Source organism: Pelomonas dachongensis, from assembly GCF_043555865.1.
GTDB lineage: Bacteria > Pseudomonadota > Gammaproteobacteria > Burkholderiales > Burkholderiaceae_C > Pelomonas > Pelomonas dachongensis.
The window spans coordinates 167,688-397,411 of the sequence record NZ_JBIGHY010000004.1 but is presented as its reverse complement, the minus strand read 5'-3'; the positions used below and the strand labels follow the sequence as shown (position 1 = coordinate 397,411).

The following is a 229,724-nucleotide window of genomic DNA, read 5'->3' as shown; positions in this document are numbered from 1 at the left end:
CGGGTGGTTCTGCCCCGCCCTCACCCAGCACGACACATAGCCCAGCATGGTGCCGCGCACCTGGCCGCCCTCGCGCCGCAGGAACACGTCCGCACCAAGCGCGGGCTGGGCCAGACCCGCCGGCAGCAGGTCGGGCACTGTGGACAAGGCCCGGCAGGCGTCCGGTCCCAGCGTGGAAATGGCGATGTCCATGTCGCTGGCGGCGCTGCTGTCAAAGCGGGGCAGCCAGTCGCACAACTGGCCCAGCACCGGCGCGTCACCCAGGTTGCAGTCGATCTCCACCTCGTCATTCAAGGCGGCCTGCGGGTTGGTGGCCAGCACATGGGCCGCCGTGACGGCAAAGACCCGTCCGCTGCCGGCGCGCTCGCGCACCAGCGCACCCAGGCTGCCGGCCCCGTCGCCATGACTGTTGTTGCAGATGCTGGCCCAGGCCATGGCGGTCAGCCGCTGGTCTGCGGAGGCGTGCGCACGCTGGTGTCGGGCGCGCCGCCGCCCGTGGGCTGCGCTGTCACAGGTGGGGCCGCGCTGGTGTTGGCCGTCGGGGTGCCGTTATCGGCCGGCGCACCCGTGCCCGCGCCATCAAAGCTCAGCGGCAGCACACGGCGACAGTTCTCGCTACGCGCCAGTGACAGCGCGGCATCCAGGACCCGGTTGCGCCGGTCTATGGCGCGGCGCGCCTGCTGGCTCGCGTCCACGCTCTTCTGCAGTTCATCCATGCCTGCCGGCGCGGCCCGCACGGCGTCGCCCTGCCTGGGCTGCCGCTTGGAGTGCGCCTCGGCATCCTTCGCGGCGTCGGCTGGGCTGGGGGCGGAAGCGGCGGGCGAGGCGACCGGTGGCGCTTTCAACGCCTGGGACACGGACAGCACCGTGGCTAGGTCCGGCTCGGTCTTCTCTATGCCATCCCGCACGCGCTGCTCCACCTCCACGCCGGTTCGCCACAGCCAATTGCCCGCGCTGTCCGCGCGGCCCTGCAACTGGATGGTCCGGTCTATGGACCTAGTTAGTTCGCCTTTCTCCTTCACAGCCACCTGCATCAACGCAGACAAGGACGGGTCGGGCTTCTCGTCCACGGTGCTGGCGGCGCGCGCCACGCATTTGGGCTTGAGTGCTTCACAGATGGCGGCCTGCGGGCTGTCCGGCACGGCGGCCGTACAGACGGGTTGCTTCAGCGGCGCACAGTTGGCCGGCAACGGCTGTGCGGCAATGTTCCTCGGCCGCACCTCGTTCTGCGGCTTCAACCGGTCTATCCACTCGTCCAGCTTGGATTCCGCGGCCTGGGCCTTTGCCAGTCGCTTGTCTATCGTTTCATCGCCGCTGCCGCTCCAATTCGGGCTGTCATAAGGCGCCACAGACTCCACCGCGCAGGCCAGCGTGGCGATGCCCTCGCGGTAGATGGCATTGCGGGCGCTGGAGGTCATGGTGTTGCCCCAGGCGAACAGTCCGGCGCTAGCCGCGCCCATCCCCGCCAGATCCCGCGCATTGGGGTTGGTCACGCCTTTGAGCAGGGCGATGGCGGACAGGCCGATCAGGCCCGCGCTGACCCCGCGCTTACGGTCCGACTCCCCGCGCGCCGATTCACCCCACTGGCGCTGGGCCTCGCGGGCATGCGCCATAGCCGTCTTGAGGTTGGGCGCAGAGGCCGCGGTCAGGGCCGCCGATGCCCCGGTCGGCGCAGTCAGTCCCTGCTCGGCGAAGACATAGGGGCGGTCCGTGGTAGCGCAGCCGGCCATGGAGGCGGCAAACACAGCCGCGAGGGCCAATTGGCTGAAACGCGATTGGTCTGTCCTCCTGGCTTGTACGTCCACGTCACCAATTCCGTGCGCCATTCCGTCCTCCCCTTAGTCCCAGCAACCGACGCTAGCGGGCGCCGGGGTCCGTGACATCCACTGTTTTTGGGATGCGGTGGGCGGAACTGGCTATTGGCTGGGCGACGCTACTCTGAATCGTGAACTGGCGAGCAATGCCAGCATCTCGTACTACGTAGCGACGCTGGCGTCGAATCGTTTGCCTTGTCCAGAGCGCCCTGATTCGGTCATAGGTAACTACTCACTCCTGGCCATGACCGAAAGTTCCGCAGATGCCCCTGAGCTGTCGGTCAACTATGTCCAGTTGCTCAGCCAGGGTTTTCACTGCTCTGTGGCAGCGGCAGCTGGTGCTCCGTCCCCAATGTTGATGATTCATGGGTCCACGGCGACACACGTTTGGTCAGTCTCGGGAGAACATGCCAGCCATGTCCGCGCCTGAATACTCAACCGAACTGCAGTACGCCGTCCTTCGTGCAATCAATGAGCAATGCGGCATCGATGGAGAAAGCCCTGTCGAACTACGCGTAGACGGTGTTTCCGACGAGGTAATTTCTCGCTACGTGCATCTGCTCAAAGTCCTTGATTTTGTGGATGCCACATCGTTCAAGGATCCTGTGCAAGGGACAACGTACTTCCCAATCGCAATCAAGTCAAAAGGATCTGAGTGCCTAGCGCAAACGGACAAGGCCTTTTGGAAGAAGGCTCAAGACGCTGCGACTGAGGGACTCAAAGTGCTGACTGGGGTAGACGTAGCTAAGTTCGCTGACTTCTTTCAGGCGGCGTATGAAAAATATTTGCGTGAGAAGGGTGTGACATGAACGTGGCTAGTAAGGTCTTGCTGATCGTGGCAGTATTCGCTTCAAGCATTTGCTATGCGCAGAGGATCCCCCCCGACTTGAGAATTGGAGCCAACTTCGTCTGGCATATCGCGAACTCAAAGTCCATGTCCGACATATACGCATTCAAGGAAGCCAACTTGCCCCGCGATAGTGCGTTCCAGTCCCAAATCTCATCTGCCCACAAGACGCTGGCTGCGCTTCGTAGTTCCCTGACCCCAGAGGTCGACGTTATCAAGCAATACTACCTAGAGCGCGGCGAGCAGAAGACGGTTTTCAGGGTTCAGTCGAACAGGAGTGGATCTCGATTTTTTGAGGTGCACATTCTTGGATCGGCGAGGCCGCCGCGAATCATCGGCATAAAGGAGCTCGACTCTGACTCGGTAGTGCAGCGCCTGTCGTCGAGAGATCAGCTGACGGTGTCTATGAACCGATGAGGGCAGGGCCTGCGGCGGCCTGACAGTCTGGATGGCTGCTTCACCATCGACAGCGGCCGTCGCAGATGGCACGTCGACCGGCGAGCTGATGACGGCTTCGTGTCCTCGAGCGTGAACCCGGCTACCAGCCGCGGATGACAGCAAACGCTGCCGTGCCGTCCTTCGTCGTCGATCTCGACCTTCCGCTTAGGGCACCTTGCTGCCGTAAGCACGCCGGCCGCGACCGTCAGCAATCGCTGCGAAGCAGCCGGTCGGCCGGTGACGGCTGCTTCAGGCCGATCTGCGTCGTTCGCATACCGACACCTTTGCGCCAGCATCCACGCAAGCCGGTCATTGGTCGCCCACGGCCCTCAAGGACGGCTTCACCGCCGGAACGGTGTCGCTCCACTGTGGGTTGGGCCATAGACGGGCTGGAACGACAGCCGGCCATGCGGCCGTCTTTCATCGTGGGTGGAGCTCGCGAGCCCTCAGAATCTGTCGCCGGCCATGGCCGCCAGGAACGCCTGCGGGTTGAAGTACTCGCGGTAGTTGAAGATGAGTCCGTTGCGGACCGTCACCACGGTGGCGTAGCTCAACTCGTAGGGGTTGCCGTTGCTGATCACGCGGCCTGAGACGCTCCACTCGGCGATGGCCACATGGGGGTCCTCGGTGGCGTGGATCTTGAGCGTCGGAAGCGACTTGATGTCGATGGCTTTCGGATAGTCCTTCAGGTAAGCGTAGATGGCTGCGCGGCCGACGATCTTCCTGCCGGCGGGGTCTGGCGAGAACGGCAACTCGACGACGACGTTCTCGTCGCACAGCTCAGACCAGCCCTTCATGTCCTTGGCGAGAAAGAGGTCCATGGCGCGCTTGAGCACTTGCGATGCCGTCAGACCTTTGCCTCCTTGGCCTGCGTCCTGGGCTTGGGCGGGTGCAGCGAATGCCGTGACCGCCAGTGTGGCTGCTGCCAGAAGGCGCCGCCGGCCCGTGCGTTTGGCGATGTGGGTGTGCTGATCGGTGTTCATGGACGCGCTCTCAGATCTTGATGAAGTTGGTGGCGGACAGGCTGCCGAAGGGCAGTTGCGACAGGCGGCCACCCACCGCCAGCGAGCCGAGGTCCACCGGGAAGTAGCCAATGGCTTCGAGCACCTGGCGCACGGCCTGCTTGGCGTCGGCGTCGTCGCCGGCATAGAACTGCACGCGCTGACCGCCGGACGCCTCGGGCTGCGCCAGCACATTCACGTCGAGGTGGTTCAGCGCCTTCACGACGCGTGCACCGGGCACCTTCTCGCGGAACACCTCGCTCGAGGAGCGGTCACCCAGGTCGATGGCCTTGATGCCGTAGGCGGCCAGCGGGTTGCTCGGGTCCTTGGCGTCGGGCGAGTTGGGATCCAGGAACTCGACGGGGTTCGTTCCGTCGATGACGATGCGGTTGTTCCAGGCCGGCAGGCCCGGCAGTGCGGTGTCCAGGTCGGTCCAGCGCACGGCAATGAGCACGATGTCGGCCGCGGCCGCTTCTGCCACGGTGCCTGCCTTGATGGAGCCGCCGAGTTCGGCCACCAGCGGTGCCAGTGACTCGGGTCCGCGGCGGGTGGAAATCGTGGCTGCCATGCCCTTCTTGGCGAGAGCCCGGGCGAAGTTGCTGCCGAGTGCGCCGGAGCCGATGATGCCGATGTTCATGATGGTGTCTTTCGTTGAGTTGGTTTGGTTTGGGGACGAGGAAAAAGTTGAAAGGTCGGGCTGCGCAGGCATCTGCCGCCTGATTGCGATTCGTCAGTCAGCTGACCGAGACCGCAACAGGCAGGCTCTGCCTGATGCGCCGGATCTCCGCTTCGCCGCGGGCCAGCGCCAGGGCGCTGGTGTGCACGCAGTACGTGCCGATCACCAGCGAGTGCGGGTGCGGCACGGCAGAGCCCAACACGAAGCGCGTATCGGTTTCTGCGATGAAGTCGATGCTGGTTTCTGAGGTGGCGAAGCTCACGAGTTCGCCGGTCGCGATGGGCTCGCTGGACAGCAGCCGCCCGCTGGCCACCGCCACCCAGGCGACGGTTTGACCGGCAGGCGGCGTGTAACGCCAACGCTCACCGGCGGCCAGCGTCACCGAGAGATAGGTCATCGCAGAGGGTGCCCGGATAACGCTTTGCGCAGTGCCGTACTGACCCAGTAGCACCCGCACCGGGCCCACCTGCGGCACCTCGGTCGGTGCCACGTATTGGCTGAACGCCGGCGCGCTCTCCAGTGCGGCGGGCAGTGCAACCCACAGCTGGAAGCCCTGGCTGGGCCGGTCGCCCACCACTTCACCGGTGTGCCAGACACCGCCGCCGGCCTGCATCCACTCCACGCCGCCTTCCGGCAGCACGTCGGCTTGGCCGGTGCTGTCGGCGTAGCGAACGTCGCCCTGGAACATGAAGGTGAGCGTGGCGATGCCCGAATGCGGGTGCATGCCAAAACGCGGGCTGCCGTGCCGTGAGTCGAAGTTCACCAAGTCCAGAAAGATGAAGGGCTTGAGCGCCTCGCCGAGATCGCCCGGGTTCATCAGGCGGGTGATGGGGCCGTGTGTGGTGCCGCGGGTGCGGTGCACGATGGCGCGCGGCACACGGGGAGGCACGACGAGGGCTGTCAGAGCGGGCTGGGTGGACATCGTTTGCGGTGTTCGGATTCGATGCCGAAGCTTAGAAATCCCCTCTTTGATTGACTAGTCGGCACAATCGGATTTGACTCATCCACAAATGCAAGTAATTGCCATGCTCGATCTCAACGACGTCGCGGTCTTCGTGCACGTGGTGCGCTGCGGCAGCTTTGCAGAAGCGGCCCGGCGCTTGGGCATCCCGCCCAACACGCTGAGCCGCCGGGTGCAGCAACTGGAAGCGCAGTTGGGCACGCGCCTGATGCAGCGATCCACGCGCAAGCTGTCGCTCACCCATGCGGGGCAGGACTTCCACGACCGCTGCGCCGCCGCGGTGGATGGCTTGGTCGACGCGGGCAAGGCCTTGATGGCGGGCAACGAAGCACCCAGCGGGCTGGTGCGAGTGGCAGCACCGGCCGACTTCTTCGACTTCTTCCCGATGGAATGGCTCGCCGCCTTTCTGGCCGAGTACCCACAGGTTCGCGTGGATTTCGTGCTCAGCGACGCCCGCGCGGACCTGATTGCCGACCGCATCGACGTCGCGATCCGCGGCGGCGTGCTGGAAGACTCAGCCCTGTTTGCGCGCCGGGTGCTCGACGCCGGGCTCGACGGTCTGGTGGCCAGCCCAGCCTACATCGCAGCGCGCGGCGCGCCGGCCTCCTTGGAGGAACTCGCTGCCCACGACTGCCTGGTTTTTGCACACCCCAGTGGCCGTGCGACTTGGGAGCTGTCAGCGCAAGACGGCACCAACGTCGAGGTCCAGGTGGCTGGCCGGCTCAGCGGCAACACCGTGCAGCTGCTGCGCAAGGCGGCGCTGGCCGGGCTGGGCATCGCGCTGCTGCCGTCGACGATGACTCGTCGAGAACTGCGCGCCGGCCTGCTGGTGCCGGTACTGCCCCAGTACCACCGCAGGGGCCATGGCGTACACATGGTGTTCGCCAGCCGCCGGCATCTGCCCTCGGCCGTGTCGGCGTTCATCGAACTGATCGCCACCAGGCTCGGCGACTTCCATGACCTCCCCATGAAGACGCCTGAAACGCCGGCCTGACGGGCACTTGAAGGCGCCAGACGAACCGTCGTCCAGTGGCGGGTGACTAGCGACCTTTGCGGCGAGGCAGGCGCGTTCAGGGGCGTTCACGAGTGACCGCTTGCGGCGCGCCCGATCGGCGCGAGGCCCGAGTCCGTTCAGGGTCGATCTGCGACGGTCGCAAGACCTCAGAGCGGTCACTTGGACGCCGTGAGCGCGGTCAGCGGCAGCGAACCGCCAGTCTGGGCATCACGCTGCTCGGGCAGGGCTTGACCCGGCTAGCGCCTGGAAGACCGGTAAGCGCTGATGACCGGTCTCTCGACGCTTAGCGCCGACCGTCCGAGAAGGCTACAGAACTGCCGTCGGACCGCCGATGTCGCTTTCAGGCTGGCTGCTGGCTTTGGACTGCGACTTCAGAGGGGCCGCAAAGTGCACAAAGCCGAGGCTCTAGATCTCGGCTGAAGGGCGGCCCCGCAGCGGTTGCGGTCGGTCGGCGCCGGGCGGCGTGCGTCCGATTTTTGCGCCTTCCGGTCATCAAGGCATGAGCTGGTCCAGGTCTGGTTGGCCGGTCTGCGGGGTGGACCTGCCGTTCGTCGCACTCAAGCGGGCCGAGCCGACTTCGGCACCAGGAGATGTCAGCTTCATGCGACGTTGAATTCACGCAACCGACCCGTTGCTGCTCTCCGCCGCGCCGTATGGGCTGCGAAAAGCTGTCGTTCACTCAGACGAGCAGCAGAAGGCAAGTGCCCACCCCTGCAGTCAGCCATTCCATCCTTCGCATTGCCTGGCGGCCTCCTCGGCCAAGGTAAAACCGACAGGATGTGCTCTTCCTTTTCGACGGCAAAGGCTACATTCCATAGCCCTCCACATATCGACCCACGTCACAGGGATCGCACCGGCGCTGGGGCGTTGTCTTCGCATGGCAACACGCTGCGCGGGCAAGTCAGTTCAGCGAGAAGCGGTGAGCGTCACCAGGCTGCTGCTCAGCGTTCGCAGGTCAGCTTGCCCGGCAAGGGCGTACAGGTCGGCCCGCTCTTGGGCGCACCGGCACCCTCGGTGGCCGAGCGTCCGGCGCCGACTTCGCCGATCACGCTGTGCCGCAGGCGACTGGACACGTCGGCACCACCAGCGTCAGTGGCCCCCTGGGCGGCGCAATCGAGCCTGTTCGACCGCGGAACGCATTGACTGGGTGGGTTGAGAACGCGCAGGGCGTCGCCACCCGCGCTCCCGCCGGCCACGCCGGCGACCACGCCCTCGACGCCGGCCGGCAGGCTGTTGGCCTTGAGACCTTGCAGCAGCGCACGCGCGGAGCTGGCGCCCTGTAGCTGGCTGGCGATGCTCTGGATGACCGCTGCCTGGGCCGCGTTGGGGGGAACGATGACGGCACCCGTGGCCTGCGCCGCGGCTGCGCCGGCGAGCGTCATCAGCAGTGCGGCGGCCATGGCCTGGCCGCCAGGCGAGACGGGCCGGGATGGGAGCGTGTGGAGGCGGGTCATGAGGGAAGGCTCCAGGTCTGACACGTCAAAAGGCCTTGCTCAGCACCATCTCGGCGCGTGGCAGGTGGCTGTGCGGCCGGATCGTGGGCTGACCTTGCACATGCCAGGCCAGGTTGAAGCGCATCGAGAAGTCGTTCCGCCGTTCCCACAGTACGCCCGCGCCGACGGCGCCCAGCGTGGCACGGTTCTGCGGGCCGAGCAGTTCCGCCGCGAGCGCCCCCAGTGCGTCGGGCGCATGGGCGTAGCGCGCGTGGCCCCAGTCGTAGAACGCGCTGAAGACGAGTTCGCGCGCCACGTTGCCGAACAGGGACGCGGGCGGCAGCCAGCGCAGCTCAGCCGTCAGCAGTTGGGCATCGTCGGCCGCGCCTTCCGCGGGGTCGAAGGCACGCACCCCATCGGCGCCGCCGATCGGCATGCGCTCGCTCGGGTCCAGGTTGGTGTTGGCGAACTGCCCTTTGGCGCGCAGGTACAGCTGCAGGCGACCGGGGACCAGGCTCTGCAGCCGGGACCAGGAGACATTCAGCTTGCGGTAGGTCGCCCGCAGGCCGGTCAGCGAATACAGCGGGCCTAGCGCCGCGCGGCCTTGCAGCAGGCTCAGCTCGTAGGTGCTAACCGCACCGCCGAAGCCGTCGTCGCGGTCGTCACCCAGCACGCCCAACTGGACGGATTGGGTGCTACGGCGCACGACCAGCGACTCCCACCGGTCTTCGAACCGCTTGCGCGCGACGGTCGCGAGCATGAACAGGTTCAGGTTGCGGGACCGCACCACGGGATACAGGCCGAACACATCGCCGAGCGTGGCAGTGCCGCGCAGGTTCTGCTGCACGGCGGCACTGGGCAGGAAGTAGTGCACCTCGGAGAGCATTGCGCCCAGCTTGAGCCCGCTGCCGCCGACGGGGAGGCTGTAGCTCAAGCTGCCGTCATACAGGCCGCCACCAGCACTGCCCCGAAGGTTCAGCTGCAAGGCGTCGCCCAGCCCGGTCGGCGAGGCGATGACGGCGCGCACGCCGAAGCGGCTGACGCTGGTATTCCGGGGGCCCAGCGTGTCGTACTCCAGCCGCCCGCTGAAGCGCGGCTCGGCCTCGGGCGTGACGATCAGCGAGGCCGTGCCCGGCTCACGCCCGGGCTCTATCTCGAAGCGTGCGCGCACGCCCGGCAGGTCGTTGACGAGGTAGACCACGCGCTCTATGTCCGCCACGCGCAGGATGGCGCCGGGCTTGAGCAGGGCGAGGTAGCGCTCGATGACCTCGTGCCGAACCGGCAAGGCCGCCGGCCAGCGGACCTGGACGTCGTCGAGCCGCCCCTCCAGCGCGAAGATGTGGACCACGCCGTCCTGCAGCTTCTGCTCGGGGAGATAGGCCATGCCGACGTAATACCCCAGCTTGCGCTGCATGTAGCGCGTCACGGCAGCGACGGCATTGCCGAGGTCCTCGTAGTGCCGCGCCGTGCCCGTGAACGGTGCCGTGACCTCCGCCAGGTCTGCCGCGGACACGCCCGGCAGGCCGTCTACCTGGTAGGCGCGCACGTCGAGTTGCAGGTCGTCCTCAGGCTTGCCGAGTTCGCGGGGCAGCGACGATGCATGGCGAGCCGCCGGGTCAACGGGTGTCGACGCGGACGCGGCCACCGTCACGGACACGTCGGCAGCGGAGGCAACCTCTTTGGCAACCTGGATGCCCTGGCCGCTCGGCAGGCCGAATGGCATGTCTGCGGCGCTGGCGAGCGTGGGCAGTTGACACGCCACCAAGGCCAAGAGAACGGCCCGCTGCGCGATGCGCTTGAAAGGTTCAGAAGTCAGCATACGGCAACGAATTGCAGTTGGACGGGGCGAGAGTGCGGGCCGCCGAGCAAGGGCGCGCCCCTGATGTCCGACGGGTTGAGCGTCGGCAAGCGCCAGTCGTTGTGACCGGCGCCGTTGCTGGCGTTCAGCGTGCCGATCCAGGGGTTTGCATGGGCCCAGGTCATCCGCTCATTCAGATTCATGTACGCGGTCCACGCCAGGCCCGTTGCGCTAACGAGCATCCCCAGGCCGCCGTCAACACTCACCAACGGCGCCGCGTGCGTCGCAGTTGCCACCGTCAGCAGGCCCAGCGCAGCAGCCCATGTTTTCAATCGTTTCATCGGGGTTTCTGCTTGCAGTTGTTGATGCCAGCAAGCTCTTCGCAGGCAGATGACGCGTGATATTCGAAGTGGTTTTGGCCATGGCGCGGAACTCTCTCAAGCAGGGTTGGTTTTTGTGAAGACCTGACACGGCTCAGCTACGGACAGATCGGGCGCTCTTTTTCTGGGCGCGATGCTAGGGATGCCGCGCCTCCGTTGACATGGTCCATTTAGACCAGAGCCCCCCCCGCAGGCAGGGTGCTGTAATCGCGGCCATGAGCCCGCCCCATGTCCTCTTGATCGACGACCACGCCATGTTCCGGTCCGGGCTCAGGCTGGTGATCTCGTCGGCCATGGCGGAGGCGGTCATCCATGAAGCGGGCTCGCTTCAGGAGGCCATCGACGCCACGCCCGACCGCCTGGATGTGGTGCTGCTGGACATCCATTTGAGGGGACTGAGCGGGCTGGAGGGCCTGGCACTGCTCAAGCGCAAGTGGCCAAGGGTGCCGGTGATGATGGTGTCATCTCAGAGCGACCCCGAGACCGTGCACCTGGCGCTGGCCCGGGGTGCGGCAGGCTTTGTCTCAAAAGCGGAGACGGCCGACCAGATCGTGCAGGCCATCTGCAAGGTTTTGGAAGGCACGATTGCAGAAGGATTGCCTCCGGCCATCAAGTCGCCCAGCGCCCGGAGCCTGACCCCGCGCCAGTGCGAGGTGTTGGACCTGTTGAATCAGGGCCTGAGCAACAAGGTCATGGCTCGCCGCTTGTCGCTTTCCGACAATACCGTGCGCCGCCATGTGCAAGACATTCTGGAGTTCTTTAACGTTGGCAGCCGCGCCGAGGCGGTGGCGACAGCGCGGCAGCAGCGACTGATCGGTTAGCGGGAGAAGCGTTGAATCTGCACCGCCCATCAGGACATCAGTGCTTCACTTTGCGCTGGGCAACATGCTGGTGGAGCAACTGCGTCTTTTGCTGAACAGCGTCAGCACATCGGTGGTGCCGGTGGTGCTGCTCGGAAAAAAATACAGGTCACTAAATGCCAGTATTACCTCGCCTGACTGACAGTAAAAGTACTGCTGACAAAGTTCTCATACAGCAGGTGCAGGCGCTCGAAAGAGCATCGACAGGAGCCAGAGTAGCGACCTTCATCCAGGGAGCCGCGGCAAGTTGGCTGTGCCGACACGACTCCAATCAATGGCTTTTACTCGCGTGGTTAGCGGCGCTGGGGATTTTCAACATTGCTGCGGTCTCGCGAACCTTGTATTTGCGCCGACAGCCCTTGGATGCGAGTAACGCGCTTCACCGACTGCGCGTTTCTACGGCTCTGCCGACGATCAACGGTCTGCTGTGGGCAGCGGGCATATGGATCATGTGGGTTCCGGACAATCTGGAATTACAGCTATTGCTAATCCTTGTCATTGCAGGCATCTCCCAGGGCTCGCTACAGACATTGAAGGCACATCTGCCTGCGCTTTTCCGTTTTTTCACCCCCTGTGTTGGAAGTATCGTGGTCATGGCGTTCGCTTACCCCGGCCCGCACAGCCTGAACATCGGGGTAGGCACAATCCTTTACATGGCCTGGTGCATCGGCTTCGGCATCACTGCCCACCGCGAATTCTTGGAGTCGACTCGCAAAAACTTCGAATTCGAAGAATTGTCAATCAGTCTCCAGGTGCAAAAAGATATTGCCGAGACAGCCATCCAAGCCAAATCACGATTTCTGGCGGCTGCAAGTCATGATTTGCGCCAACCGATCCATGCGCAGGGCCTGTTTCTGGATGTGTTGCAACGCACGACCTTGAGCCCCGCCCAGCATGAACTGGTGGCCAGCGCTGCCGCGGCGTGCAGCGCATCGGCCGAGATGCTCAATACCTTGCTGGATTTTTCTCGGATCGAAGCCGGTGTGATCAAGCCGCAAATTCGGGCATTCATGGTGCAGCCGCTACTAAACAAGATCGAGCGAGAGTTCGCCCAGCAGGCCGACGCAAAGGGCCTGGAATACCGATCACGCGAAAGCGCATTGGCTGTGCATTCAGACCCGGCGTTGATTGAGCTAATCCTGCGCAATTTAGTTTCCAATGCCATCCGCTATACCGAGCGCGGGGGACTGCTGGTGGCCTGCAGGCGCCGCGGAAGCCAAGTTTTGCTGGAGGTTTTCGATACGGGTATAGGCATCGAGGCCTCGCAGCAACGTGCCGTGTTTCGCGAGTTCCATCAGCTCGGCAACCCGGAGCGTGACCGGACCAAGGGGCTGGGGCTCGGGCTGGCCATTGTGGAAGGCCTGGCCCGCACCTTGGGGCACGCACTGTCGCTGGACTCCAGGCGGGCGCGTGGCAGCGTGTTCAGACTGACGGTGCCGCTGGCCACCGAAGCCCCCGCAGCAAGGCTCGCGCCGGCCGAGCCGCGCACAGCACAGCCGCTGCGCCTGCGGGTTCTGGTGGTGGACGATGATGAATCGGTGCGCCAAAGCATGCAGCATCTCCTGCGCGATTGGGGCTGCGAGTGCCACGCCGTTGAGTCCATCGAAGCTGCGCTGAGCCTGTCGCGCAGGTGGGTGCCCGAAGTCGTCATCAGTGACTACCAACTGCGCGACCAGCGCACCGGCGTTGAAGTGATCGAGGCCTTGCGCGCGGCGGTCGGGCGCGGTCTGCCCGCCTTGTTGATCACTGGCGACACCGCGCCACAGCGCCTGCGCGAAGCCGTGGGCAGCGGGCTGCCACTGCTGCACAAGCCCGTGTCACCCAGCCGGCTGTACCGCGAGTTGGTCACCGTGGTGCCGTGCTGATTTCTGCGATCCAGGCCTGGAGGCAGCTTTTGCCTCAACAGGCCTTTGGTACTGAAGCTCCGTGACTAGCGCGCAGCAGCCATCGACAACGAAAGTGCCGGTGGCTCGTACAGGTCGAGGTTCGAACTCCGCTGAGTGTTTGGCCGGGCGACGAGCGTCAGTTTTCACGTCGTTCACTTCGGCATCAGCGAGGACAGGTTTGGGCACACTGCTGCCGTATAGATGCCACTCGCGACCGGCAGCAAGCCCTGCAAAGATGCCCTCTCTACTGGCGATCGACGAGCGCCCCCGCCCTCCGACGGCAAGGTGTGCTGCCGCGGCTTGGTGAAGAACCCGGCACGGCTGACAATGCCCTTTGCGCTGAGCAGCACGGCGGCAGTTGCCCAGCGCTCGGGGATCCGCGCGCTCTGAGCTCACAGGCCGCGACGTGTAAGCTTCTCCGAGCTGGCCTGGCGGCGGCGCGCGTCAAGGTGGTTGTCGCCTCAGTCATGAAGACTTTGGCTGAATATCTTGGCTGTGAAGCGCTGTCGCAACGACCGTGTCGCGCTCTGGATTGAGCGTGACGGCGCCGATGGGCGACCAGTTCCGGGTGCGACCTGACCAACGCGCAGGCTGGCGCTGGCGAGCCTGCTTATACGGCTCTGTGCGGGCCGCCAGGATGGCGACGTCGTAACCGGCATGTCGTTGCGCCGGGCTCAACATGCCCGACTACCCTATCTGCGGCGAGCTCACTGCTCCGACAGGACGCATGCCCTAACACTTCAGTTCCCGGAACCGCCGGCGCTGCTTCAGCAAAGTGGCCTGCACTTCTGCCAGTTCCCCGTCCCTGGCCACGCGCTCCGACGCTTCGGCCTGCGGCAGACTGAAGTCCAGTGCGGCGCATTCGCGCTGGACCGCGGGCCTCAAGTAGACGCGCTTGCGTGCGACCTCGAACTGCGGATGGTCCTTTCCGGTCAGGGGGCGCAACGCATCGCCCATCTGTTCATCGAACTGCTCTCTGCGCACGTCCGCACCAGGTCGTTCGTTGCCTGTAGAGGTCATGCCGCGAGTGGGCTCCACCTGCAGCCGCTTGGCTGCAGCGCATGGCTCGTCGCTGTAGTGCACGCGGCCATCCTTCTCACACTTGAAGACGGTTCGACTCGGCGCGGGGAGGTGTTGAGAGAAGACAGAGCCGCTGAGACCGGCAAGTGCGACGAAAAGGCAGGACAGGTTTTGGAGCTTCATACGCAGAATCTAGCGGTCGACTCAACTCAACGCTCTCGGCGGGTCCAGCGCGCTGGCGAGCGGTTGCAGCATAGGTCCGCTTCCGCTGGCGGATTCAACCGGTCTACGCAACACATTCGCTGAATCGCTCAGCGGGCGTTTGGAAGCCGAGCGTTTTGCGCGGGCTCTCGTTCAATTGTCTGGCGATCGAATTGAGCTTGGCCTGAGAGTAGCCGGAGATGTCGATGCCTTTTGGCATGTACTGCCTGAGCAGCCCATTGGTGTTCTCATTGCTGCCGCGTTGCCAAGGACTTTGAGGGTCACAGAAGTAGACCTGGATGTCGGTGGCCATGGTGAATCGCTTGTGCCCATGCATCTCCGTGCCTCGATCCCAGGTGAGCGATTTGTAGAGCTCCTGAGGCAGCTTGCGAGCATGCTTGATGAGCGCGTTGACGACCGTCTGCGAGTCCTTGCCGTCCAGCTTCACCAGCATCACGTATCTCGTTTGGCGCTCGACCAGCGTCGCGATCTGGCTGTTGCCGCTGCCGAAGACCAGGTCTCCTTCCCAATGACCAGGCACCGCCCGGTCTTCGACTGACGCGGGCCGCTCACTGATCGTCACCGCGTCGACGATCTGGCCATGGATCGCAGTCTTCTGCGTGTAGGAGCGCGAGCGACGCATGCCGCGCGTGCGCCGCAGATGCTCCAGCAACTCCTTCTTCAAGGCGCCACGCGCTTGAATGAACAGGCTGCGGTAGATCGTCTCGTGTGACACGTGAAGGCTCTGGTCGTTCGGATAAGTATGCTGGAGCCAGCCCGCGATTTGCTCTGGCGACCACAGCATCCGGAGCATGTCCGCCACGATGCCAGCCAGCGCCCGGTGCTTGGCTAGTTTGCAGATCTTCGGTCGAAGAGCGCGTTCCCATGCAGCCTGATCTGCCAGGGTTGCCCGATAGCCGTGCTGGCCGCCGTTGCGACAGATCTCCCGGCTGATCGTCGACGGCGCCCTGCCGAGTTGAACGGCGATCGAACGCATCGACTGCCCCGCCATCAGCGCACGCGAGATCTCTTCTCTCTCCGCCAGAGTCAACGCGGTTGCGCAGCGTCGACGCTCAGGCGGTCGAATGCCACCGGACTTCGCCAGGATCGTCTGGATCGATGTGTGCCCCCGGTCGAACAGCTTGCCGATCTGCTGAAGCGTCCAGCCGTCCTTCCATCGCTCCCACATCACTGCCTTCTGCGTGGCGGTGTAGTACGTCCGTGTCCGGTACTTCATTTGCAACACTCCTTCTGCCTGGGCAGTGGTTAGTGTGTTGCACCGACCGGTTGAATCCGCCCTGCAAAGCTGCCCTTCGCTGCGATTCAGATCGCAGCCGCCACCGCCGCATACACCTGCGCCGCCTGCCCTTGCGGCAACGGCACATACCGCGCCGCCATCGCCTGCGCCAGCGCCATCGCGGCGGGCTGGGGCCGTGGCGAGGTGTCGATGAGCACGCTGGCCATGCCTTCGGACCGCAAGCGTTGGGCGGCGGTAAGCGCGTCCTGCATCGCCTGCGGCCGGCCGGGGCTGCCGTCGCGGGCGATGTTGGCGCGGGCGTCGGTCAGGAAGATGAGCACCGCCCGGGCGCCGTCGCGTGACTGCAGGCTGCTGCCCAGCAACCACGCGGCCTCGATACCTGCCGCCAGCGGTGTGCCGCCGCCGCCGGGCAGGCCGGAAAGCGAACGGCGCGCGCGCACCAGCGAGCGGGTGGGCGGCAGCAGCACCTCGGCGCCATCGCCGCGAAAAGCGATCAGCGCCACGCGGTCGCGGCGCACGTAGCAGTCGGCCAGCAGCAGCTCCACCGCACCCTTGGCCTCGGCCAGCCGGTTGAGCGCCTGCGAGCCGGAGGCGTCGACGACGAACACGGTCGTCGTCTCGGTGGGGCGGCGGTAGCGCTTGATGTGGAAGTCGTCGCGCCGCAGCAGCAGACGGGCGGCGGCGGGCGCTAGGCCTTGCTGCTCGCACTCCAGCAGCCGCAGGCGTTGCCAGGGGATGGCGGCACGCATCGTGGCGAGCAGATCCAGGCGGCTGCCGGCGCGCAGGCTGCCGCGCCGCGAGGCCAGCGGCCGGCCGCTCTGCGCCGGGCGAGCCGCGGCACCGCGCCGCCCGGCGCCGGCGCCGCGGCTCGCGGGCGCGCCGGCCAGGCTGGCCAGCAGGCCCGCCGGGATGGCGGCCTGGGTGGCGGCGATCATCTGCTCCTGCAGCTCCTCGGCCTGGTGCTCTGCGTCGCTCGGGCCGGACGATGGCGCTTCGGCGGATGTGGGCTCCGGTTGATTCGGTTCGGCTGCCTCGGCCGGCGCGGACGACTCGGGCTCCGGCGCCGACTCGGCTTCCATCTGCGCCTGCGGCAAGGCCCGCGCGCGTGGCGCCAGCACCAGCCGCGCCGCCAGTTCGGCATCGGCTTGTGTCACTTCATCTCGCCCCGCAACGGCTGCCGCCGCGCAGGCCGCGCGCCAGGCCTGCCAGGGCGCGCGCAGGGACTGCAGGCCCAGCGCGGCGGCCGTGCCGCACAGCGCCTGCACGGTGGCATCGTCGTAGGGGATGCGAGCCAGCCGCTGACGAGCTTCGGTCAGGTCAAACGGCAAGTCCTGCCCCTCGCCCAGCCCGGTCAGGCCCGCAGCGAGGTCGAGTACGGCAGGACTGGCGATCAGCGCCAGCCGCTCCAGCAGGCTGCCCGGCAGTTGCTCCTCGGCCGTCTGCCCTTCGTCCAGCGCCACGACGCAGAAGCGCGAGACGCCATGCTCCAGCGCCGACGCGAGCTTGGCCGCCAGCCCGGCATCGACGCGCTCGGCCATGGGCAGCAGCAGCACGCCGCCATCGGCCTCGGCCAGCAGGCCGGCCTGCGCGACCGGCCGGCCGGCGGCCAGGCTCAGGCCCAGGTCCAGGCCGCCCAGCAGGCGCTCGTCGTCGACCTGCAGCGGCAGGCGGCGCCAGGGCGTGCGTTCAGGCAAGGCGCGGCGCAGGCTGGCCAGCACCGCGTCACGCGCCGGGCCGGCGGGGCCGCGCAGGCACAGGCCGCCCAGAGCTTGCGGGTCGACGGCAAGCAGGCAGACAGCCTGCAAGGCCGGGTCTAACTGAATCAGGTCCACAGCTCGGCGACCGCACGCTCGATGCGCTGGCCCGACCCCGTGTCATCCAGCGGGTTGCGGCGCAGCCGGTGGCGCAGTGCGGGCACGGCGATCTCGCGCAGATGCGCCAGCGTGACTTCGGGCGCGGCTTGCAGCGCCGCCAGCGCACGAGCGGCGCGCATCAGCGTCAGCTCGCCGCGCAGGCCGTCGCTGCCCACCGCCACGCACAGCTCGGCGGCGCGGTGCAGCACGACGTCTCCCACGACCAGGTCGGGCAGGCGCTCGCGGGCCTGCAGGATCTGCCGGCGCACCTTCGCGTCCTGCCTGGCCCACAGCGTCGTGAAGGCGACTGGGTCACGCTCGAAGGCATCACGGCGGCGCACGACCTCCACGCGCTGGGCGATGTCGCTCGGCGTCTTCACTTCGACCGACAGCCCGAAGCGGTCCAGCAGCTGCGGCCGCAGCTCGCCCTCCTCCGGGTTGCCACTGCCCACCAGCACGAAGCGCGCGGGGTGGCGCACGCTCAGCCCCTCGCGCTCGATGACGTTCTCGCCAGAGGCGGCCACGTCGATGAGCAGGTCGACGAGGTGGTCCTCCAGCAGGTTGACCTCGTCGATGTACAAGAAGCCGCGGTGCGCCTTGGCCAGCAGCCCGGGCTCGAAGACCTTGATGCCCTGCGACAGCGCGCGCTCCAGGTCCAGCGCGCCGAGCACGCGGTCCTCGCTGGCACCCAGCGGCAGGTCCACCACCGGCACGGGCACTTCCTCGGTCTTGAGGCGCCCGGCCAGCCTCAGCCGCGCGCAGTCCTCGCAGGCGGAAGACGCCGCCGGGTCGCAGTGGTAGCGGCAGCCTTGGACCGCGCGCATGCGAGGCAGCAGCGCCGCCAGGCCACGCACGGCGGTGGACTTGCCGGTGCCCCGGTCGCCCAGCACCAGCAGGCCGCCGATGGCGGGCTCGACGGCGGCGATGAGGATGGCGCGCTTCATCTCGTCCTGACCGACGAGGGCTGAAAAAGGGAATGGAGTGCTCATCAGGTTCAGGCCGCCTCGTTCTCGCGCGCGCGGCCTCGCGCCTTGCGCACCGCGTGGAAGGCCAGCAGCGCCAGCACCGGCACGCTCAGGCCCACGAACAGGTCGACGTCCAACGGCGCGCCCAGCGAGCGTCCGCCCTTGGCAAGGTAACCCGCCACGCCGGCCATGTAGTACACGATGGCGGCGACGGAGAGGCCTTCCACCGTCTGCTGCAGGCGCAGCTGCAGCCTGGCGCGCCGGTCCATGGAGGCCAGCAGCGCGTGGTTCTGGTGTTCGCGGGCGATGTCGACGCGGGTGGACAGCAGGTGGCTCGCCTGGGCGACGCGCTCGGACAGGTCGTGCATGCGCTGCGACACCGTGGCGCAGGTGGCCACGGCAGGCGTGAAGCGGCGCGACATGAACTCGTCGATGCTCTGCAGGCCGCTGAGCCGCCGCTCGCGCAGCTCGGCGATGCGGGTGCGCACCAGCTCGGCATAAGCGCGGCAGGCGCCGAAGCGGAACTGGCTGGCCGACAGGCCGCTCTCGACCTCGGCGGCCAGACGGGTCAGCTCGTGCAGCAACTTCTCGTCGCCGCCGGCGTCGCTGGCGATGTTGTCGGTGAGACCGGCCAGCGCGCGCTCGATGACCAGCAGCCGCGGCGACAGCCGGCGCGCGACCGGAAAGGCCAGCAGCGCCATCATGCGGTAGGCCTCGATCTCGAACAGCCGCTGCAGCATGCGACCGGCCATCAGCGGCGTGAAGCCCTGGTCGACCAGCACCAGGCGGCCGAAGCCGTCGGGGTGGATCAGGAAATCGGAGAAAGCCAGGCCGGCACCGTCGCCCACCGCGCTGCCAACGACCGGGCAGCCGGCGAAAAAGTCCTGCTGCAGATCGGGCAGCGACGGGGCGTCTTCGGCCTGCAGCAGCTCGGCATGCCCGGCATAGAGGGTCATGCCGGGCGCGCTGGCCAGCCAGCCGGGCGGCAACTGCGCCGCCGCCGGGTCTGCGAATGGCACCACGGAACCCGCCGCCAGCAACAACGTGTAGCTGGAGAACTCGCCGTGACGCTCCCACTTCAGCTGCACGCCACCGATGCGGCCGCTCCAGTGCACCGCGCCAGGCTCGGGGGCTGCCTGGCCATGGTTACGGCACAGCTTGCCGAGATGGGCCAACTCGCGGTCGCGCTCGTCGGGGTCCACCAGCACAGCCACATAGCTGGCACGGCCGGGCGCCGCCAACGGCTCAGACGGCCGGGCATGCACCTCCAGCGACAGCGAGGCGCGCTCGGGCAGGTCAGCCGGGAGGAGCCGCATGGATACCCTTTGCGCCTACGCGCTCGTCGCGCCTTGAGGGCCTGGCGCCGGGCCGCCCCCAAGCTGGCCCGCGGGGCGATGTCGCCCGGGCTCAACGCCCAGGCAAGCGCCGTTTCCTCGGGGGCTGAGGCTGAACACCGTGCGTCCAGTGGATGGCCTGTGACCGCCCAAGGGCTGCGCCCCTTGCCGCAGCGCGGTCTGCCAGACCGACCGGGCGCCCACGCGTTCAGCGTGGCGAGCGTGGGCGAGGGGCGCCATCGTCACGGCTTCTTGACGTAAGCGGTGCACCAGCCCTTTGCGGCCACCTGCTTGCCGGCAAAGATCGGGCAGCCGCCGGATGCCGCGCCAGCCTTGCCCTGGTAGAGCGCACAGTTGCTGCACGCGGCGCCGGCCGTGTGCTTGGGCTGCTTGGCCTTGTCGATCTTGCTGGCGTCGGCGTGATAGCCAAGCGAGACCGCAGTGGGGTCCTTCTCGTCGACCATGGCCTGCGACCAGGCGGTGCCGGCTAGCAGGCCTGCGCCTGCCACGGGGACCAGGCGGATGAAGTTGCGACGTGTGCTCATGGTGCTTGCCTTCCTTGCCCGAGGGGCTGGGTGGGTGTGAAAAGTTCGGGACGACGCCGGCGCGCCAGCAGGTCCATCAGATGGGCCACGCCAGCGGCGACCAGGCAGAGAACGATCCAGGCAGCGTTTGAGCCGACAAGGCTCAGGCGCAATGCCAGGGTCAGGCTCAGCCCGGCCAGCAGATTGGGCGCCAGATTCGCCACACCCGTGGGCCGGCGCAGCAAGAGCCACAGCAATTCGATCAGGCTCACCGCCAGCACCAGGTCCACCCCGTGCAGCAGCAGCGCGGCCTCGGTGGATTTGTCCATCAGACGCGCGCCCATCCGAGCAGATGGGCGACATCCTTGAAGAAGATGCGCGCGTGCGCCATCGGGCGAGCCCGCACCAGGCGCTTGTGCATGTACGCGTCGAAGGTCAGCTGCTGCACGTCGCGGTCGCGGCAGATGCTGACGAAACGCTCGCGGCGCTTGTCGCTGCAGTACCAGAAACGCTGCATCATGCCGAGGATCCAGAACACCCGGCCGTGCTCCCGCATGAAGCGCTTGCGAGCCAGCGCCAGCGACTTCACGTCGCCCGTCTGCAGCAGCCGCTGCACGGCCTCGGCAGCCAGCCGCCCGCCCAGCATGGCGTAGTAGATGCCCTCACCCGACGCCGGCGCCACGACGCCCGCCGCATCGCCGGCCAGCACCACGTCACGGCCATTGTCCCAGCGGGGCAGAGGCTTCATGGGGATGGGCGCGCCCTCTCGGCGCAAGGTGCGCGCATGGGTCAGGCCCGCGCCGGCCCGCAGTTGCATGACGCCGCGGCGCAGCGAGAAGCCCTTGTCGGCGCTGCCGGTGCCGATGCTGGCGCTGGCACCGTGCGGGAACACCCAGCCGTAGAAGTCGGGCGACAGCGCGCCGCGGTAGTGCACTTCGCAGCGGCTGCCGAGGTAGCCCGCCGGAACGTCGTCGGGCACGGCGACGATCTCGTGATACGCGAACACGAAGCGGCCTTGGTCCGCCCCCGGGATGGCCTGCTGCGCCACCTGGGAACGGGCGCCGTCGGCGCCAATGACGGCACGCGTGCGCACCCGGCCGGGGCCCCCGGCGGCGCCGTAGTGCACGACGCTGATGCCGTCGGGGTCGCGGTCCAGGCGCTCGAAGCTGCCCTCGCGGCGCTCGGCGCCGTGCGAAGCGGCGCGCTCGCGCAGCCATTCATCGAAATGCTCGCGGTCCACCATGCCGACGAAGCCGCCTTCGATGGGGATGTCAACCTCCACCGCCTGCGGCGAGATCATCCGCGCGGCGGTGGCGCGCGCCACCAGCAGGGACTCGGGGATGGCGAAGTCCGCGATGAGCCGCGGCGGGATGGCGCCGCCGCAGGGCTTGATGCGACCGGCGCGGTCCAGCAGCAGCACGTGCAGGCCCTGGCGCGCCAGGTCGTCGGCCGCCGTTGCGCCGGCCGGGCCGCCGCCGATCACGACGGCATCAAAGTCCACCGGCTGGCTGAGGCTCATAGCGCTCTCCCACGTTGATACGCGCTGCCCTGGCGCGTGGTTCGACCCGGGCGGCCAGGCGTGCGGCCCACAGAAACAGGCCGGCGTCGAGCAGGAACACCAGGGCGTAGGCTGGGCCGGCATCCGCCAGCAGCCAGCGGGTCAGGTCACTCGCGGCAGTGCCGAGCACGCCGCCGAGCGCAAACGCCATCGCCTGCGCCGCGCCCCACAGGCCTATGCGCACGCCCTCATGTCCGGCCTCGCCGGCGCCGGCCAAGCCCATCATGGAGCCGATGGCAGCGATAGAGAAGGCGCCGGTCGCGAGCCCCAGCGCGAACACATTGAGCCGCAGCGGCCAGTTGGGCCCGACCAGGCCGGCGCACACCAGCCCGCCCAGTGCCAGCGCGGAGGCCGCGCAGCCCCACACGGTCCAGCTGCGCAGCGAGCCCCAGTGCCGGCCTGCCCAGCGGCTGCCGGCAGCGGCCGCAATCAGCATGCCGACCAGGGCACCGCCGTGCTGCGTGCCAGACAGCTGGGTGGTAGCGCCGGGCGTGAGGCCGAACACCAGGCCGGCGAAGGGCTCCAGGATCAGGTCCTGCATGCTGAAGGCCAGCATGGAGACGAAGACGAAGACGGTGAAGCGGCGGGCCCGGGGTTCGCCCCAGGCATCGACGAGGGCCTGCTTGAACGCGATCGGTGCAGGCGCCTCGGCGGCCGGCTGTGCGGGCCCTTCCAGCCCCATCACTGCCAGCACGGTCAGCAACACGGCGGACGCCGCAACGCCACCCGCAACCCCCAGCAGGCGCCCGGGCGAGAAAGGGTCCAGCAGGCTGCCGGCCACGCCGGCCGTGACGACGAAGCCGACGATCATCATGATCCACACCGTCGTGGCCGCTGCAGCGCGCCTTTCTGCCGGCACGCGCTTGGCCAGCAGCGCCAGCAGCGAAGTGCCGCTGGCAGCCACGCCCAGGCCGATGAGCGTGTAGGCCAGCACCGCCAGAGCGATACCGGCGACCGCGCTGCTGCCCATCCACACGGTGGCCAGCGCGGCCAGCCAGCCGCCGGCGGCCAGCGTGACCATGCCGCCGATGATCCAGGGCGTGCGGCGCCGTCCGAGGTCAGAGCCATGGCCCATACGCGGGCGGCTGATCTGCACGACGTAGTGCAGCGCCAGCAACAGGCCCGGCAGCAGAGCCGGTAGTGCCATTTCCACCACCATCACGCGGTTCAGCGTCGACGTGGTCAGCACGACGATGGCGCCCAGGCTGGCCTGCACCAGGCCCAGACGCAGCACGCTGATCGATCCGAACGGTCGGGTCATGTGAGCACCCTTCTCGCAACGCGCTTGCCTGGCCGAGACGGCCGGGCGCTTGCTAGGCATCGCAACTCCGGGCGCACTCCTGCCACGCCGCAGCGAGCTTGCTGTGGGCGGCCAGGCGCTGCGCTCATGTCACGATCCCGCGCAGCGCGAAGGCGCTGACCAGCATGCCCGATACATAAAGCGGCACGCCGGCGCCGCTGTACCAAACGGCACGCGCCAGCGGCTGGGCGACAAAGCGCTTCATCATCAGCAACTGCACCGCCAGCAGGCCAGCCACGGCCAGGCCGTGCCAGCCCTGGCCCCAGTGCCACAGCAGCAACGCCACGACGACTTGCGGCACGGCCATGACCAGGGAGGCGACCTGCGCGGCGCGCGGCGCGCCAAGCATGACCGGCAGGGAGGCGATGCCCATCTGACGGTCACCCTTCATCGACTTGAAGTCGTTCAGCGTCATGATGCCGTGTGCACCCAGGCTGTAAAGCAGCGCCAGCGCCAGCGAGCGGCCATCGGGCAACTCGCCCATGGCCATGACGGCGGCCCCGGTGATCCAGGCCAGACCTTCGTAGCACAGGCCGCATGCGGCATTGCCCCACCAGCCATTGCGCTTCAGGCGCAGCGGCGGCGCGCTGTAGGCCCAGGCCAGCAGCAGGCCCACCATGCCCGCCAGGAAGCCCACCGGGCCCAGCTGCCACGCCAGCAGCAGCGACAGCAGCGTCCAGACCACGGCGATGTACAGGCCCCAGTGGCCCGGCATGCGGCCGGATGGAATGGGCCGCTGAGGCTCGTTGATGGCGTCGACATGGCGGTCGAACCAGTCGTTGACAGCCTGGCTGGTGGCGCAGACGAAGGGGCCAGCCAGCAGCACGCCGGCAACGATCAGCGGCCAGCGGCCCTCAGCCGGCATCCCCGAAGCCACCACACCGCAGCCAAAAGCCCACATCGGCGGAAACCAGGTGATGGGCTTGAGCAGTTCGGCGACAGCCGAAAGAGCGGGGCGCTGCATGCAGCCTATTCTGAGCTGACACCATTCAATGTCAAGTCAGATTTACACTCCGTCGGCGCTCCCATGGAGCGCGCGGATGTGACGCGCTACTCCGGGCTGGCGGAGCCGCCGGAGTCCTGCATGCCGTAGCGCCGCAGCTTCATGTACAGGCCCTGCCGCGACAGCCCGAGCATCTCGGCGGCAGACGCGCGGTTGTCCCGAGTGAGGCCGAGCGCCGCCTCGATGCACAGACGCTCGATGAGGTCGGTGGTCTCGCCAACGATGTCCTTCAGCGGCAGCCGGCCCACCAGGCCGGTGAGCTGCTCCACGGAGCGGGGCAGCTGGCGGTTGGAACGGCCCTCGGCGGGCAGGCGCCTGGCGACATCGCGGATGGAGAAGCCGAGGCAGGCCTGGGGACCGTCAGGCACCGCCACGGCCGAGATCTCCACCGCGGCTGGCTCTCCGTAGCTGCCGCGCAAGGTCGTCGGGAACAGGCGCAGCACGCCGTGCTGGCGCAGGTTGGTGATCAGCACGTTCAGGTCCACCGACGAGCGACCCAGCCAGCGGTCCAGCGACTGGCCCTGCAGCGACTCGCCGGCCGACAGCTGCAGCATGTCGCTGAAGGCCTGGTTGGCACTGAGGATGCGGCCCTGCATGTCGGTCAGCACGAAGGCGTCGGGCATGGCGTTGACGACGTCCGGCAGCGAAGGGCCTTCGGCCTTGCGGCTGGCAGTGCGTTCAGGGCTGGTGGCGCGGGCGGGCGACAGGCGCACCAGCAGCGAGCTGCTGCTGTCCTGCTTGAACAGGCTGGCCGCGAGCCTCAGCTCGGTGTTGCCGTTGGCCAGTCGCACCAGCGTGTCGTCACTGCGGCCGGCGCTGCGCGCCTGCGAGAAGCTGGCATACGACTCGGCCTGGCTCTCCACGGCGAGCAGTTCAGCGAAGCTGCGGCCAACGATGCGCTTGGTCGAATCGCCCAGCAGGCGTGCCGCAGCCGCGTTGTGTTCGAACACGACCAGGGAGGCCGCATCGAGCACCAGCACGGCCTCGTCGACGGCTTCGAACAACAGTCGGTAGCGCGCCTCGGTGTGGCGCAGGCGGAGGTAGTCCCGCTCCATGGACTGCTGGGCATCCACGAGGCGCTGCTGCACCGCGGCCACTTCGCGCAGGTCGCGGCCCAAGGCCAACAGGCGGCCCTGCACGCCCATGGGCACGATGTTGTAGCTGACCGGCAAATCGACGCCGCCGGACAAGGCGTGGGTGACCTGGCGTGCGGGGCGCTCGCCCGGGTTCTCGGTGCCAGCCCCCCCCGAGGCGGCCACGGCGAGCATCGCGTTGACCTTGCCCCGGTTCTCGACCGTGACCGTCTCGATCCAGCGCCGGCCCACCCACTGGCGCAGCTCGCCCAGTTCCTGGCTGCGGCCACTGCTCAAGGAGATGTCGCGGATCACACCCTGACTGTCCAGCACCAACGCCAGATCGGCAGAGGCAGCCACCACCGCGGCAAGGACGTCGGCATTCAGGTCAGCAAAATAGAGCTGGGGCGCTCCGAACCGCTGATCGGTGGCCGATGTGCCAAGGTTGTGCATCGAGCTCCCTGAAATGCAAAGTGCAGCACAGTGATGCCGCCGAAGGACCTGAAGGAAGTCGGTGTCGCGAGTAGGCAGCCGGCGCTGACAGACGTCAAGTTCGCTTGACGCGCCGGGCAATCCCGTTTTTCGCGGCCTCAACGGCGCTGCAGGCGTCACCAGCCATCGAATCCGCCCCGCAAAGCCGAGCCAGTTCTGGCATTTGCGCCGCCATGGGGCCACCGACCATCACAAAAATATCGCGGTTGGCTGACGCCTCACGCATGTCAAGAATAGCAGACGCTACATGGGGGATGCTGTCGCTCGTCGAGATTGACAGTCCGAACATGTCGAACCAATTGCCGGTCAAACGGGCATGCAGATCAGCCCACGAGGCCTTGGGCTCGCATTCGACATCCCAGCCGGCACGAGTGAAGAACTCGGCCGCCATGACGACACCGAACGTGTGCTGTGCGCCCGGCACGGCCGCCAACAGGGCACGGTGGCCGTCCCCGTCCGGGCGCGCCACTTGATTGAAACGACTCCCCTGCTCATGCAGCACGCGCTGCAGCCGCCACAGGCCGATGGTGACCTGCGAGAAGTCGTAGCGGTCCTCCTCCCACAGCTCGCCCATCCAGCGGGCGCACGGCGCCAGCAGGTCCAGGAAGACCTGCTCTTGCGAAGCGCCAGCGTCCAGCAGCGCGCGCACATAGCTGTTGGCGCTGTCGGCGCCGCCCTCCGCCGCCAGGCGTGCCAGCGTGTGCACGTGCTCGGTCGTCATGGCCAGCGGCGGCCGCGGCGGGCTGTCCCGCAGCGGCTGGGCGCTGTGCATCAGCATCAGGCGCGGAATGATCTCCAGCTCGACGATTCGCGACAGCTGCATGTCCGGCGAGGTGTTGCTGGACACCAGATGCGGGGAGGCAAGCCGGGGTCGCCCGTCGTCTGCCAGCGGCGCGCGATTGGCAGAGAGCTCAGCACTCTTCATGGCCAGCATCTCGGCCAGGGTCAGCGGGTCGGCCTGAAACAGCACCTCACCCTTTGCCGTGCCTCGGGAGGCTGCGGCCATGGCGCGCGGCGCCTGCTGGCGTTTGGCCAGCCTGTTGTTCGTCCATCCAGCCACCACGTATCTCCTCGTGGGCTGGTTGGCAGCAAGGGTTCCCTGTGAGCGGCCGGAAATCATCGGCTCCGGTCCTCGGCGCTGGGCAGCGTCAGAAATCGCTACTGCTAACCGTTTTGTTTCGCTTGATCTTCGTCGTTATGGGACTGAGACATGCTCAGTCAGCTTGCGTTGACAGCCTGCCGAAGCAATGTCGCGTGTCATCTGGGCTCGCGTCAAGCTGATTTTCCCGATCCGGCAAGAAATGTCTAGTTTTGTTTACGTCAATTCCGATTGACAGTCGCAAACCGCGGGCCTAGATTCGCCCCCATGTCGAACCCCACCGCCTCGTCCGCCACCCCGAGGCCGGGCTTGCGCCCCGTTCGCCCGCCTCTCTACACAGCGCAACAACGCGCCCGCCGGGACGCCAGCATCTGGACCCTGATCCAGGGCGTGCTGGCCCCCGTGCAGTTTGTGGTGTTCCTCGTCAGCCTGGCCCTGGTGCTGCGTTTCCTGGCGACCGGAACGGGCGAGCAGGCGGCGGCGCTGTCGGTGCTGGTCAAGACACTGACGCTGTACACCATCATGGTGACCGGCTGCATCTGGGAGAAGGTGGTCTTCGGCCGCTGGCTGTTCGCCCCCGCCTTCTACTGGGAAGACATGTTCAGCATGGCGGTGCTGGCCTTGCACACGGCGTATGTGGTGGCCTGGTTCACCGGTTGGCTCAGCACACCGCAGCAGATGTGGCTGGCGCTGGCGGCCTACGCGACCTACTGCATCAACGCGGCGCAGTTCATCTGGAAGTTGCGCATGGCGCGGCTGGACCATGCGGCCAGCGTGACAGCGGGAGCAGCAGCATGAACGCGGTGATTCCCATCCAGCAAGCCGGCGGCTGCACGGACGCCCCGGTCCTGATGGAGCGCGGCCAGCGTGAGGTCTTCTGCGGCCTGACCGGCATCATCTGGCTGCACCGCAAGATGCAGGACGCCTTCTTCCTGGTGGTGGGCTCGCGCACCTGCGCCCACCTGATCCAGTCGGCGGCCGGCGTGATGATTTTTGCCGAACCGCGTTTCGCGACCGCCATCCTCGACGAGCGCGACCTGGCGGGCCTGGCCGATGCGCAGGACGAGCTGGACCGGGTGGTCAAGCGCCTGCTGGAGCGCCGGCCGGACATCCGTCTGCTCTTCTTGGTCGGCTCCTGCCCGTCAGAAGTCATCAAGCTGGACCTGTCGCGCGCCGCCGCCCGGCTCAGCCAGGAATTCATGCCGCAGGTGCGAGTGCTGAACTACTCGGGCAGCGGCATCGAGACCACCTTCACCCAAGGCGAGGACGCCTGCCTGGCGGCGCTGGTGCCCGTGCTGCCCATCTCCACGCAGCGGCTGGAGCCCGAGCTGCTGATCGTCGGCGCGCTGGCCGATGTGGTGGAGGACCAGTTCAGCCGCCTGTTCACCGCGATGGGCGGCCAGCGCTTCGCCTTCTTCCCGTCGCGCAGTTCCACCGCCCTGCCCGCCGTCGGCCCGCAGACGCGCTTCCTGCTGGCCCAGCCTTTCCTCGGCGACACCGCCAAGGCGCTGGAGTCGCGTGGCGCCACGCGAGTGGCGGCACCCTTCCCGCTTGGCGCCGAAGGCAGCGCCGCCTGGATGCAGGCCGCCGGCGCCGCGATGGGCGTGCCCGCTGAGGTGGTCGAGCAAGCCATCGCCCCCGCCCGCCAGCGCGCTGAAGCTGCGCTGGCCGCACACCGCGTGTCGCTGGCGGGGAAAAGCATCTTCTTCTTCCCCGATTCGCAGTTGGAAGTGCCGCTGGCGCGCTTTCTGGCGCGCGAGCTGGGCATGCAGCTGACCGAAGTCGGCTCGCCTTATCTGCACCGCCAGCACCTGGCCGAGGAGCTGGCCTGGCTGCCGGCCGGCACGCAGCTCTCGGAAGGCCAGGACGTGGAAAAGCAGCTGGACCGGTGCCGCGCCGCCGCGCCCGACATGGTCGTCTGCGGCCTGGGCCTGGCGAATCCGCTGGAGGCCGAGGGCTTCACGACCAAGTGGTCCATCGAGCTGGTGTTCACGCCCATCCAGGGCTTTGAGCAGGCCGGCGATCTGGCGGGTTTGTTCACCCGCCCCCTCACGCGGCGAACGCTGCTGGCGGCCTGACATGCAGCTCACGCTCTGGACCTACGAAGGCCCGCCCCACGTCGGCGCGATGCGCATCGCCACGGCCATGCGTGACGTTCACTACGTGCTGCACGCGCCGCAGGGCGACACCTACGCCGACCTGCTGTTCACGATGATCGAGCGCGCCAACAAGCGCCCACCGGTCACCTACACCACCTTCCAGGCCCGCGACCTGGGCGGCGACACGGCCCAGCTGTTCAAGGACGCCGCCCGCGACGCCTACGAGCGCTTCAAGCCGCAGGCCCTGCTGGTGGGCGCCTCCTGCACGGCCGAGCTGATCCAGGACGACCCGGGCGGCCTGACGCAGGCGCTGGCCCTGCCGGTGCCGGTCATTCCTCTGGAGCTGCCGGCCTACCAGAAGAAGGAAAACTGGGGCGCCGCCGAGACCTTCTACCAGCTGGTGCGGCACCTGGCCGTGAAGCCCACGCAACCTCGCGTGAAGGGCAACCAACCGCGCTGCAACATCCTGGGCCCGACAGCGCTGGGCTTTCGGCACCGGGACGACGTGCGCGAGATCCGCCAGCTGCTGGCACTCATCGGCGTGACCGTCAACGTGACCGCGCCGCTGGATGCCTCCCCCGCCGACATCGCCCGGCTGGCCGATGCTGACTTCAACGTCGTGCTCTACCCCGAGGTCGCTCAAACCGCCGCGAGCTGGATGACACGCAACTTCGGCTTGACCGCCACCAGGACCATCCCCATCGGCGCCACGGCCACACGCGAGTTCATCCGCGAAGTCGCCGCCCTTGCCGGCATCGACCCCGACGTTGCAGCCGCGGCCGCCCAATCCCGCTCGCCCTGGTACGCCAAGTCCGTGGACTCCAACTACCTGACCGGCAAACGCGTCTTCGTCTTCGGTGACGCGACGCACGCCATTGCCGCTGCCCGCGTGGCCGCCCACGAGTTCGGCTTCAAGGTCGTGGGGCTGGGCACCTACAGCCGAGAGTTCGCCCGCGACGTCCGCGAGGCCGCGGCGATCTACGGCGTCGAGCCGCTGATCAGCGACGACTACCTGGAGGTGGAGGCCGCCATCTGCGCCGCCGGCCCAGAGCTGGTGCTGGGCACGCAGATGGAGCGTCACATCGCCAAGCGGCTGGGCCTGCCCTGCGCGGTCATCTCAGCGCCGGTGCACGTGCAGGACTTCCCCGCGCGGTACTCGCCGCAGATGGGTTACGAGGGCGCCAACGTGCTGTTCGACACCTGGGTCCATCCACTGATGATGGGCCTGGAGGAGCACCTGATCGGGATGTTCCGCGGTGACTTCGAGTTCCACGAGGATGCAGCGCCGTCGCATCTCGGAGGCCCGGCCACACAGGCCCCTGCGCCGCCTGCGCTGATAGAAGTGCCGACCACGCCTTCAGCCCCGGCCGAATGGTCACCCGACGCCGAGAAGGAGTTGCGCAAGATCCCCTTCTTCGTGCGCGGCAAGGCCCGCCGCAACACGGAGGCCTATGCGCTCAGCAAGAGCGTGCCGGTCATCACCATCGAGACGCTCTATGACGCCAAAGCCCATTTCAGTCGTTAGGGCGCCGGCGATGAACGTGGTCATCGTGACCATGGACAGCCACCTCGCCAGCGCCGCCGAGCGCGCCAACGCGACGCTGTCCAAGGCCCTGCCCGGTCTGCGCCTGACCGTGCATGCCGCCGCCGAGTGGAACGAGAACCCCGCAGCGCTGGCCCGCTGCAAGGCCGACATCGCCCAGGGGCACATCGTCATCGCGTCGATGCTTTTTCTGGAAGACCATTTCATGCCCGTGCTGGCGGACCTGCAGGCACGCCGCGAGCACTGCGATGCGATGGTCTGCGCGATGTCCGCCGCCGAGGTCACCAAGCTGACCCGCATGGGCCGCTTCGACATGTCCGCGCCCGCCACGGGCGCAATGGCCTTCCTGAAGCGCCTGCGCGGCAAGCCGCCGGGCAAGGACGAGGGCAACAAGGGCAAGGGACAAGGCACAGCGGGCGCGCAGCAGATGAAGACGCTGCGCATGCTGCCCAAGATCCTGCGCTTCATCCCCGGCACGGCGCAGGACGTGCGAGCCTACTTCCTCACGCTGCAGTACTGGCTGGCGGGCTCCCAGGGCAACATCGACAACATGGTGCGCCTGCTGGTGGAGCGCTATGCCGACGGCCCGCGCAAGGCCATGCGCCTGAGCGCCAAGCCGCAGCAGCCCATCGACTATCCCGAGGTGGGCCTGTACCACCCGCGCATGAGCCACCCCAACGCCGTGGGCCTGATGGCCACGTCGCTGGACGCGCTGCCCAAGGTCGCCACCACCGGCACGCGCGGCACGGTGGGCCTGCTGGTCATGCGCTCCTACGTGCTGGCCGGCAATGCCGATCACTACAACGGCGTCATCACCGCGCTGGAGGCGCGCGGCCTGCGCGTGATCCCCGCGTTCGCGACGGGGCTGGACCAGCGCCCGGCCATCGCCGCATTCTTCCAGGGCGCGGACGGGCGCACGCGCATCGACGCACTGGTGTCGCTGACCGGCTTCAGCCTGGTGGGCGGCCCGGCCTACAACGACGCCAAGGCGGCAGAGGACGTGCTGGCCGCACTGGACGTGCCCTACCTCGCCGTGCATCCCATCGAGTTCCAGACGCTGGACCAGTGGGGCGGCTCGCCACGCGGCCTGCTGCCGGTGGAGTCCACCATCATGGTGGCCATCCCCGAGTTGGACGGCGCCACCGGCGCGATGGTGTTCGGCGGCCGCGCCAACGCCGCGCACGTTGCCTGCACCGGCTGCAGCCACGCCTGCCGCTTCGACAACGAGGTCGACGCGCACGACATGCACAGCTGCATCGAGCGTGCCGACGCGCTGGCCGCGCGCGTGGGCAAGCTGGTGGACCTGCGTCGCAGCGAGCGCGCCGAGCGTCGTGTGGCGGCCGTCATCTTCAACTTCCCGCCCAACGCCGGCGCCACCGGCACGGCCGCCTTCCTGTCGGTGTTCGAGTCGCTGTTCAACACGCTGGCCGCGATGCAGCGCGAGGGCTACACGGTGGACATGCCGGCCTCGGTCGACGCGCTGCGCGAAAGCCTCATCACCGGCAACGCCTCGCGCTACGGCGCGATGGCCAATGTGCACCACCGCATCCCGGCCAACGAGCACCTGCGGCGCGAGAAGTACCTGAAGGAGATCGAGGCGCAATGGGGCCCGTCGCCCGGCAAGCAGCAGAGCGACGGCAGCCACCTCTTTGTGCTGGGCGAGCGCTTCGGCAACGTGTTTGTGGGCATCCAGCCCGCCTTCGGTCACGAGGGCGATCCGATGCGCCTGCTGTTCGAGCAGGGTCACGCCCCCACGCATGCCTTCTCGGCGTTCTACCGCTGGCTGCGCGAGGACTTTGCTGCCCACGCGGTGCTGCATTTCGGCACCCATGGCGCGCTGGAGTTCATGCCCGGCAAGCAGGCGGGCATGTCGGCCCGCTGCTGGCCGGACCGTCTCATCAGCGACCTGCCCAACCTGTATCTCTACGCATCCAACAACCCGTCGGAGGGCAGCATCGCAAAGCGCCGTGCCGCCGCCACGCTGATCAGCTACCTCACGCCGCCGGTCGCCGAGGCCGGGCTGTACAAGGGCCTGGTCGAGCTGAAGGAGACGCTGGCGCGCTACCGCAGCCTGGAGCCGGAGGCACATGCCGAGCGCGACGCGTTGAGCTTGATGATCCAGGCCCAGGCAGCCGAGTTCGAACTCGCCGCCGCCGAACCGCTGTGGGGCGCAGACGCCGAAACGCGCATCGCCAAGCTCAGCGCGGCCGTGCTGGAACTCGAATACACGCTGATTCCCTACGGCCTGCATGTGGTGGGCCAGGCGCCTAGCGCCGCCGAGCGGGTGGACTTGCTGATGTCCTGCGCCGAGGCCTCCCACGGCGTGCGGCCCGAGCGCGCCGCCATCGAGGCGCTGGTGGCCGATGGCATGCCCACGTCGGGCGCCGACCTGCAAGACCTGGCCCTGCTGCAGCAGCTCAGCGACATGGACGAGCTGCTGTCCGAGGACCGCGAGATCGACGGCATCCTGCGCGCGCTGGACGGCCGTTTCCTGCGCCCCGCCCCGGGCGGCGACCTGCTGCGCACGCCCGCCGTGCTGCCCACGGGCCGCAACCTGCACGGCTTCGACCCCTTCCGCATTCCCAGCGCCTACGCGGTGAAGGACGGCTTCGACCAGGCGCAGCGCCTGCTGGACAAGCACATGGGCGCCGGCCATCCGCTGCCCGAGTCCATCGCCATGGTGCTGTGGGGCACCGACAACCTGAAGAGCGAGGGTGGCCCTATCGCCCAGGCGCTGGCGCTCATGGGCGCACGGCCACGCTTCGACAGCTACGGCCGCCTGGCCGGCGCCGAGCTGATATCGCTGGCCGACCTGGGCCGGCCCCGCATCGACGTGGTCATCACGCTGTCGGGCATCTTCCGGGACCTGCTGCCGCTGCAGATCAAGCTGCTGGCCGAGGCCGCCTTCCTGGCCGCGCAGGCCGACGAGCCGCTGGAGCAGAACTTCATCCGCCTGCATGCGCTGGCCTACCAGGCCGCCAACGGCGGCGACCTGGAGACGGCCTCGCTGCGCGTCTTCGGCAATGCCGAGGGGGCTTACGGCGCCAACATCAACAGCCTCATCGACAACAGCCGCTGGGAGGACGGTGACGAGCTGGCCGAGACCTACAGCCGCCGCAAGGGCTTTGCCTACGGCCGCGCCGGCCGGCCCATCCAGCAAGCCAAGCTGCTGCAGAGCGTGCTGGCCGACGTTCAGCTGGCCTACCAGAACCTGGACTCGGTGGAGTTGGGCATCACGACGGTGGACACCTATTTCGACACGCTGGGCGGCGTCAGCCGTGCGATCAAGCGGGCCAAGGTGCGCAAGGACGGCACGGATGCGCAGATGGCCCCGGTCTACATCGGCGACCAGACCCGCGACAGCTTCGGCGGCGGCGCCGTGCGCACGCTGGGCGAGCAGGTCGCGCTGGAGACGCGCACCCGCATGCTCAACCCCAAGTGGTACGAGGGCATGTTGAAGCACGGCTACGAGGGCGTGCGCCAGATCGAGGTGCACGTGACCAACACGATGGGCTGGTCCGCCACCACGGGCCAGGTTGCGCCCTGGGTCTACGAGCAGCTCAGCGCCACCTTCATGCTGGACCCCGCCATGCGCGAGCGTCTGGCCCAACTCAATCCCACCGCCTCTGCGCGGGTCGCCAACCGGCTGCTGGAAGCGTTTGAGCGCGACTACTGGCAGCCGGACGCCGACACGCTGCAAGCCCTGCGCCAGGCCGGCGACGAACTGGAAGACCGCCTCGAAGGCGTGATGCCGATGAAAGAAAAGGCCGCCGCATGAACATGGTCACCGAAGTCCCGATCCAAGAGATCGGAAACCGCCGACAGCCCGATGGCGCCGGCAGCGTGCAGGTTCAGATGGACCCCACCGTGCAGATCGGCACGGCCAAGTGCTTTGCCATCTACGGCAAGGGCGGCATCGGCAAGAGCACCACGTCCAGCAACCTCTCCGCTGCCTTCTCAAAGCTCGGCAAGCGAGTGCTGCAGATCGGCTGCGACCCCAAGCATGACTCCACTTTCACGCTGACCAAGAAGATGCTGCCCACCGTCATCGACGTGCTGGAGACGGTGAACTTCCACTCCGAGGAACTGCGCGTCGAGGACTTCGTCTTCGAGGGCTACAACGGCGTGATGTGCGTGGAAGCCGGCGGCCCGCCCGCCGGCACCGGCTGCGGCGGCTACGTCGTGGGCCAGACGGTCAAGCTGCTCAAGGAGCACCACCTGCTGGAAGACACCGACGTGGTGATCTTTGACGTGCTGGGCGACGTGGTCTGCGGCGGCTTTGCCGCGCCGCTGCAGCACGCCGACCGAGCGCTCATCGTCACGGCCAACGACTTCGACTCCATCTTCGCGATGAACCGCATCGTGCAGGCCATCGGCGCCAAGGCCAAGAACTACAAGGTTCGGCTGGGCGGCGTCATCGCCAACCGCAGCGCGGCGACTGACCAGATCGACAAGTACAACGACAAGATCGGCCTGAAGCTGGCGGCCCACTTCCCGGACCTGGACGTCATCCGCCGCAGCCGGCTGAAGAAGTCCACGCTGTTTGAGATGGAGCCCTCGCCCGAACTGGAGAAGGTGCAGGCCGAGTATCTCCGCCTGGCCGCCGCGTTGTGGCTGGGCGGCGAGCCCTACACCTGCGTGCCGATGAAAGACCGCGACATCTTCGACCTGCTGGGCTTCGACTGATGAACACCTCTGCCTACACCGCCCGTCGCGCCGAGATCGAGACCTACTTCGATCGAACGGCTGCCGACGCCTGGGCCCGCCTGACCTCCGACGCACCGGTGGGCCGCGTGCGTGCCACCGTGCGCGCCGGCCGTGACCGCATGCGGGGCACGCTGCTGTCCTGGCTGCCCGAGGACCTGCGCGGACAGCGCGTGCTGGACGCTGGCTGCGGCACCGGCGCGCTGGCCGTGGAGGCCGCCTGCCGCGGTGCGACCGTGCTGGCCATCGATCTCTCTCCCACGCTGGTGGACCTGGCCCGCCAGCGCCAGCCGGTCTTCAGCAACGGCGGCGGCATCGATTTCCGCGCGGGCGACATGCTGGACCCGGCGCTGGGCGAGTTCGATCACGTGGTGGGCATGGACTCGCTGATCCACTACGAGCCGGGCGACGCGGTCGAAGTCATCGCCGGCCTGGCCGCCCGCACCCGTCACTCGCTGCTGTTCACGTTTGCGCCCAGCAGCCCAGCGCTGGAAGTGTTCAAGGCTGTGGGCAAGCTCTTCCCGCGCGGCAACCGCTCACCCTCCATCGTGCCGGTGGCCGAGCGCCACCTGCAGCGCAGGCTGGACGACCATCCGCGGCTGCTGGCCTGGGGTGCGCGCCGCAGCCAGCGCATCTCCAGCGGCTTCTACACCTCGCAGGCGATGGAGCTGGTGCGGTCATGAAATCAGTTCTCCAGCTCAACCAACGCCTGGCCCTGAAGTGGTCACGACTGAGCCTGGAGTTCCTGCCGTTTGCCGATGTCGCCAGCACCGAGCTGCCGCTGTCGCGCCTGCTGCGCCTGGCGCTGTTCCAGGTGTCGGTGGGCATGGCCTATGCGTTGCTGGTGGGCACGCTGAACCGGGTCATGATCGTCGAGCTGGGCGTGTCGGCCTGGCTGGTGGCGCTGATGGTGGCGCTGCCGCTGCTGGCCGCGCCCTTCCGTGCGATGGTGGGCTACCGCTCCGACACGCATCTGTCGGCGCTCGGCTGGCGGCGTGTGCCCTACCTGTGGTTCGGCTCGCTGCTGCAGTTCGGCGGCTTGTCCATCATGCCGTTCGCGCTGATCCTGCTGCAGCCGGGTGCCGAGGCCAGCGCCCAGCCGGGCGGCGTGGTCATGGGCCACCTGGCAGCAGCGCTCGCCTTCTTGATGGTGGGCGCCGGCATGCAGACGACGCAGACCGCCGGCCTGGCCCTGGCCACCGACCAGGCCAGGCCGGACGCGCGGCCACGGGTCGTCGCGCTGATGTACGTGATGCTGCTGCTGGGCATGGTGATGGCCAGCGTGGTGTTCAGCCTGGTGCTGCAGGACTTCACCGCGACGCGCTTGGTGGGCGTGGTGCAGGGCGCGGCCATGGTCACCATGCTGTTCAACACGATTGCGCTATGGAAGCAAGAGGCGCGCGGCAGCATCCGGCGCGACCCCGATGCCGCGCCGCAGGAGCCCTTCCGCCAGGTCTGGCGCCGCTTCTCGGCCCAGCCACACACGCGCCGCTTCCTCGTCGCCGTGGCGCTGGGCACCGCCGCGTTCAACATGCAGGACATCGTGCTGGAGCCCTACGGCGGCGCGATCCTGAAGCTCTCGGTCGCGTCCACCAGCCTGCTGACCGCCGGCCTGGCTCTGGGCTCGTTCACCGCCTTCGCTATCGCTGCACGGCTGCTGCAGCATGGCTTCGATGCGTACCGCCTGGCGTCCATCGGCCTGCTGATAGGCATCTGCGCGTTCTCGGCCATCATCTTCGCGGCGCCGCTGGATTCGGGCTGGCTGTTCCGCTTCGGCAACTTCCTCATCGGTCTGGGCGGCGGGTTGTTCGCCGTCAGCACGTTGGTCGTCGCGATGGGGCTGGAGAACCAGGGCTGCGCGGGCCTCGCTATGGGCGCCTGGGGCGCCATGCAGGCCGGTGCCGGCGGCATCGCGGTGGCGCTGGGCGGCACGCTGCGTGACGGCTTCGAGGCGCTGGCCGCCCAGGGCTGGCTGGGCACGGCGATGTCCGAGCCGCAGGTGGCCTACAGCGTCGTCTATCACCTGGAGATCGCGCTGCTGTTCGGCACGCTGATCGCCATCGGTCCCCTCGTGCGCCCTGCTGGCGCGTCGCAACCAAAGCGTCAGCGTTTCGGGCTGGCGGAGTTCCCAGGCTAGGAGGCCTCCATGCAAACCGGTGCCATCACAGGCTACATCGACGTCGCCCAGCTCGTGCTCTACGCGTTCTGGATCTTCTTCGCGGGCCTCATCTACTACCTCCACCGCGAGAACAAGCGCGAGGGCTACCCGCTGGAGTCGGACCGCTCCCGGGCCATCACCGTGCAGGGCTGGCCGTCGGTGCCCGACGCCAAGACCTACCGGCTGGCCAACGGCGACACCGTGGACGCGCCCAGCGCGCGGCGCGACAACCAGCCTCTGGTGCACGCGGGTGCCTACCGCGGCGCGCCGCTGCAGCCCGATGCCGACACCGATGACCTGTTGCTGGCCGGTGTCGGGCCGGGCAGCTGGAGCGACCGTGCCGATGTGGCCGACATGACCTACGAAGGCCTGCCCAAGATCGTGCCGCTGCGCGCGGCGCCGGGTTTCGGCGTGGCGCCGCAGGACGTGGACCCGCGCGGCCTGCCGGTGCTGGGCGACGACGGCGCCGAGGGCGGCCGCGTGGTGGACATCTGGGTGGACCGTTCGGAGATGCTGTTCCGTTACCTGGAGGTGGATGTGGGCGGCGGCGCCCATGTGCTGCTGCCGATGAACTTCGCGCGCGTCGAGCAGCGTCGCATCCGCGTCAAGTCCATCCTCGGCCACCAGTTCGCCCGCGTGCCCAGGACCCGTGCGGCCGACCAGGTCACGCTGCTGGAAGAGGAAAAGATCATGGCCTACTACGGCGCCGGCACGCTGTACGCCACGCCCGCTCGCCAGGAGCCGCTGCTGTGAGGGCCGCCACCACGCTGGTCAACGTGCTGGCGCCCACCCACGAGCACGAGTTTGAGGCCACGCCCGGCCTGCCCGAGACCTTGCCCGCCCACGAGACGCAGCTGTGGCAAGGCAGCCCCGACGCCTGGCTGCTGGCGCGGCAGGCGCTGCATGTGGATCTCGTCGTCGTCTACTTCGGCGGGCTGCTGGCCTGGCGCGGCGTCACCAGCGCCTATGACGGCGCGTCCATCGGCCAGACGCTGATGGCCCTGGCCGGCATGCTGCCGCTGATCGTGCTGGCGCTGGCGCTGCTGGGCGGCATGGCCTGGCTGATGGCGCGCACGACGGTCTACACCATCACCAGCAAGCGCATCGTCATGCGCGTGGGTGTGGTGCTGAGCATCACGTTCAACCTGCCGTTCGCGCAGATCGCCTCGGCCGACCTGCGCCGGCGCGGCCACGGCGGCGACATCGTGCTCAGCTTGGCAGGCACCGACCGCATCGCCTACCTGCACCTGTGGCCGCATGTGCGGCCCTGGCGGCTCAAGCGCACGCAACCGATGCTGCGCGGCTTGAGCAATGCCAAGGCGGTCGCTGAGACGCTGGCCGGCGCGCTGCAGCGGGCCGAAGCCGCGCGGCATGCGCTGCCGGTGCGCGCCGTGGGCGCTGTCGACCAGCGCACCGGCGTGCCCGCGCTGGTCGCCAACCCACTCGCCCACGCGGCCTGAGAACGACCATGAACGCCAGCCTGCAAGCCAAACTGCCCCGGGTGCCGCTGATGGCCATGGCGGCCCTGGTGCTGAGCTGCCTGGTCGGCGTCAGCGCCGTGCGGCTGTCCGGCATGAGCGCTGTGCAGCAAGCCGACGCGGCCACGCTGAGCGCGCGCCAGCTGCGCTTCGAGGATCGCGACGACGGCGGCATTGCAGTGCGGGACGCCGCCAGCGGCGTGCTGCTGACGACCGTAGCGCCTGGCACCAACGGCTTTCTGCGCAGCACCATGCGCGGCCTGGTGCGTGAGCGCAAGCGCCAAGGCATCGGCCCCGAACTGCCGTTCGAGCTGCTGGGCCGGGCCGATGGCCGGCTGACGTTGGTCGACCCCGGCACGCAGCGGCGCGTCGACCTCGAATCTTTCGGCACCACCAACTCGGCGGTCTTCGCCCAGCTGCTGCCCCAAACCGACCTTGCCTCCCACGGAGCCCCCCATGTCGCCCAGCGCTGAACTGCACACGCCCGAAGATGCCGCCCGCCTGGCCAAGGCCGAGACGGTACTGACGCCGCGCTTCTACAAGACCGACTACGCCGCCATGGACCGGCTCGACATGAGCCCCATCCGCGCCGAGTGGGACGCCATGCTGGCCGAGTACGAAGGCGACAACAACCACGACCACTTCACCCGCACGCCGGAGTTCGCGGCCGAGGTGGCGGCGCTGTCGGCGCAGTGGTCGCCACAGCTGCGGCGCGACTTCCAGGAGTTCCTCGTCAGCTCGCTGACCAGCGAGTACAGCGGCTGCGTGCTCTACAACGAGATCCAGAAGAACGTCAGCAACCCCGACATCAAGCGGCTGATGCGCTACCTGACGCGCGACGAGTCGCGCCATGCCAACTTCATCAACCAGTCGCTGAAGGACTTCGGCCTGCAGGTGGATCTGCTCAACCTCAAGCAGAGCAAGGCCTACACCTACTTCAAGCCCAAGTACATCTTCTACGCAACCTACCTGTCGGAGAAGATCGGCTACGCGCGCTACATCAGCATCTACCGCCAGCTGGAGCGCCACCCCGAGAAGCGCTTCCACCCGATATTCAAGTGGTTCGAGCGCTGGTGCAACGACGAGTTCCGCCACGGTGAGTCGTTCGCACTGATGATGCGCGCTCAGCCCCACCTGCTGCAGGGCGGCAACAAGCTGTGGATCCGCTTCTTCCTGCTGGCCGTCTACGCCACCATGTACGTGCGCGACCACACGCGCCCCTGGCTCAGCGAGGCGCTGGGCATGGACCCAACGGACTACGACTACCGCGTGTTCGACATCACGACCGAGATCACCCGCCAGGTGTTCCCGCTCAGCCTGGATACCGACCATCCGGCCTTCCGCGCCGGCATGGACCGGCTGTGCGACATCTCCGCGGCCACCGAGCGCGCCAAGGCACGCGGCGGCGTGGTCGGCCGACTGCAGCAAGGCCTGTGCGCCGTGCGCGCCGCGCTGTGTTTTGGCCGGCTCTACCTGCTGCCCACCAAGACCCACGAGCTGCCGCGCGAGATGCGTGTGGCACCGAGCTGGTAGTTCGAAGCCTGTGAGAGCCTGAGCGATGCAACACGGCTGGCCCGCCCTCTACACGCTGCTGCTGTGGTGGTTCAGCACGGGCGTCATCCTGTACCTGAACGGCCTGCCCCGCGCCACGCACAAGTGGACGTTCGCCTCGGCCACCGTGCTGCTGGGCGTGTCGCTGCTGGGCGTGGCGGTGTCGGCAGCGGACACGCGCATCACCGGCGCATATCTTGCGTTCACCGCCGCGCTGATGGTCTGGGCCTGGCAGGAGGTGGGCTTCCTGCTGGGCTATGTGACCGGCCCGCGCCGCCAGCCCTGCCCGCCCGCCGCCCGGGGATGGCGGCGCGCGGGCCATGCGGTCATGGCGATCCTGTACCACGAGCTGGCGCTGATCGTGCTCGGCGCTGCGATCCTGGTGTTGACCTGGCAACAGCCCAACCAGCTCGCGCTATGGACCTTCGGCGTGCTGTGGCTGATGCGCCTGTCGGCCAAGCTCAATGTGTTCCTTGGCGTGCGCAACCTCAACGAGCAGTTCCTGCCCGAGCACCTGCGCTACATGCACAGCTACTTCCGCCAGCGTCCCAGCAACGCGCTGTTCCCCGTCAGCGCCATCGCCATCACGGCGCTGGCCGCCGCCGCCTGGCACAGCGCCGTGGAACTGCGCTTCGGCGCTTTCGAGGCGACTGCCTGCAGCTTCGTCGCCATGCTCTTGAGCCTCGCACTGCTCGAGCATTGGTTCATGGTGCTGCCGCTGCCCAGCGAACGACTCTGGAACTGGGGCCTGCGCTCGCGAACCCCTCAGCCCTGAAGGCCTGCGTTCGGTGGCCAGTTCCCGTGGCGGCTTGGTATGACCGATCCCAGGTGCGGCTGCCCCGGCTCACCCAACGGCGCCGGTTGCCGGGCCGCTATTGCCCGCCCGCTGGCTCGGGCGTCGAGTTCCAAGGGCGCACGACCAACCTGATCCTGCCCTTGATGCCCGGCTCGTGATTGCCTGCAAAGGGGATGTCGACCACCACTTCGCCCTGCTCCTGCAGCACCCGGTACCTGAGCGGCTTGGTCGCGATGCCGTCCACCTTGCTCATCCAGCCGAACTTCACGGACCAGTCGTCGCTGCCCTTCTCCGGCGGGACCATCTCCACAATGGCGGTGTCGCGGAACAGATGGCCCCCTTCATAGTGCTGGTCTGCCCAGAAGCGACGCTCCACTTGGTAGTCGGGCACTTTCACGCCCAGCGTCATCGCGTAGGCCAAGCCTGGCTTGGTTGCATTGACCTTGGCCCGGTTCATCAGGAACACGGATGACAGGTACATGCGCGTGTCCCGCTCTTCCTGGGGGTCGGACAACTGGCTGTGCGTCCGGCAGGCCGGCGAATCCTCCTCGGAGGTGCGGCGCGTCAGGTACCAGCGCTTGCCGCGCGGCGAGGCGAGCACCTCGAACTGGTACAGCGCCTCGACGTCCTTCGCCCTGGCCTGCAGTTCCGAAGGCAAGGTCACGGAAGTGACCTCAAGCCAGATGTCGACGCGGATGTCGCCGAACAGGAAGCGGCTCAGGTTCTGGTAGGCCTCCTCGGAGTTCACGATGCCAAAGTAGCCCGAGTGCGACCTGTAGCAGTAGGCGGTGGCAGCGGGTCGCGTCGGCAATTTCGTGCGTCGGTCGACGCCCCACAGCGTGGCATTGGCCACGCGCACCAGTCCATCGCTGCCATGGCCGACGAACGCGCGCACCACACCCATGGCGACCTCATAGTCGCCACGGTTGGTGCCGACCATCGTGAAGATGCGGTCGGACGGCAGCACGTCCTCGGGCACCAGGTCGACCCGGCCGTCGTTGGCGTCGGCGATGTCCTTGATCGCCAGGTAGCCGGCCATCCGTTCGCGGTTGAAGGTATGCGCCTCGTTCTTGGAGAGCCATTGCGGCACGTTGACGCCGGCCACGTCGATGCCGTTGTGGGGTGTCGCGAAAGTGAAAAGCTTGTCGACGGCTCGGCGGGCCTCGTCGTCGCCGCAGTCGGGGTTCTGCAGAAAAGTGCGGCAGACCAGGCCACCCATGGAATGCGCCACCAGGTAGACACGAAAGTCCTCGGGCTTGAGGCTCACCCCGCCCTTGTCCCGATGGCTGCAGACGAGTGCCTTCACCTTCAGGATCAATTGGCTCAGCCCGGCCGCGTACTCGGTGATGTCGCGGGCGCGGCCGTCGCCGAGGACGCCGGAGCCGTCGTCGTAGTAGCGATAGATCACGATCGACTGCGGCGGAATCCCTTGCGTGGGGTTGCCGTCGCTGTCGTTGGGCGGCGCCCAGTCGGGATCGTTGATGTCGGCGCCGTTCTGATAGACGTGGCGGTAACCGAAATCGGTGACCAGACGCAGCACCGGCGACTCGAAGACAAACTTCTCCGCCCGCGCGGTCTTGTCGGGCGTGGCACGGAAGACCGTCGATCCGACGTTGAAACCACAGAACGGGTCGCTCGCCGTCTCGTTGCGTTCGCCCTCGGTCATGGCATAGCCACGTACATAGATGATCGGATGCAGCATGGAACCCTCTTCGGCCTGGTCGCAATGCCAAGTCTGGAGAGGTACTCCGCGTTCGCAATCCGGGTTCGACCGCCTCCGTCCCCAACCCTGTGGAAGCGGGGCCGCGCCGCTACTGCAGCCGCACGACCAACACCACCTGGCCGGTCAGGCCGCTGCCCAGCGCGCCGGAGAAGCTCCACTCCACGCGCCCGGCCATGCCGGCAGGCGGCTGGGCCGATACCGCGCAGACGATCTGGGCGTTGGGCATGGTGCCGCAGCTGGCGGCCTGGAACACCGTGTACGCGGGCGTCGCGTCCGTGATCTTCAACGCACCCAAGGCCTCGTTGCTGAGGTTGGAGAAGGTGATGGTGTAGGTGATGAGGTCGCCCGCCTGTGCCACGCTGCGGTCCACGGCCTTCACCAGCTGCAGCCCGGCAACCGTGGGCTGCCCCACCATCGTCACGTCGCCGCGCTGCTGCTCGCGCGTGAGCACGCTGTTCGCATAGGCGAAGTGCGCGGTCAGCGCCAGCGTGTGCCGGGTGCCGTCGGGCACCCCGGCCGGCGCGGCGACCTTGGCGACGAGGCACAGCTTCTGGTCGGCCACCAACGCCACCGCGGCGGGCAGCACTTCGTCGGTCGCATCGATGCTGCCGTTGCAATTGAGGTCGCGATGGACCACCGCCGTCCAGCCCGGCCCGGCGGTCGCGACGCGGCCCAGGCTCAGGGTGCCGGCAGTGCCTGCGGTGAAGGTGTGCGGATACAGCGCGAAGGCGCCGGCGAGGATGCTCTGCTGGCCGTCCGGCTGAAAGGCATTGGCCGGCACATTGCCGAAGTTGAGGCCCGTGTAGCTGGTGCCTGCGACCAGCGTGGCGCTGATGCTGCCATCAGCCGGCGTGAAGACGCCGCCAGAGTTCCCGGCGGCGCCTGACACGACCAGCCAGCCGGCGTCCACCGCGGGCTGGGCGACCTTCAGCACGCCGCCGGCGGTGGACGGCACCCACAACGTGTAGCCGCCGGCATCGGCCGTGGTGGCGCGGTCGATGACGGTGTTGCCGGCATCGGTCAGCACCAGCGCGATGCCGGCCAACGGCAGCTCGCCGCCGTCGCGCACGCCGTTGTTGGGCGTACCCCCCGCGGCGCCGTTGTCCTTGAACACCTGGCCCGCCAGGCGGCTGCCGTGGAACAGGCCGAAGCGCTGGCCGGGCACGTCAGCCGTGCCCAGCGTGAAGCTGCGGGCGAGGGACGGCGCCTCGGTGGCCAGCCAGCCGGCGGGCACGGCCGGTGTCACGTCGCTGGCCGCGGCACTGGCGTTCACCACGACGACGTAGCCTGCCGCCGCCACGCTCGCGAAGCTGAACGAGCCGCTGCCCGGCGTGATGGCCACCACGGCAATGGCCGGCCCCGCCGGCTGCGTGGCGGGCACAAGCTTGGCGTAAAGGGCCAGGCCGGTGCCGGTCTCGCCACCGTCCTGCGTTGCGTTGTGGTTGGCGTCTTCGTACACCGCGCCGTTGACGGTGCAGGCCAGCGTGACGCCCTGCGTGCCGATGTCGGTCTCGCCGAGCCGGATGCCCAGCAGGTTCAGCAGCGGATCCACCAGCCCGGTGACCAGGCTGCCGACGGTGTTCACCAGCGCCGCCTGCACAACCGGCTTCAGCAGATTGAGCACGGTGGTGACGAGGCCGCTCAGCAGGCCCGGCCCGAGGTCCAGCTGCAGGTTGCTGACGAGCGTGCCGACCAGCGTCGTGGCAAAGCCGGCATTCGCGGACACGGTGGCCGTCGGGCTGGCCGGCGTCAGCGTGCGGGTGGTGCTGCCGGTCGCGCTGCCCGCTGCGGCGGCCTTGGCCTTGATATCGATGCTGAGCGCACCGACCTTCAGCGCACCGATGACGCCCCAGTCCAGGTCGGTCGCGGCGTTGACCGGGCGGGTGCGGTTGAAGAACAGCGCGTCGTCGATGCGGCCCAGGTAAAGCGCCGCCACACCTGGCGTCGCCTGCACGGTGACCGCGCTGCTGACCGCGTTGATGGCGGTGATGACGCCGTCCGTGCGCGCCACCTCCGCGTACAGGTCCAGGTGGCCCAGGTTGGCGGAGACACCGCCGCCCAGCAGCGCGGTCAGCACCGACACGTCGAGGTTGACCGCCACCAGATCCACCCCCAGCTTCACGCGCAGCGCAGCCGAGTGGAACGTGCTGCCGACCCCACCGCAGACGATGACCGGCGGCTCGACGACCTGCGCCTGCAGCGTCACGCTGCCCAGCAGCGACCCCAGGCCGATGCTGCTGCCCGACAGCGTGATCGCCTGCGGCGTGCTGACCACGTTGCGGCTGTTGTAGAGCTGCAGCACGCCCGTGACCAGCTCCAGCGCATTGACGCGCGTGGTGCCCAGAACGCCGTTGCTCTGCAGCAGGTCGCCCAGTTTGAACGGCGTGCTCAGGCCGTTCAGCGGCAGCTTCAGCGAGTTCAGCGCGGCGGCCAGCTGCGTCTTGCCTTCGGCCGTCGCGCCGGTGGTCGCGGCGGTCAGCAGGTCCAGCACCGTGATGTTGCTGGTCAGCGTGGCTGCGGGTGATGAAGCGTTCACCTGCGCCTGCAGCGCGCTGACGGTGCGCAACAGGCTCAGGTCGCCGGTGGCCAGCGAGTTCCAGTCGGCCACGCTCACGTTCAGCGTGGAGTTGGTCAGGCTGCCCAGCAGCGCATTCAGCAGTGCGCCGCGGGTCGAGTCCACGCTGGCCAGCCGCGGGCCTGCGGACACGCAGGCGATGCCGCTGCAGGCGGCGTGCGCGGACGCACCCGACAGCAGCACGACCGCCAGCAGCCAGGTTTTGAGCAAGCGAAGCAGCAGGGTGTTCATGAGGCCAGGCGCGACAGCGCGCGCTCGTCGAATTTGAACCGCAGGCGCACATAAACGCCACGCTCCGTGGCGTTGTCGCCCGTCAGGTCGCGGTCCTTGAAACCGCGCAGGTTGTAGCCGACCGACGCCCACATGTTGTCCTTCACGCGGTAGCCCAGTTCGCCGCCAAACGAGGTCTGGCGGCTGCGCAGGCGCCCATCACCCATGACGCTGACGTTCAAGCCCACGTCCCAGCGCTCGGCGACGTCCTTCGTGAAGCGCACGCTGGCCAGCTGCGCGACGCTGCGGGTCTGCACGCCGGCAACCTGCTCGGTCAGCTGCTTGGCGGCAACACGGCCGCTGAGGTTCATGTCGCCGCCGAACTGGCGTTCGGCGTGCAGGCTGACGATGTGGGCGCGGCGCGCGTGCGCGTCGGTCAGGCCGCCGCGCTCGTCCTTGTACTCGTAGCGGCCCAGAGCGTTGAGCTGGTTGGCGCTGTCGCGGTAGGCGGCGCCCAGCTGCAGGCGCTCCTGCCAGCGGTTGGCGGCGTTGCCGCGGGCGAGGTTGCCGGCCAGCACGTTCTTGACCAGCAGCGTCCACTGCTCGTCCAGCTTCACGGCCAGCCCGAAGGTGGACAGCAGGCCCACGCCGCCAGCGCTCTCACGCAACTCCAGGCGGGCGCTGCCCTTCCAGCGCGGATCGGCGGTGTACTCGACGGCACCGGTCACGGCTGCGCTCTGGTTCTCGCCCTTGCCTTCACCTTTCGCACCGGCCAGCGCCTGCACGCGCTCCAGGCTGCCATTGACGCGCAGGCCGGGGGTGACGAGCCACTGGTTGCGCAGGCCCACGGCGGCCTCGGTCTCGCGGCCGGCGAAGGCCTCGCGGCCGCGGTACTCGCTGAACACGCGGCCCTCGCCACCGCCCAGGCCGGCGCCCATGTCCAGGCCGACCACTGTGGTGTTGCGGCGCTGCGTGGCGTCCAGCGCGTAGGGGCCGATCAGCGACGAGATGACCTCGTGGCGGGCATACAGGCGACCGCGCCCGGCCAGCTGGTAGTCGCCGCCCACGGCCAGCAGGCGCTTGCTCGCATCGCGCACGTCCTGCTCGCCTTCGACGAACACGGTGGCGGTGGGCAGGCCCGGCAACGTGGTGCTGGCCCTGGCACGCACGGTGGTGGTGGCGTCCTGAGCGCCGGCACCGGGCGCCTGGCCGTGCTGCTGCACGTGGCGGGCGCCGACCTCCACCTTGGTGCCGCCCTCCAAGCTGCGCTCCACGCCCACCAGCACGCCCACGCGGCGCGCAGCGCTGGCCAGGTCGGCGCTGTGCAGCGCCTCGCCGCTGACGCGGGTGCGCGCGTCGAGCATGTACGTGCCCTGCGCACCCGCCTCGGCGCGGCCGCCGTTGATCTGCGCGGCGCGGTTATCGAAGCCCACGTCACTGCGCGCGGCATGCACGCGGGCCTTGAAGTCCTTGCCGTCGTGCGTCAGCGCCACGCGCTGGGCGCCACCATCGTGGGCCGCGACCTCGGCCGTGTCACCACGCTTGATCTTCGCCACCTCTGCGCTCAGCACCGTGCGGTCGGCGACCTGGTAGCGAGCGTTCATGCTGCCCATCTGCATCGTTGCCAGCGGGTTCCAGTCGCGCACCAGCGCGCCGCCGACGGCGAGCGCCTCGCTGGCCTGCCACAGCGCGTCGGCGCCGGCCACCCAGAAGGCCGAGCCGCCCTGCTCCACCTCATAGGTCACGCGGATGAAGACCGGGTTCAGGTCGGCGTCCACGCTGGGCATCGGCGTGCGCAGCAGCAGGCGGCCGGTGACGGGGTCGATCTCGTAGTCGGCAAAGCGCTGCTGCGGCGTCGTGCGCACAACCAGCGCAGGCTGGTGGCGGTCACGCACGACGATCTCCACCTTCTCGCTGTTGACGGCCATGCCGGCGCCCAGCGTGAACGGGCCGGAGGTGCCGTCGGCGCGCAGTTCGGTGATCTGCTGGCGCGTGGTGTCGCGCGCGGCCCAGACGTTGGCGCTGAAACCATCGACCTGGAAGTGCTGCTTCAGGCCGTTCAGGCTGCGCTGGTAGACGCCCAGCTGGCGCTCGCGGTCGTCGGCCTGCGTCGTGAAGTCGCCGTACAGCAGCGACGACTGGCCGCGGTCGATGCGCACATAGAGCTTGCCGGTGCTCTGCGCATCGAAGCCGCGCTCGGAACTGTCACCGTAGACGGGATAGAACGCGTCGGGCTGGATGTCGCGGAACAGGCGTTCGCGGGTGTTCTTGTCGGAGTCGTAGGCCACGGTCAACAGCGCATCGCCGCGCACCTTGCCTTTCAGGAACACGGCGGCGCGGGCGGCGTTGTTGTTGTCACTGCTGCTGCCGCCAGCGAAGGCGCGCAGCTGCTGCTCGAAACCATCGGCGCTGCCGGCGGCCTGCACCTGGCCGGCCTTCAGGCGGCGCAGGTTGAACGCAGCATCCACCACGCCCACGGCCATCAGCGGGCGCAGCGCGGCGACCAGCGCCAGCTTGGCCTCGGCGGCCACGCCGTCGCTGGCGACCTGCAGGCGCGCCTCGCCGGGCACGTCGGGCGCGGTCCAGGTCAGGTCGGCAAAGCCAGCCTCAACGAAGGCCTGCACGCCGTGCGCGCGCGGGTCCAGGTCGGGCGTGTTCCAGCGGCCGGAAGCGCTGTCCAGCGTGACCGGCAGGCGCGCATCGACCGGCAGGCCTTGCGCGTCTTCCAGGCGCAGGCGCACGGGGACGGTGGTACCGGCGTCGGCACGGGCCGGTGCATCGATGACGATGCGGGCCAGCGCGCCGGCCTGGCGCAGCGTCAACTCGCTGGTGGCGCGCAGGCGGCCGAAGGCGTCGTGCTCCTGCAGCACCAGGCGGTTCTCACCCGCGCGCAGCGGCAGGCCCACGTAGGTGCGGGCCTCGGTCTGGTCGTCGGCCGACTGGGCCTTCTCGCCGACCCGGTCGTCGCCGACCGGCTCGCCGTTCACGCGCAGCGACAGCACGGCGCCAAGCCGACCGATGACGCGCACGGTGGCATCGGCAGCGGCCATCAGTTGGCCGTCGCGCACGCCGACGAAACGCGGCAGCGAGGTGCGGTGTTCGGCCGCGTCTTCGACGGGCAGCGCGGCGGCGGCCGGCGTGGCAGTGGAGGCGACACCCGCCGGCGTGGCGTCGCCGATTCGACCGCTGGCGGCCAGCGCGCGCAGGTCCGGCGTGGCGGCAGCGGTGATGGTCAGCGCGGTGCGCAGCGAACGGGCGCCTTCGTCGGCCAGCGTCTGCGCAGCCTGGCGGCGGACCGTCAGCTGTGCCGTCATCGCATCACCGCAGCCTCCCAGCGCAAAGTCGGCGCGCTGAAGCTCACCGGCGCGCGGGTCGACGAAGCGGCTGTGGCCGTCGCCGGCATGGCGCTGCGACGTGGCCAGCGGCGTGGCGCCGGCAGGCAGCGTGACGCCATCCAGCTTCAGCACGTGGGTGCGGGGGCTCAGGCCGTAGACGCTGTAGCGCCCGGCGCCGTCGGTGGTGACGGCGGTGCCGTCCTCCAGCCACAGCCGCACGCCTGGCACGCCCGGCTCGCCGGCATCCTTCACGCCGTTGGCGTTGCAGTCGGCGTAGACCGTGCCCATCACCAGCGCACGGTCGGAAAACACGCCGGCCTCGACCTTGACCTTCACGCGCGCCTCGTTGCTGATGACGGCATCGGGCGCCTGGGCAAAGGCCTGCACGCGGTTGACCCCATCGCCCTGCAGAGCGCCGGTGCCCACGCGCACGCGGTAGCGCAGCGTGCGCTCGGCGTCGGCGGCCAGCGGGGTGCCGACGTGCCAGCTGAGGCGCGCACCGGCGCTGGCGGCCGGGTCGGCCAGCGCCTGACCGTCCAGCCGCGCGCTGCCAGGTTCGTAGCGGAAGCCCACCGGCAGCGTTTCCTGCACGCGCACGTCGTTCAGGGTCACCACGCCAACGTTCTTCACGGCCACGGCGTACTCCAGCGTCTCGGCCACCTCGACGGTGGTGCGCGAGGCCATCGCCTGCACGTGCAAGCCCCGCGGCAGCGCATCCATTGGCAGGTTGACGATCTCGTTCTCGGTCGTCGCGCTAACGGTGAACGTGCCGCCGTACGACGCCGAGGCATGCACCGGATAGGCGCTGGCCATGCCGGCCCCCGAGCGGTCGGCGCGGCGCGCGGACGGGTACTTGTGGCTGCTCATCGGCAACACCAGCAGCCGGTAGGTGCTGGCGCGCAGGAACGGGAAGCTGTAGCCGCCCTCGCCATCGGTCATCGCATCGGCAGGCATCGGCGTCACGCCGTCATGAGCGAACACTGCCGCCGCACCGCCGGCATCGCCGCCGTTGCCTTCGCCGGTCACGTCGATGAGCCGCACGTGCGCGCCGGCGATGGGCTGGCCGGTGGCCGCCTCGAACACGACGGCTCGGCTTTCGAGGCGCAGCTGGGCGGCCAGCATCTGACCGTTGCAGGCCGGCGCCGTGGCCTGGATGACGTCGCCGGGCATGACGTCCAGCGCGCCCGACGCGGCGGGCGCCGAGGCGGTCCAGCCGCGGTTGACCATCGGCGCCTGCAGGACGAAGACGCCGGTGTTGGCCGCCGTCTCGACGGCCACCGCGTCGACCTGCTGGCTGGAGCGGGCGGTGCTGAGCCGCACCGCCAGCGTGTCTGCCCGTAGGGGGTCCTGGTTGCAGGCGCTGGCGACGACGCGCGGGAACATCGGCTGACCCAGGCGCGTGGTCCACGCCGGGTCGGTATAGCGGTCGTTGCTGAAGAAAGCCAGCGACGCACCGGTGGCCGGGGCCATCGCCTCGACGCGGTTGGAGTCCAGCGCAAGGGGCGTGCCGTTCGGGTCCACCAGGTAACTCATCCACGCCTGCGCGCTGATGACCAGCATGCGCTCCTGAGCCGGCGTCTGAGCTTGGCCGGGTACCGCCGTGAACAGAGCCAGCACCAGGCACGCGGACAGCGTGCAGTGGCGCAGCAGTGAACGGACGGCGGAGCGGGTCATGGGTGGGTCTGAGGTGTGGTCTTCTCACAGCCCCGATGGCCGCTCGATCCAGCACCGGCAGGATAGAAATCGACCCGCAATCGCAGAACCGGGCAAGCGCACCGCGTGTGCGCGGTGGAATGCGTGATCCTGCTGACAGCAAATTGCCTACAAGCCCCCGCAGGCGGCGTCGCATGCCGGCTCGCCCACGAAAAATCCGCCTGGCGCGGGCCCGAAGGCGCCGCGGCAGGCGGAGGGGACGCAGGGGGAGAACCGCCGTCGTCAGGGATCGATGCGCACGCCAAACCGCAGCACGACGCTGGCACCGGGCGCCAGCGTGGCCACGCTGGTCTGCAGCGTGCCGCGGCCACCGCCGGCCGGCGCGGTGACGGTGCCCGCCGTGGCCGACGCCGGCACGGTGGCACTGTAGGTCGTGTAGGCCGGCGTCGCGTCGCTGACGACCAGGCTGGTCACGGCCACCGGGCCGACGTTGGTCGCGGTGATCTCGTAGCGGATGCAGCCGCCGGGCGCTGCGCCGCTGGTGATGGCCACCGGCGAGAACGCGGTGTCGGCCGTGCCGTCGCAGCCAGCGTCCAGCGCCTGCGTCTTGAACAGCGTCACTTGCGACACGATGACGGTGCTGGTGTCGGTGGCGGTGGCCGCCATGGGGGCGGCGGCCCCCCCGTTGACGCCAGCCAGTGCAGCGCTCAGCGTGGTGATGTTGGTGGCGCCGCTGGTGGCGCCGGCCGGCGCCGAAGTCTTCACGAACAGGCGCGCGCTCTTGCCTGGGGCCAGGCCGGGCGTGGTGTTGGCACCGTTGGTGCCGCCCACCAGCTGCGACAGGTCCGTGATGACCGGGTCACCGGCGTCGAGCACGCCGTCGTTGTTCTTGTCCCAGTAGATGACGGACGTGAAGCCGGGTGCCGAATCGGTGACGCCGAGCGAGCCCGTGCTGAGCACGCCGTCGGCCTCGCTCACGTTGCCGGTGTTGGTCAGCATGTGCGTGTAGACGGTGGTGCCGCCGGGCGTCAGCTGCGCGGTGTTGTTGGGCGTCAGCGCGAGGCTGCGCACGGTGCCCACGGCGACGGCGTTGTGAAGCGTGTCGCCGGCGCCGGTGGTGGCCGATTGCGCGCGGAAGTACAGCTGCGTGGCCCCCGCGCTGGCGCCGGCGGGCACGGTGACGTCGGCGTAGATCGCCTTGTTGGCGCCGCTGTTGATGACACCGGTGTTGTCCAGCACGGCGCCGCTGGCGTCGCGGAACACGACCGTCCACCCGCTGGGCAGCGTGGTGGTGGCGAAGGTGGCGTCGGTGCTCGCACGCAGCGCGAAGCTGTCGGCCACGCTGCCGCCGTTGGCCACGACCAGCGTGATGCGCGCGGTGCCGCCGGATGCAACCGTTGCCGTGCTGACCGCCACGGCTTCGGGGCCGGGGCCGTAGCCGGGGGCGCCGGCGCCGGAGCCGTTGTTGGTCAGGTCCACCGTGCTGGCGGTGATGGCGGTGAGCGTGTTGGGCGCCGAGGCGGACTTGGTCGGGTCGGCGCTGGAGGTTGCCTTGGCGACGACGCCGTAGGGGCCGCCGGCGGCGTCGGGCGGCAGGATGGCGCGCACGACGATGTTGACGGCGCCACCAGCGGGCACGGGACCGGTGTCCGGGATGCCGTTGCCGTTGTGGTCGACGATGGGCGTGACGCCGTCGGCCTGGAAGAACTGGAAGGTCGTGCCCGCCGGGAACGTGGACGTGAGGGTGCTCAGGTCGAAGGTGTCGGTCGCGTTGCCGTTGTTGGTGATGGTGTTGGTGAAGTTCACGACGCCGCCCTGCGGCGCGGACGTTACGGTGGCACCCGTCATGCTCACCACAGCGGCGCCCAGCACCACGTACTGCACGGTGTTGGTGTTGCTGGCGGGGACGGTGGTGGCGCCGTCGTGGTAGCTGAACGAAGCCGTCGCGGCGGTGGCGGCGTGGGCGCCGGCGGGCAGGCCGGCGTTGACGGTGACCTGGAAACTCAGCGTGCCGCTGCCGCCCGGGGGGACGGACGCGATGACGGCGGTGACGCGATTGGCGGCGGTGACGTTGTGGTCATAGACGATGCCGCCCTGACCATCGGCCGCGTCGGCATCGGTCAGCACAGTGGCGCCGCTGCCGCTCCAGCGCGCGCTGCCGGCCACGTAAGTCATGCCCGCCGGGATCAGTTCGGTCAGCGTCAGGTTGGTGGCCGTGGTGTTACCGGTGTTGGTGAAAGTCAGCGTGAGGGTGCGGCTGCCGACGGACGGCGACGGGCCGCTGGTCACGTCCAGCGCCTGCGTGGCGTTGATGACGGCCTGCGCGGTGATGGTGGTCTGGTCGACGACGCTGCCCGTGGTGCCCGGCGTGAAGCCGCTGGTGGCCGTGGTCGTCATCGTGTTGCTGGCGCCCGCGACCGCCGTACCCGGCACGATGCCCGCGACGACGAAGCGGAACGCCTGGCCCGCGGCGAGCTGGCCGGTGCTGGTGATGGGCACGTTGTTGTCGGGCACGCCGTCGCCATTGGCATCGGCATAGAACAGCGTGGCGGCGAACGTGAAGCCGCCGCCGTTGGTGGCGCTCAGCGCAAAGCTGTCAGTGCCGTTGCCGCTGTTGGTCAGCGTGTGGGGGTAGTACACCTGGCCGCCAATGGAGATGGTCTTGGTGCCGCTGGCGACGACGCTGACGGCCGCCACCTGCTGCACCGTGGTGACGACGGTGTTGGACGTGACCGTGCGCACGACGGCCGAGCCATCGGAGTACGTGGCCGCGGCCTGGTTGCCGATGACGGTGCCGGCAGGCGCTGCCGCCAGCGCAGGCAGCAGGGCTGCCACGCCCAGCAGCGGCACGAACAAGCGTGCAACGCGGCGCACGACGGAGAAGAAGGAGGTGCTCATGGCGGTGTCGACTCGGCTCTGGCTCACGAACGGCTGGCGACGGCCAGGGCCGGCAGCTGCATGCGGGCGCGCACCGTGCGCTGCGCACCGGCAGGCAGGTCGCCCAGGCTCCAGCGCAGATAGCGGTACTGGGCCAGCGGCACGTCTTCCATCACGCGGCGCCCGTCGGCGCGCGGCACCAGCCGGCGCAGCGGCACGGGGTCAAACCGCACGCCGTCCAGACTGGCCGTCTGCACCGGTGTGCTGGAGTCGGCCGTCGGCAGGTACTGCAGGCCGCCGGCGGGCACCGGCAGCGTCAGCTGCACGTTCTGCGCGGCCTTGGCGTTGCCGTTGACGTAGCGGGCCTCGTACTCGATGACCTCGCCGGGGCGGACCCGCGTCATCAGCGGCTGCAGGTTCTCGCGCGGCGCGCCGCGCTCCATGACGCTCTGCACGCGCCAGGCCTGTAGGATGATCTGCGTCTGTGCTGGCGCCGTCTGCGCCGCGGCGGCCGCGCTGGCGGCGAAGAGCAACGCCAGCAGCCAGGTGGTGAGGGTGAGGTGCAACTTCATGTCGATCCCTGAGTTGGCGACGGCCGACAGCCGCCTGATTCAACGATCGACAGAATAGAAATTCAGGCCCGGTTGAAGAACCGGGCGATCAAAGCGCTGCGTGGCGTCGATTGCTGGATGTGCGTGTGAGGCGATTGCCTACAACGACTTCTCAGCGGCAGCGGGCCGTGACGGAATGCTCAGCTGCAATCCCGGCTGATGGCTTCGCTAGGGTGCCACTGGGTGGCACAAGGCCTCGGCCAGCCATTCGGCGGGCAGTGCCCACTCGGCATCGGCAGCGATGGCCTCACGCAGAAAGTCCGACTGAGCCGCCGTCCAGACGGGTGCGTCCGGCAGCGCACAGCCGATCGCGTCGGGGCGGTGGCGGGCAATGAAGGCCGCGATGGCCGTCTCGCTGGACGGCAGCCCCAGCTGTGCGAAGAGTTGCCGAAGGCCGGGTTGACCGATCTGCATGCGCCGGCCTCAACGAGGCGCCGCTGCCGGCGTGGTCCGCCGCGCAAGGGGTTGCAAGTTGTCCATCGTCAGTTCTGGTGGAGTGGCACAGGCCTCAAGGTCAGCAGGTGGCGCACGACCGGCTTGCCGGGCCCCTGGTGGAACTGGTGCAGCCGCGCCTGCAGCGCCACGGCGGCCTGGCTGGTGCGGTGGTGCTGGCGCAGGTGCTCCTGCCACGATGGCAGCACGAACCACTCGACGAGCTGCTGCGGATCTGCGGCGTCCTCGGTGACTCCCCAGTCGCTGGCGCCGTCGCCGCGGCGGTGCGCCGACAGCTGAACCAGCAGCGCCTCGAACGCGGGGCGGTCGCCCGCCGCCACGCGATACTCGACGTGCACCAGCACGGGCCCGCGCTCGCCCGGCACGGCGCCGGCCAGTTCGGGCACGGGCCAGGCGAGCGCCGGGTCCAGCACCTCGTCGCCGGCGGGCAGCGGCCAGCGGCGCGCCACGACGCCCAGCACCGCCAGTGTCGCCGCAGCCAGCAGCAGGGTGCCCACCAGGCCCAGCCCCTGCGCGATCGCGCCCCAGGCCAGACTGCCGGTGGCCAGCGCGCCGTTGAACACGGTCAGGTAGACCGCCAGGCCGCGGCCTCTGACCCAGTTGGGCAGGACCGTCTGCGTGAGGGAGCCCAGGATGGTGAGCGCCACGATCCAGGCCACGCCGAGCAGCAGCAGGGCCGCCAGCGCCAGCGCCCTCGGCGGCGACAACGCGAGCAGCGCCATGACCGCGGCACACAGCCAGGCCGCCACCATCAGCAGCGCGTCGGCGCCGAGCCGCTGCCGCAGCTGCGGCAATGCCAGTGCGCCGCCAATGGCACCCGAGCCCACCGCGCCGAGCATCACCCCGTAGAAGGCGGCATCGCCCTGCAGCAGCTGACGCCCGACGAGTGGCAGCAAGGCCCACGCCGCACTGGCGAAAGCGAAGAACAGCCCGGCGCGCAGCAGCACGCGGTGCAGGTCGCGGTTGGCCATCGCATGGCGCAGGCCGGCCCGCAGCGCGCCCCCGAAAGGCTCGGCAAGCGGGTCGGTGGCGGCCGGCGTCGGGCGCCACCACAGCAGTGCCGCGATCACGAGCGCATAGGTCAACAGGTCCGCGCCATAGGTCACCGCCGCACCCCAGGTGGCAAGCAACACGCCACCGGCGGCGGGCCCGAGCGAGCGGGCGATGTTGACACCCAGCGAGTTCAGCGCCACTGCGGAGCGCAGCTGCGTGCGCGGCACCAGCGCCGGCACGATGGCCTGCCAGGTCGGCCCCATCAACGCGGCGCCGATGCCCCCCACGAAGGTCAGTGCGAGCAGACTGGCCAGGTCCAGCGCGCCGCTGTGCGACAGCAGCATCAACGCCGCGCTGACGGCGGCCAGCAAGCATTGCACCGCGATCAGGAAGCGGCGGCGGTCCAGAATGTCGGCCAGCACGCCGGCCGGGATGGCGAACAGGAACACCGGCAGCGAGGCCGCCGCCTGCACCGCCGCGACGGCCGCCGGATGCGGGCTCAGCTCCGTGACGAGCCAGCCGCTGGCCACGTCGCGCATGAAGCTGCCCACGTTGCCCAGCACCGTGGCCACCCACAGGACGGCGAACACGCGTTCGCGCAGCGGAGCGAAGGCGCCTTCGTCAGGTGTCGTGGTCATCGCGTGGCTTCCCGGGCTATCAGGTCATGCCAGGCGACAAGCGCGAAGCCGCCGGCCAGGCCCAGGTGTTCGAAGAAGGCGTGCGAGGCGGCACTGCGGTCGGGTCCGGCCAGGTTCCAGAAGTCGTTGGCGATGACGCTGGCCGCCACCGTGAACCCGCCCAACGCCAGCGCACCGACCCAGCGCCAGCGGCCGGCGAGGACGAGCGCCGATGCGCCCAGCTCCAGCACGATGACGGCCACGGCCAGCGGCGCGGCCGGCTGCAGGCCGAAGTGCTGCATCTCTGCCAGCGCACCGTCGAAGTCCAACAACTTGGTGAGGCCGCCTTCCAGGTAGGCGGCGCACAGGGCCAGCAGCGCCAGCCCATGCAGGAGGCGGCGCAACGTCATACCGCCCAGCAGGCGCAGCCCAGCGCGCCCCAGAAGCCGGCGTTGTCGTCCACCGGCGCCCTGGCCGCCCAGGCGCGGGCATGCGCATGGCCGTGCACGTTGCAGGCGCTGGCGCAGGCACAGGCGGCGGCGAGTGCCGCGGCGCTCAACGGTGCCCTGCCCTCGCCGCCTTCGCGGTAGGCTCCCCAGGCGCCGTAGCCGCCCCAGCGGCGCACGGGCGACCAGTCGGGCATGGCCGGCGGTGGCGGAGCCTCGTCCAGCGGCGCGAACGGCCCGGCGCCCCAGACGATGCGCCCGCCCACCAGCGTGAGCAGGGCCGTCGTGTCGGCGATGTCGGACTCGGGGCAGGCGAAGAAGTCACGGTCCGGCACCACGAGGTCGGCGTACTGCCCCACCTCGATGCGGCCCTTCTTGCCCTCTTCGTTGGAGAACCAGGTCACGTTCTCGGTCCACATGCGCAGGGCTGCCTCGCGGCTGAGGCAGTGGCGCTGCGGCGTGATCTGCAGGCCGCCCACCGTCTTGCCTGTGATCAGCCAGGCCAGCGACACCCAGGGGTTGTAGGAGGCCACGCGCGTCGCGTCCGTGCCGGCGGAGGTGCGCACGCCCTTCTCAAGCATCTTGGCGACCGGTGGCGTGGCCTCGGCGGCGCAGGCGCCATAGCGCGCGACGAAGTCCTCGCCCTGGTAGGCCATGCGGTGCTGCACGGCCACGCCGCCACCCAAAGCGGCGATGCGGTCTATGGAGCGTTCCGAGATGGTCTCGGCATGATCGAAGAACCAGTGCAGGCCGTCGATGGGCGTGTCGCGATGCACCTTCTCGAAGACATCCAGCGCGCGGCTGATGGTCTCGTCGTAGGTGGCGTGCATGCGCCACGGCCAGCGGTTCTGCGCCAGGATGCGCACGACCTCTTCCAGCTCGGGCTCCATCGCCGCCGACAGCTCGGGCCGCGGCTCGCGGAAGTCCTCGAAGTCGGCGGCCGAGAACACCAGCATCTCGCCGGCGCCGTTGTGGCGGAAGTACTCGTCGCCCTGCTTGTATTTCACACTGCTCGTCCAACGCAGGAAGTCATCCTTCTCCTGCTGGGCCTTCTGCGTGAACAGGTTGTAAGCCAGGCGCACGGTGAGCTGGCCGGCGTCCGCCAGCTGCTGGACGATGACGTAGTCCTCAGGGTAGTTCTGTAAGCCGCCGCCGGCGTCGATGGCGCCGGTGACGCCCAGGCGGTTCAGCTCGCGCATGAAGTGGCGCGTGCTGTTGAGCTGGTACTGCGGCGGCAGCTTGGGCCCGCGGGCCAGCGTGGCGTACAGGACGGCGGCGTTGGGCTTGGCCAGCAGCAGGCCAGTGGGGTTGCCGGCGGCGTCGCGAGCGATCTCGCTGCCAGGTGGCGCCGGCGTGTCCTTGGTGTAGCCCACAGCGCGCAGCGCGGCGCCGTTGAGCAGCGCGCGGTCGTACAGGTGCAGGATGAAGACCGGCGTGTCCGGCGCCACGGCGTTCAGCTCGGCCAGCGTGGGCAGGCGCTTCTCGGCGAACTGGTGCTCGGTGAAGCCGCCCACGACACGCACCCACTGCGGCGCGGGCGTCACGTCCACCTGGGCCTTCAGCATGGCCATCGCGTCGGCCAGGCTCCTCACGCCGTCCCAGCGCAGCTCCAGGTTGTAGTTCAAGCCGCCGCGGATCAGGTGCAGGTGGTTGTCGATGAGGCCGGGCAGCGCGAGGCCGCCCTGCAGGTCGATGCGGCGCGTGGCCGGGCCGGCCAGCGCCAGCACGTCCTCGTTGCTGCCGACGGCGGCGAAGCGGCCAGCGGAGACGGCCACGGCTGTGGCCTCGGGTTGGGCACGGTTCAGCGTCGTGAAGCGGCCGTTGAACAGGATGAGGTCAGGGTCAGCCATGGCGGCTCTCCGGCTCGGGACGGTCGGCGCAGCGCGGCAGCTCGCCGAACATGTGCGGCTTGACCTGGTGGTGCAGCCACGAGGTTTCGGTCGGCTGCGGCGCCAGCCAGCGTTTGACCAACGGCGGAATCTGCTCACCGGCCAGGATGCCCAGCAGCCCGACGAGCGCGATCACCGGCGGGGCCGGCGAGCGCACGTTGAACAAGGCGTAGATGACGCCGACAAGCAGACCGATCGCGGCAGAGAGGAGATAGGGCTTCATCGTCGGCGTCCTTCAGCGCTAGCGCGTTCAGCCTTCGTGGGCGCCGAACATCGTTTTGGCGTAGGTCACGCCGATGCCGTAGGCGCCGCCCACCTTCTTGGCAATGCCGGTGGTCAGCTCATAGGTCTCGCCGCGGGCCCAGTCGCGCTGCAGCTCCAGCAGGTATTGCAGCGACGTGATGGGCCGGGCGCCGGCCTGCACCATGCGCGCGACGGCACGCTCGTGAGCCTCCGTGGACACGTCGCCGCAGGCGTCGGTGATGACGTAGACCTCGAAGCCTTGGTCCAGGGCCGACAGCGCCGGGCCCACGATGCAGACGCTGGTCCACAGGCCCGCCAGCACGATGCGCTTCTTGGCGATGCGGTTGACCTCGGCGATAACGGCCACGTCCTCCCAGGTGTTCATCGAGGTGCGGTCCAGCATCCGCTGGCCGGGGAACGGCGCGGTGACCTCGTCGAACATCGGGCCGGAGAAGCTCTTCTCGGCCACCGTCGTCAGGATGGTCGGCACCTTGAAGCCGGCCGCAGCCTGGGCGACCAGAGACGCGTTGTTGCGCAGCTCGATGGCCGCGATGGAGTGCGTGGCGAAGGCCATCTGCGACTGGAAGTCGATCATGACCAGCAGGTGGTCGGTCGGGTTCAGAAGCAGGGCGCCGGGGATGGCCTTGGCGGTGGGGATGCTCATGGTGGTTCCTCGTGGGTGGGGGTGGGGGGTGGGGAGTCAGATCAGGCCCAGCGCGACGGCCACGCCGGCGCCGTAGGCTGGGTCGGCCTTGCAGCAGTTGTCCACGTGGCGCTCGCGCACCTCGCGGCTGACGCCCTGCATGGCCCGGGCGGTGTTGTCGAACAGGCGCTGGCGCTCGTCGGCGCGCAGCAGTCGGAACAGCGCCGCGACCTGGCTGTAGCAGTCGTCGTCCAACCGGTGGTCCCAGTGCGTGGCCGTGCCGTGCAGCGGTAGCGGCGGCTCGTTCGGTTGCTGGCGGTCTGGCCACAGGCCCCCACTGTTGGGCACATAGCCGGGCGTGGCGCCGTGGTTGCCGTCCACGCGCATGGCACCGTCGCGGTGGAAGCTGTGCACCGGGCAACGCGGCGCATTGACCGGGATCTGGTTGAAGTTGACGCCCAGGCGATAACGCAGCGCGTCGCCGTAGCTGAACAGCCGCGCCTGCAGCATCTTGTCGGGCGAGAAGCCGATGCCCGGCACGACATGGGCCGGCGAGAAGCCCGCCTGCTCGACCTCGGCGAAGTAGTTCTGCGGGTTGCGGTTCAGCTCCAGCACCCCCACCTCGTGCAGCGGGTACTCCGCGTGAGGCCAGACCTTGGTCAGGTCGAAGGGGTTGAAGGGGCAGGCGTTGGCCTCGTCCTCGGACATCAGCTGCACGCACAGCGTCCAGCGCGGGAAGTCGCCGCGCGCGATGGCGTCGAACAGGTCGCGCTGTGCGCTCTCGCGGTCACGGCCGACCAGCGCTTCGGCCTGTGCGTCGCTCAGCCAGCGAACGCCCTGCTGACTGCGGAAGTGGAACTTGACCCAATGCCGCCCACCCTCGACATTGATGACGCTGAAGGTGTGGCTGCCGAAGCCGTGCATGTGGCGGTAGCCATCGGGCAGGCCGCGGTCGCTCATCAGGATGGTGACCTGGTGCAGCGCCTCGGGCATGAGCGTCCAGAAGTCCCAGTTGTTCTGGGCCGAACGCAGGTTGGTGCAGGGGTCGCGCTTCACCGCGTGGTTCAGGTCGGGGAAGCGCAGCGGGTCGCGCATGAAGAACACCGGCGTGTTGTTGCCCACCAGGTCCCAGTTGCCTTCGTTCGTGTAGAACTTGACCGCGAAGCCGCGGATGTCGCGCTCCGCGTCCGCCGCGCCGCGCTCGCCGGCCACCGTCGAGAAGCGCACGAACACCTCGGTCTGCTTGCCGACCACGGAGAACAGGTCCGCCTGCGTGTAGCGGGAGACGTCCTGCGTGACCGTGAACGTGCCGTAGGCCCCCGAGCCCTTGGCGTGCATGCGGCGCTCGGGGATGACCTCGCGGTCGAAGTGGGCGAGCTTTTCAAGCAGCCAGATGTCCTGCAGCAGCGCCGGCCCGCGCGGCCCGGCGGTCTGGATGTTCAGGTTGTCCGCCACCGGCGCGCCGTTGGCGTGGGTCAGGCGCTGCTTCGTCATGCTCAGCCCTTGATGAAGGCCAGCAGGTCGGCGTTCAGCACATCGGCGTTGACGGTCAGCATGCCGTGCGAGTAGCCCTTGTAGACCTTCAGCGTGCCGTTCTTTAGCAGCTTGACGGCCTTGAGCGCCGAGTTGGCGATGGGCACGATCTGGTCGTCGTCGCCGTGCATCACCAGCGTGGGCACGGTGATGGCCTTCAGGTCCTCGGTCTGGTCGGTCTCTGAGAAGGCCTTGATGCCGTCGTAATGAGCCTTGGCGCTGCCCATCATGCCCTGGCGCCACCAGTTGTTGATCACGCCCGGCAGCGGCTTCACGCCCGGACGATTGAAGCCGTAGAACGGGCCGGCGGGCACATCCATGAACATCTGCGCGCGGTTGTCGGCCACACCCTTGCGGAAACCGTCGAAGACCTCCATCGGCAGGTGGTCGGGGTAGGCGGCGGTCTTGGCCATGATGGGCGGCACCGCGGCCACCAGCACGGCCTTGGCCACGCGGCCGGCGGGCTGACCGTGCTTGGCGACATACCGCGCCACTTCGCCGCCGCCGGTGGAGTGGCCAATGTGCACGGCGTTGCGCAGGTTCAGGTGCTCGACGACGGCGAAGGCGTCGGCGGCGTAATGATCCATGTCGTGGCCCTCGCTGACCTGTGCCGAGCGGCCGTGTCCACGGCGGTCGTGCGCGACGACGCGGAAGCCGCGCTGCACGAAGAACAGCAGCTGCGCGTCCCAGTCGTCGCTGGACAGCGGCCAGCCGTGGTGGAAGACGATGGGCTGGGCGGTCTTGGGACCCCAGTCCTTGAAGAAGATGGTGGTGCCGTCTTTGGTGGTGATGGTGCTCATCTGAGGTCCTTGCTGAGGGTGGGAGGTGCGGGAAGTGGCGGCCTGCGCATCGCTGGCCGGTGTCAATGACGCGGCCAGTGGCAGCGCCAGCGCGGTGCCGACGCCCGCGCCGAGCGCGAGCACCTGACGGCGCCGGGGTTCCGGGATATCGCTGGATTCAACGTTCATGTCGCCTGTCCTTCGGTTGGGATTCACTGACGGACATGCTAGGAATGGCGCGTGCCCCGGCCCAGCCCCGTTCGGGGGCAGCCGTATCACCCTTTGGAGAGAGGCGCCTGCGGCGCCGGGCTATCAGAGCTGCAGCAGGCCGCGCTGCAGCGCGATCGTGACGGCGTGCGTCCGGTCGCGCGCGTTGAGCTTCAGCAGGATGGACTTGACGCGGGACTTGATCGTGTCTTCCGCCACCGACAGCAGCGCGCCGACCTCGCGATTCGAATGCCCCTGCGCGATGTAGCGCATGACCTCGACCTCCCGGTCGGTGAGCATCTCGTCGCCCGCATGACGGGCGATGTCCACCGCGATGTCCGCCGGCACCCAACGGCCGCCCGCATGCACGGTGCGGATCGCCTCCAGCAGCGACGCCCGCAGGGCCGTCTTCACGAGATAACCCACCGCGCCTTCCTTCAGCGCGCGCCAGGCCTGGATGTCGCCCTTGTAGGTCGTCAGCACCAGCACCTTCGCCCGCGGGCTCTGCTTGCGAATGAGCGTGATGGCTTGCAGGCCGTCCATGCGTGGCATCTGCAGGTCCATCAACGTCACATCGGGCTGCAACTCGGCGAACCGCTCCACGGCCTCGACACCGTTCGACGCCTCGCCGACCACGTGCAGGTCGGGCTGCCGCTGCACGAGCGCGGCAATGCCGTCGCGCATCAGCGGGTGGTCGTCAACGAGGAGCAGGCGAACCTGTGCGGGGGCGGGACTCATGTGCAGCTTTGTGTGCAGCGGATGGAGAGTTTAGGGTCGACGGGTGGCGGGGCCATCCCCCTTTTCATCCCCTGCCCCATCGCCACGCCACCCGTTTGACTCTTTCGGGTGATTGCCAATCACCCCGTGGGGGCTGCCCAGGCGGGACCGCGGGTTGCAGCATCGGCGCATGCAACTCCAGCGCACGCCACCGTCCCCTCGACGACCACCCCCCGCGGTGCCGCGCCACACCGTCCAGGTGCGCGTGGCCCATGGCCATGCGCTGCTGGCAGCCGGCATCCGGGCCGCGCTCGCCCCGCACGTGCCGGTGGCCGTGGCCGCCGGCGGTACGCCGGGGATCGACCAGCCGCCGCCGCTCGATGACCAGCTCGATGACCGCCGCGTGCTGATCATCGACCTGACCCAGGCACTGGCGCTGCATAGCGACGACCTCGAAGCCGGCACCGCCGGGCACAAGGGCCCGGTGCTGGTGGTCGAAAGCGGGTTGACGGCCCGCAAGGTCAGGGCGCTGCTGCGCACCGGGGCGAGTTGCGTCAGCGCCGATGCCTGCCCTCACGAATTGGTACGCGCAGTGCACGCGCTCGCTGCCGGCGAGGCCTATTTCTGCCCCGTCGCCAGCGGCCTGCTGGCAGACGCGATTGCCCACCCCGATCTCACGCCCCGCGAGCAGCATGTGCTGGAGCTGCTGAGCGATGGGCTGGACAACAAGTCGATTGCACGCCGCATGGACATCGCGCTCGGCACCGTCAAATGCCATGTGAAGGCGATCCTGGCCAAGACAGGCGCGCGCACCCGCACGGGCGTGGCGGCCCAGGCCATCCGCCAGGGCTGGATTGACGCGAGGCCGCCAGCACACCGCTGAACGCCCTACCCTCCCCTTCGGCGGTCGTCCCGGCACGCCCCCCTATCATCCGCCGCGCCCGCCCCATCCCGTGCGCTGAGCCCTGCCGCGACGATGCCCTCCCTCCCAGCTTCCTTGGCCCTGCCCGCGCGCATCACTCGGTGGCTGTGCCCGGCACTGCTGGGTCTGCTGGGTCTGCTCGGCCTGCTGGCCGCAGCGGCGCCTGCCCGGGCCACCTCGCCACCGGGCGCGCTGGTGGAGTTCAAGCACGTCGCCTGGTCGCTGGAGCGCGGCGCGCCCAGCCGCATCAACTCGATCGACCAGACGCCCGACGGCTTTCTGTGGATAGGCAGCGTCGAGGGGCTGTTCCGCTTCGACGGCGTGAGCTTCGAGCCGGTGCCGATGGCGGCGCCCGATGCCCAGCGGCTGGTGGTTTCGCGGTTGCGGGCCACGCGGGCCGGCGACCTGTGGGTCGGGCTGGCGCGGGGGCGCGGCGTGGCCCGGTTCCACGACGAGCGCCTGGTGGACGCGCAGATGCCGCACCCCTCGCGCGAGGTCAACGACATCCAGGAGGACGCCGACGGCGGCGTCTGGGTGGCGCGCGGCGGCCGCAGCGACCGCCAGCTGGCGCGGTTTCATCAAGGCGCCTGGCAGGAACTCGGGCCGGACAGCGGATTGCCCGCGCAGCAGGTGTGGGACCTGCACTTCGCACGCGACGGCACGATGTGGGTCGTGCTGTCCAACACGCTGGCCTTGCGCCGCCCCGGTGAAGTCCGTTTCAGTACCTTGCCCGTGTCCATCACGCCAAGGGCCAGCCTGTCGGAGGACGCAGAGGGCGGGATCTGGATCGCTGATGCCAGCGGCACGCGGGCCCTGCAGCGGCCCGCCACCGCGGCCACGGCGTTCGCGCATCCCAACCGCTTCGGCGGGACGCGCCTGCTGTTCGACCGGCACGGCGACCTCTGGACTACCACCTGGAACAACGGCGTGATGCGCATCCGGGCGCCGGGCCGGGTGCTAGCGACGTCTGGCGCCGAAGGCGATCGCATCGCGTCGCTGAACGCCAGCGCGGGCTTGACGTCCGACCAGACCCGCGCCCTGTTCCAGGACCGCGAGGGCAATGTCTGGGTCGGCACCGAACTGGGGCTGGACCTGCTGCGGCCGGCGAGCGTGATCGTCGAACCCGGCCTGCCGCCCAACTCGCCCACCAGCTACCGCCTGGCCGCCACGCGTGACGGGACCGTGTACGTCGCCGATGCGCAGGCGCTGTATGTGATGCCCCCCGGTCAGCCGCCCCGGCGGGTGCTGGCCAACGGCAGCCCGGCCGAGGCCTTGTGCGCGGCCGGGGCGCACGGCGTTTGGCTGTTCCTGGCTGACCGAGTCCTGCGCATCGAGGGCGGCACCGTCCAGCGGCGGCCCAAGCCAGCCGGGGCCACCGCCTTTGGCTGCGCCGAGGACCGCGAGGGCCGGTTGTGGATGCCGGGGCTGGAGCGCGGACTGCACTGGCTGCAGGGGGACGTGTGGCAGCGCTGGCTCGAGCCGCTGCCGTCGCCGTCGTTGCCCGCGAACGCGGCGCTCGACCGCGAGGGCCGCGCCGTGCTGCTGTTCCGGGGGCGGGCGCCGCCCGGCGATACGCCGTTTCTGGCGCTGGACGCGACGCAATCCCGCGCCGGCGGCATCGAGGGCCTGCTCCCCGCCGACGCCGGCGTACTGGTCAGCGGCAGCCTGGGACTGGCGCGCGCGGGCGACGCCACGGGGGCGGTCTGGCTGTCCAGCCAGACGCACCCCTGGGCGGCGTCGCTGAACGGCCTGGCCCAGACCGCCGACGGCGACACCTGGGCCATCGGCGACGCCGGCATCGTGCAGCTGCGCTCCAGCGACCTCGCCGGCGCGCTGCGCGAGCCCGGCGTCGCGCTGCCGCACCGGGTGCTCGATTTCCAAGACGGGCTGAACAGCTTCGTCCAGAAGGCGCCGGGCGCGCAGGTCGCCGTCGGGGGGGACGGACGCGTGTGGTTCCTGACGCGCCGCAACGTGGTGCGCATCAACCCCGCCGCGCTGGTGAGCAACCGGCTGCCGCCACCGGTCGTGCTGCGCTCGGTGCAGGTGGGCGAGCAGGTGCTGCCGGCGACGCCCCAGGTGACGCTGCCCGCGGGCACCACCACCGTGCGCGTCGCGTTCACGGCCTTGAGCCTGACCATGCCGGGACGCGTGCAGTTCCGCCACCGGCTGGCTGGTGCCGATGGCACGTGGAGCGCCGCGAGCCCCCAGCGCAGCACGCTACTGTCCGACTTGCGGCCTGGCACCTACCGCTTCGAGGTCAGTGCCTGCAACAACGACGGCCTGTGGAGCGCCCAGACCGCCGAGCTGACGCTGATCATCCCGGCCACGCTCACTCAGTCGCTGGAGTTCCGGCTGGCGATGGCCGCGCTGGCAGCGCTGCTGCTGTACGGGCTGTACCTGATGCGGCTGCGCCAGATCGTGGCGCGGGTGCGCGAGCGGGGGGAAGAGCGAAGCCGCGAGCGCGAGCGCATCGCCCGCGACATGCACGACACGCTGCTACAAAGCGTGCAGGGGCTGATCCTGCGCCTGCAGTCGGTGGCAGACGGCCTGCAAAGTGATCCGCCCGCACAGCAGGCGATCAATCAGGCCCTGGACCGCGCCGAGGCCGTGCTGGTCGAGGGACGCGACCGGCTGCAGGGACTGCGCCACACCGACACCAGCGACCTGGAACGCGAGGTGAGCCGGCTGATCGCGGAGCTGCCCTTCGCGCAGACGACGCAGGTCAGCGTGGCCAGCCAGGGACAGCGGCGGACGCTACAGCCACCGGTGTTCGACGAGATCCTGTGCATCGTCAGCGAGGCCTTGTTCAACGCGGCGCGGCATGCCGGCGCGCGCGAGGTGGTGGTCCAGGTCGATTACGGCCGCCGCTGGCTGGAGGTCGAGGTTCGCGACGACGGCGTGGGCGTCAGCCCCGAAAAGGCGGCGCAGGCCGGCCGCAATGGCCACTACGGCATGCTGGGCATGCGCGAGCGCGCCGAGCGCATCGGTGGGCAGTTCCGCATCAGCGGCCACAGCGGCGGGGGCACACGCGTGTCGCTGCGCATCAAGGCCGCCGTCGCCTACGCGCGGCGCGCCAGCTGAACCGCCGCACTCAAGGCGTCAGGTCGAGCTGGCCGCGCACGTTCTCCGGTGCGGCGATGCTGCGCAGCCATTTGACCGACTCGACGCGCCAGCGCGGGTCGCTCTGCTTCAGCAACGCGTAGACGCCCGGCAGGTGCGCCGAGCCATAGGTGAGGAAAACCCGGTCGCGCGGGTCGGCCAGCAGCCGTCGCACCAGTTCGCGGTTGCGGTAGTCGATGACGACGGCATCGAACGGATCGCGCGGCCGGGCGTCGTGAGAGCGCCGCGGCCTGACCAGCAGCGTCATCAGCCCGCGGCAGACCGTACCGGCCAGCGCGCGCTGACTTTCGGTGCCGCGCTGCTGCCAGGCGACGAACGCCGTCAGCGGCTGTCCGCCGGTCGACGGTGCGCTGCGGGCGGTCTCGCGCGCCTGCATGGCCTCGACGAAGGCCATGTCGGTGGCCAGCAGCCGGTCGAACTCGCGTCGCATCTGCAGCGACGACACATCCGCCGCCACATGCCGGTCCGGATGCACCTTGCGGTCCATCGCCAGCAGCGCGAAGTAGTCGTTCTGGAACACCAGGCCGCAGGCTCCCGCCAACTGCTTGTACGAGGCGGACAGGTCTTCATCGGTCCCCAGGAACCCGGCCAGCCAGGCATCGCCTTGCGGGTCCGGGATGACGCCCTCGTAGTAGATCGCCGCGCCCTCGCTGAGCGCCTTGCCGATGTCGAACATGACGGCGCGGTAGTACGCGTCGCTGCCCACATGCATCATGCCCTGGAAGGTTAGCGTGCGGCTTCCGTTGCTCAGCACCACCTGCGGCTGGGCCGCCGGCTTCAGCACAGTCACCAACGCCAGGTAGTAGATGGGCGCGGCCAGGGCCACGCAGACGGCGCAGGCCAGCCCCAGCGACGACTTGATCCACGGCCAGGCCACGCGCTTGCGCCGCCGCCGCGCCCACCAGGCCGCGGGCAGGCCGGCAAGCACGGCCGACGCTGCCAGCACCGTCAGCGGCAGCCACGGCTGCACCTGCAGCAGCACCGGCAGCGACAGCAGCGCGGCCAGCCCCAGCACGGCGCCCAGCAGCGTGCGCAGCCGCACGCGCAGGCGCTCGCCGTCGCGCAATGCCTGCTGTGGCAACACCCCCGTTTTCCCCGCCATCGACAGCGCCTCCCCGTGCCTGCACGCGTGCCGCCCCCCCGGGCCGCGCCCCTCGCTCAATGCCCCGAATGATCGCGCCGGATCGCACCCCGTCTTGCCACAAGGTTCACGGCCGTGCGCTGTTTCAGCGGTTTCAACTGTTTCGCGCAAGCGCTTGACGACATGGCGGCGCCGAGGTGGCGGACAATGCGCCGGCCTGCCCACGAGGCGCGCACCTGTCAAGCCCTTGTTTATCGTCCGATGAACTCCGCACAACCCCGCCCTGGCCCCCTATCCCCCGTCGCGGCATTGAACACGCCGGCCGTCAACCCGTTGCAGCTCGGGCTGACGCTGCTCCATGCCACGCCGCCGGACTACCGGCGCGCGCTGGGCTGGTTCCGGGCGGCCGCCGAGACCGCCGACAGCGACGGCGTGGCGATGCTGGGGCTGTGCCAGCTCGAAGGGCTGGGCATGCCGGCGGACCCGGTGCAGGCGCGCGCGCTGCTGGAGCGGGCCGCCTCGAACGGCAGCGCCATCGGCCACTTTCAGCTGGGCCGTGTGCTGATGACGGGCCGCGGCGGCCCGGCCGACGAGGACAGGGGCTTGTCGGCCTACGTGGCCGCCGCCGCGCTGGGCCATGCCGAGGCCACTTTCAATCTCGCCAACTGCCTGTTCGCCGGCGTGGGCTGCCTGCCCGACCGCCTGGCGGCCAAGGCGCTGTACCTGCGCAGCCGCACATTGGGGTCGCAACTGCGCCCGCAGGGCGTGCTGGTGCACCGCCGCGAGCTGAAGGCGGTGCGCGCGCTGGCCATGCGGTTCTCCGACCCGCACCGGCTGGTATTCCTGCTGAACGAACGCCAGCAGGAACTGGCGCTGGTGCAGGCCGTCGTCCAGCCGCGCAGGCGCCGTGCCGAGCGCACGCAGCGCTGGCAGTTGGCCGGGCGCATGGCGGCCGGCGTGATGGTGGCCATGGCCGGCACGGTCGGCCAGTACCTGCGCCCCACCTCGCGCGACGCCGGCCCGACGACGCTAACCTTCTGACCCGGCCGCCGTGCGCCCGCTGCGCCTGCCCTCGCTCGACGCGTTGCTCGCCTTCGATGCGGTGGCCCGCGCCGGCAGCTTCGAGGCCGCAGCGGCCGAACTGGCGCTGAGCGCCAGCGCGGTCGCCAAGCGCGTGGCCGGGCTGGAGGAACGGCTGGACCTGCCGCTGTTCCTGCGCCAGCCCCCGCGGGCCTTGAGCCTGACGCCCGCCGGCCACGAGTACCTGCCCCAGGTGCGCCAGGCACTGGCGCTGCTGCAGGCCATGCCGCTGCACCAGCGCGCCGGGCCGCGGCGCGAGCGGCTGCGCGTCAGCTCCACGCCCACCTTCGCGCGCCAGCTCATCGTGCCCGCGCTGCCCGGCTTCACGGCCGCGCATCCGCATGTCGAGCTGGAGCTGACGCTGTCGGTGCCGCTGCTGGCCGAGGGCGATGCCGGGGCGGACGTGGAGATCCGCCACGGCGCCGTGCCCGGCGACATCGCACCGGAGCAGGTGCTGCTGCGCGACTGGCTGACGCCGCTGGCCGCGCCGGCACTGCTGGCCGCCCACGCGCCGCTGCGTGAACCGGCCGACCTGCTGGCGCTGCCGCTGCTGCGCACGCCGCTGCAACCCTGGGCGCCGTGGCTGAACGCCGCCAGCCTGTCGGACGCGCCCGAGCCCGACGATGGCCCACGCCTGGTGGACCTGGGCCTGGTGCTGGCCGCCGCGCTGGCCGGCCAGGGCGTGGCGCTGGCGCGGCTGAGCCTGGCCCGCCACGAGCTGGCCGAGGGCCGGCTGGTGCAGCCGTTTGCGCTGACGGTGCCGGCCGAGCGCCACTACGGCGTGCTCGTGCACCGGCCCAGCCAGGCGGCCGACGCCTTCGCGCGCTGGCTGCACACACACTGCGCCACGCTGGCCGCGGAAAACTCTTCCGGCACCGGCTGAGGTTTTTTCCGGCTGTCCTGGCAGTGCGGGGCCTAGCATCGCGGCCTTCCCTCCAAAGGCCGCGCCATGCCCGTCATTACCTGCGTCGAAGACCTGCGTCAACTCGCCGAGAAGCGCGTGCCGCGCATGTTCTACGACTACGCCGACTCCGGCTCCTGGACCGAGACCACCTACCGCGCCAACGAGACCGACTTCCAGCCGATCAAGCTGCGCCAGCGGGTGGCGGTGAACATGGAAGGTCGCAGCACGGCGGTGAAGATGATCGGCCAGGACGCCAAGATGCCCGTGGCCATCGCGCCCGTAGGCCTGACCGGCATGCAGCACGCCGACGGCGAGATCCACGCCGCGCGCGCGGCCGAGAAGTTCGGCATCCCGTTCACGCTGAGCACGATGAGCATCTGCTCCATCGAGGACATCGCCGAGAACACCACCGCGCCGTTCTGGTTCCAGCTCTACATGATGCGCGACCGCGAGGCGATGGCTCGAATGATCGACCGCTGCAAGGCCGCCAAATGCTCAGCCCTGGTGCTGACGCTGGACCTGCAGGTCATCGGCCAGCGCCACAAGGATTTGAAGAACGGCCTGACCGCGCCACCGCGGCCCACGCTGGCCAACCTCATCAACCTGGCCACCAAGCCGCGCTGGGTGCTGGGCATGGCGGGCACGAAGCGCCACACCTTCCGCAACCTCGTGGGCCATGTGAAGGGCGTCAGCGACATGCGCTCGCTGTCGGCCTGGACCAACGAGCAGTTCGACCCGCGCCTGTCCTGGGCGGACATCGCCTGGGTCAAGGAGAAGTGGGGCGGCAAGCTGATCCTGAAGGGCATCATGGAAGTCGAGGATGCCAAGTTGGCCGTGCAGGCCGGCGCCGACGCCATCGTCGTCAGCAACCACGGCGGCCGGCAGCTGGACGGCGCGCCTAGCAGCATCCATGCGCTGCCGGCCATCGTGGCAGCAGTGGGCGACCAGATCGAGGTCTGGATGGACGGCGGTATCCGCTCCGGCCAGGACGTGCTGAAGGCCTGGGCGCTGGGCGCCAAGGGCACGATGGTGGGCCGCGCGATGGTCTACGGTCTGGGCGCCATGGGCGAGGCCGGCGTCACCAAGATGCTGCAGATGCTGCACAAGGAGCTGGACGTCAGCATGGCCTTCTGCGGCCACACGCAGCTGACGAACGTGACTCGCGAGATCCTGGTTCCCGGCACCTACCCGACCGTCTGAGCTTCAGCGCGGCTGCAGCCTGACCACCAGCCGCTCCAAGAAAGTCCGGTTGCCGGCCGACGCCGTGCCGGTGAACTGCACGCCGAAGCCGCCGGCCTTGCTGGCCACACCCGGCAGCTTCGCGCTGAAGTGCACCTCGTGCGGCAGCCCGTAGCGGGCCTGCACGCCGGTCTGCGGCGAGCGGGTCGTCACGCGGGCCGACAGCAGGTCGCCCGCCAGTTCGAAGCGCAGGGTGGCGCCCGGCATGAACACCGAGCTGTCCACCAAGGCGCCGGGCAGCACCGTGCGCACACCGTTGACGACCTGCAGCATCGACACCCGCACCGAGTTGCCTGACGACGGGATAGGTCGGTTGCCGTCCAGCGGGTCGCTGGCCAGCCGCTGCAAGCGCAGTGCATAGCCGCTGCGGGTCCGTGCGTCCCACTTGAGGTAGACCTCCAGGTACTGACCGGTCGCGCTGCCAAAGCCCTGGCCGGCCACCTTCTCGGGCGTCAGCGCCAGGGTCAGCGCCATGTCGGCATACGTGCCGCGCGGCTCGTAGAGCAGCCGTGCTCCCTGCGTGGCCGTCACCAGCCCGGCCACGTCGACGGCGCCGTCACGGTCGCCCACGATGTGGGCCCAGGGCGCTGCGGCAGACGGCACCCAGGTCGCCGCCACGTCGTCGGGCTTGAAGCTGTCGGCGTACCAGACATCGGGCTGGCCCAGCGCGTGGCCCGCCCAGCTCACGTGGGCAAAGTCAGTCGCGATGACGTGCGGCTGCGTCACATCGGCCGCAGCCACGGCACGCGGGCTGCTCACCTCGATGGCGGCGGCCGGCGCGCTGAACTCGTAGCGCGGCATGATGACGGCGGTGAGGTGGTGGCCGATGTCGCCGGCCGACAGCGCGTAGTCGCGCGTCGCCTGGGCCACCTCCACCGCCTTGTCGCCGGGCGCGCTGCCGCGAAACCAGGTGATGGTGGAGCGGTCGACGAGGGCCGGCTGGTCGTAGGCGAGCTGCAGCCGGGCCTGGTCCGGCACCAGCGTCATGGCCGGCGAACCCCGCACCACCGGCGGCGCCACGGCGACGGGCAGCACGCGCAGCGTCGCCTGCGCCGCCAGGCCGTTGGGTGCCGTGGCGGTGACGACGGTGTCGACGATGCGGCCCGTGGCCTGCCGCTTCGCGCGCAGCCGCAGCAGGCCGTCACCACGGTCCGGCAGCCGGGTGAACAGCGCGGCATCGAAGTCGAACCGGATCGCGCCGGGCGCGAAGGCGGCGGCCGGCGTCGTGGCCGGCGTCAGCACCACCTCGTGGGCCGGATCGTCGGACGGCACTCGGCTCGCGCTGGCCGCCAGGGTCAGCTTGAACGCGGCGTCATGCCGAACCTGCTGGCCCGACGGATTCCAGCCATCGTGGCCGCGCAGGAGGTTGTGGACGTTGTAGGCCGCGCCGACCTTGAAGCTCTTCAAGGCCTCGGGGCCGAGCCCCTGGGTGACCTGCGGATGCCGCGGGTCGAACACGACCGGCGTGCCATCGGCGTAGCGGTTGTTGTGGACGAGCTGCTTCACGTCCGGCCGCTGCACGTTCTCCCAGCGGATCTCCTGATGGGGGCCGACGAAGCGGTTGTCGATCAGCGCCCAGTGGCCGCCGCTCTTGGCGAACCAGAAGGCGGGGCTGTCGTTCATGAAATTGAAGGTCGAGTTCAGGAACACTGCCAGCGTGGACGAACCACCCCAGGACGGATGGCTGCCGTGGAAGTCGAAGGTGCAGCCCTCGAACACGTTCAAGGCGCCGCCGGCGATGGCGTCGTCGGTCAGCTGGAAGTAGGAGTTCCTGAAGTAGGCACGCTGCGGGCCGATGGCCAGCAGGTTCAGATGGCTGACGAAACGCACGTTCTCGAAGTACAGGCGGTCCAACGGGCCACCTGCAGATGTGAGCGTCTGCGCCTGCACGCGGGCATCGCCGCGGCGCGGCAGGTTCTGCGACGGGTCGCGCGGGAAGACCAGATCGACCGACGTGTAATTGGCGAAGGTCAGGTGCCGGGCCGAAAAGCCGGTGCCGATGCCGATGACGTTCCAGTTGCCGTTGGAACCCACGGTCTGGCCGCGGTTGCCGGCGATGCGCACGTCGTCGGCATTCGACGTGAGACCCTGGAAAGTGAGGCCGGACTGTGGGAAGGCGATGCCTACCAAGCCGGGATGCAGCGGCGTGTTAGCGTCGTGTGGGTCGCGGTGGTCGTCGGTCCAGTAGACGCCAGGCGTGAAGTTCACCGTCGTGCCGTCCGCGATATTCGCAGCCTTCAGTTCCTGCAGCGTGCGAAAGGTGAAGGGGCCGCGCCAGGACTCTTCCAGGTAGGCATCCACGACGACGTTGGTCGCCGACAGCGGCACAAACTTGGCCTTCAGCGCCAAGTCGGTCGTGACGCGGTCATGCGCGAAGTCCCACATGCGGCCCGGGCCGGCATCGGGCTGGAACCAGCCGACGAAGTAGTGGCCGGGTCCACGGTCGGGCCGAGCGGGGGGTTGCAACAAGGCCTGGTCGGCCACCTGCACCTGCACTCGCCGGTCGTCGATTTCCAAGCTCACCCGGTGCGGTGGGACCGTCCCGGTGGCGCAGGCCGCCAGCAGCACCATCCAGGCCAACAGCAGCGGTGCGAACCAGCGCAGCCAGCCCCGCGCGGGGTCAGCGGACATTGCGGCGGGTGTTTCGTTCAGCGACAGGCTCATGAAGACATTGTCGAATGCGGCATGACGCCCTCGGTCGCTGGCGAGACGCCTGCTTCAGTCAGCCTGAGCGGGTGCCTCCTCGTCCAGCCGCGCATGAAAGCCTTCGGCACCCTGCTTCCAGTAGGCCGCCACCTTCAGCGCCTCCTTGGGGTGGCCCTTGTCTCGCAGCATCAGCTCGCGCAGTTGCGTCATCGCCTGCGCCTCACCGGCACACCAGACGTAGCCCTCGCCCTCCGGCAACGACACGCCGCGCAGGGCTTGCAGCAGCGCCGCAGGCGTGGACAGCACGTGCAGGTCCAGCGACGTCGGACGGCGCGCGGGCAGCGTGGGCGCATCGTCCATCAGCAGCCACAGCGACACGCGCGCGTCGGCCGGCAGTTCCTCCAGCCGCCGCGCGATGGCCGGCCAGGCCGTGTCGTCCCCCACCAGCCAGTGCCAGGCGTAGTCCGTCGGGATGACCATGGAGCCCCGTGGGCCGGCGACGGTCAAGGTCTGCCCCGGCGCCGCCTGCGCGGCCCAGGTGCTGAACGGGCCGCTGCCGTGCAGTGCGAATTCCAGCACCAGCTCGCCGCACTGTGTGTCGAAGGCGCGCGGCGTGTAGTCGCGCATCAACGGACCACTTGCACCCGGGTCGGGGTGGGGCAGCACCAGCTTGACGTGGTCGTCGAACGAGCTGGACACGAAGCTCTTCAGCGAATCGCCCTGCAGTGTGACGACGACGAAGCGGCCGTCTCGACGCTGCACATCGGTCACAGTCAGCTCGCGGCGATGGATCTCATGCCGCACGCGCTGCACGCGGCGGACGGGGGTCATATCGGACATGATAGGAAGATCAATTGGTTGATAATGTCACCCATCATGAGCGAGACAGTTGATAAAGTCAACTCAAAATCCCTGGCACCCGCGGGGGAGATCTTCGACCTGCTTCACGCGCTGATGCACCTCCACCGCGGCCGCCAGCCGCGCGAGACGGCCGCGCATGACGAGGCCGCGCTGACGCACATGGAGGCCCGCGCTCTGGGCTTCATCGGCCGACATGCAGGCGCCACGCAGACCGACCTGGTGCTGCGCAGCGGGCGCGACAAGGCGCAGATCGCCCGGCTCATTGCGTCGCTGAAGGCGCGCGGCCTCATCGAGGCCAGCGCTGATGCCACCGACCGCCGCACGCAGCGCCTGGCGCTGACCGAGGCCGGACAGGCGCTGCACCGCCGGCTGCGCCGCCATGGTGAGCAGGTGGCGCAGGCGGCAGTGCGGGACTTCAGCCAGGCGGAACTGGACCAGTTGCTGGCCCTGCTGGCGCGGCTGCGCGCCAATCTCGAAGCCGCTGAGGAGTAAGCGGCGTCAGGGCGCGGCGCCGCTGCCCGTGTTGGCGTACTCGGCCAGGCGGCGGTTGCCGGCGCTGCCGTAGTTGACCGGGTTGCTGCTGTTCCAGTCCGCCCAGGGCGCGGTCTTCTTGATGTGGCCGCCCAGGTTGACCTCGCGCACGATCATCTGGCCCGTGGTCCCGCCGTTTTGCGTCCACTGCCGCGCGAACGACACGCTGTTGCTGCCACCCGTCGTCGTGAACGAGCCGCCCTTGAACAAGAAACCCTTGTTGCCCAGCACATGGCTGGGCGCGGCGACGACGCCGGTGCTGGTGCGCGCGTTCGTGTAGCGGATCTCGCAGGCGTCGAACACGGCGGTCATGTCGCCGAAGATGAAGTCCACGTCGCCCTGGATGAAGCTGTTGCGCACATGGGTGCGCTTGCCCGAGCCGGCCAGCCACAACGTGTCCTGGTTGCCCAGCAGCCGCACGGTGTCCAGCTGCACCTGGTCACCGCCGTTGTTCAGGTAGGCCACGGCCTGGTGCTGGCCGTTGGCCGCGGCGTTGTTCTCGCCGTAGGTGTTCTGGATGGTGAGATTCTTGACCTGCAGCTGGCTGGCATAGCTGACCACTGTGGCCGTGCAGTTGGTGCCCAGCGTGCTGCGGCCGCCGCAGTCGTTGTAGTAGCTGCTGACGCGGCTGGGCGCGCCGCTGCCGAAGTCGGCCGCGTTGCCCACAGCCGACCTGAAAGCCGAGCCGGTCATCGCGTAGTGCGCCCCCAGCTGCAGCACCACGCCGGTCTGGCTGTCGCCGTACACCGTCAGCGGCACTCCGGACGGAATGACCACCAGCCCCGTGTAGGTGCCGGCCTTGATCTGGATGTACTTGCGCGTGGTGCCGCCGGCCTTGATGGCCGCGTTGACGGCGGCCTGCACGGTCTTGTACGGGCCGCTGGGGCTGACGACGTAGTCGCCCGTGCTCTTGGTGCCCACGGTGCCCGGGCTCCAGCTTCCCAGGAAGCTGGCCACCGTGTAGCTGCCCTGCTCCGATGACGACAGCTGCGGCCGGGTGGCTGTGGAGGTGGCTGCCCCCGCCGGCAGCGCGATCAGCAAGGCCAGGGTCAACAAAGGCGCAGCCGGGCGACGCGGCGCGCCGGCGTGACGAAGCAAGCGAGGGGATGCCGTCATGGAAATGATCTCGTGGGTGGATGCAGGGCCCGTAGCACGGGGCGGCATGCACCGACGATCTGCGCGGCCTGGCGCAGCGACTGACGTGCAAAGCCCGGCGAGGGAGACGGCCGGGCGCGGCGCATTCTGCAGGCCGCGGTGCGCGCCGGGCCTATCGGTTTCCCGGTGCCCGGCCAGCCGCCGCTGGCCGATGCTGCGCGCCGTGAACCGCCGGACCGCCCTTTCCCTCACAGCACTTGCCGCACTGGCCGCACTGGCCAGCGTTGCCTGGCTGGCACCTGCCGACGACCCCTCGGGCGCTCCGAGGCTCCCGCCTCCACAGACAGTTGCGTTTGCACCGCTGCCAGCGCCGCGGATCGCCAAAGCGCCCGAGCTTGTCGAGCCCCAGGTTCGCCCGGTGGCCGCAGCGCCTGCCGCCACCGAGCTTTGCGGCCTGGGTCGCCTGCCGCTGCAGGCCACCGGCGGCACGGTAGACAGCTTCGATCAGCTGCCCGCGCCGCTGGGCCGCCTGGCCTTGTTGGAGCTGCAGGAACGCCTGCAACACGCGCTGGCCGCCGGCGATGCCCGCCAGCGCGTGGCCGCGTGGCTGCTGCGCCAGCCTGAAGCGCCGGAGGCGTCTGCCCAGGCCGCATGGGCGGCCGGCCTGCTCGCCGAGGCCCACGCCGGAGGCGAAGCCCTGGCGCTGCGCTGGGCCGCCTCAGCCTGCGGCCACACCGATGACCCGGCCGCGTGCCGCCACGCGCTCGCGGTGCAACGCCTGCACGCCGAGCCCGGCAACGGCCTGCACCAGCTGGCCGTCGCGCCGACCTGGCCGCAGGCCTGGCGACACCTGACCCGCGCAAGCCACTGGCGCGAACACCCCGGCGGCCTCACCGCCACCGTGCAGGCCGCGCTGGACACGCTGCAGCCACCGCCCGCCGCCTACCTGCGTGCCCGCCTCGCACGCGAGACGCTGGCGCGCGACGCGTCGATGGCACCCGAGGGGCTGGAGTTACTGGAGGCGCCCTGTGCGGCGCAACCCGCCAGCTGCGCCGAGGTGGCTGAGCGGATGGCCGCCAGCGCCGATTCGGCCACGCTGCTGCAACAGGCTGCGGCCCTGGGTCGCCTGGCCGGCTGGCCGGACGCGCGCGTCGAGGCCTTGACGACGACCACACAGGCCTTCCACGCACAGCTGCCACGCTGGGCCGACGAGCCGCAGGCAGCGCTGGGCTGCGCAGCAGCCGAACCCGCCCTCGCACATGCCCGGGCAGTGGCGCAGCAAGGCGAGGTCAGGCCGACGGCCGCGAGCCGGCCATGATGACCACCATGCCGGCAAAGCACAGGCACACGCCCACCCAGTCCGTCATCGTCGGCTTCACCTGGTCCACCACCATCAGCCAGACGAGGGCCACACCGATGTAGACGCCGCCATAGGCCGCGTAGATGCGGCCGGCGGCGGTGGGATGCAGGGTAAGCAGCCACGCAAACAGCGCCAGGCTGGCGGCGGCCGGCAACAGCAGCCAGGCCGAAGCGCCCTGCTTCAGCCACAGCCAGGGCAGGTAGCAGCCCACGATCTCGGCCAGCGCGGTGACGACGAAGAGGGCAAAGGTCTTCAGCAGGTCCATGGTGGGTCAGGGTTGCAGCGGCCTCACCAGCCGCACGGCCAGCGTCTCGCGCTTGGCCATGTCGCCGCGCGCGGCGCCGCCGGGTTGTTGCACGGCCCAGCCGGTGTTCACCACCAACCGGTCCACCTGGCGCTGCGTCGCGCCGCGCTCCACGTTGCGGTAGGCATAGGGGTTCACCGCCTCGCTTTCGATGCGGGTGGTGCTGCTCCAGTACCAGCCCGCCGGCCCGGCCGACGCCAACAGCGCCGCCTCCTTGCCCAGCCGCAGACGCTCGAAGAAGTGCTTCAACTCAGGCACGCGCGGCAGCCGCCAAGACTGCCCCTCGGCGGCGCTGTGCGCCCGCGCAAAGGCCAGCGCCTGCGCATGCGTGGCCAGCACTGCCTCGCCGGCGCATTGCCCGCCATCCCAGCGCTGGCCTTGCGGGCAGCGCGCCCAGGCCAGGCCCGCAGCAGCGTCGATCAGCTCCTGGCCATCGGCGCTGGGGACCAGGCGCGCCGCCTCGTCGGCAACGACTGGCGACAGCGGTGCCAGCGGGGTCAGGGCCAGGGCCAGAACGACACCTCGCTGCAGCGCGCACACGGTACTCATCGGCCCGCCGCCATCACCAGGGCATGCGCCTCGGCGGGCGTCACCGCCCCCTCACCCGGCAGCTCCACGACGATCAGATAGCCCGCCAGGTCCGATCGCGCACCGGCACCCGCATAGGTCTGCGCCAGCGTCAGCTGCCGGCTCGCGACGAGGCGGCCGGTGGCGGCGTCCCAGTCTTCGTGCGAGACCAGGCAGCCCTGCTGGGGCGCGCCGGGGTGGTAGGTCGTACCGGCGTAGTAAGCCGGGTTGATGGTGTTGCCGTGCACCAGCAGCTCGTCGCGGCCGGCGCGGCCGGAAAGCAGCGCTTCTTTGATGGGCGGCCAGGCGCGCCAGCTGGGTGGCAGGTAGCTGTCGTACAGCGCCTCGTCCCACGCCGCCGCGCCGGGAGCGGGCACATGCTCGAACTCGGCCGGCGTGGCCTCGACCGGCAGCTTGCTGTGCAAGTAGGGCGTGGGGCCGATGTTGGGATTGGTGGCCGTGCCTGCGCCAACGACAGTGAACAGCCCTTGCGGCGTGTTGCCATTGGTGATCGTGCCCGGCAGGCCGCTACGCGCCAGCGCCAACTGCGGCGACGTGAACAGCTGGCCGGCACCGTCGCGCACGAAGCGCCCGCCGGCATCGCGCACCAGCGCCAGACCCATGACCTGCCGGCCCGGGCGCTGCAGACTGACGATGACCGGAAATCCCGGCCGCAGCGGCGCCGCCAGCAGCTCGGCCAGCGGTGGCTGCGCAGCGGCCGAGGGGCGCAGCCGCTGCATCAGCGCGGTCAGCCGCGCGTCATCGGCCCAGCTGGGGAACTGCTGCGGCAGCATCACGCGCAGCCGGTCGGCGGCGGCGCCGTCGGCTTGCAGCAGCGTGTAAGCGGCGATGGCGAAGGGCTTGCTGGTCGTCAGCTGCGGCAGCAACGGCCAGATCAGCGGTGCGGCGTCGGTGGCATACAGCGTGTGGGCGGCGGTCAGCAGGGCGCGCTGCGTCTCGGCGTCGCGCTGGCCCAGCGTGGGCAAGGCTTGCAGCAGCAGCGGGCGAGCCGCGGCGATCTCTGCGTTGTACTGCGCCACGAGATCGAACAGCTTCGGCAACGCCGCTTCCCGCTCGGGCCCGGCGGGCAGCACCAGCCGGGCGCGGATGTCGGCCACCGCGGCCTCGCGCAGCGCGCGCTCACCGACGGTGGACGTGGCCGGCCAGCTCAGGTCGGCTGGCTTCAGGGCCAGCAGTTCAGCGGCGCTGTAGCGCTTCTCGCCCGGCTGAAGGGGGGTGGTGCAGGCGGCCAGCAGCAGCGCGGCGCCGAGGACGGTCAGGGAGCGGAGATTCATCGGGGGGTCAGGTGCAAGGCATTGGCCACGCGGCGCAGCGCGGGCTCGTTGAGGGGGCGCGGCAGGCGCGATTCGCCGCCGATCAGCAGCGTGGACGAGCCACCGCCGTCGAGGTTGAACGCCTGCACCGCGCCCAGCTCGCGCATCAGCTGCGCCGTCTGAGCCAGCGTCAGGCCCTTCAAGTCACCGCGCCGGCCGGCGGCCAGCAGCACGATGAGCTGGCGGCCCGACGCGTCCAGGCCCACAGCGGTGCGCGGGTGGGTCTGGGCGCACAGGTTGGCACAGCTCGCGTCGTCCGCCGCCGTGCGGGCGTTGCCATCGCGCACCAGCCAGGGCGTGCCGCTCACGGCCAGGCGCCAGCCGGACTCGGGCGCAGCGGGCGCGTCGAAGCGGATGGTGCAGGTGGTGTCACACGCCAGCAGCGGGTCCCTGGCCGTGGCGGGCGCCTTCAGCAGCGCGGGCCAGGGCTGGCTGTCCGATACGGTCAGGCCGCGGGGGCGGAATTCCCTGTCGAAGAAGGAGGCGTTGATGCTGGCGAGTGCGCCGCGGCGGCTGGGCATCTGGTCCAGCGGCTGGCCGGCCTCGCCGGGCGGCGACAGCGTGACGCGCACGCGGCCGAGGTCCACACGCAAGGCATGAACGTCGCTGTTCTGCCAGGGCGCCCAGGCGCGGTGGGTCAACCCGGGCGCGAGCGTCTGCCAACCGTCGGGTGGCGGGGGCGGTGGGCTGGCGCAGCCGGCGAGCAGCGCGAGCATCCATCCTGTCAACAATAGACGCAGCATGCGGCGATGCTAACGGCCGCCCTTGTCGAAAGCCGAACCGGCCACTCGTCGTAAGGCTTCACCCAACACCCAGGACCCTGCAATGAAACACCTGCCCCTGCTCGCTGCCTCCTTGCTCGCCACCGCCGCTGCGACGGCCGCGCCCGTCACCTACGACATCGATCCCACCCACACTTACCCCAGCTTCGAGGCCGACCACATGGGCCTGTCCTACTGGCGCGGCAAGCTGAACAAGAGCGCGGGCACCGTGATCTACGACAAGGCCGCTGACACCGGCAGCGTGGACGTGCAGATGGACCTGGCCAGCATTGATTTCGGCCTGGAAGCGATGAACGCCTGGGCGCGCGGCGAGAAGTTCTTCAATGTGGAGAAGAACCCCAGCGCCACGTTCAAGGGCCGCTTCGAGGGTCCGCTGCCGGGCAAGCTGGTGGGCGAGCTAACCCTGAACGGCAAGACCCGCCCGTTGACGCTGGCGCTGCACCACATCAAGTGCATCCCGCACCCCCTGCACAAGCGCGACTTCTGCGGTGCAGACGCATCCGGGAGCTTCAACCGCGAGGACTACGGCCTGGGCATCGGCAAGGAATGGGGCTTCAAGATGGATGTGAACCTGCGCATCCAGGTGGAGGCGGTGGCGCGGGAGTGAGGCGATGGTCGCCTCATTCGTATGAGGTCCACTTCAGTTCGCAGGCAGTCTTGCTGCGGGCGATGGTGCTGGCGCGACGGGTCGAGGCCAACTTTCCGACGTGGCAAGCTCGACCACGGGGAGCGAGCCAGACAGCCTCAGTCACGGCGCTGCGCGCCATGCCTGGCGCACAACGAAAAAAGCCGGCCTCTAGGGGCCGGTTTTGTGGGATGCGCGTGGGGCTTACTTGACGCCCATCTCATCCAACAGCCGCGTGGTCTTGTCCACCGTGCTCATCTGCCACAGCATGTAGCGCGAGTCCACGCAGATGCTGCGGACCATCTTGGGGTTGAAGTCCCAGTCGGAGATGACGGCGTCCAGGGTGCCGTCAAACAACAGGCCGACCAGTTCAGCCTTCTTGTTCAGCACCGGGCTGCCGGAATTACCGCCGGTGGTGTCCAGCGTGGACAGGAAGTTGACCGGCACGGAGTCCAGGTCCTTCACGTAGTAGGCGCCGAAGTTGCGCGCCTTGATGGCCGTCAGTTGCTCGGCCGGGGCGTTGAACTCGCCCCCCGCCTCGTCCGGGCCCTTGTGCTTGGCCTGGATACCGCGCAGCGTCGTGAAGGCCTTCCAGCTTTCGCCGTCGCGACCCACGTCGCGGCCCTGCACCTTGCCATAGCTGATGCGCAGCGTGCTGTTGGCGTCCGGGTAGACAGCCTCGCCGCGGCTTGCGTGGTAGTCGATCATGGCCTGCTGCACGCCGGCGTAGGCCTTCTGCAGCTTGCCGGCCAGCTCCTTGTCGCGGTCCTCGCGACGCTCGTCGTCCGCGTACAAGGCCACCGCGGCGCGGATGAAGGCGTCGCTGCTGGCCTGGAACGCGGCGGCGTCCTTGTCCAGCCAGGCCATACGGGCGGCGGTGTCGGATAGCTGGCTGGCGGCGTAGAGCTTGTCCAGCTGCGCGCGCACGGCGGCCTCGTCCTGCCCGGCCTTCAGGCCCAGCGCCTGCAGCCAGGCGGCGTTCAGCGAGTCGGCCGGCTGGGCCAGGTATTGCGCCAGGAAGTGCGCGGCCAGGCGCTTGTCGGTGGGTTCGTCGTAGCGACGCTCCAGGCTTTGCTGGCCGGCCTTCAGGCGTGGCAGGTCGCGCTCCTGGTAGCCACTCTTGCGCTCGGCGTCGGGCTTGGCGCGCTCCTGCGCGATCTGGTAGAGCTGGCGGGCCGAGTTCAGCAGTGCGGGCACCATGAAGCTCATCAGGTGCTCGGCGCGGGCGGTGGCCTGGCGCTCGGCGATCAGGCGCTCGGCGGCGGCCAGGTCGGCGCCGTAGCGGGCCTGGCGCTGCGGCGAGCTGTTGACCCAGGCCTTGAGCTGATCGAAGCCGGCCTGCTTGCGCGCCAGGATGTCGCTGCCGTCGTAGCTCTGCTGCTGGCCTTGCAGGTTCTTGAAGTAGTTCTCCAGGCCCTGCCTGCGCGTGGCCATGCGGATCTCGCCTTCGCGGCGGCCGGCGGTCTCGGCCTTGATGAGGTCGATGGACTCGCCCATGGCCTTGACCTGCGCGGGCTGCTGCCAGCCGAAGGCGAAGTCCACCTCGGTGGGCAGGCGGTGGCGGTTGGTGCGGCCAGGGTAGCCAGCCACCATGACGAAGTCGCCCTCGTTCAGCGGACTGGCCGTGGGCGACGCGACCTTCAGGTGGTGCTTGGGCGCGTAGGGCTTGTTGTCCTTGCTGAACTCGGCGGGCTTGCCGTCCGGGCCCACGTAGGCGCGGTAGAAGCTGTAGTCGCCGGTGTGGCGCGGCCACATCCAGTTGTCGGCATCACCGCCGAACAGACCCACGCCGGTGGCCGGCGCGTGCACCAGTCGCACGTCGCGGATCTCCAGCTGCTTGATGAGCTGGTACTGCAGACCGCCAAAGAAAGCCGGCACGCTGCAGCGGTGGCCGGTGTCGGCCTCGCAGGCGGACACAAGCCTCTTCTCGGCGGCCTCGATGGCGTCGGTGCGGGCCTTGCCGGTCAGTGCCTGCGTCTGCGCGTTCAGCACTTCGGCGGTCACGTCCCGCATGTCCACGGTCACCAGCATGCGACTGCCAGGGGCGGCGGGCAGCTCGTCGGCCAGCGTCTGCGCGTAGAACCCGTTCTTCAGCAGGTCGCGTTCGGGCTTGGAGTTGTACTGGATGCTGCCGTAGGCGCAGTGGTGGTTGGTGACCGCCAGGCCTTGCGGCGACACGAAGCTGGCCGTGCAGCCGCCCAGCGAGACGACGGCGCCCATCGGGAAGGCGGTCAGGTCGTTGAGCTTGGTGGGGGCCAGCGCCAGGCCGCCGGCCTTCAGAGACTTGGCGATCTGCGGCAGCTGCTTGGGCATCCACATGCCTTCATCGGCATGGGCGGTGGCGGCCAGCATGGCCAAAGTGGCCGCTGAAAGCAGCGAGAGAGAGTGACGGGTCATGCGGTTCGCGGAGGGAAACGAAACCGCGAGCCTACCCTGCCAGCCGCCTGGCTTCGGAGTGTGAAAAGGCAGGGATCGGGGCGGGGAAAGCCCGGGGGCTCAGTGCGCCAAGCCGATCCACTCCCCGGCGGACTGGTAAGCCTCATACAGGTCCAGCGACAGCTCACGCAGACGCGCGTGCTCGCTGCCATGACCCGCTGCCAGGCATTCGAACGCGTAGTGGCGGTCGTACAGCATGCGCGTCGGGTTGATGGGCTGACCGGCGTCGCTCATCAGCTGGCCGAAGCGCAACAGGTCGCGGGTGGAGACCGGGCCGGTCGTTGCGTTGGCTACCGTCAACCCGAGCGCGCGGATGTCGCCCAGGTTCACCCCGTGCCCGATCTTCAGGCCGCTCCATGCATGGCCCGGCTCGTCCGCGCCACGGGGCTCGTCAGCGGGAACGGGAATGAGATGCAGCGGAATCATCATGGCGGGGCCTCGGGGACGCATCGGGCGGATGCCGCCATGGTGCCGAGGCCTCGGCCGAACGAAGGCCCGATAAAGGCCGAAAAGGCAGCGCTAACTGCCGCTGATTGCGCTCAAGTCTTAGGCAGCGTCACGCCCACCTGGCCCTGGTACTTGCCGCCGCGGTCCTTGTAGCTGGTCTCGCAGACCTCGTCGCTCTCGAAGAACAGCACCTGCGCGCACCCCTCGCCGGCATAGATCTTGGCGGGGAGCGGCGTCGTGTTACTGAACTCCAGCGTGACGTAGCCCTCCCATTCGGGCTCGAACGGCGTCACGTTGACGATGATGCCGCAGCGCGCGTAGGTGCTCTTGCCCAGGCAGATGGTCAGCACGTTGCGCGGGATGCGAAAGTACTCCATGGTCCGCGCTAAGGCGAAGCTGTTGGGCGGGATGATGCAGACATCCTTGTTGATGTCGACAAAGCTGTTCTCGTCGAAGTTCTTGGGGTCCACCACGGTGCTGTAGATGTTGGTGAAGACCTTGAACTCGGGCGCGCAGCGGATGTCGTAGCCGTAGCTGCTGGTGCCGTAGCTGACGATCCTGCGGCCGTCCTGCTCGCGCACCTGACCGGGCTCGAACGGCTCGATCATGCCGTGCTGCTCGGCCATGCGGCGGATCCACTTGTCGCTCTTGATGCTCATCTTCTTGTCCAATCAGCGGGGCAGAGCCCCATCAAAGTAAGTGCTGCCGTCCAAGTCCAGCACGAAGCCCTTGACCGCCGCGCGCATCGGCACAGACACGCGGCCATAGGCCATCGGCGTCCAGGGCAGTTGCTGCAGCGCGATCTTCTGCGCGCTGGCGTACAAGGCCTTGCGCTCGGCCTGGCTCATCGCCTGGCGGGCCTGATTCAACAGCTTGTCGTAGGCCGGATTGCACCAGAACGTGCCGCTGGCCGAGCCGCACGCCAGCTGGCCGAACGTGCCGGTGGGCTCGGGATCGCCGTTCCAGCCGGACATGGCCACGTCGTGATCGCCCGCGTCGATGCGCCGCAGGTACTCGCCCCACTCGTAGGTGACGATGCGCACGTTGACCCCAACCTTGGCCCAATCGGACTGGATCATCTGCGCCATCAACTGTCCGTTAGGGTTGTAGAAACGCACGACCGGCATCGCCCACAGCGTGAGGTTCAGCGGCAGCACGCCGGCCTTCTTCAGCAGTTCACGCGCCTTGGCGGGGTCGTGCGGCGCGGGCTTCAGCGTGGCGTCATGCGCCCAGCTGGATGCCGGGATGACGGTGGTGGCTGCGGTGCCGGCATCGCCGTAGACGGTGCGCAGGATGGCGGCCTTGTCGATGGCCATGTCCAGCGCCTGGCGCACTTCCAGCCTTGCGAGCGCGGGCTTCTTCGTGTTGTAAGCCAGCACGCCCACGTTCAGGCCCGGGGCCGTGGCCAGTTTGATGGCTGGGTCCTTTTGCAGCTGGCCCAGCTCGACCGGGCCGACCGGCGCGGCGATGTCGCACTCGTCACGCTTCAAGCGCTGTGCCCGCACGGTGGCATCGGGCGTGACGGCGAACACCAGCTGGTCAGCCCGCGGCACCTCGGCGCGACGCCACCAGCCCGGGTGGGCGCTGTAGCGGATGACAGCGTCCTTGCGGAAGCTCTTCAGCTGGAACGGCCCCGTGCCCACCGGCATCTGGGCAATGCGCTGCGGCGTGCCGCGTTGCAGCAGTTGCGCCCCCAGCTCGGCCGACTGGATGGACGAAAAGGTCTGCGTCAACGTGGACAGGAAGCTCGCGTCGCGCTCGGCCAGCGTGATGCGGACCTGGTGGTCACCGAGCTTCTGGACCTGGCGGATCAGCTGCTCCCAGCCGAAGGACTGCACATAGGGTGACACCACCGGCAGGGCCTTGGCGAATGCGCTGTCACGGCTGAGCAGCCGGCCGAAAGTGAAGACCACGTCGTCGGCGTTGAATGCGCGCGTGGGCTTGAAGCCGTCCACGGCCTGCCAAGCGACATCGCGGCGCAACTCGAAGGTGTAGGCCAGGCCGTCCGGGCTGAGGCTCCAACTGGTGGCAAGACCCGGCACGAGCCGGTCGGTGCCGCGTTGAGTCTCCACCAGCGTGCCGAAGATGGGCAGGTGGGCGATGTGGTCGATGCCGCTGTCGGTGGCCGTCGTGTCGAAGGTCTTGGGGCTGCCCGCAGCGCAAAAGCGCAGCGTGGTGTCGGCGCCCGCCAGCAGCGGCAGGCTCAGCAGCAGCGCCGCGAGACGTCTCATCGGACCACCTCGGCTGCCGGCACGAAAGGCAGGATGCCCATGGACTGGTACATCGCGGCGGGCGACAAGGCCCGGGTCTCGTTGCGCAGGCCCTGGATCACCAACGCCACGCGGCGCAGTGCGCGGATGTCGGCCACCGGGTCGCCGTCCACCAGCAGCAGGTCGGCGCGCTTGCCGCGCTCGATGCTGCCGATGTCGGCCAGCCGCTCACTGTACTTCGCACCGTTGAAGGTGGCGATCTTCAGCGCCTGCGCGGCCGGGATACCGGCCTGCACGTACAGCTCCAGCTCGCGCTGCAGCGCAAAGCCGGCCGTCGCGTCGGTACCGGCCACCAGCGGGATGCCGGCCGCATGCATGCGGCGCAGCAGGTCCATCATGACCTTCCAGCTCGCGCCCCAGCGCTTCGCCTTCACGTCATCCATGTCCACCTCGGCCGACAAGTAGCTGCGCTGCAAGACCGCCGGCCAGTGCGACGACACCATCGCGTAGCTCGGGTTGGGCTGGCCTTGCCGCTGTGTGTACTGCCCCTCGAAGGCGGTCATCGTCGCGTCGACGACGGTCCCCTTTTTCTTCAGCAGCGCGATGAAGTCCTGCGTGCGCAGGTCGTTGAGCTTCAGGTCAGCGGCCTTGTCGCCCACCAGGTTGAAGCGCAGCAGCGTGCGCGTGTCGTCGGTCTTGCTGACGAGGAAGTTCAGCGTGAGCTGGTTGATGTGGTGCAGCTCATCAAACCCGGCCTCCACGGCCTGCCGGGCCGTCATGAACGCGGGCACATGGCCGCCGGTGCGCAGGCCCAGCGAGCGCGCATGCGCGACCATTGGCTTCACCCATTCGGGCTTGATGGAGTTGTAGAGCTTGAGCTGGCGGTAGCCGTTCGCGGCGTACCAGTCGATGGCGGCCAGAGCATCGGACAGGTTGTCCGGCACGAAATCCGCCTGCGACGAGAACGGGCTCTTGCCCTCGATGAAGCCGTTGGCCGAGATGGCCGGGCCCAGCAGCTCGCCGCGCGTGATGCGCCCGCGCAGTTCGGCCACGTCGGCATTGCTGTTGCCCACGTCGCGCACCGCGGTCACGCCAGCCGCCAGGTTCAGCAGCAGGTCACCGTGGCCGATGTGGGCATGCATGTCCACCAGGCCGGGTAGCAGCGTGCGGCCCTTGCCGCTGATGCGCTGCGCCGGGGTAACGCCTTTCAGGCTGCCAGGCTTCACGATGGCCGCAATGCGGCCTTCACGCAGGTAGACGTCTGACGGCCCCTGCAACCGCGCGGCGGGCGCGTCGAACCAGCGCACGCCCTCGATGACGGTCAGGCCCGGCAGCGGCTGCGGCAGGTCTTTCGCGATGCGCTGGAGCCGCGCGATCTCGGCCGCCTTCTGCGCGTCGGACAGCCGGTCCACCTCGCCCTCGAAGCCCTGCGCCAGGGTGCCGCCCCAGCCGGGCCAGATCTGCGCGAACAAACGGCGGTCATCCTCGCGCAGCCACACATAGCTGGGCTCCAGCTCCAGGCCAGTGAGCGCGTACAGACCGATCTCGAAGGTCTGACCCGGCAGTCTCAGGCGCTGCACCCGCTCCACGGACAGTTGGCCCACCGGCAGCGCGGGCGTAAGCGCAGGCGCCCTGGCCAGCAGGCTCTGCGCCACCCGCGCCAGCCACGCCGGGCTGCCTTGCACCGGCAGGTAGACCGCCTCGCGCGCGGCGCCGGGCTGCTCACCGCGATCCACCGGCGAACGCCACTGCGCGCGGCCATCTGTGCCACGCTCGAAGCTCTCGTCAATGCGCGCGCCATAGGTCGCCACGCCCTCGGTGCGGTAGCTCATCCAGGCACCATCGGGCGCGAACTGCAGCACTTCCTTCTGGTCCGGCCCGCGGCCGTTGTTTCGATAGCGGTAGTCCACCTCCAGCCGGCCCGCGGACTCGCTCTGCTGCAGGTGCCCGCACGGCGTCTTCACGCACAGCACCGTGTAGGTCTGCGCCTGGGCCTGTCCGTGGGCGACGGCAGCGAACAGCAACGCGAGCAGCAAGGGCTTCATGCAGCGATCTCCGGGGTTCAGCTGGCGCCGACTTTACTTACCGATGGAGGCGACGCCGCGGTTCGCCAGCATGTCCGCCCGCTCGTTGCCCGGGTCGCCGGCATGGCCCTTCACCCAGCGCCACTCGACGTGATGCAGCTTGCGCAGCGCGTCCAGCCGCTTCCACAGGTCGTCGTTCTTCACCGGCTTGCCATCGGCGGTCTTCCAGCCGCGGCGCTGCCAGTTGGTGATCCATTCGGTGATGCCCTTGCGCACGTACTCGCTGTCCAGGTAGACGATCACGTCGCAGCTGCGCTTGAGAGACGCCAGCGCCTCGATGGGCGCGGTCAGCTCCATGCGGTTGTTGGTGGTCTCGCGCTCGCCGCCGAACAGCTCCTTGTCATGGCCGGCGCTGTGCAGCCAGGCGCCCCAGCCGCCCGGGCCTGGGTTGCCCTTGCAGGCGCCGTCGGTGTAGATGGTGACCTGCGGGCGCTTGATGGCCATGGCAGCCTTGGGTGTTTCGCTCATTCGTTTCTGTGATGGTTGTTTAGCGCGACGGCCGGCGCCGTCTTGGCAGCCGCACGCGATTTCTTGGCCAGGCCGATCATGCGCATGCCGTGCACGCGCTTGACCGCCTGGATGAAGTAGGCGGCGCCCAGCACGGGCCACCAGCGCGAGCCGACGCCCTCGACCCACTGCCAGCGGTCCAGCCAGGCATCGGTGCGAAGCGGCGGCTTGTAGAGGCCGAAGCGCGCCGCCTCGACCTCGAAGCTCAGCAGCTTCAGCCAGTCGCGCAGCCGCCAGTAGCCGATGTATTCGCCGCCGCTGGGCAGGTACGGCTCGCTGCGCCGGCGCAGCCGGCCCAGGTTCTGGCGCAACCCCCACAGGCTGGCCGGGTTCAGGCCGAAAACGATGAGCCGCCCTTCCGGCCTCAACACCCGCTCGACCTCGCGAAGCAGCGCATGGGCGTCGCAGGCGCGCTCCAGAGCGTGGGGCAGCAGCACCAGGTCCAGGCTGGCGCTCTCGAAGGGCAACGCATCGAACTCGCATTGCAGATCACGCCCCGCCAGCCAGCGGTGCGGCATGCGATTGGCCTGCAGACCGTTCAGTTCGGGCAGGCCCAGTTGCAACGCATTGAAACCAAAAAGGTCCACCACGGCCGCATCCACCTGGGCCTGTTCCCAGGCGAGCAGGTAACGGCCCGGCGGCGACTGCAACCAGGCTGCCAAATCTATACTTGGCGCTTTCTCAGTCATGGGTTGGCGCCACATTGACGCTCAGTTTGACGCTCACGCCGCTCCCCGCATTCGACGACAACTATCTCTGGCTGCTGGACAACGGCCGTGAGGCGCTCGTCGTCGATCCCGGAGACGCCGGTCCGGTGGCCGCGGCCCTCGATGCGCGGGGCCTGGAGCTCGCCGGCATTCTATTGACCCACCACCACGGCGATCACGTGGGTGGCGTTGACGCGCTGCGCCCGCGGCTGCGGGGGCCTGTCTACGCGCCGGTCAAAGAGGAGATGCCCGAGGCCGTTCAGCGCGCTGCAACGTGGGTCCGGGGCGGCGACACGGTCGACCTGCTGGGCGTCCGCTTCGCCGTGATGGACGTGCCGGGCCACACCGCCGGCCACATCGCCTACTTCTCCGCCGAGGCCGGCGACGTCGGTCCGCTGCTGTTCTGTGGCGACACGCTGTTCAGCGGCGGCTGCGGCCGGCTGTTCGAAGGCACGCCGGCACAGATGCACGCGTCGCTGCAGTCGCTGGCCGCACTGCCGGCCGACACGCGTGTCTGCTGCGCCCATGAATACACCTTGTCCAACCTGCGCTTCGCGCGCGAAGTGGACCCCGGCAACGCCGAGCTGGCAGCCTACGCCGGCTGGTGCGAGGCGCAGCGCGAGGCCGGCCTGCCGACGCTACCCGCCCGCATCGGCACCGAGGTTCGCATCAACCCCTTTCTGCGCTGCGACCAATCCGCACTGCAAGACGCCGCGCGACGCCACGCGCCCCTGAAACTGTCGGCCGCGCCCAGCCCGGTCGACGTGTTCGCGACGTTGCGCGAATGGAAGAACGGATTCCGATGACGCTGATCTCACGACTCGCTCCCCTCCTGCTCGCGGCCCTGCTGTCCGCCTGCGCCACCACCACCCCGAGCGGCGAAGCCCCCGCCGCCGGCACGCCACCGGCGCCGGAAGTCGCCCAGGCCGTCCAGCAAGCCGCCGCTGCGGCCGAACCCGCAGTCGCCACCGCGCCGGTGCGTCAGCTAGCGGCCGAGCTACTGGAAGACAACCTGCGCCCCGGCACCAAGATCGACCTGGACGAGCCCGCCGCACAGGTCGACCTTTGGGGGCGCGTGCGCCAGGGCTTCCAGATGCAGGACCTGGACGACGACTGGGTGCGCAAGGCCGAGGCCTGGTACAGCGCCCGGCCCGACTACGTCGAGCGCATGACCACGCGCGGCAGCCGCTACCTGTTCCACATCGTCGAAGAGGTCGAGAAGCGCGGCATGCCCACCGAGCTGGCGCTGCTGCCGTTCATCGAGAGCGCCTTCGTTACGCATGCGGTGTCCAGCGCCAAGGCCACCGGCATGTGGCAGTTCATGCCCGCCACGGGCCGCGACTTCGACCTGAAGCAGAACATCTTCCGCGACGACCGACGCGACGTGCTGGCGTCCACGCGCGCCGCGCTCGACTACCTGGGCCGGCTGCACAAGATGTTCGGCGACTGGCACCTCGCGCTGGCCGCCTACAACTGGGGCCAGGGCAACGTCAGCAAGGCCATCGCGCGCAACACGCGGCTGGGCCTGCCGACCGACTACGCCAGCCTGAAGATGCCCGACGAGACGCGCTACTACGTGCCCAAGCTGCAGGCGGTGAAGAACATCGTGCTGGCGCCGGACCGCTTCGCGCTGAGCCTGCCGCCGGTGGCCAACCACCCGTACTTCCTGAGCGTGAAGATCGAGCGCGACATCGACGTGGCGCTGGCCGCCGAGCTGGCCGGCCTGAACCTGGAGACTTTCCAGCAGTTCAACCCGCAGATGAACAAGCCGGTCATCCTGGCCGCGGCCACCGAGCAGGTGCTGCTGCCCTACGACCAGGCCAGTGCCTTCGCCGAGAACCTGGCCCGCCACGGTGGTCCGCTGGCCACCTGGACAGCCTGGGTGGTGCCCAAGACCATGAGTCCGGCAGAAGCCGCCAAGCGCCACGGCATGGCCGAGTCGGCGCTGCGTGAGATCAACCGCATCCCGCCGAAGATGCTGGTCAAGCGCGGCTCCACGCTGCTGGTGCCACGCGCACCTCACGTGACGGCGGACGTGTCCGAACGCCTGGCCGACACCGCCAGCCTGAGCCTCTCGCCGGACGCACCGGCACGGCGCCGGCTGACGCTGAAAGCCGGCAAGGCCGACACCGTGGCCAGCGTGGCCGCGCGCTACAAGGTCAGCGCCGCGCAGGTCGCGCAGTGGAACAACGTCGGCCGCTCAAGCCGCTTCAAGGCCGGCCAGGCCATCGTCGTCTACACCGCTGCGAAGGCTACGGCCACGGCCGCCAAGCGCAGCACGGCCAGCAAGTCCAAGACGGCGGCGCGCACGTCCAAGCCGGCCACGTCGACCCGCAAGGTCGCCAACAAGGACCGCGGCGGCAAGGGCCGCAACAGCGTCGCATCCGCCGCGCGCTGACGACGCAGCCGCGTCGTCAGCGCACGATGAACAGCGCCACGCAGGCCGCCAGGCCGGCCAGCCAGGCCAGCGAGCGCAGCCAGGCCTGATCGACCAGGTACAGGCCAATGTAGGCCAGCCGCGCGGCGATGAAGCCCAGCGCCAGCAGGTCCACGGTGGCCTGCACCGTCTGGTGCTGGTGCGCGACGAACAGTGCGGCCAGGAAGATGGGGAGCGCCTCCCAGCCATTGGCCTGGGCCGCATGCGCGCGCGCCCGCCAGCCCTGCTGCCTTGCCAGCCATTCGCGCGGGTTGTGGTTGTCGAAGCCGCCGTCGCGCCGTCGCTTGCCCAGCCCCCCCGACTTGGCCAGCGCCGCGCAGGCCACGGGCAGCACGCAGGCGACGAGCAGGCACAACTGGGCGATGGTCATGGTGACTCCGTTCAACGTCGGTCGGACAGGGCGTGGGCGATGGTGCCCAGGTCCACGTACTCCAGCTCGCTGCCCACCGGTACGCCGCGCGCCAGCCGCGTGGACTTGATGCCACGCGCGCGCAGCGCCTCGGCCAGCACGTGGGCCGTGGCCTCGCCCTCGGCCGTGAAACTGGTGGCGAGGATGACCTCCTCCACGCCGTCTTCGGCCGCGCGCGCCAGCAGTTCGGCCGCGCCGATCTGACGCGTGCCGATGCCGTCCAGCGGCGACAGCCGGCCCAGCAGCACAAAGTAGTAGCCGCGGTAGGAGCCCGTGCGCTCCAGCGCCGCCTGGTCGGCCGGCGTCTCGACGACGCACAGCAGCCGCCCGTCGCGTTCGGCGTCGGTGCAGACGCCGCACAGGGCGGCCTCGCTGAAGGTGTGGCAGCGCTCACAGTGGTGGATGCGCTCGCCCGCCGCCGTCAGCGCGTCGGCCAGCCGTGGCATGGCCAACCGGTCATGCTGCAGCAGGTGATAGGCCATGCGTTGCGCCGACTTCTGGCCCACGCCGGGCAGGCGCTTGAGCGCCTCGATCAGCGTCTCAAGCGCGGTCACCGGAACATCCGCCGGGCCGCCCCAACGAAGGCCCGCGCGCCCTCGGGGGGAAGCGCTCGAAGAGCGCGTGGGGGTTTCATTCCTTAGAACGGGAACTTCATGCCCGGAGGCATGGGCATGCCCTGCGTGAGCTTGCCCATCTTCTCGGACGACGTGGCCTCGGCGCGGCGCACCGCATCGTTGAAGGCGGCGGCCACGAGGTCCTCCAGCATGTCCTTGTCGTCCGCCAGCAGGCTGGGGTCGATGGTCACGCGGCGGACTTCGTTCTTACAGGTCATGACGACCTTCACGAGGCCGGCGCCGCTCTGGCCCTCGACCTCGATGGTGGCGAGCTCTTCCTGCGCCTTCTTCAGGTTGTCCTGCATCGCCTGGGCTTGCTTCATCAAGCCGGCGAGTTGGCCTTTCATCATGATCTTGTCCTTGTCAGAGTGAGGGAGTCAGCGGCTGCACGGAACCCGGCAGGATGCGCGCTGAAGGGAATTGGGACAGCAGCGTGCGCGTCATCGGGTGAGACGCGGCGAGGTCTTCGGCTGCACGCTGATGGGCCTCGGCGCGCGCCACGGTGCGCAGCGAGATGGAGTCTTCGGCCACGCCCACCTGCACGTCCAGCTTGGCGTCCAGCGCGGCCTCCAACTTGGCCACCAGCGCCGGCGCGCGCAGCGACTCGCGCTCCACGCGCAACGTCCAGACTTCGCGGCCGTCGATGGTCGTGCAGCTCAGCGCCTGGGCCTGGCGGGCGAGTTCGCCCGTCATGCCGACGATGTTCAGCGCGGCGATACGCTCTGCCCACAGCGCGCCTTCAGGCGTCTCGCGCAGCTCGATGCGGCGGGGGGCCTGCGGCTCGCGGGCGTCTGGCGCGGCAGACGTTGCGGTGGGCATGTCGTCAGCCTCCATCCACGGCGGCGGGGCGTCGTCGGGCGGCGGCCCGTCGCCGAAGTCCGCATCCTCCAACTCCGCCGCGGGCTCGACGGGGCGCGGACGCAGGCGCGCGCCGAAGTTCGGCGCGGCGGGCTCGGCAACCTTGGATGCGGCAACGGGCGCGGGTGCGGTCACGACGGGCTTCGCCACCATCGGCGCAGCGGCAGGCATGGCCGCCACGGGAGCCGCCGAGGGTGCAGGCACAGGTGCAGGCGCGGGCGCCATCCGGGGCAGCGGCACCGCCACGACGGCCTTGGCCACCGCCGGTGGGCGCGCCAGCGCGGCGGCCTTCACGGCCTTCGGGACCGTGCCCGCGGGGCGGAAGGCCAGCATGCGCAGCAAGACCATCAGCAGGCCCGCGTACTCGTCCGGCGCCAGGTGCAGCTCGGCCCGGCCGTGCAGTGCCATGCTGTACATCAGTTGGATCTCGTCGGCCGGCAGCGCGGCGGCCAGGCGGCGGATCTCGGCAGTTTCGTTGTCGGCGTCGTCCAGCGCCGTCGGCGCGGCCTGTGCCAACGCCATTTGCTGGAACAGCGTCGCCAGGTCTTCCAGCGTGCCGGCGGCCGACAGCCCGGCGCCGCGCAGCGCATCGGCCTGCGCCACGACGGCCTCGCCGCTGGCCGCAACCAGGGCATCGACGATGGCCACCACATGGCCGCGGTCCACGCTGCCCAGCATCTGGCGCACGCCGGCCTCGGACAGCGAACCCGCACCGAAAGCGATGGCCTGGTCGGTCAGCGACAGCGCATCGCGCATGGAGCCGCGCGCCGCCCGCGACAACAGTCGCAGCGCGCCGGGCTCGGCCGGCACGCTCTCGGCGCCCAGCACGTTGGTGAGGTGGCTCTGCACGTCTGCCGCCGCCATCGGCCGCAGGTTGAACTGCAGGCAGCGCGACAACACGGTGACGGGCACCTTCTGCGGGTCGGTCGTGGCCAGCACGAACTTCAGGTAGTCCGGCGGCTCTTCCAGCGTCTTCAGCATCGCGTTGAACGCGGTGTTCGACAGCATGTGCACTTCGTCGATCATGTAGACCTTGAAACGGCCGACGACGGGCTTGTAGACCGCCTGGTCCAGCAGCTGCGAGATCTCCTCGACGCCGCGGTTGGAGGCCGCGTCCAGCTCCACGTAGTCGACGAAGCGGCCGGCGTCGATGTCCCGGCAGGCATTGCACACGCCGCAGGGCTGCGCCGTGATGCCACCCGTGCCATCCGGGCCTACGCAATTGAGGCTCTTGGCCAGGATGCGGGACACCGTCGTCTTGCCGACGCCGCGTGTACCCGTGAACAGGTAGGCGTGGTGCAGGCGGCCCTGCGTCAGCGCATTGGCCAGCGCCTGCACGACGTGCTCCTGCCCGACGAGCTGCTCGAAACTCTGCGGGCGGTATTTGCGGGCCAGGACCTGATAGCTCATGGGCACGAATTCTATGGGCGGGGCCAGCGGGGATAATCTGGCGCATGACCTCGCAAGCTCCCCTCACCTACGATCAGGCCGGCGTCAACTACGACCTGATCGATCCGCTCAAGATCACCGCCCAGCGCGCCGCTGCGGCCACCGCATCCCATCTGGCCGGCCACGGCTTCAGCGAGGTCAAGGCGTCGCGCGGCGAGTCGGCCTATGTCGTGGATGTGGGCCCGTTCTACATCGCCTCCATCGTCGAATGCCTGGGCACCAAGACGCTGGTGGCCGACGAGATGGCGAAGCTGACTGGCAAGAGCTTCTTCGCCGGCATCGCGCAGGACACCATCGCGATGGCGGTCAACGACCTGATCACCGTCGGCGCGACGCCGCTGGTCGTGCAGGCCTACTGGGCGGCCGGCGGCAGCGACTGGTTCGGCGACGCGCAGCGCTCGCAGGCGCTGGTGGCCGGCTGGAAGGCCGCCTGCGACACCTGCCAGGTGGCCTGGGGCGGCGGCGAGACGCCGGCGCTGGCCGGCATCGTGGAGGACGGCCGCATCGACCTGGCCGCGTCCTGCACCGGCCTCATCAACCCCAAGGAACGCCTGTCCGTCGGCGACAAGCTCGGCGCCGGTGACGCCATCGTGCTGCTGGCCTCCAGCGGCATCCACGCCAACGGCCTGTCGCTGGCCCGCAAGCTGGCCGAGCGCCTGCCCCAAGGCTACCTGACCGAGATCGAACCGGGGGTGACCTACGGCGAAGCCCTGCTGGCACCGACGGCCCTGTACTCGCCCGTGACCGAAGCCCTCTGGAAGGCGGGCATTGCGCCGCACTACTGCGCCAACATCACCGGCCACGGCTGGCGCAAGCTGCTGCGCCACCCGAGCAGCCTGACCTACCGCATCCACACCGTGCCGCCAAAGACCGCGGTGCTGGCTTTCATCCAGAAGCAAGCCGGCCAGGACGACCGCGAGGCCTATTCGACGCTGAACATGGGCGCCGGCTTCGCGATCTTCGTCAAGGCCGAGGACGCCGAGCGCACGGCACAGATTGCACGCGACTGCGGCATCGAGGCCTGGGTGGCGGGCACGGTCGAAGCGGGCGAGAAGCAGCTGCTGATCGAGCCGCTGGACATCCGCTTCAGCGAAGACGACCTCTCCTTGCGCTGAAATGCCTGGCTCGCAGTCCCTGCGGGCCGAGCGCCGGGCCGCTCCCAAGCCGGCCCGCCAGGGCGATGTGCAGGCGGCCCAAGGCCGCATGCATCGCCGTCTCCTCGGGGGACCAGCCAAGGCAGTCCTTGGACGAGGGGCTCCATGACGTGGTTCTACACCGGCATGGTCCAGTGGCACGTGCTGCTGGCCTGGTGCAGCGCGAGTCTGTTCTTCGTCCGCGGCGCGATGTTCCAGTTCGGATCGCCGCGCGTGCAAGAACTGGCCAAGGACACGCGGTTGCTGGTGCTGGTCTTCGGCGTGAACTCCTGCCTGGTGGTCAGCGGGCTGAGCCTGTGGGGCGTCCTCGGCTACCACCCGATTCGCAACGGGTGGCTGGGCATCAAGCTGCTCGCGCTGGTTGGCTACGCGGTCTGCGGCCACTGGGCCATGACGCAGGCGAAGCTGCATCTGCTGGGCTATCTGACCGCGCTGGCACTGCTGGCGCTGGCGATGGATCTTTCCTTCAGTCGGAGCTTCCTCGGTCTCGCTTAGAATGCGCCGTGACGGGCCTCCCCGCATGGAAGCGCGCCCAACCGGGTCAGGTGGGGAACCAAGCAGCCCTAAGCGTTGCAACCAGTGCCGGGGGTAAGGCTCGTCACCCTTCTCTTTCCAGCCGCAGGCGCCTTTCGAGTTCTCGAAGGCGCCTTTGTCGTTTCAGGGCTGCCCGGTGTAGCGCGTGTGCAGGCGCCGGCCTTGCGCGTCCGACGTCTGCAGCCACAGCTCCGACGTCACCGTGCCGACGGGCACGAAGGCGGTGGCCAGCGTGGCGGTGGTGCGCGGCGGCAGCGGCACCGCGGTATCCAGGACGGCGGGCGTGCCACCGTCGGCGGGCGTGAAGACGCGCCGGATGCCGATGAGGCGCTGGTCCGGGTTGGCCGCCGCCCAGCTCGCCCAGTTGATGACCCGCGTGCCTGACTGCAGGTCGGCCGCGCTCAGCACGGCGGTCGCGCTGACGCCGTCCAGCGCTGGGAATCGAGTCGCAGCGGGCTCGCCGGGCACGTCCGCTCGCAGGTAGGTCGTGCGCGTCTCGGCCGTACCGCCCACGGTGTAGCTGGCCACAAACTTGGCCGCGCGCAGGCTGTCGGCACTGCCGATCCAGCCGACCGCCGTGCGCTGCAAGGCCTGGTCAGTCACGCCGCCGGCAGCCACAGCGCTGGTGGCCCCGGGCGTGGGCGTGATGCACATCAGCAATTGCTCGCAATAGGCGAACGGGATGCTGAAGCCGCCGGGCAATTGCACGGTGGCAGACGTCAGCAGCTGCGTCGGCGGGTTGCTCGCCACCGCGTCCGGCGCCTGGCCCTGCAGTTCGACCTGCAGGCCGATGCCGGGGTTGGGCGACACGGCAGTGTCGGCCGTGCCGTTGGCGTTGCGGGCCGCGAAACCCAGCGGATGCACGGCAAAGGCCAGGCGCTTGCCGTTGCCGATCAGGTTCCATTTGTTGGTCGTCGCGGCCGCGCGGTTGAAGCTGACTGCGTCGCTGAACAGCTCGATGACGGCGCCCGTGGAGTCGCTGATGAGCGCGCCCACCAGCACCCGGTTGCAGTTGCCGGCCGCCGGTGCATCGTCGGCGCAGCCCAGCAGCTGGAAGCGGCCGAACTGCCGATTGGCCGTGGAATAGGCGGACAGCAGGGTCGCCAGGTCGGCCTTCGCGCGGCCATCGTGCCGGTCGTAGACGTTCAGCAGCGCATGGGCGGCGATGGTGGTCGTGTCGCGCCCCTGGGCGATGAGCTGGTTCAGCGCCGCACCCAGGTCGTCCAGGCCGGACAGGTTGGTCAGTAGCGTGCTGGCGCTGGTGGCGACCTTCAGCGTGGAAGTGATCGCGTTGGCCGGCGTCGCACCGCTGGATTTCAGCAGTTCGGTTTGAGCCGCGGGCAGCTCCACGACGACCTCGGCCGTCGGCACGGCGAGGAACTTGTTGCCGATCTGCACCAGCGGCACGTTGCGGCTGGACCGCGCGAGGTCGACGCGTACGCTCTCGATGAGCAGGTCGTGCGCGCCCTTGTTGGCGGCAAAGCCCGCGTCGGCCATCAGGTCCAGCGTCTTGGGGTCGGTGAACTTCAGCGCGCTGACCTGGTTGGCGACCAGCGTCTTCAGGAAGTCAGCCGCGGCGGTGGTGGCGCCCCCCATCTGCGCCAGCTGGCTGGCGCTGGTCGATGCGGCCGCGAACACCGGTGCCGGCTCGGTGCCCAGCGCCAGCGCGACGACGGCGTTCGTCAATGGCGTGACATGGCCCACCATGGTGGCGCCGATGGTGGGCACCGCCGAGTGCAGCACCTGCATGCTGCCGGCCGCGTCCAGCCCGCGCGCCTGGATGAACAGCGGCGCCGCCGGGTCCTGGCGCGACAGCGTGAGTGTGTAGCTACCGTCCGTCGGGTGGGTGGTGGCAGTGCCCACGGCCCGGCCCTGCCCGTCCACGACGCTGACCTGCGCGTGCACCAGCGGTGCGCCCGTGGCGGCCACGCCGCGCAGCACGGGCGGCGCGTCCAGCGCGGGCGTGTCGGAGCCGCCACCACCGCCCCCGCCGCAGGCGTTGAGCAGGAAGATCAGCGAAAAGGCGATGAGGCGGTACGACATGGCGGCGGCGGCAGAGCGGGTCCACACCCAGTGTGCCGCCGCGCGCGCGGCGCCGGAAGGCCGTATAACGGCCGAAATCAGCGGCTGATCTGCACCCAGGCCACTTCCAGCCAGTTGTCCGGACGGTGCACGACGGTCACGTTCTGGCGTGCAGCCCAGGGTACGACCTGGCGGTGCAGCGGGATCACGTTGACCTGCTCGCGCAGCGCGGCGAGCGCGCCGCGGATCTGCTGTTCGCGCTTGGCCGCATCGGGCTCGACGCTGGACTGAGCGGCCAGCGCGTCCGCCTTGTCGTTGCGGTAGCCGCCGAAGTTGTACAGGCCCACGCCCTTCGCCCCGCGGTTGCGCCACAGCGGCGTCAGGATGGCCTCGGCATCCGTCACCGAGCCGCCCCAGCCGTACAGGTACAGGCTGGTGTCGTACTTCTCCAGCTTCGGGAAATACAGCGCGCGCGGCATCGCGTTGACGCGCACCTTGACCTTCAGTTGCGCCCACATGGCGGCCAGCGCGGTGCAGATTTCCTCGTCGTTGATGTAGCGGTTGTTGGGGCAGTCCAGCGTGACCTCAAAGCCGTTCGCGAACCCTGCATCGGCCAGCAGCTTGCGCGCCGCGGCCAGGTCGTAGGGCAGCCGGGTCTGCAGCGCCGCGTCGTCGAACGACGCGTTGCCAGACGGCGTCAGCGAGCCGGTGGGCACCGACAGGCCGCTCATCAGCTTGGCCTTCAGCGCCTCGACGTCGATGGCCTGGTAGAGCGCGCGGCGCACACGCACATCCTTGAATGGGTTCTTGTCACCGGGCACCTTGCCGTACAGCAGCTGGTCGCGCGACTGGTCCATGCCGATGAACACGAGACGGTTTTCAGGCCCCTCGATGACCTTGACGCCGGCCGTGTGGCGCAGCCGCGCGACGTCGCGCGGCGCGGGGTCCAGCACGAAGTCGATCTCGCCGGACACCAGCGCCGCCAGTCGTGTCGCGTCGGTGGCCACCGGCGTGTAGATCACCTCCTGCACATTGCCCTGGAACTTGCCCCACCAGTTCGGGTTGCGCTTGAGCACGGTCCGGATGCCCGGTTGGCGGCTGGCCAGCATGTAGGGGCCGGTGCCATTGGCGTTCAGCGACGTGAAGGCCTCTTCCTTGTTCTTGAAGTCGAGCGGCTTGGTGACGCGGTGCGCCTCGCTCCACTTGCGGCTCATGATCCACAGCTGGTCGATGTGCTGCAGGAAGATGGGGTTGAAGACGGTGAGCTGGAAATCCACTGTCAGGTCGTCCACGCGCCGGGGCGTTCCGACGGCGTTGGCGTACACCGCGATCAGCGACGTCGGCGCCTGGGCACGCTGGATGGAGAAGACGACGTCGTCCGCCGTCAGCGGCGTGCCGTCATGGAACCTGACGCCGGGACGCAGCTTGAAGCGCCAGGTCAGCGGGCCGGTCTGCGACCACGACGCCGCCAGACCCGGCACCAGCGCCAGCTTGGCATCCCGGTTGGTGAGCCGCTCGTAGACCTGGCCGTTGACCATGTTGGTCAGGCTCTCGTTCTGCGAATGCGGGTCCATCGTCTGCGGATCGCCCTGGCTGGCCCAGCGCAGCGTCTGCGCGGACACGCCGCAGGCCCACAACAACAGGGCCACGCCCATCCATCGCTTCATCGTCAACTCCCAACTGCCTGATCAGGGGCCAGTTTAGGAGGGCTGGAGCACCCTCTACTTCTTGGGGTTCCAGAGGTCGTCTAGGTTCTTGAAGCCCCAGTTCTCCGCGGGCTCTCGGCCCACGATGCGGTCGCTGGCATGCTGTGCGCCGAGGTCGATGACCTGCAGCGGAATGGGCATGCCCGACTTGGTCGAGAAGAACACCTTGACCCGCGGCGCCACCAGCGACGCAGGGTTCTGGTCGACCACCACGCCGAGCCGGCCGGAATGCAGCCGCACCAGCGTGCCGGTCGGGTAGATGCCCACGCTCTTCACGAACGCCTGGAACACGACCGGGTCGAACTGGCCCTTCCACTGCGCCATGCGCTGCAGCGACCCCGCCGGGTCCCAGGCGGCCTTGTACGGCCGCGTGGACGTGATCGCGTCGTAGACGTCACAGACTGCGCCCATGCGCGCCATCAGGCTGATCTGGTCGCCAGCCAGCTTGTGGGGATAGCCGGTGCCGTCCATCTTCTCGTGGTGGTGCAGGCAGACGTCCAGCGCCGCGGCGGGCACCTTGGCGCCGTCCTTCAGCAGCTCCCAGCCGCGCATCGGGTGGCTGCGCATGATGTCGAACTCCGCGTCCGTCAGCGCACCGGGCTTGTTCAGCACGGCCAGCGGCATCTGCATCTTGCCGACGTCGTGCAGCAGGCCTGCCAGCCCGGCCTCGCGTACCTCGTTGTCGCCCAGGCCCATCTGCCGGCCCAGCGCCACCATCAGGCCGCAGACGGCGATGGAGTGCATGTAGGTGTAGTCGTCCTTCGTCTTCAGCCGGGCCAGACTGACGAAGGCCGACGGGTTGCGCGCCAGCGACGAGGTGACCTCGTCCACGATGGGCAGGCAGACCTCGGAGTCGATGGCCTTGCCCAGCCGCGCCTCGCCGAACAGCGCGACCACGGCGACCTTGGCCCGACCCAGCACCTGCGCGGCGCGGTCGACCTCGTCTTCCATGCTGACCCGGGCCGGCGGCGCAGCGGGCGGCGACGGCGCGGCCACCACCGGCTCCGGGGCGACCGCTGGCGCGGGCTCTGCGGGCTCTGCGGGTTCGGCGGCTTCTGCGGGGGCGTCCGGGGCCGAAGGCGGCGGCGCGACATCGTCACCCTTGGCATCGTCGATCCAGACCGCCGGCACCCCGCTGCTCTTCAGCGCCGCCAGATCGGCGGCCTCCGTCAGGACGAACTTCGTCTTCCAGAACGGGTGGGAAAGCCAGCTTCCCTCCAGCGACTGGATGTACATGCCCAACCTCACCTCCGAGGCAGGGATCTTCTTCAGCATGCGGCTTGTTTCATGTAACGCCCAGTATCACCGCCGCTCTCCCGCTGTCACCGTGCAGCCTGCACGCTTTCGCGCCGCACATAAAAAAGCCGCCTGAAAGAGGCGGCTGGTGCGGAAGCGTAAAGCGCTCAGCGCAGCTTCTTCTGCGGCACGGTGGCGAGTTCGGTCGGCAGCGTGCTGATGTAGGCCGCCATGGCCTTCAGCTCCGCATTGCTGAACTGCTTCACCTGGCCCGCCATCACGCCATTGGCGCGACCGACGCTGGCGTTGCGCTCGGTCTTGTAGGACTTCAGCGCCACGGTCAGATAGTCGGCATGCTGGCCTGCCAGCTTGGGGTAGCTGGGGTCGATGGGCTTGTTGAAATTGGCGCCGTGGCAGGAGATGCAGGCGCCCTTTTGCAACAACTCGGCCACGTTGGCCGGTGCTGCGGGCACCGTCTCGGGCGCGACCGGCAGCTTGGCCTGCTGCTCGTAGAACGCGCCGAGGTCGGCCATGTCCTGCTCGCTCAGCGAGGCGGCGATGCCGCGCATGGTCGGGTGCTTGCGGTCGCCCTTCGCGTAGCCCTGCAGCGCCGCGACGATGTACTTCGCGTTTTGCCCCGCGATCATCGGCACCTTGTGGATCTCGGGGAAGCTGGCCTGGTAGCCCACGATGCCATGGCAACCGATGCACATGGCAATCTTCTTCTCACCCGCCTTCACGTCCTGGGCCAGGGCACCAGACATGCCAACGGCAGCGGCCAGGGCGAACGAGATCTGCAGCAGTTTTTTCATGGTCCCCAGGGGTTCGTGTTCTTGAGCGGCGGCGATTATAGGAGGCCTCCTATACTGATCCGAAACCCTCCCAACCCCGGTTTTCCCCATGAAATTCCAAGGTTCCGACCAGTACGTCGCCACCGCCGATCTGATGCTGGCGGTCAACGCCGCCGCCACGCTGCAGCGACCGCTGCTGATCAAGGGCGAGCCGGGGACCGGCAAGACCATGCTGGCCGAGGAGGTCGCCAGCGCTTTGGGAATGCCGCTGCTGCAGTGGCACATCAAGAGCACGACCAAGGCGCAGCAGGGCCTGTACGAGTACGACGCCGTCAGCCGGCTGCGCGACTCGCAGCTCGCCGGCATCGAAGGCAGCGAGCGCGTGCGCAACATCGAGAACTACATCGTCAAGGGCGTGCTGTGGCAGGCGTTCGAGGCCGACCGGCCGGTCGTGCTGCTGATCGACGAGATCGACAAGGCCGACATCGAGTTCCCGAACGACCTGCTGCGCGAAATCGACCGCATGGAGTTCTACGTCTACGAGACGCGCCAGCTCGTGAAGGCCAAGCACCGGCCGCTGGTGTTCATCACCTCCAACAACGAGAAGGAGCTGCCGGACGCCTTCCTGCGCCGCTGCTTCTTCCACTACATCAAGTTCCCCGACGCCGAGACGATGAAGAAGATCGTCGACGTGCACTTCCCGACGCTCAAGAAGGACCTGCTCGCCGCGGCGCTGAAGAACTTCTACGACGTGCGCAACCTGCCCGGCCTGAAGAAGAAGCCCAGCACGTCGGAACTGATTGACTGGCTGAAGCTGCTGGTGGCCGAGGATGTGCCGGTGGACGCGCTGCAGGCCCGGGATGACAAGGTCAGCATTCCGCCGCTGGTGGGGGCGTTGCTGAAGAACGAGCAAGACCTGACGCTCTTCGAGAAGCTGGTCTTCATGCAAAGAAACAACCGCTGATGACACAACCTGACTTGAACCGCGCGGTGCGCGAGGGGCTGGCCGATGCCGTCGGCTTCGTCCTGGGCGCGTTGGCGGGCTGGGGGCTGGGCCGCATGCTCGGCGTCGACTTCATCAACAGCAAGGAATGGGACACAGCGCAGATGGGCGCGCTGGTGCTCATCGTCGTCGGCTGCGGCGTGGGCCGCTGGGCGGCGCGACGCCTGATGCTGAGAGACCCGCAGTGAAGCCCGTCGGCCCGGTCACGCTGGCCGCCGGGCCCGTGCGCCTGGTGCCGCTGGCGCTGGCTCACGTGCCAGGCCTGCAAGCCGCTGCGGCGGATGGCGCGCTGTGGAACCTGCGCTTCACCAGCGTGCCGACGTTAGACGAGACGCCGGGCTACGTGGAGACCGCGCTGGCGGCCCAAGCCGCCGGTCACCGCCTGCCCTTCGCGGTGCTGGATGCCGCGAGCGGCGAGGTGCTGGGTTCCACCAGCTATCACGACATCGTGCCCGCCATCGATCGCGTCGAGATCGGCTACACCTGGTACGCCCGGCGTGTGCAACGTAGCGCCGTCAACACCACAGCCAAGCTGCTGCTGCTGACGCACGCGTTTGAGACGCTGGGTGCGCAGGTCGTCGGCTGGCGCACCGACAACTTCAACCACGCGTCGCAACGCGCCATCGAGCGGCTGGGCGCCAGGCGCGACGGCGTGATCCGGCATCACGCGCTGCGCCGCGATGGCACGGTGCGTGACACCGTCATGTACAGCTTGACCGCGGGCGAATGGCCCGAGGTCAAGGCGCATCTGAACTGGCAACTCAGCCGACCGAGATCCTCCACACCGCAATGAGCAAGCACAAGAACTTCGACGCAGGCTTCACGGTTGAGGCCCTGTGGGCACTCGACCGCATCGGCGAGCCCAGCCTCAGCCCCGATGGCGCGCAGGCCGTGGCCGCCGTCACGCGGTATTCGATGGAGACGAACAAGGCGCAGGCCAGCCTGTGGCTGTTCTCCACACTGGGCGGCGAGCCGCGCCGGCTGACCGAGGCCGGCGACAAGGACGGTAGCCCGCAGTGGAGCCCGCGCGGCGACCTGATCGCCTTTACCGCCAAGCGTGAACAGGGCGGGCACAAGGACGACGAACCGCAGCTCTACGTCATCGCGCCGGACGGCGGCGAGGCGCGCCGGGTCGGCAACGTGCCCACGGGCGTCGAAGCGTTCAAGTGGTTCCCCGACGGCCAGCGCATCGCCTTCGTCTCCTGGGTCTGGCCCGACCTGAAGGCTGCCGCGCAGGCCGATGCGTTGCAGGCCTTCAAGGCGCGCAAGGAGACCGCCTACGTCACCGACGAGGCGCTGTTCCGCTACTGGGACCACAACCTGCCCATGGGCCGCGTGCCGCACCTGCACGTGATGGACGTGGGCAGCGGCAAGGTGCGCGACCTGTTCGAGGGCAGCGCCTGGGAGCTGAGCCGCTCCGAGCCCGATGCCAACACCTTCGACATCGCGCCGGACGGCAAGCGCATCGCCTTCGCCTTCAATCCTGCGGCGCAGAAGCAGCTGGGCGACCGCTTCGCGCTGGCAGAGATCGACGTGCGTTCGCGCCAGGGCCTGACGCTGCTCCAGCACAGCGACTGGCACTTCGCTGCGCCGCGCTACAGCCACGCCGGCGCCCACCTCGCCTTCGTGGCAAGTCACCAGGCGCTGGGACACAACCAGCCCGACCAACTCGCCGTGCTGGACCAACAGGGCCGCTGGGCCGTGTTCAGTGGCGACTGGGATCGCGAAGTGGCCGCACCGTTGCGCTGGGCCGCCGACGACCAGCACGTGCTGTTCGCCGCCGAAGACCGTGGCCGGCGCCACTTGTGGCAGTTCGCCCTGGGTGACCGGCGCGTCGAGCCGCTGTTCGAAGGCGGACACGTCGGCAGCTTCGCGCAGGCAGCCGGCTTCACGGTCATCAACCACGACGGCGTGGCCTTCCCGCCGCAACTCTCGGTGCTCGACGGTGAAGGCGGGGCACGCCGCATTGAGGCGCTGAACGACGCCCGCCTGGCCGCGCAGCGCTTCGGCCGTCACGAGGACGTGACCCTCACCGGCGCGCGCGGCGACGACGTGCAGATGTGGCTGATCTACCCGCCCGATTTCGATCCGAAGAAGAAATGGCCGGTCATGCACGTCATCCACGGCGGGCCGCACACCGCCTTCGGTGACAGCTGGCACTGGCGCTGGAACCATCAGGCCTTCGCGGCCCAGGGCTACGTGGTGGCCTGCGTGAACTACCACGGCTCCTCCAGCTTCGGCCATGAGTTCCTGGACTGCATCACCGGCCACTGGGCCGAGTACGAACTGCAGGACGTGGAGGCCGGCACCGACTGGCTGCTGAAAAAGCCGTGGGTCGACAAGAAGCGCATCGTCGCCACCGGCGGCAGCTACGGCGGCTACATGGTGGCGTGGATGAATGGCCATGTGAAGCCCGGCCGCTACCAGGCGTATGTCTGCCACGCGGGCTGCTACGACTGGCAGGGCATGTATGCCGACGACGCCTACAACTGGCATCGCAAGGAACTGGGCGCCGCGTACTGGGAAGACCCCGCTCGCGTCGCGGCTCAAAGCCCTCACGCATCGGCCGCCCGTTTCAAGACACCCACGCTCGTCATCCACGGCGCGCTGGACTACCGCGTGCCGGACGCGCAAGGCCTGGCCTACTACAACACGCTGAAGTCGCTGGGCGTACCAGCGCGGCTGGTGTGGTTCCCGGACGAGAACCACTGGATCCTGAAGCCCCGCAACAGCCGGCTCTGGTACGGCGAGTTCTTCGCCTGGCTGGCGCAGCACGGCGGAACGCCCGGTCACAAGTCGGGCGTCTAGGCACTCTGATAATCGGCCGGCCATGCTGATCCAGTTCTTCTACACGCTGCGCGCAGCCAAACTCAAGGTGACGGTGCCGGAGTACCTGACGCTGCTGGAAGCGCTGCAGGCGGGCGTCATTGCCGGCCCCGAAGACGGCGGTGTCGCGTCCATCGACGACTTCTACCACCTGGCCCGCGCCAGCCTGGTGAAGGACGAGACCCAGTACGACAAGTTCGACCGCGCCTTTGCCGCCTACTTCAAGGGCGTGGAGATGCTGACCGACTTCACGGCCGAGGTGCCGCTGGACTGGCTGAAGAAGAACCTGGAACTGAACCTGACGCCCGAGCAGAAGGCTGCCATCGAGAAGATGGGCTGGGACGAGCTGATGGAGACGCTGAAGAAGCGCTTCGAGGAGCAGAAAGATCGTCACGAAGGCGGCAACCGCTGGATCGGCACCGGCGGCACCAGCCCTTTCGGCAACTCGGGCTACAACCCGCAGGGCGTGCGCATCGGCGGCAAAGGGGCCAACAAGAGCGCGGTCAAGGTGTGGGAGCAACGCGCCTACCGCGACTACGACGACGCGCTGGAACTGGGCACGCGCAACATCAAGGTCGCGCTGCGGCGCCTGCGCCGCTTCGCCCGCGAGGGCTCCGCGTTGGAGCTGGACCTGGACGGCACCATCCACGGCACGGCCGCCAACGCCGGCATGCTGGACATCCGCATGCAGCCGGAGCGCCACAACAAGGTCAAGGTGCTGCTTCTGATGGATGTTGGCGGCACGATGGACGAGCACGTTCACCGCGTCGAGGAGCTGTTCTCCGCCGCCAAGAGCGAGTTCAAGCACCTGGAGTTCTACTACTTCCACAACTGCGTCTACGACTTCGTCTGGAAGAACAACCGGCGCCGCTTCGCCGAGAAGCTGAACACCTTTGATCTGATCCGAAAGTACAACAAGGACTACAAGCTCATCTTCGTCGGCGATGCGACGATGAGCCCCTACGAGATCCTGCAGGTCGGCGGCAGCGTCGAGTACAACAACGACGAGGCCGGCGCCGAATGGCTGCAGCGCCTCACCCACGCATTCCCGAAGTACGCATGGATCAACCCCGAACCGCAAGGCGTCTGGCAGTACCGGCAGAGCATCGCTCTGATCCAGCAGCTGATGCAGCAGCGCATGTTCCCGCTGAGCCTGTCCGGCCTCGAAGGCGCAATGCGCCTGTTGAGCAAATGAGGTAGCAGCCTGATGACCCGACTGATCGCGCTGCTGCTGTCCGCAGCGCTGCTGGCCGGCTGCTCCGCACTGAGCCCCAAGCCTTCCGAACCCGCCACCGGTCTGCCCGCGCCCGTACCGGCGCCTGACGCGGCAGCCGATGCGCCGGCCGTCTATGACCTCGCCATCGAGGTCGACGGCGACACGCGCGACAACGATCTGCGCAAGCTGCTCGGCCAGCACCTCGACATCGCCCGCTACCGCGCCAGCGAGGCCGCACTGAGCCGCGTCGAGCTGGCCCGCCTTGCCGCGGCGGCGCCCGCCCAGGCCCAGACGCTGCTGGAAACCGAGGGCTACTTCAACGCCAGCGCCGACGTGGAGCGCGACGCGGACGATGCCTCGCGGCTGCGGCTGAAGGTCACGCCGGGGCCTCGCACGGTCGTGTCCCACGTCGTACTGGAGTTCCAGGAGGGCCTGGCGCAGGACGGCGCCGGCAACGCCGATGCATTGGCGCTGCGCGACGCGCTGCGCCGCGCCTGGCCGCTGTCCGAGGGCAAGCCTTTCACGCAGGGCCAGTGGGGCAGCGGCAAGAGCGACCTGCTGGTACGCGCCCGCACCGGCGGCTTCCCGCAGGCGCGCTGGGCCGAGACCAACGCGCGCGTGGACCCCGACAACAACACCGTCGAGTTGCGGCTGGTGATGGCCAGCGGCAACCGCGCGAAGCTGGGCGAGTTGCGCATCGAGGGCCTGCAGCGCCAGAGCCGCGAGTCGGTCGTGCGGCTCGCCGCCTTTGATCGGGGCGAGCCCTACACCGAGCAGAAGCTGACCGAATTCCAAGAGCGCCTGGCCAAGACGCAGCTGTTCGACGCGGTGCGCGTGCAGTTGCAAACCGAGACCGTCGAGGCCGATGGCACCAGCCCCGTGCTGATCTCGCTGACCGAGTCGTCGCTGCAGCAGGCCACCGTGGCCGTGGGCTACCACGCCAACAACGGCCAGAGCATCAGCGTGGAACACCTGCACCGCCGGCCTTTCGGCCAGTCGGTACGGGCGCGGTCCAAGGTGCAGCTCAGCCGCGACCTGCGCGGCGTGGAGCTGGAACTCAGCTCGCATCCGCAGCCCGACCTGAAGCGCAACCTCGCGTCGCTGCAGTTCGAGCAGGACCGCACCGGCGACACCATCGCGCAGAACCTGGGCCTGCGGCTGGGGCGCATTTACGAGTCGCCGCAGGACGACAAGCTGACCTATGTCGAGCTGCTGCGCGCGCGCGAGACCGCTGCCAGTCAGGTCAACACCAACCTGGCCATCTCGCTGAACCAGCAGTATGTGCGCCGCCGTCTGGACAGTTCGCTGCTGCCCACCCAGGGCTACCAGGCGCTGCTGCTCGTCGGCGCCGGCCACGTGCGCGGCGGCGGCACGGACGACAGCGGCCCCTTCAGCCGCCTGCAGTTCAAGCTGGGCTACTACAAGCCGCTGGGCGGCTGGTTCGGCTCGGCCCGCGCCGAGGTGGCGCAGGTCATCGCGCGCGAGCAGGTCGGCGTGCCGGAGAAGCTGCGCTTCCTGGCCGGCGGCGACGAGTCCGTGCGCGGCTACGCCTACCGCAGCCTCGGGCCGACCGAGAACGGTCTGACCGTGGGCGGCCGCGTGCTGGCCACCGGCAGCATCGAGGTCGCGCGCCCGTTCACAGCCAGCCTGCCCAGCGTGCTGGGCGCGGTGTTCGTCGACGCCGGCAATGCGGCGTCGCGGTGGAACGACTTCAAGCCCGTGCTGGGCTACGGCGCTGGCGTGCGCTGGCGCAGCCCGGTCGGCCCGCTGCGCATCGACGTCGCGCGCGCGCAAGAGACCGGCAAGTGGCGGCTGCACTTTTCAGTCGGAGTCACGCTGTGAGGCGCTCGCTGCGCGTGCTGCGCGCCACGCTGATCGGCGTGGCAATCGTCGTCGCGGTCGCGGTGGCGTTCATCACCTGGCTGCTGCAGCGCCCATCCGGCGCCGCCTGGCTGCTGGCCCATGTGCCCGGCGTGCAGGTCGAGTCCCCCGAGGGCTCGCTGACCGGAACCTTCCGCGCCAGGCGCCTGCTGCTGACCTGGGCCGGCGGCACGGCCGAGCTGAGCGGGCTGCGCTGGTCGGGCCTGGGCGCCAGCTTCGGGTCGCGCCAATTGCGTGCTTCAGAACTGCAGGTCGACGAGATCCTGATCCGTACCCAGCCCAGCACGAGCCCGCTGGTCGCGCCGCAAGACCTGTCCCTGCCGGTGGGCGTGCACATCGGCCGGCTGCAGGTCGGCAGCCTCAGCTGGGCCGCCGACCAGCCGCCCCTGCGCGAGCTGGACGCCGAGGTGCAACTCCCGCGCAGCGGCACCCACCACCTGAAGCTGAAGAGCGCGCGCTGGCAACACCTGCTGGTGGGCGGTGAGGCCAGGGTCGACAGCGCCGCGCCACTGCACACCGAGGCCACGGTCAACATCCAGCAGCAGGCCGCGACCGAGTTGCCCTGGGTGGCCGTGGCAGCTGCGCGCGGGCCGCTGGCCCAGCTGGCCGCCAAGGCCGAGTTCGAGGCCGCCGAGCAGAAGCTCAAGGCCGAAGGCCAGATCCTCCCGTTCGCGCCCTGGCCCGTCACCACGCTGCAGCTGCAGGCCGACAAGTTCAACCTCGCCGCGCTGCAAGCGCTGGTGCCAGGCCTCCCCCGCACCGCGCTGACCGGCACAGCCCGGCTCAACGCGCCAGCCCGCGACGCAGAGGCCACGCTGCAGGCCAGCCTTGCCAATGCCATCCCAGGCCGCTGGGACCAGGGGGCGCTGCCGGTGCACCAGCTCACGCTGGCCGTCGCCGGCCGGCCCGATCAGCTCACCAGCCTGCGCCTGACACAGCTGGACGCCCAGCTGTCCGGCGGCGGCCGCGTGCAAGGCCAGGGCAAGCGCGAAGCCGACGGCCGCTGGCAACTGGACGCGCGCGTGCAAGGTCTGCGCCCCGAGGCACTGGACGCCCGCGCCGCGCCGGCGCGGCTGGACGGCCCGCTGGCTGTGTCCGGCGGGCCCAGCCAGCCGCTGCAGGCCCGGCTGGACCTGCGCGGCACGCTCGAGCAGCGCCCGCTGCGGCTGCAGGCACGCGTGCAAGGCCAGCTGCACGAGCAAGGCAGCCAGTGGCAGATCGAGGAGGCCCGCCTGACCAGCGGCGAGGCGCAGCTGCAGGCCACCGGGCGTGTCGACACCACCACGCCGACGCAGGGCCCGACGCAGGTCGCCGCGAAGCTGCAGGCCCAGCTGCGCCAGTTCGACCCGCACCTGCTGTGGCGCGGCGAGCCCGGCTCGGCCTGGGCGCGGCTGCCCGCCCCCACCCGGCTGAATGCCGACGCCACGCTGGACGTGCAGGGCCACAGCGTGGACAACGCCACCGGCACCGCCGACGCGACGTTGCTGCCCGGCCAGTTCGGCGGTCTGCCACTGGACGGCCGCGTCAAGCTCAGCCGCGCCCGCGTGGCCGACCCCGCCGCGTTCGACATCGACGCGCGTCTGGGCCAGAACCGCGTGCAGGCCAGCGGCGACGCACGACCCGACGCGGTCGCGGCCAAGTTCAAGCTGCAGGCGTCGAAGCTGGCGGAGTTGAACCCGCTGCTCGCGCTGTTCAAGCAAGGCCCCGTCGCCGGCAACGTCGAGGGCGACGGCGATGTCGGCCTCGCGCGCGTGAAGCCCGTCGCCGCGTTGGGCAAGCTCGGCAAGCTCGCCCCCAAGGCCATGCCTGCCGCGGTCTGGCAGCTGGGCGGCAGCGGCAACGCCACGCTGAAGGCCGTCAGCGCCCCCAACCTCTCGGTGGAAAGCGCCAAGGCGCGCTGGGCGCTGCCGCTGCCCGGCGAGGGCGGCGACGCGCCGCTGATGCTGCAGCTCGAAGCCGGCGGTGTGCGCCAGCCGCAGGTGCAGCTCAAGCTCGTCAAGCTCGAGCTGCAGGGCAAGCGCAGTGCGCATGAAATGAAGGTGCAGCTGGCCGGCCGCGTCCCGCGTGACCCGCAGGACTTGAACCTCGGCGCCACGCTGCAGGCCCAGGGCGGCTGGGACGGCAGCGCCTGGACGGGCCGCATCGCCCGGCTGGACGTGGCCCCGCTGCGCCCCAACACGCCGGCCACGCTGGCGGCCAGCAACGTCGCGCTGCGGGTGGGCCTGGGCGACGACGGCCTGCAGGTGTCGGCAGAACCCGGCCGCGCCGAGGTGGGCGGCGCCTTTGTGCGCTGGCAGACCTTGAGCTGGCGGGGTGGCAACAAGCCTGAAGGACGTGCCGATTTGCAGCTGGAGGACCTGGCCGTCGCGCCGCTGCTGGCACGCTGGCAGCCGGACTTTGGCTGGGGTGGCGACCTGCGCGTGACCGGCCACGCCTCGCTGCTGTTGAATGACCGGCTCAGCGGCGAAATCCTGCTGGAGCGTCAGGGCGGCGACTTGCACGTGACCGACGAGTTCGGCACCCGCTCGCTGGGCCTGAGCGACCTGCGACTGGCGGTCAACGTCAACGACGGCGTCTGGACCATCGCCCAGGGTCTGGCCGGCCGCGAGCTGGGCAGCCTGGGCGGCGCCATCACGCTGCGCCCCACCGGCCTGCTGCCCGATGCGCAGACGCCGGTCGAGGGCGTGCTGCAGGCCAACGTCGCACAGCTGGCCACCTGGGGCGCCTGGGTGCCGGCCGGCTGGCGGCTGGCCGGCCGGGCAGCGGCTGAAATGCAGCTGTCGGGCCGCGCCGGGGCGCCGCAGCTGAACGGCCGCATCGAGGCCGACGGCCTGGCGCTGCGCCACCTGCTGTACGGCGTCGATTTCACTGAGGGGCGCTTCGCGCTGGACCTGAAGGGCCAGCACGCCGAGCTGACGCGGCTGGAAGCCAAGGGCGGCGACGGCTGGCTGCGTGCCAGCGGCCGGGCCGAACTGGGCGCTCAGCCCACCGCGCACATCGAGCTGAAGGCCGACAAGCTGCGCGTGCTGTCGCGAGTGGACCGACGCATCGTCGCCAGCGGCGAAGCCACGCTGGACCTCGACGACAAGGGCCTGAACCTCGTCGGCAAGCTGCGCGCGGACGAAGGCCTGATCGACTTCACGCGCGGCGACGCGCCCGCGCTGGCCGGCGACGTGACGGTGCTGCGCGGTGCACGCGATGCCGGCCCGAAGGACCCCGCGGCGCCACCAGCGCCCCAGGCAGCGCGCAACTCGCAGATCAACATCGCGCTGGACTTCGGTCGCGATTTCAAGGTCCGCGGACGTGGCCTGGCGACGAAGCTGCGCGGCCAGCTTGCCATTCAACAAAAGGACGGCAACCCGCTGCGCGTGACCGGAAAGCTGGACGCCGATGGCGGCCAGTACGCGGCCTACGGCCAGAAGCTGGACATCGAGCGCGGCGACATCACGTTCACCGGCACGCTGGACAACCCGTCGCTGGACCTGCTGGCCGTGCGGCCCAACCTGGATGTGCGCGTGGGCGTGTATGTCGGCGGCACGGCCATGTCGCCGCGCGTGAACCTGTACTCCGAGCCCGACATGAGCGATACCGACAAGCTGTCGTGGCTGCTGCTGGGTCGCGCGCCCGATGGCCTGGGCCGCACCGACACGGCGCTGCTGCAGCGCGCGGCGGTGGCGCTGCTCAGCGGCGAGGGCGAAGGCGCCACCGGCCGCGCGCTGCGGCAGCTGGGGCTGGACGAGCTGTCGCTGTCGCAGAGCGACGACGACACGCGCGCCACCATCGTGCGGCTGGGCAAGCAGATCTCGCGGCGCTTCTACCTCGGCTATGAGCGCAGCCTGAACGAGACCACCGGCAGCTGGCAGCTGATCTACCGCATCGCGCAGCGCTTCACGCTGCGGGCCCAGACCGGCGACAACACCGCGCTGGACCTGATCTGGCAGTGGAAGTGGAACTGAAGCCGCCCGCCGGCAGGGTGGGCGGCTTCAGTCACGGCATCGCGCGACCGTCGTAGGTATGCACCGGCACGGCCGCGAGGTCGATGCCATCGAGGCAGCGGATGTTGATCGCGGCCGTCGCGTCGCCATTGGGCGCCTTGCCCTCACCATACGGATGGATGCCGCAGGTGGCGCAGAAGCGGTGCTGGATGACGTGCTTGTTGAAGGTGTAGCTGGCGAGGTCGCTCTCCGGCGTCAGCAACCGCAGGCTGCTGCGCGGCGCAAACCACAGCAGCGAGCCTCTGCGCTGGCACATCGAGCAGTTGCACGCCACGGCCGAGTCGATCTCGCCGTCAACTTCGAATTTCACGCGGCCACAGTGGCAGCTGCCTTGGTGGGTGGTGGTCATGGAACTCCTGGATCGGGTGGGACGGCGCATTCTGGTGCGCCGCCCTGCCCACTCTTGTCAGCGGAGATCGAACCGGTCGTTGTTCATCACCTTCGTCCACGCGGCGACGAAGTCGACCACGAACTTCGCCTGGCCGTCGCTGGCGCCATACACCTCGGCCAGCGCACGCAGCTGCGCGTTGGAGCCGAACACCAGGTCCACCACGGTAGCCGTCCACTTCGGCGCGCTGGTCTTGCGGTCCACACCTTCCAGCACGCCATCGGTCGCACCCTTGCGCCACACGGTACGCATGTCCAGCAGGTTGACGAAGAAGTCATTGCTGAGCACGCCGGGCCGCTGCGTGAACACGCCATGCTGCGTGCCGCCGGTGTTGGCGCCCAGCACGCGCAGGCCGCCCACCAGTGCCGTCATCTCGGGGGCGCTGAGGTTCAGCAGTTGCGCCTTGTCGACCAGGCGTTCGGCAGCCTGCGCGGCGAAGCCCGGCGCGGCGTAGTTGCGGAAGCCATCGGCCACCGGTTCCAGCGCGGCGAAGGACTCGACGTCCGTCTGCGCCTGTGTCGCGTCCGTGCGGCCCGGTGCGAAAGGCACCGTCACGCTGACGCCGGCCTTCTGCGCAGCGGCCTCGATGGCAGCGCCGCCGGCCAGCACGATCAGGTCGGCCAGCGACACCTGGCGGCCACCCTGGGCGTTGAAGTCGCGCTGCACGCGCTCCAGCGTCGCCAGCACCTCGGCCAGCGCGGCCGGCTGGTTCACGGCCCAGTCCTTCTGCGGTGCCAGGCGCAGGCGCGCGCCGTTGGCGCCGCCGCGCTTGTCGCTCCCGCGATAACTGCCCGCAGACGCCCAGGCGGTGGCCACCAGTTGCTGCGTGCTCAGCCCCGAGGCCAGCACGGCGGCCTTCAGCGCCGCCTGGTCGGCGGCGTCAATGGGCTCACCCGATGCGGCAGGCAGCGGGTCCTGCCAGAGCAGTTCTTCCTTCGGCACCAGCGGGCCCAGGTAGCGCGACAGCGGGCCCATGTCGCGGTGCGTCAGCTTGAACCAGGCGCGCGCAAACGCGTCTGCAAACGCAGCCGGGTCGTTCAGGAAGCGTCGCGAAATCCTCTCGTAGGCCGGGTCCATGCGCAGCGCCAGGTCGGCGGTGGTCATCATGGGGGCGTGGAACTTGTTCGGGTCGTGCGCGTCGACGACGGTATCGCTGCCGGCGCCGCCCTTGGGCCGCCACTGGTGCGCGCCGGCGGGGCTCTTGGTCAGCTCCCAGTCGTACTTGAACAGCGTCTCGAAGTAGCCGTTGTCCCAGGTGGTCGGGTGCGGTTTCCAGGCGCCTTCGATGCCGCTGGTGATAGCGTGCGCACCGCTGCCGCTCTCGAACGTGCTGCGCCAGCCCAGGCCCTGCTCCAGGATGTCCGCACCTTCGGGCTCGGCGGCCAGCAGCTTGGCGTCGCCGGCGCCGTGCGCCTTGCCGAAGGTGTGGCCACCGGCCACCAGCGCCACGGTCTCCTCGTCGTCCATGGCCATGCGCGCGAAGGTCACGCGGATGTCGCGTGCCGACGCCAGCGGGTCGGGGTTGCCGTCCGGGCCTTCGGGGTTCACGTAGATCAGCCCCATCTGCACGGCCGCCAGGGGGTTGGCCAGCTCGCGGTCGCCGCGGTAGCGGCTGTTGGCCTTGTCGCTGGTGGCCAGCCATTCAGTCTCGGAGCCCCAGTCGATGTCCTCGGGTTCCCAGATGTCCACGCGGCCCCCGCCGAAGCCGAAGGTCTTGAAGCCCATGGACTCCAGCGCGACGTTGCCGGTCAGCACGATGAGGTCGGCCCACGAGATCTTGTTGCCGTACTTCTGCTTGATGGGCCACAGCAGGCGACGGGCCTTGTCGAGGTTGCCGTTGTCGGGCCAGCTGTTCAACGGCGCGAAGCGCTGCGCGCCGGTGCCCGCGCCGCCGCGGCCGTCGGCCACGCGGTAGGTGCCGGCGGCGTGCCAGGTCATTCGGATGAAGAAGGGGCCGTAGTGGCCGTAGTCGGCCGGCCACCAGTCCTGCGAATCGGTCATCAACGCGCGCAGGTCGCGGATGACGGCGTCCAGGTCCAGCTTCTTGAACTCGGCGGCGTAATCAAACGACTCGCCGAGCGGATTGCCGCGCACGGAGTGCCCGTGCAGCGAGCCGACGTTGAGCTGCTGGGGCCACCAGTTGCGGTTGCCGCGCGCACCGACGGTGGCGTGGTTGGCGTGGGCGCTGGCGAAGGGGCACTTGGCTTCGGTGGTGGACATCGGGGTCTCCTGTTTCTCGGTCCCTTGCAGTCTAGGAAACCGGCCGTGATGGGGCAATGCAATGCTCGCAATGACAGTGATAGCCCGGCCCGCCGCCAGGGTCATGCGAGAATCCGCGCCCTCGCGTGGCCGCAGGCCCGCGCGAGTGAATCTCTCCGTAGTTCAATGGATAGAACGGCCGCCTCCTAAGCGGCAGATACAGGTTCGATTCCTGTCGGAGGGACCAGCGCTCATCGGAGAAGTAGCCCGCCATGCGGGATTTGTGCGGGAGGCTGGTCGCCCTCGACTACTTCGCCAGCGCCGCCGCTCGGCACTCCCGATACATTCCCGCCACCTCGATCAGCTTGAGGGTCGTGCTGCCGCCACCGCCCGCTACTGGGAGACCGCGCTGGCGGGGGCGTCCGCCGCAAGTGCATCTCCTGCTCGACCCGCCAGTGCTTGCCGCCGTCGACCGACGTTTCGCCAAGCCAGCGGAATCGATCCGGTTGAATGTCGTTGAACGACCAACGCAAACTGGAGCCGTCTACGTCCACGCCGCGCAGCACGATGCGATCGCCCTCGACGCCGCCCTTGAGGTGGATCACTTCGCCGCGCAGCGCGGCAAACCACGACACGAGCCACTGTTTCGCCTTGGGGTCGAAGAGCCGCACGGTCGTGCCGCCTCGCAATTCGGCCGCGTGCTGCGGACGTTGGCCCTTGGGATAGAAGTACAAAACGTCCTGCACCACATGACCACCGAGGATCCAGCCGAAGTGCCACTCGCCGGTCATTGTGGTCTGCACACCGTCCGCGGCGGTGAACACGCAGTCCATGTCCCAACTGCCGACGAAGCGATCGAAGGTGTCGGCGGCAGCGCCCAGGGAGGGGTGTCCTTGCTCGGTGACGTTGAGCTGATCATGAAGGGCATGGGACATGGAGCGCTCCAAAGCTTGTGGGGGCGAGGTCGATCACCAGCCGGCCAAGGCCGCGCAGATCTTCCGACGCGATGGATTGGCCCTGGTCATCAGGCCGGCGATGTCCGCACTCTACTGAGCGCCGGCCGGGCACGCGACCGTCCGAAAAGACACAGATCAACAATAATCCGCCATGCGATCCATCACCTCCGTCACGCGCACGCTCGATGTGGCCTGCCTGGCCTACGACCAATGGAGCCTGTTCGAGGCCGGGATCGCGCAAGAGGTATTTGGCATCGAGCGGCCCGAGTTTGTGGTGCAGCCTTACCGCTTTCGGGTCATCCAGGGAGAGCCCGGAGTGCTTCGGGCCAAGGGGCGGCTTCGCCTGCAGGCCGACGCTGGCCTGCGCGCGCTCGGTACCGCGGACCTGATCGTGGTGCCAGGTTGGCGCGACCACGGGGAAATGCCTCCCGCGCCGCTGCTGACGGCGTTGCGCAGGTCGCATCAGCGGGGTGCGCGCCTGTTGTCACTGTGCACTGGCACGTTTGTTCTCGCGGCTGCCGGGGTTCTGGATGGGCGGCGGGCCACCACGCACTGGCGCTTTGCGGAGGCGTTCCGCGCTCGCTTCCCGAACGTCGAACTCCAGCCCGATGTGCTCTACGTGGACGAGGGCGATGTCATCAGCTCCGCCGGGAGCGCAGCCGGCATCGACGCTTGTCTGCATGTCGTCAGAAAGGACCACGGCGCCGAAGTTGCGAACCTGCTCGCGCGCACGATGGTGACGGCGCCGCACCGTGACGCCAGTCAGGCCCAGTTCGTCGACGCGCCCGTTGCCCGGCAACCCCATGGCGCGATGTCGCCGCTGATGGACTGGATACGCCGACACCTGCATCAGCCGCTTCGCGTGTCAGAACTGGCTGGCCGCGCGGCCATGAGCGAGCGCAACTTCCTGCGCCACTTCACGGCGCAGGTGGGAATGGGCCCCAAACAGTGGCTGCGCCACGAGCGCGTGAGGCTGGCCCAGGGTCTGCTCGAAGGTGGTGATCAATCCCTCGCCGTGGTGGCCGAGCGCTCTGGCTTCGGGACCGTGTCGGCGCTCAGGGCGGCGTTCATCGACGTGGTGGGCGTTCCGCCCTCGTCGCACAGGAGGCAGTTCCGGGAACGCGCGGTGGCGAGGTCTTGAACGTTCGTCCAATAAACCGATCGATGCAAGCGCGCGCTGGGATTGCGGCAGCCCTTTCTCCAACGTCCGCGACACCAGTGGAGAAACGACGAAGGGCACCCTGCGGATGCCCTTCGCACTCACCCGGAGGTTGCGGGTCTCAGTTGCCCGGCGATTTCGGGATGTCGGTGGAACGCACGGTCAGCGTCTTCAGCTGGCCACCGCCCTCCACGCTGCCCACGATCTGGCCTTCGCGCACGCGGCGCTCGCACATCTCGCGGTCTTCCGCCGGTTGGACCTGACAGCGCTTCAACGCGTTGGCGGCCCATTGCTCGGAGCGGTCGGTCGACGAGGCCAGCTTGCCCTGGCGTGCCTGCGCGTAGGCGGCCGAGGCCTCCTTCAGGCAGGTGCTGCGCGGCTGCTGGCTCTTGCCTGTCAGGCAGTCCGCCTTCTCGCGCTCGTACTGCAGCTTCAGCGGGTCGGCATCCTTGGCCGCCGGGCCGGCGTGGGCCACGCCGGTGAGGGCCATCAGGCCGGCGGCCAGCCAGGCCGCAGTGCTTCGAGTGGGTCGGTGGGTCGTCATGGCAATCTCCTTTGACGATGGGGGCGGTTGGCAGTCGGCGGTCAGCCGCGGGCGCGCACCGGCTGGTTGTCGTTCGAGATGTAGACCTCGACACGACGGTTCATCGCGCGGTCTGACGTGCTCGAATTGCTGGCCACCGGATACTGCTTGCCGTAGCCGCGGGTTTCCAGGCGGCTCGCGTCCACGCCCTGGGCCTGCAGCGCGGCGGCGACCGCCTGCGAGCGGCGCTGCGACAGCGTCAGGTTGGCGGCGTCGCCACCGACGCTGTCGGTGAAGCCTTCGATGAGGACGCGGCGGTCCGGGTGCTGCTTCAGGTAGTTGGCCAGCTTGGAGATGGACGCCTGGGCATTGGGCTTGATCTCGGCGCGGCCGAACTCGAAAAGCACGTCACCCAGCGTCACCAGCATGCCGCGGTCGGTCTGCTTGGCTTGCAGGTCGGCCAGCTCCTGCGCGAGCGCAGCGGCCTGGGCCTGCGCCTGAGCAGCGTCAGCTTGGGCATTGGCGGCCTGCTGGCGGGCAGCATTGGCATCGGCGCTGGCGTTGGCGGCGGCAATCTGTGCATTCGCAGCCTGGGCCTGCGCGACGTTGGCGCGGCGGGCGTTGGCGTCGGCGCGTGCACGCTCGCGGTCGGCCTCGGCAGCCTTGATCGCCTCTTCCTCGGTCGCGGCCTTGGCGATGGCCATGGCCGTGCGGGCCTGCGTGGAGGCGATGTAGGCGGCCGAGTCGATGTCGGCCGGGGCTTCACGCTCGGCGCTCAGGCGCTCGGCGCGCTGCAGCGAGTCGGCGGCCTTCTTCACGTCGAGCGACGCGTACTTCAGCACGGCGGGGTCAGCCTCGGCGGCGCGCACGTTGGAGCGCGCCTGCTGCAGGCCAGGCGTGACGGTCGGCGCGCTGGCGCAGCCGACCATCAAGGCGGCGGCAGCGGCCAGGGTAGTGAAAGAGGCGGCGAAACGGGTGGTGCTCATGGCAGTCCTTTCTTGTGCGTCGGTTCGAAGATCAGGAACGGTTCAGCTGCATCTGCAGCTGCTGGATGCTTTCGCGCACCTCGGCCAGCGCGCGGCTGGAGCGGGCGTTGCGCGCGGTGGCCTGGGCGAGCGCCGCATCGGCGGCGGCCTCGTCGGCCAGCTGGCGTGCGGCCACATAGTCCTTGCGGGCCATCGCGGCGTTGGCGCGGGCCAGCTTGTCCTTCGCGGTGGACAGCTCTGCCGGGGCCTCGGCCGCATTGCCGGTCGCCGTGTCGACGGCCGCGTTGGCGACAGCCATCTGTTCCTTGGGTTCGGGGGCCGACGCGCAGGCTGCCAGTGCGAGGGCAGCGACTGCGGCGATGACGGTCCGGCCGGTCATTGCTTTGGTATTCATACGGACTCCTGGTGATGGGTATGGCCCGGCTGGGCTCGTGCCGCACCGGTTCGGTTCTCTTTGCAGGAACACCCATCCAGTATTTGCCGCCGGCCGCGTAACGCCAGTCAGCCCGGGGGCGCAGTGCGGGTCAGCCTGCGGTGGCAGGCGTTGTGGGATTGGCCCTACAGCGCGGGACCGCGCCCCAGCAGTCAGCCGGCGGCTTGGCGGAAGGCCATCACGGCCTGGTTGCGCAGCGTGCGCACGAGCGACAGCTCCTTCTCGCCCAGTTGCACGGCGCCCGCCTTCGCATGGTCTGCATAGATCAGCCCCAGCGGTGCGCCCTTCAGCACCAGCGGCAGCAGCAGGAAGCTCTGCGCGCCCATCTCGGCCTTGAACCAACCGGGCAGCCGCTCGGCGATGTTGGCGGCGCGCGCGTCCTGGATCAGCGTGTCGGCGCCCTTCAGGCAGACGGCCGCGAGCAGGTCGGGCTTGGGCGGGGTCAGGTCCACGCGCAGCAGCGGCGCGAGGCGCTCCACGTCATCGCCCACCCCGAGCCGACCGGTCAGTGCCTGGCCGCGCGCATCGCGCAGACAGAAGATGACGCGGCGCAGGCCCAATGCGCGGTACATGGTCTCCAGGATCATGCGCAGCACGGCGTTGAGCTGCAGGCCCTCCACCATGGCGTCGGTGATCTCCTGCACGCCCGCAGCGAGCAGGTCGGCCGCCGGCGCGGCCTGTGGCCGGGCGAGCACCTCGGCGCGCTCGAACACCTGCGTGGGCGCCAGCTCATGCGCGGTCAGCGAGTCCTGTACTGACGGCGTCAGCGGCGCTAGCAGCCGCTGGGCGCGCGACTGCGGCGGCAGGTGCAACTCCAGCGCCTCGGTCATTTGCGCAATCCGCTGGCGCGCCGTGTCAGCGGCCTGCTCGAAGCGTTCGGCGCTGATGCCCAAGGCGCGCGCGTGGCGCTGCGCCAGGGCACGCACGCGGGCGTGCGCCTGCTCGGGCGGCGTGTGCAGGATGAGGTCGGCCATGTCGTTGGCGGCGCGCGCCAGCCAGCGCTGGCGCTCGGCGCCCTCGTCGACCTGCCGCAGCGGCGGATCACCCGCGGGCCGGCGCATCGCGCGCTGCAGGCTCTCGGGCAGGCCCCACTGGCGCGCCACGCCCAGGCCCAGCCCTTCGTAGTTCAAGCCCAGCACCTGCGTCGACGCCGCAGCCTCGCTGAGCGCCGGGGCGTCGTCCACCGGGCTGGCGAGCCGGCGCACCGCCTCGGCCTCCTCGGGGAAGTAGAACTCCGTCAGCGTGCGGCCAAGGTGGTGCAGCATGGCGCCAAGGAAGGCCTCCTCGGCCTCGCGCTCGTTGGTGCTCAGCTCGCGCGCAAGCGACGCGGCCATCAGTGAGCGCAGGAAGTCCTCGCGCAGCCGCTGTGCATGGCCCTTGTTCTCCATGCGCTCCAGCAGTACCAGGCTGAGCGCCAGGTTGCGGATGCCGGCGAAGCCGATCAGCGCCACGGCACGCGAGACGGTGCTGATGCCGCCACCGCCGGCATGCCGGTAGGCAGCCGTGTTGACCAGGCGCAGCAACTTCTGCGTCAGCGCCACGTCCTTCAGGATCTCGTTGGACAGGTTGGCCAGGCTCTCGTTCTCGGACTGCGTCAGGCGCTGGATGCGCGAGATCGCGTCCGACAGCGCCGGGAAATCGCTCTTATGGCGCATGCGGCGCAGCAGGAAGTCGAGCACCGGTGCATCGGGCGTGTCGGCATCGGTCTCCACGGCCGGGCGCAGCCATCCCGACAGCGCGTCGTGCAGCGCTGCGGCGCTGGCCCAGCGCGCTGAGGGCTCGCGCGCCAGTCCGCGCTGCACGATGGCGCGCAACGCGTCGTCCACGCCGTCCAGGCCCGGCGGCAGCTGCAGCTCGGTAGTCTGCACGCGCTGGATGGCGCGCCACGGATCGGGGTCGTGGTTCAGCCGCTGACCGCTGAGCATCTCGGCCAGCATGACGGCCGCAGCGAACACGTCCATCTGCGGGTGCGGCGCGGCCCCGCGCGCGGCCTCGGGCGAGATGTAGCCCGGCGTGCCGACGATGCGGGACGGCGAATCCACGTCGGCGGACACGCGCGCGGCGATGCCGAAGTCCATCACGCGCGGCCGGCCCCGCGCGTCCATCAGGATGTTGCTGGGCTTCAGGTCGCGGTGCACCAGGGCGGCGGCATGCGCCACCTTCAGCCCCTCCAGCATGCCCAGCACCCAGGTGACGGCCTCGGCCGCGCTCGGCTTGGGGCCGGCGCGCAGGCGCTGGCTCAGCGTGCCGCCGCTGACGTACTCGAATACCAGGTAGGAGTGGCCCGCCTGCGTGTCGGCCTCGAACACCGGCACGATGTTGGGATGCGTCAGCCGGGACACCGCACGCGCCTCGTGCAGCCATTCGTCGACGCTGCCGGGCTCGGCGACAGCCTTCAGCAGCTTCACGGCGACCTCGCGGTCCAGCAGCGGATCGTGCGCCAGCCAGACGGTCGCCTGCGCGCCCTCACCCAGGCGCTGCAGCAACTTGAAGCGGCCCAACTGGGGCAGGGCGTCGGCCATGGTCGGGACCGGGTCAGGACGCGCGGCGACCCGCCAGACGGTCGCGCAGCGGCGACGGCGATACCGGCGCGGCGGCCGGTGCTGCGGTCGCCGCGCCGGGGCGCTGGGCAGCCCCGGGGTTCAGCGCCTCCATGACCTCGCGAAGGCCCACGCCCAACGCCTTGGCATAGCGGCGCGTGGCCGCTTCCACGCCGGCGCGGCGCTTGTGCTCGGGCAGGCCCAGCGCGTCGACCAGTTCATTGGCCAGGCTGCACGTCAGGCGGATCGCATCGGCGTCGCCGCGCGGCTGGTGCACCGGCGCGTCCAGCGGCTGGCGGCGCACCATCTGCAGCAGCTCGTCGCCCAGACCCCAGTGGCGGGCCACGGCAACGCCCAGCGTGTCGAGGTCGCAGCCGAGCACGGCGTAGGCCGCGGCCTGCTCGCCCAAGCTGGGCGGGTTGGGAATGTCCTCGGTGGGTTCGGGCGGCAGCATCAGCTGGCGGATCTGCTGCGCGTCGTCCGGGAAGTGGTACTGCAGCAGAAGCCGGCCCAGGTTCTGCATGACCGTGATCAGGTAGACCACCTCGCCGTCGTAGCCGGCCGGGCGCAAGGCCTGGGCAATGCTGCCCGCCTTGTTGACGCGTGCCATCGCCGTGCGCAGCATCTCGGCGGCCACCGGCTGCAGCGGTCCAGGCCACGGCTTCAGCGCGTTGGCCGCCAGCTGCAGGCCGTCCAGGCCGATCATCTGGATGGCACGCTGCATGTTCAGCACGGTGTCGCCCTGATGGCCGTTCTGCCGCAATGCGTTGTTGACGCGGCGCACCAGCTCCAGGCTCAGCGCCATGTCCTTCAGCACCAGCTCCGACAGCGCATTGGCGTGCTGCGCCTCCAGGCCCGAGCCGGCCGTGAAGCGGTGCATGCCGGTGGTGGTGGTGGGCAGGTGGCCGATCCGCTGCAGCTTGTCCAGCAACAGCACGATGGGGCCGCCGTCGTCATGCGCGGCGGCTTGGCGCCAGCCGTCCAGCGCGCGCAGGAAGCTGCGCGCCAGGTGGTAGCGCTGGCGGGTCTGACGGTCGGTCGCACGGTTGCAGATGGCGCGCAGCGGGTCCGGAATGGGGTGCGGGGTTTCCCAGCCCAGCCGCACCACCTCACGGCCACGGGGCTGCATCTGCTGCACCACCTGCTGCAGGTCGATTTCCTCCAGCACCGGCTTGCCGCTGAGCGTGCGGTTCAGCAGCAGGCCCACGCACAGCACGTCCTCCTCGGCCGACTCGCGCACCGCGCGGCGGGTGACGGTGTTGTAGTCGACGTTGGCCGGGAACACCTCCTGCGCCACTTCCAGGCCGATGAGCCTGACCTTGTCGCTGCCGTCGATGATCATCGCGGCGGTCTGGATGTCGCGGTGCGCGTGGCCGGCCTCGTGCGCGAACGCCAGGCCTTCCAGCAGCTGCGCCACCCAGCCGGCGGCATCCAGTGGCAGCGGCGCGGCCTGCCGTGCCAGGCGCTCGTCCAGCGTCTCGCCCAGGGCGCGGTCGTAGGCCACGTAGGGCCAGCTCTCGACCTGGCCGATCTCGAATGCCGGCGCCACGTGGGGATGCTGCACGCGCGCGCCGGCCTGCGCCATGCGCAGCCAATGCTCCAGCGCGGCCGGGCTGTTGGGCTTCTCGCGCGGCATGCACAGCATCAGTTCCTGGCCATGACGCGAATCGAACACGCGCCAGACCAAACTCCGCGTGCTCTTGGACAGCAAGGCGCGCAGCTCGAAGCGGCCGAAGCTCCTCAGCGGGGTCGGTGGGGTGGCGGGGCTTGTCTCGGACACGGTGGGGGGCGGTCTGCTGTAACAGATGTAATGGCCGCATTGGACTCCAGGCTAGCCGGGCCGGGCTTGCAGCCAAGCGTCGAAATGCGACGGATTTCCTCCCCACCCGGGCGCCAGCGCGCGCTTGTGTGCATCAGCTCACGAAACAGCACCGGCGCCGGGTGAGTTTTACGCCCGTGGCCGGCGCCTGCGTGTCAGCGACCCGCGAGCAACTGCGCAGGGTCAACCGGCCAGCTGGCTCCAGACTTTGTCCAGCCGTTTCACGCTGACCGGCTGCGGAGTTCGCAGCTCCTGCGCGAACAGGCTGACGCGCAGTTCCTCCAGCTGCCAGCGGAAGTCGTCCAGCCGCGCGTCGCGCACGCCCTTCAGCTCCGCCAGCCGGCGCGTGTAGCGCTGCTCCAGCGGCTTGATCTCGCCCATCAACTTGGTGTCGCGTGCAGGGTCGGCACGCAGCTTGTCCAGCCGACCGGTGACCGCCTTCAGGTAGCGAGGCAGGTGCTGCAGCTGTGCCCATGGCGTGTCGATGGCAAAACGCTTGGGCACCAGGCGCTGAAGCTGCGCGGCGATGTCGTCGCCCACCTCCTTGGCCGGGCGCGAGTCCTTCAGCTTGCGGGTGGCATTGGCCAGTTCCTGCAGCACGGCGTGCACGGCGCGGGCGACTTCCTGCGCGATGAGGTTCAGGCGGCTGCGGCCTTCCTCGATGCGCTTCTTGAACGCGAAGGGGTCGGTCGGCAGCGGGTCGGCCAGGAAGGCACGGTCAAGCGCGACGCCGATGATCTGGTCGCGCAAGTCCTCGGCCGTGCCCAGGGCCATGAACAGCACCGACATGCGCTGCAGGTCGGGAATGTTCTTTTCGAGAAAACGAAGCGGCTCCTTCAGCTGCAGCGCGACCAGCCGGCGCAGGCCGGCACGGTGCTTGGCGGCGGCTACCTCGGGCTCATCGAACACCTCGATCTCGACGCGGTTGCCCTTGTCGATCAGCGCCGGGAAGCCGATCAGCGTCTGGCCGCCCTTCTTGATTTCCAGCAGCTCTGGCAGCTCGCCGAAGGTCCAGTCGGTGTATGCCTGGCTCTCGTCACGGGCCGGCTCCGGCTTCTTGACAATCTCGACACGGATGCCCTTCCCGGCCACCGGCGCGGGCGCCGGCTTGGGCACCTCGGCGGCCGGCAGCTTCAGGGCCGCCAGCGCCTGAAACGCCGAGCGCGCCTGGCTGCCCAGCTCCGCCTTCAGCGCCGCGAGCTGCCGGCCCTGGCCGAGCTGGCGGCCGTGCTCGTCGACGACGCGGAAGTTCATGAACAAGTGGGCGGGCAACTGCTCCAGCTTGAAGTCGTTGCGCTGCACGGCGATCTGGCTGCGGTCCTTGACGGCCCGCAGCAGCGTATCCACCAGCCCGCCCTGACAGAACGGCTGCAGCTCGATGAACTCGGCGACGAAGTCGGGCAGCGGCGTGAGGCGCGCACGCGGCTTCTGGTGCAGGCTCTTCAAAAGCGCCGTGACCTTGCCGGCCAGCATGCCGGGCACCAGCCACTCAGCGCGCTCCTCACTGACCTGGTTCAGCGCAAAGATGGGCACGGTCACCGTCAGCCCATCCCGCGGGTCGCCGGGCTGGTGCAGGTAGGTCGCCACGCAGTCCACGCCACCCAGGCGGATCACCTTGGGGAAGGCCTCGCTGGTGACGCCCGAGGCCTCATGGCGCATCAGCTCGTCCTGGCTGAGCTGCAGCAGCTTGTCGTCGGCCTTGCTCGCGTCACGCCACCACTTCAAAAGCGTCGCGCCGCTGAATACATGCGCCGGCAGCTTGTCGTCGTAGAAGGCGTAGATCAGCTCGTCATCCACCAGCACGTCCTGGCGGCGCGACTTGTGCTCCAGCGCCTCAACCTTGCTGATCTGGCGGCGGTTGTGGCCGATGAACGGCAAGCTGCGGACCAGGTCTTCCGGCAGCTCGTCGTTGACCAGCCCTTCGCGGATGAAGATCTCGCGCGCGGCTTTCGGATCGACGCGGCCGAAGTTGACGCGCTTGTTGCTGTACAGCACGATGCCGTAGAGCGTCGCCCGCTCCAGCGCCACGACCTCGGCGGCCTTCTTCTCCCAGTGCGGCTCCAGCAGCTGGGTCTTGATCAGGTGGCCGGCGATGGGCGGCAGCCACTGCGGCTCGATGTTGGCCAGGCCCCGGCCATACAGCCGCGACGTGTCCACCAGCTCAGCCGCGACGATCCAGCGGCCCGGCTTCTTGCTGAGATGCGCACCGGGGTGGCGGTAGAACTTGATGCCGCGCGCGCCGAGGTACCAGTCCTCGTCGTCGCTCTTCTGGCCGATGTTGCCAAGCAGGCCGGCCAGCATGGACAGGTGGATCTGCTCGTAGGTTGCATCGCTCTGGTTCAGCCGCCAGCCGTGCTCGGCCACGACCGTCTGCAGCTGCGAATGCACGTCGCGCCATTCGCGCACGCGGCGCGGGCTGACGAAGTTCTCGCGCAGCAGCTGCTCCTGCTTGCGATGCGACAGTTTGTGCTGACCCTCGCTGCCTTTGGATTCGCCCAGCCACCTCCACAGCTTCAGATAGCCCATGAACTCCGACTTTTCGTCGTCGAACTTCTTGTGCTTCTCGTCGGCGGCCTGGGCGGCCTCCTGCGGGCGGTCACGCACGTCCTGGCCCGACAGCGCCGACGCGATGACCAGCACCTCGGTCAGCGCGTCACGCGTGCGCGCCTCCAGGATCATGCGGCCCACGCGCGGGTCCAGCGGCAGGCGCGACAGCTCCTTGCCCAGCGGCGTCAGCTCGTTGTTGTCGTCCGTCGCCCCCAGCTCGTTGAGCAGCTGGTAGCCGTCGGCAATCGCCTTGGGCCGCGGCGCCTCCAGGAAGGGGAAGCGCTCCACGTCACCCAGGTGCAGCGACTTCATGCGCAGGATGACGCCGGCCAGCGACGACCGCAGGATTTCCGGATCGGTGAACTTCGGCCGCTCGTTGAATTCCTTCTCGCTGTACAGCCGCACGCAGATGCCGTTGCTGACGCGGCCGCAGCGGCCAGCGCGCTGGTTGGCTGCTGCCTGGCTGATGTTCTCAATCAACAGCTGCTCGACCTTGTTGCGGTAGCTGTAGCGCTTCACGCGCGCCAGACCCGGGTCGATGACGTAGCGGATGCCCGGCACCGTCAGCGAGGTCTCGGCCACGTTGGTGGCCAGCACGATGCGGCGCGCGCCGTGCGGCTCGAAGACCTTGTTCTGGTCGGCCTCGGACAGGCGCGAGAACAGCGGCAGGATGTCGACACCCGGCGGGTGGTGCTTGCGCAGCGCTTCGGCCGCTTCACGGATCTCGCGCTCGCCGGGCAGGAACACCAGTACGTCGCCGCCGCCCTCGCGCCACAGCTCGTCCACCGCGTCGGTGATGGCGTTGTTCAGGTCGTACTCGCGGCTCTCCTCGAACGGGCGATAGCGTTGCTCCACCGGGAACAGCCGGCCCGACACCATCAGCACCGGCGCCGGCCCCCTGCTCGACTCGAAGTGCTTCGCGAAGCGGTCGGCGTCGATGGTGGCCGACGTGACGACGATCTTCAGATCCGGCCGGCGCGGCAGCAGCTCGCGCAGGTAGCCCAGCAGAAAGTCGATGTTGAGGCTGCGCTCGTGGGCCTCGTCGATGATGAGCGTGTCGTAGGCCTTCAGCAGCGGGTCGCTCTGCGTCTCGGCCAGCAGGATGCCGTCCGTCATCAGCTTGACCGACGCGCCCTTGGACAGCCGGTCCTGGAAGCGGACCTTGTAGCCCACCACTTCTCCCAGCGGCGTCTTCAGCTCCTCAGCGATGCGCTTGGCCACGCTGCTGGCGGCTATCCGCCGCGGCTGCGTGTGGCCGATCAGGCCGCCACCATTGACGCGGCCACGGCCCATCGCCAGCGCTATCTTGGGCAGCTGCGTGGTCTTGCCGGAGCCGGTCTCACCGCAGACGATGACGACCTGATGCTCGGCCAGCGCCTGCATGATCTCGTCGCGGCGCGACGACACCGGCAGGGACTCGGGGAAAGAAATGGAAAGAACCGGCAGGGTTTGTTGACCCCCACGCCCATCTTGCGATGGGCTGTCCCCCGACGGGGCTACGCCGCCTTGGGAGCGGCCCGGCGCCGGCGCGCGCCGGCTCTCTGGAATTTGGGAACTCATTGCGTCGTCATTGTCCCGCAGGCCCGAGAATCCCGCCCCATGACCGGCCTCGTCTTCCCTCACACCTTCGTGCCCTGGTTCCGTTCGGTGGCGCCGTACATCCACGCCTACCGCGGCGAGACCTTTGTCGTCGGCATGCCAGGTGAACTGATCTCGGCCGGCAAGCTCAACACCTTCGTGCAGGACCTGGCCATCATGCACGCCATGGGCATCAAGCTCGTGCTGGTGCACGGTTTCCGCCCACAGGTCAACGAACAGCTGCTGGCCAAGGGCCAGACGCCGCGCTTCAGCCACGGCCGCCGCATCACCGACGCCGTCGCGCTGGACTGCGCCCAGGAGGCCGCGGGCCAACTGCGCTTCGAGATCGAGGCGGCGTTCAGCCAGGGCCTGCCCAACACGCCCATGGCCAACGCCACCGTGCGGGTCGTTTCGGGCAACTTTCTGACCGCACGGCCGGTCGGCATCGTCGACGGCGTGGATTTCCAGCATTCGGGCCTGGTGCGCAAGGTCGATGGCGCGGCCATCCAGCGCGCCATCGACATCGGCGCCATCGTGCTGCTGTCGCCGTTCGGCTTTTCGCCCACGGGCGAGGCCTTCAACCTGTCGATGGAGGACGTCGCCACGTCGGCGGCCATCGCGATGCAGGCCGACAAGCTGTTGTTCGTCTGCGAGGTGCCCGGCGTGCTGGAGAACCCGGCAGACCCGGACAGCCCCATCGACACCGAGCTGGCGCTGGCCGACGCCGAACGCATGGTGGCCCAGGCAGGCCCGGCGCCGGAGCCCAGCGACGTGGCCTTCTACCTGCGCCACTGCGCCGAAGCCTGCCGCGCGGGCGTGGAGCGCTCGCACATCATCCCGTTCGCGGTCGACGGCGCGCTGCTGCAGGAGGTCTACACCCACGACGGCATCGGCACCATGGTCGTCGACGAGAAGCTGGAGAGCCTGCGCGAGGCCGGCGCTGACGACGTGGCCGGCATCATCCAGCTCATCGAGCCCTTCGAGCGCGACGGCACGTTGGTCAAGCGAAGCCGCACGGAAATTGAGCGCGATGCCGAGCTGTACACGGTCATCGAGCACGACGGCGTCATCTTCGGCTGCGCGGCGCTCTACCCTTACGTCGAGGCCCACACGGCCGAGATGGCCGCGCTGACCGTCTCAGCCGAAGTGCAGGGTCAGGGCGACGGCGACCGCCTGCTCAAGCGCATCGAGCAGCGCGCCAAGGCCATGGGGCTGAGCAGCATCTTCGTGCTGACCACCCGGACCATGCACTGGTTCATCAAGCGCGGATTCCAGCAGGTCGACCCGGAATGGCTGCCGGACGAGCGCAAGCGCAAATACAACTGGGACCGCCGCTCGCAAGTGCTGGTCAAACGATTCAACTAACCCCGAAAGGGCTCACAAGGCCCGTCGATACGACCCACACGCTACAGTGCCGGCCGTTTTCCCTTTCTGTCGTTCCAGGAGTCCGCCATGCCCCGCACCGTCCAATGTGCCTATCTGAAGAAGGAAGCCGAAGGTCTGGACTTCCCGCCCTACCCCGCTCACACCGAACTCGGCAAAAAGGTCTGGGAGAGCGTCAGCAAGGAAGCCTGGGCGGCCTGGATGAAGCACCAGACCATGCTGGTCAATGAGAATCGCCTGAACCTCGCCGACCTGCGCGCCCGTCAATACCTGATGCGCCAGGCAGAACAGTTTTTCTTCGGCACGGGTGCCGAAGCCGTGGCCGGCTACGTCCCACCCGCGAACTGAGCACAGCGGAAAACTTGGGAATTGCTCATTTGCCCCGCGCAAGTGATGCACTCGCCACATTCTCCTTCGGCACGGGTGCCGAAGCCAAAGTGGGCCTGGTGCGGCCCAGCCGCTGATTAAGCCCGGCCGGCCTGGGCATCCGCGTTGAATATCAAGGGCCGGGACGCCAGTCGCCGGCCCTTGGTGTTTCTGCTACCGCCGTGACCTGTGCGCCCGGCACGAGTGCCGGCAAGGCTCGCGAATACAAAGGGGGCCTCGGGAATGAAAACCCGCAGCGCCCGTCAAAGAAAACTCTTGCATGAAACCGGCCTGCCGCGATTTAATCCGGTCACGGAGATACTCGCGCGGTTCAAAACCGCCTTCTCCGAGGCCGTGGGCCGCAACGCCCCGAGTCTCCCCGCTCAAATCGCCACAGGAATCGCAGCATGTCCAATCTCAAGGAACTTCTGGCACAACGCGCCGCGCTGGATGAACAGATCAACCAAACCAAGGATCGTGAACGCAGCGAAGCCATTGCCAAGGTCAAAACCCTGATGAGCGAATATGGCCTGTCAATCGCCGATCTGAGCACCCGCACGCCCAAGCCCGTCAAGGTGTCCAAAGTGGCGGCAAAGTATCGCAATCAGGCCACCGGAGAAACCTGGAGCGGCCGCGGCCTGCAACCGAAATGGCTGAAGGCAGCCGTTGCCGGCGGTGCCAAGCTGACCGATTTCGCGGTCTGAAACCGCCGCGCCGCTGTCCGCGCAAGCGCGGGACAGCCCCTTGAATCAGGGCCTCCTTCGGGACGGCCCTTTTCATTTTGTTGCATGAGCGTGCCTAAACTCTGGTGTATGCACGCAGTCATGCCGATCAAGGCCAGTCGATACGGACGCCGCCATGCCGGCCAGCCCGTGGCGCAAGGCTGACCATGGCAGCCAGCACCCAGGGCGGTGACACCCAGCAGCCGCGCCACACCATCACCCCGCTGACCGGCGAAGCGCCGCCCTCCGCCTCGCTGGCGGCCGGGCCAAGGCGCATCCATGACCGGCGCGGCTGGCGCCGCCTGCGCCGCGTCGGGCTGGCCGCCGCCGCCGGCCTGGGAGCCGGCGTCGTTGCCGCCTGGATGCTGGGAGGCGCACTGCTGCCGCCGCTGCTGAGGCCGCCGCAGCCGTCGGGCGCCCTCGCCATCCCTGAGCTGCTGCTGCCGCTGTTGATCGCCGCCTTCGGCCTGACCGTGCTGTGGCGGCTGGGCACCTGGGTGCTGCCCGTGGCGATGGCCGGCCTGCTGCTGGGCTGCAGCCTGCCGCTGCTGCCGCACGTCGGCCTGACACCCACAGGGCTGCTGGCCTCCGCGCCCTTGCTCAGCGTGCTGACGCTGCCGCTGCTGGCGCTGCTGCTGAACCGCAGCCTGCTGCGCCGCCTGGGGCTCAGCGGCCGGCTGGCGAGCCGGCGCGAAATGGGCAGCTTCGCCGCGCTCGCCGGGCTGGCCGCGCCGCTGCTGGCGATGCTGCCGGCCGTCGCGGTGCCGCTGGTGCTGGGGCATGGCTGGCAGGCCAGCCTGGTGGGTGCCGCACAACTGGGGGTGGCCTGGGCGCTGGGGCTGCTCAGCGTCGGCACCGCCTTGCAGGCCAGTGCACAGCGCCCGCGCCGCGGCAACCACTGGGTCAGCCAGGCGCTCGCCGCCGTGGCGTTGGTGGCGCAGATCACGGCCGGCTGGCACCCCGACGCCATCGCGCTGCTACTGGCGCCGCACCTGCTGCTGTGTCTGCACGCACTGCAGGCATCACCGCGCGACAACGCCCGACTCGGCGCGGCGCTGCTGCTGCTGTGGGCGCTGTGCACGCCGGGCACGCCGGCCAGTTGGCTGGCGGGCCTGCTGCTGGCGGGTCTGCCCCTGGCCGTCATCGCGTTGAGCCGCCACCAGTTGCGTGAGCGCGATGCCTGGCGCGCCGCACTCGATGCCCAAGGCCTGGCCCTCGCCGAATGGCGGCTGCCGGAAGGACGCCGCCAGGCCTCCGCGCGCTGGCTGGCGTTGACCACCCCCGTCGACCCCAGCGCCGCGCCGGCCACCGGCCCGCTGGACTGGCTGCGCGCCGTGCACCCGCGCGAGCGCGATGCTGCCCGCGCCGCGCTGCGCGAGCTGGTGTCGACACCCGGCCCCCAGCAGCTGGCGCTGTCGCTGCGGCTGGCTGCCGACGGCGGCGACTGGCGCTGGCACGAATTGCAAGCCCATGTGCCGCAGCGCGACCGCCGCGGCCGCGCGCGTGGCCTGATCCTGACGCTGGCCGACACCAGTTGGCGCCGCACCGCCGAGGAGCGCGAGCGGTTGTCGGCCACGCTGTTCCAGCAGTCGCGCGAGGGGCTGGCCGTCGTCGATACCCAGTGGCGCATCGTCGAAGCCAATCCTGCCTACTGCGAACTGCTGCACGCGTCGCGGGAAATTCTCGTCGGCCGCCCGGCCGTGCCGCTCAGCAAGACCAACCTGAAGCGCAGTGGGCAGGACGGCGCGGAGTTGCTGAAGCGCCTGAATGCCGGCCAGTCCTGGAGCGGTCGGCTGGAGGTCCAGCTGGACGACAGCGGGCAGCACATCTTCGACGCCCGACTCAGTCCGGTGCCGGAGCCAGACGGCATCGGCCCGCGCTGGCGCCTGCTGAGCCTGACCGACCTGGGCGAAAGCCTGCGCCAGCAAGACCTGCTGCGGCGCAGCCTGCGCTACGACGTCGCCACCGGACTGCCCAATCGCGACGAGTTCATGCGCCTGCTGCCGCAGTCGATGGCCGCGGCCAACCGCGACGGCTTCAACCTCATCGTCGGCGTCATCGACCTGGACGACTTTGCCCGCGTCAACGCAGAGCATGGCCAGCTGGTGGCCGACGCCGCCATGCAGCAGATCGCCACGCGGCTGCAGGCCACGCTGCGCGGCGCGCGTGGCGCCTGGCCCGACACCGCCGACCAGCTCGCCCGCCTGCATGGTGACGAGTTCGCCGTACTGCTGCGGGTGCAGACACCCGAGGAAGGCCAGCACGCGATCTCCCGGCTGATGACGGTGCTGTCCACCCCGGTGGCGATCCGCGAGAGCCGCGTCGGCGAAGGCATGGTGCTGGAGCTCGGCGCCAGCATGGGCGCGACGCTCTATCCCAAGGACGACGCCGACCCCGAGACGCTGCTGCGCCATGCCGGCCACGCGCTGTACCGCGCCAAGCAGGCCGGCCGGGGCATCGTCGACTTCCACGACCCGACGCTGAACGCGCGCGACGAGGCCGACCTGCTGGCCGTGGCGCGCCTGCAGCGCGCGCTGGACGGCGGCGAGCTGCTGCTGCACTACCAGCCGCAGATCGAGCTGCGCACGGGCCAGGTCATGGGCGTCGAGGCCCTGCTGCGTTGGCAGCACCCCGACCGCGGCCTGCTGACGCCGGCGCACTTCCTGCCCGGCATCGAGAACTCGGGGCTCGCGGTGCAGATCGGCGACTGGGTCATCGAGCAGGCGCTCACCCAGGCCGAAGCCTGGAAACGCGACGGTGCCAACGCCGGCCGGGGCCTGCCGGTCAGTGTCAACGTGGGCATACGCCAGCTGCGCCAGCCGGATTTCCCGCAACGGCTGCAGGAGCTGCTGCAACGCCACCCCGCCGGCATGAGCCACCTGCTGAACCTGGACGTGCTGGAGGCCGACGCGCTTGGCGAGATCGGCTCCACGCAGGCGCTGATCCAGCGCTGCATGAATCTCGGGGTGGGCGTCTCGCTGGACGACTTCGGCGCCGGCTATTCGCGGCTGACCTCGCTGAAGCAGCTGCCGGCCGACACGCTGAAGCTGGACCGCAGCTACGTGCAGGGCATGCTGGGCGATGCGCAAGACCTGTCGCTGGTGGAAAGCGTCATCGGACTGGGCCGCAACATCGGCTGCACGGTGCTGGCCAAGGGCGTCGAGAGCCGCGCCCACGCGCGCGAGCTGGTGCGCCTGGGCTGCCGGCTGGGCCAGGGCCACGGCATCGCCCCCGCGATGCCCGCGCAGTCGCTGCCCGCCTGGATGGAAAACTTCGTCCGCAGCGACTGGGCAGGCCAGTTGCGCGCAGCGCCCCAGCCCCATCCGTAAACTGGCGGGGTGATTCCCCAAGGCTTCATCCAGGATTTGCTGTCCCGCGTCGACATCGTCGACGTGGTGAGCCGCCACGTTGAGCTGAAGAAGGCCGGCGCCAACTTCAAGGGCCTGTGCCCCTTCCACGGCGAGAAGTCGCCCAGCTTCAACGTCAACCGCGTCCGCCAGACCTACCACTGCTTCGGCTGCGGCGTGCACGGCAACGCCATCGGCTTCCTGATGGAGCACACCGGCGCCAGCTTCGTCGAGGCCGTCGAAGACCTCGCCCAGCAGACCGGCATGCAGGTGCCGCAGGACGAGCGCAGCCCCGAGCAGCGCGACAAGGCCAAGGCCGAGAAGGCCCGGCAGCAGAGCCTCACCGACGTGCTCGCCCGCGCCGGGGACTTCTACAAGGCGCAACTGCGCAAATCGCCGCGCGCCATCGATTACCTGAAGGGACGCGGCCTCAGCGGGCAGGTCGCTGCCCGCTTCGGCCTGGGCTATGCGCCCGAAGGCTGGCGCTCGCTGGCCAGCGGCTTCCCGTCGTACGACGACCCGCAGCTGGTGGAGTCGGGCCTGGTCATCACGCCGGAGGTCGACCCGGGTGAGGAGGTCAAGCGATACGACCGTTTCCGCGACCGCGTGATGTTCCCCATCCGCAACGTGCGGGGCGAGGTCATCGGCTTCGGCGGCCGCGTGCTGGACAAGGGTGAGCCCAAGTACCTGAACTCGCCCGAAACCCCGGTGTTCGTGAAGGGCCGCGAGCTGTACGGCCTGTTCGAAGGCCGGCAGGCGATGCGCCTGCGCGGCTACGCGCTGGTCGTCGAAGGCTACATGGACGTCGTCGCGCTGGCCCAGTACGGCATCGGCAACGCCGTCGCCACGCTGGGCACGGCCTGTACGGCCGAACATGTGCACAAGCTGTTCCGCTTCACCGACAGCGTGGTGTTCAGCTTCGACGGTGACGCGGCCGGCCGCCGCGCCGCCGGTCGCGCGCTGGAGGCCGCCCTGCCGCACGCCAACGAGACGCGCACCGTCAAGTTCCTGTTCCTGCCGACCGAGCACGACCCCGACTCCTACGTCCGCGAGCTGGGCGCCGAGGCGTTCGAGCGCGCGGTGGAAGGCGCCGTGCCACTGTCGCGCCAGTTGGTGAACGTGGCCGGTGAAGGCTGCGACCTCGGCACGCCCGAAGGCCGCGCCCGCATGCTCGGTCAGGCCCGGCCGCTGTGGAACCTGCTGCCCGAAGGCCTGCTGCGCCGCCAGCTGCTGGGCGAGATCGCGCGTCAGGGGCAGATGCCGGAGGCCGAACTGCAGTCGATGTGGTGGGGCGAAGCCCTGCCGCCCCCCGCTGGCAGCAACGCCGAACCGCCTCAGGCCGAGAAGCCACGCTGGCAGCCAAAAGGCGAATGGAAACCTAAGGGCGAATGGAAACCCAAGGGCGAGTGGAAGGGCAAGGGCGACTGGAAGTCGCGGCGCGATGCCGAACCGCGCCCGGCCGGTCCACGCGCCACGCCGGCCACGCACGCCGACAACGCCACCCGCCTGTTGCTGCAGCACAGCGAACTGTGGGAGACGCTGGCCGACGAGGATCGCAGCCTGCTGCACGACCTGCCCGGCACGCACGGTGAGCTGATCCATTGGCTGGAGCGCCACCTGACCCATCACGGCGCCAGCCCCTGGGCGGTGGTGCAGGCAGGGCTGGCTGCCGACGGCTTCGGCGACCCGGTGCACCGACTGGTGCGCAGCTTCCAGGAGCTGGGCATCGAGGAGTCCGACCCTCAGGGGGACCTCGCCGGGGCGGTGGCGGAGCTGCGAGCCCGGGCGCCAGCCGCGCTGCCGGGCGGCGACGGCGCCACCGACGACGAGCGGCGCCGCGCCTTGGAGGCACTGGCCCGGCTGCGCGAACGCCATGGCGTCTCGCGCGGCTGATGTCGAATTTTTGACGTCTCTGTAAATCTGGCGGATAATTCAACGTTTTCCGCGCGCGTCAAGAGTGACGGCAGAGAAATGCCGGAACCGGCCACCCAGCGACACTGGGCAACTCGATCAAGAGTTTTGAAGGCCACAACATCCGCCAGCTCTGCATACCAAACGATCACGCCAGCTTGTTCGCGCCACGCCACGGTCCCTGACCCGCACGACGGGTGATACCGGGTGATGAAAGCCACCGCCCCCTGCCCCGCCGGTTTTTTCGACCAGCCCGGGCCGGCCGCGGTGGCTGCCGCATTTCAGAATTGACCGCGCAAACCCTCGAAGGACCTGCATGACCGCCAAGAAGACCGCGACCAAGGCCAGCCCCGCCCCCGCAGAAGAACTGAAGAAGAAGACAGCCGTGAAGGCTGCTGCCGAAGCGCCCGCCAAGACCGCGAAGGCCGCTGCCAAGCCTGCGGCCAAGGCGACGGCCGATGAGGACAAGCCCAAGCGCGGTCGCAAGCCCAAGGCGGAAACCACGTCCAAGAAGGCCGGTGCGAAGAAGGAGTCCGAGGACGAAGAGGACTTCTCCGACATCGATGCCGACGTTGAGGGCGAAGTCGAAGAGGTGGTTGCGGAAGAAACGACGGAAGTCGCCGAGGAGACGGTCAAGGCCAAGCCGCTGCGCATGAAGGTCAGCCGCGCCAAGGAGCGCGCCCTGATGCGCGAGTTCGGCCTGGAAGAGACGGCCCTGACCGAAGAGGAAGCTCTCAAGCGCCGCACGGAGCTGAAGACCCTCATCAAGATGGGCAAGACGCGCGGTTTCCTGACGCATCAGGAAATCAACGACCATTTGCCCGAGAAGCTGGTCAGCGAGGAAATCCTCGAGGCCATCATCTCGATGCTCAACGACATGGGCATTGCGGTGTACGAGCAGGCGCCGGACGCCGCCACGCTGCTGATCCAGGGCAACACCACCGCCACGTCGACCGAAGAAGAAGCGGAAGAAGCCGCGGAAGCCGCGCTGTCGACGGTGGACTCGGAATTCGGCCGCACGACCGACCCGGTGCGCATGTACATGCGCGAAATGGGCACGGTCGAACTGTTGACCCGTGAAGGCGAAATCGAAATCGCCAAGCGCATCGAAGGCGGCCTGCAGGCCATGATGCTGGCGATCTCGGCGTCGCCGACGACCATCGCCCACATTCTGGAGTACGCCACAAAGATCCGCGCCGGAGAGATGCAGATCTCCGACGTCGTCGACGGCTTCGTGGCCGAGGACGAGGCCGACGACTACGTGGCTGAGGAAGACTTCGACGAGTTCGACGAGGAAGACGACGACGACGGCAACGGCGGCTCCAAGGCGCTGACCAAGAAGCTCGAAGAGCTGAAGAACGCCGCGCTGGTGAAGCTGGACTCGATGTCCGCCGCCTTCGACAAGATGCGCAAGGCCTTCGAGAAGGACGGCTACAAGTCGGTCCCGTACAACAAGGCCCAGCAGGCGATCAGCGCAGAGCTGATGACCATCCGCTTCACGGTCAAGACGATTGAAAAGCTGTGCGACATCCTGCGCTCGCAGGTGGACGACGTGCGCCGCTATGAGCGCGAGCTGCGCAAGATCGTGGTCGACAAGTGCGGCATGCCGCAGGAACACTTCATCAAGACCTTCCCGCCGAACGCGCTGAACCTGAAGTGGGCAGAGAAGGAAGTCGCCGCCGGCAAGCCTTACAGCATCATCCTGAGCCGCAACCTGCCGCCCGTGCAGGAGCTGCAGCAGAAGCTGACGGACATCCAGGCCAAGGCCGTCGTGCCGCTGGACGACCTGAAGGACATCAACAAGAAGATGAACGAGGGCGAAAAGGCCTCTCGTGACGCGAAGAAGGAAATGATCGAGGCCAACCTGCGCCTCGTGATCTCCATCGCCAAGAAGTACACCAACCGCGGCCTGCAGTTCCTGGATCTGATCCAGGAAGGCAACATCGGCCTGATGAAGGCGGTGGACAAGTTCGAATACCGCCGGGGCTACAAGTTCTCGACTTACGCGACGTGGTGGATCCGCCAGGCCATCACGAGGAGCATTGCCGACCAGGCCCGCACCATCCGCATCCCGGTTCACATGATCGAGACGATCAACAAGATGAACCGCATCTCGCGCCAACACTTGCAGGAGTTCGGCTTCGAGCCGGACGCGCCGACGCTGGCCGAGAAGATGGAGATCCCGGAAGACAAGATCCGCAAGATCATGAAGATCGCCAAGGAGCCGATCTCCATGGAAACGCCGATCGGCGACGACGACGACAGCCATCTGGGCGACTTCATCGAGGACACCAACAACACGGCGCCCATCGAGGCCGCCATGCAGGCTGGCCTGCGCGACGTGGTGAAGGACATCCTCGACTCGCTGACACCGCGCGAAGCCAAGGTGCTGCGCATGCGCTTCGGCATCGAGATGCAGAGCGACCACACGCTGGAAGAAGTCGGCAAGCAGTTCGATGTGACGCGTGAGCGGATCCGCCAGATCGAGGCCAAAGCCATTCGCAAGCTGAAGCACCCGAGCCGGTCGGACAAGCTCCGCACGTACCTGGACAACCTGTAAGGTTGGACGAGGACGTGGCCGCCGCAGGCCGTGCGGGCTGCACGGCAGGCCGTACCAAGTTAGCGCCCCGACTTGCGCAGCAAGCGGGGCACAAGCTGCGCACGGCATCAAGGCCGGCCCCGTCCGGCCTTTTTTGCGTCCTACACTGAACCCATGACCGCGATCCGAGAGCGCACCGTCCTCTTCGCCGACCTGCGTGGCAGCACCGGACTCTACGAGTCCCTCGGCAATGCCGAGGCCAGCGGCCTTGTCACGCAGACGGTCAGCCAGATCAGCGAAGCCGTGCTGGAGAGCGGCGGCCACCTGATCAAGACGCTGGGCGACGGCCTGATGGCCGCGTTCGAGACGCCGCGCGACGGTGTGCGCGCCGCCCAGCGCATGCAGGAGATGTTGGAGAAGACCGTGCAGCGCGCGCGTCGGCTCAACAACCCCGCGATGCTGGCGCTGCGCCTGCAAGTGGCGCTGGCGCGTGGAGAAGTGGTCGAATTGAACGGCGACTGCTTCGGCGACGCGGTCAACGTGGCGGCCCGCCTCATCGACCACGCCGGTGACGGCGAGATCCTCATCACCGCCGAGGTGCTGGGCGGCCTGCACCACGCGTCCAAGGGGCGCTTTCGCAGCCTGGACCGCATCTCCGTGCGTGGCCGCGTCGAACCGGTCCACGTCTACCGCCTGGATGCCGCGCCCCTGTTGGGCGCTGACTCGGCCGCGACGCAGTTCGGCGAGCCGATGCGCTCCGTCGAGCCGGACGGCATGCGGCTGGTCTGGCACGATCTGGACCGCGTGTTCGACATCGATTCCATGCCCATCGTGCTGGGTCGCAGCGTGCAGGCCACCTACTGCATCACCGATGCACGCGTGTCGCGCTCGCACGCGCGCATCGACTGGCAGGGCAGCAGTTTCGAGCTGACCGACCTCTCCTACAACGGCACCTATGTGCGCTTCGGCGACTCGGGCGAACTGCTGAGCCTCAAGCGCGGCAACTGCACGCTGCACGGCAGCGGCAGCATCGGCCTGGGCGGCCCGCCCGGCGACGAGCAGTCGCCCACCGTGCGCTTCGAGGTGCTGCACTTTGCCGACACCGAGCCCCAGCCGTTCGGTGGCCCCCGCTCACGCCGTTGATCCCATGGTCTTTCTTCCAGAACCGCCGCAGCGCCACGGCGCCGCCGCAGGCCCCGAAACCGCCGTGCTGCTGTGCAACCTCGGCACTCCCGACGCGCCGACCGCGCCGGCGCTGCGCCGCTACCTGGCGCAGTTCCTGGCCGACCCGCGCGTTGTCGAGATCCCGAAGCTGCTCTGGGCCCTGATCCTGCACGGCGTCATCCTGCGCGTGCGGCCGGCCAAGTCGGCGGCGAAGTACCAGACTGTCTGGACCCCTGACGGTTCGCCGCTGAAAGTGTGGACACAGAAGCAGGCCGCGCTGCTGCAGGGCATGCTGGGCGAGCGCGGCCACCGCGTGCGTGTGGCCTACGCCATGCGCTACGGCCAGCCGGCCATCGCCGCCACGCTGGAGGCGCTGAAGCGCGAAGGCGCGCGCCGCGTGCTGGTGCTGCCGGCCTACCCGCAGTATTCCGGCGCCACCACCGCCAGCGTCATCGACGATGTGGCGCGCTGGTCCCTGCAGACCCGGCACCTGCCCGAGCTGCGCTTCATCAACCGCTATCACGACGACGCCGCCTACATCGGCGCGTTGGCCCAGACCGTGCGCGAGCACTGGCAGCGCGAGGGCCGCGCCGACAAGCTGGTCATGAGCTTCCACGGCATGCCCGAGCGCACGCTCCAGCTGGGCGACCCCTACCACTGCGAGTGCCTGAAGACCGGCCGCCTGCTGGCCGAGGCGCTGGGGCTCAAGGACGGCGAGTGGCTGGTGACCTTCCAGAGTCGTTTTGGCAAGGCCAAATGGCTGGAGCCCTATACCGAGCCGAGCCTCATCAAGCTCGCCAAGGAAGGGCTCAAGTCCGTCGACGTCATCTGCCCGGGCTTTGCTGCAGACTGCCTGGAAACGCTGGAAGAGATCAACCAGGAGGCACGCGAGGCCTTCCTGCACGCGGGCGGGCAGCGCTTCGGCTACATCGCCTGCCTGAACGACCATCCGGACGGCATGCGCGCCTTGGCCGGCCTGGCCGAACGCCACCTGCAGGGCTGGCCCACGACCCATGCGGCGCCCCACCCCGACACGCTGGCATTGCAGCGCCAGCGCGCGCTGGCCGCCGGAGCGAAGGAATGAGCGAGCCGTTGTCCGGCATGCGGCTGGACAAGTGGCTGTGGGCCGCGCGCTTCTACAAGACGCGGGCGCTGGCGGTCGACGAGATCAACCTGGGCCGGGTGCGCGTCGGCGGCCAGCCGGTCAAGCCGGCGCGGGACGTGAAGGTCGGCGATGTGCTGAGCATCCGCATCGGTGCCTTGACACGCGAGGTGTCGGTCCTCGGCCTGTCCAACCAGCGCGGCCCGGCGCCGCAGGCCCAGGCGCTGTACGCCGAGACGCCCGCCAGCGTGACTGCCCGCGAGGCCGCCGCAGAAGCGCGCCGGCTGGCACCGGAACCGGCAGCGGCCATCGAACAAGGCCGCCCCACCAAGCAGGACCGGCGCCGGCTGGCAGACTGGGATCGCTGGTCGGCTTCGCTGGACGACGACGATCCGGGTTGACCCGGGGTAATTCAATTTGAATCTCCCCTCTTGAAAGCGGGACATGGCGCCCCAAGTCTGCGCGGTCCTGAATCTCGACTGCCATGACGACCGACAACCATTTGCCCGAAGACGCCGCCGCTGACGCCAACGAGCCCACGGCGGCCGACCTGAATCCCGAAATCAAGATCGCCGACCTCGAACGCCGACTGGCGGACATGAGCGACGCGTACATGCGCGCCAAGGCCGAGGTCGAAAACACCCGCCGCCGCGCCGACGAGGACATTGCCAAGGCGCGCAAGTTTGCCGTCGAAGGCTTTGCCGAAGCCATGCTGCCAGTCATGGACAGCCTGGACGGCGCCATCGCCACACCTGGTGCGGCCGTCGAAGTGGTGCTGGAGGGCGTGCACGCCACGCGCCGCCAACTGGCCAGCGCGCTGGAGCGCAACAAGGTCGTCGAGATCAACCCGGCCGCCGGCGCCAAGTTTGACCCGCACCAGCACCAGGCCATCTCGGTGGTGCCGGCCGAGCAGGAGGCCAACACCGTCGTGGCGGTGCTGCAGAAGGGCTTCCTGATCGCGGACCGCGTCCTGCGCCCTGCGTTGGTTACTGTCACCGCACCCAAGTAATTCACAACCTGCCGCTCTTGAAGGCGGCTGAGTTATCCACAGATTCGAAGCATCCAAGCATTCACCAGGAGCAACAAAAAATGGGAAAGATCATCGGCATTGACCTCGGCACGACGAACTCTTGCGTCGCGGTCATGGAGGGCAACACGACCCGCGTGATCGAGAACGCCGAGGGCGCGCGCACCACGCCGTCCATCATTGCCTACCAGGAAGACGAGGAAATCCTCGTTGGCGCCTCGGCCAAGCGGCAGTCGGTCACCAACCCGAAGAACACGATCTACGCGGTGAAGCGCCTGATCGGCCGCAAGTTCGCCGAGAAGGAAGTGCAGAAGGACATCGACCTGATGCCCTACACCATCGCCGCCGCCGACAACGGCGACGCCTGGGTGGAAGTGCGTGGCAAGAAGCTGGCGCCCCCGCAGGTGTCGGCTGAGATCCTGCGCAAGATGAAGAAGACCGCCGAGGACTACCTGGGCGAGGAAGTGACCGAGGCCGTCATCACGGTGCCAGCCTACTTCAACGACGCGCAGCGCCAGGCGACCAAGGACGCCGGCCGCATCGCGGGCCTGGACGTCAAGCGCATCATCAACGAGCCCACCGCCGCGGCGCTCGCCTTCGGCCTGGACAAGCACGGCAAGGGCGACCGCAAGATCGCCGTCTATGACCTGGGTGGCGGCACGTTCGACGTGTCCATCATCGAGATCGCCGACGTGGACGGCGAGATGCAGTTCGAGGTGCTGTCGACCAACGGCGACACTTTCCTGGGCGGTGAAGACTTCGACCAACGCATCATCGACTACATCATTGCCGAGTTCAAAAAGGACCAGGGCGTCGACCTGACCAAGGATGTGCTGGCCCTGCAGCGCCTGAAGGAAGCGGCCGAGAAGGCCAAGATCGAGCTGTCCAATTCGTCACAGACCGACGTCAACCTCCCCTACATCACGGCGGACGCGAGCGGCCCGAAGCACTTGAACGTCAAACTGACCCGCGCCAAGCTGGAGTCGCTGGTGGACGAGCTGATCGAGCGCACCATTGCGCCCTGCCGCACGGCGATCAAGGACGCCGGCGTGTCGGTCAGCGAGATCGACGACGTGATCCTGGTCGGCGGCATGACCCGCATGCCCAAGGTGCAGGACAAGGTCAAGGAGTTCTTCGGCAAGGAACCGCGCCGTGACGTGAACCCCGACGAGGCCGTGGCCGTCGGTGCCGCCATTCAGGGCCAGGTCCTGGGCGGCGAGCGCAAGGACGTGCTGCTGCTGGACGTCACCCCGCTGAGCCTGGGCATCGAGACCCTGGGCGGCGTGATGACGAAGATGATCAAGAAGAACACGACCATCCCGACCAAGTTCTCGCAGACCTTCTCGACCGCCGACGACAACCAGCCGGCCGTGACGATCAAGGTCTACCAGGGTGAGCGCGAGCTGGCGCAGGCCAACAAGTCGCTGGGCGAGTTCAACCTGGAAGGCATCCCGCCGGCCCCGCGCGGCACGCCGCAGATCGAAGTCTCGTTCGACATCGACGCCAACGGCATCCTGCATGTCGGCGCCAAGGACAAGGGCACCGGCAAGGAAAACAAGATCACCATCAAGGCGAACTCGGGCCTGTCCGAGGCCGAGATCGAGAAGATGGTGAAGGACGCCGAGGCCAACGCGGCCGAGGACAAGAAGAAGGTCGAACTGGTGCAGGCCCGCAACCAGGCCGACGGCATGGTCCACAGCGTTCAGAAGTCGCTGGCCGAGCATGGCGACAAGCTGGACGCCGGCGACAAGGAGAAGATCGAGGCCGCCGTGAAGGACTTGGAAGAAGCCATCAAGGGCGACGACCAGGCCGCTATCGAGGCCAAGACCGAGGCGCTGATGACTGCCAGCCAGAAGCTGGGCGAGAAGGTCTATGCCGACCAGCAGGGTGCGCAGGCTGCGGCCGCTGCAGCGGCGGGTGCCGAGCAGACCGAGCCAGCGCCGCAAGGTGAAGCCAAGCGCCCGGCCGACGACAACGTCGTGGATGCCGAGTTCAAGGAAGTCAAGGACGGCAAGTAAGCCCTCGTTGACCCGGCCCGGTGGCGCTGCGAAGTGCCGCCGGGCCTTTGACGTTACAGAGAAACATGTTGACCCGAACTTCACTGCGTTCAGTGCCCTCCGTGGGGGATTCAGTGTCGTTGGGGCGGCCTGGCGGACCCTAAGCAATGGCTTCCAAGCGCGATTACTACGAAATCCTCGGCGTCGCCAAGAACGCATCCGACGAGGACATCAAGAAGGCCTACCGCAAACTGGCCATGAAGTACCACCCCGACCGCAATCAGGGTGACGGGGCGAAGGCGGCCGAGGAGAGCTTCAAGGAGGCCAAGGAGGCCTACGAGATGCTGTCCGATGGACAAAAGCGTGCGGCCTACGACCAGTACGGGCACGCCGGTGTCGACCCCAACATGGGCGGCGGTCGCGGCGGGCCGGGCGCGGAGGGCTTCGGCGGTTTTGCCGAGGCCTTCGGCGACATCTTCGGCGACATCTTCGGCGGCCAGGGCGGCGGACCGCGGCGGGGCGGCGGCCAGCAGGTCTACCGCGGCAGCGACCTGAGCTACGCGATGGAGATCACGCTCGAAGAGGCGGCACGCGGCAAGGAAACGCAGATCCGCATCCCGAGCTGGGAGAACTGCGAAACCTGCTCCGGCACCGGCGCCAAGCCCGGCACTTCGGCCAAGACCTGCGGCTCCTGCCAGGGCTCGGGCCAGGTGCACATGCGCCAGGGCTTCTTCAGCATCCAGCAGACCTGCCCGCACTGCCACGGCAGCGGCAAGATCATTCCCGACCCCTGCACGGCCTGCAACGGCCAGGGCAAGGTGAAGAAGCAGAAGACGCTGGAGGTGAAGATCCCGGCCGGCATCAACGAAGGCATGCGCATCCGCTCCGCGGGCAATGGCGAACCCGGCGTGAACGGCGGCCCGGCGGGCGATCTCTACATCGAGATCCGCATCAAGCAGCACGACATCTTCGAGCGCGACGGCGATGACCTGCATTGCACGATGCCGGTGTCCATGATCACGGCCGCGTTGGGCGGCACGATCGAGGTGCCCACGCTCGGCGGCAAGGCAGAGATCGAACTGCCCGAGGGCACGCAGCACGGCAAGACCTTCCGCCTGCGCGGCAAAGGCATCAAGGGCGTGCGCAGCAGCTATCCGGGCGACCTGTACTGCCACATCGCCGTCGAGACGCCGGTCAAGCTGACCGAGCACCAGAAGAAGCTGTTGAAGGAACTCGACGAGTCGCTGAAGAAGGGCGGCGAGCGCCACTCGCCCAACGCCAAGAGCTGGACAGACCGCGTCAAGGACTTGTTCAAGTAAAGCGCCCGCCCGGCTCATCTCGAAGGCCGCAGCCCTGCAGACGGGGGCTGCGGCCTTTTTCATCCCCCCAAGCCACGCGGGTGCGACGACGGCCTGCGCCTTAGTTCACGGCGCACGCCCCGCGGGCGGCATCAACCCGCTCACTCCTGACACTCCGACGCCCTACAGTCGTCCGACCGCCACAGCCCCGACTCATAAGTGATTTTTCGTGTCCGTTTGTCGATCAGAGTCCACGGCTTTGCGCCGCGCAAGGAGCCTCTGTGTTCCTGATGGACCAGCACATCCAGACCGCGTCGGCGCTGATCATCGACAGCAACGCCACGTCGCGCAGCCTGATGTCCGCCCAGCTGCGCGACCTCGGCGTGGGCACGGTCAAGCAGACGCCGCGCGTGAAGGACGCGCGCGTGATGCTGGAGAACCAGACCTTCGACATCGTGCTGTGCGATTACCACTTCGACAGCAGCGACACATCGGGCCAGGACCTGCTGGACGAGCTGCGCCGCGAAGGCCTGCTGCCGCACTCGACCGTGTTCGTCATGGTGACCAGCGAGGCCACCTACGCCAAGGTCGCCGAAGCCGCGGAAGCCGCGCTGGACGCCTACCTCATCAAGCCCTACACCAGTGCCAACCTGGCCGAGCGGCTATCCAGCGCGCGCCAGCGCAAGCGCACGCTCAAGGACATCTTCGAGGCCATCGAGACGCAGGACTTCGAGACCGCGGCCAACCTGTGCATGGCGCGCTTCGAGGCCAAGGGCAAGTACTGGCTTTACGCCGCGCGCATCGGCGCCGAGTTGTTGCTGCGGCTGAAGCGCTTTGACGATGCCAAGACCCTCTACGAGGCCATCATCGCGGCCAAGACCGTGCCGTGGGCGCGACTGGGCGTGGCGCGCACCGAGGTCGCCACGGGCAACCTGCAGGCCGCGCGCCGCACGCTGGAAAACCTCATCGGCGACCTGCCCGACTACGCCGATTCGCACGACCTGATGGGCCACGTGCAGATGGAACAGGGCGACCTGCAGCAAGCCCTGAAGACCTACCAGACCGCCGCGACACTGACGCCCGGCTGCCTGCTGCGGCTGCAACGCTGCGGCTCGCTGGGCTTCTATGCCGGCCAGCGCCAGGAGGCGATGCGCATGCTGGAGCGCGCGATGTCGCAGGGCCTGCGCTCCAAGCTGTTCGACATGCTCAGCCTGGTGCTGGTGGGCCTGATGCGGTTCGACGAGAAGGACTACAAGGGCTTCAAGTACGCACACGACGCGCTGTCTGCGGCGATGGAGCGTGCGCCGGGCTCCATCCGCCTGCAGCGCTTCGACCTGGTGTTCCGCGGGCTGGCCTTCCTGCTGGAGCGCCGCGTGGGCCAGGCATTGGTCGTCGCACGGGAGTTCACCGAGCACGCGGACGCGGGTAGCTTCGACCTGGAATGCGCGTCGCTGCTGACGGCCCTGTGGATCCGCCTGTCCAGCCAGGAGGTGGAGCTGGAGGAGATGATGCCCGTGCTGCGCCAACAAGGCCTGCGCCACTGCACGTCCAAGGCCAGCACCGAGATCCTCGTCGCGATGACCGAGGGGCACCTGGGCGCCGCCCAGCAGTTCCGGGAGTGCCAGCAGCAGATCTTCAGCGTCGCCGAGACGGCCATGCGGCACTCGATGCGGGGCAGCGCCACGGTTGCCGTCGAGCTGCTGATCCAGCAGGGCGAGATCTCGCGCAACGCCAAGCTCATCGACATGGCCGGTCTGGTGCTCAAGCGCCATGCCGAAAAGATCGGCGAGGCCGACGTGCTGGCAAGGCGCATCGAGGCACTGCACCAGCGCTACGTCAAGCCCATGGCCGGCGGCCCGGCCAAGCCCCGCGCCACCGGCAGCGTCGCGCTGCGAACGGCCGCACCGCAGCCGACCTGACGCTGGCGGCAGACAACTTCGTCTCAGCTTCGCCCCGACAGCGCCCGCGAGAATTCGCGACGCTTCCGCTCCGTCCCATTCCATGCCCCTGTTCAAGCGCCTGCTGGCGTGGCTGCGGCCCGACGCCGCTCGCCCCCTGACCCAGGTCTGGCTCGCCGCGCTGTGGATGGGGCTGCTGGCCAATTGGCCGCTGTGGCAGCAACTGCATGTGCTGCCGGACGTCCCGCCGGGATTCATCGTCGCCTTCGCGGGCATGGTGGTGTGCGCCACCGGTGCCGTGCTGAGCCTGCTGGCCTGGCCGCGGCTGGTCACCGCGGTGCTGGTCGTGCTACTGATGGCATCGGGCGCCCTGGCCCATTTCATTGGCAGCTACGGCATCGTCTTCGACACCACGATGGTGACGAACCTGATGCAGACCGATATGCGCGAGACGCTCGACCTGCTGAGCTGGCAGCTGCTGCTGAGCGTCGTGCTGCTGGGCGCCCTGCCCGTCTGGTGGCTGTTGAGCCGCCCGCCGGCGCCGGCCCAGGCGCCGGCATGGCGCGTCGGCGGCAATCTTGCCGCCTTCGCGCTGGGCATCACGGGCACCTTGCTGCTGGCGCTGCTGCAGTTCTCGGCACTGTCTTCCACCGTGCGGAGCCACAAGCCGGTTCGCTACATGGTGACGCCGCTGAATGCGGTGTACTCACTGACCGCTGTTTCCGTGCGATCGCGGGCCGCGCCGCTCGGGCCGCCTGCCGTCATCGGCGCCGACGCGCACCTGCTGCCGCGCGCTGAAGGCAGCAAGCCGCCGCTGCTGATGCTGGTCGTCGGCGAGACGGCGCGTGCAATGAACTTCAGCCTGAATGGCTACCCGCGCAACACCAATCCCGAACTGGCCGGGCTGCCCGTGCTGAGCCTGCGCCAGGTCACCTCCTGCGCCACGGCCACAGCGGCGTCGCTGCCGTGCATGTTCTCGCCGCTGGGCCGCGAGGCCTTCGTCGACCTGAAGGAGCGGCAGGAAAACCTGCTGGACGTCCTGCAGCGCGCCGGCCTGGCCGTGCTGTGGCTGGACAACCAGAGCGGCTGCAAGGGCCAGTGCGACCGTGTGCCGAACAGCTTCACAAACCAACTGCCGCGCGGCGCCGCGCCGCTGCCCGCCGGCCTGTGCGGCCATGACGAATTGGGCGGGGAGTGCTTCGACGAGGCGCTACTGCATGCGCTGGACCAACGCATTGCCGCGCTGGACCCGGCGCGGCTGAAGCGCGGCCTGGTGTTGGTCATGCACCAGATGGGCAGCCATGGCCCCGCCTACTTCAAACGCTCGCCGCCCGACTTGAAGCCCTTCCAGCCGGAGTGCCAGACCAACGCATTGCAAATATGCCCGCGCCAGCACGTCGTCAACGCCTACGACAACACCCTCGTGACGACCGACCGGCTGCTGGCGCGCAGCATCGCGTGGCTGCAGAAGCAGGACCGTCGCTTCGACCCCGGCCTGCTGTACGTGTCCGACCATGGTGAGTCGCTGGGCGAGAAAGGCCTGTACCTGCACGGCATGCCCTACGCGATGGCGCCGCGCGAGCAGACCCACGTGCCCATGATCCTGTGGGTGCCTGACGGCGGCCTGCTGGCAGCGTCACTGCAGCCCGGCTGCCTGGCCGGCCTGCGCGACCAGCGGGTGTCGCACGACCACCTGTTCCACACCGTGATGGGCTGGGTCGGCGCGCGGGCCGACGTGTACAAGCCCGAGCGCGACTTGCTGGCGGGCTGCCGGTCGTGAACGACCTCTAGAACAGGCTGCCCTGCGCGGTTGGCTTCTGGGGTTTGCGGAACACGGCGAGCTGCACCGGTCGCCGTTCGTTGCGCAGGCCCAGCTTCGTGACCGCGCGTCGCAGCCGCGCCTGCAGCAACTCGGCCCAGATGCCCTCGCCGGTGAAGCGCGTGCCGAAGCGCGCGTCGTTGTCCTTGCCGCCACGCATGTCGCGGATGCGCGCCATCACGCGCTCGGCACGGTCGGGGAAGTGGCGCTGCAGCCAGTCCTGGAACAGCGGGTTCACCTCCCACGGCAGCCGCACGGGGATGCTGAACGCGCTGCTCGCACCGGCCGCCGCGGCGGCCTCCAGGATGCGCTCCATCTCGGGCTCGTTGATGAACGGGATGATCGGTGACACGCTGACGCCGACCGGCACGCCGGCATCGGCCAGCAGCTGGATGGTGCGCAGCCGCCGTGCGGGCGCCGCGGCGCGCGGCTCCAGGATGCGCGCCAGGTCATTGTCCAGGGTCGTCACCGACAGGTAGACCGACACCAGCCCCTGCGCCGCCATCGGCGCGATCAGGTCCAGGTCGCGCTCGATGCCGCTGCTCTTCGTGACGACCGAGAACGGGTGCCCCGTCTCCGCCAGCACCTCGACGATGCGCCGCGTGATGCCCAGGCGGCGCTCGACCGGCTGGTAGGCGTCGGTCGCCGTGCCCAGCACCAGCGAGCGGGGTTCGTACCTGGCCCCGGCCAGCGTCTCGCGCAGCCGCTCAGCCGCGTTGACCTTGGCAACGATGCGCGTCTCGAAGTCCAGCCCCGGCGACAGGTTCAGGTAGCTGTGCGTGGGCCGTGCAAAGCAGTAGATGCAGCCGTGCTCACAACCGCGGTACGGGTTGATGGAGTAGTCGAACGAAATGTCCGGCGATTGGTTGCTGGTGATGATCTTCCTGGCCATCTCCTCAATGACCTGCGTGGCCGGCGGTAGGTGTTCCTCGGCGGCGTCCTGATCCAGCGAGCCCCAGCCGTCGTCGTACTGCTCACGCTCGCGCTGCTCGAAGCGGTGCGGCATGGCCGTGGCGCTGCCACGGCCCTTGATGGAGTCGAGCGGCACGAAGACAGGCTGCGCGGCGGCGATGCGGGTGGGTGCGGGCGACATGCTGTAAATGTATACAGTATTCGGCATTTGCCAAAGCCTTGACGAACACCGCGTGCGACGTCGCGCTGCGCCTGCCCGCACGGCTAAAGTCGCGCGCATGACGTCCTCTGCTGCAGCCCCCCAACGTCCACCCGCCACACTGGCTGTCGCCTGGCGACAACTGCTGCGGGACTGGCGGGCCGGCGAGCTGCGGTTGCTGATGCTCGCCGTCGCATTGGCCGTCGCGGCGCTGTGCGCGGTGGCATTCCTGTCGGACCGGCTGGACCAGGGCCTGCGCCGCGACGCCGCCCAGTTGCTGGGAGGCGACGCGGTCGTCGCGAGCGACCAGCCGACGCCCCAGGCCATCGTCGACCTGGCCGCGCAGTACGGCCTGACCGTGGTGCGCAGCGCGAGCTTTCCGAGCATGGCGCGCGCCGACGACGCGCATGGCGGCGAGAGCCGGCTGGTGGCGGTCAAGGCGGTCGGCGAGGGCTACCCGCTACGCGGCAAGATCACGCTACGCGACGCACTGCCTGGCCGCACCGGCGCGCCCGCGCAGGGCGAAGTCTGGGCCGATCCGGCGGTTGCCGATGCACTGGGCCTCAAGCTTGGCGACCCGCTGCTGCTGGGCGACGCGACGCTGCGCCTGACCGCGCTGATCCAGAACGAGCCGGACCGCGGCGGCGGCTTCATCAACTTCGCGCCGCGTGTGATGTTGACCGAGGTCGACCTCGAAGCCACCCACCTGGTACAGCCGGCCAGCCGCCTGACCTACCGGCTGGCCGTCGTGCCGGGGCCGGGCGCATCGGCCGACGCGGTGCGGCGCTTCGTGACGGCCGCGGAGCAGCTCGTCGAGAAGGACAAGCTTCGGGGCGTGCGGCTGGAGTCGCTGGAGGCCGGGCGGCCCGAGATGCGCCAGACGCTGGACCGCGCCGCGCGCTTCCTGCGGCTGGTCGCCATGCTGTCGGCACTGCTGGCCGCGGTGGCCGTGGCGCTGGCGGCGCGCGATTTCGCCGCGCGGCACCTGGACGCCTGCGCGATGCTGCGCGTGCTGGGCCAACCGCAGCGCCGCATCGCCTGGGCGTACGGGCTGGAGTTCCTGCTGGCGGGGCTGGGCGCCAGCCTGGTGGGCGTGCTGGGCGGCCTGGCGCTGCATCAGGTGTTCGTGTCGCTGCTGGCGGGCTTGATCAACGTCGCGCTGCCGGCGCCCAGCATGTGGCCGGCGCTGCTGGGGCTGGGCTTGGGCCTGTCGCTGCTGCTGGGCTTCGGGCTGCCGCCGGTGCTGCAGCTGTCGGCCGTGCCGCCGCTGCGCGTGATCCGCCGCGACCTGGGCGCGCCCAAGGCGGGCTCGCTGCTGGTGCTGGGCGCGGGCGTGGCAGGCCTGGCCGCCATCCTGGTGGTGCTGGCCGGCGACCTGACGCTGGGCGCCATCGCCGCCGTCGGTTTCGCGGGCGCCGTGCTGCTGTTCGCGGGCCTGGCCTGGGTGGCCGTCAAGCTGCTGCGCCGCATCGTGCCCACCAACGTCAGCGGCGCGGGTGTGCCGCGCTGGCTGCTGCTGGCCACGCGCCAGGTCGCGGCGCGGCCGGGCTTCGCGGTGATGCAGGTCTCGTCGCTCGCCGTGGGGCTGCTGGCGTTGGTGCTGCTGGTGCTGCTGCGCACCGACCTGATCGCCAGTTGGCGCCAGGCGACGCCCGCGTCGGCGCCCGACCGCTTTGTCATCAACATCCAGCCCGACCAGGGCGACTCCTTCCGCCAGACGCTGGACGCCGCTGGCGTGAAGGGTTATGACTGGTACCCGATGATCCGTGGTCGCCTGACCGCCATCAACGGTGAGGCGGTGCAGGGCAAGCGCTTCAGCGAGGACCGCGCCCAGCGGCTGGCCGAGCGCGAGTTCAACCTTAGCCACACCCGCGACATGCCCGTGCACAACGAGCTGGTGGGCGGCCGCTGGGGTTCGGCGCTCGCCGGTGAGACCGGTCTCAGCGTCGAGGACGGCCTCGCGAAGACGCTGGGCCTGAAGCTTGGAGACACGATGGCCTTCGACATTGCCGGCCAGGCGGTGGTGGGCCGCGTCACCAGCCTGCGCAAGGTGGACTGGTCGTCGATGCGGGTCAACTTCTTCGTGCTGTTCGAGAAGGCCGAGCTGCCCGAGCTGCCGGCCACGCAGATCGCCGCCTACCGCATGCCCGCCGGAGCCAGCCTGGACCGCGAGCTGGCGCGGCGGTTCCCCAACCTGACCGTCATCGACGTGTCGGCCCAGCTGAACCAGGTGCAGGGCGTGCTGAACCAGGTCATCCAGGCGGTGCAGTTCCTGTTCGGCTTCACGCTGGCGACTGGGCTGGTGGTGCTGATCGCCGCGGTCAGCAGCACGCGCGAGGCGCGCACCCGCGAGTTCGGGCTGATGCGTGCCTTGGGCGCCCCCTCGTCGCTGCTGGCGCAGGTGCAGCGTGCCGAGCTGCTGGGCGTGGGCGCGCTGGCCGGCTTCCTGGCGGGCGGTGTGGCGCTGGTGCTGGCGGCGCTGCTGTCGCGCTACGTGTTCGAGTTCGAATGGCAGGTCAAGCCCTGGGTGCCGTTCGCCAGCGCCGCCTGCGGCGCGCTGCTGGCCTGGAGCGCCGGCTGGTGGAGCCTGCGCGGCGTGCTGCAGCGCCCGGTGGTGCAGACCCTGCGGGAGGCGCAGGCGGAATGACGACGCCGCGCGGGATCGGCGCCCGCAACCTTGGCCGCTATGTCGCGCTGTCGGCCGGCATCACGGTCATCTACTACCTGCTGGCCCGGCTGGGCCTGCTGATGGTGCTGCCGCCCTACGAGGTGGCGCCCATCTACCCCGCGGCCGGCTGGGGCCTGGCGGTGCTGCTGGTGGGCGGCCCGCGCTACCTGCCGGCCGTGGCACTCGGCTCGTTTGTCGTGCAGGCCACCATGCTCAGCCAGATGCGCGCCGACGTGCTGCCGCTGGCTCTCGGCATCGGCTGCGGCGCGGCGGCGCAGGCGGCGGTCGGCATGTGGCTGATGCGGCGCTGGTGCGGCCGGCCGCTGGTGCTGGCCTCTCCGCGCGAGGTGCTGGCCTACCTGGCCGCCGCGGTGCTCGCAGGCTGCATCAGCCCCAGCTGCGCCACGCTGCTGCTGCGGGCGGCCGACGTCATCGCGACGGCACAGATGGACCTGGTGTGGATCGTCTGGTGGACCGGCGACCTGATGGGCGTGCTGATCGCCACACCCATCACGCTGGCACTGATCGGGCGTCCCCGCTCGGCCTGGGCGACCCGGCGCTTCAGCGTGGGCCTGCCCATGCTGCTGACGACGCTGCTGGTGGGCGTGGGCGTGGCGGCGACGCTGGAATGGGACCGCCAGCGCAACCGCGCCGACTTCACGCGCGACGCCACCAGCGCCGCGCAGGCGCTGGCAGGCCGGCTGCGCGAACCGCTGCTGGCGCTGGAAGGCGCGCACGGCCTGGTGAAGGTCAAGCCCCAGCCCACCCGCGACGAGTGGCAGCGCGCGACGCAGGGGTTCCTGACCGGGGACAGCCCGCTGCTGGCGCTGGGCATGGCACGGCGGGTCGCCCGCGACGACCTGGCCCGCTTTGACGCCGAGGCGCTGGCCGACGGCCTGCCGGCCTACCAGGCACGCGACCGCACCCGTGCGGGCGACATCCGTCCGCTGCCCGACGAGGACATGCTGGCGATACGCCTCATCGAACCGCTGTCGCGCAACGCGGCGGCGCTGGGCATCAACGTGCGCACCGTGCCTGGCGCGCGCGACGCGGTGGAGCGCGCAATGACTGAGGGCCGTGCCAGCGCGTCGGCCGGCTTCCAGCTCTCGCAGGACAAGGAAGGCGCGATCGGCGTGGTCATCTACCAGCCCGTGCGCGCCGGGACCGCCCCGGCCGACCGCGTCGTGTTCGCCACGCTGCGACCCGACCTGCTGCTGTCGCGCCTGGCCGTTCAATGGCCCGACCACCTGGGCGCCTGCCTGGTGGACCTGGACCCGCAGGCCCAGCACAAGCGCCTGGCCGGCCGACTCGGCTGCGAGGCCGTGCAACGCGCCGACGGCGCGGCGTGGCCGCTGGTGGCGATGCCGCTGAACTTCGGCGGTCGTCACTGGGAGGTGCGCGTCTATGACCTGCCCGGCATGCTGCCGCCCGCCGGCCGCAGCTGGGCGTTCGCGCTGGTGGGGCTGCTGTCCACGGCCATGGTGGGTGCGCTGCTGCTGCTGATGTCGGGGCGCACGCAGCATGTCGAGGCGCTGGTGCGCGAGCGCACGGCGGCGCTGGAGCGGGAGATCACCAGCCGTGCCGAGGGCGAGCAGGCGCTGCGCCAGAGCGAGCAGCGGTTTCGCAGCATCTTCGAGACCGCGCCCATCGGCATCGCCTTCACCGACCTCAGCGGGGGCTTCCAGGAGGTCAACACGCACTTCTGCAATCTCGTGGGCTACCCCGCGGAGCGGCTGATCGGGCGCCGCGCTGTCGATGTGACCCACCCCGAGGACCGCCGCGAGGACATCCGCCTGGCGCGCCGGCTCATGCGCGGCGAGATCCCGTTCTACCGCCGCCTGAAGCGCTATGTGCGCCCGGACGGCAGCAACTCGCATGCGCGCGTGCTGGTCAGCCTGCTGCGCAACACCCAGGGCCGGCCGTACCGGCTCGTCGGCGTCGTCGAGGACATCAACGACCAGCTGCGCATAGAGCAGCTGGACCGCGCCCGCGAGGCCGCCGAGGCTGCGAACCACGCCAAGAACGAGTTCCTGTCGCGCATGAGCCATGAGCTGCGCACGCCGCTGAACGCCATCCTTGGGTTCACGCAGCTGATGCAGATGGACGCCGCCGAGCCGCTGCAGGCGGGCCAGCGGGCCCGGACCAAGCAGATCACGCAGGCCGGCTGGCATCTGCTGGAGATGATCAACGACATCCTGGACCTGTCGCGCATCGAGGCGGGTTCGCTGCGCCTGGAGCGAGCCTCGCTGGAGCTGCCACCGCTGCTGGACCGCGCGCTGTCGCTGGTGCAGCACAGTGCGAACGAACGCAGCGTGTCCATCACCCAGCGGCTGGATGAAAAGGCGCTGCGGGTGCTGGGCGACGCCACGCGCGTCACGCAGATCCTGACCAACCTGCTCAGCAACGCCATCAAGTACAACCGCACCGGCGGCAGCGTCGACGTCGCCAGCCACAGCCCGCAGCCCGGCTGGATTGAAGTGACCGTCAGCGACACCGGCCTGGGCCTGAGTGATGAGCAGCGCGCAGCGCTGTTCCAGCCCTTCAACCGGCTGGGGCGAGAGCACAGCGGCGTGGCCGGTACCGGCATCGGTCTGGTCATCAGCCAGCGCCTCGCCGACATGATGGGCGGCAGCCTGCGAGCGGAGTCCATAGAGGGTCCCGGCGCGCGCTTCGTGCTGCGGCTGCCGGCCGCAGGGCCCCTCCCCGCCGAGGTGCCGGACTCGATGCCCGGCGACCTGGACATGCCGCGCGCCAGTCCGCACCGCCGCGTGCTCTACGTCGAGGACAACCCGCTGAACGCGGAGGTCATGCGCGGCATCCTCGACCAGCGCCCCGGGCTGGAGCTGGAGATCGCGACGACGGCGGCAGCCGGCATGCGCGCCCTCAGCGAGCGGCCGCCCGCACTGCTGTTGCTGGACTGGCAGCTCCCTGACGGCGACGGCCTCACGCTGCTGAGTCACCTGCGCGGATTGGGCGGCACGCTGCCGCCCGTCATCGTGGTGTCCGCCAACGCCCAGCCCGAACAGATCGCGCTGGCCCGCACGGCCGGTGCCCCGCACTACCTGACCAAGCCGCTGGACGTGCGCGAACTGCTGACGCTGGTTGACGAATTGTTGGCACCGGCCGCCGGCTGAGAGCGGGCAAAATGACGGCTTCCTCCGTCTCTTCCGTGCAGCCCCCGATGAGCTCCACCGATCTCGTTCCCACCAGCAGCGCCCAGGCCATCCAGACCGTCTCCCGCACCGACGACCGGCAGTTCCTGACCTTCCGCATCGGCGAGGAGGAATACGGCCTGGACATCCTGCGCGTCCAGGAAATCCGCTCCTACGAAGCTCCCACCCGCGTCGCCAACGCACCGGCCTTCGTCAAGGGCGTCGTCAACCTGCGCGGCGTCATCGTTCCCATCCTGGACCTGCGCATCCGCCTGGGCCAGTCGGGCGAGTACAACGCCTTTACGGTCGTCATCGTCCTGAATGTGGAAGGCCGCGTGGTCGGCATCGTCGTGGACTCGGTGTCCGACGTGCTGGCGCTCAGCGCCGAGGAGATCAAGCCGCGCCCCGAGGTACCCGCCGCCATCGACGCGCGCTTCATCACCGGCCTGGGCAAGCTGGGCGACCGCATGCTGATCCTGCTGGACATCGAGGCCATGATCAAAAGCCCAGACTTTGGGCTGGTCGACTGAGCAAGTTGGCGGACGCTCACTGTTTCATGCGCGTCAATACTGCATTCCGGCAGAAGTCCCATCCAACTTAGCACTCCCGAACTCGGAGTGCTAATATCACTTCACCGCTGCACTTCACGTGGCGGCTTTGAAGGATTCGACAAGATGTCTGCTTCTTCTGCCCTTGCAGTTCGCGATCCCTGGGCGCTGGTGCCGTCGCTGGGCAACCTGGACGCCTACATCACCGCCATCAACCGCCTGCCGCTGCTGACCGCGGAGGAGGAAAGCTCCGCCGCCCGCAAGCTGCGCGAAAGCGGTGACCTGGAAGCCGCCGGCCGGCTGGTGCTGTCGCACCTGCGCCTGGTGGTGTCCATCTCCCGCCAGTACGTCGGTTACGGGCTGCCTCAGGGCGACCTGATCCAGGAAGGCAACGTGGGCCTGATGAAGGCCGTCAAGCGCTTCGACCCCGACCAGGGCGTGCGCCTGGTCAGCTACGCGATGCACTGGATCAAGGCCGAGATCCACGAGTACATCCTGAAGAACTGGCGCATGGTCAAGGTCGCGACGACCAAGGCCCAGCGCAAGCTGTTCTTCAACCTGCGCTCGATGAAGCATCAGATGAAGGCCGATCAGGCCGACGGCCAGACACACCGCAACACGCTCAGCGAGGCCGAACTGGCGCATGTGGCCAGCACGCTGAACGTGAAGCGCGAGGAAGTGGTGGAGATGGAGACGCGCCTGTCGGGCGGCGACGTGGCACTGGAGCCGCAGACCGACGACGACGGCGAGAGCTTCGCGCCCATCGCCTACCTGGCGGACGACAGCCACGAGCCGACACGCGTCATCGAGGCCCGCTCGCGCGACGCGCTGGCCGGCGACGGCATCCAGCGTGCGCTGGAGGTGCTGGACTCGCGCAGCCGCCGCATCGTCGAGGAACGCTGGCTGAAGGTGAACGACGACACCTCGGGCGGCATGACGCTGCACGAACTCGCAGCCGAGTACGGCGTGTCGGCCGAGCGCATCCGCCAGATCGAGGTCGCCGCGATGAAGAAAATGAAGAAGGCGTTGACCGAAGCGGCCTGATCGCGCTCCCCGCCCCCTCGCAAAAAAGGCCTCTCACGAGGCCTTTTTCATTGGTGGCCCCGTTGACGGGGCGACCAACGCGACTACCGCTGCGCACTCATCGCGTCGAGCACTTTCTTCGTGACGTCAACCGCCTGACTGTGGAACCGGACGCCGTCCTGCAGGATCAGGTCGTACTTCTCCGCGTCGAAGACCTGCTTCACGGCCTTGTCGAACTTGTCCTTCACCACCCGCTGCTCCTCCTGCTGGCGTCGTTCGGCGTCTTCCTGGAATTCGCGGCCCTTGCGTTCCAGTTCACGCCTCTGGTTGGCGAGTTCACGGACGCGCCGGCTGCGTTCGGTCTCGGACAGCGCGGGCGCGTCCTTATCCAGCTTTTCGGTGTCCTGACGCAGCGTCGCTTCCAGGCGCACCAGTTCGCGGCTGCGGTTGCCAAACTCGCTTTCCAGCCGCACACCGGCGGCCTTGGACGGCGCGGACTCCTGCAACACCAGCTGGATGTCAACAAACCCGACCTTCAGTGGCTGCGCCGACGCACAGGTCATGAAGGCCTGGATGCCGACGGCCGCGATGGCGATGACTGCTTTTTTCATGTGCCCTGCCCGATGAAGAACCGCCGCCACCGTCACGGTGCCTTGTTGGCTTGCGCGAGCAGCAGCTTGATGTCATGCGCCAGCGGCTCAACGCCGGCCCCGTAGCGCGAATAGACACGCACACGGCCTTCGGTGTCAAAGACGAAGCTGGCAGCCGTGTGATCGATCGTGTAGCTCTCGGGCGTCTTGCCCGGCACCTTTGCAAAGAAGACCTTGAACTCCTTGGCCACGGCCTGGGTCTGCTCGACGCTGCCACGCAGGCCCACGAAGCTGGGGTCGAAGCTGTCGAGGTAGGCCTTCAGCAGCGGGGCCGTGTCGCGCTCGGGGTCCACCGTGACGAAGATGCCCTGCACCTTGTCGCCATCGGCGCCCAGCGAACGCTTCACCTCGGCGACCTCGGCCATGGTCGTCGGGCACACGTCGGGACATTGCGTGAAGCCGAAGAACACCACCAGCACCTTGCCCTTGAAGTCGGCCAGTGAACGGGCACGGCCGTCCTGGTCGGTGAGGTTCAGCTGCCTGGCGTACTCCGCGCCGGTCAGGTCGATGCCCTTGAAGGCCTGCTTGTCAGGCCCCGCCTTCTGGCAGCCGGCAAGGGTCAGCGCGGCCAGCGCAGTCAGCGCTGCTATGGCGAAACGGCGTGTGCTCATGGGAGGTAATGATCGATCAACAAGGCCGCGAACAGCAGCGACAGGTGCCAGATGGAGAACCAGAAGGTCCGCCGCGCCAGCACCTCGGAATACGAGCGCCACAGCCGGAAGGCGTAGCCGCAGAAGCCCAGGCCCAGCGCGATGGCGCTGACCAGGTAGAACCAGCCGCTCATGCCGGTGAGGAACGGCAGCAGCGTGGCGGCCAACAGAACCCAGGTGTAGAGGAAGATCTGCAGCCGCGTGTAGTCATTGCCATGCGTGACGGGCAGCATGGGCAGACCGGCGCGCGCGTAGTCCTCGGCGCGGTACAGCGCCAGCGCCCAGAAGTGAGGAGGCGTCCACAGGAAGATGATCAGGCACATCAGCCAGGGCTCGGGGCCCAGCTCGCCGCGCAGCGCCGCCCAGCCCAGCACCGGCGGCATCGCGCCCGACGCGCCGCCGATGACGATGTTCTGGGGCGTCATCGGCTTCAGGATGACCGTGTAGATGACGGCGTAGCCCACAAAGGTGGCGAAGGTCAGCCACATGGTCAGCAAGTTGACGTAGAAGCCCAGCAGCGCCATGCCGGCCCCGCACAGCAGTGCCGAGAACGCCAGCGTCTGCGGGCGGCTCAGCTCGCCCTTAGCGGTGGCGCGCCAGGCGGTGCGCTTCATGCGTGCGTCGATGCCGTCCTCGATGAGGCAGTTGAACGCCGCTGCAGCGCCAGCCACCAGCCAGATGCCGGCGATGGCCGCCAGCATGGTCAGCGCCTGTTCGCCGCTCGGCAGGCCCGGCACGGCCAGCGCCATGCCGATGGCGGCGCAGAACACGATGAGCTGGACGACGCGCGGTTTGGTGAGCTGGTAGAACTGCTGCCAGCGCGGGCTGTGCACGAGGGCGCTGGCGGTAGAGGTGGAAGCCATGAGGGTCAGACCGGCGCCTTCAAGCGCGCGAACAAGGTGGTGAGCAGGCCCAGCAGGACGGCGGCGCCGGCGCTGTGCGCCAGGGCCGCGACGATGGGCCAGTCGAGCACGACGTTGGACAGGCCGGAGACGAGCTGCCAGGCGGCGACGCCCCACAGTGCATTCGACCAACGGGGCGCGTGGGAGCGCAAAGCCCAGGCCAGCGCAAGCATCGCACTGAGCACGACGGCAGCGCCGACGCGATGGGCCATGTGGATGGCGGCCAGCGCCTCGAAGCCCAGCCAGCCACCGTCGGCGCGCTGGCCCAGCTCGCGCCACAGCTGAAAGCCCTGCGTGAAGTCCATGTGCGGCCACCACTGGCCACCGTGGCAGGTGGGGAACTCGTCGCAGGCCAGCACCGCGTAGTTCGTGCTGACCCACCCGCCCAGCGCCACCTGCAGCAGCGCCAGTGCCAGCACGGACAGCACGGCCGTGCGCAGGCGCGACGGCGCGGACAGAGGACGCGGCAGGTAGGCTTCGTGCTGCCAGGCCAGCAGCATCAGCAACCCCAGGCCGAACAGCAGGTGCAGCGTGACGATGGCAGGGAACAACTTCATTGTCACCGTCAACGCGCCAAACGCGCCCTGCACGCAGACCCAGAAGAAGGTGAGCGTTGGCAGCCAGGGAGACGGCGCTCGCTCGCCCCCCTGGCGCTTCAGCCGCCAGCTCAGCACGGTCATGACGAGGATGAGTAGTCCCACCGCGCTGGCGAGGTAGCGGTGGATCATCTCCACCCACGCCTTGCCGTGCGTGACCGGGCCGGTGGGCATGGCGGTCTGCGCGGCCTCGATGTGATCGCGTGCGCCCAGTGGGCTGGCCGATGCGTAGCAGCCCGGCCAGTCCGGGCAGCCCAGGCCTGAATCGCTGAGGCGCGTGAAGGCGCCGAATACGATGAGGTCGAAGGTCAGGAACAGCGTCAGCAACGTCAGCGCACGCAACCGGCCTGCCGGCGAGGCGCTGCGCGAGCGCTGGCGCCACCAAAGCAGCGGACCGACGGCCACTGCGCCACCAATGGCAGCGACCTGGCCCAGCGGTACAAGGAGGTCACTCATCGGCCAGCGGGGTCCCAGAACGCACTGCTCTTCAGCAGCCTGACGAGGTCGGCCTTCAGCTTGGTCGGCTCCGGGTCACCCGGCGCGCGCAGCATCCAGCGGCCCATCGGGTCGATGACATAGAAATGGTCAGCCAGCATCTTGCCGGCCGCAGGCTTCAGCCACGCATCGAGACGATCGGCCGGCACCCGCAACACGGTGACTTCGGCGCCCTTCTGGCTGACTGCTGCCACCAGCTCGGGCCGCAGCGGCGCATCGCCCGGCACCAGCCAGAGTTTGTCGACGCGGTCCTTCTCCTTGCCGAGCATCTCGCGCAGCTGGCGCTGCACGAACAGCTGGCGCTCGCAAGCAGCGCTGCACTCCGGCGGCTGAGCGACGGCCAGCATCCACTGCCCGCGCAGCGAGGCGGCGGTGACGGTGCGGCCCTGCAGGTCGGTCAGCGGCAGGTCGGCGGGCATGTCGACCGTGGGCGAGATCAACTCGCCATACGCCGAGCCGCTGGGCTTGACGACATAGAAGGTGAAGTAGGACGCGACGACGGGCGCGGCGCACATGGCCAGCACCACCAGCATCTTCCAGCGGCCGGCTCGTTGCACCGTGGAGGCGCGCGGGTCGGGCAGGCTGTGGACTGCGAAGCTCAGCGGCTCAGGACTTGTGGCCACGGAGTCGGGGGCGGACGAGTTGGAACCAGACATAGAGGACGAGGATCAGCGCGCAGAGCGCGAACCATTGAAAGGCGTAGCCATGGTGCTTGTGCAGGCCGAGATCGGGCGCAGGCCAGTGGCGCTGCAGGCCGTCGCCAGCGCCGGCAGTCTGCACCACGGTCAGCGGCAACAACGGCAGACGCGACTCGACGGCAAAGGCCGTCGGGTCCAGATTCTGCCGGATGACGCCGCCCGCCCCCTCGCCCAGCTCATAAAGCCGGGATGGCGACGCGGCAAGGCGCCCTTCCACTTCGACCTCGCCAGCGGGTGTGGTCAGCGGGGGCAGCTGGCTGCGGTCGGCCTGGTTGCGTGGTGCCCACCCCCGCTGCACGAGGATGGCGTCGCCACGCCCAGCCAGCAGCAGCGGCGTGACAACGTAGAAGCCGGCCCGGCCCTGCATGGGCCGGTTGTCCAGCCAGACGGTGCGCTCGGCCGCCCAGCGGCCACGCAGCAGCACGCGGCGGTGCAGCGCCGCGCCCGTCAGGTCGGCATTGCCGAGCGCGGGCTTGTCCGCCTCGGCCGCGATGGCGGCCTGCAGCGCCAACTTCTGCGCGGCGCGGTCCAGTTGCCACCAACCCAGCCGCGCCGTCAACGCCGCAGCCAGCAGCGCAGCCAACAGCACCAGCCAGCGCCGCGCGTTCACGGGTGCGCCCTTCGCCCTGCGGCCTGCCCCGCCAGGCGGAAGCGAGCGGAATCGGGCAGGCCCAGCTCGGCGCTCATCCGCACCGCCCCGCGCGGATAATCGGTCGACATGAAATTCGTGATCCTGATCGCCTTCGTCGCCATCCTCGGAGCACTGGGCGCGGCCGGCTTCTTCATGCTGCGCAACGGCAATGCGAGCAAGCGCGGCCCCAACATGGCACGGGCGCTGGCGGTGCGCGTGGGCGTTTCGGTGGCACTGTTCCTCATCATCCTGTTCTGTTGGTGGATGGGCTGGATACAACCGACCGGCCTGCCCGTGCAGCGCTGAAGCATTCCATGAAAAAAGCGCCGCGGTTGCGGCGCTTTGCTTTTGCGGCGGTCGTCGCTTACATCCAGTAGACGACGATATACAAGCCCAGCCAGACCACGTCGACGAAATGCCAGTACCAGGCGGCGCCTTCGAAGCCGAAATGGCGCTCGGCCGTGAAGTGGCCTTTGTGCAGGCGCAACGTGATGAACAACAGCATCAGCATGCCGACGAACACGTGGAAGCCATGGAAGCCGGTCAACATGAAGAACGTGGAGCCGAACACGCCGGAGCTGAGCTTGAGGTTCAGGTCACGGTAGGCGTGGGCGTATTCATAACCTTGCACGATCAGGAAGACCACGCCGAGCAGCACCGTCATCCACATGAAGGCGATGGTCCTGGCGCGGTTGCCGGCGATCAGCGCATGGTGGGCGATGGTCAGCGTGACGCCCGAGGTCAGCAGCAGCGCCGTGTTGATGGTAGGCAGCGGCCAGGGACCGATCGTCGAGAACGCCTCGACCGTACCGGCCGGCGCAGCGGTGTAGCCCGCCGCGCTGCTGGGCCAGATGGCCTTGAAGTCAGGCCACAGCAGTGAGTTCTCCAGGCTGCCCAGCGACGGCACCGAGTGGACACGGGCCCAGTACAGCGCGCCGAAGAAGGCGGCGAAGAACATCACCTCCGAGAAGATGAACCAGCCCATGCTCCAGCGGAACGACACGTCGATCCGGTCGCTGTAGAGGCCGCCCTCGCTCTCGCGGATCGCGTCGCCGAACCACTGCTTCAGCACGAAGGCCCACCACAGCAGACCAAAGACCAGTGAATAGGCGCCCCACTGGTGGCCGTTGATCCACTGGCCGGCGCCCAGGATGACGAAGAACAGGCCAATGGCCGCCATGACCGGATGCCGCGAAGGCCCCGGCACGAAGTAGTACGGGGTCTTGCCCGGTGTGGTCGTTGCCGACATGTCGTTCTCCTCGTTTCTTAGCTTCTGGTGCCAGCGTTCAAGCGCCGGCCACGCCGCTGCTGATGACCCAACGGACCAGCAGCAACAACATCAACACGAACACGGCCGCGCCCAGCACGCCCGCGATGATCACGTGTACCGGGTTGAGCCTAGCCATGTCGTTCTCATGGTCCCTGCCCCGGCGCACGCCGAAAAAACTCCAGGCCACGGCCGAGATCGTCTGGCGCAGCGACGCGGGGCGGCGCACGGCTTCCTTCAGATCCTGGCCCGGCTCGGTCACAGCGCCGCTCCCGCACCCTTGGGGGCTGCGCCGACCTTGAATCCGCCCTTGCCGGCCACTTCGAAGAAGGTGTACGACAGGGTGATGGTCTTCACGTCCTTGGGCAGCTTGGGGTCGATGACGAACACGACCGGCCACTGCTTGGTCTCGCCTGGCTGCAACGTGTACTCGTTGAAGCAGAAGCACTCCAGCTTGTTGAAGTGCGCGCTGGCCTGCATGGGCGCGTAGCTCGGGATCGCCTGGGCAGCCATCGTGCGGTCCTGCTTGTTGCGGAACTCGTACATGACCTGGCTCAGCTCACCGGGATGCACCGTCATGTGCCGCACGGCCGGCTTGAAGTCCCAGGGACCGCGCGCGTTGGTGTCGAACTCGACGGTGATCTGTCGGCTGTAGTCGACCTGGCCGTTGCCATCGGCCATCCCCTTCGGCGCTGCAGCGGTCTGGCGCTCGGAAAGCGACAGCACGTTGATGCCCAGTGCCTCGCAGATGTGCTTGTAAAGCGGCACCAGCGCATAGCCGAAGCCCAGCATCAAGACGACGATCACCACCAGCTTCAGCAGCAGCTGGCGGTTGTCGCGGTGCAGCGCGGCGAAGCGCATGTCAGTGCCGCCCGGCCGCCCGAAGGCGTTGACGCGCCCCCACGGAGGGCAGTGAGCAAAGCGAACGTGTGGGCTGCGTCATGTCAATGGCTCAGCAGCACGATCTTGGCAACGAAGCCGACGCCGAAGGTGAGCGCCACCGTCAGCAGGATCAAGCCCAGCCGACGGTTGCTCTTGCGTTGTTCAGGCGTCATCGCGTTCAGTGGCCGTGGACGATCTTCGTCGCCGACGCGTTCAGCTTGGGCGGCTCTTCGAAGGTGTGGAACGGCGCCGGCGACGGCACTTCCCATTCCAGGCCCTCAGCGGCTTCCCACGGCTTCTGCGGTGCGGGTGCACCCTTGCCACGCATCATCGGCACGACGATGAACAGGAAGAAGTAGACCTGCATCAGACCGAAGCCGAAGGCACCCACCGTCGCGAGGGCGTTGAAGTCGGTGAACTGCATCGGGTAGTCCGCGTAGCGACGCGGCATGCCGGCCAGACCCAGGAAGTGCATCGGGAAGAAGGTGACGTTGAAGAACACCAGCGAGCCCCAGAAGTGGACCTTGCCGCGGAACTCCGAATACATCACGCCGGTCCACTTCGGGCCCCAGTAGTACACGCCGGCGAAAAGCGCGTACAGCGAGCCGGCCACCAGCACGTAGTGGAAGTGGGCCACGACGTAGTAGGTGTCCTGCAGCTGGATGTCGATGGGCGCCATCGCCAGGATCAGGCCAGTGAAGCCGCCCATCGTGAACACGAAGATGAAGCCGACCGCAAACAGCATGGGCGTCTCGAACGTCATCGAGCCGCGCCACATCGTGGCCAGCCAGTTGAAGATCTTCACGCCCGTGGGCACCGCGATCAGCATGGTCGCGTACATGAAGAACAGCTGGCCGGTCACCGGCATACCGGTAGCAAACATGTGGTGGGCCCACACGATGAACGACAGGATGGCGATGGAGGCCGTCGCGTACACCATCGACGCGTAACCGAACAGGCGCTTGCGCGCGAACGCCGGCACGATCTGGCTGATGATGCCGAAGGCCGGCAAGATCATGATGTAGACCTCGGGGTGACCGAAGAACCAGAAGATGTGCTGGTACATGACCGGATCGCCGCCGCCTGCAGGGTTGAAGAAAGCGGTGCCGAAGTGGCGGTCCGTCAGCGTCATCGTGATGGCGCCAGCGAGCACGGGCATGACGGCGATCAGCAGATAGGCAGTGATCAGCCAGGTCCACGCGAACATCGGCATCTTCATCAGCGTCATGCCAGGGGCGCGCATGTTGAGGATGGTCACGATGATGTTGATCGAGCCCATGATGGACGAGGCGCCCAGGATGTGCATCGCGAAGATGCCGGCGTCCATGGACGGGCCCATCTGCAGCGTCAGCGGCGCGTAGAGCGTCCATCCCGCGGCGGGGGCGCCGCCGGGCATGAAGAAGCTGCCCACCAGCATGATGGCCGCGGGGATCATCAGCCAGAAGCTGAAATTGTTCATCCGCGCGAACGCCATGTCGCTGGCACCGATCTGCAGCGGGATCATCCAGTTCGCGAAGCCCACGAACGCCGGCATGATCGCGCCGAACACCATGATCAGACCGTGCATGGTCGTGAACTGGTTGAACAGCTCGGGATTGAAGAACTGCAGGCCCGGCTGGAACAGCTCGGCACGGATGCACAGGGCCAGGATGCCGCCCACCATCAGCATCGTGAAGCTGAACAGCAGGTACAGCGTGCCGATGTCCTTGTGGTTGGTGGCGAACACCCAGCGGCGCCAGCCGGTGGGTGCGTGGTGATCGTGGTGGTCGTCGTGGGCGTGGCCGTCATGGCCGCCGTGAACGCCGTGGGGGGGGAGCACTGCACTCATGTGATTTCCTCTGCTGCGGCGTTCGTTCTTACTTGCGGGCTGCCAGCACTTCGGCGGGCTGCACGATCTGGTCTGTCTTGTTGGACCAGGCATTTTTTGTATAGGTGGCCACGGCAGCGAGGTCCGTGTCGCTCAGCTGCTTCCACGACGGCATGCCCGGCGGGATGCCGTTGAGCAGCACGGTGATCTGCTTGGCATGATCAGCATCCAGGACGATGGGCGACTTGTCCAGCGCCTTGATCGGGCCGGCCCCCGTGCCGTCGGCCTTGTGGCAGATCGCGCAGTTGGCCGCGTAGACCTTCTCGCCGCGCGCGACCAGCGCCGCCAGCTCCCAGACCTTGGTCGGGTCATCGGCCTTGGCGGCCATCTTCTTCTTCTCGCCCTCCACCCACTTGGTGTAGTCCTCAGCGGACACCACCTTCACGTGAATGGGCATGTAGGCGTGCTCCTTGCCGCACAGCTCGGCGCACTGGCCGTAGAAGTCGCCGATCTTCTCGGCCTTGAACCAGGTGTCGCGCACGAAGCCGGGAATCGCGTCCTGCTTCACGCCGAAGGCCGGCACCATCCAAGCGTGGATGACGTCGTTGGCCGTCGTGATGATGCGGATCTTCTTGTCCACCGGCACCACCAGCGGGTTGTCGACCTTCAGCAGGTAGTTGTCGACCTTCTCGGGCTTGCCGGAATCGGACGCCGCGCGCTGGTCGGCGTCGAGCGTGGCCAGGAAACCAATGCCCTCGCCCTCGCCCTTCAGATAGTCGTAACCCCACTTCCACTGGTAGCCAGTGGCCTTGATGGTCACGTCCGCATTGGTGGTGTCCTTCATCGCGACGACCACCTTGGTGGCCGGCAGCGCCATGCCCACGACGATCAGCAGCGGCACCACGGTCCACGCGATCTCGACCGCCACGCTTTCGTGGAAGTTGGCAGACACCGCGCCCTTGGATTTGCGGTGCTTGAAGATCGAATAGAACATCACGCCGAACACCGCCACAAAGATGACGAGGCAGACGATCAGCATGAAGTTGTGCAACCACATCTGACTGGCTGCGATGCGCGTCACCGGCTCATGCAGGTCCAGCTGATTGACGCCCGGGCCACCTTTGAGGTCGTTCACCGCGAGGGCCGAGCCGGCGGCGAAGGCCGCGGTTGCCGCTGCGGCCCACTTGGCCCAACCGCGATAAGCGGTATGCGCTCGTGCGTTCATCATCGTCATGGTTGTCACTTGGTTCTTTGAAGAGCGGGCTTTGGCATCACGAGGATGGCGAGAAAACATCCGCAACATCCGTCGCAATCCGCTGGTGAGCCAGGTTTTGTCACTGACCCTGCTAGCGGCGCGGGATTTTAGCCCAGGCATCAGGCGTCCCTCCCCCAGCGAAAGCCCGCGCTTTCACCCGGTTGACCGTGGTTTGCGCAGGGTTTGCCGCATTGCGTCCAGCGACACATGGGTTTCCGCCGCCACCGACAGCCGCGGCGCGGACTTCACGGCATGGCCGAAAACCAGCTCCAGCGTCAATGCCAGCCGGCCATCCGTGCCGCGCAGCGACTCCAATTCCCGCACCAGCGCGGCACGCCAGGCGCGGCCGCGAAGCCCGGCGAACCGCGTCGGCGCGAGGTTGCCGCCCAGCGCACGCAGGTCAGCCAACAGGCTTTCCGCGTCACGCCAGGTCAGTCGCACGCGCTCCTGATCCATCACCGGGTCGGTGAATCCGGCGCGCAGCACCAAGTCACCCACATCGTGCATGTCCCACCAATCCGGCGCCGGCCGGCCCCAGCCGGCACGCGCATAGAGCGGGCGCAACTCGACGAAGCTGTCCGGCCCGAGGCAGGAGAACATGATGAAGCCGCCCACCGCCAGGCTGTCCTGCCACCGGGCCAGCACGTCGGGCAGGTCGGCACTGGCGTGCAAGTCCATGTTGGACCACAGCAACTCCACCTCGGGCCGGGCGGGCAGCGCATCGACCCGGCGGCCTCCCGCTCCTCGCAGCTTCTGCCACCAGCCTGGGGCACGCGCCGCCGCCGCACGCGCCGCCAGTGCGGCATCAGCCTCGTGCCACAGCATCTCGGCCTTGGGGTAGGCCTGCCGCAGCAATTCGGCGCTGGCGCCGAGCGCCGGCGCGGCATCCAGCACGTGCGCCGGCTGCAGCTTGATGAAAGACAGCCGCTCCGCCATGCGACGAGCGACCTCGACATGCAGCCAGGGTGGCAGCCCGGCACGGGCCAGCCGGCGGACCTGGTGGCGCCGCGCGGCGTCATCAATGTCCTGAGGCCGCGGCCCCTTGTTTGAAGTGGGGGCCGGTGCCGTCTCGCTCATGGGCCGGTCAGTATATTGAGGCGATGCCCGGGCAACGCCTCGCCGCCCCCAAGCCCCCGCTCGTCGAGAAGGTGCTGATGCGCTGCGCCGGCCAGTGCGCGGTGTGCCGGTCCTGGAGCCACGAGACGGTCTGCGGTGGCTGCCTGAGCCTGTACGCCCGCCCCCAGCCGCGCTGCTGGACCTGCGCAGCACGGCTCCCTCTCGAACTGACCGGCAGGCCCCGGCCGCAATGCGGACGGTGCCTGGTGGAGCCGCCACCGCTGGACCGCGCCATCGCCGCGGTGGACTACCGTTTTCCGTGGGACGGCCTGCTGCAGCATTTCAAGTACCACCAGGCGCTGGACCTGCGCGAGAGCCTGCTGGAACGCTTGAACTGCGCACTGACCGCCGCCGAGGTCGACGCGCCAGACTGGCTGCTGCCGGTGCCGCCGTCGCCGGTGCGCCTGCGCGAGCGCGGCTACAACCAGGCGCACGAGCTGGCCCGGGCGCTCGCCCGCCGCCGCGCCCTGCGCTGTGAGCCCGAGCTGCTGCTGCGCGTGCGCCACAACGAGCGGCAGGCCGCACTGAAGCTAGAGGCGCGCGCGGCCAACGTGTGCGGCGTGTTCGCCGTGGAGCCCTTGCGCGCCGCCGGGCTGCGCGGCACCACCGTTGCGCTGCTGGACGACGTGATGACCAGCGGCGCCACGCTATTCGAGCTGGCCCGCGTGCTGCTGCAGGCCGGCGTCATGAGCGTGCAGGCCTGGGTCATCGCGCGCACCCCGGAACCTGGCGACGAGTGACGGCGGCGGATACTGCCGTCGCCATGTTCCACATCGTCCTCGTCCACCCCGAAATCCCGCCGAACACCGGCAACGTCATCCGCCTGGCCGCCAACACGGGTTGCAGCCTGCACCTGATCGAGCCCCTGGGCTTTTCGATGGAAGACCGCCTGCTGCAACGCGCCGGGCTGGACTATCACGAGTACGCCCGTGTGCAGCGACACGCCGACTGGTCGACCTTCCTGGCCACACAGATGCCCGCCCCCGCCCGCATGTTCGCCTTCACGACGCGCGGCAGCCGCCCGTTCGGCGAGGTCGCCTGGCAGCCGGGCGACTGGCTGGTGTTCGGCAGCGAGACAGCGGGCCTGCCGCCTGCGCTGCGCGACGGCTTTGCGCCAGAGCAGCGCGTGCGCCTGCCGATGCGAGAAGGCCAGCGCAGCCTCAACCTCAGCAACAGCGTCGCCGTGTCCGTGTTCGAGGCCTGGCGACAGAACGGTTATCAGGGCGGCGCCTGACACCCCGCCGCATGCCTGAAGGCGCCCGACTACTCCGCGCGCGCACCACGGCTCATCAGCCGCTCGATCGCCTCGCCCACGGCCAACCGGCCTTCCAGCAGCGCCACCATGGCTTCGGTGATGGGCATGTCCACGCCCAGTTGGCTGGCCCGTGCCAGCACCGTGGGGGCGCTGTAGACGCCTTCGGCCACATGGCCCAGCCGCGCCAGGATGTCCGGTAGCCGCAGGCCTTCGGCCAGCATCAGGCCCACGCGGCGGTTGCGTGACAGGTCGCCAGTCGCGGTCAGCACCAAGTCGCCCAGGCCGGACAGCCCCATGAATGTCTCCGGCCGCGCCCCCAGCGCCAGGCCCAGCCGCATCATCTCGGCCAGCCCACGCGTGATCAGCGCGGCGCGCGCGTTCAGACCCGGCGCGTCGGGCGCCGCGTGAGATAGGCCGTCGCAGACGCCCACCGCGATGGCTAAGACGTTCTTAACTGCGCCGCCGACCTCTACGCCCACCGGATCGACCGACGTGTAGACACGCAGGCGCTCACCGTGAAAGGCGTCCACAGCCGCCTGCGCCAGCGCGGCGTCTTCGCTGGCCGCAACCAGCGCTGTGGGCCGGCCGGCAGCCACCTCCTGGGCAAAGCTGGGCCCCGACAGCACGCCCACGCGCATCGCAGGCTGGAGCTCGCGTGCAATCTCGTGGCCCAGCCGGCCGGTGCTGGCCTCGAAGCCCTTGCACAGCCACAGCACGCGCTGGGCGGCCGGCAGCGCCGCCAGCGTCTCGCGCAGTCCGGCCATGGGCGTCGCGACGATGGTCAGGCCCTTGGCGGCGTGCGCGATGGCGGCGGCGCGATCGGCCGTCAGGCCCAGCGCGGCAGGCAGCTCGCTGTCGGGCAGGTAGGCCGCGTTGCGGCGGCCGGTCTGCATCTGCGCGAGCGCTGCGGCGTCACGCGCCCACAGGCTCACGTCATGGCCGGCTTGTGCAGCCTGGATCGCCAGCGCCGTGCCCCAGGCACCGGCACCCAGCACGCTGATCTTCATCGTCGTCATGCGCAGGAGTGTCCACCAGGTAAAACGCCCCGCTGAGGGCGGGGCGTTGTCGCGGAGGCGCGAAGCTTCAGTTCACGGTCTGGCTGGTCTGGGACAGACGCTGGGCCTGCTGGGCCTCGAACATGGCCTGGAAGTTCACTTCGGTCAGCAGCACGGGCGGGAAGCCGGCGCGGGTGCAGACGTCGGACACGATGGCGCGCAGGTAGGGGTAGACCATCTGCGGGCAGACGATGCCCAGGATGCCGTCGAGCTGCTCTTCGGGCACGTTGCGGATCTCGAAGATGCCGGCCTGCTTGGCCTCGACCAGGAACAGCGTCTTGTCGCCGACCTTGGTGTTGACGGTGGCTGTCACGCAGACTTCGAAGATGCCGTCGGTCACGCTCTCGGCAGACAGGGTCAGGTTGATGTCGACCTGGGGCTGCTGCTGTTCCAGCAGGATGTGCGGCGCATTGGGCTGCTCCAGCGACAAGTCCTTCAGGTACATGCGCTGGATCTGGAACACGGGAGTGCCTTCGGCGGCAGCTTGGATCTCGTCGGCCATGGAAACGGGTCTTTCAAAGAAAAGCCCGCGAGCGGCTTGCTGCGGGCGGCGGACCGGATTATCAGCGCAGGCCCGAGACGGGCCGATGGGGCTTGCCCGGTCTTGAAATCAGGGCGCCTGGAGCAGGGGCATCAGCCCGCCGCGCTGGTCCAGCGCGATCAGGTCGTCGCAGCCGCCGACGTGGGTGTCACCGACAAAGATCTGCGGCACCGTGCGGCGGCCGGTCTGCTCCATCATGGCCTGGCGCGCGACCGGGTCCAGGTCCACGCGGATTTCGTCGATCTGCTCGACGCCGCGCTGCTTCAGCAGCATCTTGGCCCGCACGCAGAACGGGCAGACCAGGGTGGTGTACATCTTCACGGGCGCCATGGCCGGAACTCCTTGCGCAGTCAGGGGTGCAACAGACCGCTCAGGCGGTCTTCTCGACCGGCAGGTTGGCTTCACGCCAGGCCTTGAGGCCGCCTGCCATCACGCGAGCCTTCTCATAGCCCGCCTTGCGAAGAATGCCAGCAGCACGGCCGGCGCGTGCGCCGGTCGGGCACACCACCACCAGCGGCAGGGCCTTGTTGCTCGGCAGTTGCTTGTGGCCTTCGATCTGGCCCAGCGGCACATTGCGAGAACCGACCGCGCGGCCCTTGGCGAACTCCTCGGGCTCGCTGACATCGATGAGGATGCCCTTCTCGCGGTTGACGAGCTGCACGGCCTCGGCCGGGCTGACGGCAGAGCCCTGCGAGCTGGCGGTCAGCATGGGCCACAGCAGCATGCCGCCGGAGGCGAGGGCAGCGAGGATCAGAAACCAGTTTTCGATCAGGAAGTTCAAGCGGACACCGTCGGTGGACTGAGGAGACAGCCCAGCATTATCCGCGAGCGCCCACCCTCCCCGCCCTCCGCGTCTTCGCGCCGGTCAGGACAGCTTGAACGTCGCAACGGCTTGCTGCAGCGTGACGGCCTGTTGTTCCAGGCTGCTGGCGGCGGCGGCGGCCTCTTCGACGAGGGCGGCGTTCTGCTGGGTCATCTGATCGAGCTGCACCACGGACGCGTTGACCTGGCCGATGCCCTGGCTTTGCTCGCTGGCAGCGGTGGTGATCTCGCCAATGATGTCAGAGACGCGCTGCACGCTGGAGACGATTTCCTCCATGGTGGAGCCGGCCGCCTGCACCAGGCGCGCGCCCGACTCGACCTTGTCGACGCTGGCGCCGATCAGCGCCTTGATCTCGCGTGCGGCTTCGGCGCTGCGCTGCGCGAGGCTGCGCACCTCGCCCGCCACCACCGCGAAGCCGCGGCCCTGTTCGCCGGCCCGCGCGGCCTCCACGGCCGCATTCAGCGCCAGGATGTTGGTCTGGAACGCGATGCCATCGATGACGCCGATGATGTCGCTGATCTTCTTGGAGCTGGTGTTGATCTCGTCCATCGTGGAAACGACCTGGCCGACTACCTCGCCGCCCCGCTGGGCCACCGCCGCGGCCGAACTGGCCAGCTGGTTGGCCTGGGCGGCGGCATCGGCGCTCTGGCGCACGGTCTCGGTCAGGACGTGCATGCTGCCGGAGGTCTGCTCCAGCGAACCGGCCTGGCGCTCGGTGCGTTCGGACAGGTCCTGGTTGCCGGCCGCGATCTCGCGCGAGGCGACGGTCATGGAATCAGTGCCCTGACGCACGTTGGCGACGATGGCGGACAGGCCGCGCGACATGTCGCGCACGGCGGCCAGCAGGCTCTGCTCGGCCCCAGGCGCCACGCGGATGTCCTGCGACAGGTCGCCGTCGGCCATGTGGCGCATCACGTCGCGGGCGTACTCGGGCTCGCCGCCCAGTTGGCGCCACACGCCGCCGATGACCAGGAAGGACGCGGCGCCCAGCACGCCGACGACCACCAGGCCGCTGATGACGATGGCCCACAGGCTGGACGACACGCCGTGGTGGGCCTTCTCCAGCCCGGCATCGAAGCCCTGGCTGGCCTGCGCGCGTGCGCTGGCGAGGTCGGTCTCCAGCGTCTTCAAGGACGACTGCATCTTGGGAATGGCACCTGCCTGGTCGCCCTGCTTGATGCCAAGGAAGAGCTCGGCCGTCTCGACAGACGCGGCCAGGTAGGTCTCGAAGCTCTTGCCGAGCTGCGAGCCGACCTCCGCCTTGCCTTCGATCTTCTGGATGGTGGCGATGAGCTTGCGCATGTTGCCGGCGCGCTCGCGGGCCTCGTCCAGACGCTTCTTCTCACCTTCGGCGACGGCGCTCTGGATGGTTGCGCCCAGCGCCTCCAGCTGGGCCGCGAACTGCGTGGTCGCGTCCAGGAACGGAAAGTCGACCTTGCCGACCGCGTTGATCGCCTGGGACGTCCGCGAGGAAAACGCCAGCACCACGACGATGCCGAGGGCAAAGATGCCAGCGGCCAGGGCGGGCAGCAGCCAGATCCGGGTCTTCACATTCATGTTCTGTTCTCCTCGGTGCTCTCAAAAGAACGGGCGCGCCGCCCATGCGACGCGCCCATCATCAGGTGGCGTGGTGTTTCAGTCGACGGTCAGGACGGCCTTGACGCTGCCATCGAGGGACGATTTCTCGATGTAGCCGATCGCGTCCGCATGGGCGGCGACGAACTTCTTCACGTCGGCCGAACTGCCGAGTTCCTTGGGCGGCGTGCCCTTGCCGGAGAACACCAGGCGCGACCACGCGGCCTTCACCTGCGCCGACTGCTTGCCGGTGACCTTGCTGTAGAACTGATCGCGGACGGCTGCGGATTCGGCCTGGTCCACCGGCGCTGCGGTGGCACCGCTGGGCAGCGTGGTGGTCTTGCCCAGGAAGATGGCCGAGACCTGGTCGGCCGTCATGCTGGCCAGCGCGCTCTTGGGGTTCACGACGACCACGACCTGGGCCTGGGCGGTAAAGCCGGCAGCCAGCAGGCCGGCGGCGAGAGTGATGTTGCGGAGGTTCTTCATGTTGTTGTCCTTGCCTCAGAACACCGTGTCGACAGCGATGCTGAAGACGTTGACGGAGCGGCCCGCGAAGCCCGGCTGGACCTGCACGAAGTAGGCGTCACCCGTGGGGCGCAGACGCTCCACCTGGGCCTTCAGCGCGAAGTTGCGCGCAAAGTCCCAGCGCGTGCCGACGGCGACCGACTTCTGCTCAAGATGCTGGCCGGCCACCACGCCGTCCACGATGGCCTTCAGCTGCGCCAGCTGCGGCGTGGCGGTCGGGACCGTGTTGTTGACGTTGCTGCTGACCGTCTTGACCTGCGACACGGTGGCGTAAGGCGTCCAGTTGCCGAAACGGTGACCCGCCGTCAGGTACCAGCCGTTCGTGTCAGGTACATAGGTGTCCGTGCGGCGCTGCGTGTACTCGGCGTTGATCAGCCACTGGCCCTCGTCCCAGGTCAGGCCCACGCCCGTGAAGCTGGCCTTCCTCTCGACGGGGTCCAGTTCGTTGCCGACGCTGGCGAACGGCGTCGCACGCAGCGTGGCGGCCAGCGTGGCAAGCGAAGCCGACTTGACCGTCAGCTTACCGCTGGCGTGGCCGAAGCGCAGCGTCAGGCCGGCGTCGGTCTCCAAGGTGGCGTTGACGCCATACAGCTTCTTCAAGTCCAGGTCCGTGCGCTCGACGGTGTCGCCGGACTTGCCGCCGAAGCCCTGCACGGTCAGCGTGCCCAGGCCCACGTTGCCCTGGTAGCTGACGTCGGCGCCGTCGAAGTGGCTGACTGGCACCTGGCCGTAGACATCCGGCGCCGGACGCAGCGTGGTGTTGGCAAAGCCCACCGCGCGGAAATCGGAGATCGCGAAGAACGGCGCGCCCATGCGGCCCAGGCGCACGGACAGCGACGGCGCCAGCTGCGCCTTCACGAAGGCCCATTCGAAGCCCGGCTTGAAGTTGCCTTCACCGTTGCTCTTGCTCAGCAGTTGCACCGTGCCGGAGAACATCGAGTTGAACTTGGCGCCGAACTGCACGCCCAGCTTGCTGTCGACCTCGACCGAGCCGTCCTTGTCCGCCCCGCGAACCTGACCCGTGATGGCGTACTGCGCCAGGTCAGTGTTGGTCTTGACCAGCCCCAGCGTGGCGAAACCCGAGACCGTGAAACTGCTGGCTTCGTCGGCGGCCTGGGCGGCGCCGGCAATCAGCAGGCTGGCGATCAGCGCGGGCAACAGGCGCTGGCGGGGGGACAAGATCATGAGAAGTCTCCGTTGATGATCAGAACTGACTGCTTTGCCGCAGTGACTACGCAAATCTTAGATTTTTTGCGCCGTGAAATGCGGGTTACCACTTAGAGCGAACGCGTACTCATTCACGTTCGAACCCAGCTTGGCGGGCCCGTGTGGCGGCCTCTCTACAATTTCGAGTCTTCGCGCAACCTCCTCTGAAGGCCCATGTACAAGCTCGTCCTCATCCGCCACGGCGAATCGACCTGGAATCTGGAAAACCGCTTCACCGGCTGGACCGATGTGGACCTGACGCCCACCGGCGTGGAGCAGGCCAAGACGGCCGGCCGCCTGCTGAAGGAAGCGGGCTATGACTTCGACATCGCCTACACGTCGGTGCTCAAGCGCGCCGTGTGGACGTTGTGGCACTGCCTGGACCAAATGGACCGCACCTGGCTGCCGGTGCGCCACGCCTGGCGCCTGAATGAGCGCCACTACGGCGCGCTGCAGGGCCTGAACAAGGCCGAGACGGCCAAGCAATACGGCGACGAGCAGGTGCTGGTCTGGCGCCGCAGCTACGACACGCCCCCGCCCGCGCTGGAAGCGACAGACGCGCGCAGCGAGCGCGGCGACCGCCGCTACCGCGGCCTCGACGCCGAAGACATTCCGCTGACGGAGTGCCTGAAGGACACCGTCGCCCGCGTGCTGCCGTTCTGGAACGACACCGTGGCGCCGGCCATCAAGGGCGGCGAGCGCGTGCTGATCGCCGCGCACGGCAACAGCATCCGCGCGCTGGTGAAGTACCTGGACAACATCGCCGACGACGCCATCGTGGGCGTCAACATCCCCAACGGCATCCCGCTGGTCTACGAACTGGACGAGAACCTCAAGCCCATCAAGAGCTACTACCTCGGCGACGCCGAAGCGGCCGCCAAGGCGGCAGCGGCAGTGGCCAACCAGGGCAAGGCCTGACGCCTCGGCGCCGGGGCTATCGCGCGGCCGATGCGGCCGAAGCCCCGGGCAGCGGCAGTGGCGCGGCGGGCGCCTTCGTGCGTGACTTCTCGCGCGCCTGACGTTCGGCGAGGCGCTCGCGCATGCGCTCCTGGCGCTGCTGCGCACGCTCGCGACGTTCGGCCGCCGCGGCCTGCGCACCTTCCTGCGCCTGACGCTGCTCGCGAGCGACAGCAGCCGGATTGCGCGCCCGCGCGGCGTGCGAGGCGGGCAGCGCCGCTGGCTGCGGCGCCGGTGCGGCGACCAGCCGTTCTCGTCGCTCACCCTCGCCCTGGGCGGCTGCGAGTTCACGTTCCCTCACACGCTTGGTCTGGGCGGCAGCACGCTCGCGGCGCTCCTCGGCGTTCAGTTCATGATCCCGCCTCACCAGCGGCGCCAGGGCCTGCTGACGCTCGCGCCGCAGTTCGTCCATACAGGGCGTGACGGCGAAGCGATCCTGGCAGGCTCGCATCTCGCGCTCGAAGCGCTGCTCGATGGCGGCGCGCTGGGTCGCCACTTCGGCCCGCGTGGCCGGTGTCAGGGGCGCCGAAGCGGCGGCCGCCAGCAGGATCAGGGACAGCATGGTCATCAGGTCAGCGACGTATCCACCTCGCGGCGGGCGAGCGCAAGGTACTCCGCGGAACGCATTTCCTGCAAGCGAGACACCGTGCGCGGGAACTCGTGGGCCAGCGGGCCTTCGGTGTAGAGCTCTTGCGCCGGTACGGCCGCCGAGATGATGAGCTTGACGCGGCGGTCGTACAGCACGTCCACCAACCAGGTGAAGCGGCGCGCCTCGCTGGCCAGCCGAACGGGCATCTCGGGCACGTCGGACAGGATGACGGTGTGGAACTGGCTGGCCAGCTCCAGGTAATCGTTCTGCGAGCGCGGGCCGCCGCACAGGGTCTGGAAGTCAAACCAGACGACACCGCCGGCGCGGCGCCGGGCGTAGATCGCGCGGTGCTCGATCATCAGCTTGCGGTCCTCGTCCTGCGCCTCGGCCAGCGACTCGAAGGCCTGCGTCAGCGTCGCCTCGTTGGCGTCGTTCAGCGGCGTCAGGTAGAGGTTCATGTCCTCCAGCGTGCGGCGCCGGTAGTCGGTACCCGCGTCCACGTTGATGACCTCCAGCTGGGCCTTCAGCAGCTCGATGGCGGGCAGGATGCGGTCACGGTGCAGACCGTTGGGATACAGCTCGTCGGGGTGGAAGTTGGACGTGGTGACGATGGAGACGCGGTTGCGGAACAGCGCGTCCAGCAGGCGGTGCAGGATCATCGCGTCGGTCACGTCGGCGACGTGGAATTCGTCGAAGCAGATCAGCCGGAAGCGGCGCGCGATGCGCTTGCCCAGTTCGTCCAGCGGATCGGCGATGCCCTTGAGTTCCTGCAGTTCGCGGTGCACCTCGCGCATGAACTCGTGGAAGTGCAGGCGCGTCTTGCGCGTCAGCGGCACGGCCTGGAAGAAGCAGTCCATCAGGAAGCTTTTTCCCCGCCCCACACCGCCGTACATGTAGACGCCGCGCGGGATGGGCGGGCGCACCAGCAGCTTGGTCACCGCGTTGCCGCGGCGGGCCTTGTAGGCCGCCCATTCGTCCTGGCAGCGCTGCAGCGCCGCGATGGCACGCAGCTGCGCGTCGTCGGCAGTGAAGCCGCGTGCGGTGAGGGTCTGCTGGTAGAGCTCGCTAACGGAGGTCATGCGGAGAGGTCATGGCAAAAAAAGGGGCGACTGAACGGCCGCCCCTTTCGATGTCGCTGTGCGCGATCAGAAGTTCAGCGTGCGCTTGTCGACGGCCAGCGCGGCTTCCTTGGTCGCTTCGGACAGCGACGGGTGGGCGTGGCAGATGCGGGCGATGTCCTCGGCAGAGGCCTTGAACTCCATCGCCACGACGGCTTCCGAGATCAGCTCGGACGCGAACGGGCCGATGATGTGCACGCCCAGGATCTCGTCGGTCGTGGCGTCGGCCAGGAACTTGACGAAGCCGGTCGTGTCGCCCAGCGCGCGGGCGCGGCCGTTGGCCAGGAAGGGGAACTGACCTGCCTTGTAGGCCACGCCTTCGGCCTTGAGCTGCTGCTCGGTCTTGCCGACCCAGGCGATCTCGGGCGAGGTGTAGATGACCCAGGGTATGGTGTTGAAGTTCACGTGGCCGTGCTGGCCCGCCATGCGCTCGGCCACCGCCACGCCCTCTTCCTCAGCCTTGTGCGCCAGCATGGGGCCGCGCACCACGTCACCGATGGCCCAGACGCCCGGCAGGTTGGTCTTGCAGTCACCGTCCACGACGATGGCGCCGCGTTCGTCCAGCTTCAGGCCGACGGCATCGGCGCCCAGGCCGATGGTGTTGGGCACGCGGCCGATGGAGACGATGAGCTTGTCGACCTCTAGCGTCTTGGCCTCGCCCTTGGCATCGGTGTAGGCGACGCTGACGCCCTTCTTCGAGGTCTTCACTTCGCCGACCTTCACGCCGAGCTGGATATCCAGGCCCTGCTTCTTGAAGACCTTGGCGGCCTCCTTGGCGACGCCCTCGTCCACCGCGCCGAGGAAGGCCGGCAGGCCCTCCAGCACGGTCACTTCGGCGCCCAGGCGACGCCAAACCGAACCCATCTCCAGGCCGATGACGCCGGCACCGATCAGGCCCAGCTTCTTCGGCGTGGCGCCGACGCGCAGCGCGCCGTCGTTGGACAGGATGTGCTCTTCGTCGAACGGCACGCCTGGCAGCGCACGGGCGTTGGAGCCGGTGGCGATGACGACCTGCTTGGCGTTGATGGTCTCTTCGCCGGCCTTGAGCTCATAGCCGCCATCCTTGGCGGCAACGAACGAACCACGGCCGTGGAAGAACGTGACCTTGTTCTTCTTGAACAGGTAGACGATGCCGTCGTTGTTCTGCTTCACGACCTGGTCCTTGCGGGCCAGCATCTTGGCGACGTCCATCTTGACGTTGTCGGCCGTGATGCCGTGGTCGGCAAAGTGGTGGTTCAGCTGCTCGTAGTGCTCGCTGGACTGCAGCAGCGCCTTCGACGGGATGCAGCCGACGTTGGTGCAAGTGCCGCCCAGGGCGGGGCCGCCCTTGTCGTTCTTCCACTCGTCGATGCAGGCCACGTTGAAGCCCAGTTGCGCCGCGCGGATGGCCGCGATGTAGCCGCCGGGGCCGCCGCCGATGACGACGACGTCGAATTGCTTGGTGCTCATGCTGATCGTGTCCTTGGCTTAGATGTCGAACAGCAGGCGGGCCGGGTCTTCCAGCGCGTCCTTCATGGCCACCAGGCCCAGCACGGCTTCACGGCCGTCGATGATGCGGTGGTCATACGACATGGCCAGGTAGTTGATCGGGCGAATGACGATCTGGCCGTTCTCCACCACCGCGCGGTCCTTGGTGGCATGCACGCCCAGGATGGCCGACTGCGGCGGGTTGATGATGGGCGTGGACAGCATGGAACCGAACGTGCCGCCGTTGGAGATGGAGAAGGTGCCGCCGCTCATCTCGTCGATGCCGAGCTTGCCTTCCTGGGCCTTCTTGCCGTACTCGGCGATCTTCTTCTCGATGTCGGCGAAGCTCATCTGGTCCGCATTGCGCAGAATCGGCACGACCAGGCCGCGCGGCGAGCCGACGGCGATGCCGATGTCGAAGTAGCCGTGGTAGACGATGTCGTTGCCATCGACCGACGCGTTCAGGATCGGGTACTTCTTCAGCGCATGGACCGCGGCCTTGACGAAGAAGCTCATGAAGCCCAGCTTGGTGCCGTGCTCCTTGGTGAAGCTGTCCTGGAACTTCTTGCGCAGTTCCATCACCGGGGCCATGTTGACCTCGTTGAAGGTGGTCAGGATGGCGTTGGTGGACTGCGACTGCAGCAGGCGCTCGGCGATGCGGGCGCGCAGGCGGGTCATGGGCACGCGCTGCTCGGGGCGGTCGCCCAGGTTCTGCGACGCGGGCGCGGCCACGCTGGGTAGCGGCTTGGCGACAGCAGGCGCAGCGGGCACGACCAGCGGTGCAGCGGCGGGCTTGGCGCCGGCGGCCAGGGCGTCGCCCTTGGTCACGCGACCGTCCTTGCCGGAACCGGCCACGTCGGTGGCGGCCAGGCCCTTCTCGGCCAGGATCTTGGCGGCGGCGGGCATGGCCACGTCACCCTTGTTGCCGCCGGCCGCGGCAGGCGCAGCAGCGGTCGCGGGTGCGGCGGCCGGGGCGGCAGCAGCAGGCGCCGCAGCGGCAGCACCGGCCTTGCCTTCAGTGTCGATCTTGGCCAGCAGTTGCTGGCTGGTGACGGTGCTGCCGTCGGCAACGCCGATCTCGGTCAGCACACCCGAGGCGGGTGCGGGCACTTCCAGCACGACCTTGTCGGTCTCGATCTCGACGAGCGTCTCGTCGACGGTGACGGCTTCGCCGGGCTTCTTCTTCCAGGTCAGCAGCGTACCTTCGGAAACGGATTCGGAAAACTGGGGAACTTGGACGTCAACGATGGCCATGGTGGGCTCCGTGTCTTTATTTGGGTGTGAAGTACAGGCGCGAACGCGCGCAGCGTCCATCGGCGGACGCTTCGCGAGGCGGTCTTATTTGGTCAGGATGAAGCCCTTGAGCTTGGCGAACGCCTGATCCAGCAGCGCCTTCTGCTGCTCCTGGTGCAGGTGAGCGTAGCCGCAGGCCGGGCTGGCGCTGGCGGCACGGCCTGCGTAGCCGAGCTTCTGGCCTTCGAGCATGTTCTCGTGCACGTAGTGCTGCACGAAGAACCAGGCGCCCTGGTTCTGCGGCTCGTCCTGGCACCAGACGATGTCGGTGGCGTTCGGGTACTTCTTAAGCTCGCTGGAGAAGGCCTTGTGCGGGAACGGGTAGAGCTGCTCGACGCGGATGATGGCGACGTCGTTGTGCTTCTTCTCGACACGCGTCTTGACGAGGTCGTAGTAGACCTTGCCCGAGCAGACGATGACGCGCTTGACCTTCTCGGCCACCACCTCGGCGCTCTGCTCGCCGATGACGGTCTTGAACTCGCCCTTGGTGAAGTCGGTCAGCGGCGACGTGGCGTCCTTGGCGCGCAGCAGGCTCTTGGGCGTCATGATGACCAAGGGCTTGCGGAACATGCGCAGCATCTGGCGGCGCAGCACGTGGAAGATCTGCGCGGCGTTGGTCGGCTGCACGATCTGCATGTTGTTGTCCGCGGCCAGCTGCATGAAGCGCTCCAGGCGCGCCGAGCTGTGCTCGGGGCCCTGGCCTTCATAGCCGTGCGGCAGCATCATCGTCAGGCCGTTGGAGCGGCCCCACTTCACTTCGCCGGAGGCGATGAACTGGTCGATGACGACCTGTGCGCCGTTGACGAAGTCGCCGAACTGCGCTTCCCAGATGGTCAGCGTGTTGGGTTCCGCAGCGGCGTAGCCGTACTCGAAGCCCAGCACCGCTTCTTCCGACAGGATGGAGTCGATGACGGTGAACGGGGCCTGGCCTTCGGCGACGTTCTGCAGCGGGATGTACGTGCCGGCATCCCAGTTCTGGCGGTTCTGGTCATGCAGCACGGCATGGCGGTGCGTGAAGGTGCCACGGCCGCTGTCCTCGCCGGACAGGCGAACCGGGTAGCCCGACGCGACCAGCGACGCGAAGGCCATGGACTCGCCCATGCCCCAGTCGACGTTCGTCTCGCCGCGTCCCATGGCCGCGCGGTCGTTGTACAGCTTGGCGACCAGGTTGTGCGGCGCGAACTCCTTGGGCAGCGTCGTCAGCTTCTCGGCCAGGCGCTTCCACTCCGTGACGGGGATGGCGGTGTCGCAGCTGTCCGTCCACTTCTTGCCGAGGAACGGCGACCAGTCGGTGGCGAACTTGCTCTTGAAGTTGGTCAGCACCGGGTCCACCGTATGGCGGCCTTCGTCCATCGCGGCGCGGTAGGTCTTGACCATCTCGTCCGGGCCTTCGGCGGTCAGCACGCCCTGGGCGACCAGCTTGTCGCCGTAGACCTTGCGCGTGCCCGGGTGGGCCGCAATCTTCTTGTACATCAGCGGCTGGGTCAGCGCCGGCGTGTCCTGCTCGTTGTGGCCCAGCTTGCGGAAACAGACGATGTCGATGACGACATCCTTCTTGAACTCGGCGCGATAGTCCATGCACAGCTGCATGGCGTAGACGACGGCTTCCGGGTCGTCGCCGTTCACGTGCAGCACCGGCGCCTCGATCATCTTGACGACGTCGGAGCAGTACCAGGTCGAGCGCAGGTCGCGCGGGTCGCTGGTGGTGAAGCCGATCTGGTTATTGATGACGATGTGGATGGTGCCGCCCGTGCGGTAGCCGCGGGTCTGGGCCATCGCCAGCGTTTCCTGCACGACGCCCTGGCCACCGAAGGCCGCATCACCGTGCACCAGCACCGGCAGCACCTGCGCGCCGGCGGTGTCACCGCGGCGGTCCTGGCGCGCACGCACGCTGCCTTCGACGACCGGGTTGACGATCTCCAGGTGCGACGGGTTGAACGCCAGCGACAGGTGCACCGGGCCGCCCGCGGTGGACACGTCGGAGCTGAAGCCCTGGTGGTACTTCACGTCGCCGGCCGGCAGGTCCTCGGCGGCCTTGTGTTCGAACTCGGCGAACAGGTCCGCGGGCATCTTGCCCAGCGTGTTGACCAGCACGTTCAGCCGGCCACGGTGGGCCATGCCGATGACGATCTCCTGCACGCCGCGCTCGCCGCCGCGCTTGATCAGCTCGTCCATGGCGGCGATGAAGCTCTCACCGCCTTCCAGCGAGAAGCGCTTCTGGCCGACGTACTTGGTGTGGAGGTAGCGCTCCAGGCCCTCGGCGGCCGTCAGGCGCTCCAGGATGGCCTTCTTCTTCTCGGCGCTGAAGTTCGGCTTGCTGCGCGACTTCTCCAGGCGCTCCTGCCACCAGCGCTTTTCAGCCGGGTCGGAGCCGTGCATGAACTCGGAGCCGATGCTGCCGCAGTAGGTCTCGCGCAGCGCCTGCACGATCTGGCGCAGCGTCATCGTCTCGCCGCCGAAATAGCTGTTCACGGCGCTGAACGAGATGTCCATGTCGGACTCGGTCAGGTCGTAGAACGCGGGGTCGAGTTCGGGAATCTTGGGGCGCTCGGCGCGCTTGAGGGGATCCAGCTCCGCCCAGCGGTTGCCGAGGAAGCGGTAGGCCGCGATCAGCGACTGCACATGCACCTGCTTGCGGGCGACGGCGAGATCGGCGCTGGAGGCCTTGTTGGCGAAGGCGTTGGCCTTGGCACGTTGCGCGAAGGACTCGACGACCGGCGCGTGAGCCACGTCGCGGGACTCGCTGCCGTCCACGGCCGGCACGTGCTGGAGGGCGTCGAAGTAATCGCGCCAGTTGTCAGGCACGGAGCCCGGGTTGTCGAGGTAAGCCTCGTACATCTCCTCCACGTACGGGGCATTGCCACCGAACAGGTAGGAGTTCGACCTGTATTGCTGCATCATCTTTCGCTCACCTCATGCCCCGGTTTCCAGGGAGTTGGCTGGTTGAAGAACCTTCCGCGACACGGCTCGACCGGTTGGCGGATTGCGACCCACCTTCGCCGCTGCCATTGGCACCAGCAAAAGGGACGGGAAGGACCAGAAACCCCTCCGCTGCTCGAAAGGTCTGCCCATTTCGGTGCGGGCCTTCTGAGTAACAGACGGGTTCCATCAGGGCCCGAACTCTAGCACCCCGGGTTTGCCCGACAAGCTGCGCGGGATGCGACAAAGTTCACCGAACAGGCCTCATAAAAGTTGACTGCTTCGTAAACTTGCGTCCGCGCCAGCCCCGCGATTGAATGGCTGCGCCCAGGGACAACGAGGAATCCCATGCAAGTTCAAGTCGTCGACTACCGCGCGCCGGACGCGGCCGAGAAGTTCACCCGCTCCCTGCACGAGACCGGCTTCGGCGTGCTGACCCACCACCCGATCCGCCAGGCGCTGGTCGAGAAGATCTACGCCGACTGGCTGGCGTTCTTCAACGGTGATGGCAAAGACGCCTACGCGTTTTCCAAGGACACGCAGGACGGCTGGTTCTCCACCGAGATCTCCGAAACAGCGAAGGGCTCCCAGCAGAAGGACATCAAGGAGTACTTCCACATCTACCCCTGGGGCCGCATCCCGCCGCAGCTGAAAGAAGACGCCCTCACCTACTACCGCGAGGCCAACGCGCTGGCGGAAGAGCTGCTGGGCTGGGTCGAGCAGTACACGCCGCCAGACATCGCGGCCAAGTACCGCGAGCCGCTGTCCAACATGATCGCCGGTAGCACCAAGACGCTGCTGCGCGTGCTGCGCTACCCGCCGCTGACCGGGCTGGAGCCCGCCGGCTCGCTGCGCGCCGCCGCGCACGGCGACATCAACCTGCTGACCATCCTGCCCGCCGCCAACGAGCCGGGCCTGCAGGTGCTGGGCAAGGACCAGCAGTGGCACGACGTGCCCTGCGATTTCGGTACGCTGACCATCAACATCGGCGACATGCTGCAGGAAGCTTCCGAGGGCTACTACCCGTCGACACAGCACCGCGTCGTCAACCCCACCGGCGAAGGTGCGAAAAAGAGCCGCGTGTCGCTGCCGCTGTTCCTGCATCCGCGCGACGACGTCGTGCTTAGCGACCGCTACACGGCGGACGCCTACCTCAACGAGCGCCTGCGCGAGCTGGGCGTCAAGACCTGACGCGACAGGTCATCGAAATCCACCCCGACGCGCCGCCCAAGCCGGCCGTCGGGGCCGCCTGCAACGGCTGCGGCGTCTGCTGCCTGGCCGAGCCCTGCCCGCTGGGCGTGCTGCTGAGCCGACGTGTCAAGGGCGCGTGCGCGGCTTTGCGTTGGGAGGGCGATCGCTATGTGTGCGGCGTGCTGGCCGCGCAACCAAGCGGGCTGCGTGGCTGGCTGGTCAGGCGCTGGATCGCCGCCGGAGCCGGTTGCGATTGCTCGCTGGAAGTCGGGGGCAAGCCCTAGCAGCACAGGCAGCCGACGCGGCTAGGATTTTTGGCTTCAGCTGTCACGCCGAGGAAGCCGCATGAAATCCCTGCACCGTATCCTGCCCCTGCTCGCCGCGCTGACGCTGAGCGCGGCCGGCGCCGCGCCGCTGCGCTGGGCCGCGCAGAACGACATCCTGACGTTGGATCCGCACTCGCAGGACCACAACACGTCCAACGCGATCGGCAACCACATCTACGAGGGCCTCACGCGGCTGGGCAAGGACTACCGGCCCGAGCCGTCACTGGCCACGAAGTGGACCTACGTGTCGCAGACGCAGGTGCGCTTCGACCTGCGCCGCGGCGTCAAGTTCCATGACGGCTCGCCGTTCACGGCGGACGATGTGGTGTTCAGCTTCGGCCGCATCACGCAGCCGCAGGGCACCAAGCAGACCTATGTGTCGGGCATCAAGGCCATCAGCAAGATCGACGACCACACGGTGGACCTGGTGCTGGAGGCACCCACGCCGATGCTGCTGCAAAACATCATCAGCTTCCCCATAGTGAGCAAGGCGTGGTCGGAGAAGAACAACACGACCAGCACGCAGGACTACAAGGCCAAGGAAGAGAACTTCGCTTCGCGCAATGCAAACGGCACCGGCCCGTACCGGCTGGTGAGCTGGCAGCCCGACCAGGCCGTGAAGATGGTGGCCAACAAGGACTGGTGGGACAGGAACGCCAGCAACGTCACCGAGCTGAGCTACCTGCCGATCAAGAGCGCGCCCACGCGCGTCGCGGCGTTGCTGTCGGGCGACGTGGACATCGTCACCGACATCCCGCCGCAGGACTTCTTCAAGCTCAAGGAGCAGGGCAAGGTGCGACTGCTGGAGGGGTCCGAGATCCGCACCATCTTCTTCGTCATGGACGAGGGCAGCGACGAGCTGCGCGAGTCGAGCGTGAAGGGTCGGAACCCGTTCAAGGACAAGCGCGTGCGCGAGGCCATGAACCTCGCGCTGGACCGCGAGGCGATCAAGCGCAGCATCATGCGCGGACTGTCGGTGCCGGCGGCGCTGATGATCGCGCCGGGCGTCAACGGCTACGACGCCGCATTGGACGCGCCGCTGAAAGCCGATGTCGCCAAGGCCAGGAAGCTGCTGGCCGACGCCGGCTACCCCAACGGCTTCGAGCTGCCGCTGCACTGCCCCAACAACCGCTACGTGAACGACGAGCAGGTCTGCCAGGCGGCGGTGTCCATGTGGGCGCGCATCGGCGTGAAGGTGCGGCTGATCGCGGCGCCCTTCTCCACCCACAGCCAGACCTTCCAGCGCGGCGAGTCGCCGTTCTTCATGCTGGGCTGGGGCGTTTCAACCTACGACGCGCTGTACGGCATGCAGGCCTGGGGCCACACGCGCACGCAGGGGGCGGACGGCAACTTCAACTTCGGCAAGATCAGCGACGCGGCGCTGGACGCGCTGATTCAAAAGATCAAGTTCGAGCCCGACGTGCCCAAGCGCAACGCGCTCATCCGCGAGGCGCTGCTGCGCATCCGCGACGAGTCCCTGTTCATCCCCATCCACCACCAGATCCGGCCCTGGGCGATGAAGCCCGGCGTGACCACGCTGCACCGCTCCAACGACTATTTCGAGGCGCGCTACACGACCGTGAAGTGAGCCGGCGGTTTCGGCGATCATCCGGGTTCCTAACCCAGGAGGACCGCCGATGAAACTGCGCATGGCCACCGCCGCGCTTCTGGTGTGCGCATCGCTCGCCGCCTACGCCCCTGCCAACGCCAACACGCTGCGCTGGGCTGCACAGAACGACGTCCAGACGCTGGACCCGCACTCGCAGAACCACTCCGCGACGACCACGCTGACGGGCTATGTCTACGAGGGCCTGACCCGCTACACGGAGAAGTTCGACATCGAGCCGGCGCTGGCCACCAAGTGGACCTACGTCAGCCCGACCCAGGTACGTTTCGAGCTGCGCCGCGGCGTGAAGTTCCACGACGGCACGCCCTTCACCGCCGATGACGTGGTGTTCAGCTTCCAGCGCATCCGCCATCCGGCCAGCAACATGGTCATCTTCAGCTCCGGCGTGAAGGAGGTGCGCAAGGTCGACGACTTCACGGTCGACCTGATGCTGGACGCGCCCAATCCGGTGCTGCTGCGCAACCTGACTTTCGTGCGTGTGCTCAGCAAGGCCTGGGCGGTCAAGAACAAGTCCGAGAACCCGCAGGACTTCAAGGCCAAGGAGGACACCTTCGCGGCCCGCAACGCGATGGGCACCGGCCCGTTCAAGCTGACCAGCTGGACACCCGACCAGAAGCTCACGATGGTGGTCAACAAGGACTGGTGGGACAAGCCACGCAGCAACGTCACCGAGCTGACCTACCTGCCCATCAAGTCCGACGCGACGCGCGTGGCGGCACTGCTGTCGGGCGCGCTGGACCTGCTGACCGACCTGCCGCCGCAGGACGTCGCCAAGCTGAAGGCCGACCCGCGGCTCAAGGTCATCGACGGCCCTGAGAACCGCACCATCTTCTTTGCGATGGACCTCGGCAGCAACGAGATCAAGGGCTCCAACATCAAGGGCAAGAACCCGTTCAAGGACAGGCGCGTGCGCGAGGCGATGTCGCTGGCCATCGACCGCGAGGCCATCAAGCGCAGCCTGATGCGCGGCCTGTCGATACCTGCGGCCGTCATGGTGGCGCCCGTGACCCTCGGCTGGTCACAGGAGCTGGACGCCGTGCAGAAACCCGACCTGGCGCGTGCCAAGCAGCTGATGCTGGATGCCGGCTATGCCGACGGCTTCGAGACGCCACTGGCCTGTCCGAACGACCGCTACGTCAACGATGAGGAGATCTGCCAGGCCGTGGTGTCGATGTGGGCCCGCATCGGCATCAAGACCAAGCTGACCACGCAGCCCATGACGCAGCACTCCGCCGCGCTGCAGCGCTACGAGCTGCCGCTGTACCTGTACGGCTGGGGCGTGACGACGTTCGACGCGCAGTACACGCTGCAGGACATTGTCCACACGAAGACCAGCGGCGCCGACGGCAAGGGCAACTACTCGCGCGTCAGCGACGCAAAGGTGGATGCGCTGGTGCAGCAGATGAAGGTCGAGACCGATGCGCCCAAGCGCCTGGCGCTGATGCAGGAAGCGCTGAAGCGCACGCGCGACGAGGTGCTGTTCATCCCCATCCACCACCAGGTGCGCCCGTGGGCGATGAAGGCGGGCGTCACCATTCCGCATGCGGCCAACGATGCGCCGCAGGTTCGCCTGGCGACGATGAAGTGAGTCAAGGCCGGTGCCGGCTTGCCGGCACCGGCCCTGCGGGCTGGCTGCGTGCGTTCCAATCCGCACCATGAGCGACGCCGCCTTCCAGCCCACCCACATCACGCCGAGCGACGAGCAGCTCGCCATCCAGCTGCTGCGAACCCGACTGCTGCTGGTGCAGGCCAATGCCGGTGCGGCCAAGACGACGACGCTGGCACTGCGCATCGCGCAGGCACTGCAGCGCGGCGCGCAGCCGGACACTGTGCTCGCGCTGACCACTACCGCACCCGCTGTCACCGCGTTGAAGGAGCGGCTGGCCCACATCGGCCTGCCGAGAGCCGTCGTGCAGCAGCTGCGCATCCAGACCTTCGAAGCCTTCAGCCTGGCCGTGCTGGCCGAGGCGGAGGGCGGCAAAGCGCAGGTCGTCACGTCACACGAGCTCGTCAAGCCCTACGTGGTGCGCGCCATCGAGCGCGCCCAGTCGCTGCCCGAGGAGCGGCATCCCGAAGATCTGCTGACGCAAGCCCTGCCAGGCGATCTTGTCGAAGGGCTGCTGGATTCCTTCGACGTGCTGAAGGGCCGCATGGTGGTGGAGCACCTCGACCCCGAACAGCGCATGACGCCCGAGCTGGCCGACGAGCTGGGCTTCGGCTATCTGACGATGCGCGCCTGGCGTTGCTACGAGTTCATCCGCCGGGGCGGCCATCCCGACCGACCCGAGTTCCGCTTCGACGGCGACGGCCCCTACGACCTGGCCCGGCTGCTGATGAGCGGCGAGATCGCGGCCGGTGACGCGGCGCTGCAGCTCAACCTGTCGCTGATCTGCGTCGACGAGATGCACGACGTGAACCGCGCCGCCTTCACCGTGCTGAAAGCCGTGCTGGCCGCCAACCCGCGCGCCGCCTTCGTCGGCGTTGGCGACCGCGATCAGGTCATCCACTCGCAGACGGGCGCCGATGCCGGCTTCATGGGCGAGCATTTCCACGCGGAGATCGGCAGGCCCGCGGTGCTGCCGCTGACCCGCAGCCGGCGCTTCAGCCCCCAACTCGCCCGCCACGTCGGCGCACTCGCGCGCAAGCCCTACGCGGCGGACGATGCGGTCCAGACACACATCCACCTCGAACGCTGCGAGTCGCCCCGGCTCGCCGCGGCCTTCATCGCCCGCCAGGCGCAGGCCCACCACCAGCAGCAGGCGCTGACCAGTCTGCGCGTGCTGGTGCGCCATGCCGCGCAGTCCGTAGCCATCGAGCATGAGCTGCTGCGCCTGGGCGTGCCCTACGCCGCCGTCGGCTTCGCGCCCTACCTGGAGCGAGCCGAGACGCTGCTGGTGCGCGGCCTGTACGCCCACGCGCTCGACGACTTCACCGGCTTCGAGGACCCCGCGCACCGCACCCGGCTGCTGAACGCGCTGCTGCTGTTTTCGGGCGCCAAGGTCGACAGCATCGAGTTGCGCCACTTGGACAGCGCCGAGGCACAGCGCGTGGCGGTGGCGCAGGCAGCGGCAGACCTCGACGCAACGCGCGCCTTCATCGACGGCCACGTGTTGCGCAGTGCGAACGCTAGCGCCCGGCGTCAGCTGGACGCCGCGATGGCGATTCTGCGCCGCAATGACTTCGACGCGTTCGAAGCCTCTTTCCTGAAGGCGCTGGACCCGCTGACGCTGGCCGCCCGCGTCTTCGTGCGCCGGCAGGATGCCGAACAGGCAGCGGACCACATGACCCAGCTGCACCACGTCGCCCTGCACGAAAGCGCCGGGGTGGCCGGCGCGTTCCGGCTGTTCTCGGCCATGGACCAGGCCCGGCGGCGCCAGCGCGCCAACGACCGGGTGGTGCTGTCGAGCATCGAGGCCGCGAAGGGGCTGGAGTTCGATCACGTCATCGTGCCGCACCTCTCGCGCGGCGAGTTCGGTGAAGGCGCCAGCGAAAACCGCAACCTGCTGTACGTGGCCATGACCCGCGCCCGGCAGCGCCTGACACTGACCTTCGACCCGACCCGCCCGTCACGCTTCCTGACGGACGCGGCCCTGATCGACTGACGCTGCGAGCACTGCCATGAAGCCTCCCGTCATCAACTTCTCCACGCTGCAGGCGACCGTCGAAATCACCGCGACGCTGGCCTTCGCGTTGTCAGGCCTGCTGGCCGGCGCCCGCAAGCAGCTGGACGTGGTGGGCCTGTGCGTCGTCGCGGGCCTGTCGGCCTTCGGCGGCGGCACGCTGCGCGACGTGCTGCTGGACCGCCGGCCGTTCTTCTGGGTCGAGCATGCCGACTGGCTCTGGGCGCTGATGGCCCTGTCATTCGGCGCCATGCTGTTCATGCGCCATCGCCACCTCGCGCTCACAGAGAAGGCCATCCAGTGGCCGGACGCGCTTGGCCTGGGACTGTTCACGGCCAGCGGCACGTCGCTGGCGCTGGAGGCCGGGATGCCGGGCATCGTGGCCGTGCTGATGGGCGTCATCACCGCCACCTTCGGCGGTGTGCTGCGGGACATCGTCTGCAACGAGATTCCGGCCGCGTTCAACGACCACCGCCCCTACGCGCTGTGCAGCTTCGTCGGCGGCTGGGTGATGGTGGCCATGGTGCATGCCAGCGCGCCGCCGTGGGCCGCCATCAGCGCGACGGCAGCCGTGGCGATGCTGCTGCGCGGCCTGGCACTGTGGACCGGCTGGACGCTGCCGGCGTGGCGCATCGACGGGCGCTGACACATGACAGGACCGCGCTTCCGGTTCCCGCCGCGCCGGACGGATTTCCTCAGTTGAAGAAGCCGCGGTGCAGTCCCATCCTGCCATGCAACTTCAACCAGGAGACGCACCCTGGCCACCAGACTCGATCCCATCAGTTGGGGCAAAGGCAAATCGAGCACCTACAGCAAGATCCCCCTGGGCAACCTGGCCAAGGCCGCTAGCGAAGACCTGCAGCAGCTCGACGAAAAGGCGATCCAGCGCGTCAAGCTGAGCGTGCAAGCAACTGCAGCTTCATCCTGGTGCTGCGCGACAAGAAGAACGACAAGTTCGAGGCGATGGAGGTCGCCGTGAAGGGCTAAGAGGCGCTGAACGCCAAGCTGGCGAGCGCCAGCGCCAAGGTCGTCAACATCTCGCCCGACAAGATCGAGAAAATCATCAAGGGCGCTGCCAAGGCGCACGCGGACAAGTCAAGACCACCGTCATCCAACGATGACAACCTCGACTTCGGCGGCATCACCGGCACGGTGGTCCTGTGCGCGCATGGCCGGCCGAAAGGTCTGCCGTCGGGCCGCGTCATCGGCGAAGAGTTCGGCCACCGCAAGCCGGAAGACATCGTCAAGCTGCTGACCGGGCACAAGAAGGCCAGCGAGCGCATCGGCAAGGACTTCAACGGCAAGATCGTGCTCAGCGGCTGCTTCACCGCGTCCGGCGGGCCGGAGGGCAGCAAGCAGGACGATCCGTTTGCCGCCAAGGTGCTGGCGGTGCTGCGCAAGAAGGGCTATGCCAAAGCCGTCGTGGTGGGCATGCCGGGCCCGTCCATCACCGCCCGGGAAGACGGCGAGAAAGCCGGCGACGGACAGACCATGAAACGCGGCGACAAGCATGTGCTGGTCAACCAGAACAGCGTCGAGAACATTCGCAAGCTGGACAAGCTGGAGGCCGAGGAGAAGAAGCTCGCGGAGAAACTGACCAGTACCGTGGACAGCTACAACAAGCTGGTGACGCCGCGCAACGAGGCCGACACCGAGTACACGGCGCTGAAGAAGCAGTTTGAAACTGCCAAGATCGCCACCCAGCTGGCGCCCAAGGCCTTCCTCGCCGATCGCGAGACCTTGAAGCTCTTCAAGAAGATTGCCGCCGCGAAGAAGACTTTTGAGGGCCTGGAGTCGAAGCTGAGCGATGCCAAGAAGGACTACGACAAGGCCAAGAAGGCGTACGACACGAAGAAGAAAGCCATTGACGACACCGGCCTGCGCAAGACCATGTGGCCCAGGTTACCGGCAACTTCGGCCTGCGCACGCTGAACTGAATGCTGCCGACCGCGCCCCACCGGCGCGGCACACCCGCAACACAAACGGCCGCCGGGAGGCGGGCGTCATGGCGTGCAAATATCGCGTCAGCTCATGCGTTCAGACGCGCCCGCGCGGCGGCGTACTCGCGCTTCAGGCGCGCGACCAGCTCCGCAGCGGGCACCACGGCCTTCACCGCACCGATGCCCTGACCGCTGCCCCAGATGTCCTTCCAGGCCTTGGCCGCGCCGCCGCCGAAGTTCATCGCGCTGGGGTCGCTCTCGGGCAGCTTGTCCGGGTCCAGACCGGCCGCCACGACCGAGCCACGCAGGTAGTTGCCATGCACGCCGGTGAACAGGTTGCTGTAGACGATGTCGTCGCTGTTGCTGGCTACGATCAGCTGCTTGTAGTCGTCGCTGGCACGCGCTTCTTCGGTCGCGATGAACGCGGAGCCGATGTAGGCCAGGTCCGCGCCCATGGCTTGCGCGGCCAGCACCGCATCGCCGGTGGCGATGGCGCCCGACAACGCCAGCGGTCCGTCGAACCACTCGCGGATCTCCTGGATCAGCGCGAACGGGCTCTTCACGCCCGCGTGGCCGCCAGCGCCCGCTGCCACGGCGATGAGGCCGTCGGCGCCCTTCTCGATGGCCTTGCGGGCGAACTTGTTGTTGATGATGTCGTGCATCACGATGCCGCCCCACGCGTGCACGGCTTGGTTCACGTCCTCACGCGCGCCCAGGCTCGTGATGATGATGGGCACCTTGTACTTGGCGCACACCTGCATGTCGTGCTCAAGCCGCTCGTTGCTCTTGTGAACGATCTGATTGATGGCGAACGGCGCGGCCGGCTTGTCCGGATTGGCGCGGTTGTAGGCGGCCAGCTCGGTCGTGATCTCGGCCAGCCACTCGTCCAGCAGTTCGGCGGGGCGCGCGTTCAACGCCGGCATGGAGCCGACGATGCCGGCCTTGCACTGCGCGATGACGAGCTTGGGGTTGCTGATGATGAACAGCGGCGATCCGATGGCGGGCAGCGGCAGGTTCTTCAGGATGTCGGGCAGGGCCAAGTCTGTCTCCTCAGAAAGCGTCAAGCGCCAGTTCGGTCACGCTGTGCGCGCCATCGACGATGGCCGCACGCAGCGACGCGGTTCGCGGCAGGATGTGTTCAGCGTAGAAGCGCGCGGTCGTGATCTTGGCGGCCATGAAGGCTTTGTCAGTCGCCAACGCGTCTTCCGCGGCCAGCAGTGCACGCGCCAGTTGCCAGCCGGCGACGAGGTTGCCGGCCAGCATCAAGTACGGCACCGAGCCGGCATAGGCCGCGTTCGGATTCGCCTTCGCTGCGCCCGCGATGAAGTCGACCACGGCGAGGAAATCCTGGCGCGACGCACGCAGCGCCTTCAGCACGGCATGGGCTGCCACGCTGTCGCGCCGGGCCAGTTCACCCTCGGTCACCTCGATCTGGCTCGCGATACCGCGGGCGAGCTGGCCGCCGTCACGCGTGGTCTTGCGCCCCACCAGGTCGTTGGCCTGGATGGCGGTGGTGCCTTCGTAGATGGTCAGAATCTTGGCGTCGCGGTAGTACTGCGCCGCGCCGGTCTCCTCGATGAAGCCCATCCCGCCATGCACCTGAACGCCCAGGCTGGTGACCTCCAGGCTCATCTCGGTGCTGTAACCCTTCACCAGCGGCACCATGAAGTCGTAGAACGCCTGGTTCTGCTGGCGGGCGTCGGCGTCGGGGTGATGATGCGCCGCGTCGAAAGCCGCCGCCGCCGTGCTCGCCATCGCGCGGCAGCCTTCGGTCAGCGCGCGCATCGTCATCAGCATCCGGCGCACGTCGGGGTGATGGATGATGGCGGCGCTGCCGGCCACCGAGCCGTCCACCGGGCGCGACTGAACGCGGTCTCTCGCGTAGGTCACGGCCTTCTGATACGCGCGATCGGCGATGCCGATGCCCTGGATGCCCACGCCGTAGCGGGCCGCGTTCATCATGATGAACATGTACTCAAGGCCACGGTTCTCCTGGCCGATCAGCGTACCGACGGCGCCGCCGTGATCGCCGAACTGCAGGACAGCCGTTGGGCTCGCCTTGATGCCCATCTTGTGCTCGATGGACACGCAATGCGCGTCGTTGCGGCCGCCTAACGAGCCATCCGCGTTGACCATGAACTTTGGCACCAAGAACAGGCTGATGCCCTTCACGCCCTCCGGCGCGCCGGCCACGCGGGCCAGCACAAGGTGGACGATGTTCTCGGCCATGTCGTGCTCACCGTAGGTGATGAAGATCTTGGTGCCGAAGATCTTGTACGTGCCGTCGCTTTGCGGTTCGGCGCGCGTGCGCACCAGCGCCAGGTCCGAGCCGGCCTGCGGCTCGGTCAAGCACATCGTGCCGGTCCACGCGCCTTCCAGCAGCTTGGGGATGACGACGCGCCGTTGCTCGTCGCTACCTGCCGTCAGCAGCGCCTCGACGGCACCGTCGGTCAGTAGTGGGCACAGCGCAAAGCTCATGTTGGCCGACTGCAACATCTCATTGCAGGCTGCCGCGATGGTCTTGGGCGCGCCCTGGCCACCGAACTCGCTCGGGTGCACCAGGCCCTGCCAGCCGCCTTCGGCATACGCACGAAACGCTTCCTTGAAGCCCGGCGTCGTCGTGACCACGCCGTCCTTCCAGCTCGACGGGTGCTTGTCGCCCTCGAAATTCAGCGGCGCGATAACGTTCTCGGTCAGCTTGGCGCACTCCTCCAGCACGGCACCCGCGGTGTCCAGGCCGTAGTCGGCGAAGGCAGGGACTTGCGCGGTGAGCGCATCCAGCCCGGCGAGGTGCTGGATGTTGAAGAGCATGTCCTTGACGGGAGCTTGGTAACTCATTTGTTCCTCCTGACGGAAACAAAAAGGGCGCCGCGACGACGGTCGGGGCGCCCGGCAGTGATCGGCGTGGTTTACAGCGCGGACACGAGTTCCGGCACGGCCGTGAACAGGTCGGCCTCCAAACCATAATCGGCCACCGAGAAGATCGGCGCTTCCGGGTCCTTGTTGATCGCGACGATGACCTTGGAGTCCTTCATGCCGGCCAGATGCTGGATGGCACCCGAGATGCCGGCCGCGATGTAGAGCTGCGGCGCAACGATCTTGCCAGTCTGGCCCACCTGCCAGTCGTTGGGCGCGTAACCCGCGTCCACGGCGGCGCGCGAGGCGCCCAGCGCCGCACCCAGCTTGTCGGCCAGCGGCGTCAGCACTTCCATGAACTTGTCGTTCGAGCCCAGCGCACGGCCGCCCGACACGATGATCTTGGCGGCGGTCAGCTCCGGGCGATCGCTCTTCGTCACCTCACGGCCAACGAAGCTGCTCTTGCCGGCATCGGCGGCAGCAGCCACCGTCTCGACCGCAGCGGAGCCGCCCGTGGCGGCGGCCGGATCGAAGCCGGTGGTGCGCACCGTGACGACCTTGGTCGCGTCGGTGCTCTGCACGGTCGCGATGGCGTTGCCGGCGTAGATCGGGCGTTCGAAGGTGTCAGCGCTGATGACCTTGGTGATGTCGCTCAGCTGCGCCACGTCCAGCAGCGCGGCCACGCGTGGCGCGACGTTCTTGCCGGCGGCGGTGGCAGGGAACAGCAGGTGGCCGTAGCCAGACGCCAGCGCGATCACCTGCGCGGCAACGTTTTCGGCCAGGCCTTCGGCCAGCGCCGCCGAGTCGGCATGCAGCACCTTCGCGACGCCGGCGATCTGCGCGGCAGCCGCAGCGGCGGCACCGGCGTTGTGGCCTGCCACCAGCACATGCACGTCGCCACCCAGCGCCGCGGCGGCGGTGACGGTGTTCAGGGTCGCCCCCTTGATGGAGGCGTTGTCGTGTTCAGCAATAACCAGCGCAGTCATCAGATCACCTTCGCTTCAGTCTTGAGTTTGTTCACCAGGGTGGCCACGTCCGGCACCTTCACGCCGGCACCGCGCTTGGGCGGCTCGCTGACCTTCAGCGTCTTGATGCGCGGCGCCACGTCCACGCCCAGGTCGGCCGGCTTGACGATGTCGAGCTGCTTTTTCTTGGCCTTCATGATGTTGGGCAGCGTCACGTAGCGCGGCTCGTTCAGGCGCAGGTCGGTGGTCACGACGGCCGGCAGGCTCAGCGCCACGGTTTCCAGACCGCCATCCACTTCACGCGTGACGTTGACCTTGTCGCCCACCACTTCCACCTTGGACGCGAAGGTACCTTGCGGCATGTCGGTCAGCGCGGCCAGCATCTGACCGGTCTGGTTGCAATCGTCGTCGATGGCCTGCTTGCCCAGGATGACCAGGCTAGGGCCTTCCTTGTCCACCAGCGCCTTCAGCAGCTTGGCGACGGCCAGCGGCTGCAGTTCTTCAGCCGTCTCGACCAGGATGGCACGGTCAGCACCGATGGCCATCGCTGTGCGCAGCGTCTCCTGGCATTGCGTGACACCGCAGGACACGGCGATCACTTCGGTGACGGCGCCCTTCTCCTTCAGGCGCACGGCCTCCTCGACAGCGATCTCGTCGAAGGGGTTCATCGACATCTTCACGTTGGCGATGTCTACGCCCGTGCCGTCGCTTTTCACGCGCACCTTGACGTTGTAGTCGACGACGCGCTTTACCGGGACCAAGACTTTCATCGAAAACTCCAGCTCGAATTGACGTAAACGTTAACCAGATTCTACGGTTGCTCCTCGGCGGAGCCGCGCTCAAAAAAGCACGATCGTTCGATTCTAGCCAGACACCGCAAGCCACTCCCGCAAGACTTTTTGGAGAGGCCTCTCGAATCACGAAGCTAGACTGCCGCGTCCCATGCAGATTGCCCTTCCTACAGGCCGAGAGATCGGCGTCTTCGACTCCGGCGTCGGTGGCTTCACGGTACTGCGCGAACTGCAGGCGCTGCTGCCCACGGCACGACTGCGCTACCTGGCCGACACAGCCTACGCACCCTATGGAGGCCGCAGCCCGGACGAGATCCGCGCCCGCAGCTTCGCGATCACCGAACACCTGATCGCCTGTGGCGCCGAGATGATCGTCGTCGCCTGCAACACGGCCACAGCGCACGCCATCGAGGCGCTGCGCGCGCGCTGGCCCGCGCTGCCCTTCGTCGGGACCGAGCCCGGCATCAAACCCGCCGTGGCGGCCACGCGCATAGGCCGCATCGGCTTGCTGGCCACCCCGGCCACCGCAGCCAGCGAGCGGCTGCGCGCGCTGATCGCGCGGCACATCGGCGATCGCCAGGTGGTCGTGCAGGGTTGCGCCGGCGTCGTGGATCACATCGAGGCCGGCGACCTGGACAGCCCGGCATTGCGAACGCTCGTCCAGCGTCACTGCGAACCCCTGCTGGCTGCCGGCGTCGACACCGCGCTCCTTGGCTGCACGCACTATCCGCTGATCGAGCCGCTGTGGCAGGCGGCGCTGGGCATCGAGGTGAAGTTGCTACGCATTGAGACCGCAGTGGCACGTCGGGCCCTGGACCTGTGGATCTCAAGCGCCGAATCACCGTCCCTCGAGATTGAAACCAGTGGCGACCCGGATGTGCTGCGCCACTGGATCGTCCGCGTGCTGGGCTGGCGAGAACCACAAGTTCAGCAGTGGCGCTCAAGTGTCCGCGCCAGCGGCCGATAGGCTCAAGATGAACATCGCCAATTCCACCGGCGTCAGCGCCGCCGTTACCAGCGCCTCGAATGGCACTCCCGGCACGGTTCAGGGAGCCGCCAGCACCCTGGTGCTGCGCAAGGCGCTGGACATTCAGGCTTCCGGCGCCGTGGCACTGCTGAACGCCCTGCCGCAGCAACCGGCCCTGGCGACCCAGGGCAACATCGGACGCAACGTCAACGCGTTCGCCTGACGGGCACGCCGCCCGGGAGCTGGTGCGCGGGACGGGACTTGAACCCGTACGCCTGTTGAGGGCGGCGGATTTTAAGTCCGCTGCGTTTACCGATTTCGCCACCCGCGCGTCGGCGGCATTATCCGGTCCGCACAAAAGAAAACGGGAGATCCGACATGTCGAATCTCCCGTGAATTTGGAGCGGGTAACGAGGCTCGAACTCGTGACCTCAACCTTGGCAAGGTTGCGCTCTACCAACTGAGCTACACCCGCGCATTTCGCCTGATCTCGCGATCAAACATCGGTGCGACCGATTTTTACTGGAGCGGGTAACGAGGCTCGAACTCGTGACCTCGACCTTGGCAAGGTCGCGCTCTACCAACTGAGCTACACCCGCATGGTGACTTATTTTGGAGGCGCGATCCGGAGTCGAACCGGACTAACCGGATTTGCAATCCGGGGCATAACCGCTTTGCTATCGCGCCGCCGTAAAACCCAAATCAAAATCGTTGGTGCGACTCTGATTTTTACTGATGAAAAAGGGAAGCCGGGGCTTCCCTTCTCTAAGAACTGGAGCGGGTAACGAGGCTCGAACTCGTGACCTCAACCTTGGCAAGGTTGCGCTCTACCAACTGAGCTACACCCGCATTGCTGAGCAATCGCTTGCGCAATCACATCCTGCAATTTTCACCAGATCGTTTCAGCGATCTAGAGAAGCTGGCATTGTAATCCAGTTTTTTGCTGGATGACAAGCCAGTCGTACTTCTTCAGTGTGGCACTACGGTGCTCTTGGTCGCACCCTCTTCCGGCTTGGCCGCGGCAACAGGGACTTCCTCGTCAGGCAGCGGTGTCGGCACGGCTTCCAGAGCGACTTCCAGCACGCGCTCGATCCAGCGCACCGGCACGATCTCGAGCTGGTTCTTCACGTTCTCCGGAATGTCCTGCAAGTCCTTGACGTTCTCTTCCGGGATCATCACGGTCTTGATGCCGCCTCGGTGAGCTGCGAGCAGCTTCTCCTTCAGGCCACCAATGGCGGTGACTTCGCCGCGCAGTGTGATCTCGCCGGTCATCGCGACATCGGCGCGCACCGGGATGCCGGTCAGCGCCGATACGAAGGCAGTGGTCATGGCCGCGCCGGCGCTCGGGCCGTCCTTGGGCGTAGCGCCATCGGGCACGTGAACGTGCACGTCGCGCTTCTCGAAGACCTCGTCCTTGATGCCCAGGCGGCGGGCGCGCGAGCGCACCACCGTGCGAGCCGCCTCGACGGACTCCTTCATCACGTCGCCCAGCGAGCCGGTGCGGATGATGTTGCCCTTGCCCGGCATCGCGGTGGCTTCGATGGTCAGCAGGTCGCCGCCTACTTCGGTCCACGCGAGGCCGACCACCTGACCGACCTGGTTCTTCTTCTCGGCGCGGCCGAAGTCGTACTTTCGCACACCGAGGAAGTCATGGAGGTTGTCCTCGGTCACGACGACCTTGCTGTCGTAGGTCTTGAGCTGGATGCCCTTGACCACCTTGCGGCAGATCTTGGACATCTCGCGCTCGAGCGAACGCACGCCGGCTTCCCGCGTGTAGTAGCGGATCACGCCACGCACGGCCGACTCGGTGACGTCCAGTTCCTCGTCCAGCACGCCGTTGTTCTTGCGTTGCTTGGGGAGCAGGTAGGTCTGCGCGATGTTGACCTTCTCGTCCTCGGTGTAGCCCGAGAGGCGGATCACTTCCATCCGGTCCAGCAGTGCCGGTGGGATGTTCATCGAGTTCGACGTGGCGACGAACATCACATCGGACAGGTCGAAGTCGACCTCGATGTAGTGGTCACCGAAGGTGTGGTTCTGCTCGGGGTCGAGCACTTCCAGCAACGCCGAAGACGGGTCGCCGCGGAAGTCCATGCCCAGCTTGTCGATCTCGTCGAGCAAGAACAGCGGGTTGCGCGTGCCGACCTTGGTCAGCGACTGCAGCACCTTGCCCGGCATGGAGCCGATGTAGGTGCGGCGGTGGCCGCGGATCTCGGCTTCATCGCGCACGCCGCCCAGCGCCATGCGGATGAACTTGCGCCCGGTGGCGCGCGCCACGCTCTGGCCGAGCGAGGTCTTGCCGACGCCCGGAGGGCCGACCAGGCACAGGATGGGCGCCTTGACCTTGTCGACACGCTGCTGCACCGCGAGATATTCAAGGATCCGGTCCTTGACCTTCTCGAGGCCGTAGTGGTCTTCGTTCAGCACGTCCTCGGCGTTCTTGAGGTCGTGCTTGATCTTGGTCTTCTTGCTCCAGGGCAGGTTGACCAGCGTGTCGATGTAATTGCGCACCACCGTCGCTTCGGCGGACATGGGCGACATCAGCTTGAGCTTCTTCAGCTCGGCGTCGGCCTTCTTGCGTGCCTCCTTGGGCATCTTGGCGGCGAGGATCTTCTTCTCGAGCTCCTCCATGTCGGCGCCTTCTTCGCCGTCGCCGAGTTCCTTCTGGATGGCCTTGACCTGCTCGTTCAGGTAGTACTCTCGCTGGCTCTTCTCCATCTGGCGCTTGACGCGGCCACGGATGCGCTTTTCGACCTGCAGGATGTCGACTTCGTGCTCGAGCAGGTCGAGCAGCTTTTCCAGACGCTTGGCCACGTCGGCCAAGTCCAGCACGGCCTGCTTGGCGTCGAGCTTCAGCGGCAGGTGGGCAGCAATGGTGTCACCCAGACGACCCGGGTCGTCGATGCCACCGATGGACGTGAGGATCTCGGGCGGGATCTTCTTGTTGAGCTTGACGTACTGATCGAACTGCTGCGTGACCGCGCGGCGCAGTGCTTCGACTTCCGGCGCGTGCTCGGTCTCGGGCGGGATGGGCGTGACTTCGGCAACGAAGTGCTCGCCCGGCTCGCTGATGGAACTGGTGGTGGCGCGCTGCAGGCCTTCGACCAGCACCTTCACGGTGCCGTCAGGCAGCTTCAGCATCTGCAGGATGCTGGAGACGCAGCCGACCTCGAACATGTCTTCGGCCTTGGGCTCGTCCTTGCCGGCGGCCTTCTGGGCGACCAGCATGATCTGGCGGCCAGCTTCCATCGCGGCTTCCAGCGCCTTGATGGACTTGGGACGCCCGACGAACAGCGGGATGACCATGTGCGGGAACACGACCACGTCACGAAGCGGCAACAGCGGCAGCGTGATCGGGTCGGCGGGGAGGATGGGATGTCCGGACATGAAGACCTCTCTTTCTCAGGCCGATGTGCGGCCTGAGGGGGCAAATGCAAGTTGAGGGCTTGGTGGAGGGCTCAGGCGCTGGCCTTTTGCTCGCGATATACCAGCAAGGGGCGTGCCGACGTGTCCTCGATGTTGTGCTCGTCCAGCACGACCTTTTCGACGCCATCCAGCGTCGGCAGCTCGAACATCGTGTCGATCAGCGATTGCTCCATGATGGAACGCAGGCCGCGGGCGCCGGTCTTGCGCGCCAGCGCCTTGCGCGCAATGGCGGCGAGCGCGGGCTTGCGGATTTCCAGCTCGACGCCGTCCATCTCGAACAGCTGCTGGTACTGCTTGACCAGCGCGTTCTTGGGCTCGGTCAGGATCTGCACCAGCGCGTCTTCCGTCAGCTCGCCCAGCGTCGCGACGACGGGCAGGCGGCCGACCAGTTCGGGGATCAGGCCGAACTTGATGATGTCTTCGGGCTCGCACTCGCGAAAGACCTCGCCGACCTTCTTGTCGGACTTGCTCTTCACGGTAGCGCCGAAGCCGATGCCGGACTTCTCGCTGCGGTTCTGGATGACCTTTTCCAGGCCGTCGAAGGCGCCGCCGCAGATGAACAGGATGTTGGTCGTGTCGATCTGCAGGAAATCCTGGTTCGGGTGCTTGCGACCACCCTGCGGCGGCACCGAAGCCATCGTGCCTTCGACGAGCTTGAGAAGCGCCTGCTGCACGCCTTCGCCGGACACGTCGCGCGTGATGGAGGGGTTGTCGGCCTTGCGCGAGATCTTGTCGATCTCGTCGATGTAGACGATGCCGCGCTGCGCACGCTCGACGTCGTAATTGCAGTTCTGCAGCAGCTTCTGGATGATGTTCTCGACGTCTTCGCCGACGTAGCCGGCCTCGGTCAACGTCGTTGCATCGGCGATCACGAACGGCACGTTCAGCAGTCGCGCTAGCGTCTGTGCCAGCAGCGTCTTGCCGGAGCCCGTGGGGCCGATCAGCAGGATGTTGCTCTTGGACAGCTCGACCGAATCCTTGGTCGCCGCCATGTGGCGCAGGCGCTTGTAATGGTTGTAGACCGCCACCGCCAGCGTGCGCTTGGCGACATCCTGGCCGATGACGTAATTGTCCAGGCTGGTCTTGATCTCGTTGGGCGTGGGCAGGTCGGACTTGCCCGCACGCGCCGCGGGCTCGGGCGCCGGGATCTCGTCGCGGACGATGTCATTGCAGAGTTCGATGCACTCGTCGCAGATGAACACCGACGGGCCGGCGATCAGTTTCTTGACCTCGTGCTGACTCTTGCCGCAAAACGAGCAGTAAAGAACTTTTTCGCTGGAGGTGCCTTTTTTGTCGGCCATGGGTCTGCTCGGGGAATGCCAGAAATCAGGCGGGGTGCCTGAATGATGATAGTCCAAACGATCTCGGGGCCCTTGTGGGGATAAGGGCCCCGATTTCGTTGTGAATCCGGGGGCAGTTACAGCCCCTCACGACTTCAGGGCCGGTGTTCCAGCACCTGGTCGATCAGGCCATAACCCTGGGCCTCGGCGGCGGACATGAAGTAGTCGCGCTCGGTGTCAGCCTGGATTTTCTCCAGGCTCTGGCCGGTGCGCTCGGCCAGGATGCGGTTCAAAGCGTCGCGGGTCTTCAGGATTTCACGCGCATGGATCTCGATGTCCGTCGCCTGACCCTGCGCGCCGCCCAGAGGCTGGTGGATCATGACCTTGGCGTTGGGCAGCGAGAAGCGCTTGCCCTTGGCACCAGCCGTCAGCAGAAATGCACCCATGCTGGCCGCCATGCCCATGCACAGCGTGGAGACATCCGGCTTGATGAAGTTCATCGTGTCGTAGATCGACATGCCGGCCGACACGCTGCCGCCCGGACTGTTGATGTAGAGCGAGATCTCCTTGTCCGGGTTCTCGCTCTCCAGGAACAGCAATTGCGCGACCACCAGGTTGGCCACTGCGTCATTGACTGGGCCGACCAGGAAGATGATGCGCTCGCGCAGCAGGCGCGAGTAGATGTCGTACGCGCGTTCGCCGCGGCCCGACTGTTCGATGACCATGGGCACCATGCCCAGATTGCTGGTGTCGAGAGCGCTCATTCAGATCCTTGAAAACAAATTCAGCAACAACCGTTATGGGGGCGGATTATGGCCACGCAAGAAAGAAGGCGCCGGGCCTCGCGGCGCGGCGCCTTCCCGGTGTGGGGGCAAATCAGTTGCCGGCGGCCATCAGTTCGTCGAAAGGCAGGGCCTTGTCGGTCACCTTGGCGGTAGCCAGCACGAAGTCCGTGACGTTGTTCTCGACCACCACGGCCTCAACCTCGGCCATGCGCTCGCGGTCCGTCAGGTACCAGCGCATCACTTCCGCGGGCTTCTCGTAACTCTGCGACAGTTCCTCGATGTGGGCCTGCAGCTGGGCCGGCTTGGCCTGCAGATTGTTGGCGCGAACCAGCTCGGCCACGACCAAACCGAGGCGCACGCGGCGCTCGGCCTGCGGCTTGAAGATGTCGGCGGGGATCTCGGCCTTGTCGGCATCCTTGACACCACGCTTCTTCAGGTCCTCGCGGGCCTGGCCGACCATGCGCTCGGCCTCGCCTTGCACCAGCGCGTTGGGCACGTCCAGTTCCGAGACGGCCACCAGGGCGTCCATCACGGCGCCCTTGTTGCGGGCCAGCACGCGGAACTTCACTTCGCGCTCGAGGTTCTTCTTGATGTCGGCGCGCAGGGCTTCGACGGTCGCATCCTTGATGCCAAGCGACTTGGCGAACGCCTCGTTCACTTCGGGCAGGTGCTGCGCCTCGATCTTCTTGACCGTGACGAGGAAGTCGGCTTCCTTGCCGGCCACGTCCTTGCCGTGATAGTCCTCGGGGAACTGCAGCGGGAAGGTCTTGCTCTCGCCGGCCTTCATACCGCGTACAGAGGCGTCAAACTGCTCCAGCATCTGGCCTTCGCCGATCAGGAACTGGAAGCCTTCGGCCTTGCCGCCCTGGAAGGGCTCGCCGTCGATCTTGCCTTCGAAATCGATGGTGACGCGGTCGCCCACAGCAGCCACGTCGGCGGCGGCCCGCTGGGCAAAGCTGCGGCGCTGCTTGCGCAGGATCTCGACGGTCTTGTCGATGGCTTCTTCGGTCACGTCGCTGGTGACGCGCTCGACTTCAGCGGCGGCCAGATCGTTGATCTTGACCTCGGGGTAGACCTCGAAGGTCGCGTCGAAGGCCATCTGGCCTTCCGGGGCCTGGTCCTTCTGCTCGATGCGGGGCATGCCGGCCACGCGCAGCTGCGCCTCGTTGGCGGCGGCATTGAAGGCGGCGCCGAGTTTGTCGTTGACGACCTCGTACTGCACCGAGTAGCCGTAGCGCTGGGCCACGACGTTCATCGGCACCTTGCCTGGGCGGAAGCCGTCGGCCTTGACGGTGCGAGCCAGCTTCTTCAGACGGGCTTCGACTTCGCTGTTGATCTCAGAGGCCGCCACGTTCAGGGTGATGCGGCGTTCCAGCTTTTCGAGGGTTTCGACGGTGACGGCCATGATGAACTCGGGAACAGTTGAAGGACAGTGGTGCGCGGGGCCGGACTCGAACCGGCACGCCCGTGAAGGCGTCAGGACCTAAACCTGGTGCGTCTACCAATTTCGCCACCCGCGCAACGGGTTGGTTCTGGCGGGACTGCTGCGGGAGCAACCCCCTTAGACACGATTTGGGCGATTCGGCAAACCGGCGATTGTAGCGACCCCGCGCGGCTTGGCCGCCGCCCGGCCCGCGGGGCGGCAAAACCCTAGGCCGGGATCACGTCCGCTCGACGATCTCCGTGTCGTGGAACTCGCTGAGCAACCGCGTGTGCTCCTCGGGCCGCTGCACGCGGAACCAGGCCGCGTACATGGCCGGCAGCGCCAGCAGCGTCAGCACGGTCGCAACGATGAGGCCGCCCATGATGGCCACGGCCATCGGCCCCCAGAAAACGCTGCGCGACAGCGGGATCATGGCCAGCACGGCCGCCGCTGCCGTCAGCACGATGGGGCGGAAGCGCCGCACCGCGGACTCGACGATGGCAGACCAGTCCGGCACGCCACGGGCGCGGTCCTGCTCGATCTGGTCGATCAGGATCACCGAGTTGCGCATGATCATCCCCATCAGCGCGATGACGCCCAGTTGCGCCACGAAGCCGAACGGCCGGCCCAGCAGCAGCAGCGCCATCGCAACCCCGGCAATGCCCAGCGGCCCGGTCAGGAACACCAGCATCGCACGGCTGAAGCTCTGCAGCTGCAGCATCAGCAGCGTGAAGGTGATGAACAGCATCAGCGGGATGCCCGCGAAGATAGAGCCCTGGCCCTTGCTGCTCTCTTCCACCGCACCGGCGGTCTGGATGCCATAGCCCACCGGCATCTGTTTTTGCAGCTCGTCCAGCTGAGGCCGAAGTTGCTGGGTCACCGTCGCGCCCTGCAGCCCCTCGGCGACATCGCCCTGCACGGTGACCGCGTACTGCCGGCCCTCGCGCCACATGACGCCGGGTTCCCAGACGAACTCGACCTTGGCGATCTGCGTCAGCGGAATCGCGCGGCCGGTGCTGGTGGGCACGTAGGCGCTGGCGATGTCGGTGATGACGGCGCGCTCCTCCAGCGGCTGCCGCAGCACGATGTCGATGAGCTTGTCGGCCTCGCGGTACTGCCCGATGACACTGCCCGACAGCAGCGTGCGCGCAGATTGCGCCAGGCTCTGGCTGGTGACGCCCAGCGCCCGGGCCTTGTCCTGGTCCACGTTCAGGCGCAGCGCCTTCACGTTCTCGTTCCAGTTGTCGTTGACACCGCGCATGTTGGCGTTGGCGCGCAGGATGTCCTTGGCCTGATCGGCCCAGTCGCGCACGACCTTCGGGTCCGGCCCGGTCACGCGGAACTGCACCGGGTACGGCACCGGCGGGCCGGTGGGCAGCAGCTTGGCGCGGCCGCGCGCCTCCGGGAATTCCTCGGCCAGCACGACGGGCAGGCGCTGACGCAGTTCCTCGCGCGCCACGAGATCCTTGGGCAGCAGGATGACCTGCGCCACGTTGGCCTGCGGGAAGATCTGGTCCAGCGGCAGGTAGAAGCGCGGCACGCCCGAACCCACCCAGGTCGTCACCGACGCGATAGACGGCTCCTTCATCATGCGCGCCTCGAAGCGCTTGGCCAGCACCTCGGTCTCCTGGATGGTGGAGCCTTCGGGCAGCCACAGGTCCACCAGCACCTCGGGACGGGTGGAATCGGGGAAGAACTGCTGCTGCACACGGCCCATGCCCAAGATGCCCAGCGCAAAGATCAGCAGCATGATCAGGATGGTCTTCCAGCGGTGCTCAACGCACCAGCGCACCACGCCGCGGAAGCGGTTGTAGAACGGCGTGTCGAACAGCTCGTGCACCTCGCCATCGGCGGCCGGCTTGGACTTCAGCAGCAACGCGCCCAGGTAGGGCACGAAGTAGACGGACACCAGCCAGGAGATGACCAGCGCCGCCGCCGTGACCGCGAAGATCGCGAACGTGTACTCGCCCACCGCGGACTTCGCCAGCCCGATGGGCAGGAACCCCACCGCCGTGATCAGCGTGCCTGTCAGCATGGGCATTGCCGTCACGTCGTAGGCATAGGTGGCGGCGTGCATCTTGTCGTAGCCCTCTTCGAGCTTGCGCACCATCATCTCGACGGCAATGATGGCGTCGTCCACCAGCAGCCCCAGCGCGATGATCAGTGCCCCCAGCGAGATCTTGTGCAGGCCCACGCCCCAATAGAACATGGTCACGAACGTGATGGCCAGCACGAGCGGGATGGTGATGCCGACGACCAGCCCAGGCCAGATGTCAAGGCGCAATCCGCCACCCGGTTTGGCATGCAGGCCCAGCGAGACGAAGCTGACCACCAGCACGATGACGACGGCCTCGATCAGCACCTTCACGAACTCGCTCACTGACGTGGACACGGCCTTGGGCTGGTCCTGGATCTGCTCCAGGTGAATGCCGGCGGGCAGCTCCTTCTCGATGCTCTTCAACGTCGCGCCCAGCGCCTTGCCCATCGCGATGATGTCGCCGCCCTTGGCCATGGAGACACCTAGCGCCAGCACCTCCCTGCCCTGGTGCCGAACCTTGGCGGCGGGCGGGTCGGCATAGGCGCGCTGGATGGTGGCGATGTCGCCGAGCCGGAACTGGCTCGCCGCCCCGGTCTGCGGGTTCACGGCACGGATGGGCACGTCCGCCAGCGCCTGCGTCGAGTTGAACTGCCCCTGCACACGCACCTGGAAGTTGGCGCTGCCGGCGTTCATCACGCCGGCCCCTTCAACCGCGTTCTGCGCGCCGATCTGCGCAATGACCTGGTTGAAGTCCAGGCCCAGCTGGGCCAGGCGCTTTTGCGAGATCTCGATGAACAGCTTCTCGGGCTGCACGCCAAATATCTCGACCTTCGCCACGTCCTTGACCTGCAGCAGCGTCTGGCGCACGCGGTCGGCGTGCTCGCGCAGTTCCTCGCGGCTGAAGCCATCGGCCGACAGCGCGTAGATGGAACCGTAGACGTCGCCGAATTCGTCGTTGAAGAACGGCCCCAGCACGCCCTGCGGCAGCGTGGCGCGCATGTCGTTGATTTTCTTGCGCGTCTGGTACCAGGTGTCAGACACGTCCTTGGGCGGCGTGTTGTCCTTCAGCTGGAAGATGGTCAGCGACTCGCCGGGCTTGGTGTACGAGCGGATCTTGTCCGCGTGGTTCACCTCCTGCAGCGTCTTCTCGATTTTGTCGGTGACCTGGTCGGCCATCTGCTGCGCGGTGGCGCCGGGCCAGAAGGCCTGTACGACCATCGCGCGGAAGGTGAACGGCGGGTCCTCGTCCTGGCCGAGCTGGAAATAGGCCGCGAAGCCCATCAGCATCAGCACCACCATCAGGTAGCGCGTGAGTGCCGGGTGCTCCAGTGCCCAGCGCGACACGTTGAAGCCGGAGGCCCCGGGCGTCTTGTGCGAAGGGATGTTCATGCGCGGCCCCAGCTCAGCGGGAGGCCGCGGCGGCCGGCGCGGGCGCTGCAGCCGTCTGGCGGGGCGGCACGTAGCGCTTGACCTTCTGACCCGGATTCAGTACGTGCACGCCGGCGACGACCACCTCCTGGCCCGGGCTCAATCCGCTGGCGACGACCACCTCGTTGCCCTGCGCGCCGCCGATCTGCACCGGCACCGGCTTCACCGTCATGGACGGGCCGTCCAGCACCCAGACCGAGGTCTTGCCGCCCTGCTCCAGCACGGCCGCCAGCGGCAGCTTCACGACGCCCTGGGTTTGCGGCAGGTCCAGCACCACGGTGGCGCTCTGGCCCAGCTGCACGTCCAGCTTGCCGGCATCGGCCTTGATGAGGAAGGTGCGCGTCACGGGGTCGGCGGCAGCCGCCACCTCGCGCAGCTTCAAAGGTGCCGTCTCGGTGCTGCCCCACAGGCGCATCTTCAGCGCGCCGGGCTGCGCGGCGGCGGCGCGCACGCGGGCGACCTGGTCCTCAGGCACCGAAAACACAATGTCGCGCGGACCTTGCAGTGCCACGGTCACGACCGGCGTGCCGGCAGCCAACACCTGCCCAGGCTCGGCATTGATGCCGGTCACGACGCCGGCGCCGTCGGCCACCAACTGCGCGTAACCGGCCTGGTTGCCCTGCACATCGGCCTGCGCCTTTGCCTGATCCAGCTGGGCCTGGGCGGCCTTGAAGGCCGAATCGCGCCGCTCCAGCTCGGCCGTGCTGATGAAGCCCTGGCGCTGCAGGTCGACGAAACGCTTGTAGTCGGCGCCCATCTGGTCGCGGTTGGTGCGCGCCGCAGCGACGCCGGCGGCGGCGGCAGCCTGCGCCAGCTTCAGGTCTTCGCCGTCAATGCGCGCCAGCACCTGCCCCGCCTTGACCGTGTCTCCCAGGTTCACCGCCCGCGTCAGCAGCTTGCCGGGCACGCGGAAGGACAGCCGTGATTCGACCCGCGCCCGCACCTCGGCCGCATACTCGAGGCTGGTGGAGGCCGCACCCGTGCTGACCACCTGCGTGCGCACCGCACGTTCGGGCTCAGGGGCGGCAGCCCGCTTGCCGCAACCCACCAACAGGGTCGACAAAAGGACAGCCGCCAGCAACGGCGGTGCGACACGCGAGACTTGGGGCATGCAGACCTCAGCAAAAGACGCCGGCATCAGGATTTAATGACCGGCGGGTCAATAATGTATTCAGCCGCTGTGACAACTGTCAAACCTCGTTGCCACACCGGGGCTTTGCAAGTGCATGAGGGTGTATTGAGCGTCGACCACTACGAGAACTTTCCCGTTGCCTCCTGGCTGTGCCCGCCCGCGCTGCGTCCCGCCGTCGTCGCGCTGTACCACTTCGCGCGCACTGCCGACGACTTGGCTGACGAGGGCGACGTCACCACCGCCGAACGCGCGCAGGCGCTTCGCGACTACCGCGCAGACCTGGCCGCCGTCGTCGCCGGCCAGCCGCCCTCTGCGCGCTGGGCACGGGTCTTCGCGCCGCTGGCGCGCGAGATACATCGTCTGCGGCCGCCGCTGCTGCACGACCTGCTGGACGCCTTCGAGCAGGACCTCACCCCACCGCGCTACGGTGACCGCGACCATCTGCTGGACTACTGCCGCCGCTCCGCCAACCCGGTGGGCCGGCTGCTGCTGGAGCTGTACGGCGTGAGCGACGCACTCTCGCTGCGGCGCTCGGACGCCATCTGCTCGGCGCTGCAACTCATCAACTTCTGGCAGGACTTCACCCGCGACGGGCCCAACGGCCGGCTGTACGTGCCGCAGGTCGACCTAGACCGCCACCGCGTGTCGGCAGCGGACGTGCTGGCCTGCCGCGACAGCCCCGCCGCACGCGCGCTGGTCGCCGACCTGTGCGGCTGGGCTCGCACGCTGATGCTTGAGGGCGCGCCCCTCGCGCTGACGCTGCCCGGCCGCGCCGGGTGGGAGCTGCGCCTCGTCGTGCAGGGTGGGCTGACCATCCTCGACAAGATCGAGGCCAGCGGGCACGACAGCCTGCTGCACCGACCCTCGGTCGGGGCGGGAGACTTCCCGCGCCTGGCCTGGCGCGCGTTGACAATGCGGCCCGCACCATGACCCCAGAGCAATACGTCCAGCAAAAGGCCGCCGCCAGCGGCTCCAGCTTCTACTACGCCTTCCTGTTCCTGCCGCCAGCGCGGCGCGCGGCCATCACGGCGTTCTACGCGTTCTGCCGCGAGGTGGACGACGTCGTCGACGAGACCCAGGACGCCGGCGTCGCCGCGACCAAGCTTGCCTGGTGGCGCAAGGAGGCCGCCAGCGCCTTCGCCGGCCAGCCCACGCACCCGGTCATGAAGGCGTTGATGGCGCACACCGCCACTTACGACATCCGGCTGGAGCACCTGAACGCCGTCATCGAAGGCTGCGAAATGGACCTGCAGCAGACGCGCTACCTGGACTACGCCGGTCTGCAGCGTTACTGCCATCTGGTGGCCGGCGTGGTGGGTGAAGTGGCCAGCAGCATCTTCGGCCGCACGCAGCCGCAGACCATCGAGTACGCCCACAAGCTGGGCCAGGCCATGCAGCTGACCAACATCATCCGCGACGTCGGCGACGACGCGCGACGCGGCCGCATCTACCTGCCGGTCAACGAGCTACAGCAGTTCGGTGTGAAGGCCAGCGAGATCCTGCTGCGCAGCAAGCCCTGGGGCTACAGCGAGCGCTTCACGGCGTTGATGAAGTTCCAGGCCGAGCGTGCGCACCAGCTGTACGACGAGGCATTGGCCCTGCTACCCGAGGCCGACCGCCTGCCGCAGAAGCCCGGGCTGATGATGGCCAACATCTACCGCGCGCTGCTGGTGGAGATCGAGCGCGAGGATTTCCAGGTGCTGCACCAGCGCATCGCGCTGACGCCGGTCCGCAAGCTGTGGATCGCGATGAAGACCAACTGGCGCGGCCGGTGAAGGCCGCCGTCGTCGGCGCGGGCTGGGCCGGCATCGCGGCGGCCGTGGCGCTGGCCGATGCGGGCCATGACGTCACCGTCTTCGAGATGGCACCGCAGCCCGGCGGCCGGGCCCGCAGCGTCGCCGGCACGCCGGACTACGACAACGGCCAGCACATCCTCATCGGCGCCTACCGCGACAGCCTGGCGCTGATGCGCCGTCTGGGCGTCGATCCCGAGCGGGTGCTGAAACGCTTGCCGCTGGCCATGCCCTACCCTGGCGAGCCCGGTCTGCGCCTGCCGCCGGGTCCGCCGTTGATCGCGTTCACGCGCGGCGTGCTGGCCCACCGCGGCTGGCCGCTCTCGGCCCGACTCGGACTGTTGATCGCCGCAGGCGGCTGGCTGGTGAGCGGTTTTCGCTGTGACGCAAAACTCACCGTGGCCCAGTTGTGCGCCGGGCTGCCCGCCGCCGTACTGCGCGACCTCGTCGAGCCGCTGTGCGTGGCCGCGCTGAACACACCGGCAGCGCAGGCCAGCGCCCAGGTCTTTCTGCGCGTGCTGAAGGACGCGTTGTTCAGCGGCCCTGGCAGCGCCGACCTGCTGCTGCCGCGCCGGCCGCTGTCCGAACTGCTGGCCAAACCGGCCGCGGCCTGGCTCGGCGACCGGCTGCGACTGGGCCGCCGGGTGCAGCTCATCGAACCGGGCTGGCGCGTGGACGGCGAGGCCTTCGATGCCGTCGTGCTCGCCTGCAGCAGCGTTGAGGCCGCACGCTTGACGGCCAGCATTGCCACGGCCTGGTCGGCGAGCGCGCAAGGCCTGGGCTTCGAGCCCATCATCACCGTCTACCTGCACAGCCCCGGCAGCGCGCTGCCCGAGGCCATGCTGGCGCTGCGCGACGGGCCGGATGCGCCTGCGCAATTTGTGTTCGACCACGGCCAGCTCGGCGGCCCACCCGGCCGCTACGCCTTCGTCGTCAGCGGCGCTGCGCCGTGGGTGGCGCGAGGGGGTTGCGACGAGGCGGTGCTGGCCCAGGCGATACGCGAGTTGCGCTGGGCCACACCGCCGGTCATCGACCGCATGCTGACAGAGAAGCGTGCCACCTTTGCGTGCACGCCTGCGCTCGTCCGCCCGAGCGCCCGCATCGCGCCGGGCCTGTGGGCCGCCGGGGACTATGTCGACGGCCCCTACCCCGCCACGCTGGAAGGCGCCGTGCGTGCCGGCATGGCTGCCGCTCAGGGCGCGGGGGCTGACGCTGCAGGCTGAGACGCGGCCGAGGTGGCGACAGGCGATGCAACAGGCGCGAAAGGAGCCGCCAGCGGCTCGCCGACGAACACGCCCTGCGCCGGCCACGCCACGCTGTGCCAGTAGGCCTCCAGCGCGCTGACGCCCTGCGCGTAGGACTGGATCAGCACCTGGGGATGCGGGAATTTCTGGACGTGGTTGCAGGGCTCGCTGACGGTGCCGTAGCTGGCCGTCGCGCCGGCATCGATCCAGTCGAGGATGTTCATCTGGCCTTCGCCAACCGGCTTGTCCAACAGGCCGCCGAACGAGGTCAGGTGGTCGGCCAGCGCTCCAGGCAGCCATTCGCCACCCAGCGGCGTCGGCACGCGCGACAGGCCGGTCTGGTAGATCAGCGTACGCCGCATGGGCGGCAGCGTGTCGCTGCGAACGCGCTGCACCACCAGCGCCACCACACCGGGCACCGGCCCGGCGGGCGGGAACAGCCGCTCGCGCACGTTGCGGTTGCGATCTGCCGTGGCTGCCAGGTAGGCCTGCGCCGGCTCCGCTGAACCGCCTGCCAGGCGGTGGTCGGAGGCGATGCCGCGCTCGATCATCGCCTTCGCCGCCGGCACCGAACGGGCCGCCAGCTGCATGGCGGGGCGCAAACCCAGCACGATCCACGGCCGCGCGCCAAAGTAGTGGGCGTAGGGACTCAGCCGCGTCGCGGCGCAGCTGCGGCTGCAGACGTCGGGCTGCAGGCCCATGCCGAGAGCACTGGTCAGCGAATTACAGTCGACCGCGTACGGTTGCACCCATGCCAGCGCCATGCCATTGACGTGCTCGGGCATCTGGCTTCGGATCTGCTGATCCAGCGCCAAAAACTCCTCCCGCGTCAGGCTGCTGCGCAGCGGCAACTGCACGCGCACGATCTGGCCGGCGGGAATGCCACGCCGGACGGCGTAGTACTCGCCCACCGCGACCGAATACGGATCGGCCGTGTTGATGACCAGGCCGAGTTCATGGGCCGTGATGCGACCGTACAGCGTGGGCATGCGCATCCACCGAGCGTCGGCCGACGACAGGGGCTCGGCCGCCGTCGCGGCCAGCGTCCACGCCAAGAACACGCCGGCCAGCGCCTGCCACTTCCTGAACACCGCTTTCGCCATACAAAACACGCCCAATCTCCCCCACAATGCCGCCCATGAAATCCAAAGAGGCGCAAACCCCGGCGATCCAGGTGCTGGAACGCATGTTTTCGCTGCTGGACGTGCTGGCCAGCCACCAGGACCCGGTGTCTCTGAAGGCCTTATCCGAAGCCACCGGCCTGCATCCGTCGACGGCGCACCGCATTCTGAACGACCTGACCCTGGGTCGTTTCGTGGACCGGCCCGAGGCTGGCAGCTACCGACTGGGCATGCGGATGCTGGAGCTGGGCAACCTCGTGAAAGCGCGGCTGGACGTGCGCGATGCCGCGCTGCCCGCCATGCGCGAGTTGCACAAATTCACCCACCAACCGGTCAACCTGTCGGTGCGCCAGGGCGACGAGATCGTCTACATCGAGCGCACCTACTCCGAGCGCTCGGGTATGCAGGTCGTTCGCGCCGTCGGCGGCCGGGCACCGCTGCACCTGACATCTGTGGGCAAGCTGTTCCTGGCCAGCGACGACAGTCCGCGCGTGCGCGCCTATGCGACGCGCACCGGACTGTCGGGCCACACTCGCAACAGCCTGACCGAAGTCGGCGCCCTGGAGCGCGAACTGGCGACCGTGCGCCAGCGCGGCATCGCCCGCGACGACGAGGAGTTGGAGCTGGGCGTGCGCTGCATGGCCGCCGGCATCTACGACGACCAGGCCAAGCTGGTGGCCGGCCTGTCCATCTCCGCACCGGCCGACCGCCTGGAGGAAGGCTGGGTCGTGCGGCTGAAGGAAACGGCGGCACAGATCTCGGCGGCGCTGGGCCACCGCGTCTGAGGCGGTCCACCAAGCAAAAGCGGCACCGAGGTGCCGCTTTTGCTTGGGAAGAAACGCTCAGAGCTTGGCCGACACGGCCTGCTCGGCCACGCCGGGCAGCGAGGCCAGCCACTTGCGCATGCGTTCGGCATCGGCGATCCGCGAGGTCTTGCCGCTGGAGTCCAGGAACACCATGATGAGCTGACGGCCGGCCATGCGGGCCTGCATCACTACACACTTGCCGGCCTCGTTGATGAAGCCGGTCTTCTGGAGGCCGATGTCCCACAGCGGATTGGCCAGCAGACCATTGGTGGAGCGGAACTGAACGGTGCGCTTGCCCAAAGCGACGCGGGCCTCACGCGACGTGGACAAATCGCGCAGGATGGGCACCTGGCTGGTGACGTTGACGAGCTTGGCAAGGTCGGCCGCGCTGCTCTGGTTGCGGCTGGACAGTCCGGTGGGCTCGACGTAGTGCGTATCGGCCATGCCCAGGCTCTGGGCCTTGGCATTCATGGCGGCGACGAAGGCATTCAGGCCGCCCGGATAGTGGCGGCCCAGCGCATGGGCCGCGCGGTTCTCGCTGGACATCAGCGCCAGATGCAGCATTTCGCCGCGCGTCAGCGTGGTGCCAAACGCCAGGCGAGATCCGGTGTTCTTCTCAGTGTCCCTGTCCTCGTCGGTGACCGTCAGCTTCTCGTCCATCGGCAGGCCCGACTCGACAACGACCAGCGCCGTCATCAACTTGGTGATGGAAGCGATGGGCAGCACGGCTTGCGGATTCTTGGAGAACAGCACCTCGTTGGTGTTCTGGTCCAGCACGTAGGCCACGCTGGACCGCAACTCCAGCGGATCGTCCACATCGTGCAAGCCGGCGACCTGGCCGAACGTGGGAACGGCGCGCACGACCGGGGCCGCCGTCTTGCGCACGACCACGGATTTGACCTTGCGGGTGGGCGTGGCCTTGGCCTTGGCCGTTTTGACGACCCGCGTCGACTTGCCTGTCGTGGCGGCTTGGGCAGTACTCAGGGCGGGCAGCAGGGCCAGGCTCAGGAGGGCGGCGGCAAGTGATGTCTTCAACGGAGTCCCCAAACAGCAGGTCGGCAGTGTAATTGACAGCAAAAACACTGACAAGATAAGAACTTAAGTGACATTCCTCAAGTGAACTCTTGTCCCTGATTGGAGGGAGGTCCACCGTCGGTCGGCACCTTTCAATCGCGTTGCAGCGGGCTCAGAACGCCTGCAAGTAGGCCTGCGCTGACAGCGAAGCGGAATCGGGATCAGCCCGCACCGCCAGCCGGACCCTGCACGCTTCTCAACAGCGCCCGCCACGGATTCTGAGGGCGGTACCGGGCGCCGCAAGCACAAGTACAGGGGCAAATACGCGCCACATTCCACGCCAACCGTGGACCGTTTACCGGCGGGCGGCGGCGCTGCGTAACCGCCGTGATGGGGTTCACGGCCGTTACCCTCCGACGCCTATCCCTGGGCCGCCACGCGCTCGATCTTGCTCTGCAGCTTGTTCAGCGCCGACAGGTAGGCCTTGGCAGACGCGACGACGATGTCGGGGTCGGCGCCCACGCCGTTGACCACGCGGCCGGCGTGCTGCAGCCGCACCGTCACCTCGCCCTGCGACTCGGTACTGCCGCCGGTGATGGCATTGACGGAGTACAGCAGCATCTCGGCGCCCGACGTGACGACCGACTCGATGGCACGCAGCGTGGCGTCCACCGGGCCGTTGCCGTCGCTCTCGGCGCGGTGCTCCTGCGGGCCCATCGCAAACACGATCGCCGCGTGCGGGCGCTCCCCGGTCTCGCTGCGCTGGCTCAGGGAAAGCAGGCGGAAGTGCTCCTGCTCGGCGGTCACCGACTCGTCCATGACGAGGGCGATGATGTCCTCGTCGAAAATTTCGTTCTTGCGGTCGGCCAGGTCCTTGAAGCGCACGAAGGCCGCGTTGACCTCGGCCTCGCTTTCCAGCTGGATGCCCAGCTCCTGCAGCCGCTGCTTGAACGCGTTGCGGCCGGACAGCTTGCCCAGCACGATCTTGTTGGCGGCCCAGCCGACGTCCTCGGCACGCATGATTTCGTAGGTGTCGCGCGCCTTCAGCACGCCGTCCTGGTGGATGCCGCTGGCGTGGGCAAAGGCATTCGCGCCGACGACGGCCTTGTTGGGCTGCACGACGAAGCCGGTGGTCTGCGACACCAGCTTGGAGGCCGGCACGATCTGCGAAGTGTCGATGCCCACGTCCAGACCGAAGTAGTCGCGCCGCGTGCGCACGGCCATGACGACCTCTTCCAGCGAGCAGTTGCCGGCACGCTCGCCCAGGCCGTTGATCGTGCACTCGATCTGGCGCGCGCCGCCCAACTTCACGCCGGCCAGCGAGTTGGCGACGGCCATGCCCAGGTCGTTGTGGCAGTGCACGCTCCAGATCGCCTGGTCGCTGTTGGGCACCTTCTCGCGCAGGCGGCGGATGAAGTCGCCGTACAGCTCTGGGATGCCGTAGCCCACCGTGTCGGGAATGTTGATCGTGCCGGCGCCTTCCTTGATGACGCTCTCGCAGACACGCGCGAGGAAGTCGATGTCGGAGCGGTAGCCGTCCTCGGGCGAGAACTCGATGTCGCCGCACAGGTTGCGCGCAAAGCGCACGGCCAGCGTCGCCTGGTCCAGCACCTGCTCGCGCGTCATGCGCAGCTTCTTCTCCATGTGGAGTTCGCTGGTGGCGATGAAGGTGTGGATGCGCGCCCGGCTGGCGCCAGCCAGCGCCTCGGCGGCGCGCGAGATGTCACGGTCATTGGCGCGGGCCAGCGAGCAGATCGTGCTGTCCTTGACCGCCGCCGCAATGGCCTTCACGGCCTCGAAGTCGCCGTTGCTGGACGCCGCGAAGCCCGCCTCGATGACGTCGACCTTCATGCGTTCCAGCTGGCGGGCGATGCGCAGCTTTTCCTCACGCGTCATGGACGCACCGGGCGATTGCTCGCCGTCGCGCAGCGTAGTGTCGAAGATGATGAGCTTATCGGTCATCGCACGTTCTCCTCTTTCGTTTGCGGCACCGACACCGGCGCACGCGACAGGCCGGACAGGATGGCCTGCATGGACGCACGCACGATGCTGCCATCAATGCCCACGCCGTGGCGCGTCACGTCGCCCACGCGAATCTCCAGGTAGGCCACGGCCCGGGCATCGGCGCCGCTGCCGATGGCATGTTCGTGGTAGTCCAGCACCCGCACCTCCTGCCCCAGCCGCGCCGACAGCGCATTGACGAATGCGTCGATGGGACCGTTGCCCTCGCCCTGCACATGGCCCATCCATCCGCCCAACACGATCTCGGCGGACAGGCGCATGGCGCCGCCAGCCACCTCTGTCATCTGCGGCTGCACGACGGACGCGGCGGCATCGCCGATGCCGTACTCGCGCTCGAAGATGGCGTGGATGTCCGCGGCCGTCAGTTCCTTGCCCGCGTCATCCATGACGCGCTGCACGACCTGGCTGAACTCGATCTGCAGGCGGCGCGGCAGTTCCAGCCCGTACTCGGCTTCGAGCAGGTAGGCGATGCCGCCCTTGCCCGACTGGCTGTTCACCCGAATGACCGCGTCGTAGCTGCGGCCCAGGTCCTTGGGGTCCACCGGCAGGTAGGGCATGTCCCAGAGGTCGCCGTCCTTGCGCGCCGAGAAGGCTTTCTTGATCGCGTCCTGGTGCGATCCGGAGAAGGAGGTGTACACGAGATCGCCCACGTACGGATGGCGCGGGTGGACCGGGATCTGCGTGCAGTGCTCAACGCAGCGGCGCACCTCGTCGATGTCCGAGAAGTCCAGCTGCGGGTCCACACCCTGGGTGTAGAGATTCAGTGCGATGTTGACGAGGTCGACGTTGCCGGTGCGCTCGCCATTGCCGAACAGGCAGCCCTCGACGCGGTCAGCGCCGGCCATCAGCGCCAACTCGCCGGCAGCCGTGCCGGTGCCGCGGTCGTTGTGCGGATGGACCGACAACACGATGGATTCGCGGCGTTCGAGATGGCGGTGCATCCACTCGATCATGTCCGCATAGATGTTGGGCGTGCTGTGCTCGACGGTGGACGGCAGGTTGATGATGCACTTGCGATCCGGCGTCGGCGCCCACACGGCCGTGACCGCATCGACGACGCGCTTGCTGAACGCCAGCTCGGTGCCGGAGAACATTTCGGGCGAGTACTCAAAGCGCCAGTCGGTGTCGGGGCGCGTCGCGGCCAGCGCCTTGATCTGGCGGGCGTGCGACGCGGCCAGCTCGACGATGCCGTCCTCGTCCTGACCCAGCACCACGCGGCGCATGATGGGCGCGACGGCGTTGTAGACGTGGACGATGACGCGCTTGGCGCCATCCAGCGACTCGAAGGTGCGCTCGATGAGGTGGCTGCGCGCCTGCGTCAACACCTGGATGGTCACGTCGTCGGGAATGTGGCCCCCGTCGATGAGCAGGCGGATGAAATCGAACTCGGTCTGCGACGCGGACGGGAAGCCGACCTCGATTTCCTTGAAGCCGATCTTCACGAGCTGCTGGAACATGCGCAGCTTGCGGGCGATGTCCATGGGCTCGATGAGCGCCTGGTTGCCGTCACGCAGGTCGGTGCTCAGCCAGATCGGCGCGCGGGTCAGCACGGCATCGGGCCAGGTGCGGTCCGGCAGCGTGACAGGAGCGAAGGGGCGGTACTTGAGCTGCGGTTGCTTCAACATGGTGCTTGTTCCATCCGGAGTGGGTGGGGCGCAACCGGCAGCCTTGGAAAACACGAACGGCCCGCTGCGGTTGCAAACGGGCCGTTGGGGTCAGAAGTGCGAAGGCGTGACTGACTAGCGAACCCGTGGTTCCTCTAGGGCTAGTAGCAGCAGGCCGATCGCGAAATTCATAGGCTGGAATCTAGCACAGCCTGCTACTGATGCAAGCCGCGCTCATCGGGCTCGTCGGTGCTGGTGGAGATCACGCTGACCGGCTTGCCCTTGGCCTTGCGCCAGCCATAGATGGCGTAGCCCGACAGCCCGTAGACGCAGAAAACACCGAACAACACGCGCGGCGGGTCCAGCGCGGCCAGCCCGATGCCCAGCATGATGATCACCAGCACGATGAAGGGCACGGAGCGGCGGCGGTCAAAGACTTTGAAGCTGTAGAAGGGCGCATTCGTCACCATCGAAAGCCCGGCGAACAGCGTCACGCCATAGGCCACCCAGGTGATCCAGTTGCTGGCGGTCAGACCGTTATACCCCGGCTGGTCGACCACGGCCCAGATCAGCCCCATGACCAGCGCCGCCGCAGCAGGGCTGGGCAGCCCTTGGAAGAAGCGCTTGTCAACCACGCCGATGTTGACGTTGAAGCGCGCCAGCCGCAGCGCGGCACCAGCGATGTAAACGAAGGCCGGGATCCAGCCAGGCTTGCCCATGTCCTTCAGCGCCCACATGTAGACGATCAGGGCCGGCGCGGCGCCGAACGCCACCATGTCGGACAAGCTGTCCATCTGCTCGCCGAACGCGGATTGCGTGTTTGTCATGCGGGCGACGCGCCCGTCCAGGCTGTCGAGGATGGCGGCGGCGAAGATGGCCACGCAGGCCACCTCGAAACGGCCGTTCATCGCCATCACGATGGCATAGAAGGCGCTGAACAGCGCGCCCAGCGTGATCGCGTTGGGCAGGGCGTAGATGCCCTTGCGGCGGGGACGCACAACGATGCTGGGCTCGTCGTCGTCGATAGGGTCGGGATTCATGGGCGGCAGGATAGCGCAGGGGCCTGCTGACAAAGCCGGGCCGGAGCCAAAACTAGCATTCGCCGCTCCAGTGAAAGACTCCCATGCTGCACGACCTCGCCCCCGCGCCCCCCACCGACTTCGACTTCATCATCGGCGACTGGCGCGTGCTGCACGAACGACTGGACTCCCGCCTGACCGGCTGCACCGAGTGGACGCGCTTCGAGGGCCTCACGACGACGCGCAAGATCCTCGGCGGCTGGGGAAACGTCGAAGACAACGTGCTCCACCTGCCGAGCGGACCCTACCGCGCAGCGGCGATGCGCTCGTTCGACAAGGACACGGGCCAATGGGCCATCTGGTGGCTGGACGGGCGCGCGCCGCACACGCTGGACGTACCGGTGCGAGGCAGCTTCGAGCACGGCGTGGGCCATTTCTACGCGGACGACCAACTGGACGGCCGCCCCTTTCGCGTGCGCTTTACCTGGCTCATCGGGGCCGACGGCCATCCACGTTGGGAGCAGGCCTTCTCGCCGGACGCGGGCGTGACATGGGAGGCGAACTGGCGCATGCAGTTCTTGCGCATCGACGCCTGAAATCAGGATAGGCGTCAGCCGTTGTCAGCTGGGCCCCTCCCACACCACCCGGCATTCGGGTCCGCAACGGGCGGTTCGAGAGCTTGAGGTCATGAGAGCCGGGGCACGCCGAGCCGGTCGAAGTAGCCGATGGTCAGTACGGTCTTGAGCAGGCCATTGCTGATTCTCCACCAGCTCCGGCTGTTGCCAGCTATCGGCCGGTACGTCCCCGCCAGCAGCTCTTGGCGGATCTGCGGCCGCGTCGTTTGCAGCAGACGTTGCGTTTGCTCGATGTCAAGCCCGTCCACGCCCGCCGCGCCCTTGTTTGCCTTGCCCCGCTTCCAGGCCACTTGCAGGTTCTCGCGCGTCAGCGCCGCCTCCAGCAGGGCACCTGTCCCCGCCGTCGACCTCGCCGACCCTGTGCCCTGGTGCTCCCGGGAAGGGCCGCAGGCTTCGTCGCTGACAGGCTGACGCGCGGCTTCACCGCGCGCGCTTCCCCGGCCCGCCCGCATTGCTCCGGCGTCTGACGCATGGCCTTTGACATTCCCAGGCCTTCGGTCACTTGCTCTCGCTCTCGGTCCTCCGCTTCTCGCTGATGGCCTCGGCGCCCCCGCTACCCAGCTACTACGACCTCTGCTGCCACCTCGCTCCGGCAGCGCCGTCGCCCTTTCAGGCGTGAGGCGAGGCTTCCTCAGGTAAGACACGCACTCCTTCACTGCGCAACCGCCGGATTTACACCGCTTCGCCTTGATCACGAGAGCTTCGCGGTTACGTGCCCGCTCGCCCTGCTTGGCAGTGCCTTCTATCCGGTTCTTGTTCATCGGCTCGCAGCTTCGCTCCACGCTTCCTTCCCACACTCGGTCGCCCTCATGCAGTTGCGCTTCGCTTCGTTCGCTGTGATCAACTCACGACGGGACTTTCACCCGAGAGAGTGCGCTCATGCTGAGCGCACATGAAAAAGGCCGGCACCTCCCGGCGCCGGCCTTCCATCGCAGGGGCGATGATCAGTTCTTGGACTTGTCGACCAGCTTGTTGGCCTTGATCCAGGGCATCATTTCGCGCAGCTTCTCGCCGACCACTTCGATGGGGTGCTCGGCGTTCAGGCGACGGCGGCTGATCAGCGTCGGGGCGCCGGCCTTGTTCTCCAGGATGAAGGACTTGGCGTACTCGCCGGTCTGGATGTCCTTCAGGCACTGGCGCATCGCGTTCTTGGTGTCTTCCGTCACCACGCGCGGGCCCGTCACGTACTCGCCGTACTCGGCGTTGTTCGAGATCGAGTAGTTCATGTTCGCGATGCCGCCTTCGTAGATCAGGTCCACGATGAGCTTCAGTTCGTGCAGGCACTCGAAGTACGCCATCTCGGGCGCGTAGCCCGCTTCGGTCAGCGTCTCGAAGCCGGCCTTGATCAGCTCGACGGCGCCGCCGCACAGCACGGCTTGCTCGCCGAACAGATCGGTCTCGGTCTCTTCGCGGAAGTTGGTCTCGATGATGCCGGCCTTGCCGCCGCCATTGGCAGCGGCGTAGCTCAGGGCCAGGTCACGGGCCTTGCCGGACTTGTCCTGGTAGACGGCGATCAGGTGAGGCACGCCGCCACCCTGGCGGTAGGTGCCGCGGACCGTGTGGCCGGGGGCCTTGGGGGCGACCATCCAGACGTCCAGGTCGGCGCGCGGCTGCACCTGGCCGTAGTGCACGTTGAAGCCGTGGGCAAACACCAGCGAAGCGCCCTGCTTGATGTTGGGCTCGACCTCGTTCTTGTAGACGTCGGCGATCTGCTCGTCGGGCAGCAGGATCATGACCACGTCGGCCGACTTCACGGCGTCGGCGATCTCGGCGACCTTCAGGCCAGCGCCTTCGGCCTTGGCCCAGGACGCGCCGCTCTTGCGCAGTGCGACGGTCACTTTCACGCCGCTGTCGTTCAGGTTCTGCGCGTGGGCGTGGCCTTGTGAGCCGTAGCCGATGATGGTGACGTTCTTGCCCTTGATGAGGCTGAGATCGGCGTCCTTGTCGTAGTAGACGTTCATGATGGGTCGCTCCAGGAAAAAACTGTGGGGTGTTGGGGATGAAGACGGATCAGACGCGCAGGATGCGCTCGCCGCGGCCGATGCCGCTGGCGCCGGTGCGGACGGTTTCGAGGATGGACGCGCGGTCGATCGCGTCGATGAAGGCGTCGAGCTTGCCGGCGTCGCCGGTCAGCTCGATGGTGTAGGTCTTCTCGGTCACATCGATGATGCGGCCACGGAAGATGTCGGCGGTGCGCTTGACCTCTTCGCGCTCCTTGCCGACGGCGCGCACCTTGATGAGCATCAGCTCGCGTTCGGTGTAGTTGCCCTCGGTCAGGTCCACCACCTTGACGACCTCGATGAGGCGGTTCAGGTGCTTGGTGATCTGCTCGATGATCTCGTCGCTGCCCGTCGTCACGATGGTCATGCGCGACAGCGAGGCATCCTCGGTCGGCGCGACGGTGAGGCTCTCGATGTTGTAGCCCCGGGCCGAGAACAGGCCCACCACGCGCGACAGCGCGCCGGGCTCGTTCTCGAGCAGCAATGCAATGATGTGTCTCATGGCTTTCGTCCTTCGTGCTCTTCAGCGCTGGCAGCGGTAACTGGCAGGCCTTGGCAGCGGGTTCGATTCAAAAAAGAGGGAGTGGCTGGTCGGCTGTATGCGCGGTCCACCGCCAGCCTCGACGAGGACGGCAACCCTCGCCAAAACCGCCGGCTTCACGCGCTCACAGGTCTTCCGACCCCAGCAGCATCTCCGAAATGCCCTTGCCCGCCTTGACCATGGGCCAGACGTTCTCGGTCGGATCGGTACGGATGTCGAGGAAGACCGTGCGGTCCTTGAGCCGCATCGCCTCCTTCAGCGCCGGCTCCACGTCCGAGGGCTTCTCGACCAGGATGCCCACGTGGCCGTAGGCCTCTGCGAGCTTCACGAAGTCGGGCAGCGCGTCCATGTAGCTGTGCGAGTAGCGGCCCTCGTAGTCGAGTTGCTGCCACTGGCGCACCATGCCCAGGTAGCGGTTGTTTAGCGAAACGATCTTGACCGGCGTCTTGTACTGGAAGCAGGTCGACAGCTCCTGGATGCACATCTGGATGCTGCCCTCGCCAGTGATGCAGAACACGTCCGCCTCCGGCTTGGCCAGCTTGATGCCCATCGCATAAGGCAGGCCCACGCCCATCGTGCCCAGGCCGCCAGAGTTGATCCAGCGCCGCGGCTCGTCGAACTTGTAGTACTGCGCGGCCCACATCTGGTGCTGGCCGACGTCGGACGTGATGTAGGTATCGCGCTCGCGGGTCAGCTTCCACAGCGTGTCGACCACCATCTGCGGCTTGATGACTTCGTCAGAGTTCTTGAAGACCAGGCAGTCCTTGCGGCGCCACTCGTTGATCTGGTTCCACCAACCGTTGACGGCGTTCGCGTCCGGCTTGGCCTGCAGCTCCTTCAGCTGCGCGATCAGTTCCTGCAGCACGTCCTTCACGTCACCCACGATGGGGATGTCGACGCGCACCCGCTTGGAGATCGACGACGGATCAATGTCGACGTGGATGATCTTGCGTTCGACCGAGCCAAAGTGCTTGGGGTTGCCGATGACGCGGTCGTCGAAGCGCGCGCCCACGGCCAGCAGCACGTCGCAGTGCTGCATGGTCATGTTGGCCTCGTAGGTGCCATGCATGCCCAGCATGCCCAGGAAGCGCGGGTCGGTGCCGGGCATGGCGCCCAGACCCATCAGCGTGTTCGTGCAGGGGAAGCCCAGCAGGTCGACCAGCTGGCGCAATTCGGCCGTGGCCTCACCGAGGATGACGCCGCCGCCCGTGTAGATGTAGGGCCGCTTGGCCTGCAGCAGCAGCTGCACGGCCTTGCGGATCTGGCCGCTGTGGCCCTTGCGCGCCGGGTTGTAGGACCGCATCTCGACGCGGTCGGGGTAGCTGAAGGTCGTGCGCGCCAGCGACACGTCCTTCGGAATGTCCACGACGACCGGGCCGGGACGGCCGGTGCGGGCGATGTGGAAGGCCTTCTTCAGCGTCGTCGCCAGGTCGCGTACGTCCTTCACGAGGAAGTTGTGCTTGACGATGGGGCGCGTGATGCCGACCGTATCGCACTCCTGGAACGCATCCAGACCGATGGCCGCGCTCGGCACCTGACCCGTGATGATGACCATCGGGATCGAGTCCATGTAGGCGGTCGCGATGCCGGTCACGGCATTCGTCACACCCGGGCCCGAAGTGACCAGCGCGACACCGACTTCACCGCTCGCGCGGGCGAAGCCGTCTGCTGCATGGACGGCGGCCTGCTCATGGCGAACCAGCACGTGCTGGATGCTGTTCTGCTTGTAGAGCGCGTCGTAGATGTAGAGCACCGCGCCACCGGGATAGCCCCAGAGATGACGCACCCCTTCGGCCTGCAGGCAGCGAACGAGGATCTCGGAGCCATTGAGCTCCGTCGGTGTTTGGGAGGGGGATTGCGGCTGCGCCAGGGCGGCGCGCTTCATTTCCGCGGCAGACATGTCCATTTTTAGAACCTCTGTGAATTTCTCTAACGAAAAACCATTGGTGCCCCTCTTCTCGCCCTCGTGAGGCGGATTCGGAACCTGCGCGATCAACAGATGACGCCCCTGTAGGGCGGCCACTGAGAGACCATACTTCTTGGTGCGAAGCAGCATTATGCCGGGCGAAAACGCGTCAGCCTTCGTATGAGACGAATGCCATAATCCGCGCGCCCTTTGGACCGCCGACAGAGCCTTGGCCACAGACAAAGAACTCAACGATTTCCTGCGCAGCGTGGACCGGCGTGCCTTCAAGCGCACCGCCTATGTCGTCCGTGACGACGACGCGGCGCTGGACATCGTGCAGGACGCCATGATCAAGCTGGCCGAAAACTACTTCGACCGCCCGGCGGCGGAGCTGCCGCTGTTGTTCCAGCGCATCCTGTCCAACGCGACGATGGATCACTTCCGTCGCCAGAAGACACGCAATGCGGTCATGACCAACATGTCGGACTTCGAGGGCGCGGACGCCGACGGCGACTTCGACCTGCTGGAGATCCTGGAGACACGAGACGGCGCGCTGGGCGCGTTGAGCGCGGCCGATGAGGTCGGCCGGGCTCAGATCTTGCAGCAGATCGATGCCCAGGTGCAGGAGCTGCCCGCACGTCAACGGGAAGCCTTCCTGCTGCGTTACTGGGAGGAACTGGATGTTGCCGAGACGGCTGCCGCCATGGGGTGCTCGGAGGGCAGCGTGAAAACGCATTGCTCCCGGGCAGTTCATGCATTGGCGAAGGCACTCAAGGCCAAGGGGATCACGCTATGAAGCCATCAAATTCTTTTTCGCCTGCTGATGAGCTGGAAGCACGCATGGCCCGCTTCGGCGCCCGTGTGGGCGTGGCCCTGACCGAACGCAATGCGGCCTTGCCTCACGACGTGTCCGAGCGTCTGCGGTTCGCGCGTGAGCATGCACTTGCACGCGCCGCACAGGCCCGCGCGGCTGCGACGGCGGCAGCCACCGCCGTCATCAGCCCTGCCGCGGTTCAGCTGGGCGCAACGCTCGCGCTCGGCGGTAGCGGCGGCAACGGCGGCTCGATGACGGGGCCTGCCGGCCCGAACCCCGGCGGCGCGGGCCTGTGGTCCATGCTGATGTCCGCGCTGCCGCTGCTGCTGTTGGCGGCCGGGCTGCTGCTGATGGCGATGGGTCAGGAGAACGAACAGATTGCTGCTGCGGCCGAGGTGGATACCGCCTTGCTCAGCGACAGCCTGCCCCCGGCGGCGTTCACCGACCCTGGCTTCTCCGAATTCCTGAGAGATGCGGAAGAATGACCGGATGCGCATGACCCGAGCCGCGTTCACGCTGCCCGCCTTCTTCCGTCTCTCCATCGCCCTGCTGCTCAGCGCAACAGGGCTTTCTGCTTTTGCGCAGGCCGCAGACGAGCCCCCGCCCCCGCCGGAGCAGGCGGTCAGCGCGCCGCCGCCGGTGCAGCCGCCGCGCACGGACGGCAGGCAACGCCCCCTGACGAAGCCCATCACCCCAAGCGCGCTCAGCGTGCCGCCCGCCAGTTGGCGCGAGCTGTCGGCGAAGCAGCAAGCGCTGCTGGCGCCGCTGGAGCGGGACTGGCCCGAGATCTCCGACACGCAGCGCAGCAAGTGGCTCAGCGCCACGCCCACGCTGGCGACGATGTCCGGCGAGGAAATCAAGCGCGTGCATGACCGCATCCGTGACTGGACGATGCTCAGCGGTTCGGAGCGGCTGAACGCCCGCATCAGCTTTCAGGTGTCCAGGCAGCTGACGCCCGAACAGCGGCAGGCGCGCTGGGAGGCCTACCAGGCATTGCCCGCCGAGGAGCGGCGCGTGCTCGCCGAGAAAGCCATGGCCCGGCGCCAGGCGCTGGCCGAAGCGCCCGCGCGGGCCGCCAGGCCCCGCGTGACGCCGCGCGCTTCCGACGCCCCGCCCACGCCGACCGTGGTCACGCCGGCGCTGGTGACCAGCATCCTGGTTCAGGCCAAGCCTGGCGCAACCACGGTGCTGATCACGCGCGATCTGGCCCAGCCCGCGCATCTGAGAAACCCGCCACCCCGGCTGGTCGACCCCAGTCTGCTGGACCCGCACACGCTGCTGCCGCTGAAGAAGACGCCAGCTGCGTCCGCGCCGCGTCGATGAACGCCACCGCCCCGATGCCCGCGCCGCCCGCGGGCCTGGCGCGGCGCTTTGCCGCCTTCGTCTACGAAGGCGTGCTGCTGTTCGCGGTGCTGTTCTTTGCCTGCTTCCTCTACGTGGTGCTGACGCGCCAGAAGGATGCGCTGTTCGGCCTGCCGGGCTATGTATTCGCCTTCGCGGTGCCGGCCGCTTACTTCCTGTATTTCTGGACCCGCACCGGCCAGACGCTGGCGCTGAAGACCTGGCACCTGCGCGTGGTGGACCGTCACGGCCAGCCCCTGCGGCTGGGCCGCGCGCTGGCGCGCTATGTGTTCAGCTGGCTGTGGGTGCTGCCGGGCCTCAGCCTGTGGATGGTCGGCCTGCGTGGCGGACTGCTGGCGGCCGGCCTGGCAGGCTGGATGCTGATCTATCTGCTGACGGCACGCCTGCATCCGCAAAGACAATTGCCGCACGACCTCCTCGCCGGGTCGCGCGTCATCACCCAGTTGCCACAGCGCCCATGACCAACCCCCACAAGGGCCGCACCGGCCTGGATCGCGTCATCCACGCCGCGGGCTACTCATGGGCCGGGCTGAAGGCCGCCTACACCGGCGAAAGCGCCTTCCGGCAGGAAACCTGGCTGTGCGTCGTCGGCGCGCCGCTGGCATTCTGGGTAGGCCAGGGCTGGGTGCAGATCGCGCTGCTGCTGGGCTCGCTGGTGTTGCTGCTGATCGTCGAGCTGCTGAACTCGGCGATCGAGGCGGTGGTGGACCGCGTCTCCTTCGAGCGGCATGAGCTGTCCAAGCGTGCCAAGGACATCGCCAGCGCCGCCGTACTGATGGCGCTGCTGCTGACCGCGGGCATCTGGGGTGCTGCCGTATGGCAGCACCTGCGCTGAGACGCCGCCATCGGGCCGAGCGCCGGGCCGCTCCCAAGCCGGCCCATAGGGCGATGTGCTCGCGGCTCGATGCCGCGAGCATCGCCGCCCCCTCGGGAGCCCGATCAGTTGCGCAGCGGTCAGCGCGCGCAACTGGGCGAGGGGCACATCAGACCGCGGCTTCGTCCGTCTCGCCGGTGCGGATGCGCACGACTTGCTCGACCGTCTGCACGAAGATTTTGCCGTCGCCGATCTTGCCGGTCTTGGCGGCTTTCAGGATGGCGTCTATGCAGCGGTCCACCTCGTCGTCCTTCACGACCACCTCCACCTTGACCTTGGGCAGGAAGTCGACGACGTATTCGGCGCCACGATACAGCTCAGTGTGGCCCTTCTGGCGGCCGAAGCCCTTGACCTCCGTGACCGTCAGGCCCGAGGCGCCCACTTCGGCCAGTGCCTCGCGGACCTCGTCGAGCTTGAAGGGTTTGATGATGGCGGTGATTTGCTTCATGGCGCGAGGCTCCTGGTTCCGTTTGGCGTCGATTTAAGCACGTTCGTCCGGCACCCGGTCGAGGTCGGCGAGCCACACGATGGCCTCGGAATCACTGGGCGCGCGCCAGTCGCCACGCGGTGACAACGAGCCGCCGCTGCCGACCTTGGGCGCGTTCGGCACGCAGCTGCGCTTGAACTGGCTGCCCTTGAAGAAACGCTGCACGAAGATGCGCAGCACGCGCTTGATCTCCGCGAGTGAATACACGTCGCTCCACGCATGGCGGGCCAGGAAGGCGATCTTGGCCGGCGCGTAGCCATGACGCAGCGTGTAGAACAGGTTGAAGTCCTGCAACGCGTAGGTGCCGACGGTCGCCTCGGTGCTCTGCAGGCTACCCGGGATCAGCTCGGGGCTGATCTCGGTGTCGAGGATGTCCAGCAGCACCTGCGTATCGGTGCTCTCACCCAGTTGATGGGTCTCGGCCACCCAGCGCACCAGATGCTGGATCAGCGTCTTGGGCACGCTGGCGTTCACGTTGTAGTGCGACATGTGGTCGCCCACGCCGTAAGTGCACCAGCCCAGCGCCAGTTCGGACAGGTCGCCCGTGCCCAGCACCAGCCCGCCCGACAGGTTGGCCAGGCGGAACAAATGGCTGGTGCGCTCGCCGGCCTGCACGTTCT

Annotated in this window: 189 protein-coding genes, 7 tRNA genes, 1 other RNA gene and 2 pseudogenes (2 of these 199 cut by a window edge); 79 read left to right on the top strand and 120 right to left on the bottom strand. The window is 68.3% G+C overall.

The annotated features are described in order from the left end of the window. Positions 1–435 carry the beginning of a cell wall hydrolase gene (locus tag ACG02S_RS13875; RefSeq protein WP_394471046.1) on the bottom strand. Its footprint begins 702 nt before the window's first position, so the window shows 435 of its 1,137 coding nt (coding positions 1–435); it begins with the start codon at positions 433–435; its stop codon lies beyond the left edge, outside the window. A gap of 5 nt (positions 436–440) precedes the next feature. Continuing rightward, positions 441–1,826 (bottom strand): hypothetical protein, encoded by a 1,386-nt coding sequence (locus ACG02S_RS13870; protein ID WP_394471045.1) that lies wholly within the window; start codon positions 1,824–1,826, stop codon positions 441–443. 404 nt (positions 1,827–2,230) lie between these two features. Between ACG02S_RS13870 and ACG02S_RS13865 the strand changes: the two genes are divergently transcribed. Beyond that, positions 2,231–2,623 (top strand): hypothetical protein, encoded by a 393-nt coding sequence (locus ACG02S_RS13865; RefSeq protein ID WP_394471044.1) that lies wholly within the window; start codon positions 2,231–2,233, stop codon positions 2,621–2,623. Between the two features lie 922 nt (positions 2,624–3,545). Here the strand turns inward: ACG02S_RS13865 and ACG02S_RS13860 are convergent. The 3 genes from ACG02S_RS13860 to ACG02S_RS13850 all read right to left on the bottom strand — a co-directional run bounded on the left by ACG02S_RS13860 (position 3,546) and on the right by ACG02S_RS13850 (position 5,698). Next, positions 3,546–4,082 (bottom strand): nuclear transport factor 2 family protein, encoded by a 537-nt coding sequence (locus ACG02S_RS13860; protein ID WP_394471043.1) that lies wholly within the window; start codon positions 4,080–4,082, stop codon positions 3,546–3,548. 10 nt (positions 4,083–4,092) lie between these two features. After that, positions 4,093–4,737 (bottom strand): NADPH-dependent F420 reductase, encoded by a 645-nt coding sequence (locus ACG02S_RS13855; RefSeq protein WP_394471042.1) that lies wholly within the window; start codon positions 4,735–4,737, stop codon positions 4,093–4,095. Between the two features lie 97 nt (positions 4,738–4,834). Continuing rightward, a complete protein-coding gene (locus tag ACG02S_RS13850; RefSeq protein ID WP_394471041.1) occupies positions 4,835–5,698 on the bottom strand; it encodes a pirin family protein in 864 nt (287 codons plus the stop codon). A gap of 103 nt (positions 5,699–5,801) precedes the next feature. On the opposite strand from ACG02S_RS13850, the gene ACG02S_RS13845 reads away from it, so the two are divergent. Then, entirely contained in the window at positions 5,802–6,731 is a 930-nt protein-coding gene (locus tag ACG02S_RS13845; RefSeq protein WP_394471040.1) for a LysR family transcriptional regulator, read from the top strand. 962 nt (positions 6,732–7,693) lie between these two features. Here the strand turns inward: ACG02S_RS13845 and ACG02S_RS13840 are convergent. The 3 genes from ACG02S_RS13840 to ACG02S_RS13830 all read right to left on the bottom strand — a co-directional run bounded on the left by ACG02S_RS13840 (position 7,694) and on the right by ACG02S_RS13830 (position 10,324). Beyond that, positions 7,694–8,206 carry a hypothetical protein gene (locus tag ACG02S_RS13840; RefSeq protein WP_394471039.1) on the bottom strand — a complete coding sequence of 171 codons (513 nt, stop codon included), beginning with the start codon at positions 8,204–8,206 and terminating at the stop codon, positions 7,694–7,696. 25 nt (positions 8,207–8,231) lie between these two features. Further along, positions 8,232–9,908 carry a ShlB/FhaC/HecB family hemolysin secretion/activation protein gene (locus ACG02S_RS13835; RefSeq protein ID WP_394471038.1) on the bottom strand — a complete coding sequence of 559 codons (1,677 nt, stop codon included), beginning with the start codon at positions 9,906–9,908 and terminating at the stop codon, positions 8,232–8,234. Positions 9,909–9,997: 89 nt separating this feature from the next. After that, on the bottom strand, positions 9,998–10,324 hold the full coding sequence (locus ACG02S_RS13830; protein ID WP_394471037.1) for an Lcl C-terminal domain-containing protein: 327 nt from the start codon (positions 10,322–10,324) through the stop codon (positions 9,998–10,000). 254 nt (positions 10,325–10,578) lie between these two features. On the opposite strand from ACG02S_RS13830, the gene ACG02S_RS13825 reads away from it, so the two are divergent. From ACG02S_RS13825 to ACG02S_RS13815, 3 genes are read left to right on the top strand one after another with little or no spacing between them, the layout of a single operon-like run. After that, positions 10,579–11,184, top strand: a complete 606-nt coding sequence (locus ACG02S_RS13825; protein ID WP_394471036.1) for a response regulator — start codon at positions 10,579–10,581, stop codon at positions 11,182–11,184. A 40-nt stretch (positions 11,185–11,224) separates the two neighbouring features. Further along, on the top strand, positions 11,225–11,365 hold the full coding sequence (locus tag ACG02S_RS13820; RefSeq protein ID WP_394471035.1) for a hypothetical protein: 141 nt from the start codon (positions 11,225–11,227) through the stop codon (positions 11,363–11,365). A gap of 37 nt (positions 11,366–11,402) precedes the next feature. Beyond that, entirely contained in the window at positions 11,403–13,088 is a 1,686-nt protein-coding gene (locus tag ACG02S_RS13815) for an ATP-binding response regulator (RefSeq protein ID WP_394471034.1), read from the top strand. A 486-nt stretch (positions 13,089–13,574) separates the two neighbouring features. Here the strand turns inward: ACG02S_RS13815 and ACG02S_RS13810 are convergent. The 13 genes and pseudogenes from ACG02S_RS13810 to ACG02S_RS13750 form a co-directional block, all read right to left on the bottom strand. Continuing rightward, positions 13,575–13,787, bottom strand: a pseudogene (locus ACG02S_RS13810) (IS3-like element ISAzo10 family transposase); the annotation flags it as partial. 54 nt (positions 13,788–13,841) lie between these two features. Continuing rightward, positions 13,842–14,312 carry a DUF4124 domain-containing protein gene (locus tag ACG02S_RS13805; protein WP_394471033.1) on the bottom strand — a complete coding sequence of 157 codons (471 nt, stop codon included), beginning with the start codon at positions 14,310–14,312 and terminating at the stop codon, positions 13,842–13,844. Between the two features lie 103 nt (positions 14,313–14,415). Then, positions 14,416–15,567 carry an IS30 family transposase gene (locus ACG02S_RS13800; protein WP_394471032.1) on the bottom strand — a complete coding sequence of 384 codons (1,152 nt, stop codon included), beginning with the start codon at positions 15,565–15,567 and terminating at the stop codon, positions 14,416–14,418. Positions 15,568–15,653: 86 nt separating this feature from the next. Continuing rightward, complete coding sequence (locus tag ACG02S_RS13795) at positions 15,654–17,393, bottom strand: magnesium chelatase subunit D (protein WP_394471031.1); 1,740 nt, start codon at positions 17,391–17,393, stop codon at positions 15,654–15,656. Positions 17,394–17,410: 17 nt separating this feature from the next. Next, positions 17,411–18,430: a magnesium chelatase ATPase subunit I gene (bchI, locus tag ACG02S_RS13790; RefSeq protein ID WP_394471030.1), complete on the bottom strand. Its 1,020-nt coding sequence runs from the start codon at positions 18,428–18,430 to the stop codon at positions 17,411–17,413. Between the two features lie 5 nt (positions 18,431–18,435). Continuing rightward, positions 18,436–19,722 (bottom strand): DUF3422 family protein, encoded by a 1,287-nt coding sequence (locus ACG02S_RS13785; protein ID WP_394471029.1) that lies wholly within the window; start codon positions 19,720–19,722, stop codon positions 18,436–18,438. 260 nt (positions 19,723–19,982) lie between these two features. Continuing rightward, positions 19,983–20,285 (bottom strand): high-potential iron-sulfur protein, encoded by a 303-nt coding sequence (locus ACG02S_RS13780; protein WP_394471028.1) that lies wholly within the window; start codon positions 20,283–20,285, stop codon positions 19,983–19,985. Then, positions 20,282–20,593, bottom strand: coding sequence for a hypothetical protein (locus ACG02S_RS13775; protein WP_394471027.1), 312 nt, complete (start codon positions 20,591–20,593; stop codon positions 20,282–20,284). Before ACG02S_RS13775 ends, ACG02S_RS13780 begins: the two co-directional genes overlap by 4 nt. After that, positions 20,593–21,783: a geranylgeranyl diphosphate reductase gene (locus tag ACG02S_RS13770; protein ID WP_394471026.1), complete on the bottom strand. Its 1,191-nt coding sequence runs from the start codon at positions 21,781–21,783 to the stop codon at positions 20,593–20,595. The genes ACG02S_RS13775 and ACG02S_RS13770 overlap by 1 nt, the downstream gene beginning before the upstream one ends. Then, positions 21,755–23,083, bottom strand: coding sequence for a BCD family MFS transporter (locus tag ACG02S_RS13765; RefSeq protein WP_394471025.1), 1,329 nt, complete (start codon positions 23,081–23,083; stop codon positions 21,755–21,757). The genes ACG02S_RS13770 and ACG02S_RS13765 overlap by 29 nt, the downstream gene beginning before the upstream one ends. Positions 23,084–23,207: 124 nt before the next feature. Then, the gene (chlG, locus tag ACG02S_RS13760; RefSeq protein ID WP_394471024.1) at positions 23,208–24,086 is read right to left on the bottom strand and encodes a chlorophyll synthase ChlG; all 879 of its coding nucleotides are present in this window, start codon (positions 24,084–24,086) and stop codon (positions 23,208–23,210) included. Positions 24,087–24,172: 86 nt separating this feature from the next. Beyond that, on the bottom strand, positions 24,173–25,558 hold the full coding sequence (ppsR, locus tag ACG02S_RS13755) for a transcriptional regulator PpsR (RefSeq protein WP_394471023.1): 1,386 nt from the start codon (positions 25,556–25,558) through the stop codon (positions 24,173–24,175). A 187-nt stretch (positions 25,559–25,745) separates the two neighbouring features. Further along, on the bottom strand, positions 25,746–26,810 hold the full coding sequence (locus ACG02S_RS13750) for a cobalamin B12-binding domain-containing protein (RefSeq protein ID WP_394471022.1): 1,065 nt from the start codon (positions 26,808–26,810) through the stop codon (positions 25,746–25,748). Between the two features lie 246 nt (positions 26,811–27,056). Between ACG02S_RS13750 and bchF the strand changes: the two genes are divergently transcribed. Genes bchF through puhE form a run of 12 tightly spaced genes read left to right on the top strand, consistent with a single transcriptional unit; the run spans position 27,057 to position 41,097 of the window. Beyond that, positions 27,057–27,587, top strand: a complete 531-nt coding sequence (gene bchF / locus ACG02S_RS13745) for a 2-vinyl bacteriochlorophyllide hydratase (protein WP_394471021.1) — start codon at positions 27,057–27,059, stop codon at positions 27,585–27,587. Continuing rightward, positions 27,584–28,867 carry a ferredoxin:protochlorophyllide reductase (ATP-dependent) subunit N gene (locus ACG02S_RS13740; protein WP_394471020.1) on the top strand — a complete coding sequence of 428 codons (1,284 nt, stop codon included), beginning with the start codon at positions 27,584–27,586 and terminating at the stop codon, positions 28,865–28,867. Before bchF ends, ACG02S_RS13740 begins: the two co-directional genes overlap by 4 nt. 1 nt (position 28,868) lies before the next feature. Next, a complete protein-coding gene (gene bchB, locus ACG02S_RS13735; protein ID WP_394471019.1) occupies positions 28,869–30,413 on the top strand; it encodes a ferredoxin:protochlorophyllide reductase (ATP-dependent) subunit B in 1,545 nt (514 codons plus the stop codon). A 10-nt stretch (positions 30,414–30,423) separates the two neighbouring features. Then, positions 30,424–34,209: a magnesium chelatase subunit H gene (locus ACG02S_RS13730; RefSeq protein WP_394471018.1), complete on the top strand. Its 3,786-nt coding sequence runs from the start codon at positions 30,424–30,426 to the stop codon at positions 34,207–34,209. Continuing rightward, positions 34,206–35,117: a ferredoxin:protochlorophyllide reductase (ATP-dependent) iron-sulfur ATP-binding protein gene (gene bchL, locus ACG02S_RS13725; RefSeq protein ID WP_474103950.1), complete on the top strand. Its 912-nt coding sequence runs from the start codon at positions 34,206–34,208 to the stop codon at positions 35,115–35,117. Before ACG02S_RS13730 ends, bchL begins: the two co-directional genes overlap by 4 nt. Continuing rightward, positions 35,117–35,818 (top strand): magnesium protoporphyrin IX methyltransferase, encoded by a 702-nt coding sequence (bchM, locus tag ACG02S_RS13720; protein ID WP_394471017.1) that lies wholly within the window; start codon positions 35,117–35,119, stop codon positions 35,816–35,818. The genes bchL and bchM overlap by 1 nt, the downstream gene beginning before the upstream one ends. Beyond that, a complete protein-coding gene (locus ACG02S_RS13715; RefSeq protein ID WP_394471016.1) occupies positions 35,815–37,272 on the top strand; it encodes a BCD family MFS transporter in 1,458 nt (485 codons plus the stop codon). Before bchM ends, ACG02S_RS13715 begins: the two co-directional genes overlap by 4 nt. 9 nt (positions 37,273–37,281) lie before the next feature. After that, complete coding sequence (gene puhA, locus ACG02S_RS13710; RefSeq protein WP_394471015.1) at positions 37,282–38,046, top strand: photosynthetic reaction center subunit H; 765 nt, start codon at positions 37,282–37,284, stop codon at positions 38,044–38,046. After that, positions 38,043–38,753, top strand: coding sequence for a photosynthetic complex putative assembly protein PuhB (gene puhB, locus ACG02S_RS13705; protein WP_394471014.1), 711 nt, complete (start codon positions 38,043–38,045; stop codon positions 38,751–38,753). The genes puhA and puhB overlap by 4 nt, the downstream gene beginning before the upstream one ends. 8 nt (positions 38,754–38,761) lie before the next feature. After that, on the top strand, positions 38,762–39,244 hold the full coding sequence (gene puhC / locus ACG02S_RS13700; protein ID WP_394471013.1) for a photosynthetic complex assembly protein PuhC: 483 nt from the start codon (positions 38,762–38,764) through the stop codon (positions 39,242–39,244). Next, entirely contained in the window at positions 39,228–40,304 is a 1,077-nt protein-coding gene (gene acsF, locus ACG02S_RS13695) for a magnesium-protoporphyrin IX monomethyl ester (oxidative) cyclase (RefSeq protein ID WP_394471012.1), read from the top strand. The genes puhC and acsF overlap by 17 nt, the downstream gene beginning before the upstream one ends. Positions 40,305–40,329: 25 nt before the next feature. Then, positions 40,330–41,097, top strand: a complete 768-nt coding sequence (puhE, locus tag ACG02S_RS13690) for a putative photosynthetic complex assembly protein PuhE (RefSeq protein ID WP_394471011.1) — start codon at positions 40,330–40,332, stop codon at positions 41,095–41,097. A 97-nt stretch (positions 41,098–41,194) separates the two neighbouring features. Here the strand turns inward: puhE and ACG02S_RS13685 are convergent, their stop codons facing one another. The 14 genes from ACG02S_RS13685 to ACG02S_RS13620 form a co-directional block, all read right to left on the bottom strand. Beyond that, positions 41,195–42,820 carry an esterase/lipase family protein gene (locus tag ACG02S_RS13685; RefSeq protein WP_394471010.1) on the bottom strand — a complete coding sequence of 542 codons (1,626 nt, stop codon included), beginning with the start codon at positions 42,818–42,820 and terminating at the stop codon, positions 41,195–41,197. 109 nt (positions 42,821–42,929) lie between these two features. Beyond that, positions 42,930–45,647: a hypothetical protein gene (locus ACG02S_RS13680; RefSeq protein WP_394471009.1), complete on the bottom strand. Its 2,718-nt coding sequence runs from the start codon at positions 45,645–45,647 to the stop codon at positions 42,930–42,932. Beyond that, on the bottom strand, positions 45,644–50,635 hold the full coding sequence (locus ACG02S_RS13675; RefSeq protein ID WP_394471008.1) for an SdrD B-like domain-containing protein: 4,992 nt from the start codon (positions 50,633–50,635) through the stop codon (positions 45,644–45,646). Before ACG02S_RS13675 ends, ACG02S_RS13680 begins: the two co-directional genes overlap by 4 nt. Before the next feature lie 261 nt (positions 50,636–50,896). Next, the gene (locus ACG02S_RS13670) at positions 50,897–53,512 is read right to left on the bottom strand and encodes a beta strand repeat-containing protein (RefSeq protein WP_394471007.1); all 2,616 of its coding nucleotides are present in this window, start codon (positions 53,510–53,512) and stop codon (positions 50,897–50,899) included. A gap of 23 nt (positions 53,513–53,535) precedes the next feature. Beyond that, positions 53,536–54,063, bottom strand: coding sequence for a hypothetical protein (locus ACG02S_RS13665; protein ID WP_394471006.1), 528 nt, complete (start codon positions 54,061–54,063; stop codon positions 53,536–53,538). A 207-nt stretch (positions 54,064–54,270) separates the two neighbouring features. Then, a complete protein-coding gene (locus ACG02S_RS13660) occupies positions 54,271–54,516 on the bottom strand; it encodes a DUF2789 family protein (RefSeq protein WP_394471005.1) in 246 nt (81 codons plus the stop codon). Between the two features lie 68 nt (positions 54,517–54,584). Further along, the gene (locus ACG02S_RS13655) at positions 54,585–56,186 is read right to left on the bottom strand and encodes an MFS transporter (RefSeq protein WP_394471004.1); all 1,602 of its coding nucleotides are present in this window, start codon (positions 56,184–56,186) and stop codon (positions 54,585–54,587) included. Beyond that, a complete protein-coding gene (locus tag ACG02S_RS13650; protein WP_394471003.1) occupies positions 56,183–56,575 on the bottom strand; it encodes a DoxX family protein in 393 nt (130 codons plus the stop codon). The genes ACG02S_RS13655 and ACG02S_RS13650 overlap by 4 nt, the downstream gene beginning before the upstream one ends. Further along, positions 56,572–58,461 carry an amidohydrolase gene (locus ACG02S_RS13645; RefSeq protein ID WP_394471002.1) on the bottom strand — a complete coding sequence of 630 codons (1,890 nt, stop codon included), beginning with the start codon at positions 58,459–58,461 and terminating at the stop codon, positions 56,572–56,574. The genes ACG02S_RS13650 and ACG02S_RS13645 overlap by 4 nt, the downstream gene beginning before the upstream one ends. Continuing rightward, positions 58,454–58,723 carry a XapX domain-containing protein gene (locus ACG02S_RS13640; RefSeq protein ID WP_394471001.1) on the bottom strand — a complete coding sequence of 90 codons (270 nt, stop codon included), beginning with the start codon at positions 58,721–58,723 and terminating at the stop codon, positions 58,454–58,456. Before ACG02S_RS13640 ends, ACG02S_RS13645 begins: the two co-directional genes overlap by 8 nt. Positions 58,724–58,750: 27 nt before the next feature. Beyond that, a complete protein-coding gene (locus ACG02S_RS13635) occupies positions 58,751–59,407 on the bottom strand; it encodes a hydrolase (RefSeq protein WP_394471000.1) in 657 nt (218 codons plus the stop codon). Between the two features lie 36 nt (positions 59,408–59,443). After that, positions 59,444–60,880, bottom strand: a complete 1,437-nt coding sequence (locus ACG02S_RS13630; protein ID WP_394470999.1) for a catalase — start codon at positions 60,878–60,880, stop codon at positions 59,444–59,446. 2 nt (positions 60,881–60,882) lie between these two features. Continuing rightward, positions 60,883–61,719, bottom strand: a complete 837-nt coding sequence (locus ACG02S_RS13625) for an alpha/beta fold hydrolase (protein WP_394471152.1) — start codon at positions 61,717–61,719, stop codon at positions 60,883–60,885. 291 nt (positions 61,720–62,010) lie between these two features. Continuing rightward, positions 62,011–62,643, bottom strand: a complete 633-nt coding sequence (locus ACG02S_RS13620; protein ID WP_394470998.1) for a response regulator transcription factor — start codon at positions 62,641–62,643, stop codon at positions 62,011–62,013. Between the two features lie 217 nt (positions 62,644–62,860). Between ACG02S_RS13620 and ACG02S_RS13615 the strand changes: the two genes are divergently transcribed. Beyond that, entirely contained in the window at positions 62,861–63,505 is a 645-nt protein-coding gene (locus ACG02S_RS13615) for a helix-turn-helix transcriptional regulator (protein ID WP_394470997.1), read from the top strand. Between the two features lie 93 nt (positions 63,506–63,598). After that, the gene (locus ACG02S_RS13610; RefSeq protein WP_394470996.1) at positions 63,599–66,625 is read left to right on the top strand and encodes a sensor histidine kinase; all 3,027 of its coding nucleotides are present in this window, start codon (positions 63,599–63,601) and stop codon (positions 66,623–66,625) included. Positions 66,626–66,635: 10 nt separating this feature from the next. On the opposite strand, the gene ACG02S_RS13605 is transcribed toward ACG02S_RS13610, so the two are convergent. Further along, the gene (locus ACG02S_RS13605; RefSeq protein WP_394470995.1) at positions 66,636–67,766 is read right to left on the bottom strand and encodes a hypothetical protein; all 1,131 of its coding nucleotides are present in this window, start codon (positions 67,764–67,766) and stop codon (positions 66,636–66,638) included. 288 nt (positions 67,767–68,054) lie between these two features. Between ACG02S_RS13605 and ACG02S_RS13600 the strand changes: the two genes are divergently transcribed. The 3 genes from ACG02S_RS13600 to ACG02S_RS13590 all read left to right on the top strand — a co-directional run bounded on the left by ACG02S_RS13600 (position 68,055) and on the right by ACG02S_RS13590 (position 70,929). Next, positions 68,055–68,786: a tetratricopeptide repeat protein gene (locus ACG02S_RS13600; RefSeq protein WP_394470994.1), complete on the top strand. Its 732-nt coding sequence runs from the start codon at positions 68,055–68,057 to the stop codon at positions 68,784–68,786. Positions 68,787–68,796: 10 nt separating this feature from the next. Further along, on the top strand, positions 68,797–69,708 hold the full coding sequence (locus tag ACG02S_RS13595) for a LysR substrate-binding domain-containing protein (protein ID WP_394470993.1): 912 nt from the start codon (positions 68,797–68,799) through the stop codon (positions 69,706–69,708). A gap of 66 nt (positions 69,709–69,774) precedes the next feature. Then, complete coding sequence (locus ACG02S_RS13590; RefSeq protein WP_394470992.1) at positions 69,775–70,929, top strand: alpha-hydroxy acid oxidase; 1,155 nt, start codon at positions 69,775–69,777, stop codon at positions 70,927–70,929. A gap of 3 nt (positions 70,930–70,932) precedes the next feature. On the opposite strand, the gene ACG02S_RS13585 is transcribed toward ACG02S_RS13590, so the two are convergent. After that, positions 70,933–73,632, bottom strand: a complete 2,700-nt coding sequence (locus ACG02S_RS13585; protein ID WP_394470991.1) for a pectinesterase — start codon at positions 73,630–73,632, stop codon at positions 70,933–70,935. A 54-nt stretch (positions 73,633–73,686) separates the two neighbouring features. Further along, the gene (locus ACG02S_RS13580) at positions 73,687–74,445 is read right to left on the bottom strand and encodes a siderophore-interacting protein (protein WP_394470990.1); all 759 of its coding nucleotides are present in this window, start codon (positions 74,443–74,445) and stop codon (positions 73,687–73,689) included. A 45-nt stretch (positions 74,446–74,490) separates the two neighbouring features. On the opposite strand from ACG02S_RS13580, the gene ACG02S_RS13575 reads away from it, so the two are divergent. Next, positions 74,491–74,967 carry a MarR family winged helix-turn-helix transcriptional regulator gene (locus ACG02S_RS13575; RefSeq protein ID WP_394470989.1) on the top strand — a complete coding sequence of 159 codons (477 nt, stop codon included), beginning with the start codon at positions 74,491–74,493 and terminating at the stop codon, positions 74,965–74,967. A 6-nt stretch (positions 74,968–74,973) separates the two neighbouring features. On the opposite strand, the gene ACG02S_RS13570 is transcribed toward ACG02S_RS13575, so the two are convergent. Next, entirely contained in the window at positions 74,974–76,122 is a 1,149-nt protein-coding gene (locus ACG02S_RS13570; RefSeq protein ID WP_394470988.1) for a pectinesterase family protein, read from the bottom strand. Between the two features lie 397 nt (positions 76,123–76,519). Between ACG02S_RS13570 and ACG02S_RS13565 the strand changes: the two genes are divergently transcribed. Next, the gene (locus ACG02S_RS13565) at positions 76,520–77,419 is read left to right on the top strand and encodes a hypothetical protein (protein ID WP_394470987.1); all 900 of its coding nucleotides are present in this window, start codon (positions 76,520–76,522) and stop codon (positions 77,417–77,419) included. On the opposite strand, the gene ACG02S_RS13560 is transcribed toward ACG02S_RS13565, so the two are convergent. The 4 genes from ACG02S_RS13560 to ACG02S_RS13545 are packed head-to-tail and all read right to left on the bottom strand — an operon-like array spanning position 77,391 to position 80,409. Then, positions 77,391–77,726, bottom strand: a complete 336-nt coding sequence (locus ACG02S_RS13560) for a YnfA family protein (protein ID WP_394470986.1) — start codon at positions 77,724–77,726, stop codon at positions 77,391–77,393. The two genes, ACG02S_RS13565 and ACG02S_RS13560, sit on opposite strands and share 29 nt — an antisense overlap. A gap of 6 nt (positions 77,727–77,732) precedes the next feature. Next, the gene (locus ACG02S_RS13555; protein ID WP_394470985.1) at positions 77,733–78,314 is read right to left on the bottom strand and encodes an Lcl domain-containing protein; all 582 of its coding nucleotides are present in this window, start codon (positions 78,312–78,314) and stop codon (positions 77,733–77,735) included. After that, a complete protein-coding gene (locus ACG02S_RS13550; RefSeq protein ID WP_394470984.1) occupies positions 78,311–79,627 on the bottom strand; it encodes a hypothetical protein in 1,317 nt (438 codons plus the stop codon). Before ACG02S_RS13550 ends, ACG02S_RS13555 begins: the two co-directional genes overlap by 4 nt. Next, the gene (locus ACG02S_RS13545; RefSeq protein ID WP_394470983.1) at positions 79,624–80,409 is read right to left on the bottom strand and encodes a phosphodiester glycosidase family protein; all 786 of its coding nucleotides are present in this window, start codon (positions 80,407–80,409) and stop codon (positions 79,624–79,626) included. Before ACG02S_RS13545 ends, ACG02S_RS13550 begins: the two co-directional genes overlap by 4 nt. Before the next feature lie 82 nt (positions 80,410–80,491). On the opposite strand from ACG02S_RS13545, the gene ACG02S_RS13540 reads away from it, so the two are divergent. Continuing rightward, positions 80,492–81,055 (top strand): YceI family protein, encoded by a 564-nt coding sequence (locus tag ACG02S_RS13540; RefSeq protein WP_394470982.1) that lies wholly within the window; start codon positions 80,492–80,494, stop codon positions 81,053–81,055. Positions 81,056–81,277: 222 nt separating this feature from the next. Here ACG02S_RS13540 and ACG02S_RS13535 read toward each other — a convergent pair whose 3' ends face one another. The 7 genes from ACG02S_RS13535 to ACG02S_RS13505 form a co-directional block, all read right to left on the bottom strand. After that, entirely contained in the window at positions 81,278–83,470 is a 2,193-nt protein-coding gene (locus ACG02S_RS13535) for a S46 family peptidase (RefSeq protein ID WP_394470981.1), read from the bottom strand. Positions 83,471–83,569: 99 nt separating this feature from the next. Further along, positions 83,570–83,938, bottom strand: a complete 369-nt coding sequence (locus ACG02S_RS13530) for a hypothetical protein (RefSeq protein WP_394470980.1) — start codon at positions 83,936–83,938, stop codon at positions 83,570–83,572. A gap of 110 nt (positions 83,939–84,048) precedes the next feature. Further along, a complete protein-coding gene (dcd, locus tag ACG02S_RS13525; RefSeq protein ID WP_394470979.1) occupies positions 84,049–84,615 on the bottom strand; it encodes a dCTP deaminase in 567 nt (188 codons plus the stop codon). A 12-nt stretch (positions 84,616–84,627) separates the two neighbouring features. Then, positions 84,628–86,187 (bottom strand): ABC transporter substrate-binding protein, encoded by a 1,560-nt coding sequence (locus ACG02S_RS13520; protein WP_394470978.1) that lies wholly within the window; start codon positions 86,185–86,187, stop codon positions 84,628–84,630. Further along, a complete protein-coding gene (locus ACG02S_RS13515; RefSeq protein ID WP_394470977.1) occupies positions 86,184–88,211 on the bottom strand; it encodes an amidohydrolase family protein in 2,028 nt (675 codons plus the stop codon). Before ACG02S_RS13515 ends, ACG02S_RS13520 begins: the two co-directional genes overlap by 4 nt. A 33-nt stretch (positions 88,212–88,244) precedes the next feature. Then, on the bottom strand, positions 88,245–88,718 hold the full coding sequence (gene rnhA / locus ACG02S_RS13510; RefSeq protein ID WP_394470976.1) for a ribonuclease HI: 474 nt from the start codon (positions 88,716–88,718) through the stop codon (positions 88,245–88,247). After that, positions 88,715–89,419 carry a class I SAM-dependent methyltransferase gene (locus tag ACG02S_RS13505; RefSeq protein WP_394470975.1) on the bottom strand — a complete coding sequence of 235 codons (705 nt, stop codon included), beginning with the start codon at positions 89,417–89,419 and terminating at the stop codon, positions 88,715–88,717. The genes rnhA and ACG02S_RS13505 overlap by 4 nt, the downstream gene beginning before the upstream one ends. A gap of 53 nt (positions 89,420–89,472) precedes the next feature. Here ACG02S_RS13505 and gloB point away from each other — a divergent pair, with 53 nt between their 5' ends. Continuing rightward, entirely contained in the window at positions 89,473–90,270 is a 798-nt protein-coding gene (gene gloB / locus ACG02S_RS13500; RefSeq protein ID WP_394471151.1) for a hydroxyacylglutathione hydrolase, read from the top strand. Beyond that, positions 90,267–91,862, top strand: coding sequence for a transglycosylase SLT domain-containing protein (locus tag ACG02S_RS13495; protein WP_394470974.1), 1,596 nt, complete (start codon positions 90,267–90,269; stop codon positions 91,860–91,862). Before gloB ends, ACG02S_RS13495 begins: the two co-directional genes overlap by 4 nt. A 16-nt stretch (positions 91,863–91,878) precedes the next feature. Here the strand turns inward: ACG02S_RS13495 and ACG02S_RS13490 are convergent, their stop codons facing one another. The 4 genes from ACG02S_RS13490 to dnaX all read right to left on the bottom strand — a co-directional run bounded on the left by ACG02S_RS13490 (position 91,879) and on the right by dnaX (position 95,192). Then, the gene (locus ACG02S_RS13490; RefSeq protein WP_394470973.1) at positions 91,879–92,271 is read right to left on the bottom strand and encodes an MAPEG family protein; all 393 of its coding nucleotides are present in this window, start codon (positions 92,269–92,271) and stop codon (positions 91,879–91,881) included. An 11-nt stretch (positions 92,272–92,282) separates the two neighbouring features. Further along, entirely contained in the window at positions 92,283–92,864 is a 582-nt protein-coding gene (recR, locus tag ACG02S_RS13485; RefSeq protein WP_394470972.1) for a recombination mediator RecR, read from the bottom strand. Between the two features lie 83 nt (positions 92,865–92,947). Further along, the gene (locus ACG02S_RS13480; protein WP_394470971.1) at positions 92,948–93,274 is read right to left on the bottom strand and encodes a YbaB/EbfC family nucleoid-associated protein; all 327 of its coding nucleotides are present in this window, start codon (positions 93,272–93,274) and stop codon (positions 92,948–92,950) included. A gap of 13 nt (positions 93,275–93,287) precedes the next feature. Continuing rightward, positions 93,288–95,192, bottom strand: coding sequence for a DNA polymerase III subunit gamma/tau (gene dnaX, locus ACG02S_RS13475; protein ID WP_394470970.1), 1,905 nt, complete (start codon positions 95,190–95,192; stop codon positions 93,288–93,290). A gap of 44 nt (positions 95,193–95,236) precedes the next feature. On the opposite strand from dnaX, the gene ACG02S_RS13470 reads away from it, so the two are divergent. The 3 genes from ACG02S_RS13470 (at position 95,237) to ffs (ending at position 96,988) form a co-directional block, all read left to right on the top strand. Further along, positions 95,237–96,346: an AIR synthase-related protein gene (locus ACG02S_RS13470; RefSeq protein ID WP_394470969.1), complete on the top strand. Its 1,110-nt coding sequence runs from the start codon at positions 95,237–95,239 to the stop codon at positions 96,344–96,346. 144 nt (positions 96,347–96,490) lie between these two features. Next, on the top strand, positions 96,491–96,880 hold the full coding sequence (locus ACG02S_RS13465) for a SirB2 family protein (protein ID WP_394470968.1): 390 nt from the start codon (positions 96,491–96,493) through the stop codon (positions 96,878–96,880). 10 nt (positions 96,881–96,890) lie between these two features. Continuing rightward, positions 96,891–96,988: signal recognition particle sRNA small type (gene ffs / locus ACG02S_RS13460), an RNA gene on the top strand. 54 nt (positions 96,989–97,042) lie between these two features. On the opposite strand, the gene ACG02S_RS13455 is transcribed toward ffs, so the two are convergent. The 4 genes from ACG02S_RS13455 to ACG02S_RS13440 form a co-directional block, all read right to left on the bottom strand. Then, positions 97,043–98,962, bottom strand: coding sequence for a hypothetical protein (locus tag ACG02S_RS13455; protein WP_394470967.1), 1,920 nt, complete (start codon positions 98,960–98,962; stop codon positions 97,043–97,045). 77 nt (positions 98,963–99,039) lie between these two features. Further along, positions 99,040–100,608 carry an ABC transporter substrate-binding protein gene (locus tag ACG02S_RS13450; protein WP_394470966.1) on the bottom strand — a complete coding sequence of 523 codons (1,569 nt, stop codon included), beginning with the start codon at positions 100,606–100,608 and terminating at the stop codon, positions 99,040–99,042. 54 nt (positions 100,609–100,662) lie between these two features. Continuing rightward, positions 100,663–101,922, bottom strand: a complete 1,260-nt coding sequence (locus ACG02S_RS13445) for a cyclic di-GMP phosphodiesterase (protein ID WP_394470965.1) — start codon at positions 101,920–101,922, stop codon at positions 100,663–100,665. 128 nt (positions 101,923–102,050) lie between these two features. Further along, the gene (locus tag ACG02S_RS13440; RefSeq protein WP_394470964.1) at positions 102,051–102,695 is read right to left on the bottom strand and encodes a c-type cytochrome; all 645 of its coding nucleotides are present in this window, start codon (positions 102,693–102,695) and stop codon (positions 102,051–102,053) included. An 88-nt stretch (positions 102,696–102,783) separates the two neighbouring features. Here ACG02S_RS13440 and ACG02S_RS13435 point away from each other — a divergent pair, with 88 nt between their 5' ends. The 7 genes from ACG02S_RS13435 to ACG02S_RS13405 are packed head-to-tail and all read left to right on the top strand — an operon-like array spanning position 102,784 to position 113,556. Further along, entirely contained in the window at positions 102,784–103,638 is an 855-nt protein-coding gene (locus ACG02S_RS13435) for an AAA family ATPase (RefSeq protein WP_394470963.1), read from the top strand. Beyond that, positions 103,638–103,865 (top strand): hypothetical protein, encoded by a 228-nt coding sequence (locus ACG02S_RS13430; RefSeq protein ID WP_394470962.1) that lies wholly within the window; start codon positions 103,638–103,640, stop codon positions 103,863–103,865. The genes ACG02S_RS13435 and ACG02S_RS13430 overlap by 1 nt, the downstream gene beginning before the upstream one ends. After that, positions 103,862–104,470: a GNAT family N-acetyltransferase gene (locus ACG02S_RS13425; RefSeq protein ID WP_394470961.1), complete on the top strand. Its 609-nt coding sequence runs from the start codon at positions 103,862–103,864 to the stop codon at positions 104,468–104,470. The genes ACG02S_RS13430 and ACG02S_RS13425 overlap by 4 nt, the downstream gene beginning before the upstream one ends. Beyond that, a complete protein-coding gene (locus tag ACG02S_RS13420) occupies positions 104,467–106,485 on the top strand; it encodes a S9 family peptidase (protein WP_394470960.1) in 2,019 nt (672 codons plus the stop codon). The genes ACG02S_RS13425 and ACG02S_RS13420 overlap by 4 nt, the downstream gene beginning before the upstream one ends. A 22-nt stretch (positions 106,486–106,507) precedes the next feature. Beyond that, entirely contained in the window at positions 106,508–107,698 is a 1,191-nt protein-coding gene (locus ACG02S_RS13415; protein ID WP_394470959.1) for a vWA domain-containing protein, read from the top strand. Positions 107,699–107,710: 12 nt separating this feature from the next. Beyond that, positions 107,711–109,561, top strand: coding sequence for an autotransporter assembly complex protein TamA (locus ACG02S_RS13410; RefSeq protein ID WP_394470958.1), 1,851 nt, complete (start codon positions 107,711–107,713; stop codon positions 109,559–109,561). After that, positions 109,558–113,556, top strand: a complete 3,999-nt coding sequence (locus tag ACG02S_RS13405) for a translocation/assembly module TamB domain-containing protein (protein ID WP_394470957.1) — start codon at positions 109,558–109,560, stop codon at positions 113,554–113,556. Before ACG02S_RS13410 ends, ACG02S_RS13405 begins: the two co-directional genes overlap by 4 nt. Before the next feature lie 31 nt (positions 113,557–113,587). On the opposite strand, the gene ACG02S_RS13400 is transcribed toward ACG02S_RS13405, so the two are convergent. Together ACG02S_RS13400 and katG are read right to left on the bottom strand one after the other, a co-directional pair. Further along, positions 113,588–113,944, bottom strand: coding sequence for a GFA family protein (locus tag ACG02S_RS13400; RefSeq protein WP_394470956.1), 357 nt, complete (start codon positions 113,942–113,944; stop codon positions 113,588–113,590). Positions 113,945–114,001: 57 nt separating this feature from the next. Then, on the bottom strand, positions 114,002–116,203 hold the full coding sequence (gene katG / locus ACG02S_RS13395; RefSeq protein ID WP_394470955.1) for a catalase/peroxidase HPI: 2,202 nt from the start codon (positions 116,201–116,203) through the stop codon (positions 114,002–114,004). A 151-nt stretch (positions 116,204–116,354) separates the two neighbouring features. On the opposite strand from katG, the gene ACG02S_RS13390 reads away from it, so the two are divergent. Further along, positions 116,355–116,429, top strand: a tRNA-Arg gene (locus ACG02S_RS13390). A gap of 4 nt (positions 116,430–116,433) precedes the next feature. On the opposite strand, the gene ACG02S_RS13385 is transcribed toward ACG02S_RS13390, so the two are convergent. Beyond that, a complete protein-coding gene (locus ACG02S_RS13385) occupies positions 116,434–117,117 on the bottom strand; it encodes a hypothetical protein (protein ID WP_394470954.1) in 684 nt (227 codons plus the stop codon). Positions 117,118–117,289: 172 nt separating this feature from the next. On the opposite strand from ACG02S_RS13385, the gene ACG02S_RS13380 reads away from it, so the two are divergent. After that, positions 117,290–118,279, top strand: coding sequence for a helix-turn-helix domain-containing protein (locus tag ACG02S_RS13380; protein ID WP_394470953.1), 990 nt, complete (start codon positions 117,290–117,292; stop codon positions 118,277–118,279). Between the two features lie 139 nt (positions 118,280–118,418). Here the strand turns inward: ACG02S_RS13380 and ACG02S_RS13375 are convergent, their stop codons facing one another. From ACG02S_RS13375 to hrpA, 6 genes are all read right to left on the bottom strand, one after another. Continuing rightward, positions 118,419–118,841 carry a hypothetical protein gene (locus ACG02S_RS13375; RefSeq protein ID WP_394470952.1) on the bottom strand — a complete coding sequence of 141 codons (423 nt, stop codon included), beginning with the start codon at positions 118,839–118,841 and terminating at the stop codon, positions 118,419–118,421. 41 nt (positions 118,842–118,882) lie between these two features. Beyond that, a complete protein-coding gene (locus ACG02S_RS13370) occupies positions 118,883–119,806 on the bottom strand; it encodes an OmpA family protein (RefSeq protein ID WP_394470951.1) in 924 nt (307 codons plus the stop codon). A 31-nt stretch (positions 119,807–119,837) separates the two neighbouring features. Continuing rightward, complete coding sequence (locus ACG02S_RS13365; protein ID WP_394470950.1) at positions 119,838–120,200, bottom strand: DUF4398 domain-containing protein; 363 nt, start codon at positions 120,198–120,200, stop codon at positions 119,838–119,840. A gap of 191 nt (positions 120,201–120,391) precedes the next feature. Further along, entirely contained in the window at positions 120,392–122,761 is a 2,370-nt protein-coding gene (locus ACG02S_RS13360; RefSeq protein ID WP_394470949.1) for a protein kinase domain-containing protein, read from the bottom strand. Positions 122,762–122,774: 13 nt separating this feature from the next. Then, positions 122,775–124,559, bottom strand: a complete 1,785-nt coding sequence (locus tag ACG02S_RS13355) for a serine/threonine protein kinase (RefSeq protein WP_394470948.1) — start codon at positions 124,557–124,559, stop codon at positions 122,775–122,777. Between the two features lie 222 nt (positions 124,560–124,781). Further along, positions 124,782–128,705 (bottom strand): ATP-dependent RNA helicase HrpA, encoded by a 3,924-nt coding sequence (gene hrpA / locus ACG02S_RS13350; protein ID WP_394470947.1) that lies wholly within the window; start codon positions 128,703–128,705, stop codon positions 124,782–124,784. 39 nt (positions 128,706–128,744) lie between these two features. Between hrpA and argA the strand changes: the two genes are divergently transcribed. The 14 genes from argA (at position 128,745) to ACG02S_RS13280 (ending at position 149,257) form a co-directional block, all read left to right on the top strand. Then, positions 128,745–130,088 (top strand): amino-acid N-acetyltransferase, encoded by a 1,344-nt coding sequence (argA, locus tag ACG02S_RS13345; RefSeq protein ID WP_394470946.1) that lies wholly within the window; start codon positions 128,745–128,747, stop codon positions 130,086–130,088. Positions 130,089–130,175: 87 nt separating this feature from the next. Next, positions 130,176–130,454, top strand: coding sequence for an oxidative damage protection protein (locus tag ACG02S_RS13340; RefSeq protein WP_394470945.1), 279 nt, complete (start codon positions 130,176–130,178; stop codon positions 130,452–130,454). Between the two features lie 425 nt (positions 130,455–130,879). Then, complete coding sequence (locus ACG02S_RS13335; RefSeq protein ID WP_394470944.1) at positions 130,880–131,176, top strand: H-NS histone family protein; 297 nt, start codon at positions 130,880–130,882, stop codon at positions 131,174–131,176. Positions 131,177–131,361: 185 nt separating this feature from the next. Continuing rightward, on the top strand, positions 131,362–134,523 hold the full coding sequence (locus ACG02S_RS13330; protein ID WP_394470943.1) for a putative bifunctional diguanylate cyclase/phosphodiesterase: 3,162 nt from the start codon (positions 131,362–131,364) through the stop codon (positions 134,521–134,523). A gap of 9 nt (positions 134,524–134,532) precedes the next feature. After that, entirely contained in the window at positions 134,533–136,434 is a 1,902-nt protein-coding gene (gene dnaG, locus ACG02S_RS13325) for a DNA primase (protein WP_394470942.1), read from the top strand. A gap of 334 nt (positions 136,435–136,768) precedes the next feature. Further along, positions 136,769–139,012 (top strand): RNA polymerase sigma factor RpoD, encoded by a 2,244-nt coding sequence (gene rpoD / locus ACG02S_RS13320; RefSeq protein ID WP_394470941.1) that lies wholly within the window; start codon positions 136,769–136,771, stop codon positions 139,010–139,012. A gap of 153 nt (positions 139,013–139,165) precedes the next feature. After that, positions 139,166–140,134, top strand: a complete 969-nt coding sequence (locus ACG02S_RS13315; protein ID WP_394470940.1) for an adenylate/guanylate cyclase domain-containing protein — start codon at positions 139,166–139,168, stop codon at positions 140,132–140,134. A gap of 4 nt (positions 140,135–140,138) precedes the next feature. Continuing rightward, on the top strand, positions 140,139–141,239 hold the full coding sequence (gene hemH / locus ACG02S_RS13310; protein WP_394470939.1) for a ferrochelatase: 1,101 nt from the start codon (positions 140,139–140,141) through the stop codon (positions 141,237–141,239). Continuing rightward, positions 141,236–141,658 (top strand): RNA-binding S4 domain-containing protein, encoded by a 423-nt coding sequence (locus tag ACG02S_RS13305; protein ID WP_394470938.1) that lies wholly within the window; start codon positions 141,236–141,238, stop codon positions 141,656–141,658. Before hemH ends, ACG02S_RS13305 begins: the two co-directional genes overlap by 4 nt. An 83-nt stretch (positions 141,659–141,741) precedes the next feature. Beyond that, entirely contained in the window at positions 141,742–142,266 is a 525-nt protein-coding gene (gene grpE, locus ACG02S_RS13300; protein ID WP_394470937.1) for a nucleotide exchange factor GrpE, read from the top strand. Positions 142,267–142,325: 59 nt separating this feature from the next. Continuing rightward, positions 142,326–144,302: a molecular chaperone DnaK gene (gene dnaK, locus ACG02S_RS13295; protein ID WP_394471150.1), complete on the top strand. Its 1,977-nt coding sequence runs from the start codon at positions 142,326–142,328 to the stop codon at positions 144,300–144,302. Positions 144,303–144,448: 146 nt separating this feature from the next. Next, positions 144,449–145,600: a molecular chaperone DnaJ gene (gene dnaJ / locus ACG02S_RS13290; protein ID WP_394470936.1), complete on the top strand. Its 1,152-nt coding sequence runs from the start codon at positions 144,449–144,451 to the stop codon at positions 145,598–145,600. 269 nt (positions 145,601–145,869) lie between these two features. Next, positions 145,870–147,498, top strand: coding sequence for a response regulator (locus ACG02S_RS13285; RefSeq protein WP_394471149.1), 1,629 nt, complete (start codon positions 145,870–145,872; stop codon positions 147,496–147,498). 82 nt (positions 147,499–147,580) lie between these two features. Then, positions 147,581–149,257, top strand: a complete 1,677-nt coding sequence (locus tag ACG02S_RS13280) for a phosphoethanolamine transferase (RefSeq protein WP_394470935.1) — start codon at positions 147,581–147,583, stop codon at positions 149,255–149,257. Between the two features lie 7 nt (positions 149,258–149,264). Here the strand turns inward: ACG02S_RS13280 and ACG02S_RS13275 are convergent, their stop codons facing one another. Continuing rightward, positions 149,265–150,389, bottom strand: a complete 1,125-nt coding sequence (locus ACG02S_RS13275) for a PA0069 family radical SAM protein (RefSeq protein ID WP_394470934.1) — start codon at positions 150,387–150,389, stop codon at positions 149,265–149,267. 97 nt (positions 150,390–150,486) lie between these two features. Between ACG02S_RS13275 and ACG02S_RS13270 the strand changes: the two genes are divergently transcribed. The 4 genes from ACG02S_RS13270 (at position 150,487) to rpoH (ending at position 157,819) form a co-directional block, all read left to right on the top strand. Next, complete coding sequence (locus ACG02S_RS13270; protein WP_394470933.1) at positions 150,487–153,054, top strand: ABC transporter permease; 2,568 nt, start codon at positions 150,487–150,489, stop codon at positions 153,052–153,054. Further along, positions 153,051–156,209, top strand: coding sequence for a PAS domain S-box protein (locus tag ACG02S_RS13265; RefSeq protein ID WP_394470932.1), 3,159 nt, complete (start codon positions 153,051–153,053; stop codon positions 156,207–156,209). Before ACG02S_RS13270 ends, ACG02S_RS13265 begins: the two co-directional genes overlap by 4 nt. A gap of 47 nt (positions 156,210–156,256) precedes the next feature. Next, the gene (locus tag ACG02S_RS13260) at positions 156,257–156,757 is read left to right on the top strand and encodes a chemotaxis protein CheW (RefSeq protein WP_394470931.1); all 501 of its coding nucleotides are present in this window, start codon (positions 156,257–156,259) and stop codon (positions 156,755–156,757) included. Positions 156,758–156,901: 144 nt separating this feature from the next. Further along, positions 156,902–157,819 carry an RNA polymerase sigma factor RpoH gene (rpoH, locus tag ACG02S_RS13255; protein ID WP_394470930.1) on the top strand — a complete coding sequence of 306 codons (918 nt, stop codon included), beginning with the start codon at positions 156,902–156,904 and terminating at the stop codon, positions 157,817–157,819. An 83-nt stretch (positions 157,820–157,902) separates the two neighbouring features. On the opposite strand, the gene ACG02S_RS13250 is transcribed toward rpoH, so the two are convergent. From ACG02S_RS13250 to ACG02S_RS13225, 6 genes are read right to left on the bottom strand one after another with little or no spacing between them, the layout of a single operon-like run. Further along, positions 157,903–158,445: an OmpH/Skp family outer membrane protein gene (locus ACG02S_RS13250; RefSeq protein WP_394470929.1), complete on the bottom strand. Its 543-nt coding sequence runs from the start codon at positions 158,443–158,445 to the stop codon at positions 157,903–157,905. Beyond that, positions 158,442–159,059, bottom strand: coding sequence for an SCO family protein (locus ACG02S_RS13245; RefSeq protein ID WP_394470928.1), 618 nt, complete (start codon positions 159,057–159,059; stop codon positions 158,442–158,444). Before ACG02S_RS13245 ends, ACG02S_RS13250 begins: the two co-directional genes overlap by 4 nt. Further along, positions 159,056–159,961: a heme o synthase gene (gene cyoE / locus ACG02S_RS13240; RefSeq protein ID WP_394470927.1), complete on the bottom strand. Its 906-nt coding sequence runs from the start codon at positions 159,959–159,961 to the stop codon at positions 159,056–159,058. Before cyoE ends, ACG02S_RS13245 begins: the two co-directional genes overlap by 4 nt. 5 nt (positions 159,962–159,966) lie before the next feature. Beyond that, positions 159,967–161,052 (bottom strand): COX15/CtaA family protein, encoded by a 1,086-nt coding sequence (locus ACG02S_RS13235; protein WP_394470926.1) that lies wholly within the window; start codon positions 161,050–161,052, stop codon positions 159,967–159,969. After that, entirely contained in the window at positions 161,049–161,714 is a 666-nt protein-coding gene (locus tag ACG02S_RS13230; RefSeq protein ID WP_394470925.1) for an SCO family protein, read from the bottom strand. The genes ACG02S_RS13235 and ACG02S_RS13230 overlap by 4 nt, the downstream gene beginning before the upstream one ends. After that, positions 161,698–162,399, bottom strand: a complete 702-nt coding sequence (locus ACG02S_RS13225; protein WP_394470924.1) for an SURF1 family protein — start codon at positions 162,397–162,399, stop codon at positions 161,698–161,700. Before ACG02S_RS13225 ends, ACG02S_RS13230 begins: the two co-directional genes overlap by 17 nt. A gap of 108 nt (positions 162,400–162,507) precedes the next feature. Between ACG02S_RS13225 and ACG02S_RS13220 the strand changes: the two genes are divergently transcribed. After that, on the top strand, positions 162,508–162,726 hold the full coding sequence (locus ACG02S_RS13220) for a twin transmembrane helix small protein (protein WP_394470923.1): 219 nt from the start codon (positions 162,508–162,510) through the stop codon (positions 162,724–162,726). Between the two features lie 58 nt (positions 162,727–162,784). On the opposite strand, the gene ACG02S_RS13215 is transcribed toward ACG02S_RS13220, so the two are convergent. The 7 genes from ACG02S_RS13215 to ACG02S_RS13185 form a co-directional block, all read right to left on the bottom strand. Continuing rightward, positions 162,785–163,669: a cytochrome c oxidase subunit 3 gene (locus tag ACG02S_RS13215; protein WP_394470922.1), complete on the bottom strand. Its 885-nt coding sequence runs from the start codon at positions 163,667–163,669 to the stop codon at positions 162,785–162,787. 37 nt (positions 163,670–163,706) lie between these two features. Beyond that, a complete protein-coding gene (locus tag ACG02S_RS13210; protein ID WP_394470921.1) occupies positions 163,707–163,949 on the bottom strand; it encodes a DUF2970 domain-containing protein in 243 nt (80 codons plus the stop codon). After that, positions 163,946–164,548 (bottom strand): cytochrome c oxidase assembly protein, encoded by a 603-nt coding sequence (locus tag ACG02S_RS13205; RefSeq protein WP_394470920.1) that lies wholly within the window; start codon positions 164,546–164,548, stop codon positions 163,946–163,948. Before ACG02S_RS13205 ends, ACG02S_RS13210 begins: the two co-directional genes overlap by 4 nt. An 83-nt stretch (positions 164,549–164,631) precedes the next feature. Beyond that, complete coding sequence (locus ACG02S_RS13200; RefSeq protein WP_394470919.1) at positions 164,632–164,742, bottom strand: cytochrome oxidase small assembly protein; 111 nt, start codon at positions 164,740–164,742, stop codon at positions 164,632–164,634. 5 nt (positions 164,743–164,747) lie between these two features. Further along, a complete protein-coding gene (gene ctaD / locus ACG02S_RS13195; protein ID WP_394470918.1) occupies positions 164,748–166,397 on the bottom strand; it encodes a cytochrome c oxidase subunit I in 1,650 nt (549 codons plus the stop codon). 28 nt (positions 166,398–166,425) lie between these two features. Then, a complete protein-coding gene (gene coxB, locus ACG02S_RS13190) occupies positions 166,426–167,610 on the bottom strand; it encodes a cytochrome c oxidase subunit II (RefSeq protein WP_394470917.1) in 1,185 nt (394 codons plus the stop codon). Between the two features lie 174 nt (positions 167,611–167,784). After that, positions 167,785–168,708, bottom strand: a complete 924-nt coding sequence (locus tag ACG02S_RS13185; RefSeq protein ID WP_394470916.1) for a class I SAM-dependent methyltransferase — start codon at positions 168,706–168,708, stop codon at positions 167,785–167,787. Positions 168,709–168,731: 23 nt separating this feature from the next. On the opposite strand from ACG02S_RS13185, the gene ACG02S_RS13180 reads away from it, so the two are divergent. Further along, positions 168,732–169,487: a ComF family protein gene (locus ACG02S_RS13180; RefSeq protein ID WP_394470915.1), complete on the top strand. Its 756-nt coding sequence runs from the start codon at positions 168,732–168,734 to the stop codon at positions 169,485–169,487. A 23-nt stretch (positions 169,488–169,510) separates the two neighbouring features. Then, positions 169,511–169,981 carry a tRNA (uridine(34)/cytosine(34)/5-carboxymethylaminomethyluridine(34)-2'-O)-methyltransferase TrmL gene (gene trmL / locus ACG02S_RS13175; protein ID WP_394470914.1) on the top strand — a complete coding sequence of 157 codons (471 nt, stop codon included), beginning with the start codon at positions 169,511–169,513 and terminating at the stop codon, positions 169,979–169,981. A gap of 29 nt (positions 169,982–170,010) precedes the next feature. Here trmL and ACG02S_RS13170 read toward each other — a convergent pair whose 3' ends face one another. The 7 genes from ACG02S_RS13170 to ACG02S_RS13140 form a co-directional block, all read right to left on the bottom strand. Next, positions 170,011–171,009, bottom strand: a complete 999-nt coding sequence (locus tag ACG02S_RS13170; protein WP_394471148.1) for an NAD(P)H-dependent glycerol-3-phosphate dehydrogenase — start codon at positions 171,007–171,009, stop codon at positions 170,011–170,013. Positions 171,010–171,085: 76 nt separating this feature from the next. Further along, the gene (gene secB, locus ACG02S_RS13165; RefSeq protein ID WP_394470913.1) at positions 171,086–171,559 is read right to left on the bottom strand and encodes a protein-export chaperone SecB; all 474 of its coding nucleotides are present in this window, start codon (positions 171,557–171,559) and stop codon (positions 171,086–171,088) included. A gap of 108 nt (positions 171,560–171,667) precedes the next feature. Further along, complete coding sequence (gene grxC / locus ACG02S_RS13160; protein WP_394470912.1) at positions 171,668–171,928, bottom strand: glutaredoxin 3; 261 nt, start codon at positions 171,926–171,928, stop codon at positions 171,668–171,670. 40 nt (positions 171,929–171,968) lie between these two features. Next, entirely contained in the window at positions 171,969–172,379 is a 411-nt protein-coding gene (locus ACG02S_RS13155) for a rhodanese-like domain-containing protein (RefSeq protein ID WP_394470911.1), read from the bottom strand. Positions 172,380–172,463: 84 nt separating this feature from the next. After that, positions 172,464–173,978 (bottom strand): methyl-accepting chemotaxis protein, encoded by a 1,515-nt coding sequence (locus ACG02S_RS13150; RefSeq protein ID WP_394470910.1) that lies wholly within the window; start codon positions 173,976–173,978, stop codon positions 172,464–172,466. Between the two features lie 78 nt (positions 173,979–174,056). Continuing rightward, a complete protein-coding gene (locus ACG02S_RS13145; RefSeq protein WP_394470909.1) occupies positions 174,057–174,482 on the bottom strand; it encodes a type 2 periplasmic-binding domain-containing protein in 426 nt (141 codons plus the stop codon). Between the two features lie 15 nt (positions 174,483–174,497). Then, the gene (locus ACG02S_RS13140) at positions 174,498–175,706 is read right to left on the bottom strand and encodes a porin (RefSeq protein ID WP_394470908.1); all 1,209 of its coding nucleotides are present in this window, start codon (positions 175,704–175,706) and stop codon (positions 174,498–174,500) included. Positions 175,707–175,901: 195 nt separating this feature from the next. Between ACG02S_RS13140 and gpmA the strand changes: the two genes are divergently transcribed. Beyond that, positions 175,902–176,645 carry a 2,3-diphosphoglycerate-dependent phosphoglycerate mutase gene (gene gpmA, locus ACG02S_RS13135; protein ID WP_394470907.1) on the top strand — a complete coding sequence of 248 codons (744 nt, stop codon included), beginning with the start codon at positions 175,902–175,904 and terminating at the stop codon, positions 176,643–176,645. 16 nt (positions 176,646–176,661) lie between these two features. Here the strand turns inward: gpmA and ACG02S_RS13130 are convergent, their stop codons facing one another. The 5 genes from ACG02S_RS13130 to ACG02S_RS13110 all read right to left on the bottom strand — a co-directional run bounded on the left by ACG02S_RS13130 (position 176,662) and on the right by ACG02S_RS13110 (position 184,052). Next, complete coding sequence (locus ACG02S_RS13130) at positions 176,662–177,246, bottom strand: hypothetical protein (RefSeq protein WP_394470906.1); 585 nt, start codon at positions 177,244–177,246, stop codon at positions 176,662–176,664. A gap of 5 nt (positions 177,247–177,251) precedes the next feature. Next, the gene (gene zapE / locus ACG02S_RS13125) at positions 177,252–178,352 is read right to left on the bottom strand and encodes a cell division protein ZapE (protein WP_394470905.1); all 1,101 of its coding nucleotides are present in this window, start codon (positions 178,350–178,352) and stop codon (positions 177,252–177,254) included. Between the two features lie 66 nt (positions 178,353–178,418). Then, positions 178,419–179,840: a dihydrolipoyl dehydrogenase gene (lpdA, locus tag ACG02S_RS13120; RefSeq protein ID WP_394470904.1), complete on the bottom strand. Its 1,422-nt coding sequence runs from the start codon at positions 179,838–179,840 to the stop codon at positions 178,419–178,421. 18 nt (positions 179,841–179,858) lie between these two features. Further along, positions 179,859–181,112, bottom strand: coding sequence for a 2-oxoglutarate dehydrogenase complex dihydrolipoyllysine-residue succinyltransferase (odhB, locus tag ACG02S_RS13115; protein ID WP_394470903.1), 1,254 nt, complete (start codon positions 181,110–181,112; stop codon positions 179,859–179,861). An 84-nt stretch (positions 181,113–181,196) separates the two neighbouring features. Beyond that, complete coding sequence (locus ACG02S_RS13110; RefSeq protein WP_394470902.1) at positions 181,197–184,052, bottom strand: 2-oxoglutarate dehydrogenase E1 component; 2,856 nt, start codon at positions 184,050–184,052, stop codon at positions 181,197–181,199. Between the two features lie 366 nt (positions 184,053–184,418). Here ACG02S_RS13110 and ACG02S_RS13105 point away from each other — a divergent pair, with 366 nt between their 5' ends. The 6 genes from ACG02S_RS13105 to ACG02S_RS13080 all read left to right on the top strand — a co-directional run bounded on the left by ACG02S_RS13105 (position 184,419) and on the right by ACG02S_RS13080 (position 192,766). After that, complete coding sequence (locus tag ACG02S_RS13105; protein WP_394470901.1) at positions 184,419–185,261, top strand: isopenicillin N synthase family dioxygenase; 843 nt, start codon at positions 184,419–184,421, stop codon at positions 185,259–185,261. Positions 185,262–185,606: 345 nt separating this feature from the next. Next, on the top strand, positions 185,607–187,175 hold the full coding sequence (locus tag ACG02S_RS13100; RefSeq protein ID WP_394470900.1) for an ABC transporter substrate-binding protein: 1,569 nt from the start codon (positions 185,607–185,609) through the stop codon (positions 187,173–187,175). 49 nt (positions 187,176–187,224) lie between these two features. Continuing rightward, on the top strand, positions 187,225–188,802 hold the full coding sequence (locus ACG02S_RS13095) for an ABC transporter substrate-binding protein (RefSeq protein WP_394470899.1): 1,578 nt from the start codon (positions 187,225–187,227) through the stop codon (positions 188,800–188,802). Positions 188,803–188,869: 67 nt separating this feature from the next. Then, positions 188,870–190,816, top strand: coding sequence for a 3'-5' exonuclease (locus tag ACG02S_RS13090; RefSeq protein WP_394470898.1), 1,947 nt, complete (start codon positions 188,870–188,872; stop codon positions 190,814–190,816). A gap of 16 nt (positions 190,817–190,832) precedes the next feature. Further along, positions 190,833–191,480: a trimeric intracellular cation channel family protein gene (locus tag ACG02S_RS13085; protein ID WP_394470897.1), complete on the top strand. Its 648-nt coding sequence runs from the start codon at positions 190,833–190,835 to the stop codon at positions 191,478–191,480. Between the two features lie 506 nt (positions 191,481–191,986). Beyond that, complete coding sequence (locus tag ACG02S_RS13080) at positions 191,987–192,766, top strand: hypothetical protein (RefSeq protein ID WP_394470896.1); 780 nt, start codon at positions 191,987–191,989, stop codon at positions 192,764–192,766. Between the two features lie 97 nt (positions 192,767–192,863). Here ACG02S_RS13080 and ACG02S_RS13075 read toward each other — a convergent pair whose 3' ends face one another. The 4 genes from ACG02S_RS13075 to ACG02S_RS13060 all read right to left on the bottom strand — a co-directional run bounded on the left by ACG02S_RS13075 (position 192,864) and on the right by ACG02S_RS13060 (position 197,365). Continuing rightward, positions 192,864–193,814, bottom strand: coding sequence for an NAD(P)H-dependent flavin oxidoreductase (locus ACG02S_RS13075; protein ID WP_394470895.1), 951 nt, complete (start codon positions 193,812–193,814; stop codon positions 192,864–192,866). A gap of 10 nt (positions 193,815–193,824) precedes the next feature. Continuing rightward, entirely contained in the window at positions 193,825–195,612 is a 1,788-nt protein-coding gene (locus ACG02S_RS13070) for an acyl-CoA dehydrogenase (RefSeq protein ID WP_394470894.1), read from the bottom strand. Between the two features lie 71 nt (positions 195,613–195,683). Beyond that, positions 195,684–196,616, bottom strand: a complete 933-nt coding sequence (locus ACG02S_RS13065) for an electron transfer flavoprotein subunit alpha/FixB family protein (RefSeq protein WP_394470893.1) — start codon at positions 196,614–196,616, stop codon at positions 195,684–195,686. After that, entirely contained in the window at positions 196,616–197,365 is a 750-nt protein-coding gene (locus ACG02S_RS13060; RefSeq protein ID WP_394470892.1) for an electron transfer flavoprotein subunit beta/FixA family protein, read from the bottom strand. Before ACG02S_RS13060 ends, ACG02S_RS13065 begins: the two co-directional genes overlap by 1 nt. 172 nt (positions 197,366–197,537) lie before the next feature. On the opposite strand from ACG02S_RS13060, the gene murI reads away from it, so the two are divergent. Together murI and ACG02S_RS13050 are read left to right on the top strand one after the other, a co-directional pair. After that, positions 197,538–198,353, top strand: a complete 816-nt coding sequence (gene murI, locus ACG02S_RS13055; RefSeq protein WP_394470891.1) for a glutamate racemase — start codon at positions 197,538–197,540, stop codon at positions 198,351–198,353. A 7-nt stretch (positions 198,354–198,360) separates the two neighbouring features. Beyond that, positions 198,361–198,576 (top strand): putative motility protein, encoded by a 216-nt coding sequence (locus ACG02S_RS13050; RefSeq protein ID WP_394470890.1) that lies wholly within the window; start codon positions 198,361–198,363, stop codon positions 198,574–198,576. A 20-nt stretch (positions 198,577–198,596) separates the two neighbouring features. On the opposite strand, the gene ACG02S_RS13045 is transcribed toward ACG02S_RS13050, so the two are convergent. From ACG02S_RS13045 to ACG02S_RS12990, 12 genes are all read right to left on the bottom strand, one after another. Next, a tRNA-Leu gene (locus ACG02S_RS13045) sits at positions 198,597–198,684 on the bottom strand. Positions 198,685–198,752: 68 nt separating this feature from the next. Next, positions 198,753–198,828, bottom strand: a tRNA-Gly gene (locus tag ACG02S_RS13040). Positions 198,829–198,876: 48 nt separating this feature from the next. After that, positions 198,877–198,952 (bottom strand) — tRNA-Gly (locus ACG02S_RS13035). Between the two features lie 14 nt (positions 198,953–198,966). Beyond that, positions 198,967–199,040 (bottom strand) — tRNA-Cys (locus ACG02S_RS13030). Positions 199,041–199,126: 86 nt separating this feature from the next. Beyond that, positions 199,127–199,202 (bottom strand) — tRNA-Gly (locus ACG02S_RS13025). Between the two features lie 120 nt (positions 199,203–199,322). Beyond that, positions 199,323–201,737 (bottom strand): endopeptidase La, encoded by a 2,415-nt coding sequence (gene lon / locus ACG02S_RS13020; protein WP_394470889.1) that lies wholly within the window; start codon positions 201,735–201,737, stop codon positions 199,323–199,325. Between the two features lie 71 nt (positions 201,738–201,808). Then, complete coding sequence (gene clpX / locus ACG02S_RS13015) at positions 201,809–203,077, bottom strand: ATP-dependent Clp protease ATP-binding subunit ClpX (RefSeq protein ID WP_394470888.1); 1,269 nt, start codon at positions 203,075–203,077, stop codon at positions 201,809–201,811. A 134-nt stretch (positions 203,078–203,211) separates the two neighbouring features. Next, complete coding sequence (clpP, locus tag ACG02S_RS13010; RefSeq protein ID WP_394470887.1) at positions 203,212–203,820, bottom strand: ATP-dependent Clp endopeptidase proteolytic subunit ClpP; 609 nt, start codon at positions 203,818–203,820, stop codon at positions 203,212–203,214. Between the two features lie 112 nt (positions 203,821–203,932). Continuing rightward, entirely contained in the window at positions 203,933–205,246 is a 1,314-nt protein-coding gene (tig, locus tag ACG02S_RS13005) for a trigger factor (RefSeq protein ID WP_394470886.1), read from the bottom strand. A gap of 28 nt (positions 205,247–205,274) precedes the next feature. Beyond that, a tRNA-Leu gene (locus tag ACG02S_RS13000) sits at positions 205,275–205,361 on the bottom strand. Between the two features lie 141 nt (positions 205,362–205,502). Beyond that, on the bottom strand, positions 205,503–208,691 hold the full coding sequence (locus ACG02S_RS12995; protein ID WP_394470885.1) for an efflux RND transporter permease subunit: 3,189 nt from the start codon (positions 208,689–208,691) through the stop codon (positions 205,503–205,505). Between the two features lie 13 nt (positions 208,692–208,704). Continuing rightward, positions 208,705–209,841, bottom strand: a complete 1,137-nt coding sequence (locus ACG02S_RS12990; protein WP_394470884.1) for an efflux RND transporter periplasmic adaptor subunit — start codon at positions 209,839–209,841, stop codon at positions 208,705–208,707. A 126-nt stretch (positions 209,842–209,967) separates the two neighbouring features. Between ACG02S_RS12990 and hpnC the strand changes: the two genes are divergently transcribed. The 3 genes from hpnC to hpnE are packed head-to-tail and all read left to right on the top strand — an operon-like array spanning position 209,968 to position 212,878. Next, a complete protein-coding gene (gene hpnC, locus ACG02S_RS12985; RefSeq protein WP_394470883.1) occupies positions 209,968–210,792 on the top strand; it encodes a squalene synthase HpnC in 825 nt (274 codons plus the stop codon). Further along, positions 210,789–211,637, top strand: coding sequence for a presqualene diphosphate synthase HpnD (hpnD, locus tag ACG02S_RS12980; protein ID WP_394470882.1), 849 nt, complete (start codon positions 210,789–210,791; stop codon positions 211,635–211,637). Before hpnC ends, hpnD begins: the two co-directional genes overlap by 4 nt. Continuing rightward, positions 211,601–212,878, top strand: a complete 1,278-nt coding sequence (gene hpnE, locus ACG02S_RS12975; RefSeq protein ID WP_394470881.1) for a hydroxysqualene dehydroxylase HpnE — start codon at positions 211,601–211,603, stop codon at positions 212,876–212,878. The genes hpnD and hpnE overlap by 37 nt, the downstream gene beginning before the upstream one ends. Here the strand turns inward: hpnE and ACG02S_RS12970 are convergent. Beyond that, positions 212,848–214,002: a TIGR03790 family protein gene (locus tag ACG02S_RS12970; RefSeq protein WP_394470880.1), complete on the bottom strand. Its 1,155-nt coding sequence runs from the start codon at positions 214,000–214,002 to the stop codon at positions 212,848–212,850. The two genes, hpnE and ACG02S_RS12970, sit on opposite strands and share 31 nt — an antisense overlap. Before the next feature lie 35 nt (positions 214,003–214,037). On the opposite strand from ACG02S_RS12970, the gene ACG02S_RS12965 reads away from it, so the two are divergent. After that, the gene (locus tag ACG02S_RS12965; protein ID WP_394470879.1) at positions 214,038–214,805 is read left to right on the top strand and encodes an IclR family transcriptional regulator; all 768 of its coding nucleotides are present in this window, start codon (positions 214,038–214,040) and stop codon (positions 214,803–214,805) included. A 57-nt stretch (positions 214,806–214,862) separates the two neighbouring features. Here the strand turns inward: ACG02S_RS12965 and pbpG are convergent, their stop codons facing one another. The 4 genes from pbpG to pssA form a co-directional block, all read right to left on the bottom strand. After that, a complete protein-coding gene (gene pbpG, locus ACG02S_RS12960) occupies positions 214,863–215,861 on the bottom strand; it encodes a D-alanyl-D-alanine endopeptidase (protein WP_394470878.1) in 999 nt (332 codons plus the stop codon). Positions 215,862–216,260: 399 nt separating this feature from the next. After that, positions 216,261–217,802 (bottom strand): 2-isopropylmalate synthase, encoded by a 1,542-nt coding sequence (locus tag ACG02S_RS12955; RefSeq protein WP_394470877.1) that lies wholly within the window; start codon positions 217,800–217,802, stop codon positions 216,261–216,263. Further along, the gene (leuA, locus tag ACG02S_RS12950; protein WP_394470876.1) at positions 217,799–219,487 is read right to left on the bottom strand and encodes a 2-isopropylmalate synthase; all 1,689 of its coding nucleotides are present in this window, start codon (positions 219,485–219,487) and stop codon (positions 217,799–217,801) included. The genes ACG02S_RS12955 and leuA overlap by 4 nt, the downstream gene beginning before the upstream one ends. A gap of 194 nt (positions 219,488–219,681) precedes the next feature. Next, entirely contained in the window at positions 219,682–220,506 is an 825-nt protein-coding gene (gene pssA, locus ACG02S_RS12945) for a CDP-diacylglycerol--serine O-phosphatidyltransferase (RefSeq protein WP_394470875.1), read from the bottom strand. A gap of 83 nt (positions 220,507–220,589) precedes the next feature. Between pssA and ACG02S_RS12940 the strand changes: the two genes are divergently transcribed. Continuing rightward, positions 220,590–221,081, top strand: coding sequence for a DUF1579 domain-containing protein (locus ACG02S_RS12940; RefSeq protein ID WP_394470874.1), 492 nt, complete (start codon positions 220,590–220,592; stop codon positions 221,079–221,081). 194 nt (positions 221,082–221,275) lie between these two features. On the opposite strand, the pseudogene ACG02S_RS12935 reads toward ACG02S_RS12940, so the two are convergent. From ACG02S_RS12935 to ACG02S_RS12920, 4 genes and pseudogenes are all read right to left on the bottom strand, one after another. Then, a pseudogene (locus tag ACG02S_RS12935) lies at positions 221,276–221,610 on the bottom strand (group II intron reverse transcriptase/maturase); the annotation flags it as partial. A gap of 454 nt (positions 221,611–222,064) precedes the next feature. Beyond that, positions 222,065–223,081 (bottom strand): ketol-acid reductoisomerase, encoded by a 1,017-nt coding sequence (gene ilvC, locus ACG02S_RS12930; RefSeq protein WP_394470873.1) that lies wholly within the window; start codon positions 223,079–223,081, stop codon positions 222,065–222,067. A 49-nt stretch (positions 223,082–223,130) separates the two neighbouring features. Then, on the bottom strand, positions 223,131–223,622 hold the full coding sequence (gene ilvN, locus ACG02S_RS12925; protein ID WP_394470872.1) for an acetolactate synthase small subunit: 492 nt from the start codon (positions 223,620–223,622) through the stop codon (positions 223,131–223,133). 163 nt (positions 223,623–223,785) lie between these two features. After that, positions 223,786–225,567: an acetolactate synthase 3 catalytic subunit gene (locus ACG02S_RS12920; RefSeq protein ID WP_394470871.1), complete on the bottom strand. Its 1,782-nt coding sequence runs from the start codon at positions 225,565–225,567 to the stop codon at positions 223,786–223,788. A gap of 229 nt (positions 225,568–225,796) precedes the next feature. Here ACG02S_RS12920 and ACG02S_RS12915 point away from each other — a divergent pair, with 229 nt between their 5' ends. The 5 genes from ACG02S_RS12915 to ACG02S_RS12895 are packed head-to-tail and all read left to right on the top strand — an operon-like array spanning position 225,797 to position 228,578. Continuing rightward, positions 225,797–226,363: an RNA polymerase sigma factor gene (locus ACG02S_RS12915; RefSeq protein WP_394470870.1), complete on the top strand. Its 567-nt coding sequence runs from the start codon at positions 225,797–225,799 to the stop codon at positions 226,361–226,363. Between the two features lie 44 nt (positions 226,364–226,407). Next, positions 226,408–226,866: a DUF3619 family protein gene (locus tag ACG02S_RS12910; protein WP_394470869.1), complete on the top strand. Its 459-nt coding sequence runs from the start codon at positions 226,408–226,410 to the stop codon at positions 226,864–226,866. Between the two features lie 4 nt (positions 226,867–226,870). Then, positions 226,871–227,704 (top strand): DUF3106 domain-containing protein, encoded by an 834-nt coding sequence (locus ACG02S_RS12905; protein ID WP_394470868.1) that lies wholly within the window; start codon positions 226,871–226,873, stop codon positions 227,702–227,704. Next, complete coding sequence (locus ACG02S_RS12900) at positions 227,701–228,204, top strand: RDD family protein (protein WP_394470867.1); 504 nt, start codon at positions 227,701–227,703, stop codon at positions 228,202–228,204. The genes ACG02S_RS12905 and ACG02S_RS12900 overlap by 4 nt, the downstream gene beginning before the upstream one ends. Next, positions 228,201–228,578, top strand: coding sequence for a diacylglycerol kinase (locus ACG02S_RS12895; protein ID WP_394470866.1), 378 nt, complete (start codon positions 228,201–228,203; stop codon positions 228,576–228,578). Before ACG02S_RS12900 ends, ACG02S_RS12895 begins: the two co-directional genes overlap by 4 nt. A gap of 148 nt (positions 228,579–228,726) precedes the next feature. Here the strand turns inward: ACG02S_RS12895 and ACG02S_RS12890 are convergent, their stop codons facing one another. Further along, entirely contained in the window at positions 228,727–229,065 is a 339-nt protein-coding gene (locus ACG02S_RS12890; protein WP_310324535.1) for a P-II family nitrogen regulator, read from the bottom strand. 33 nt (positions 229,066–229,098) lie between these two features. Further along, positions 229,099–229,724 carry the 3' end of an NAD(+) synthase gene (locus ACG02S_RS12885; RefSeq protein ID WP_394470865.1) on the bottom strand. Its footprint extends 1,369 nt past the window's final position, so 626 of the gene's 1,995 nt are visible here — the last part of the coding sequence; its start codon lies beyond the right edge, outside the window; it ends in the stop codon at positions 229,099–229,101.

Excerpts from the sequence above, each read along its gene's own strand:
- ACG02S_RS13870 (WP_394471045.1), bottom strand. The coding sequence starts at position 1,826 with ATGGCGCACGGAATTGGTGACGTGGACGTACAAGCCAGGAGGACAGAC.
- ACG02S_RS13865 (WP_394471044.1), top strand. The coding sequence starts at position 2,231 with ATGTCCGCGCCTGAATACTCAACCGAACTGCAGTACGCCGTCCTTCGT.
- ACG02S_RS13860 (WP_394471043.1), bottom strand. The coding sequence starts at position 4,082 with ATGAACACCGATCAGCACACCCACATCGCCAAACGCACGGGCCGGCGG.
- ACG02S_RS13855 (WP_394471042.1), bottom strand. The coding sequence starts at position 4,737 with ATGAACATCGGCATCATCGGCTCCGGCGCACTCGGCAGCAACTTCGCC.
- ACG02S_RS13850 (WP_394471041.1), bottom strand. The coding sequence starts at position 5,698 with ATGTCCACCCAGCCCGCTCTGACAGCCCTCGTCGTGCCTCCCCGTGTG.
- ACG02S_RS13845 (WP_394471040.1), top strand. The coding sequence starts at position 5,802 with ATGCTCGATCTCAACGACGTCGCGGTCTTCGTGCACGTGGTGCGCTGC.
- ACG02S_RS13840 (WP_394471039.1), bottom strand. The coding sequence starts at position 8,206 with ATGACCCGCCTCCACACGCTCCCATCCCGGCCCGTCTCGCCTGGCGGC.
- ACG02S_RS13835 (WP_394471038.1), bottom strand. The coding sequence starts at position 9,908 with ATGCCATTCGGCCTGCCGAGCGGCCAGGGCATCCAGGTTGCCAAAGAG.
- ACG02S_RS13830 (WP_394471037.1), bottom strand. The coding sequence starts at position 10,324 with ATGAAACGATTGAAAACATGGGCTGCTGCGCTGGGCCTGCTGACGGTG.
- ACG02S_RS13825 (WP_394471036.1), top strand. The coding sequence starts at position 10,579 with ATGAGCCCGCCCCATGTCCTCTTGATCGACGACCACGCCATGTTCCGG.
- ACG02S_RS13805 (WP_394471033.1), bottom strand. The coding sequence starts at position 14,312 with ATGAAGCTCCAAAACCTGTCCTGCCTTTTCGTCGCACTTGCCGGTCTC.
- ACG02S_RS13800 (WP_394471032.1), bottom strand. The coding sequence starts at position 15,567 with ATGAAGTACCGGACACGGACGTACTACACCGCCACGCAGAAGGCAGTG.
- bchI (WP_394471030.1), bottom strand. The coding sequence starts at position 18,430 with ATGAGCACTCCATTCCCTTTTTCAGCCCTCGTCGGTCAGGACGAGATG.
- ACG02S_RS13785 (WP_394471029.1), bottom strand. The coding sequence starts at position 19,722 with ATGCGGCTCCTCCCGGCTGACCTGCCCGAGCGCGCCTCGCTGTCGCTG.
- ACG02S_RS13780 (WP_394471028.1), bottom strand. The coding sequence starts at position 20,285 with ATGAGCACACGTCGCAACTTCATCCGCCTGGTCCCCGTGGCAGGCGCA.
- ACG02S_RS13775 (WP_394471027.1), bottom strand. The coding sequence starts at position 20,593 with ATGGACAAATCCACCGAGGCCGCGCTGCTGCTGCACGGGGTGGACCTG.
- ACG02S_RS13770 (WP_394471026.1), bottom strand. The coding sequence starts at position 21,783 with ATGAGCCTCAGCCAGCCGGTGGACTTTGATGCCGTCGTGATCGGCGGC.
- ACG02S_RS13765 (WP_394471025.1), bottom strand. The coding sequence starts at position 23,083 with ATGACCCGACCGTTCGGATCGATCAGCGTGCTGCGTCTGGGCCTGGTG.
- chlG (WP_394471024.1), bottom strand. The coding sequence starts at position 24,086 with ATGCAGCGCCCCGCTCTTTCGGCTGTCGCCGAACTGCTCAAGCCCATC.
- ACG02S_RS13750 (WP_394471022.1), bottom strand. The coding sequence starts at position 26,810 with ATGATTTCCGGCCGCTCACAGGGAACCCTTGCTGCCAACCAGCCCACG.
- bchF (WP_394471021.1), top strand. The coding sequence starts at position 27,057 with ATGTCGAACCCCACCGCCTCGTCCGCCACCCCGAGGCCGGGCTTGCGC.
- ACG02S_RS13740 (WP_394471020.1), top strand. The coding sequence starts at position 27,584 with ATGAACGCGGTGATTCCCATCCAGCAAGCCGGCGGCTGCACGGACGCC.
- bchB (WP_394471019.1), top strand. The coding sequence starts at position 28,869 with ATGCAGCTCACGCTCTGGACCTACGAAGGCCCGCCCCACGTCGGCGCG.
- ACG02S_RS13730 (WP_394471018.1), top strand. The coding sequence starts at position 30,424 with ATGAACGTGGTCATCGTGACCATGGACAGCCACCTCGCCAGCGCCGCC.
- bchL (WP_474103950.1), top strand. The coding sequence starts at position 34,206 with ATGAACATGGTCACCGAAGTCCCGATCCAAGAGATCGGAAACCGCCGA.
- bchM (WP_394471017.1), top strand. The coding sequence starts at position 35,117 with ATGAACACCTCTGCCTACACCGCCCGTCGCGCCGAGATCGAGACCTAC.
- ACG02S_RS13715 (WP_394471016.1), top strand. The coding sequence starts at position 35,815 with ATGAAATCAGTTCTCCAGCTCAACCAACGCCTGGCCCTGAAGTGGTCA.
- puhA (WP_394471015.1), top strand. The coding sequence starts at position 37,282 with ATGCAAACCGGTGCCATCACAGGCTACATCGACGTCGCCCAGCTCGTG.
- puhC (WP_394471013.1), top strand. The coding sequence starts at position 38,762 with ATGAACGCCAGCCTGCAAGCCAAACTGCCCCGGGTGCCGCTGATGGCC.
- acsF (WP_394471012.1), top strand. The coding sequence starts at position 39,228 with ATGTCGCCCAGCGCTGAACTGCACACGCCCGAAGATGCCGCCCGCCTG.
- puhE (WP_394471011.1), top strand. The coding sequence starts at position 40,330 with ATGCAACACGGCTGGCCCGCCCTCTACACGCTGCTGCTGTGGTGGTTC.
- ACG02S_RS13685 (WP_394471010.1), bottom strand. The coding sequence starts at position 42,820 with ATGCTGCATCCGATCATCTATGTACGTGGCTATGCCATGACCGAGGGC.
- ACG02S_RS13680 (WP_394471009.1), bottom strand. The coding sequence starts at position 45,647 with ATGAACACCCTGCTGCTTCGCTTGCTCAAAACCTGGCTGCTGGCGGTC.
- ACG02S_RS13675 (WP_394471008.1), bottom strand. The coding sequence starts at position 50,635 with ATGACCCGCTCCGCCGTCCGTTCACTGCTGCGCCACTGCACGCTGTCC.
- ACG02S_RS13670 (WP_394471007.1), bottom strand. The coding sequence starts at position 53,512 with ATGAGCACCTCCTTCTTCTCCGTCGTGCGCCGCGTTGCACGCTTGTTC.
- ACG02S_RS13665 (WP_394471006.1), bottom strand. The coding sequence starts at position 54,063 with ATGAAGTTGCACCTCACCCTCACCACCTGGCTGCTGGCGTTGCTCTTC.
- ACG02S_RS13660 (WP_394471005.1), bottom strand. The coding sequence starts at position 54,516 with ATGCAGATCGGTCAACCCGGCCTTCGGCAACTCTTCGCACAGCTGGGG.
- ACG02S_RS13655 (WP_394471004.1), bottom strand. The coding sequence starts at position 56,186 with ATGACCACGACACCTGACGAAGGCGCCTTCGCTCCGCTGCGCGAACGC.
- ACG02S_RS13650 (WP_394471003.1), bottom strand. The coding sequence starts at position 56,575 with ATGACGTTGCGCCGCCTCCTGCATGGGCTGGCGCTGCTGGCCCTGTGC.
- ACG02S_RS13645 (WP_394471002.1), bottom strand. The coding sequence starts at position 58,461 with ATGGCTGACCCTGACCTCATCCTGTTCAACGGCCGCTTCACGACGCTG.
- ACG02S_RS13640 (WP_394471001.1), bottom strand. The coding sequence starts at position 58,723 with ATGAAGCCCTATCTCCTCTCTGCCGCGATCGGTCTGCTTGTCGGCGTC.
- ACG02S_RS13635 (WP_394471000.1), bottom strand. The coding sequence starts at position 59,407 with ATGAGCATCCCCACCGCCAAGGCCATCCCCGGCGCCCTGCTTCTGAAC.
- ACG02S_RS13630 (WP_394470999.1), bottom strand. The coding sequence starts at position 60,880 with ATGACGAAGCAGCGCCTGACCCACGCCAACGGCGCGCCGGTGGCGGAC.
- ACG02S_RS13625 (WP_394471152.1), bottom strand. The coding sequence starts at position 61,719 with ATGAGCACCATCACCACCAAAGACGGCACCACCATCTTCTTCAAGGAC.
- ACG02S_RS13620 (WP_394470998.1), bottom strand. The coding sequence starts at position 62,643 with ATGAGTCCCGCCCCCGCACAGGTTCGCCTGCTCCTCGTTGACGACCAC.
- ACG02S_RS13610 (WP_394470996.1), top strand. The coding sequence starts at position 63,599 with ATGCCCTCCCTCCCAGCTTCCTTGGCCCTGCCCGCGCGCATCACTCGG.
- ACG02S_RS13605 (WP_394470995.1), bottom strand. The coding sequence starts at position 67,766 with ATGGCGGGGAAAACGGGGGTGTTGCCACAGCAGGCATTGCGCGACGGC.
- ACG02S_RS13590 (WP_394470992.1), top strand. The coding sequence starts at position 69,775 with ATGCCCGTCATTACCTGCGTCGAAGACCTGCGTCAACTCGCCGAGAAG.
- ACG02S_RS13585 (WP_394470991.1), bottom strand. The coding sequence starts at position 73,632 with ATGAGCCTGTCGCTGAACGAAACACCCGCCGCAATGTCCGCTGACCCC.
- ACG02S_RS13580 (WP_394470990.1), bottom strand. The coding sequence starts at position 74,445 with ATGACCCCCGTCCGCCGCGTGCAGCGCGTGCGGCATGAGATCCATCGC.
- ACG02S_RS13575 (WP_394470989.1), top strand. The coding sequence starts at position 74,491 with ATGAGCGAGACAGTTGATAAAGTCAACTCAAAATCCCTGGCACCCGCG.
- ACG02S_RS13570 (WP_394470988.1), bottom strand. The coding sequence starts at position 76,122 with ATGACGGCATCCCCTCGCTTGCTTCGTCACGCCGGCGCGCCGCGTCGC.
- ACG02S_RS13560 (WP_394470986.1), bottom strand. The coding sequence starts at position 77,726 with ATGGACCTGCTGAAGACCTTTGCCCTCTTCGTCGTCACCGCGCTGGCC.
- ACG02S_RS13555 (WP_394470985.1), bottom strand. The coding sequence starts at position 78,314 with ATGAGTACCGTGTGCGCGCTGCAGCGAGGTGTCGTTCTGGCCCTGGCC.
- ACG02S_RS13550 (WP_394470984.1), bottom strand. The coding sequence starts at position 79,627 with ATGAATCTCCGCTCCCTGACCGTCCTCGGCGCCGCGCTGCTGCTGGCC.
- ACG02S_RS13545 (WP_394470983.1), bottom strand. The coding sequence starts at position 80,409 with ATGCTGCGTCTATTGTTGACAGGATGGATGCTCGCGCTGCTCGCCGGC.
- ACG02S_RS13540 (WP_394470982.1), top strand. The coding sequence starts at position 80,492 with ATGAAACACCTGCCCCTGCTCGCTGCCTCCTTGCTCGCCACCGCCGCT.
- ACG02S_RS13535 (WP_394470981.1), bottom strand. The coding sequence starts at position 83,470 with ATGACCCGTCACTCTCTCTCGCTGCTTTCAGCGGCCACTTTGGCCATG.
- ACG02S_RS13530 (WP_394470980.1), bottom strand. The coding sequence starts at position 83,938 with ATGATGATTCCGCTGCATCTCATTCCCGTTCCCGCTGACGAGCCCCGT.
- dcd (WP_394470979.1), bottom strand. The coding sequence starts at position 84,615 with ATGAGCATCAAGAGCGACAAGTGGATCCGCCGCATGGCCGAGCAGCAC.
- ACG02S_RS13520 (WP_394470978.1), bottom strand. The coding sequence starts at position 86,187 with ATGAGACGTCTCGCGGCGCTGCTGCTGAGCCTGCCGCTGCTGGCGGGC.
- ACG02S_RS13515 (WP_394470977.1), bottom strand. The coding sequence starts at position 88,211 with ATGAAGCCCTTGCTGCTCGCGTTGCTGTTCGCTGCCGTCGCCCACGGA.
- rnhA (WP_394470976.1), bottom strand. The coding sequence starts at position 88,718 with ATGAGCGAAACACCCAAGGCTGCCATGGCCATCAAGCGCCCGCAGGTC.
- ACG02S_RS13495 (WP_394470974.1), top strand. The coding sequence starts at position 90,267 with ATGACGCTGATCTCACGACTCGCTCCCCTCCTGCTCGCGGCCCTGCTG.
- ACG02S_RS13490 (WP_394470973.1), bottom strand. The coding sequence starts at position 92,271 with ATGACCATCGCCCAGTTGTGCCTGCTCGTCGCCTGCGTGCTGCCCGTG.
- ACG02S_RS13480 (WP_394470971.1), bottom strand. The coding sequence starts at position 93,274 with ATGATGAAAGGCCAACTCGCCGGCTTGATGAAGCAAGCCCAGGCGATG.
- dnaX (WP_394470970.1), bottom strand. The coding sequence starts at position 95,192 with ATGAGCTATCAGGTCCTGGCCCGCAAATACCGCCCGCAGAGTTTCGAG.
- ACG02S_RS13470 (WP_394470969.1), top strand. The coding sequence starts at position 95,237 with ATGACCTCGCAAGCTCCCCTCACCTACGATCAGGCCGGCGTCAACTAC.
- ACG02S_RS13465 (WP_394470968.1), top strand. The coding sequence starts at position 96,491 with ATGACGTGGTTCTACACCGGCATGGTCCAGTGGCACGTGCTGCTGGCC.
- ACG02S_RS13455 (WP_394470967.1), bottom strand. The coding sequence starts at position 98,962 with ATGTCGTACCGCCTCATCGCCTTTTCGCTGATCTTCCTGCTCAACGCC.
- ACG02S_RS13450 (WP_394470966.1), bottom strand. The coding sequence starts at position 100,608 with ATGAAGCGATGGATGGGCGTGGCCCTGTTGTTGTGGGCCTGCGGCGTG.
- ACG02S_RS13445 (WP_394470965.1), bottom strand. The coding sequence starts at position 101,922 with ATGCTGAAGAAGATCCCTGCCTCGGAGGTGAGGTTGGGCATGTACATC.
- ACG02S_RS13440 (WP_394470964.1), bottom strand. The coding sequence starts at position 102,695 with ATGAAAAAACTGCTGCAGATCTCGTTCGCCCTGGCCGCTGCCGTTGGC.
- ACG02S_RS13435 (WP_394470963.1), top strand. The coding sequence starts at position 102,784 with ATGAAATTCCAAGGTTCCGACCAGTACGTCGCCACCGCCGATCTGATG.
- ACG02S_RS13430 (WP_394470962.1), top strand. The coding sequence starts at position 103,638 with ATGACACAACCTGACTTGAACCGCGCGGTGCGCGAGGGGCTGGCCGAT.
- ACG02S_RS13420 (WP_394470960.1), top strand. The coding sequence starts at position 104,467 with ATGAGCAAGCACAAGAACTTCGACGCAGGCTTCACGGTTGAGGCCCTG.
- ACG02S_RS13415 (WP_394470959.1), top strand. The coding sequence starts at position 106,508 with ATGCTGATCCAGTTCTTCTACACGCTGCGCGCAGCCAAACTCAAGGTG.
- ACG02S_RS13410 (WP_394470958.1), top strand. The coding sequence starts at position 107,711 with ATGACCCGACTGATCGCGCTGCTGCTGTCCGCAGCGCTGCTGGCCGGC.
- ACG02S_RS13400 (WP_394470956.1), bottom strand. The coding sequence starts at position 113,944 with ATGACCACCACCCACCAAGGCAGCTGCCACTGTGGCCGCGTGAAATTC.
- katG (WP_394470955.1), bottom strand. The coding sequence starts at position 116,203 with ATGTCCACCACCGAAGCCAAGTGCCCCTTCGCCAGCGCCCACGCCAAC.
- ACG02S_RS13385 (WP_394470954.1), bottom strand. The coding sequence starts at position 117,117 with ATGTCCCATGCCCTTCATGATCAGCTCAACGTCACCGAGCAAGGACAC.
- ACG02S_RS13380 (WP_394470953.1), top strand. The coding sequence starts at position 117,290 with ATGCGATCCATCACCTCCGTCACGCGCACGCTCGATGTGGCCTGCCTG.
- ACG02S_RS13375 (WP_394470952.1), bottom strand. The coding sequence starts at position 118,841 with ATGACGACCCACCGACCCACTCGAAGCACTGCGGCCTGGCTGGCCGCC.
- ACG02S_RS13370 (WP_394470951.1), bottom strand. The coding sequence starts at position 119,806 with ATGAGCACCACCCGTTTCGCCGCCTCTTTCACTACCCTGGCCGCTGCC.
- ACG02S_RS13365 (WP_394470950.1), bottom strand. The coding sequence starts at position 120,200 with ATGAATACCAAAGCAATGACCGGCCGGACCGTCATCGCCGCAGTCGCT.
- ACG02S_RS13360 (WP_394470949.1), bottom strand. The coding sequence starts at position 122,761 with ATGGCCGACGCCCTGCCCCAGTTGGGCCGCTTCAAGTTGCTGCAGCGC.
- hrpA (WP_394470947.1), bottom strand. The coding sequence starts at position 128,705 with ATGAGTTCCCAAATTCCAGAGAGCCGGCGCGCGCCGGCGCCGGGCCGC.
- argA (WP_394470946.1), top strand. The coding sequence starts at position 128,745 with ATGACCGGCCTCGTCTTCCCTCACACCTTCGTGCCCTGGTTCCGTTCG.
- ACG02S_RS13340 (WP_394470945.1), top strand. The coding sequence starts at position 130,176 with ATGCCCCGCACCGTCCAATGTGCCTATCTGAAGAAGGAAGCCGAAGGT.
- ACG02S_RS13335 (WP_394470944.1), top strand. The coding sequence starts at position 130,880 with ATGTCCAATCTCAAGGAACTTCTGGCACAACGCGCCGCGCTGGATGAA.
- ACG02S_RS13330 (WP_394470943.1), top strand. The coding sequence starts at position 131,362 with ATGGCAGCCAGCACCCAGGGCGGTGACACCCAGCAGCCGCGCCACACC.
- rpoD (WP_394470941.1), top strand. The coding sequence starts at position 136,769 with ATGACCGCCAAGAAGACCGCGACCAAGGCCAGCCCCGCCCCCGCAGAA.
- ACG02S_RS13315 (WP_394470940.1), top strand. The coding sequence starts at position 139,166 with ATGACCGCGATCCGAGAGCGCACCGTCCTCTTCGCCGACCTGCGTGGC.
- hemH (WP_394470939.1), top strand. The coding sequence starts at position 140,139 with ATGGTCTTTCTTCCAGAACCGCCGCAGCGCCACGGCGCCGCCGCAGGC.
- ACG02S_RS13305 (WP_394470938.1), top strand. The coding sequence starts at position 141,236 with ATGAGCGAGCCGTTGTCCGGCATGCGGCTGGACAAGTGGCTGTGGGCC.
- grpE (WP_394470937.1), top strand. The coding sequence starts at position 141,742 with ATGACGACCGACAACCATTTGCCCGAAGACGCCGCCGCTGACGCCAAC.
- dnaJ (WP_394470936.1), top strand. The coding sequence starts at position 144,449 with ATGGCTTCCAAGCGCGATTACTACGAAATCCTCGGCGTCGCCAAGAAC.
- ACG02S_RS13285 (WP_394471149.1), top strand. The coding sequence starts at position 145,870 with ATGGACCAGCACATCCAGACCGCGTCGGCGCTGATCATCGACAGCAAC.
- ACG02S_RS13280 (WP_394470935.1), top strand. The coding sequence starts at position 147,581 with ATGCCCCTGTTCAAGCGCCTGCTGGCGTGGCTGCGGCCCGACGCCGCT.
- ACG02S_RS13275 (WP_394470934.1), bottom strand. The coding sequence starts at position 150,389 with ATGTCGCCCGCACCCACCCGCATCGCCGCCGCGCAGCCTGTCTTCGTG.
- ACG02S_RS13270 (WP_394470933.1), top strand. The coding sequence starts at position 150,487 with ATGACGTCCTCTGCTGCAGCCCCCCAACGTCCACCCGCCACACTGGCT.
- ACG02S_RS13265 (WP_394470932.1), top strand. The coding sequence starts at position 153,051 with ATGACGACGCCGCGCGGGATCGGCGCCCGCAACCTTGGCCGCTATGTC.
- ACG02S_RS13260 (WP_394470931.1), top strand. The coding sequence starts at position 156,257 with ATGAGCTCCACCGATCTCGTTCCCACCAGCAGCGCCCAGGCCATCCAG.
- rpoH (WP_394470930.1), top strand. The coding sequence starts at position 156,902 with ATGTCTGCTTCTTCTGCCCTTGCAGTTCGCGATCCCTGGGCGCTGGTG.
- ACG02S_RS13245 (WP_394470928.1), bottom strand. The coding sequence starts at position 159,059 with ATGAGCACACGCCGTTTCGCCATAGCAGCGCTGACTGCGCTGGCCGCG.
- cyoE (WP_394470927.1), bottom strand. The coding sequence starts at position 159,961 with ATGGCTTCCACCTCTACCGCCAGCGCCCTCGTGCACAGCCCGCGCTGG.
- ACG02S_RS13235 (WP_394470926.1), bottom strand. The coding sequence starts at position 161,052 with ATGAGTGACCTCCTTGTACCGCTGGGCCAGGTCGCTGCCATTGGTGGC.
- ACG02S_RS13220 (WP_394470923.1), top strand. The coding sequence starts at position 162,508 with ATGAAATTCGTGATCCTGATCGCCTTCGTCGCCATCCTCGGAGCACTG.
- ACG02S_RS13215 (WP_394470922.1), bottom strand. The coding sequence starts at position 163,669 with ATGTCGGCAACGACCACACCGGGCAAGACCCCGTACTACTTCGTGCCG.
- ACG02S_RS13205 (WP_394470920.1), bottom strand. The coding sequence starts at position 164,548 with ATGCGCTTCGCCGCGCTGCACCGCGACAACCGCCAGCTGCTGCTGAAG.
- ACG02S_RS13200 (WP_394470919.1), bottom strand. The coding sequence starts at position 164,742 with ATGACGCCTGAACAACGCAAGAGCAACCGTCGGCTGGGCTTGATCCTG.
- ctaD (WP_394470918.1), bottom strand. The coding sequence starts at position 166,397 with ATGAGTGCAGTGCTCCCCCCCCACGGCGTTCACGGCGGCCATGACGGC.
- coxB (WP_394470917.1), bottom strand. The coding sequence starts at position 167,610 with ATGACGATGATGAACGCACGAGCGCATACCGCTTATCGCGGTTGGGCC.
- ACG02S_RS13185 (WP_394470916.1), bottom strand. The coding sequence starts at position 168,708 with ATGAGCGAGACGGCACCGGCCCCCACTTCAAACAAGGGGCCGCGGCCT.
- ACG02S_RS13180 (WP_394470915.1), top strand. The coding sequence starts at position 168,732 with ATGCCCGGGCAACGCCTCGCCGCCCCCAAGCCCCCGCTCGTCGAGAAG.
- trmL (WP_394470914.1), top strand. The coding sequence starts at position 169,511 with ATGTTCCACATCGTCCTCGTCCACCCCGAAATCCCGCCGAACACCGGC.
- ACG02S_RS13170 (WP_394471148.1), bottom strand. The coding sequence starts at position 171,009 with ATGAAGATCAGCGTGCTGGGTGCCGGTGCCTGGGGCACGGCGCTGGCG.
- secB (WP_394470913.1), bottom strand. The coding sequence starts at position 171,559 with ATGGCCGACGAGATCCAAGCTGCCGCCGAAGGCACTCCCGTGTTCCAG.
- grxC (WP_394470912.1), bottom strand. The coding sequence starts at position 171,928 with ATGGCGCCCGTGAAGATGTACACCACCCTGGTCTGCCCGTTCTGCGTG.
- ACG02S_RS13150 (WP_394470910.1), bottom strand. The coding sequence starts at position 173,978 with ATGAATGTGAAGACCCGGATCTGGCTGCTGCCCGCCCTGGCCGCTGGC.
- ACG02S_RS13145 (WP_394470909.1), bottom strand. The coding sequence starts at position 174,482 with ATGAAGAACCTCCGCAACATCACTCTCGCCGCCGGCCTGCTGGCTGCC.
- ACG02S_RS13140 (WP_394470908.1), bottom strand. The coding sequence starts at position 175,706 with ATGATCTTGTCCCCCCGCCAGCGCCTGTTGCCCGCGCTGATCGCCAGC.
- gpmA (WP_394470907.1), top strand. The coding sequence starts at position 175,902 with ATGTACAAGCTCGTCCTCATCCGCCACGGCGAATCGACCTGGAATCTG.
- ACG02S_RS13130 (WP_394470906.1), bottom strand. The coding sequence starts at position 177,246 with ATGCTGTCCCTGATCCTGCTGGCGGCCGCCGCTTCGGCGCCCCTGACA.
- zapE (WP_394470905.1), bottom strand. The coding sequence starts at position 178,352 with ATGACCTCCGTTAGCGAGCTCTACCAGCAGACCCTCACCGCACGCGGC.
- lpdA (WP_394470904.1), bottom strand. The coding sequence starts at position 179,840 with ATGAGCACCAAGCAATTCGACGTCGTCGTCATCGGCGGCGGCCCCGGC.
- odhB (WP_394470903.1), bottom strand. The coding sequence starts at position 181,112 with ATGGCCATCGTTGACGTCCAAGTTCCCCAGTTTTCCGAATCCGTTTCC.
- ACG02S_RS13110 (WP_394470902.1), bottom strand. The coding sequence starts at position 184,052 with ATGATGCAGCAATACAGGTCGAACTCCTACCTGTTCGGTGGCAATGCC.
- ACG02S_RS13105 (WP_394470901.1), top strand. The coding sequence starts at position 184,419 with ATGCAAGTTCAAGTCGTCGACTACCGCGCGCCGGACGCGGCCGAGAAG.
- ACG02S_RS13100 (WP_394470900.1), top strand. The coding sequence starts at position 185,607 with ATGAAATCCCTGCACCGTATCCTGCCCCTGCTCGCCGCGCTGACGCTG.
- ACG02S_RS13095 (WP_394470899.1), top strand. The coding sequence starts at position 187,225 with ATGAAACTGCGCATGGCCACCGCCGCGCTTCTGGTGTGCGCATCGCTC.
- ACG02S_RS13090 (WP_394470898.1), top strand. The coding sequence starts at position 188,870 with ATGAGCGACGCCGCCTTCCAGCCCACCCACATCACGCCGAGCGACGAG.
- ACG02S_RS13085 (WP_394470897.1), top strand. The coding sequence starts at position 190,833 with ATGAAGCCTCCCGTCATCAACTTCTCCACGCTGCAGGCGACCGTCGAA.
- ACG02S_RS13070 (WP_394470894.1), bottom strand. The coding sequence starts at position 195,612 with ATGAGTTACCAAGCTCCCGTCAAGGACATGCTCTTCAACATCCAGCAC.
- ACG02S_RS13065 (WP_394470893.1), bottom strand. The coding sequence starts at position 196,616 with ATGACTGCGCTGGTTATTGCTGAACACGACAACGCCTCCATCAAGGGG.
- ACG02S_RS13060 (WP_394470892.1), bottom strand. The coding sequence starts at position 197,365 with ATGAAAGTCTTGGTCCCGGTAAAGCGCGTCGTCGACTACAACGTCAAG.
- murI (WP_394470891.1), top strand. The coding sequence starts at position 197,538 with ATGCAGATTGCCCTTCCTACAGGCCGAGAGATCGGCGTCTTCGACTCC.
- ACG02S_RS13050 (WP_394470890.1), top strand. The coding sequence starts at position 198,361 with ATGAACATCGCCAATTCCACCGGCGTCAGCGCCGCCGTTACCAGCGCC.
- lon (WP_394470889.1), bottom strand. The coding sequence starts at position 201,737 with ATGTCCGGACATCCCATCCTCCCCGCCGACCCGATCACGCTGCCGCTG.
- clpX (WP_394470888.1), bottom strand. The coding sequence starts at position 203,077 with ATGGCCGACAAAAAAGGCACCTCCAGCGAAAAAGTTCTTTACTGCTCG.
- clpP (WP_394470887.1), bottom strand. The coding sequence starts at position 203,820 with ATGAGCGCTCTCGACACCAGCAATCTGGGCATGGTGCCCATGGTCATC.
- tig (WP_394470886.1), bottom strand. The coding sequence starts at position 205,246 with ATGGCCGTCACCGTCGAAACCCTCGAAAAGCTGGAACGCCGCATCACC.
- ACG02S_RS12995 (WP_394470885.1), bottom strand. The coding sequence starts at position 208,691 with ATGAACATCCCTTCGCACAAGACGCCCGGGGCCTCCGGCTTCAACGTG.
- ACG02S_RS12990 (WP_394470884.1), bottom strand. The coding sequence starts at position 209,841 with ATGCCCCAAGTCTCGCGTGTCGCACCGCCGTTGCTGGCGGCTGTCCTT.
- hpnD (WP_394470882.1), top strand. The coding sequence starts at position 210,789 with ATGACCCCAGAGCAATACGTCCAGCAAAAGGCCGCCGCCAGCGGCTCC.
- ACG02S_RS12970 (WP_394470880.1), bottom strand. The coding sequence starts at position 214,002 with ATGGCGAAAGCGGTGTTCAGGAAGTGGCAGGCGCTGGCCGGCGTGTTC.
- ACG02S_RS12965 (WP_394470879.1), top strand. The coding sequence starts at position 214,038 with ATGAAATCCAAAGAGGCGCAAACCCCGGCGATCCAGGTGCTGGAACGC.
- ACG02S_RS12955 (WP_394470877.1), bottom strand. The coding sequence starts at position 217,802 with ATGACCGATAAGCTCATCATCTTCGACACTACGCTGCGCGACGGCGAG.
- leuA (WP_394470876.1), bottom strand. The coding sequence starts at position 219,487 with ATGTTGAAGCAACCGCAGCTCAAGTACCGCCCCTTCGCTCCTGTCACG.
- pssA (WP_394470875.1), bottom strand. The coding sequence starts at position 220,506 with ATGAATCCCGACCCTATCGACGACGACGAGCCCAGCATCGTTGTGCGT.
- ACG02S_RS12940 (WP_394470874.1), top strand. The coding sequence starts at position 220,590 with ATGCTGCACGACCTCGCCCCCGCGCCCCCCACCGACTTCGACTTCATC.
- ilvC (WP_394470873.1), bottom strand. The coding sequence starts at position 223,081 with ATGAACGTCTACTACGACAAGGACGCCGATCTCAGCCTCATCAAGGGC.
- ilvN (WP_394470872.1), bottom strand. The coding sequence starts at position 223,622 with ATGAGACACATCATTGCATTGCTGCTCGAGAACGAGCCCGGCGCGCTG.
- ACG02S_RS12920 (WP_394470871.1), bottom strand. The coding sequence starts at position 225,567 with ATGGACATGTCTGCCGCGGAAATGAAGCGCGCCGCCCTGGCGCAGCCG.
- ACG02S_RS12910 (WP_394470869.1), top strand. The coding sequence starts at position 226,408 with ATGGCCCGCTTCGGCGCCCGTGTGGGCGTGGCCCTGACCGAACGCAAT.
- ACG02S_RS12905 (WP_394470868.1), top strand. The coding sequence starts at position 226,871 with ATGCGCATGACCCGAGCCGCGTTCACGCTGCCCGCCTTCTTCCGTCTC.
- ACG02S_RS12900 (WP_394470867.1), top strand. The coding sequence starts at position 227,701 with ATGAACGCCACCGCCCCGATGCCCGCGCCGCCCGCGGGCCTGGCGCGG.
- ACG02S_RS12895 (WP_394470866.1), top strand. The coding sequence starts at position 228,201 with ATGACCAACCCCCACAAGGGCCGCACCGGCCTGGATCGCGTCATCCAC.
- ACG02S_RS12890 (WP_310324535.1), bottom strand. The coding sequence starts at position 229,065 with ATGAAGCAAATCACCGCCATCATCAAACCCTTCAAGCTCGACGAGGTC.